This is a genomic window from uncultured Pluralibacter sp., from assembly GCF_913775985.1.
Classification (GTDB): domain Bacteria; phylum Pseudomonadota; class Gammaproteobacteria; order Enterobacterales; family Enterobacteriaceae; genus Pluralibacter.
The window spans coordinates 1-226,007 of record NZ_CAJYMB010000150.1; the positions used below are offsets into that span (position 1 = coordinate 1).

226 protein-coding genes, 1 other RNA gene and 8 pseudogenes (1 of these 235 running past the window's edge) are annotated in these 226,007 nt (G+C 57.6%); 149 read left to right on the forward strand and 86 right to left on the reverse strand.

Going from position 1 to position 226,007, the window contains the following annotated elements:
* On the forward strand, positions 1-93 hold a 93-nt coding region (locus tag QZ766_RS20330), incomplete at its 5' end, for an IS3 family transposase (RefSeq protein ID WP_297200309.1).
* A 27-nt stretch (positions 94-120) separates the two neighbouring features.
* Here the strand turns inward: QZ766_RS20330 and QZ766_RS20335 are convergent.
* From QZ766_RS20335 to QZ766_RS20345, 3 genes and pseudogenes are all read right to left on the reverse strand, one after another.
* The gene (locus QZ766_RS20335) at positions 121-1,665 is read right to left on the reverse strand and encodes a hypothetical protein (protein WP_297206571.1); all 1,545 of its coding nucleotides are present in this window, start codon (positions 1,663-1,665) and stop codon (positions 121-123) included.
* A 174-nt stretch (positions 1,666-1,839) separates the two neighbouring features.
* On the reverse strand, positions 1,840-2,115 hold the full coding sequence (locus tag QZ766_RS20340; protein WP_297206573.1) for a hypothetical protein: 276 nt from the start codon (positions 2,113-2,115) through the stop codon (positions 1,840-1,842).
* 748 nt (positions 2,116-2,863) lie between these two features.
* A pseudogene (locus tag QZ766_RS20345) lies at positions 2,864-3,055 on the reverse strand (integrase core domain-containing protein); the annotation flags it as partial.
* A 191-nt stretch (positions 3,056-3,246) separates the two neighbouring features.
* On the opposite strand from QZ766_RS20345, the pseudogene QZ766_RS20350 reads away from it, so the two are divergent.
* Positions 3,247-3,690, forward strand: a pseudogene (locus QZ766_RS20350) (IS3 family transposase); the annotation flags it as partial.
* Positions 3,691-3,749: 59 nt separating this feature from the next.
* On the opposite strand, the gene QZ766_RS20355 reads toward QZ766_RS20350, so the two are convergent.
* Positions 3,750-4,523 (reverse strand): SDR family oxidoreductase, encoded by a 774-nt coding sequence (locus tag QZ766_RS20355; RefSeq protein WP_297206574.1) that lies wholly within the window; start codon positions 4,521-4,523, stop codon positions 3,750-3,752.
* Between the two features lie 148 nt (positions 4,524-4,671).
* Here QZ766_RS20355 and QZ766_RS20360 point away from each other — a divergent pair, with 148 nt between their 5' ends.
* On the forward strand, positions 4,672-5,565 hold the full coding sequence (locus tag QZ766_RS20360; RefSeq protein WP_297206576.1) for a LysR family transcriptional regulator: 894 nt from the start codon (positions 4,672-4,674) through the stop codon (positions 5,563-5,565).
* A gap of 34 nt (positions 5,566-5,599) precedes the next feature.
* Here the strand turns inward: QZ766_RS20360 and QZ766_RS20365 are convergent, their stop codons facing one another.
* Both QZ766_RS20365 and QZ766_RS20370 read right to left on the reverse strand, forming a co-directional pair.
* On the reverse strand, positions 5,600-6,589 hold the full coding sequence (locus tag QZ766_RS20365) for an aldo/keto reductase (protein ID WP_297206578.1): 990 nt from the start codon (positions 6,587-6,589) through the stop codon (positions 5,600-5,602).
* Between the two features lie 26 nt (positions 6,590-6,615).
* A complete protein-coding gene (locus QZ766_RS20370) occupies positions 6,616-7,467 on the reverse strand; it encodes an aldo/keto reductase (protein ID WP_297206596.1) in 852 nt (283 codons plus the stop codon).
* A 342-nt stretch (positions 7,468-7,809) separates the two neighbouring features.
* Here QZ766_RS20370 and QZ766_RS20375 point away from each other — a divergent pair, with 342 nt between their 5' ends.
* Positions 7,810-8,637 carry an aminoglycoside phosphotransferase family protein gene (locus tag QZ766_RS20375; protein WP_297206598.1) on the forward strand — a complete coding sequence of 276 codons (828 nt, stop codon included), beginning with the start codon at positions 7,810-7,812 and terminating at the stop codon, positions 8,635-8,637.
* Positions 8,638-8,811: 174 nt separating this feature from the next.
* Here the strand turns inward: QZ766_RS20375 and QZ766_RS20380 are convergent, their stop codons facing one another.
* The 8 genes and pseudogenes from QZ766_RS20380 to QZ766_RS20415 all read right to left on the reverse strand — a co-directional run.
* The gene (locus QZ766_RS20380) at positions 8,812-9,876 is read right to left on the reverse strand and encodes an alpha/beta fold hydrolase (protein ID WP_297206600.1); all 1,065 of its coding nucleotides are present in this window, start codon (positions 9,874-9,876) and stop codon (positions 8,812-8,814) included.
* A gap of 107 nt (positions 9,877-9,983) precedes the next feature.
* Positions 9,984-10,320: pseudogene (locus tag QZ766_RS20385) on the reverse strand (flavodoxin); the annotation flags it as partial.
* Between the two features lie 18 nt (positions 10,321-10,338).
* The gene (locus QZ766_RS20390; protein WP_297206602.1) at positions 10,339-10,893 is read right to left on the reverse strand and encodes a nucleotidyltransferase family protein; all 555 of its coding nucleotides are present in this window, start codon (positions 10,891-10,893) and stop codon (positions 10,339-10,341) included.
* Positions 10,872-11,828: an XdhC family protein gene (locus QZ766_RS20395; protein WP_297206604.1), complete on the reverse strand. Its 957-nt coding sequence runs from the start codon at positions 11,826-11,828 to the stop codon at positions 10,872-10,874. The genes QZ766_RS20390 and QZ766_RS20395 overlap by 22 nt, the downstream gene beginning before the upstream one ends.
* Before the next feature lie 9 nt (positions 11,829-11,837).
* Entirely contained in the window at positions 11,838-14,036 is a 2,199-nt protein-coding gene (paoC, locus tag QZ766_RS20400; protein WP_297206606.1) for an aldehyde oxidoreductase molybdenum-binding subunit PaoC, read from the reverse strand.
* Positions 14,033-14,989 (reverse strand): aldehyde oxidoreductase FAD-binding subunit PaoB, encoded by a 957-nt coding sequence (paoB, locus tag QZ766_RS20405; RefSeq protein WP_297206608.1) that lies wholly within the window; start codon positions 14,987-14,989, stop codon positions 14,033-14,035. The genes paoC and paoB overlap by 4 nt, the downstream gene beginning before the upstream one ends.
* Positions 14,986-15,675: an aldehyde dehydrogenase iron-sulfur subunit PaoA gene (gene paoA / locus QZ766_RS20410; protein WP_297206610.1), complete on the reverse strand. Its 690-nt coding sequence runs from the start codon at positions 15,673-15,675 to the stop codon at positions 14,986-14,988. Before paoA ends, paoB begins: the two co-directional genes overlap by 4 nt.
* 134 nt (positions 15,676-15,809) lie before the next feature.
* A pseudogene (locus QZ766_RS20415) lies at positions 15,810-16,178 on the reverse strand (hypothetical protein); the annotation flags it as partial.
* A gap of 499 nt (positions 16,179-16,677) precedes the next feature.
* Here QZ766_RS20415 and QZ766_RS20420 point away from each other — a divergent pair.
* From QZ766_RS20420 to QZ766_RS20440, 5 genes are all read left to right on the forward strand, one after another.
* Positions 16,678-17,754, forward strand: a complete 1,077-nt coding sequence (locus QZ766_RS20420; protein ID WP_297206612.1) for a tyrosine-protein phosphatase — start codon at positions 16,678-16,680, stop codon at positions 17,752-17,754.
* A gap of 296 nt (positions 17,755-18,050) precedes the next feature.
* Positions 18,051-19,439: an ethanolamine permease gene (gene eat / locus QZ766_RS20425; RefSeq protein WP_297206614.1), complete on the forward strand. Its 1,389-nt coding sequence runs from the start codon at positions 18,051-18,053 to the stop codon at positions 19,437-19,439.
* A gap of 9 nt (positions 19,440-19,448) precedes the next feature.
* A complete protein-coding gene (locus QZ766_RS20430) occupies positions 19,449-20,837 on the forward strand; it encodes an ethanolamine ammonia-lyase subunit EutB (protein ID WP_297206616.1) in 1,389 nt (462 codons plus the stop codon).
* The gene (gene eutC / locus QZ766_RS20435; protein WP_297206618.1) at positions 20,834-21,601 is read left to right on the forward strand and encodes an ethanolamine ammonia-lyase subunit EutC; all 768 of its coding nucleotides are present in this window, start codon (positions 20,834-20,836) and stop codon (positions 21,599-21,601) included. Before QZ766_RS20430 ends, eutC begins: the two co-directional genes overlap by 4 nt.
* A 601-nt stretch (positions 21,602-22,202) precedes the next feature.
* Complete coding sequence (locus QZ766_RS20440) at positions 22,203-22,862, forward strand: LuxR family transcriptional regulator (protein WP_297206620.1); 660 nt, start codon at positions 22,203-22,205, stop codon at positions 22,860-22,862.
* Here QZ766_RS20440 and QZ766_RS20445 read toward each other — a convergent pair.
* From QZ766_RS20445 to QZ766_RS20470, 6 genes are all read right to left on the reverse strand, one after another.
* Positions 22,846-23,538 (reverse strand): molecular chaperone, encoded by a 693-nt coding sequence (locus QZ766_RS20445; RefSeq protein ID WP_297207233.1) that lies wholly within the window; start codon positions 23,536-23,538, stop codon positions 22,846-22,848. The two genes, QZ766_RS20440 and QZ766_RS20445, sit on opposite strands and share 17 nt — an antisense overlap.
* Positions 23,539-23,552: 14 nt before the next feature.
* Positions 23,553-25,160, reverse strand: coding sequence for a fimbrial protein (locus tag QZ766_RS20450; RefSeq protein WP_297206622.1), 1,608 nt, complete (start codon positions 25,158-25,160; stop codon positions 23,553-23,555).
* Entirely contained in the window at positions 25,150-27,687 is a 2,538-nt protein-coding gene (locus tag QZ766_RS20455; protein ID WP_297206624.1) for a TcfC E-set like domain-containing protein, read from the reverse strand. The genes QZ766_RS20450 and QZ766_RS20455 overlap by 11 nt, the downstream gene beginning before the upstream one ends.
* An 8-nt stretch (positions 27,688-27,695) precedes the next feature.
* Positions 27,696-28,373, reverse strand: coding sequence for a hypothetical protein (locus QZ766_RS20460; protein ID WP_297206626.1), 678 nt, complete (start codon positions 28,371-28,373; stop codon positions 27,696-27,698).
* 63 nt (positions 28,374-28,436) lie between these two features.
* A complete protein-coding gene (locus QZ766_RS20465) occupies positions 28,437-29,021 on the reverse strand; it encodes a common pilus major fimbrillin subunit EcpA (RefSeq protein WP_297206628.1) in 585 nt (194 codons plus the stop codon).
* Between the two features lie 69 nt (positions 29,022-29,090).
* Positions 29,091-29,708, reverse strand: coding sequence for a hypothetical protein (locus QZ766_RS20470; RefSeq protein WP_297206630.1), 618 nt, complete (start codon positions 29,706-29,708; stop codon positions 29,091-29,093).
* Positions 29,709-30,034: 326 nt separating this feature from the next.
* Here QZ766_RS20470 and QZ766_RS20475 point away from each other — a divergent pair, with 326 nt between their 5' ends.
* Positions 30,035-30,370: a hypothetical protein gene (locus tag QZ766_RS20475; RefSeq protein ID WP_297206631.1), complete on the forward strand. Its 336-nt coding sequence runs from the start codon at positions 30,035-30,037 to the stop codon at positions 30,368-30,370.
* 125 nt (positions 30,371-30,495) lie between these two features.
* Here the strand turns inward: QZ766_RS20475 and QZ766_RS20480 are convergent, their stop codons facing one another.
* Entirely contained in the window at positions 30,496-31,386 is an 891-nt protein-coding gene (locus tag QZ766_RS20480) for a LysR family transcriptional regulator (RefSeq protein WP_297206634.1), read from the reverse strand.
* Between the two features lie 262 nt (positions 31,387-31,648).
* On the opposite strand from QZ766_RS20480, the gene kdgD reads away from it, so the two are divergent.
* From kdgD to QZ766_RS20550, 14 genes are all read left to right on the forward strand, one after another.
* Positions 31,649-32,566, forward strand: coding sequence for a 5-dehydro-4-deoxyglucarate dehydratase (gene kdgD / locus QZ766_RS20485; protein ID WP_297206636.1), 918 nt, complete (start codon positions 31,649-31,651; stop codon positions 32,564-32,566).
* Positions 32,567-32,582: 16 nt separating this feature from the next.
* On the forward strand, positions 32,583-34,094 hold the full coding sequence (locus tag QZ766_RS20490; RefSeq protein WP_297206639.1) for an aldehyde dehydrogenase (NADP(+)): 1,512 nt from the start codon (positions 32,583-32,585) through the stop codon (positions 34,092-34,094).
* Between the two features lie 33 nt (positions 34,095-34,127).
* Positions 34,128-35,474: an enolase C-terminal domain-like protein gene (locus QZ766_RS20495; protein ID WP_297206642.1), complete on the forward strand. Its 1,347-nt coding sequence runs from the start codon at positions 34,128-34,130 to the stop codon at positions 35,472-35,474.
* A 147-nt stretch (positions 35,475-35,621) separates the two neighbouring features.
* The gene (locus tag QZ766_RS20500) at positions 35,622-36,986 is read left to right on the forward strand and encodes an MFS transporter (RefSeq protein ID WP_297206645.1); all 1,365 of its coding nucleotides are present in this window, start codon (positions 35,622-35,624) and stop codon (positions 36,984-36,986) included.
* Positions 36,987-37,237: 251 nt separating this feature from the next.
* Entirely contained in the window at positions 37,238-37,963 is a 726-nt protein-coding gene (locus QZ766_RS20505) for a gluconate 2-dehydrogenase subunit 3 family protein (protein WP_297206648.1), read from the forward strand.
* Positions 37,964-38,001: 38 nt separating this feature from the next.
* Positions 38,002-39,771 (forward strand): GMC family oxidoreductase, encoded by a 1,770-nt coding sequence (locus QZ766_RS20510; protein ID WP_297206651.1) that lies wholly within the window; start codon positions 38,002-38,004, stop codon positions 39,769-39,771.
* A 4-nt stretch (positions 39,772-39,775) separates the two neighbouring features.
* A complete protein-coding gene (locus QZ766_RS20515; protein WP_297207236.1) occupies positions 39,776-41,047 on the forward strand; it encodes a cytochrome c in 1,272 nt (423 codons plus the stop codon).
* A 396-nt stretch (positions 41,048-41,443) separates the two neighbouring features.
* Positions 41,444-43,615, forward strand: a complete 2,172-nt coding sequence (locus tag QZ766_RS20520) for a TonB-dependent receptor (protein ID WP_297206654.1) — start codon at positions 41,444-41,446, stop codon at positions 43,613-43,615.
* 10 nt (positions 43,616-43,625) lie between these two features.
* On the forward strand, positions 43,626-44,612 hold the full coding sequence (locus QZ766_RS20525) for an ABC transporter substrate-binding protein (protein WP_297206656.1): 987 nt from the start codon (positions 43,626-43,628) through the stop codon (positions 44,610-44,612).
* A gap of 43 nt (positions 44,613-44,655) precedes the next feature.
* Entirely contained in the window at positions 44,656-45,687 is a 1,032-nt protein-coding gene (locus QZ766_RS20530; protein WP_366509461.1) for an iron ABC transporter permease, read from the forward strand.
* Positions 45,684-46,457 (forward strand): ABC transporter ATP-binding protein, encoded by a 774-nt coding sequence (locus QZ766_RS20535; RefSeq protein ID WP_297206659.1) that lies wholly within the window; start codon positions 45,684-45,686, stop codon positions 46,455-46,457. The genes QZ766_RS20530 and QZ766_RS20535 overlap by 4 nt, the downstream gene beginning before the upstream one ends.
* Positions 46,458-47,069: 612 nt before the next feature.
* Positions 47,070-48,614 (forward strand): S8 family serine peptidase, encoded by a 1,545-nt coding sequence (locus QZ766_RS20540; RefSeq protein ID WP_297206662.1) that lies wholly within the window; start codon positions 47,070-47,072, stop codon positions 48,612-48,614.
* 217 nt (positions 48,615-48,831) lie between these two features.
* Positions 48,832-49,170 (forward strand): metalloregulator ArsR/SmtB family transcription factor, encoded by a 339-nt coding sequence (locus QZ766_RS20545; RefSeq protein WP_297206665.1) that lies wholly within the window; start codon positions 48,832-48,834, stop codon positions 49,168-49,170.
* A 47-nt stretch (positions 49,171-49,217) separates the two neighbouring features.
* A complete protein-coding gene (locus QZ766_RS20550; protein ID WP_297206668.1) occupies positions 49,218-50,507 on the forward strand; it encodes an arsenic transporter in 1,290 nt (429 codons plus the stop codon).
* Between the two features lie 37 nt (positions 50,508-50,544).
* Here the strand turns inward: QZ766_RS20550 and QZ766_RS20555 are convergent, their stop codons facing one another.
* Positions 50,545-51,453 (reverse strand): LysR substrate-binding domain-containing protein, encoded by a 909-nt coding sequence (locus QZ766_RS20555; RefSeq protein ID WP_297206670.1) that lies wholly within the window; start codon positions 51,451-51,453, stop codon positions 50,545-50,547.
* A gap of 125 nt (positions 51,454-51,578) precedes the next feature.
* Between QZ766_RS20555 and QZ766_RS20560 the strand changes: the two genes are divergently transcribed.
* Together QZ766_RS20560 and QZ766_RS20565 are read left to right on the forward strand one after the other, a co-directional pair.
* A complete protein-coding gene (locus tag QZ766_RS20560; protein ID WP_297206673.1) occupies positions 51,579-52,769 on the forward strand; it encodes an MFS transporter in 1,191 nt (396 codons plus the stop codon).
* Between the two features lie 11 nt (positions 52,770-52,780).
* Positions 52,781-53,965 carry an amidohydrolase gene (locus tag QZ766_RS20565; RefSeq protein ID WP_297206675.1) on the forward strand — a complete coding sequence of 395 codons (1,185 nt, stop codon included), beginning with the start codon at positions 52,781-52,783 and terminating at the stop codon, positions 53,963-53,965.
* Positions 53,966-54,007: 42 nt separating this feature from the next.
* Here the strand turns inward: QZ766_RS20565 and QZ766_RS20570 are convergent, their stop codons facing one another.
* Together QZ766_RS20570 and QZ766_RS20575 are read right to left on the reverse strand one after the other, a co-directional pair.
* Positions 54,008-54,913, reverse strand: a complete 906-nt coding sequence (locus tag QZ766_RS20570; RefSeq protein WP_297206678.1) for a hypothetical protein — start codon at positions 54,911-54,913, stop codon at positions 54,008-54,010.
* A 357-nt stretch (positions 54,914-55,270) separates the two neighbouring features.
* Entirely contained in the window at positions 55,271-56,098 is an 828-nt protein-coding gene (locus QZ766_RS20575) for a LysR family transcriptional regulator (RefSeq protein ID WP_297206681.1), read from the reverse strand.
* Positions 56,099-56,194: 96 nt separating this feature from the next.
* Here QZ766_RS20575 and QZ766_RS20580 point away from each other — a divergent pair, with 96 nt between their 5' ends.
* A complete protein-coding gene (locus tag QZ766_RS20580; protein ID WP_297206683.1) occupies positions 56,195-56,929 on the forward strand; it encodes an SDR family oxidoreductase in 735 nt (244 codons plus the stop codon).
* Between the two features lie 49 nt (positions 56,930-56,978).
* Here the strand turns inward: QZ766_RS20580 and QZ766_RS20585 are convergent, their stop codons facing one another.
* On the reverse strand, positions 56,979-58,535 hold the full coding sequence (locus tag QZ766_RS20585; RefSeq protein ID WP_297206685.1) for a BCCT family transporter: 1,557 nt from the start codon (positions 58,533-58,535) through the stop codon (positions 56,979-56,981).
* A gap of 174 nt (positions 58,536-58,709) precedes the next feature.
* Here QZ766_RS20585 and betI point away from each other — a divergent pair, with 174 nt between their 5' ends.
* The gene (betI, locus tag QZ766_RS20590; protein ID WP_297207243.1) at positions 58,710-59,291 is read left to right on the forward strand and encodes a transcriptional regulator BetI; all 582 of its coding nucleotides are present in this window, start codon (positions 58,710-58,712) and stop codon (positions 59,289-59,291) included.
* Positions 59,292-59,343: 52 nt separating this feature from the next.
* Here the strand turns inward: betI and QZ766_RS20595 are convergent, their stop codons facing one another.
* The gene (locus QZ766_RS20595) at positions 59,344-60,000 is read right to left on the reverse strand and encodes a hypothetical protein (protein ID WP_297206686.1); all 657 of its coding nucleotides are present in this window, start codon (positions 59,998-60,000) and stop codon (positions 59,344-59,346) included.
* Positions 59,967-60,371 (reverse strand): hypothetical protein, encoded by a 405-nt coding sequence (locus QZ766_RS20600; protein ID WP_297206688.1) that lies wholly within the window; start codon positions 60,369-60,371, stop codon positions 59,967-59,969. Before QZ766_RS20600 ends, QZ766_RS20595 begins: the two co-directional genes overlap by 34 nt.
* Before the next feature lie 785 nt (positions 60,372-61,156).
* Between QZ766_RS20600 and QZ766_RS20605 the strand changes: the two genes are divergently transcribed.
* The 8 genes and pseudogenes from QZ766_RS20605 (at position 61,157) to QZ766_RS20640 (ending at position 65,394) form a co-directional block, all read left to right on the forward strand.
* On the forward strand, positions 61,157-61,654 hold the full coding sequence (locus QZ766_RS20605; protein WP_297206689.1) for a hypothetical protein: 498 nt from the start codon (positions 61,157-61,159) through the stop codon (positions 61,652-61,654).
* 5 nt (positions 61,655-61,659) lie between these two features.
* Positions 61,660-63,189, forward strand: a complete 1,530-nt coding sequence (locus tag QZ766_RS20610) for an S-type pyocin domain-containing protein (RefSeq protein WP_297206692.1) — start codon at positions 61,660-61,662, stop codon at positions 63,187-63,189.
* 4 nt (positions 63,190-63,193) lie between these two features.
* The gene (locus QZ766_RS20615; RefSeq protein WP_297206695.1) at positions 63,194-63,637 is read left to right on the forward strand and encodes a hypothetical protein; all 444 of its coding nucleotides are present in this window, start codon (positions 63,194-63,196) and stop codon (positions 63,635-63,637) included.
* 103 nt (positions 63,638-63,740) lie between these two features.
* Positions 63,741-63,998: a colicin E3-like toxin immunity protein gene (locus QZ766_RS20620; RefSeq protein ID WP_297206696.1), complete on the forward strand. Its 258-nt coding sequence runs from the start codon at positions 63,741-63,743 to the stop codon at positions 63,996-63,998.
* A 45-nt stretch (positions 63,999-64,043) separates the two neighbouring features.
* Positions 64,044-64,303 (forward strand): annotated as a pseudogene (locus tag QZ766_RS20625) (colicin E3/pyocin S6 family cytotoxin); the annotation flags it as partial.
* An 8-nt stretch (positions 64,304-64,311) separates the two neighbouring features.
* Positions 64,312-64,560, forward strand: a complete 249-nt coding sequence (locus QZ766_RS20630) for a colicin E3-like toxin immunity protein (RefSeq protein ID WP_297206697.1) — start codon at positions 64,312-64,314, stop codon at positions 64,558-64,560.
* A gap of 38 nt (positions 64,561-64,598) precedes the next feature.
* Positions 64,599-65,064 (forward strand): annotated as a pseudogene (locus tag QZ766_RS20635) (DUF6392 family protein).
* A 90-nt stretch (positions 65,065-65,154) separates the two neighbouring features.
* Positions 65,155-65,394 (forward strand): bacteriocin immunity protein, encoded by a 240-nt coding sequence (locus tag QZ766_RS20640; protein WP_297207244.1) that lies wholly within the window; start codon positions 65,155-65,157, stop codon positions 65,392-65,394.
* 88 nt (positions 65,395-65,482) lie between these two features.
* Here the strand turns inward: QZ766_RS20640 and QZ766_RS20645 are convergent, their stop codons facing one another.
* Positions 65,483-66,247: an aspartyl/asparaginyl beta-hydroxylase domain-containing protein gene (locus QZ766_RS20645; protein WP_297206700.1), complete on the reverse strand. Its 765-nt coding sequence runs from the start codon at positions 66,245-66,247 to the stop codon at positions 65,483-65,485.
* A 289-nt stretch (positions 66,248-66,536) separates the two neighbouring features.
* Here QZ766_RS20645 and QZ766_RS20650 point away from each other — a divergent pair, with 289 nt between their 5' ends.
* Together QZ766_RS20650 and QZ766_RS20655 are read left to right on the forward strand one after the other, a co-directional pair.
* Entirely contained in the window at positions 66,537-67,151 is a 615-nt protein-coding gene (locus QZ766_RS20650) for a LysE family translocator (RefSeq protein WP_297206702.1), read from the forward strand.
* A 157-nt stretch (positions 67,152-67,308) separates the two neighbouring features.
* Positions 67,309-68,295, forward strand: a complete 987-nt coding sequence (locus tag QZ766_RS20655; RefSeq protein ID WP_297206704.1) for a hypothetical protein — start codon at positions 67,309-67,311, stop codon at positions 68,293-68,295.
* Between the two features lie 12 nt (positions 68,296-68,307).
* Here the strand turns inward: QZ766_RS20655 and QZ766_RS20660 are convergent, their stop codons facing one another.
* From QZ766_RS20660 to QZ766_RS20690, 7 genes are read right to left on the reverse strand one after another with little or no spacing between them, the layout of a single operon-like run.
* Positions 68,308-70,404: a flagellar biosynthesis protein FlhA gene (locus QZ766_RS20660; RefSeq protein ID WP_297206707.1), complete on the reverse strand. Its 2,097-nt coding sequence runs from the start codon at positions 70,402-70,404 to the stop codon at positions 68,308-68,310.
* The gene (flhB, locus tag QZ766_RS20665) at positions 70,391-71,527 is read right to left on the reverse strand and encodes a flagellar biosynthesis protein FlhB (protein WP_297206709.1); all 1,137 of its coding nucleotides are present in this window, start codon (positions 71,525-71,527) and stop codon (positions 70,391-70,393) included. The genes QZ766_RS20660 and flhB overlap by 14 nt, the downstream gene beginning before the upstream one ends.
* The gene (gene fliR / locus QZ766_RS20670; RefSeq protein ID WP_297206712.1) at positions 71,527-72,300 is read right to left on the reverse strand and encodes a flagellar biosynthetic protein FliR; all 774 of its coding nucleotides are present in this window, start codon (positions 72,298-72,300) and stop codon (positions 71,527-71,529) included. Before fliR ends, flhB begins: the two co-directional genes overlap by 1 nt.
* A 5-nt stretch (positions 72,301-72,305) precedes the next feature.
* Positions 72,306-72,578 carry a flagellar biosynthesis protein FliQ gene (fliQ, locus tag QZ766_RS20675; RefSeq protein WP_297206714.1) on the reverse strand — a complete coding sequence of 91 codons (273 nt, stop codon included), beginning with the start codon at positions 72,576-72,578 and terminating at the stop codon, positions 72,306-72,308.
* Positions 72,579-72,580: 2 nt separating this feature from the next.
* The gene (fliP, locus tag QZ766_RS20680) at positions 72,581-73,333 is read right to left on the reverse strand and encodes a flagellar type III secretion system pore protein FliP (protein ID WP_297206718.1); all 753 of its coding nucleotides are present in this window, start codon (positions 73,331-73,333) and stop codon (positions 72,581-72,583) included.
* On the reverse strand, positions 73,330-73,728 hold the full coding sequence (gene fliN / locus QZ766_RS20685) for a flagellar motor switch protein FliN (RefSeq protein ID WP_297206720.1): 399 nt from the start codon (positions 73,726-73,728) through the stop codon (positions 73,330-73,332). Before fliN ends, fliP begins: the two co-directional genes overlap by 4 nt.
* Positions 73,721-74,599 carry a FliM/FliN family flagellar motor C-terminal domain-containing protein gene (locus QZ766_RS20690; protein ID WP_297206721.1) on the reverse strand — a complete coding sequence of 293 codons (879 nt, stop codon included), beginning with the start codon at positions 74,597-74,599 and terminating at the stop codon, positions 73,721-73,723. Before QZ766_RS20690 ends, fliN begins: the two co-directional genes overlap by 8 nt.
* A 455-nt stretch (positions 74,600-75,054) precedes the next feature.
* On the opposite strand from QZ766_RS20690, the gene QZ766_RS20695 reads away from it, so the two are divergent.
* Genes QZ766_RS20695 through QZ766_RS20730 form a run of 8 tightly spaced genes read left to right on the forward strand, consistent with a single transcriptional unit; the run spans position 75,055 to position 82,348 of the window.
* Positions 75,055-76,089, forward strand: coding sequence for a sigma-54 dependent transcriptional regulator (locus QZ766_RS20695; RefSeq protein WP_297206722.1), 1,035 nt, complete (start codon positions 75,055-75,057; stop codon positions 76,087-76,089).
* A gap of 16 nt (positions 76,090-76,105) precedes the next feature.
* Positions 76,106-76,456 (forward strand): flagellar hook-basal body complex protein FliE, encoded by a 351-nt coding sequence (locus QZ766_RS20700; RefSeq protein WP_297206724.1) that lies wholly within the window; start codon positions 76,106-76,108, stop codon positions 76,454-76,456.
* Between the two features lie 10 nt (positions 76,457-76,466).
* Positions 76,467-78,131, forward strand: a complete 1,665-nt coding sequence (gene fliF / locus QZ766_RS20705) for a flagellar basal-body MS-ring/collar protein FliF (protein WP_297206725.1) — start codon at positions 76,467-76,469, stop codon at positions 78,129-78,131.
* Positions 78,100-79,131 carry a flagellar motor switch protein FliG gene (locus QZ766_RS20710; protein ID WP_297206727.1) on the forward strand — a complete coding sequence of 344 codons (1,032 nt, stop codon included), beginning with the start codon at positions 78,100-78,102 and terminating at the stop codon, positions 79,129-79,131. The genes fliF and QZ766_RS20710 overlap by 32 nt, the downstream gene beginning before the upstream one ends.
* Before the next feature lie 2 nt (positions 79,132-79,133).
* Positions 79,134-79,871, forward strand: a complete 738-nt coding sequence (fliH, locus tag QZ766_RS20715; protein WP_297206729.1) for a flagellar assembly protein FliH — start codon at positions 79,134-79,136, stop codon at positions 79,869-79,871.
* Positions 79,858-81,177, forward strand: a complete 1,320-nt coding sequence (gene fliI / locus QZ766_RS20720; RefSeq protein ID WP_297206731.1) for a flagellar protein export ATPase FliI — start codon at positions 79,858-79,860, stop codon at positions 81,175-81,177. Before fliH ends, fliI begins: the two co-directional genes overlap by 14 nt.
* Before the next feature lie 5 nt (positions 81,178-81,182).
* A complete protein-coding gene (fliJ, locus tag QZ766_RS20725) occupies positions 81,183-81,623 on the forward strand; it encodes a flagellar export protein FliJ (protein ID WP_297206733.1) in 441 nt (146 codons plus the stop codon).
* Between the two features lie 38 nt (positions 81,624-81,661).
* Entirely contained in the window at positions 81,662-82,348 is a 687-nt protein-coding gene (locus QZ766_RS20730; RefSeq protein ID WP_297206735.1) for a hypothetical protein, read from the forward strand.
* Positions 82,349-82,382: 34 nt separating this feature from the next.
* On the opposite strand, the gene QZ766_RS20735 is transcribed toward QZ766_RS20730, so the two are convergent.
* From QZ766_RS20735 to flgA, 3 genes are all read right to left on the reverse strand, one after another.
* Complete coding sequence (locus QZ766_RS20735; RefSeq protein ID WP_297206737.1) at positions 82,383-82,823, reverse strand: flagellar protein FlgN; 441 nt, start codon at positions 82,821-82,823, stop codon at positions 82,383-82,385.
* 2 nt (positions 82,824-82,825) lie between these two features.
* On the reverse strand, positions 82,826-83,095 hold the full coding sequence (flgM, locus tag QZ766_RS20740) for a flagellar biosynthesis anti-sigma factor FlgM (protein ID WP_297206739.1): 270 nt from the start codon (positions 83,093-83,095) through the stop codon (positions 82,826-82,828).
* A gap of 120 nt (positions 83,096-83,215) precedes the next feature.
* Positions 83,216-84,001: a flagellar basal body P-ring formation chaperone FlgA gene (gene flgA, locus QZ766_RS20745; protein ID WP_297206741.1), complete on the reverse strand. Its 786-nt coding sequence runs from the start codon at positions 83,999-84,001 to the stop codon at positions 83,216-83,218.
* Positions 84,002-84,087: 86 nt separating this feature from the next.
* On the opposite strand from flgA, the gene flgB reads away from it, so the two are divergent.
* From flgB to QZ766_RS20805, 12 genes are read left to right on the forward strand one after another with little or no spacing between them, the layout of a single operon-like run.
* A complete protein-coding gene (gene flgB / locus QZ766_RS20750; RefSeq protein WP_297206743.1) occupies positions 84,088-84,438 on the forward strand; it encodes a flagellar basal body rod protein FlgB in 351 nt (116 codons plus the stop codon).
* Positions 84,439-84,461: 23 nt separating this feature from the next.
* On the forward strand, positions 84,462-84,887 hold the full coding sequence (flgC, locus tag QZ766_RS20755) for a flagellar basal body rod protein FlgC (protein ID WP_297206745.1): 426 nt from the start codon (positions 84,462-84,464) through the stop codon (positions 84,885-84,887).
* Positions 84,888-84,889: 2 nt separating this feature from the next.
* A complete protein-coding gene (gene flgD, locus QZ766_RS20760) occupies positions 84,890-85,567 on the forward strand; it encodes a flagellar hook assembly protein FlgD (protein WP_297206747.1) in 678 nt (225 codons plus the stop codon).
* A gap of 28 nt (positions 85,568-85,595) precedes the next feature.
* Positions 85,596-86,786, forward strand: a complete 1,191-nt coding sequence (gene flgE / locus QZ766_RS20765; RefSeq protein ID WP_297206749.1) for a flagellar hook protein FlgE — start codon at positions 85,596-85,598, stop codon at positions 86,784-86,786.
* Positions 86,786-87,517: a flagellar basal body rod protein FlgF gene (locus QZ766_RS20770; protein WP_297206751.1), complete on the forward strand. Its 732-nt coding sequence runs from the start codon at positions 86,786-86,788 to the stop codon at positions 87,515-87,517. Before flgE ends, QZ766_RS20770 begins: the two co-directional genes overlap by 1 nt.
* A 21-nt stretch (positions 87,518-87,538) precedes the next feature.
* Positions 87,539-88,324, forward strand: coding sequence for a flagellar basal-body rod protein FlgG (gene flgG, locus QZ766_RS20775; RefSeq protein ID WP_297206753.1), 786 nt, complete (start codon positions 87,539-87,541; stop codon positions 88,322-88,324).
* 24 nt (positions 88,325-88,348) lie between these two features.
* Complete coding sequence (gene flgH / locus QZ766_RS20780; RefSeq protein WP_297206755.1) at positions 88,349-89,014, forward strand: flagellar basal body L-ring protein FlgH; 666 nt, start codon at positions 88,349-88,351, stop codon at positions 89,012-89,014.
* Entirely contained in the window at positions 89,014-90,117 is a 1,104-nt protein-coding gene (locus QZ766_RS20785; RefSeq protein ID WP_297206757.1) for a flagellar basal body P-ring protein FlgI, read from the forward strand. The genes flgH and QZ766_RS20785 overlap by 1 nt, the downstream gene beginning before the upstream one ends.
* A gap of 3 nt (positions 90,118-90,120) precedes the next feature.
* On the forward strand, positions 90,121-90,540 hold the full coding sequence (locus tag QZ766_RS20790; RefSeq protein ID WP_297206759.1) for a rod-binding protein: 420 nt from the start codon (positions 90,121-90,123) through the stop codon (positions 90,538-90,540).
* A complete protein-coding gene (gene flgK, locus QZ766_RS20795; RefSeq protein ID WP_297206761.1) occupies positions 90,527-91,897 on the forward strand; it encodes a flagellar hook-associated protein FlgK in 1,371 nt (456 codons plus the stop codon). The genes QZ766_RS20790 and flgK overlap by 14 nt, the downstream gene beginning before the upstream one ends.
* A gap of 21 nt (positions 91,898-91,918) precedes the next feature.
* On the forward strand, positions 91,919-92,833 hold the full coding sequence (flgL, locus tag QZ766_RS20800; RefSeq protein ID WP_297206763.1) for a flagellar hook-associated protein FlgL: 915 nt from the start codon (positions 91,919-91,921) through the stop codon (positions 92,831-92,833).
* A gap of 5 nt (positions 92,834-92,838) precedes the next feature.
* Complete coding sequence (locus QZ766_RS20805; RefSeq protein WP_297206765.1) at positions 92,839-93,840, forward strand: hypothetical protein; 1,002 nt, start codon at positions 92,839-92,841, stop codon at positions 93,838-93,840.
* 2 nt (positions 93,841-93,842) lie between these two features.
* Here the strand turns inward: QZ766_RS20805 and QZ766_RS20810 are convergent, their stop codons facing one another.
* Together QZ766_RS20810 and QZ766_RS20815 are read right to left on the reverse strand one after the other, a co-directional pair.
* Positions 93,843-94,313 carry a hypothetical protein gene (locus QZ766_RS20810; RefSeq protein WP_297206767.1) on the reverse strand — a complete coding sequence of 157 codons (471 nt, stop codon included), beginning with the start codon at positions 94,311-94,313 and terminating at the stop codon, positions 93,843-93,845.
* Positions 94,285-95,199 (reverse strand): transcriptional regulator, encoded by a 915-nt coding sequence (locus QZ766_RS20815; RefSeq protein WP_297206769.1) that lies wholly within the window; start codon positions 95,197-95,199, stop codon positions 94,285-94,287. Before QZ766_RS20815 ends, QZ766_RS20810 begins: the two co-directional genes overlap by 29 nt.
* 649 nt (positions 95,200-95,848) lie before the next feature.
* Here QZ766_RS20815 and QZ766_RS20820 point away from each other — a divergent pair.
* The 12 genes and pseudogenes from QZ766_RS20820 to QZ766_RS20875 all read left to right on the forward strand — a co-directional run bounded on the left by QZ766_RS20820 (position 95,849) and on the right by QZ766_RS20875 (position 106,691).
* Positions 95,849-96,691, forward strand: coding sequence for a flagellin (locus tag QZ766_RS20820; protein WP_297206771.1), 843 nt, complete (start codon positions 95,849-95,851; stop codon positions 96,689-96,691).
* 204 nt (positions 96,692-96,895) lie between these two features.
* A complete protein-coding gene (gene fliD, locus QZ766_RS20825; RefSeq protein WP_297206773.1) occupies positions 96,896-98,221 on the forward strand; it encodes a flagellar filament capping protein FliD in 1,326 nt (441 codons plus the stop codon).
* 13 nt (positions 98,222-98,234) lie between these two features.
* On the forward strand, positions 98,235-98,627 hold the full coding sequence (fliS, locus tag QZ766_RS20830; RefSeq protein ID WP_297206775.1) for a flagellar export chaperone FliS: 393 nt from the start codon (positions 98,235-98,237) through the stop codon (positions 98,625-98,627).
* Positions 98,624-98,929 (forward strand): hypothetical protein, encoded by a 306-nt coding sequence (locus QZ766_RS20835; protein ID WP_297206777.1) that lies wholly within the window; start codon positions 98,624-98,626, stop codon positions 98,927-98,929. Before fliS ends, QZ766_RS20835 begins: the two co-directional genes overlap by 4 nt.
* Before the next feature lie 1,931 nt (positions 98,930-100,860).
* A pseudogene (locus QZ766_RS20840) lies at positions 100,861-101,256 on the forward strand (flagellar hook-length control protein FliK); the annotation flags it as partial.
* A 12-nt stretch (positions 101,257-101,268) separates the two neighbouring features.
* Entirely contained in the window at positions 101,269-101,739 is a 471-nt protein-coding gene (locus QZ766_RS20845) for a flagellar basal body-associated FliL family protein (protein WP_297206779.1), read from the forward strand.
* A 10-nt stretch (positions 101,740-101,749) separates the two neighbouring features.
* On the forward strand, positions 101,750-102,451 hold the full coding sequence (locus QZ766_RS20850; protein ID WP_297206781.1) for a FliA/WhiG family RNA polymerase sigma factor: 702 nt from the start codon (positions 101,750-101,752) through the stop codon (positions 102,449-102,451).
* A gap of 7 nt (positions 102,452-102,458) precedes the next feature.
* Positions 102,459-103,328 (forward strand): flagellar motor stator protein MotA, encoded by an 870-nt coding sequence (gene motA / locus QZ766_RS20855; RefSeq protein ID WP_297206783.1) that lies wholly within the window; start codon positions 102,459-102,461, stop codon positions 103,326-103,328.
* Positions 103,328-104,266, forward strand: coding sequence for a putative lateral flagellar export/assembly protein LafU (gene lafU, locus QZ766_RS20860; RefSeq protein WP_297206785.1), 939 nt, complete (start codon positions 103,328-103,330; stop codon positions 104,264-104,266). The genes motA and lafU overlap by 1 nt, the downstream gene beginning before the upstream one ends.
* Before the next feature lie 12 nt (positions 104,267-104,278).
* Entirely contained in the window at positions 104,279-105,043 is a 765-nt protein-coding gene (locus QZ766_RS20865) for a C40 family peptidase (protein ID WP_297206787.1), read from the forward strand.
* Positions 105,044-105,067: 24 nt separating this feature from the next.
* A complete protein-coding gene (gene parM, locus QZ766_RS20870; protein WP_297206789.1) occupies positions 105,068-106,105 on the forward strand; it encodes a plasmid segregation protein ParM domain-containing protein in 1,038 nt (345 codons plus the stop codon).
* On the forward strand, positions 106,098-106,691 hold the full coding sequence (locus QZ766_RS20875; RefSeq protein ID WP_297206791.1) for a hypothetical protein: 594 nt from the start codon (positions 106,098-106,100) through the stop codon (positions 106,689-106,691). The genes parM and QZ766_RS20875 overlap by 8 nt, the downstream gene beginning before the upstream one ends.
* A gap of 22 nt (positions 106,692-106,713) precedes the next feature.
* Here QZ766_RS20875 and QZ766_RS20880 read toward each other — a convergent pair whose 3' ends face one another.
* A complete protein-coding gene (locus tag QZ766_RS20880) occupies positions 106,714-107,136 on the reverse strand; it encodes a MerR family transcriptional regulator (protein WP_297206793.1) in 423 nt (140 codons plus the stop codon).
* A gap of 205 nt (positions 107,137-107,341) precedes the next feature.
* Between QZ766_RS20880 and QZ766_RS20885 the strand changes: the two genes are divergently transcribed.
* The 10 genes from QZ766_RS20885 (at position 107,342) to tauD (ending at position 117,217) form a co-directional block, all read left to right on the forward strand.
* Positions 107,342-108,178, forward strand: coding sequence for an alpha/beta hydrolase (locus tag QZ766_RS20885; RefSeq protein WP_297206795.1), 837 nt, complete (start codon positions 107,342-107,344; stop codon positions 108,176-108,178).
* 62 nt (positions 108,179-108,240) lie between these two features.
* Entirely contained in the window at positions 108,241-109,218 is a 978-nt protein-coding gene (locus tag QZ766_RS20890) for an NAD(P)H-quinone oxidoreductase (RefSeq protein WP_297206798.1), read from the forward strand.
* Between the two features lie 193 nt (positions 109,219-109,411).
* Positions 109,412-110,176, forward strand: coding sequence for a gluconate 5-dehydrogenase (gene idnO, locus QZ766_RS20895; protein ID WP_297206801.1), 765 nt, complete (start codon positions 109,412-109,414; stop codon positions 110,174-110,176).
* A 133-nt stretch (positions 110,177-110,309) separates the two neighbouring features.
* A complete protein-coding gene (locus QZ766_RS20900) occupies positions 110,310-111,302 on the forward strand; it encodes a LacI family DNA-binding transcriptional regulator (protein WP_297206804.1) in 993 nt (330 codons plus the stop codon).
* Between the two features lie 315 nt (positions 111,303-111,617).
* Positions 111,618-112,310: a hypothetical protein gene (locus QZ766_RS20905; protein ID WP_297206806.1), complete on the forward strand. Its 693-nt coding sequence runs from the start codon at positions 111,618-111,620 to the stop codon at positions 112,308-112,310.
* 739 nt (positions 112,311-113,049) lie between these two features.
* Entirely contained in the window at positions 113,050-113,529 is a 480-nt protein-coding gene (tssD, locus tag QZ766_RS20910) for a type VI secretion system tube protein TssD (protein ID WP_297206808.1), read from the forward strand.
* Between the two features lie 260 nt (positions 113,530-113,789).
* Entirely contained in the window at positions 113,790-114,758 is a 969-nt protein-coding gene (gene tauA / locus QZ766_RS20915; RefSeq protein WP_297206810.1) for a taurine ABC transporter substrate-binding protein, read from the forward strand.
* A gap of 13 nt (positions 114,759-114,771) precedes the next feature.
* Complete coding sequence (gene tauB, locus QZ766_RS20920; RefSeq protein WP_297206812.1) at positions 114,772-115,539, forward strand: taurine ABC transporter ATP-binding subunit; 768 nt, start codon at positions 114,772-114,774, stop codon at positions 115,537-115,539.
* Positions 115,536-116,369, forward strand: a complete 834-nt coding sequence (gene tauC, locus QZ766_RS20925) for a taurine ABC transporter permease TauC (RefSeq protein ID WP_297206814.1) — start codon at positions 115,536-115,538, stop codon at positions 116,367-116,369. The genes tauB and tauC overlap by 4 nt, the downstream gene beginning before the upstream one ends.
* Positions 116,366-117,217 (forward strand): taurine dioxygenase, encoded by an 852-nt coding sequence (tauD, locus tag QZ766_RS20930; RefSeq protein ID WP_297206816.1) that lies wholly within the window; start codon positions 116,366-116,368, stop codon positions 117,215-117,217. The genes tauC and tauD overlap by 4 nt, the downstream gene beginning before the upstream one ends.
* Positions 117,218-117,259: 42 nt before the next feature.
* Here the strand turns inward: tauD and hemB are convergent, their stop codons facing one another.
* The gene (gene hemB / locus QZ766_RS20935) at positions 117,260-118,234 is read right to left on the reverse strand and encodes a porphobilinogen synthase (protein ID WP_297206818.1); all 975 of its coding nucleotides are present in this window, start codon (positions 118,232-118,234) and stop codon (positions 117,260-117,262) included.
* 516 nt (positions 118,235-118,750) lie between these two features.
* Between hemB and QZ766_RS20940 the strand changes: the two genes are divergently transcribed.
* Entirely contained in the window at positions 118,751-119,368 is a 618-nt protein-coding gene (locus tag QZ766_RS20940; protein ID WP_297206821.1) for a helix-turn-helix domain-containing protein, read from the forward strand.
* 4 nt (positions 119,369-119,372) lie between these two features.
* On the opposite strand, the gene ampH is transcribed toward QZ766_RS20940, so the two are convergent.
* On the reverse strand, positions 119,373-120,509 hold the full coding sequence (ampH, locus tag QZ766_RS20945) for a D-alanyl-D-alanine-carboxypeptidase/endopeptidase AmpH (protein ID WP_297207247.1): 1,137 nt from the start codon (positions 120,507-120,509) through the stop codon (positions 119,373-119,375).
* Between the two features lie 217 nt (positions 120,510-120,726).
* On the opposite strand from ampH, the pseudogene QZ766_RS20950 reads away from it, so the two are divergent.
* From QZ766_RS20950 to QZ766_RS20960, 3 genes and pseudogenes are all read left to right on the forward strand, one after another.
* A pseudogene (locus QZ766_RS20950) lies at positions 120,727-121,265 on the forward strand (isochorismatase family protein).
* Between the two features lie 244 nt (positions 121,266-121,509).
* Positions 121,510-122,730 carry a peptide antibiotic transporter SbmA gene (gene sbmA, locus QZ766_RS20955; RefSeq protein ID WP_297206824.1) on the forward strand — a complete coding sequence of 407 codons (1,221 nt, stop codon included), beginning with the start codon at positions 121,510-121,512 and terminating at the stop codon, positions 122,728-122,730.
* 21 nt (positions 122,731-122,751) lie between these two features.
* Positions 122,752-123,843: a DUF1615 domain-containing protein gene (locus QZ766_RS20960; RefSeq protein ID WP_297206827.1), complete on the forward strand. Its 1,092-nt coding sequence runs from the start codon at positions 122,752-122,754 to the stop codon at positions 123,841-123,843.
* On the opposite strand, the gene QZ766_RS20965 is transcribed toward QZ766_RS20960, so the two are convergent.
* Positions 123,834-124,136, reverse strand: coding sequence for a DUF2755 family protein (locus QZ766_RS20965; protein WP_297206830.1), 303 nt, complete (start codon positions 124,134-124,136; stop codon positions 123,834-123,836). The genes QZ766_RS20960 and QZ766_RS20965 overlap by 10 nt on opposite strands.
* Positions 124,137-124,390: 254 nt before the next feature.
* Here QZ766_RS20965 and QZ766_RS20970 point away from each other — a divergent pair, with 254 nt between their 5' ends.
* Entirely contained in the window at positions 124,391-124,600 is a 210-nt protein-coding gene (locus QZ766_RS20970; protein WP_297206833.1) for a DUF2754 family protein, read from the forward strand.
* Positions 124,601-124,634: 34 nt separating this feature from the next.
* On the opposite strand, the gene ddlA is transcribed toward QZ766_RS20970, so the two are convergent.
* Positions 124,635-125,729, reverse strand: a complete 1,095-nt coding sequence (gene ddlA, locus QZ766_RS20975) for a D-alanine--D-alanine ligase (protein ID WP_297206836.1) — start codon at positions 125,727-125,729, stop codon at positions 124,635-124,637.
* Positions 125,730-125,828: 99 nt separating this feature from the next.
* Between ddlA and QZ766_RS20980 the strand changes: the two genes are divergently transcribed.
* From QZ766_RS20980 to QZ766_RS20995, 4 genes are all read left to right on the forward strand, one after another.
* Positions 125,829-126,512, forward strand: coding sequence for an extensin family protein (locus QZ766_RS20980; RefSeq protein ID WP_297206839.1), 684 nt, complete (start codon positions 125,829-125,831; stop codon positions 126,510-126,512).
* A 166-nt stretch (positions 126,513-126,678) separates the two neighbouring features.
* The gene (locus QZ766_RS20985; RefSeq protein ID WP_297206842.1) at positions 126,679-127,884 is read left to right on the forward strand and encodes a multidrug efflux MFS transporter; all 1,206 of its coding nucleotides are present in this window, start codon (positions 126,679-126,681) and stop codon (positions 127,882-127,884) included.
* Positions 127,885-128,248: 364 nt separating this feature from the next.
* Positions 128,249-128,497 (forward strand): sigma-S stabilization anti-adapter protein IraP, encoded by a 249-nt coding sequence (locus tag QZ766_RS20990; protein ID WP_297206844.1) that lies wholly within the window; start codon positions 128,249-128,251, stop codon positions 128,495-128,497.
* 152 nt (positions 128,498-128,649) lie between these two features.
* Complete coding sequence (locus tag QZ766_RS20995; protein WP_297206846.1) at positions 128,650-128,964, forward strand: PsiF family protein; 315 nt, start codon at positions 128,650-128,652, stop codon at positions 128,962-128,964.
* A 37-nt stretch (positions 128,965-129,001) separates the two neighbouring features.
* Here the strand turns inward: QZ766_RS20995 and proC are convergent, their stop codons facing one another.
* The gene (proC, locus tag QZ766_RS21000) at positions 129,002-129,811 is read right to left on the reverse strand and encodes a pyrroline-5-carboxylate reductase (protein WP_297206848.1); all 810 of its coding nucleotides are present in this window, start codon (positions 129,809-129,811) and stop codon (positions 129,002-129,004) included.
* Between the two features lie 117 nt (positions 129,812-129,928).
* Between proC and QZ766_RS21005 the strand changes: the two genes are divergently transcribed.
* Entirely contained in the window at positions 129,929-130,387 is a 459-nt protein-coding gene (locus QZ766_RS21005) for a YaiI/YqxD family protein (RefSeq protein ID WP_297206850.1), read from the forward strand.
* On the opposite strand, the gene QZ766_RS21010 is transcribed toward QZ766_RS21005, so the two are convergent.
* On the reverse strand, positions 130,384-131,106 hold the full coding sequence (locus tag QZ766_RS21010; protein ID WP_297206851.1) for a DUF2076 domain-containing protein: 723 nt from the start codon (positions 131,104-131,106) through the stop codon (positions 130,384-130,386). The two genes, QZ766_RS21005 and QZ766_RS21010, sit on opposite strands and share 4 nt — an antisense overlap.
* A gap of 311 nt (positions 131,107-131,417) precedes the next feature.
* Between QZ766_RS21010 and aroL the strand changes: the two genes are divergently transcribed.
* From aroL to ppnP, 4 genes are all read left to right on the forward strand, one after another.
* A complete protein-coding gene (aroL, locus tag QZ766_RS21015) occupies positions 131,418-132,011 on the forward strand; it encodes a shikimate kinase AroL (RefSeq protein ID WP_297206853.1) in 594 nt (197 codons plus the stop codon).
* 32 nt (positions 132,012-132,043) lie between these two features.
* Positions 132,044-132,235, forward strand: coding sequence for a YaiA family protein (locus QZ766_RS21020; RefSeq protein WP_297206856.1), 192 nt, complete (start codon positions 132,044-132,046; stop codon positions 132,233-132,235).
* A 132-nt stretch (positions 132,236-132,367) separates the two neighbouring features.
* A complete protein-coding gene (locus QZ766_RS21025) occupies positions 132,368-133,048 on the forward strand; it encodes an AroM family protein (RefSeq protein ID WP_297206859.1) in 681 nt (226 codons plus the stop codon).
* Positions 133,049-133,126: 78 nt separating this feature from the next.
* On the forward strand, positions 133,127-133,411 hold the full coding sequence (gene ppnP, locus QZ766_RS21030) for a pyrimidine/purine nucleoside phosphorylase (protein ID WP_297206861.1): 285 nt from the start codon (positions 133,127-133,129) through the stop codon (positions 133,409-133,411).
* Positions 133,412-133,450: 39 nt separating this feature from the next.
* On the opposite strand, the gene rdgC is transcribed toward ppnP, so the two are convergent.
* Positions 133,451-134,362: a recombination-associated protein RdgC gene (rdgC, locus tag QZ766_RS21035; protein WP_297206863.1), complete on the reverse strand. Its 912-nt coding sequence runs from the start codon at positions 134,360-134,362 to the stop codon at positions 133,451-133,453.
* Between the two features lie 92 nt (positions 134,363-134,454).
* On the opposite strand from rdgC, the gene mak reads away from it, so the two are divergent.
* On the forward strand, positions 134,455-135,360 hold the full coding sequence (gene mak, locus QZ766_RS21040; RefSeq protein ID WP_297207250.1) for a fructokinase: 906 nt from the start codon (positions 134,455-134,457) through the stop codon (positions 135,358-135,360).
* A 79-nt stretch (positions 135,361-135,439) separates the two neighbouring features.
* Here mak and sbcC read toward each other — a convergent pair whose 3' ends face one another.
* Positions 135,440-138,580 (reverse strand): exonuclease subunit SbcC, encoded by a 3,141-nt coding sequence (gene sbcC, locus QZ766_RS21045; protein ID WP_297206865.1) that lies wholly within the window; start codon positions 138,578-138,580, stop codon positions 135,440-135,442.
* A complete protein-coding gene (gene sbcD, locus QZ766_RS21050) occupies positions 138,577-139,779 on the reverse strand; it encodes an exonuclease subunit SbcD (protein ID WP_297206867.1) in 1,203 nt (400 codons plus the stop codon). Before sbcD ends, sbcC begins: the two co-directional genes overlap by 4 nt.
* Before the next feature lie 237 nt (positions 139,780-140,016).
* Here sbcD and phoB point away from each other — a divergent pair, with 237 nt between their 5' ends.
* The 4 genes from phoB (at position 140,017) to proY (ending at position 145,190) form a co-directional block, all read left to right on the forward strand.
* A complete protein-coding gene (gene phoB / locus QZ766_RS21055) occupies positions 140,017-140,706 on the forward strand; it encodes a phosphate response regulator transcription factor PhoB (RefSeq protein ID WP_297206870.1) in 690 nt (229 codons plus the stop codon).
* A gap of 22 nt (positions 140,707-140,728) precedes the next feature.
* The gene (gene phoR / locus QZ766_RS21060; protein ID WP_297206872.1) at positions 140,729-142,009 is read left to right on the forward strand and encodes a phosphate regulon sensor histidine kinase PhoR; all 1,281 of its coding nucleotides are present in this window, start codon (positions 140,729-140,731) and stop codon (positions 142,007-142,009) included.
* 413 nt (positions 142,010-142,422) lie between these two features.
* Positions 142,423-143,742, forward strand: coding sequence for a branched-chain amino acid transporter carrier protein BrnQ (brnQ, locus tag QZ766_RS21065; RefSeq protein WP_297206873.1), 1,320 nt, complete (start codon positions 142,423-142,425; stop codon positions 143,740-143,742).
* Between the two features lie 83 nt (positions 143,743-143,825).
* On the forward strand, positions 143,826-145,190 hold the full coding sequence (gene proY / locus QZ766_RS21070) for a proline-specific permease ProY (protein WP_297206875.1): 1,365 nt from the start codon (positions 143,826-143,828) through the stop codon (positions 145,188-145,190).
* A gap of 35 nt (positions 145,191-145,225) precedes the next feature.
* Here proY and QZ766_RS21075 read toward each other — a convergent pair whose 3' ends face one another.
* Positions 145,226-146,317, reverse strand: a complete 1,092-nt coding sequence (locus QZ766_RS21075; RefSeq protein WP_297207252.1) for a porin — start codon at positions 146,315-146,317, stop codon at positions 145,226-145,228.
* A 610-nt stretch (positions 146,318-146,927) separates the two neighbouring features.
* Between QZ766_RS21075 and QZ766_RS21080 the strand changes: the two genes are divergently transcribed.
* Together QZ766_RS21080 and QZ766_RS21085 are read left to right on the forward strand one after the other, a co-directional pair.
* On the forward strand, positions 146,928-148,247 hold the full coding sequence (locus tag QZ766_RS21080) for an MFS transporter (protein WP_297206878.1): 1,320 nt from the start codon (positions 146,928-146,930) through the stop codon (positions 148,245-148,247).
* Positions 148,244-149,035, forward strand: a complete 792-nt coding sequence (locus QZ766_RS21085) for a substrate-binding domain-containing protein (RefSeq protein ID WP_297206880.1) — start codon at positions 148,244-148,246, stop codon at positions 149,033-149,035. The genes QZ766_RS21080 and QZ766_RS21085 overlap by 4 nt, the downstream gene beginning before the upstream one ends.
* Here QZ766_RS21085 and QZ766_RS21090 read toward each other — a convergent pair.
* On the reverse strand, positions 149,007-149,909 hold the full coding sequence (locus tag QZ766_RS21090; protein ID WP_297206882.1) for a LysR family transcriptional regulator: 903 nt from the start codon (positions 149,907-149,909) through the stop codon (positions 149,007-149,009). The two genes, QZ766_RS21085 and QZ766_RS21090, sit on opposite strands and share 29 nt — an antisense overlap.
* Before the next feature lie 174 nt (positions 149,910-150,083).
* Here QZ766_RS21090 and malZ point away from each other — a divergent pair, with 174 nt between their 5' ends.
* From malZ to QZ766_RS21105, 3 genes are all read left to right on the forward strand, one after another.
* Positions 150,084-151,901 carry a maltodextrin glucosidase gene (malZ, locus tag QZ766_RS21095; protein ID WP_297206884.1) on the forward strand — a complete coding sequence of 606 codons (1,818 nt, stop codon included), beginning with the start codon at positions 150,084-150,086 and terminating at the stop codon, positions 151,899-151,901.
* 194 nt (positions 151,902-152,095) lie between these two features.
* On the forward strand, positions 152,096-152,218 hold the full coding sequence (locus QZ766_RS21100; protein ID WP_297206885.1) for a hypothetical protein: 123 nt from the start codon (positions 152,096-152,098) through the stop codon (positions 152,216-152,218).
* Between the two features lie 137 nt (positions 152,219-152,355).
* On the forward strand, positions 152,356-152,682 hold the full coding sequence (locus QZ766_RS21105) for a hypothetical protein (RefSeq protein ID WP_297206887.1): 327 nt from the start codon (positions 152,356-152,358) through the stop codon (positions 152,680-152,682).
* 59 nt (positions 152,683-152,741) lie between these two features.
* On the opposite strand, the gene QZ766_RS21110 is transcribed toward QZ766_RS21105, so the two are convergent.
* Together QZ766_RS21110 and acpH are read right to left on the reverse strand one after the other, a co-directional pair.
* A complete protein-coding gene (locus QZ766_RS21110; protein ID WP_297206890.1) occupies positions 152,742-153,344 on the reverse strand; it encodes a peroxiredoxin C in 603 nt (200 codons plus the stop codon).
* 172 nt (positions 153,345-153,516) lie between these two features.
* The gene (gene acpH, locus QZ766_RS21115; RefSeq protein WP_297206892.1) at positions 153,517-154,098 is read right to left on the reverse strand and encodes an ACP phosphodiesterase; all 582 of its coding nucleotides are present in this window, start codon (positions 154,096-154,098) and stop codon (positions 153,517-153,519) included.
* Positions 154,099-154,188: 90 nt separating this feature from the next.
* On the opposite strand from acpH, the gene queA reads away from it, so the two are divergent.
* From queA to QZ766_RS21150, 7 genes are all read left to right on the forward strand, one after another.
* Entirely contained in the window at positions 154,189-155,259 is a 1,071-nt protein-coding gene (gene queA / locus QZ766_RS21120) for a tRNA preQ1(34) S-adenosylmethionine ribosyltransferase-isomerase QueA (protein ID WP_297206893.1), read from the forward strand.
* A gap of 53 nt (positions 155,260-155,312) precedes the next feature.
* Positions 155,313-156,440, forward strand: coding sequence for a tRNA guanosine(34) transglycosylase Tgt (tgt, locus tag QZ766_RS21125; RefSeq protein WP_297206895.1), 1,128 nt, complete (start codon positions 155,313-155,315; stop codon positions 156,438-156,440).
* Positions 156,441-156,462: 22 nt separating this feature from the next.
* Positions 156,463-156,795, forward strand: a complete 333-nt coding sequence (yajC, locus tag QZ766_RS21130) for a preprotein translocase subunit YajC (protein WP_297206898.1) — start codon at positions 156,463-156,465, stop codon at positions 156,793-156,795.
* A gap of 27 nt (positions 156,796-156,822) precedes the next feature.
* A complete protein-coding gene (secD, locus tag QZ766_RS21135; protein WP_297206901.1) occupies positions 156,823-158,670 on the forward strand; it encodes a protein translocase subunit SecD in 1,848 nt (615 codons plus the stop codon).
* Between the two features lie 10 nt (positions 158,671-158,680).
* Positions 158,681-159,652, forward strand: coding sequence for a protein translocase subunit SecF (secF, locus tag QZ766_RS21140; RefSeq protein WP_297206904.1), 972 nt, complete (start codon positions 158,681-158,683; stop codon positions 159,650-159,652).
* Positions 159,653-159,793: 141 nt separating this feature from the next.
* Complete coding sequence (locus tag QZ766_RS21145) at positions 159,794-160,159, forward strand: VOC family protein (RefSeq protein ID WP_297206907.1); 366 nt, start codon at positions 159,794-159,796, stop codon at positions 160,157-160,159.
* Positions 160,160-160,174: 15 nt separating this feature from the next.
* Positions 160,175-160,870, forward strand: coding sequence for a YafY family protein (locus QZ766_RS21150; protein ID WP_297206909.1), 696 nt, complete (start codon positions 160,175-160,177; stop codon positions 160,868-160,870).
* Between the two features lie 48 nt (positions 160,871-160,918).
* Here the strand turns inward: QZ766_RS21150 and QZ766_RS21155 are convergent, their stop codons facing one another.
* The gene (locus QZ766_RS21155; RefSeq protein WP_297206911.1) at positions 160,919-161,812 is read right to left on the reverse strand and encodes a nucleoside-specific channel-forming protein Tsx; all 894 of its coding nucleotides are present in this window, start codon (positions 161,810-161,812) and stop codon (positions 160,919-160,921) included.
* 257 nt (positions 161,813-162,069) lie between these two features.
* Positions 162,070-162,612, reverse strand: a complete 543-nt coding sequence (locus QZ766_RS21160; protein WP_297206914.1) for a DUF3251 domain-containing protein — start codon at positions 162,610-162,612, stop codon at positions 162,070-162,072.
* Positions 162,613-162,749: 137 nt separating this feature from the next.
* Between QZ766_RS21160 and nrdR the strand changes: the two genes are divergently transcribed.
* The 6 genes from nrdR (at position 162,750) to pgpA (ending at position 166,842) form a co-directional block, all read left to right on the forward strand.
* Positions 162,750-163,199, forward strand: a complete 450-nt coding sequence (gene nrdR, locus QZ766_RS21165) for a transcriptional regulator NrdR (RefSeq protein WP_297206917.1) — start codon at positions 162,750-162,752, stop codon at positions 163,197-163,199.
* Positions 163,200-163,202: 3 nt separating this feature from the next.
* Positions 163,203-164,306 (forward strand): bifunctional diaminohydroxyphosphoribosylaminopyrimidine deaminase/5-amino-6-(5-phosphoribosylamino)uracil reductase RibD, encoded by a 1,104-nt coding sequence (gene ribD / locus QZ766_RS21170; RefSeq protein WP_297206919.1) that lies wholly within the window; start codon positions 163,203-163,205, stop codon positions 164,304-164,306.
* Positions 164,307-164,393: 87 nt separating this feature from the next.
* Positions 164,394-164,864, forward strand: a complete 471-nt coding sequence (gene ribE, locus QZ766_RS21175; protein WP_297206922.1) for a 6,7-dimethyl-8-ribityllumazine synthase — start codon at positions 164,394-164,396, stop codon at positions 164,862-164,864.
* Between the two features lie 19 nt (positions 164,865-164,883).
* Positions 164,884-165,303, forward strand: a complete 420-nt coding sequence (gene nusB / locus QZ766_RS21180; RefSeq protein WP_297206924.1) for a transcription antitermination factor NusB — start codon at positions 164,884-164,886, stop codon at positions 165,301-165,303.
* Positions 165,304-165,374: 71 nt separating this feature from the next.
* A complete protein-coding gene (gene thiL, locus QZ766_RS21185) occupies positions 165,375-166,346 on the forward strand; it encodes a thiamine-phosphate kinase (protein ID WP_297206926.1) in 972 nt (323 codons plus the stop codon).
* The gene (gene pgpA / locus QZ766_RS21190; protein ID WP_297206928.1) at positions 166,339-166,842 is read left to right on the forward strand and encodes a phosphatidylglycerophosphatase A; all 504 of its coding nucleotides are present in this window, start codon (positions 166,339-166,341) and stop codon (positions 166,840-166,842) included. The genes thiL and pgpA overlap by 8 nt, the downstream gene beginning before the upstream one ends.
* Positions 166,843-166,878: 36 nt before the next feature.
* On the opposite strand, the gene QZ766_RS21195 is transcribed toward pgpA, so the two are convergent.
* The 6 genes from QZ766_RS21195 to xseB all read right to left on the reverse strand — a co-directional run bounded on the left by QZ766_RS21195 (position 166,879) and on the right by xseB (position 172,014).
* Complete coding sequence (locus QZ766_RS21195) at positions 166,879-167,634, reverse strand: zinc-binding dehydrogenase (RefSeq protein WP_297206931.1); 756 nt, start codon at positions 167,632-167,634, stop codon at positions 166,879-166,881.
* 5 nt (positions 167,635-167,639) lie between these two features.
* Entirely contained in the window at positions 167,640-167,849 is a 210-nt protein-coding gene (locus tag QZ766_RS21200) for a hypothetical protein (protein ID WP_297206933.1), read from the reverse strand.
* A gap of 107 nt (positions 167,850-167,956) precedes the next feature.
* Positions 167,957-168,931: an aldo/keto reductase gene (locus QZ766_RS21205; protein WP_297206934.1), complete on the reverse strand. Its 975-nt coding sequence runs from the start codon at positions 168,929-168,931 to the stop codon at positions 167,957-167,959.
* A gap of 56 nt (positions 168,932-168,987) precedes the next feature.
* A complete protein-coding gene (gene dxs, locus QZ766_RS21210; RefSeq protein ID WP_297206936.1) occupies positions 168,988-170,850 on the reverse strand; it encodes a 1-deoxy-D-xylulose-5-phosphate synthase in 1,863 nt (620 codons plus the stop codon).
* 21 nt (positions 170,851-170,871) lie between these two features.
* Positions 170,872-171,771: a (2E,6E)-farnesyl diphosphate synthase gene (ispA, locus tag QZ766_RS21215; protein WP_297206938.1), complete on the reverse strand. Its 900-nt coding sequence runs from the start codon at positions 171,769-171,771 to the stop codon at positions 170,872-170,874.
* Positions 171,772-172,014, reverse strand: coding sequence for an exodeoxyribonuclease VII small subunit (xseB, locus tag QZ766_RS21220; protein ID WP_297206941.1), 243 nt, complete (start codon positions 172,012-172,014; stop codon positions 171,772-171,774). It abuts the gene before it with no gap.
* 198 nt (positions 172,015-172,212) lie between these two features.
* On the opposite strand from xseB, the gene thiI reads away from it, so the two are divergent.
* Both thiI and inaA read left to right on the forward strand, forming a co-directional pair.
* Entirely contained in the window at positions 172,213-173,661 is a 1,449-nt protein-coding gene (thiI, locus tag QZ766_RS21225) for a tRNA uracil 4-sulfurtransferase ThiI (RefSeq protein WP_297207255.1), read from the forward strand.
* Positions 173,662-173,787: 126 nt separating this feature from the next.
* Positions 173,788-174,438 (forward strand): lipopolysaccharide kinase InaA, encoded by a 651-nt coding sequence (inaA, locus tag QZ766_RS21230; RefSeq protein WP_297206943.1) that lies wholly within the window; start codon positions 173,788-173,790, stop codon positions 174,436-174,438.
* Positions 174,439-174,490: 52 nt separating this feature from the next.
* Here the strand turns inward: inaA and QZ766_RS21235 are convergent, their stop codons facing one another.
* Positions 174,491-175,168, reverse strand: a complete 678-nt coding sequence (locus QZ766_RS21235) for a helix-turn-helix domain-containing protein (RefSeq protein WP_297206946.1) — start codon at positions 175,166-175,168, stop codon at positions 174,491-174,493.
* Positions 175,169-175,314: 146 nt separating this feature from the next.
* Here QZ766_RS21235 and QZ766_RS21240 point away from each other — a divergent pair, with 146 nt between their 5' ends.
* The 3 genes from QZ766_RS21240 to QZ766_RS21250 are packed head-to-tail and all read left to right on the forward strand — an operon-like array spanning position 175,315 to position 178,992.
* Positions 175,315-177,654 (forward strand): molybdopterin-dependent oxidoreductase, encoded by a 2,340-nt coding sequence (locus QZ766_RS21240; protein ID WP_297206948.1) that lies wholly within the window; start codon positions 175,315-175,317, stop codon positions 177,652-177,654.
* A complete protein-coding gene (locus QZ766_RS21245) occupies positions 177,651-178,199 on the forward strand; it encodes a 4Fe-4S dicluster domain-containing protein (protein WP_297206950.1) in 549 nt (182 codons plus the stop codon). The genes QZ766_RS21240 and QZ766_RS21245 overlap by 4 nt, the downstream gene beginning before the upstream one ends.
* Before the next feature lie 4 nt (positions 178,200-178,203).
* A complete protein-coding gene (locus QZ766_RS21250; protein WP_297206952.1) occupies positions 178,204-178,992 on the forward strand; it encodes a DmsC/YnfH family molybdoenzyme membrane anchor subunit in 789 nt (262 codons plus the stop codon).
* Here the strand turns inward: QZ766_RS21250 and yajL are convergent, their stop codons facing one another.
* Both yajL and panE read right to left on the reverse strand, forming a co-directional pair.
* Positions 178,993-179,583: a protein deglycase YajL gene (gene yajL, locus QZ766_RS21255; protein ID WP_297206954.1), complete on the reverse strand. Its 591-nt coding sequence runs from the start codon at positions 179,581-179,583 to the stop codon at positions 178,993-178,995.
* Entirely contained in the window at positions 179,543-180,457 is a 915-nt protein-coding gene (panE, locus tag QZ766_RS21260; protein ID WP_297206956.1) for a 2-dehydropantoate 2-reductase, read from the reverse strand. The genes yajL and panE overlap by 41 nt, the downstream gene beginning before the upstream one ends.
* 141 nt (positions 180,458-180,598) lie before the next feature.
* Between panE and QZ766_RS21265 the strand changes: the two genes are divergently transcribed.
* Together QZ766_RS21265 and QZ766_RS21270 are read left to right on the forward strand one after the other, a co-directional pair.
* Complete coding sequence (locus QZ766_RS21265; RefSeq protein ID WP_297206958.1) at positions 180,599-181,090, forward strand: YajQ family cyclic di-GMP-binding protein; 492 nt, start codon at positions 180,599-180,601, stop codon at positions 181,088-181,090.
* A 110-nt stretch (positions 181,091-181,200) separates the two neighbouring features.
* On the forward strand, positions 181,201-181,797 hold the full coding sequence (locus QZ766_RS21270; protein WP_297206960.1) for a LysE family transporter: 597 nt from the start codon (positions 181,201-181,203) through the stop codon (positions 181,795-181,797).
* A gap of 2 nt (positions 181,798-181,799) precedes the next feature.
* On the opposite strand, the gene QZ766_RS21275 is transcribed toward QZ766_RS21270, so the two are convergent.
* The 8 genes from QZ766_RS21275 to QZ766_RS21310 form a co-directional block, all read right to left on the reverse strand.
* On the reverse strand, positions 181,800-183,164 hold the full coding sequence (locus QZ766_RS21275; RefSeq protein WP_297206962.1) for an MFS transporter: 1,365 nt from the start codon (positions 183,162-183,164) through the stop codon (positions 181,800-181,802).
* Between the two features lie 147 nt (positions 183,165-183,311).
* Positions 183,312-184,199, reverse strand: a complete 888-nt coding sequence (gene cyoE, locus QZ766_RS21280; RefSeq protein WP_297206964.1) for a heme o synthase — start codon at positions 184,197-184,199, stop codon at positions 183,312-183,314.
* A gap of 11 nt (positions 184,200-184,210) precedes the next feature.
* The gene (locus QZ766_RS21285; RefSeq protein ID WP_297206967.1) at positions 184,211-184,537 is read right to left on the reverse strand and encodes a cytochrome o ubiquinol oxidase subunit IV; all 327 of its coding nucleotides are present in this window, start codon (positions 184,535-184,537) and stop codon (positions 184,211-184,213) included.
* Positions 184,537-185,151 (reverse strand): cytochrome o ubiquinol oxidase subunit III, encoded by a 615-nt coding sequence (locus tag QZ766_RS21290; RefSeq protein WP_297206971.1) that lies wholly within the window; start codon positions 185,149-185,151, stop codon positions 184,537-184,539. Before QZ766_RS21290 ends, QZ766_RS21285 begins: the two co-directional genes overlap by 1 nt.
* The gene (cyoB, locus tag QZ766_RS21295) at positions 185,141-187,132 is read right to left on the reverse strand and encodes a cytochrome o ubiquinol oxidase subunit I (protein ID WP_297206974.1); all 1,992 of its coding nucleotides are present in this window, start codon (positions 187,130-187,132) and stop codon (positions 185,141-185,143) included. The genes QZ766_RS21290 and cyoB overlap by 11 nt, the downstream gene beginning before the upstream one ends.
* 18 nt (positions 187,133-187,150) lie before the next feature.
* Positions 187,151-188,095 carry a cytochrome o ubiquinol oxidase subunit II gene (gene cyoA / locus QZ766_RS21300; RefSeq protein ID WP_297206977.1) on the reverse strand — a complete coding sequence of 315 codons (945 nt, stop codon included), beginning with the start codon at positions 188,093-188,095 and terminating at the stop codon, positions 187,151-187,153.
* Positions 188,096-188,559: 464 nt separating this feature from the next.
* The gene (ampG, locus tag QZ766_RS21305) at positions 188,560-190,035 is read right to left on the reverse strand and encodes a muropeptide MFS transporter AmpG (protein WP_297206980.1); all 1,476 of its coding nucleotides are present in this window, start codon (positions 190,033-190,035) and stop codon (positions 188,560-188,562) included.
* A 45-nt stretch (positions 190,036-190,080) separates the two neighbouring features.
* Positions 190,081-190,659, reverse strand: coding sequence for a lipoprotein (locus tag QZ766_RS21310; protein ID WP_297206983.1), 579 nt, complete (start codon positions 190,657-190,659; stop codon positions 190,081-190,083).
* Between the two features lie 297 nt (positions 190,660-190,956).
* Here QZ766_RS21310 and bolA point away from each other — a divergent pair, with 297 nt between their 5' ends.
* The 9 genes from bolA (at position 190,957) to QZ766_RS21355 (ending at position 201,299) form a co-directional block, all read left to right on the forward strand.
* Positions 190,957-191,274, forward strand: coding sequence for a transcriptional regulator BolA (gene bolA, locus QZ766_RS21315; RefSeq protein ID WP_297206985.1), 318 nt, complete (start codon positions 190,957-190,959; stop codon positions 191,272-191,274).
* Positions 191,275-191,600: 326 nt separating this feature from the next.
* Positions 191,601-192,899, forward strand: coding sequence for a trigger factor (gene tig / locus QZ766_RS21320; RefSeq protein ID WP_297206987.1), 1,299 nt, complete (start codon positions 191,601-191,603; stop codon positions 192,897-192,899).
* A 258-nt stretch (positions 192,900-193,157) separates the two neighbouring features.
* On the forward strand, positions 193,158-193,778 hold the full coding sequence (gene clpP / locus QZ766_RS21325) for an ATP-dependent Clp endopeptidase proteolytic subunit ClpP (RefSeq protein WP_297206989.1): 621 nt from the start codon (positions 193,158-193,160) through the stop codon (positions 193,776-193,778).
* Positions 193,779-193,882: 104 nt separating this feature from the next.
* A complete protein-coding gene (gene clpX, locus QZ766_RS21330) occupies positions 193,883-195,157 on the forward strand; it encodes an ATP-dependent protease ATP-binding subunit ClpX (protein ID WP_297206991.1) in 1,275 nt (424 codons plus the stop codon).
* 181 nt (positions 195,158-195,338) lie between these two features.
* Complete coding sequence (lon, locus tag QZ766_RS21335; protein ID WP_297206994.1) at positions 195,339-197,693, forward strand: endopeptidase La; 2,355 nt, start codon at positions 195,339-195,341, stop codon at positions 197,691-197,693.
* A 210-nt stretch (positions 197,694-197,903) separates the two neighbouring features.
* A complete protein-coding gene (gene hupB / locus QZ766_RS21340) occupies positions 197,904-198,176 on the forward strand; it encodes a nucleoid-associated protein HU-beta (protein WP_297206996.1) in 273 nt (90 codons plus the stop codon).
* A 275-nt stretch (positions 198,177-198,451) separates the two neighbouring features.
* A complete protein-coding gene (gene ppiD / locus QZ766_RS21345) occupies positions 198,452-200,320 on the forward strand; it encodes a peptidylprolyl isomerase (RefSeq protein WP_297206998.1) in 1,869 nt (622 codons plus the stop codon).
* A 151-nt stretch (positions 200,321-200,471) separates the two neighbouring features.
* The gene (locus QZ766_RS21350) at positions 200,472-200,801 is read left to right on the forward strand and encodes a helix-hairpin-helix domain-containing protein (RefSeq protein WP_297207000.1); all 330 of its coding nucleotides are present in this window, start codon (positions 200,472-200,474) and stop codon (positions 200,799-200,801) included.
* A 99-nt stretch (positions 200,802-200,900) separates the two neighbouring features.
* Positions 200,901-201,299, forward strand: a complete 399-nt coding sequence (locus QZ766_RS21355; RefSeq protein ID WP_297207001.1) for a YbgC/FadM family acyl-CoA thioesterase — start codon at positions 200,901-200,903, stop codon at positions 201,297-201,299.
* 37 nt (positions 201,300-201,336) lie between these two features.
* Here QZ766_RS21355 and queC read toward each other — a convergent pair whose 3' ends face one another.
* Positions 201,337-202,032 carry a 7-cyano-7-deazaguanine synthase QueC gene (gene queC, locus QZ766_RS21360; RefSeq protein WP_297207003.1) on the reverse strand — a complete coding sequence of 232 codons (696 nt, stop codon included), beginning with the start codon at positions 202,030-202,032 and terminating at the stop codon, positions 201,337-201,339.
* Between the two features lie 62 nt (positions 202,033-202,094).
* Positions 202,095-203,798, reverse strand: coding sequence for an SgrR family transcriptional regulator (locus tag QZ766_RS21365; RefSeq protein ID WP_297207006.1), 1,704 nt, complete (start codon positions 203,796-203,798; stop codon positions 202,095-202,097).
* 104 nt (positions 203,799-203,902) lie between these two features.
* On the opposite strand from QZ766_RS21365, the gene cof reads away from it, so the two are divergent.
* The gene (gene cof / locus QZ766_RS21370) at positions 203,903-204,724 is read left to right on the forward strand and encodes an HMP-PP phosphatase (protein WP_297207008.1); all 822 of its coding nucleotides are present in this window, start codon (positions 203,903-203,905) and stop codon (positions 204,722-204,724) included.
* Positions 204,725-204,769: 45 nt separating this feature from the next.
* Here the strand turns inward: cof and QZ766_RS21375 are convergent, their stop codons facing one another.
* On the reverse strand, positions 204,770-205,822 hold the full coding sequence (locus tag QZ766_RS21375; protein ID WP_297207009.1) for a PLP-dependent cysteine synthase family protein: 1,053 nt from the start codon (positions 205,820-205,822) through the stop codon (positions 204,770-204,772).
* A gap of 115 nt (positions 205,823-205,937) precedes the next feature.
* On the opposite strand from QZ766_RS21375, the gene QZ766_RS21380 reads away from it, so the two are divergent.
* From QZ766_RS21380 to amtB, 5 genes are all read left to right on the forward strand, one after another.
* Entirely contained in the window at positions 205,938-206,396 is a 459-nt protein-coding gene (locus QZ766_RS21380; RefSeq protein WP_297207011.1) for an Lrp/AsnC family transcriptional regulator, read from the forward strand.
* Positions 206,397-206,523: 127 nt separating this feature from the next.
* Entirely contained in the window at positions 206,524-208,290 is a 1,767-nt protein-coding gene (locus tag QZ766_RS21385; protein ID WP_297207013.1) for a SmdA family multidrug ABC transporter permease/ATP-binding protein, read from the forward strand.
* Entirely contained in the window at positions 208,283-210,046 is a 1,764-nt protein-coding gene (locus tag QZ766_RS21390) for a SmdB family multidrug efflux ABC transporter permease/ATP-binding protein (RefSeq protein ID WP_297207014.1), read from the forward strand. Before QZ766_RS21385 ends, QZ766_RS21390 begins: the two co-directional genes overlap by 8 nt.
* Before the next feature lie 256 nt (positions 210,047-210,302).
* Positions 210,303-210,641: a P-II family nitrogen regulator gene (gene glnK / locus QZ766_RS21395; RefSeq protein WP_038155077.1), complete on the forward strand. Its 339-nt coding sequence runs from the start codon at positions 210,303-210,305 to the stop codon at positions 210,639-210,641.
* A 30-nt stretch (positions 210,642-210,671) separates the two neighbouring features.
* Positions 210,672-211,958 carry an ammonium transporter AmtB gene (amtB, locus tag QZ766_RS21400; RefSeq protein WP_297207024.1) on the forward strand — a complete coding sequence of 429 codons (1,287 nt, stop codon included), beginning with the start codon at positions 210,672-210,674 and terminating at the stop codon, positions 211,956-211,958.
* 50 nt (positions 211,959-212,008) lie between these two features.
* Here amtB and tesB read toward each other — a convergent pair whose 3' ends face one another.
* Positions 212,009-212,869 carry an acyl-CoA thioesterase II gene (gene tesB, locus QZ766_RS21405; RefSeq protein ID WP_297207026.1) on the reverse strand — a complete coding sequence of 287 codons (861 nt, stop codon included), beginning with the start codon at positions 212,867-212,869 and terminating at the stop codon, positions 212,009-212,011.
* Between the two features lie 268 nt (positions 212,870-213,137).
* Between tesB and QZ766_RS21410 the strand changes: the two genes are divergently transcribed.
* Positions 213,138-213,713, forward strand: a complete 576-nt coding sequence (locus tag QZ766_RS21410) for a YbaY family lipoprotein (protein WP_297207028.1) — start codon at positions 213,138-213,140, stop codon at positions 213,711-213,713.
* A gap of 39 nt (positions 213,714-213,752) precedes the next feature.
* Here QZ766_RS21410 and QZ766_RS21415 read toward each other — a convergent pair whose 3' ends face one another.
* Both QZ766_RS21415 and QZ766_RS21420 read right to left on the reverse strand, forming a co-directional pair.
* Positions 213,753-214,064 (reverse strand): MGMT family protein, encoded by a 312-nt coding sequence (locus QZ766_RS21415; protein WP_297207031.1) that lies wholly within the window; start codon positions 214,062-214,064, stop codon positions 213,753-213,755.
* Between the two features lie 9 nt (positions 214,065-214,073).
* On the reverse strand, positions 214,074-214,424 hold the full coding sequence (locus tag QZ766_RS21420; RefSeq protein WP_297207033.1) for a GNAT family N-acetyltransferase: 351 nt from the start codon (positions 214,422-214,424) through the stop codon (positions 214,074-214,076).
* A gap of 244 nt (positions 214,425-214,668) precedes the next feature.
* Here QZ766_RS21420 and ffs point away from each other — a divergent pair.
* From ffs to QZ766_RS21445, 5 genes are all read left to right on the forward strand, one after another.
* Positions 214,669-214,765, forward strand: an RNA gene (ffs, locus tag QZ766_RS21425) — signal recognition particle sRNA small type.
* Between the two features lie 725 nt (positions 214,766-215,490).
* Positions 215,491-216,141 (forward strand): hypothetical protein, encoded by a 651-nt coding sequence (locus QZ766_RS21430; protein ID WP_297207036.1) that lies wholly within the window; start codon positions 215,491-215,493, stop codon positions 216,139-216,141.
* Between the two features lie 545 nt (positions 216,142-216,686).
* Complete coding sequence (locus tag QZ766_RS21435) at positions 216,687-217,244, forward strand: GNAT family N-acetyltransferase (protein ID WP_297207039.1); 558 nt, start codon at positions 216,687-216,689, stop codon at positions 217,242-217,244.
* 140 nt (positions 217,245-217,384) lie between these two features.
* Positions 217,385-217,633 carry a hypothetical protein gene (locus tag QZ766_RS21440; protein ID WP_297207042.1) on the forward strand — a complete coding sequence of 83 codons (249 nt, stop codon included), beginning with the start codon at positions 217,385-217,387 and terminating at the stop codon, positions 217,631-217,633.
* On the forward strand, positions 217,630-217,845 hold the full coding sequence (locus QZ766_RS21445; RefSeq protein WP_297207045.1) for a hypothetical protein: 216 nt from the start codon (positions 217,630-217,632) through the stop codon (positions 217,843-217,845). Before QZ766_RS21440 ends, QZ766_RS21445 begins: the two co-directional genes overlap by 4 nt.
* A 29-nt stretch (positions 217,846-217,874) precedes the next feature.
* On the opposite strand, the gene QZ766_RS21450 is transcribed toward QZ766_RS21445, so the two are convergent.
* Positions 217,875-219,302: a PLP-dependent aminotransferase family protein gene (locus QZ766_RS21450; RefSeq protein WP_297207047.1), complete on the reverse strand. Its 1,428-nt coding sequence runs from the start codon at positions 219,300-219,302 to the stop codon at positions 217,875-217,877.
* A 94-nt stretch (positions 219,303-219,396) separates the two neighbouring features.
* Between QZ766_RS21450 and QZ766_RS21455 the strand changes: the two genes are divergently transcribed.
* The 3 genes from QZ766_RS21455 (at position 219,397) to ykgO (ending at position 220,504) form a co-directional block, all read left to right on the forward strand.
* Positions 219,397-220,011 carry a hypothetical protein gene (locus QZ766_RS21455; RefSeq protein WP_297207256.1) on the forward strand — a complete coding sequence of 205 codons (615 nt, stop codon included), beginning with the start codon at positions 219,397-219,399 and terminating at the stop codon, positions 220,009-220,011.
* Between the two features lie 89 nt (positions 220,012-220,100).
* Positions 220,101-220,361, forward strand: a complete 261-nt coding sequence (locus QZ766_RS21460; protein ID WP_297207049.1) for a type B 50S ribosomal protein L31 — start codon at positions 220,101-220,103, stop codon at positions 220,359-220,361.
* A gap of 2 nt (positions 220,362-220,363) precedes the next feature.
* On the forward strand, positions 220,364-220,504 hold the full coding sequence (gene ykgO / locus QZ766_RS21465) for a type B 50S ribosomal protein L36 (protein WP_297207051.1): 141 nt from the start codon (positions 220,364-220,366) through the stop codon (positions 220,502-220,504).
* 3 nt (positions 220,505-220,507) lie between these two features.
* On the opposite strand, the gene QZ766_RS21470 is transcribed toward ykgO, so the two are convergent.
* A complete protein-coding gene (locus QZ766_RS21470; RefSeq protein ID WP_297207054.1) occupies positions 220,508-221,209 on the reverse strand; it encodes a GNAT family protein in 702 nt (233 codons plus the stop codon).
* A 101-nt stretch (positions 221,210-221,310) separates the two neighbouring features.
* On the opposite strand from QZ766_RS21470, the gene QZ766_RS21475 reads away from it, so the two are divergent.
* Positions 221,311-222,771, forward strand: coding sequence for a PLP-dependent aminotransferase family protein (locus QZ766_RS21475; protein WP_297207056.1), 1,461 nt, complete (start codon positions 221,311-221,313; stop codon positions 222,769-222,771).
* On the opposite strand, the gene QZ766_RS21480 is transcribed toward QZ766_RS21475, so the two are convergent.
* The 5 genes from QZ766_RS21480 to acrB form a co-directional block, all read right to left on the reverse strand.
* Positions 222,743-223,210 carry a YlaC family protein gene (locus QZ766_RS21480; RefSeq protein ID WP_297207059.1) on the reverse strand — a complete coding sequence of 156 codons (468 nt, stop codon included), beginning with the start codon at positions 223,208-223,210 and terminating at the stop codon, positions 222,743-222,745. The genes QZ766_RS21475 and QZ766_RS21480 overlap by 29 nt on opposite strands.
* Positions 223,211-223,305: 95 nt before the next feature.
* Positions 223,306-223,860 carry a maltose O-acetyltransferase gene (maa, locus tag QZ766_RS21485; protein ID WP_297207062.1) on the reverse strand — a complete coding sequence of 185 codons (555 nt, stop codon included), beginning with the start codon at positions 223,858-223,860 and terminating at the stop codon, positions 223,306-223,308.
* 150 nt (positions 223,861-224,010) lie between these two features.
* Complete coding sequence (locus QZ766_RS21490; RefSeq protein WP_297207065.1) at positions 224,011-224,229, reverse strand: HHA domain-containing protein; 219 nt, start codon at positions 224,227-224,229, stop codon at positions 224,011-224,013.
* 26 nt (positions 224,230-224,255) lie between these two features.
* The gene (gene tomB, locus QZ766_RS21495) at positions 224,256-224,630 is read right to left on the reverse strand and encodes an Hha toxicity modulator TomB (protein WP_297207067.1); all 375 of its coding nucleotides are present in this window, start codon (positions 224,628-224,630) and stop codon (positions 224,256-224,258) included.
* Positions 224,631-225,113: 483 nt separating this feature from the next.
* Positions 225,114-226,007, reverse strand: partial view of a multidrug efflux RND transporter permease subunit AcrB gene (gene acrB, locus QZ766_RS21500; RefSeq protein WP_297207070.1) — the 3' portion only. It continues 2,256 nt past the right edge of the window; 894 of the gene's 3,150 nt are visible here — the last part of the coding sequence; its start codon lies off the right edge, out of view — the gene reads right to left on this strand; it ends in the stop codon at positions 225,114-225,116.

The following is a 226,007-nucleotide window of genomic DNA, read 5'->3' on the forward strand; positions in this document are numbered from 1 at the left end:
TTCGATTACATTGAAGTGTTCTACAACCGGGCCCGACGCCACAGTCATCTCGGCGGCGTCAGTCCGGAGGCCTTCGAGCAGGCCTCGTCGTGAGGACAGGATTTGTCTACTGATGTGGGGTCAGTCCAAATCTGTAATTACCAGACAGGCACTCATGCGCCTTACGAGTAATGTTTCTCCGCTGTTCAGAGGTAGGCTCTCCGGCGTTGATGTGCTCCACTCACCGCTTTCGTGGTTGAAAGAATCCATATCCCAGTGAATATGGGCTTTTTCATCCTCTGAGCTGGCACTGAGTCGGTAGATACTTGCTGTACCAGCACCATCTGTGCCAGAAAGGGAAACCTGAGCATCGTAGTGCTGGTCTTTGTTGACGATCAGCAACAACACTTGTCCACTATCCTTGCCCTTGGATCTGACTGCAGCAAAAGCCGAAATATTGAGATCATTACTGTCAGCCCGTGTTTCAATAAGCTGAGAGGAAGCGAACTGCTGACCAATAAGCATCGCGTAGAAAAGCGGCATCGGTGAGAACCCGGAAGCTGAGTTACCTGCGACTGGAGAATAACGCGAGGAAAGCGATCGACGATAAGAGAAAGTATCGTTCATTCCCTGCTCCGGCCTGATGCTACTACCCAGGGAACTTTCTACAGCGTCAAGCGTGCCGCCATGAAAATTTATTCCGACCGTACCAACTTTAAGTGCCTGCATGATGTAATCGAGGCCCCAGAGACAGGAAACATAGGTATTACTGACCCCATCCGCACCGCCCAGATAGTAGGAATTGACCTCTGTGAGCCGCAGCCCGGTGGTGGTGCCGGCCAGACGTTCGGTTACGCTCCTTATCTCGTTAAAGAATCCCTGATGCGTCTCGAGAAGCTTATCCACTGAGGCCTGTGTTTTACTGCCTTTGTAATAATGACGGCTAACAAAAGGTGTGTTTTTTTGTAATTCGTAATAACGTTTCAGCCAGTCGGTATTTGCCCCTGTATCAGGTGCAGCTACGGGCAGTGATGCGACTTTTTCTATTTCGGCTACATACACACGCTGCAGCCGATACCAAGTATCGAAGTCAAATTGTCTTCCGGATTCGATATAGCGATAGTTATTAGGTTCATTACCAATTTGGATAGCCAGCAGCCTGTCCGAAAATATCTCCTGTAAATCTTTTGCCAATACCGCCCCCATTTTTGGGCAATTAATTTTCATATTAATGCCAAATATCAGCGTCCAGCCGATGGCATCGACGAAGCCTTTGAGTCGGTGTAAATCCTCTTTGGTAAAGTGAAAATTACTCTTTGGTGAAACTGCTACTTTAATGGTTGGTTCAGGAATTGTACCATTATACTCATCGTAAATGGCATTATCGCTGGTATTCCCTCCAATACGCAGTACACCGTTACGTCCCAGCTTGTTAATCAGGCTAATCAGTGACTGGTTTTTTTCTGAGAAAAAATCAGGGTTTTTTATTTCAGCCAGTTCATAGCTCAAACCTGTTATACTGCTGCCTATCGTATTACCATGAGAACTACTATTCAGCCTGATAGTGACTGGTTTCACCGGACCTTTTCCTATTAGCGGCTGAGAAAAAATTTTCGTTGATGAAAAAATAAATGGTGAAGCTAAAATCCCCTGAAGCAATGTCCGTCTTTTGATACCACTAGTCATTTAAACCTCCAAAATTAAAGTGTGGAATATCAAATCATATTAGTATGGTGCTTAAGCAGCACTTAATTATATAAGCCAGTAGGGCAGAGTGTTGGTTAATACATGCAGAATTTTTTTCTCTCCAAAATCCTGTAAGAGTAGTGACCTTTCGTCAGAAAAGGGAGTACTGCATAATCAACTTATGCAACTATCAGTGAACTGCAGGGTATCTGTAAGACGATAGGTGCCATTGTAGTCAGCCTGTGAGATTATATAGTGCTGAACGGCCTTTTGTGTTACGTCCAAAGTACAGGGCGCAGCGGCTGTGCAGGATTTTTCACCACCATCAGGAGTGGTGTAAAACGTTACAGCTCTGGCCTGAGAAAAAATCGTGCCCAGCAGGATGCTCATTGTAACAATTGACTGATCTAGTCTAGAAGCAACGTTGAGCGGCAGTTTTTTTTCTGTCATTCTGTTAACCTCTTGAATAATAAGTGTGATAAGAATACTCTGCAAACTTATGCTTTCACTTGCCGGAAATACAACATCTGGTTACGTATAAACGCAAGTTCTGCAGAAACTAAGCTAAAATAGTGTGCTGCGCTAGTTTGATTTACATCGCAGACAACTAAAAGCAGTTTCAGAATGTTCAGTACGTCCTTAACGAAACTCCCTCACCTCCTTCTGACAATTTCATGTATAAGTCTCCCTAGTCTTGCATATCAACAGGCTGTTTTTCCGAACGATGCACAATAGATATAGCCAACTGTTTTTCAGTGCTTCTAAACGTATAGCAATGTTTTTCAAAAGGGTCATTATCATAATAATTATGCTGATAATGTTAGCCCGGCAACCTCATCACTCGCTGCAATCCCCATATGCATGCCCGCCTGACGGCGATTCACGGGCATCGGTCTGGTACAATATGTAGCATGATTTTTCCTCCATGAATAACCGACACAGGCTTAATACTGTTCTGATTACGCCCGACAATCAGGGCCTTCTCCAGTGCTCGTATCTTTTTGTGGTAGTTTCTCTGTAATGCGGGGTGAATTCACGTCATTTCTGTATCATTAATATTTTACCCAGTATCACGAAAAAATGAAACGAAAGATAATAGTTTCAAGCTCTGACCCACCAAACAACTATAACTAAATAAAATGAGAGAAAAAAGACAAGAAAAAGCATTACTTATATTCATTTTGTTATATGGCAGATTTTCTGAGTATGGCGTTTGCTCTGCAAGTTCAAAATAGCGCTCTATCGGAATTTTACCGTTGTGGGCGCTATGAGGATGCTCACAGTTATAGTAATGCTGCCACTCTGTCAGTAGCTCCTTCAGATTATCAGATGAAAGGTCTACGGTAGCGTAAAACTCAGCTTTGTCCGTATTTTGGGAACGTTCAACTTTGATCTTACCCAGCAATAGTGGACACGCGACTAAGTGAGTAGACTCTCAACCGGAGGTGACTCACATGACAAAACCAGCATCAACCACCAAAAAGATCCGCAAGCAGCACACAGCTGAATTCCTTCAGGAAGCCCTTAAACTTGCTGAGCACATTGGTATTGCAGCAGCAGCTCTCATCCTCTGACCGTGAAAATGAAGGCTGGCTGTATCTGGCTGTCGTCATCGACCTGTGGTCGCGTGCCGTTATCGGCTGGTCAATGTCATCACGGATGATAGCGCAACTGGCCTGCGATGCGCTATAGATGGGGTTGTGGCGTCGTAAGCGCCCGGAAAATGTCATCGTCCACACAGATCGTGGCGGGCAATACTGCTCATCAGACTATCAGGTGCTCCTCAAGCGGCATAATCTGCGTAGCAGCATGAGTGCAAAGGGCTGCTGCTACGATAATGCCTGTGCGGAAAGCTTCTTCCACTCGCTGAAAGTGAAATGTATCCACGGGGAACGCTTTATCAGCAGGGAAATAATGCGGACGACGGTGTTTAATTATATCGAGTGCGATTACAATCGATGGCGCCGTCATAGCGCCTGTGGTGGTCTCATCCCGGAACAATTTGAAAACCAGAACCTCGCTTAGGGCTGTGTCCACATTACGTGGGTGGGATCAATAACAAAATTGTCAGGGTTGTAGATTGTTTAATTTTTTGAATACAGGTTCAGCTCGTTAATAATGCAGTCAGGTTCTTCACGCAGAGGCATATTGTCTATGTCCAGAATCCCATCATTTTTTTGTGGATCATCAGACTGCAGGTCTGCAAACAGTGGGGTAAGATCCTGCTGTGCTTCGCCTCGCTCAGCTACCAGCTCGAACGTTTTATTTTTTGCCTCGTCGTGGGTCAGGGCACTGACCAGAACCTGGGCGATTTGCTCCCGGGATATCACACCATCTTCCGGTGTTCCTGCATGGCGACGATCTCCCTGAAGCATAACGATTCGGTGTTCATCATCATTGTTGTAATCAAACCAGCCGGGCCTGACGATGGTATAAGGGGGACCGCTGGCCCTGACCAGAAGCTCGGCACGTCTTTTCCAGTCATGAACCTCAGTGCGTTGATTCCAGGTGCTGAGCCGTTCAGTCACGCCAATCGTGGTCATCAAGCTGATACGAACAGGCGTATCCCTGAAAATTCGTAAAATATTACGCACTCCGCCGTAATCTATCGCCCTGGCGCCAATACGCCCCTGGCCATCGGAACCGAGCGTAAAGATGATGGCATCAATATCTTTCGGCAAATCGGTGAGTATTTCAGGCAATGAAACATCGCCGTAAAAAACATCTGTTCCCCGAGGAAGCAATTTTACTTTGTATTTATTTCTGATCAGCGCCACGGGCTGATGACCCATTTCAATAGCAATATTCACGACATGAAAGCCAATACTTCCTGTCGCCCTTGCAACGAGTATTTTCATGATAAACCTGCTGATAATTCAGACTTATTTTCGATACGATCAGAATATCAATTATCATTAATGTCAGTAATAGGGCTAAAATGATTGTGTCTATGAACACCCTTCATGAGTGTGCGATGAAGGGAATGCCCCCATAAGGAAATCGCCGATGCTGAAAGAAAACTTCAACGAACTGCAAATCTTTCTTGTGGTAGCAAGGGAGCGAAGTTTTACCAAAGCAGCGGGCAAGCTGGGGGTTTCTCAGTCTGCACTCAGCCATGCGGTGAAGGCCCTGGAGGAAAGGCTCAATATCCGCCTTCTGACCCGCACGACCCGTAGCGTTGCCCCCACAGAAGCCGGTGAGAGAATTATTGCCTGCCTTGAACCGCGTATTGCCGATCTTGAGCAGGAGCTGGAATCGCTGGTTCAACTGAACGGCACCGCCTCCGGCAATATCCGTCTATCTGCCGGGGAGCATGCCGCGCGAAGTCTGTTATGGCCCAAGCTAAAACCCTTTCTCAGGGAATACCCGGAAGTTAATCTCGACCTGGTGGTTGATAACGGCTTTGTCGATATTGTTGAGGGGCGTTTTGATGCCGGGGTCCGCCTGGGTGAAAGCGTGGATAAGGACATGATTGCGGTAAGAATTGGCCCGGACATGAGAATGGCTGTGGTGGCAGCGCCGTCTTATTTCGCTGCAAATCCTGCACCTGAAACGCCGCACGAGTTACAAAATCACCGGTGTATCAATATGCGCCTGCCGACTGCCGGTGGACTTTACCACTGGGAATTTGAGAGAAAAGGGAAACCGTTACGGGTCAGAGTGGAAGGGCAGGTCACGTTTAATCTGCAGGCGGAAAGGATTGATGCCGCTTTATCCGGCTTTGGCATCGCCTGCATACCTGAAGACAGGGTGCAGGATTATATAAAGTCAGGAGAGCTTGTTCAGGTTCTGCAGGACTGGTGTCCGTCTTTTCCCGGATATTATCTTTACTACCCGAGCCGTAAGCAGCACCCGCCCGCTTTTGCGCTAATGATCGATGCACTTCGCTACCAGGAATAACGGGTCCGCCAGGCGCAGCGGACCCGTACGGATATTAACGGCCTACGCGGGCCTGGTGCTCAGGAGAGTAACGTTCGCCGACGATGTTAATCGTTTCAAGCGCCTGGGTTATCTGCAGTGAGTCATCCTGCGAAAGGATGATGTCGGTAGCCCCCAGGTTTTCTTCCAGCCGGTGTAGTTTCGTGGTGCCAGGAATAGGAACAATCCACGGCTTTTGTGCCATCAGCCATGCCAGCGCGATTTGCGCAGACGTCACGCCCTTCTCTGCCGCCAGTTCACCCAGCAGTGAGACCAGCTTTTCATTGGCTTCAATCGCCTGCCCGGCGAAACGCGGCACGGTGCTGCGGTAATCATCCTTCCCAAAAGTGGTTCCTCGCTTAATCGATCCCGTCAGGAAGCCTTTGCCTAATGGGCTGAAGGGCACAAAACCAATGCCCAGTTCCTCCAGCAATGGCAGGATCTCCCGCTCAGGCTCGCGCCACCACATGGAGTATTCGCTTTGCAGGGCTGTGACGGGTTGTACGGCATGCGCTCGGCGAATGGTTTGCGCACCCGCTTCGGACAGACCAAAATGCTTAACCTTACCTTCTGCGATCAGGTCTTTCACCGTTCCCGCAACATCTTCAATGGGAACATCCGGGTCGACGCGGTGTTGATACAGCAGGTCAATGACATCAGTCTTAAGACGGCGTAATGATCCTTCTACTGCTTCACGGATATGCTCCGGACGGCTGTTCAAAATCTGCTGCTTGTTGTCGTCGCCAAAAGTAAAACCAAACTTGGTGGCAATGACCACACGGTCACGAAACGGTTTTAAGGCTTCGCCGACAACCTCTTCATTAAGGAAGGGGCCATACACTTCAGCGGTATCGAAGAAGGTAACGCCACGTTCAACCGCTGCGCGAATGAGCTCGATAGCCTGGCGAGTATCGGTCGCCGGGCCGTAGCCGTGGCTCAATCCCATGCAGCCGAGCCCAAGCGCGGAGACTTCGAGTCGGGATTGACCCAGATAACGTTTTTGCATTGAATGAATACCTCTTTTATCGCGACTTAGACATCGAGTTTGCGGCCTGTCAGCCATTCCACCATCGCCGGATCGCGATGCGAGAAGAAGGCGCTGGTTGCGGTGTCGAGGGCGGCAATCTGCAGCATATCTTCAGCGCTGAGTTCAAAATCGAGAATGTTGATGTTCTCTGCCATGCGTTCTTTGCGCACCGATTTCGCCAGTGAAATGATGCCTCGCTGGAAGATCCAGCGCAGCACAACCTGACCCACGCTTTTGCCGTACTTCTGGCCAATCGCTGTTAACACGGGATGCTGGAACAGGCCATTTTTACCTTCAGCAAATGGAGCCCAGGCTTCCGGCTGAATGCCACGGCTTTGATTCCATGGAACCGCATGCAGCTGCTGGTTGAAGGGGTTAACTTCAATCTGGTTTACCGCAGGGGCCACTTTGTTGAATGCGGTAAGGTCGGCCAGTCGGTCAGGATGGAAGTTGCTGACGCCAATGGCGCGAATTTTGCCTGCCTGATGCAGTTCTTCCATGGCGCGCCATGCACCATGGATATCGCCGTAAGGCTGGTGAATCAGGTACAGGTCAACGTAATCAAGTTGCAGCCGATTCAGGGAGCGTTCGAACTGGGCTTTAGCGCCGTCATAGTTCGTATCCTGAAGCCACAGTTTGGTGGTGACAAAAAGTTCGTTACGGGCAATACCGGTTTGCTTCAGCGCGTTCCCGACCTGGGTTTCATTCTGGTAAGACGCGGCGGTATCGATCAGGCGGTATCCCGTATCGATCGCATCAATAACGGCTCTTTCGCATTCGGCGGCATCCGTCATCTGGAAGACACCAAAGCCCAGCAGAGGCATTTCAATGCCGTTGTTCAGTTTTACCGTTTGCATGACGTTATCCTTCAACTGTTGTGTTGGAAAAGCATAACGCGAAATGATTTATTCGATTAGGTGGGGTAATTAGCTAGGGTTTATTAGGTGGGTTCATTAATTTAGAGGAAAGGTCGGCTTTGTGCCAGAAGCGGACGTTGTCTTACTGAACAAGCCGGTAATGCACTAATGGCATGGTGGGAAGGGAATGGTGCGGCACAGGTGATTGCACATGATCTTCTCTCGTCACCAGAATGGCTGACCTGGACAGGGAGCGCCAGCTCAAATGGATAATTGCATGGTGGGGTCAGTCCAGTATGGTCAGTACGCTCGGTGGCAATAAGAATTTTTATAGGAATCGCTATGGATTCAGGTAAGTTAAGTTTTTGGTTAAATCGTTGGTTACTCATTCCGGATGGAGAGGAGTTTATAACTCGTACATCAACGCTGCTTCCGGTAAAAACAGCGACGCATGGTATTAAGGCTATGCTGAAAGTGACTGATGATGCGGATGAGAAAATCGGAAACGCACTAATGGCATGGTGGGAAGGTAACGGCGCAGCACAGGTTATTGCGTATGAAAAAGAAGCCATTCTACTCGCTCGCGCTACAGGAATTGCATCACTGTCAACGATGTCCAAAAATGGTCAAGACAATGAAGCCTGTCGCATTTTGTGTGCAACTGCGAACAGGCTTCACAGTAAGCCAGATAAACCCTTGCCAAAACTTACACCTCTCCATCGCTGGTTTTCTTCGCTAAAACCCGCAGCACTTGAGCATGGAGGGATTCTGGCTCGTTGCGCAGAGGTCTCTCAGCAACTGCTCTCCTCTCCGCAAGACGTCGTTGTATTACATGGTGACTTGCATCACGATAACGTGCTTGATTTCGTATCATCTGATTGGCTGGCCATTGATCCCAAAGGGCTATTAGGCGAACGAGGATTCGACTTTGCTAATATTTTCACCAATCCGGATCTTGGTAATCCTGAGCAATATGTTGCAAGAGTACCTGGTATTTTTAAACAGCGACTTGAGATCGTTACTGAGATATCAGGAATAAATAGAGAGCGACTTCTGATGTGGATCATTGCCTGGTGCGGGCTCTCAGCGACATGGTCGCTCGAATGCAATGATTGTATTTCAGTACAGTTTGAAATTGCTGAGTTGGCTATTGCTGAACTAAGCGCATGAAATGCAGGCAACGCCGGGCATCTGAGTCATCATCCCACTGCTCATTTGCTGTTCAACTCCAATCTGAATGTCCGTTCCTTGCTCAAAGCAGACTATCACGTTCCCATTTTATTTTTTGATAAAGCTGATGCTTGTATTGAGCCTTTATTAACAAAGGCCCAATACAGCGTCCTGCTACTGCAAATTCTTTTGCTTCAGGAAGTTACTCACCAAATCAGCAATCTGCACGTTATTCAGATCCGAGAACGGGAAGTGGGTATTCCCTTTAATTCCCACTTCAGGCAGATGCGTCACCGTCACATCACCGCCATGCTTGTTCACCACGTCACGCCACTCACGGGCCATCGCCAGTCTTACGCGCCAGCTGTCCTGCGCGGGCATGGCGACAGGTTTATCCGGGATGTTATCGCCGTAAATGATCAGAATCGGGATTTTGGTCAGTGCCATAAACTGTTCCATTGGCACAGGCTTACCCTTCAGCGTGTCGAACGCGCTTGGCATAGGGGCTGGGAGTTCTTTTTTCGGGAAGACAAAGCTGCTGCCGGGCTCAAAGGCGACAATGGCTTTGACCTTGTTGTTTTTCATCGCCGTGTACCAGCCTGGTCCGCCGCCCTGAGAGTGGGTGAAGAGGATTGCCGGGCCGGATTTATCCACGACGGCGGACATCGCATCGGAGATAACATTGATATCAAACGGCCCGGTATTCGGGGTCATCTGCCGGAAATACTGATTCAGTACTTCTTTGTCGTGAGGGAACTGAACGCCCTTAAAATACTTTGGCCACACGCCAACGCGGAACTGGTTGAACCACATCTGTTCATCCGGTTTAGGCGTAACCGTACCTTCTACCGTCGTGCGCCCGGCGCTGCCCCGGCGTGGCTGATCGACAAGATAGGTTGAGAACCCGCGACGCAGGAAGATGTTCTGGAACCCTTCGCGACCATCCGGGGTACTTTCCCAGGTTCGGGAGAACTGACCTGCGCCATGCAGCATCACAATAGGATATTTATGCGGATTTTCCGGAATCTGGTAGAACACAGAGGCATGATCGCCATGATAAGTTTGGCCAGCAGAGTCCAGCGGCTTTTTCGCGTCAAATGTTCCAGGCGCGGTAATGATGGTGCCACCAGCAGAAAAGCTTCCCTGCTCATGAATGACCAGTGGCTCGGCGTATACCGACTGGGCCATCAGGCCACCCGACATTACGCAGATGGCCAGCGTTTTTAAGATTGTCTTCAAGATCACATCCTCTGTTATGTTTGCCGTTCAATCATATCTGAGTTGTCAGCGTTAATTATTTAGCACCTCTAATTGCCCTTATTTGACAGACTCATGAATGCGGGCGATTAACTGCGTATTGTCTCTAACCAGTGGGTGACCGTTTCAGTAGTTCTTCGCTCCTGGTCGCATTTAAGGACCAGCGGTTTTCCCGACGCGCAGTGGGGGCAAGACGGGCAAGGATGTCGTCGCTATCTCCTTTACCGTAGCCAAGGGGATGAGTAATTTGCCCGCAAGGTCATGGCTGCTGAGAAATGTTTGCACGACCGGCGGCACGCTGGCCCCCCAGATTGGAAAGCCTAAATACAGGGTCTCGTAGCGTGAAATATCTGCGACGCTATTTTTTAATGCCGGTTTTACGCCCCGCTCACGCACATTTTTCACCTGTTCAACGGTCTGGAAATAAGAAGCGGAAGTCAAACTTTAAGCACGCGACGGGTCGGTTAACCTTTGCGCTACCTGTAAATCCGCCAGAGTATCGATATCGTGGGTGATACCATAATCTGACAGCAAAATATCTTTAGCTTCTCCCCGAAGTCGTGCGCGTCTCACTATTTCTTTTGCTCCCGTATCGCCAGAAAGGGCGAGTAATTCAGCACGGTGCTCCTGCCTGAATCCAACCGGATGACCCGAATAATGCTGGTAGTGAGGCACCACTATCGAATTATCTTCAAGCTCTGCTGCGACGCGCTGCAATGATGAGGGCTGAATTAAGGGAAGGTCGGCGGGCAGGATCAGCCATCCCGGGGCCTGAAGCGTGGCCCCGACGCCAAGCGCAATAGACTCGCCCATGCCGCACGTTCCGCCTTCAGGGCAGACCAGATGCCATCTCAGGTTCGCGGTTTCGACGGCTTCCAGCACATGTTCTAAAACCGGCTTGCCGTTGAGCAATGCGGCTAATTTATGGGTACTGCCTCCGGAGGTGAGAAAGCGCCCTCCGCGCCCGGCTGCGAGGATCAGAACGATGGAGGCAGGCATGAAGCCTCCTCCTGATGGAGGCGTACAGAGGCGACTTCTGCCAGCACGGAGAGGGCCAGAGTATGCGCATCCCGGGCCTTGGGGAATATCCCGACAGGTGCCCGGATTTGCGCTGTCTCTTCGCTGGACCACCCCAGCTCGTGGAGCTTTTGCAGGCGTAAAGCATGGGTTCGATAGCTGCCCAATGCGCCGAGATAAAAGGGTTTCGCCGCGCGAGCGGCCTGCAATACTGGCAGCTCCCGGTTAAGATCGTGGCACAGCAAAATTACCGCCGTATCAGCATCGATCGGCGCGTTGGCCGAGGCCGGAAAAAGGTCGAAGGTTTGACTGTCATAGCCAGTGGCTGCCGCAAGGCTGGCGGTTGCCTGCGCTTCATAAGAGCGTCCGTAAATTATCAGCCTTACGCAAGGTCTGAATCCCACCTCAAAGCCATTGATATTCCAGCCAGTCCTGGTTTGCGCGGGCAGGCATATAAGCGATTGTGCTTGCGGATCGTAACGCAATCCCGCCGGTTTTCTCTGTTCCAGGCGATTCAGCACGGCGAGCAGAGGCTGTGCCGTGCGCAGCTTATGAAGCGTCAGCGTGATCCCACCGCCGCAGGGCAGAACGATGTCAAACCACGGCGAACCTTCGCCATAGCGAATTTCGCGATCGCGGCCTGAGCTCATCACCTCCAGTGCTTCAAAAGCGGTGGCGGCCTCCACGCAGCCGCCGGAGACAAAACCACAGTAGCGACCATCTTCGCGCACTACCATCTGCGACCCGACCGGGCGCGCCGCGCCGCCGCGTATCTCCACCAGCGTCACCAGCACCGCCGCTTTACCGGACATTAGCGCCTCTATGGCGAAGCGCAGAATGGCCCGGCGGTCATCGGTGAGAAACGCCTGCTCCGGCTTAGGCCTGCGCTCTTCTTCGTTAAAAAGCGAGTATGTCATTGTTGCTCCTTAAACCACATCCGGCAGCTTATCGAGCAGCTTATCCAGCGTGATGGGGTAATCCCGTACCCGAACACCGGTGGCGTTGTACACCGCGTTAGCGATAGCCGCGCTCACGCCGCACAGGCCCAGCTCACCGACGCCTTTGGCCTTCATCGGGGAGGATATGGGGTCGGTATCATCCAGGAAAATGACGTCCTGTTGCGGAATATCCGCATGGACCGGCACCTCGTACCCCGCCATATCGTGATTAACGAAGTAGCCCAGACGCTCATCTACCGCCAGCTCCTCCATCAGCGCCGCGCCCATGCCCATGGTCATGGCGCCAATGACCTGGCTGCGTGCAGTTTTCGGATTCAGGATGCGCCCCGCTGCGCACACGGCGAGCATACGCCGGACCCGAACTTCTCCCGTAGCGCGATGCACGCCAACCTCCACAAAATGCCCGGCAAAGGTCGACTGCTGGTATTCCTTACTCAGTGTGCCGAACTCAATGCTCTCTTCCGCTGTCAGTCTGCCGGCTGCGCTGGCCTCACGTAGCGTGACGCTGCGGGTGCCGCTGGTAATCTTGCCGTCGGCAAACTGCGACTGCCCGGGATCAAATCCGACCGCCGAGGCAATCATCTCGCGAAGCTTCACGCAGGCGGCGTAAACGCCGGAGGTGGAGGTATTCGCGCCCCATTGTCCGCCAGAACCCGCAGAAACCGGAAAACGGGAGTCGCCCAGGTGAACCGCAACTTGCTCCAGCGGTACGCCAAGCATTTCCGCCGCGGTTTGGGCCAGAATGGTGTAGCTGCCGGTGCCAATGTCGGTCATGTCCGTTTCGACAGTGATCGTGCCGTTTGGCTCAAGGTGAACCCGCGCGCCCGATGTTTCGAGCAGATTATTGCGAAAGCCCGCCGCGACCCCGACCCCGACCAGCCACTCACCGTCGTGCACCTGTCCGGGCGTGGCGTTGCGCTGCTTCCAGCCAAATTTATCCGCTCCGGTGCGTAAGCACTCGATAAGCTGGCGGCGGGAGAAGGGGCGTTTGGGATCGGCGGGATCAACCTGCGTGTCATTCAGGATGCGAAACTCGACGGGATCGAGCCCCGCTTTTTCCGCCAGTTCATCCATCGCGATTTCGAGCGCCATCAGCCCGGGGGCTTCGCCGGGCGCACGCATGGCATTCCCTTCCGGCAAATCGAGGGTGGCGAGCCGCAGGCCGGTATGACGGTTTGCCCCTGCGTAGAGTAATTCGCTTTGCTGCACCGCCGTTTCCGGCGTGCCGCCGGGGAGGTTCCCGGACCAGCTTTCATGTGAGATAGCGATGATTTTCCCGCTCCGATCGGCACCGATACGCAGGTGCTGAAGGGTGGCAGGGCGGTGCGTAGTGTTATTGGGAATAATGGGGCGGGGAAGCATAACTTTAACCGGGCGTTTCACCGCACGTGCGGCGAGGGCTGCCAGCAGCGCATCGCTTCTCAGGAACAGCTTGCCGCCAAATCCTCCGCCGATGTACGGGGAGATAATACGCACATTCTCCACGGGCACTTTCAGTGTTTTCGCCAGATCGGTGCGGCACCAGTCAATCATCTGATTTGAGGTCCACACCGTGACCCGATCGCCCTCCCAGATGGCCATCGAGGCATGCGGCTCCATCGCCATATGACTCTGGTCCGGGGTCGAGTAGGTAGCATCAATCTTCACCGCGGCGGAGGAAAACGCGCTGTCGAAATCACCGACGTTTTTGTCGGGCGTGTCTTCCGGTGGCTGACTGACGGCTTGTTTCTCGTCCGCCAGGGAGTAAGCGCCTTTCTTGCGCTGATAGTGCGCCTGCACCAGCGAGGCTGCCGCTCGCGCCTGTTCGAAAGTTTCTGCCACCACCAGCGCAATGGCCTGATGGTAGTGCTCAATCGTGGGGCCGCCTAACAGTCTGGCGGTATTTTTATCGCCTTTGCCGAGTTCCCCGGCGTTACCGGCGGTGATGACCGCCAGCACTCCCGGCGCTTTTTGTGCGGCGTCCGTATCAAGGGCGATGAGGCGTCCTTTTGCAATCGCGGAACCGACGATATAGCCATAGGCGGCATTGGGCGCTTCTTCATGCCATTCGTAGGCGTAGCGTGCCGCTCCGGTGGTTTTCAGCGGTCCATCGATACGGTCATGGGGACGACCGACAACCTTCAGCTGATCGATCGGGTTTTCACCTGCTGGTTTATCAAATTTCATGCCTGTGCCCTCGCTTCAGTCAATACGGAGGCAAGCGTTCGCTTTGCCAGCAGGAGTTTGAAGGTGTTTTCAGCGGTGGGATGGGCGCTGGCGAACAGCGCGTCATACACGACCTGCACCCCCTGGGGCAGTTGAGCGTCCGCAGCCTCAATGCGCCAGGGCTTATGCGCTACTCCACCCAGCGCGACGCGCCCACTGCCGTCTGGCTGGATAATCGCCGCCACCGACACCAGAGCAAAGGCGTAGGAGGCGCGATCGCGCACCTTGCGGTAGATATGTTTCCCGCCGAGCGGCGGAGGTAACGTCACCGCAACGATAAGCTCACCGGGCAGAAGGGCGGTTTCAATGTCCGGCGTTTTTCCCGGCGGCCGGTAAAAATCAGCAAGCTTAATACTGCGCGCTTTTCCCTCCGGTGTGACGGTCTCCACCACCGCATCCAGTAACCGCATTGCGACCGCCATATCGCTCGGGTGGGTGGCAATGCAGGCTTCGCTTACGCCTACCACTGCGTGCTGACGGCTAAAGCCTTCAAGTGCCGCACAGCCGCTCCCGGGCAAGCGCTTATTGCAGGGCTGATTGATGTCGTAAAAATAGGGGCAGCGCGTGCGCTGGAGCAGATTACCTGCGGTGGTTGCCTGATTACGTAACTGACCAGACGCGCCAGCGAGCAGGGCGCGGGCGAGTACCGCATAATCACGACGCACGCGCTCGTTAGCGGCCAAATCGGTATTCCGCACTAATGCGCCAATGCGCAGGCCGCCCGCGTCGGTCACGTCAATCTTGTCGAGCCCGAGCCCGTTCACATCGATAAGGTGGGTGGGCGTTTCAATCTCCAGCTTCATCAGGTCCAGCAGATTGGTGCCACCGGCGATAAATTTTGCGCCAGGGACGCGCTGAGCGCTAAGTGCCGCCTCGGCCGGGGTATTCACACGTTCATAGGTAAACGCCTTCATGATTTCATCTCCCCCGCAGCGTCTTCAATGGCGGCAAGGATGTTAGCGTATGCACCACAGCGACAGATGTTGCCGCTCATACGCTCACGGATCTCATCGGCAGTTCTTTCTGGAGGGGACACCAGATCGACCGTGACGTGACTGGGAATGCCGGCCTGGATCTCTTTTAGCACTGCCACCGATGAGCAAATTTGCCCGGAAGTGCAGTAGCCGCACTGGAAGCCATCATGCCTGATGAAGGCCGCCTGCATGGGATGAAGATTATCTGGCGAACCCAGGCTTTCAATGGTGGTGATCTCGGCTCCCTGATGCATGACTGCAAGCGTCAGGCAAGCATTAAGCCTGCGGCCATTGACCAGCACGGTGCAGGCGCCGCATTGTCCGTGATCGCAACCTTTCTTGGTGCCGGTCAGATGCAGATTTTCCCGCAAAGCGTCCAGTAGCGTGGTTCGGGTATCAACGTCCAGCTGCTCGGATTTGCCGTTCACCTTGAGTGTCAGGGGCATTATTTCGGGGGCAGGAGTGGCTGCCGGAACGCTTGCCGCAAGCGTAGAATGAGGATAAGCCACGGCGGTCGCCGCCGTCGCGGCGCTTACTTTAATCAGATCGCGACGGGTCAAACTAAAATCGTGCGACTCGTGCTTCCTGACCCGATTATCTTCGGGGTATTCGCCTTGGTTGCTCATGCCAGGCCTCCAGTATTTGAAAAGGGGAAAAATAAGAGTGCGTTGCGAGACTGCTATTGCTTTTTTGAACGTTAAGCATAGTTGGCTAGAGCAGGAGGATTATTCTTAAAACGTGAATGCGGCCATGAGCCCGGCTAATAAATCCATATTCGTCGGGACGTTAATGATGATAGGAACGGGTTTATTGCTTGAGTTGTGAGCGCAATTGCTGCGCTGGCGAGCGTGAATAGCGTGATTCTCCAGCTCATCGTCAATGGTGTGCCATCACTGAACGGAGCAGGAAGCAGTGAAGTGGCGATGCCGTATTGTAACGCGCCCATTAGCGCCGGCGCGGAACCCGCCATATCAGGCACGGCGTCCAGTGCGCCAGCCGTGGAGATTGCAGCAATGATGTCATTCATGGAGAAGAATACGAACATAGTGCCGGCTACGCCCAGACCCGTTGTGACCGCCAGCACTGTGGCGGCAATAGTCGCGATGAACAGGCAGACGGCGTCCAGAGGGAGCGCGAGTTTAGACACGCGTTAAAAATGGTTGGTCAGGCATAGCTGAATCCATTCAGGAAAAAAACTTCATCATCCATTAAGAAATCAAGGCAGAAACGCTTAACTGTATTATTAGGGATGATGGCCTGTTTTACCTTAGCATTCGCCGCAGGATGTTCCCGTAACTGCATGAAATAGTTATCTTATTAAAATCAAAAGCGGCATAAAGAAAATATAATCAGGCCTGATTATCACTGATAAAAAAGTTTGCGGTGCGTAATGTTATTGTCGAATCCTACGCAAAAAACGTAAGTATTATTTCATATTTAGAGTGTTGACTGGCAATAATATGAATATCATACGGCTAAATATTTTTGTGAATCAGCTCTAAATTTCCTCTTAAGCGTTTGAACTGTATCAGTTTGTATGAAAGATTAACTCTGTTCACTTTTAACGCTAAAAGCTGAATCGATTAGTCTGGATTTTTTTTAAGATTTTAGTCAGACAAGAGGACGTCATGATGAAGAATAAAATAGCGCTGGGAGTTGTGCTGGCTACGACGGCATGTTATGCATTTGCAAGCGATATTGTAGGTAATGAAACAAGTAAAAATACGACTTACAGCTCAGCAAGCCAGAAATCTGAGAGTCTGGATATAGAAAAGTATGCTTCTATTTCAAGAGATAAAGTGACTAAACAGGCTGTCTTTATCAGTGATATAAGCGGTCCATGGAAAGTTTATTCTGGATTCTCACCTGATAAAATTAATTATGATAAACCACTCCTTACGGGGAATGGCAAAGGTCGGTTCTCTTTGCCAGTCGACAATACTAGAAGATCTTATTTTTCTGTAGTAACGAGTAAAGGTCATGGTATTATTGCAGATGTTCATCTTCCGATGGAGGGCGGATACAATTTCCGCGATCTCGGTGGAATAAAAACAAAAGATGGTCACTATATAAAGTGGGATAAATTTGTTCGTTCAGATGAGCTGGGAACGCTGACTCAAAATGATTTGGCTTACCTCTCAAGCTTTCCCCTGCGGACGGTCGTCGATTTCAGAAGACCCGATGAGATCGGCAAACTTCCGGACAGGCTTCCTGCAACGGTCAAAGATTATGTTGAACTGAATATTACTTCAGCCAATCTTAAACCCGGTTCGACGTCTAAGGAAGATGTTCGTGACTGGATGATTGCGATTAACGAAGAGCTGGTGACTGATAAAAAGATTCAAAACACCTATAAGGATTTTTTCAAGCTAGTTCAGGATGAGAGTAAATTACCGCTTCTTTTTCATTGTTCAGCGGGTAAAGACAGAACAGGTATGGGCGCTGCTCTGATCCTCTACGCACTCGGTGTGGATGAGGAAATCATTTTCAAAGAGCATATGTTATCTAATAAGTATCTGAAAGAGAAATACAAGCCGATCATTGCTGAGCATCCTGAGCTACAACCGCAGTTCGAAGTGCAGGAAGCTTATTTCCGAAAAGCCTTTGACCGTATTAAGAAAGACCATGGTACAGTCGAAAATTACTTAACTAATACATTGGGTGTCGACATTCCAAAAATGAGAGCGATGTATTTATACCAGTAATTTCTAACTGAGGATGCTTGCTGTTTACTGGGGGCAAGCATCCTCCTCTGTTTATCCCTGGTCGCTAATAATGAACTTTGGCTCAAGCTTAAAGCCCCGGATGATGCCCGACGGGCCCCAACACCACAACTTCCATCCATCCCCGTACTAACGATCTTTTAAATGGCACACCCCGCACCAAATTAGCGCATCCGCCCAGCCAATATCCGCATCCGCCGCCCAAACCAGGCCATAAAAAAGATGGAACGCCTCTTGCTTCAGCTCACTACATGTTTAATTACAGGTAGGGCCGCTTTATGACCGCACAAGCATCGACACACGCCGGGTTAAAACGTTCGCTGGGCAGTTTCCGGCTGTGGGGCATTGCCGTGGGGCTGGTGATCTCCGGTGAATATTTTGGCTGGAGCTACGGCTGGTCCGCCGCCGGTACGCTGGGGTTTATGCTGGTCGCCCTCGCCGTTGCCGCCATGTACTGCGCCTTTATTTTCAGCTTCACCGAACTGACCACCGCGATCCCGCACGCCGGCGGTCCCTTTGCCTATGCCTTCCGGGCGTTTGGCCCCACCGGCGGCTTTATTGCCGGGTTCGCCACCCTGATTGAGTTCGTTTTTGCGCCGCCGGCCATCGCGATGGCGATTGGTGCCTATCTCAACGTGCAGTTTCCGTCAGTCGATCCTAAATGGATCGCCTGCGGTGCCTATATCATTTTTATGGCCCTGAATATTCTGGGCGTCGGCATCGCGGCAACCTTTGAGCTGATTGTCACTCTGTTAGCCATCTTTGAACTGCTGGTCTTTATGGGCGTGGTGGCGCCGGGCTTCAGCTGGGACAACTTTACCCGGCACGGCTGGGCCGGTGCGGATCATTTTTCTTTATTGACCCTCTCCGGCATGTTTGCCGCGATCCCCTTTGCCATCTGGTTCTTCCTCGCCATTGAGGGCGCGTCGATGGCCGCAGAGGAAGCCAAAGATCCGCAGCGCACCATTCCCCGCGCGCTCGGCGGCGGGATTATTACCCTGACCGTACTGGCGATCGTCGTGATGATCTTTGCCGGCGGCGTCGGCGACTGGCGCAATCTGGCCAACATTAACGATCCGCTGCCCCAGGCGATGAAGCTGGTGGTCGGACAGAGTAGCGGGTGGCTGCATATGCTGGTCTGGCTGGGCCTGTTCGGGCTGGTGGCCTCGTTCCACGGCATTATTATGGGTTACTCCCGGCAGATATTTTCCCTTGCCCGCGCCGGCTATTTGCCCGCCTCGCTGTCTAAAGTCAATGCCCGTACCCAAACCCCGGTGCTGGCCATTCTGGCCGGCGGCGCGGTGGGGATGCTGGCGATCTTTTCGGACTCGCTGATAACCATCAACGGCATGCCGCTCACCGCCTGCATTGTGACGATGTCGGTATTCGGAGCTATCGTTATGTATATCACCTCGATGGCTGCCCTGTTTCGCCTGCGCCGCAGCGAGCCCCGGCTGCAGCGGCCATTTCGCGCGCCGCTGTACCCGTTTGCGCCCGCGTTTGCCCTGGTAATGGCGCTGGTCTGCCTGATGGCGATGGTGTGGTACAACGCAGAACTGGCGCTGATTTTCGCCAGCATGATGCTGCTGGGCTATCTCTGGTTTCGCGCCACGGCGCAGGCCCGGGCAAAAGCCCGGCCCGATCCTCATTTAAATACAGTGTCGTAAGGAGGCTGTATGTATCGCACGATACTGGCGCACCAGACGTGGACCTTTCCCGCCCTGAAGGTTTTACTGGCAAAAGCGTCCCCGGCCCGCTCCGGGGATCTGCTGGCCGGGGTCGCCGCTACCAGCGATGAGGAGCGGATGGCTGCCCGGCTGGCGCTGGCCGACGTTCCGCTGAAGACCTTTCTTAACGAGGCGCTAATCGCTTATGAAGACGATGAAGTCACGCGGCTGATTATTGACGGCCACGATGCCGGGGCCTTTGCCGCCATTGCCCACCTCACCGTGGGCGAGTTCCGCGACTGGCTGCTGGATGATGCCACCACCGCCGACGTATTGACTGCCGTTGCGCCAGGCATCACGCCGGAAATGGCGGCGGCGGTGAGCAAATTAATGCGCAATCAGGATCTTATTCTGGCCGCCAGTAAATGCCGGGTGGTGACCCGCTTTCGTAATACCATCGGCCTGCCCGGCCATCTCAGCGTGCGGCTGCAGCCGAATCATCCGACTGATGATTTACAGGGCATTGCCGCCAGCATGCTCGACGGCCTGCTGTACGGCAGCGGCGATGCGGTGATCGGGATTAATCCCGCCAGCGACAGCCTGCCGGCTCTCGAAAAGCTCAATATCATGCTTGATGAGGTCATTAGCCGCTTTGAGATCCCCACCCAGTCCTGCGTGCTGACCCACATCACCAACACCATGGCCCTGATGGAGCGCGGCGCGCCGGTGGATTTAGTGTTCCAGTCCATTGCCGGCACCGAGGCGGCAAACCGCAGCTTCGGCATTAATCTTGCCCTGATTGAAGAGGCGCACCAGGCGGCGCTGGAACTGGGGCGCGGAACCCTCGGGGACAACGTGATGTATTTTGAAACCGGGCAGGGGAGCTGCCTGTCTGCCGGGGCGCATCACGGGGTGGATCAGCAAACCTGCGAGGCCCGCGCCTACGCGGTGGCCCGCCGCTTTCGCCCTCTGCTGGTTAATACAGTGGTGGGATTTATCGGCCCGGAATATTTATACAACGGCAAGCAGATCATTCGCGCCGGTCTGGAAGACCACTTTTGCGGCAAATTGCTCGGCCTGCCGCTGGGCTGCGATATCTGCTACACCAACCATGCCGAAGCGGATCAGGATGATATGGACACGCTGCTCACGCTGCTGGGCGCGGCGGGCGTCAGCTTTATTATGGGCATCCCCGGCGCTGACGATATTATGCTTAATTATCAAAGCACCTCTTTCCACGACGCGCTGTATATCCGCCGCCTGCTGGGCCTTAAGCACGCGCCGGAGTTCGGCAACTGGCTGACGAAAATGGGCATTCTCAATAGCAGCGGCCTGCTGCTGCCCGCGCCGCCCACGCATCCTTTATTGCGCGTCATCACCGATGGAGAACTGGCATGACCCTTCCCGATCGCTGGCTGTCTCTCAAACAATTCACCGACGCGCGTATTGCTCTCGGGCGCAGCGGCGCCAGTCAGCCAACCCGCGAAATTTTACGCTTCGGCCTGGCCCACGCGCAGGCCCGGGACGCGGTACATACCCCTTTTGACAGCGACGGGCTTCTCGCGCCCCTGCACGATCTCGGGTTAAAAACCCTCGTTGTGCACAGCGCCGCGCCCGACCGGCATCAGTATCTGTGCCGCCCCGATCTTGGCCGCCAGCTCAATGAGTCCGATCGCCAGCACCTGCGCTCGCTGGCGCTGCCCCCGGCAGATTTAACCTTTGTCATTGGCGACGGACTCTCCTCCTGTGCGGTGCACCGCCAGGCAGTGCCGCTGGTGGCGGAGATTATGCCCTGGCTGGCGCGCCTGGGGATCCGGCCCGGCCCGGTGGTTCTCGCCCACCAGGCCCGGGTAGCCCTCGGGGATGACGTTGGTGAGGCGCTCAACAGTAAAGCCGTGGCGGTGCTTATTGGCGAACGTCCGGGCCTGTCGTCGCCGGACAGCCTCGGGGTTTATCTGACCTGGAAACCGCATCGCCAGCGGCTGGACGCGGATCGTAACTGCATTTCCAATATCCGCCCTGAAGGGCTGAACCATCAGGCTGCGGCATTTAAACTAGCCTGGCTGCTGGAGCAGTGCTTTTTGCGGCGGCTGAGCGGCGTGGTGTTAAAAGATGAAAGCGATAATCCTGCGCTGGGCGGGGTGGTCAGGCTGGGTGGGTGAGAATTTTCCTGCGGGGGAGATACCCCTGTGAAAAGCCTGTTTACTGAGATATGGAGCATTGGCATTTCTGATGCTTTGAGCAGCGCTTGCGCTGACCCTGTAAGGGTGAGGCCGCAGGCCGAATAACGCGGCAAGTGAGTGAATCCCCGTGAGCTTGACTTCCGTAAGTGACCGGGGTGAACAAATGCAGCTAACGTCTATGCAGCTTGAAGTATGACGGGTATAAAAGGAAATCTACTCAAAATTAATTATATATATTCTACACTAAGAGTGTGCTGCTATGGTTCTGGATGATGCTAATATATTATTATTACATCTTCTGCGGGTGGGGTATATTTGTCATAAATTAAGTCCCTTGGTATTTACTGTGCCTGTACGCGCTAATTAATTAATTTATGCGCCCGGAGATTATCTCTCTGCGGCATTGAAATAATAATAATTTTTTATTATGCGGTGTAATGCTTTATTATTATTTGGGGTGGTGTAACTTACAATCCCTTTGACGTGGTTTTATTAATTGATTAGGATTTCTGGTTATTAAGGCTTACGGCCTTCTGGTGCATGATGCATATGTATTATAAAATAATATAGGGAGATTAAATTGATTGGTAATAACTCTAAGGATTTCACTTGTCTTGGCTGTGAGTTAGCGTGTGACTATGCAAACAGTGAGCTTTTTTATGATCTCAAATGCAATGATAAGAAATTAGTTGTCTGGCCTGATGATAATTACTATTTCAAGCTGGCGATTAACGAATTGGTATTCAAACGCTCTTTTTGTTACCATGAAAATGGAATTGTTGTTGTCGATCTATCAATATATCACCTGGCTTTCTTTCTTAATGAAAACTGGATTGATTTCCTGAAAAAAACAAATTTACATGTCACGCTCATTGCCGGCCATGGCATGTTGCCATTGGCTAATTTTTGGGCTAAAAAAGCGGCTGCAAATTGGGCTGTGTTAAATGGTTGTGATTTAATAAACGCGGATTTTAAATCAAAAAAGAAACCTATTAATACGTTCGAGATTAACTTGAATAGCTACCCATCCCTTAGCGATAACGAAATGTACACGCTAAGGCTGATGAAAAAGGGGTGTTCTAATCATGATATTGCCACGCATTTACAGTGTGAAGTCCGTCATGTCTACCGCCTACAGGATGCAATAAGAAAAAAGATGCGCTCACCTAATTTCTTTCGTGGAGTCATGTTCAAACAGGCTATCTCAACAACCTTTAATCATACTACTGCACCGGTTTAGCAAAACAGCCTGAACCCAATTGATGATAGCGCCCGAGGGCGACAATATATTTTTTATTGTTCCCTTGGGCCTCGGGACCTTTCCAGCTTTCACCAGGCAGCATGTAGAACTGTTTTGAGCTTTCATCATCGCCGTTACAGCCCTTTTGTAAAATTACCCGGAAAAATGTGTTTCCCGTATTTCTAATTACGCCACTCTTTTCATCAATGGTATATTTTAGCTCTGTTTTTCGAGGCCGAACCACAAGGATAGTACTCATGGCAACAACGGGAATGATATCCATGTTTTTTTGGGCCTGACGAAACGGAAAGATCGTGATCGGAGATTCCTTGAAAATCACACGATAATATCTCTCAATATTATCATAAGGGCCACGATAATAAAGCTTAAAGTACTCTTTACCATCGGGCTGGATCGTGAATTTAAGCGGTGACCAAATGAGATCTTTAGCACTGGCCAGTACCGCAGATTCATTCCCTGCACCCGGGCGAGAAATTTTATAGGCGGAAATGGTATACAAATTACTGCGGCTGGTATCATTTATTATAGGCCGGGCAATAAAATCTTTGCTGGCATCCATATCGTAGACGATTGCATTAAAATACACGCCGCTGGCCGGGCTGGTAAACAGCCCGAAAAAGAGACTGAGGGTGGTGAAAAGCGCCGCTGTTGTCATTTTCATGAATGTGCCTATTTATCAACCCCAATCCATTTTGCCGTCACCTCGACCGTACCGCTGGCGCTGACTGTCCCCATCCAGTCTTCATCATTGACGGACAGCTTTGAACGCAGGTCGTTCATCGGGAACAGCAGCTTTAACGTGGTGGTAAAGAAAAAACCGTCGTTTACGCTGGCGTTCCACGCCGTTTGAACCCAGGTTGCATCCGTCATATCTACAGGCGCTTCGCTACAGCTATTGCGCACTTTCACTTCACTACCCGTTGATGAAATCCATGACAGATAGGCCGGGATAGGGACCTGAAGGCTCTCGTCGGGGGATTTAAATAAGCAATAGGGGACTCCAGCCAGCGTCACGCTATCCCCTTTAACCTGGGCCGTGATGCTGTCGGCCTGGCGGGCAGCAGACGTTGTGACTTTATAGTCAAATTCGATAGGGGGGCTATCTTCGCCGATTTTTCCAGAGGCTTTAGGATTTGTGCTGCCATCCGTGGAAACGATACTAATTCCATACTCGCGCGGAAGGATATTTAATTTTGTCGAGGGTGTAAACTGATAAAAACCAGATTCTGGTGACACGCTATTCTTAAAGGCAAAGGTAAAGATTCCATCTTTATTGGTTAGATTGGTCCCTGCATTCAAGGCACTTTTGAAGAAATCATTGGACATAAATATATTAACGTACTCACCTGAGGGTGTAAAAATACTGCTATAAGCTTTAGATGTACCAAAATTTGTCCAGGTAACCCCATCACCGCTATATTTTATGTCTGCCGCACCAGGAGTGAATCCAAGGATGGCTTTATCAATGATCATTTGCATAGTCAAAGAGCTAGATAGTACTTTCGTCTCTTTTAGGTTGTAGGCTATCATTCGGCATGAAAGTCCACTTTTTTTATCTACTATTGCAATTTTACAGGAATCGGAACCACTGCTGATACTCGGTGTTCCATCGCTGGCAACCCAAATTTCTGCCATGGCTCCCGTACTTTTTAATTCTAAGTGAGAGATTTTATTCAACGTTAAGTTATAGATACGCCAAGATGCCCCACTGGGCAGGTCTTTACAGCGCTGGCCTGTTTTATAATCATAATCTGTAGCCGTGGTACACAGATTTAATTGATACGTTTCACTATTACCTACTGGCAAGTTTCGAAAATAGACGTAAGCAGTAGGACTCAGAGAGCCAAAACCATAAGAACCGTTATATACGCTATTCCCTGACATCGTATGATAGAAACCTTCCCGATCAAGATGTTCAGCCGCGATATAGCCGCTTGCCGGGCAGGTTGAACCACTGTTCATACAGCGTATTCCAGCAAAAGGCTGGGATATTGAGGAGTTTGATATCCACATATCATAATAACGATTAACGCCCGTCCAGCCAACGAAACCCATGTAGCCGAGACTGACTTGATTGCTCTTATAATGCATCCATACATTGGCACCGCTAAACCGCGGATCTAATTTACTTGAGGTAATAAAATATTCATTGTCTACGGCATTATCGATGAACATATAATCATTTTCACCGCTACCGGACACGGTAGATGTCACTGCTATTGCGGGGCCTGCGGCAATCAGACCCACAACACCCAAACATAAATTCTTAATAGACATTCTCAAGATCTCCTGTGCGGGATGCGGTCTGCTGCTGCATCTGACATGGAATTTCACCGACCCATGCCGCGCCTCTGACATCGGTAAGGTTAAGGTCCGCTTCGCAAATGCCGCCATTCTTGTCCAGCAGGGTAATAACGGGATAGCGCTTATCGACATCCATCGCGAACTCGCCTTTATCGTCAGTGCGGGTTTTGCCGATATGGTTGTGGATGTCCGTATTGGCGTAATAGCTGCCGTCAGGGCGCTTGACGCGACCAAACACCGTCACCAGCTGCTTAACTTCCGGATTGATTACGCTGAGGTTGCCGGGATAAAGCACCACTTTGCTGCGCCGTCCGCTAACGATATCCACGCTGTCCTCAGAGTTCTTATCATTCATCAGCTCGACGTTGTATTCGGCGTAAGGGGGAAGGGTGATGAAATTACTTTTACCCGTCAGCGGGTAGCTCTGGCCGTTAATCTGCGCCATCATCTTGCCCTTCTCGCTGAAGTTGGTATTCACCACCAGCCCGGCGTTCTGCGTGCCGTTGCTGGCATAGAAATCTTTTTGCGTCCAGGCAATGCTGCCCTGGGAGCTGAGGCTGATATTGGAACTGTTGTCAGAGGAGCGGCTGGCGGAAACGGTGCCGGTATTGTATTTGGTGTCGTAGCTGGCGAAGCCATTTGCCGCAAAATCGCCGGAACTGTAGCCGCTGTCATCGCTATTTTTTTGCTTAAGGCGTTTTGACACCGACGCACCGGCGCTGGTAATGACGCTGTCGTCGAACTGCTTCTGAACCTTGAGGTTTGCCAGCATATCGCCGTTCTGACTTGAGACACCGGCGCTGACCGTGGTACCGAAAGGAATGGAAATATCGATGTTGACGTATTTGTCGCGTAAGTTGGTGCGATCGTCATACTGATAATTCTGGATCCCGGTACGCAGCGCCACAGATCCGTAGCGGTTTGCCAGCAGGGACTGACTGTAGTCCACGTTGGTGTAGGTGCTGCCGTTATATTTATTATTGGTGCGGCTCACGGACAGGCTGCCGAGAAACGAGGCCGCCTTGCGCAAGTTGGCGGTAGCGCCAATCGATACATAATCATTTTTCTGCATGGAAAGCCGATTACCCACGTGCCCGTACTGGCGCGATCCCCACAGGCTGCCGTAACCCTCTGGCAGGCTGTAATTAACGGTAGAAATACTTTGCCAGCTGCTGTCAGTGGCGAGCATTGCCTGCTGATTAAAGCTGAACGCGTCGCTGAGAATCACGCTGACTTCGGATTCGTTAACGCCATTATTGTCAAAACCGTACAGCGTCGATTTCAGGTTCACGCCGGAGAGCCACGGCTGGCTGGTCGCACCTGAGACGCCGGCAATCCAGGTATTCTTCTTCCCGTAGCGGGTATTTTTGTGATCGCGGTAATCCGTTCTGTCATATTCCAGATTGCCGCCGAACATCTGCCAGGTGAAGTTGCCGGTCAGGCTGGATTTGCGGGCAAAGGTTTTGTTGATATTCGCCGTGCGGCTGCTGACCTCGCGGCCGTTAATGATCACTTTCACATCCACATCGTAAATACCAAACGGCAGGCGGGAGGTATCAAGTTCGTAGCTGCCCATTGAGAAATTCTGAATACTCAGCAGCTTGCCGTTGCGGTAAACGTGTACTTCACCTGCGGCAGGAAGAAACACCGTTACCGGGGTCAGCGACAGGGTATTGTCTTCAATCTGGGTGCTGCTTTTGTTTCCGTAACTGGCACCATAAATGCGGCTGGAATTTAGTGCGTTCATGCTGGCAATAGACTGCAGGTTCCACGTATCCACCATGCCCATCGCCAGCCGGTGTCCGGCAAAGTCGCGTTCGTACATCGCGCGGTAGACTTTACTTTCGCGATCGGATGTCCCGATGCCGTACACCGAGCCGTTGAGATTGACGTGGTGCTCGCGCAGCGACAGCGTGTTGTCCAGGGTCAGGTAGCTGCTGCTGTTGTCGCTGCCGCCGTATTGACTGTAGTAGCTGCCGAAGGTGTAGTTAAGCACGCTTGATAAATGCTCTGCGGTTGATTCGCCGAGCATATTCGAGCGCGGCAGAATAGCGGCATTCATAGCCTCGCGGTTTACTGTCAGCTCAAGATAAAAGGAGCGCGTCTCCAGAGACAGGGAGGCGTCCTTATTGAGGATAATACGCTTGCCGTCGCCGATACTTTTATTCTGCAGACCAGCGATCATGGCTTTAATCTTTGGCGACAGCTCGGTGCGATCGGGAAGGTCGCTCAGCGTGACCTGCTGAATTGCAAATTCATTATCTTTGATCGTCAGTATCGCCTCGGCGATTTTCTGGTTGCTTCGTTGAGTATTGGTGTCGCCCGCGTAACGAATAAAAATAGGCACGGTCATCCCCTGATACAAAGCATTAGCGAAGACCGCAGGAATAACATAATTATTCACTTTTACTGGTGCTGTTGGGTTTGCAAGTAAACTCTGATTTATAGAGAGCAATAGTCCAGCAAACAGCGTCCCTCTGACATAGCCCAGATTATCCATAATAGCTCTCAGTTTACATTAATATACTGTTCACCGTGCCAGATGCCGACTCTGGTTTTTTTATTTGTGAGGTCTGTATATACTATTCTTGCGCTTACGCCCGGCATCACATAATAGCGCTCGCGGCAGCCTTCACCTGAATCCTTTGATTTATCTTTGCACGGGCCGTATGAAATAATGCGGAATGAGGCATTTCCCGTATTGGTAACAACACCGTTCTTCCAGCTAAAATCGAATTTTTCCTGGCGCGGTGCGACCACCAGAATGGTACTGATAATCGCCGAGGTGGTTGCTTCACCCTGTTTTTTACTTTTATTGGCTTCGAACTCGGTCACCGGCTCATCGGTCCACGATACGCGGTAATAACGCTCTTTGTTATCCTCCGGGCCTTTATAAAAAAAGCGGAAGTTATCTTTGGCATTGCCGGGCAAAATCATGCTGGCGGGCGTGGATAACAGCTCTGATTTTGACTCCATCGGAATAATAATGCCGCCTTCCATAGGGGATGACAGGCGCTGAACGGTGACGCTAACGTAGCGCGCGGTGTCAGTGACGTTGGCAATTTCTTTTGCCAGGCTACTTTTATCGGGCTCCATCATGGAAGTGACTTCACCTACGTTAATCGCCTGGGCCGACAGAGAAACAGCGCAAAGAGAAAGAGTGAACAGCAGTGAGTTGCACTTCATAGCCTTTCCTTGAAGAGGGCCGAAGCCCTCTTATTTATTACGAGGGAGGAGTTTTTCGCAGAATTAGGCGCTGGTGGTCCACACGGCGGTGAACTGTACGCGAACGTCGCCGCTCCAGTAGCCGTCGGTCAGATCTTCAAACTGAGCAGCGGTGCTGCCGTCTGAAGTTGCGGAATCGATGGAGAAATCGAAGTTACCCTGGGTGCTGGTACGGTCAGCACCTGCGTAAGCGGTGGCTACAGCCAGCGCATCAAGACCCGCAGATACGTTGCCCTGGGTATCGATCATAGTGACCGGCGTTGCTTCGCTCAGCGCCTGTCCGTTCCACTTCACGCCCACCGCAAGGGTAGAAGCATCGGTGGTGCGGCTCAGAGTGTTGTTAACAATCTGGGAGGTCAGTTTGAAATCTGTCGCGCCAGACTGGCCTGCGATAGTAATATCAAACGCGCCTTTCTGGGTATTAAACGCTTTGATACCTTCCGCATACTGGAAATTCAGCGATTTCAGCGGGGTAACAACCAGCATGCTTTTGGTGTCTTTCGTTGCGCTGGCATCCCAGGTTGCAGTAGCGGTTGCTGTTACATCAGCAATAGCGTTAGCAGACAGGCATGCAGCGGCGACGATACCGGCGAGTACGATTTTTTTCATTCTTTATATTCCTGAATTAATAAATATCCATTGATTTATCGCGGTATGGCAATAAATTTCTTACTGATACTAACTGGAGATAACTGTATTTAATTTTCCCCTCCCTCCCATCTTTTTTTGCAAAATACCCTTTGCATAATAGATTCTTTTTTCATTAATCTGCAGCGTTTCGGACATCTCTTTGATGTTCTTTTCAGCCAGCATGAGATCGAGTACAGCTATCTCAAGATCGTTAAATTTGGTGTTGGAAGCGCGACGATCGTGATGGCCGGTAAAGCAATAATTGATTATTTTATCAATTTTAGCGTAGTCATCATTGCTGGTGATGACTGTCGAAATTAAATGTGATTTCGCTTTCCAGTAGAATGCTAAAGGCTCCATCACTTTATCAGTGACAAGGATTAGCTTTAACCCTGATTTTGATAAATTCTGCAACCATTGGTTATTAGTAAAGTAACGAATGTTATGACACGAGAAATCAACAAAAATAAATCCCGTATAGGAAAAGTTATAGTGTGAATTCAAGATTAAAAATTGAATTCCTAACCTTAAATAATAATTATTATCAGGCCATAAGGTGTACTGGTTCTCAACGCACTTTACTTTTTTTATCGTTGGCGGCGCAAGAAGATCGCAGTGTAAGTGGCAACTCATACACTTTATTTTTTTATCGGTGTGCGATGGCATATCCTTTTTATTTCCCTGTTTCCTGTATTTCACCGCATGTGATGGAGGGGATAATAAGTTTAGAAACATCATGTTTCAATGCGTAAAGCCTGTCATGTCAATCGTAAAGACTATGGAAAAGTCCTATAAATTCACAGTGAAAGAAATGCTGTAACGCGTTCTATTTGTCGTGGTTATGGATTGTGCGTTTTTTTATCGAAAGAATAATGCTAAGAATTTTCCCTGTGCGTTTAGGATTTTTCCTTAGAAATTAGCGATGTTGGTTAAAAAAAAACAGCACTAAATGCAAACCGGAAGGTTAATGGTGGTGTAGTTATGTTTAATTTATGTTGATTTTGTTTTGTTTTGGTTTCTTTTTTGTTTTAGTTTTTGGTGTGGCGATCTCGAAACACCCTGGCAGATCAGTTTTCCATTTTCAGTACGATGGCCGTTTTTTGATTCAGCCAGGCTTTTTCATGTTGTCCGCGCTGGCGTGTTTGACGCCTGTGTTTCTACTATTTTGTAATTACATGCTCAGCAACAAAGATGAGGCTTCATTTTATGTGAATAAGGCCGGTGGCTCAAATCCCTGCGGCAACTGTTTAGAAAAGTTCAAGTTTTACGAAAATGTGACGCTTACTGGCGTTATGTCAGGAACGCGTATATCGAGCGCCCGTCTGTAACAGCGCGCAAGCGTCATATGCGCAGGCAGGCCCGCAGCAGAGTGGCAAGAGAAGTGGATATTTTGCTGATGAACGTTGGTGATTGAGCTCGTTGGAAAAGAACCCCTCATTCCCGGCACTATCCCTTACCCCAGCTCCCCCACAATAAACTCCCGCAGCCTCTCTTCCGCCGCTGAACCCGCCTGTTCCCGCCAGGCAATCCAGGTTTCGGCCTGCCTGGCGTCGGGCCACAGCGGTCTGAACGCCACGCCGGAGATACCCAGATAGCGGGCCGAAGCCGGCACCAGCGCCATGCCAAACCCGCGGCTCACCAGCGCCATAATGCTATGGGTCTGGCTGATGTGCTGGACGAAGATCGGCTGCGGGGAGACGTCCGCCATGATTTCCAGCGTCATTTCATAGAAGTAGCGGCCCTCGTTCGGCGCGTAGGTGATCATTGGCTGCTGGCGCAGGTGTTCGGGCAGGATCTGTGCCTGCTGCGCCAGCGGGTGGCTGTCGGGCAGGGCCAGCAGCATCGGCTCGCGGTGATAGCGGTGGTGGATCAGGCCGGGCTGGGCGGCAATGGTCGGGCGCATCAGGGCCAGGGCCAGGGCCCCGCTCTGCAGGGCGTCGACCTGTTCCGAGGTGACCATCTCCTTGAGTACGATCTCGATGCCGGGCAGCGCCTGCTGCGCCCGCGCCAGCAGCTCGGGCACGAGGTAGTAGCCTGACACCGCGGTGAATCCCAGCGTCACCCGTCCGGCGTGGCCGCTCTGAATGCGCCTGGCGGTATCCACCGACTGCTCCGCAATTGCCACCATCTGGCGCGCCGACTGCAGGAAAAACGTGCCGGCTTCAGTCAGGCGCACCAGCCGGCTGTTGCGCTCGAACAGGCGCACGCCTGTCGCCTCTTCCAGCAGCCGAATCTGCCGGCTCAGCGGCGGCTGGGTCATAAACAGGCGCTCGGCCGCCCGGGCGAAGTGCAGCTCTTCGGCGAGCGCGATAAAGCACTGCAATTTCTTAAAGTCGTTAAACACGGGTCATTCTCCGGTTGTTGTTAAAGCTGCGGCGGCTGCGATCGCCTTCACACATTTACGTCTTTCTTTCGGCGCGGCGGCGGCGGGGGCTGCGCCGCAGACCTACTGGCAGAACAACGATTCAATGATTGAATCAATATATACAACTTCTGAATTAGACGTGAATCATTGCCTGTCGATAATCACTCTTCATGGAAACATTTTATTCACGATGGTTTTCGCCAGCGGGTGAGTCGAAGGCCGTAACTGCGAGTGCAATGCGATGATGACACCTCAAGAGTTAAAACAGATCCTCTCTCAGGGACTGCTCTCCTTCCCGGTGACCGACTTTGACCGCGAAGGGAAATTCAACCCGCGCGGCTATGCCGAGCGCCTTGAGTGGCTGGCCCCTTACGGTGCCAGCGCCCTGTTTGCCGCGGGCGGCACCGGCGAGTTCTTCTCGCTGGGCGCGCAGGAGTACAGCCAGATCGTGCGCACCGCGGTAGATGCCTGTGAAGGCACTGTGCCGATCCTCGCCGGAGCAGGGGGGCCGACCTGCCAGGCTATTGATTTTGCCCGTGAGGCACAGCGCCAGGGCGCTGCCGGGGTACTGCTGCTGCCGCACTATCTGACCGAAGCGAGTCAGGAAGGTATCGCTGAACACGTTATACAGGTATGCCAGTCGGTGGATATCGGCGTGATCGTCTATAACCGCGCCAACTCGCAGCTGGACGATGTTCAGCTGGCGCGGGTCGCGGAGCGCTGCCCGAACCTGATCGGTTTTAAAGACGGCACCGGCAACATCGAAAATATGGTGCGCATCCGCCGCACGCTGGGGGATCGCCTGACCTATCTGGGCGGTCTGCCCACTGCTGAAGTCTACGCCGCCGCCTATTATGCGATTGGCGTCCCGGTTTACTCCTCGGCGGTCTTCAACTTTATTCCCAAAACGGCGATGGATTTTTATCGCGCGGTGCAGCATAACGATACGGCAACCATTAACCATCTGCTGGACAGCTTCTTCCTGCCTTATCTGACCCTGCGCAACCGCTGCGCCGGCTACTCGGTGAGCATTGTTAAAGCCGGCGCGAAGCTGGTGGGCCGGGATGCCGGGCCGGTTCGCGCCCCGCTGACCGATTTGAAAGCAGATGAACTGGAGCAGCTCGACGCGCTTATTCGCCAGCTTAGCCCGCAGTCTTAAGCATCAGGAGAACACAATGACTTTAACAGGCGAAATGCTACTTGGAAGCCGCCGCAAGCGCGGGCAGGCAGGACATTTTCAGGCCGCCGATCCGCGCACCGGCGAGTCGCTGCTCCCGGAATACGGTATCAGCGATGACGATGACGTTGCGCAGGCCGCCGGGCTGGCGGCACAGGCTTTTTACCCATTCCGCACCGCGCCGCTGGAGACCCGCGCCCGCCTGCTGGACGGGATTGCCGATAATATTGAGGCGCTGGGGGATACCCTGATTGAACGCGCTGCCGCGGAAACCGCGCTGCCCGTCGCCCGCCTGCAGGGCGAGCGGGCGCGCACCGTTGGCCAGCTGCGCCGCTTTGCCGCCGTGGTCAGGCGCGGCGAGTTTCAGCGAGTGGCGATTGATAGCCAGCAGAGCGACGACCTGCGGCTGGTAAAAACCGGGCTCGGCCCGGTGGCCGTCTTCGGCGCCAGCAACTTCCCGCTGGCGTTCTCGGTAGCGGGGGGAGACACCGCCTCGGCGCTGGCCGCCGGTTGTCCGGTGGTGGTTAAGGCGCATCCGGCGCATCCCGGCACCTCGGAGCTGGTGGGCGACGCCTGCCGCCGCGCCGTTGAAGCCAGCGGTCTGCCGGAAGGTGTTTTCTCACTGCTGTACGGCGAGCGCGAAACCGGCAGCGCGCTGGTGGCGCACCCGGCCATTCAGGCGGTCGGTTTTACCGGATCCCGCGCCGGCGGCATGGCGTTGATAGACATAGCTCGCCAGCGAAAAGTGCCGATCCCGGTGTACGCCGAAATGAGCTGCATCAACCCGATTTTCCTGCTGCCGGGTGCCCTGCAGCGCCGCGCGCAGGCCCTCGGCGGCGAATTTGTTGACTCGCTGACCCTCGGCTGCGGCCAGTTCTGCACCAACCCCGGGCTGGTGATCGCCTGCGCCGGCGACGATCTGGATACGTTCCGTAACGCTGCTTCTGCGGCGCTGGCCGATAAAGCAGCGGGCGCACTGCTGACCCGCGGTATTGCCCGGGCCTACCGGGAAGGCGCCGACCGGCTGGAACAGCAGCCCGGCGTGCAGGTGCTGGCGCGCGGCCAGCAGGCGAACAACGACGGCCAGGCGCAGCCGCTGCTGTGCCAGATTAGCGCCGACGATTTTCTGGCCTCTGATGTTCTGCAGCAGGAAGTCTTTGGCCCGGCGTCACTGATTGTGGTCTGCCGCGACGCGCAGCAGCTCGAAGCTGTTGCCGGGGCGCTGGAAGGGCAGCTTACCGCCACGCTGCACCTGGCGGACGGCGATACGGCGCTGGCCGGACGCCTCATGCCGACGCTGGAGCGGATGGTGGGGCGGCTGCTGGTGAACGGCTTCCCTACCGGGGTGGCGGTCTCGGCGGCGATGGTGCACGGCGGTCCGTGGCCCTCAACTTCATCGCCGCTGTATACCTCGGTGGGCGACAGCGCCATCGAGCGCTTCCTGCGCCCGATCTGCTATCAGAACTTCCCGACTGAGCTGCTGCCCGCGGCGTTGAAAGACGATCAATAACCGACGGCGCAATAACAATATAAAGGCTGAACGATGAATAAAATCTCCTCGTGTACCACGCCAGTCGTGACCGGCTACCGGGTCGTGCCGGTAGCGGGCTACGACAGCATGCTGCTGAACCTGAGCGGCGCGCACGGCCCGTTTTTTACCCGCAACGTGGTTATTCTGGAAGACAGCGCGGGCCATGCCGGGCTCGGAGAAGTGCCCGGCGGGGAAGCCATCCGCCAGGCCCTCGACGCGGCTCGGCCGCTGATTGTCGGCCAGCCGATCGGCGAATACAGCGTGCTGCTTAACCAGTTCAACCAGCAGTGGAGCGCCATCAAAGAAGAGGGCCGGGGCGAGCAGACTTTCGATCTGCGCATCGGCATTCACGCCTACACCGCCCTTGAGTCGGCGCTGCTCGATCTGCTGGGCCAGTACCTCGGGGTGCCGCTGGCGGCGCTGCTGGGGGAAGGGGTTCAGCGTACCTCCGTGCCGGTGCTGGGCTACCTGTTTTATATCGGCGATCGCGCCAGGACCACGCTGCCCTATCTTTCCGGCGACGGCGGCAATGACGACTGGGCGCGGCTGCGCCGCGAGGCGGCGCTGACGCCGGAGGCGGTGGTGCGGCTGGCCGAAGCGGCCCATGCGCGCTACGGCTTTAAGGATTTCAAGCTCAAGGGCGGCGTATTCAGCGGCGAAGAGGAGATGCTGGCGGTTGAGAGGCTGGCGAAAAGCTTCCCGCAGGCGCGGATCACCCTCGATCCTAACGGCGGCTGGCTGCTGGACGATGCCGTCGCGCTGTGCAAGGGACGCGGCGATATTCTGGCCTACGTGGAAGATCCCTGCGGTGCCGAGCAGGGCTTTTCCGGTCGGGAAGTGATGGCCGAGTTCCGCCAGGCCACCGGCCTGCCTACCGCCACCAACATGATTGCCACCGACTGGCGGCAGCTGCAGCACGCGCTGCAGCTTAACGCGGTGGACATTCCGCTGGCGGATCCGCACTTCTGGTCGCTGCGCGGCTCGGTGCGCGTGGCGCAGACCTGCGCGGATCGCGGCCTGACATGGGGATCGCACTCCAACAACCACTTTGATATTTCACTGGCGATGTTCACCCAGGTGGCCGCCGCGGCGCCGGGCAAGATCACCGCCATCGACACCCACTGGATCTGGCAGGACGGCCAGCGCCTGACCCGCCAGCCGCTGGCAATTGAAGGCGGGGAGATTACCCTGCCGGCGAAAGCCGGGCTGGGGGTCGAGCTTGACGAGGCACGACTGGAAGAGGCGCACCAGCTGTACCTGCGCCACGGTCTGGGGCAGCGCAACGACGCGGTGGCCATGCAGTTCCTGATCCCCGACTGGCGTTTCGATCCTAAACGACCGGCGCTGCTGCGCGGGTAGCCTTCCCGACGCGGGCCGCTTCAGGGCCCGCGCGTAACGATCCAGCCGCGGCGCGCGGTGACGTCAGCTGCCAGCCGGTGTCCTGCCGACAGCCGGGCCCCTGTTCCTGCCAACCAGCCCCGGCATCCGGGGGCAACGGGAGTGTCCATGAGTATCAAAGAGTCCACAGCGGTGCCCGCCCCGCGCGAGGCGGCATTAAGCGCCACCCGTCCGGGGCATTTACGCTACGCGATCCTGGCGCTGATTTTCATTGTCACGGTCATTAACTATGCGGATCGCGCCATTTTGTCGATTGCCGGCACCAGCCTGGCGCAGGATGTCCACCTCGATCCGATCCAGCTGGGGATGGTGTTCTCGGCGTTCGGCTGGGCCTACGCCCTGGGGCAGATCCCCGGCGGCTGGCTGCTTGATACCTTTGGCGCCCGGCGGGTGTACGGCTGGAGCCTGATCCTGTGGTCACTGTGTACCGCGCTGCAGGGCCTGGTCAGCAGTCTCGGGCTGATGGCCGCCTCCGCCACGCTGTTTCTGTTTATGATGCGCTTTGCGCTGGGCATGGTTGAAGCACCGGCGTTTCCCGCCAACTCGCGGATTGTCACCTGCTGGTTCCCGACCCGCGAGCGTGGTACCGCCTCGGCGCTGTTTAACTCCGCACAGTATCTGGCGGTGGCGATCTTCACCCCGCTGATGGCGGTGCTGACCGCGCGCTTCGGCTGGCAGCACGTCTTCTTTATCATGGGCGGTCTGGGGATCGCGCTGGCGGTGCTGTGGTTCAGTTTTTACCGCGAGCCCCACCAGCACGCGCGGCTGGGATCGGCAGAAATGGACTATCTGCGGGCCAACGGCGCGCTGGTGGATCTGGAGCTGAACCGCAAAACGCATAAAGATCCGCTCACCTGGCACAAGCTGCTGCAGCTGTTTCGTCACCGTAGCCTGTGGGCGGTCTATATCGGGCAGTACTGCATCACCGCGCTGACCTACTTTTTTATCACCTGGTTTCCCATCTACCTGATCAAAGAGCGCGGCATGTCGATTATGGTAGCGGGGTTCAGCGCGGCGATCCCGGCGCTGTGCGGCTTTACCGGCGGCATCCTCGGCGGCGTGCTGTCGGACTTCTTAATTAAAAAGGGCTGCCATCCTTCTCTGGCGCGCAAAATTCCCTACACCCTCGGCATGTTTATGGCGATGGGGCTGGTGCTGGCGAACTTTGTCAGCACCGATTCGGCGGTAATAGCGATTATGGCCATTGCGTTCTTCGGCAAGGGCCTCAGCGCCGTGGGCTGGGCGACGATTTCCGATATCGCCCCGGCGGGCATGGTGGGGCTCAGCGCGGGAGTCTTTAACGGGCTGGGAAATATTGCCGGTATCGTGACGCCGCTGGTGATCGGCTACGTGGTGGCTACCAGCGGATCTTTCGTGGACGCCCTGTGGTTTGTCGGGCTGCACTGCCTGATCGGGCTGCTGGCGTACGCGTTGCTCGCCGGACGTTTTGAGCGAATTGTCGTGAAGGTATAGCGATTGTTTTAGCCCGGGTGAAGTATTTTGCCCGGGCATTTTCGCACACTGCACTTTGATATAACCCGAATTATTCAGGAGAAAAAATTAAGAGTAAACAACCAATAATACAAAGGGATACCTGTATTTCACCCGGGCGCTGAATGCTGTAAAAAATAACGTTTAATTAACGGAGCGCCCTGTAAAACAGAACATTTATTCTCTTATCGTTAACCCCTTTTTGAGTCACTTCTTTGTGAGGAATGCACCCCATGACGTTTCAACGTCCCACCTCCCGGCGAAAATTTTTGCTGGGTGCGCTAATGGCCCTTCCGGCCAGTACGCTCATTGCCAAAGGGCTTACCGCCGCCCAGGCCGCAGAAATGGCGGCCCCCGATCTTGCCGACTACCGGCCGATTTTTTTCTCCCCCGCGGAATGGCAGTTCATTCTTGCCGCCGCCGACCGCCTGATCCCCGCCGGCGGCAAGGGCAAGGCGCCGGGCGCGCTGGAAACTAACGTCCCTGTCTTTATTGACCAGCAGATGCACGGCGACTACGGCCAGGAAATTTACATGCAGGGCCCATTCAATCCCCACGCGCCCGCGACGCTGGGCTACCAGATCCCGTTCTATCCGCAAAAAATCTACCAGCGCGGAATAGCGCTCGCCAACCAGTGGTGCCAGCAGCATCTGCAGCAGCCTTTTCACCGCCTGAGCCACGCGCAGCAGGAAGAGGTGCTGACGAAGCTGCAAAAGAACGAGGTGGATTTTGGCGAACTGGGGGAGGAGAGCATGAAGGCCGGGCACTTCTTCAGCCAGCTGCTCGCCGATACCAAACACGGCTACCTCGCCGACCCGATGTACGGCGGCAACAAAGGCATGAAGGCCTGGATAGCGATTGGCTTTCCCGGTGCCCGTGCCAGCTACCTCGAATGGGTGAAGCAGCACAACATCCCCTATCCGCTGGGGCCGGTCAGTATTGAGGGCGCGCGCGCCTGATTTGCATTGCGTTATGTCAGTTTTACAACAGGATTATCATGTCACAGATTACCAAAAAGGACGTTGATGTCGTCGTGTGCGGACTCGGCTGGGCCGGGTCGCTGATGAGCATCGAGCTGGCGCAGGCGGGGCTTACCGTCCGGGCGCTGGAAAAGGGGCCGGACCGCAGCTACGCCGACTTTGCCTATCCCAAACCGGCGGATGAATACGCCTACGCCGTACGCAACCGGGTGATGACCACCCCGGCGGCATCCGCCGTCACCGTGCGCTACACCCTCAACGATACGGCGCTGCCGACGCGAAAATGGGGCGCGTTCGTGCCGGGCGGCGGCGTGGGCGGCTCCGGGCTGCACTGGACCGGCGTGCTGATCCGCCCGACGCCGACGGACATCAAGCTGAAAACCTACGTTGACGAAGCCTACGCCCCTGGCATCCTGCAGGATGATATGCGGGTGCGGGATTTTCCTTTCAGCTGGGAGGAGATCGAACCCTGGTTCGACAAGTTCGAGCATATTTGCGGCCAGTCCGGCACCACCGGCAACCTGCGGGGCAAAATACTGCCCGGCGGCGATCCCTTCGAAGGGCCGCGCTCGAATCCTTATCCGCTCCCGGCGCTGGAAGACACGCTCAATAACGTGATGTTTGCCGAGGCGGCGAAAAAGCTCGGCTATCATCCGTTCCCGAACCCTTCGGCCGCGGTCTCCCGGGCCTGGACTAACCCCTACGGCAACCAGATTGCCCCCTGCAACTACTGCGGCTACTGCAGCAAATACCCGTGCCTCAACTACTCTAAAGCCTCGCCGCAGACTGCGGTGATGGACGCCCTGAAACGTCTGGAGAATTTCTCTTACGAGGTGAACGCCAACGTGATTAAAGTGGTGCTGCACGACGATAAAAAAACCGCCAAAGGCGTTGTCTACATCGACGAGCAGGGCAACGAGTGCTTCCAGCCGGCAAAAATCGTGGTGCTGAGCAGCTTCCAGCTCTATAACGTCCACCTGATGCTGCTCTCCGGCATCGGCCAGCCCTACAATCCGATCACCGAAGAGGGCGTGGTGGGGCGCAACTACGCGTTTCTCTCCAACGGCGGCGCGACGCTGTTCTTTAAAGACAAGCACTTCAATCCGTTTATCGCCGCGGGCCCGACCGGGCAAATGTTTAACGACGTCTCGCCGGGCAACTTTGACGGCCCCGGCCTCGGGCTGCTCGGCGGGGCGAAAATCCACAGCTCCCAGGCGACCGGAACCCCCATCGGCACCGCGCTGCCGAAAGGCACCCCCGCCTGGGGCGCGGGCTGGAAAGAGGGACTGGAAACCTGGTATGGCCATTCGATGAAAGTCAGCATCACCACCAGCTGCATGTCCTACCGGGACGTTTATCTCGATCTCGATCCGACCTACACCAACGAGCACGGCCAGCCGCTGCTGCGCATTACCTTTAACTGGAAGCAGAACGAGCTTAAGCTCCAGCAGTATCTGAAAGGCGTGGTGGGCAACATCGTCAACGAACTGAATCCGGACAGCTACAGCATGAGCTTCCTGCCGATGGATGCCGATTTCGATCTCACCAAATACGTTTCCACCCACAATGTGGGCGGGGCGATCATGGGGGACGATCCGCGCACCTCCGCGCTGAACAAGTACCTGCAGAGCTGGGACGTGCATAACGTCTTCGTGCCGGGCGGCAATGCCTTCCCGCAGAATTTCCAGGCTAACCCCACCGACACCATCGGCGCCATTACGCTGATGGCGGCGCAGGCGATCAAAGACCGCTATCTGCAAAATCCCGGCCCGCTGGTACAGGTATAAGATGATGAACGTATTGAAATTTAACCGCCGCGCGCTGGCGGCGCTGGTTCTTCTGGCATCCGGCCTGCCGTTCTGCGCCCGCGCCGATGACGACGCGGCGCTGATTAAGCAGGGAGAATACCTCTCCCGGCTGGGGGACTGCATGGCCTGCCACTCTGTCCCCGGAAAACCGGCCTACGCCGGCGGGCTGGCCATCGAGTCCAACCTCGGCACCATTTACTCCACCAACATTACGCCGGACAAAACCCACGGCATCGGCAGCTACAGCGAAGCGCAGTTTGCTGACGCGGTGCGTAAAGGTGTTCTGCCCGACGGCACGCGGCTCTATCCGGCGATGCCCTATCCGGACTACGCCAAAATCAGCGACGAGGATATTCACGCGCTGTACGTCTATTTCATGCAGGGCGTTCCGCCCAGCAGCGAGCAGCCGCCGGCGACCGATCTGAGCTTCCCTTTCAGCCAGCGCTGGGGGATCCGCTTCTGGGATCTGTTCTTCACCGCCGAAGGGCCGTTTAAGCCCATCGCGGGCGCGTCGGCCCAGGTGAACCGCGGCGCCTACATTGTGGAAGGCCTCGGCCACTGCGGCAGCTGCCACACGCCGCGCGGCTTTGCTATGCAGGAAAAAGCGCTCGACAGCGGCGATGCGGCGTTCCTCAGCAGCGGCAACCTCAACGGCTGGGAGGTTCCCTCCCTGCGCGGGCTGCCGCGCTGGAATGAGCAGGAGATCGTTGACTACCTGCAAACCGGGCGCAACGACCGCGCCGCTGTCGGTGGTGAAATGACCTCGGTGGTGGAGCACAGCAGCGCCTGGATGCACGACGACGATCTGCAGGCGATTGCCGCCTATCTCAAGTTTCTCGGCGGCAATCCCGCCCTGCAGCGGGGGGACGAATCCGCCCGCCGGGCGACGCAGGCCCGCCTGACGGCGGGGCAGGGGCTCAGCGTCGGGGAGCGGCTGTACGTCGATAACTGCGGCGCCTGCCACTTCGCCAGCGGCCAGGGCGCGCCGAAGATCTTCCCGCAGATCGACGGGGCAACCCTGGTGAACGCCGCGGCGCCGGACGGGCTGATCCACACCATTTTGGCCGGGGCCCAGCTGCCCTCTACCGAAAAAGCGCCGTCGGCGCTGGCAATGCCCGGCTTTGCCGGCCGCCTCAGCGACGACGACGTCGCGCAGCTCGCCACCTTTATCCGCCAAGGCTGGAGCAACAGCGCCCCGGCGGTGACGGAAAAACAGGTCGCCGAGGTGCGTCAATCGCTGAAAAAGGATAAGTAAGGAGCATTGTCCACAGCCGGCAGCGGAGGGTTCTCACTGCCGGTTTTTTATTCATGGGGCACTACCGATTCGCAGGCCGCGCGCCAACAGCAGATCCCACGCGTAAACCCTGGTGCAGCCAGGCAGGGCGCGTAACATTGCCGCCTTAAGAAACTAAAGTAATTGAATATCTGTTAACCACCCGTTTTTTATTCACCGCATCTTTATCACTGCTCAGACGTGATGATACCCACGCAATTTTGAGCCTCTGGTTCTGCAAGCCTGACCGCACGGGATAGCCCGACCAACGATACAAACTTCCGCTGACGAATACTTACAAAATTCTTTTGATCTCAGACAACGCTTTCAGGGCTAATACGATCGTAATATATTTGTTTATATAGCGATTGGTGAGTGATGAAAATTAAAACAACGCTGGCGGCGCTGCTGCCGGTTCTGGGTCCGGCCGTGCTGCAAAATGCGCTGGCGGCAGCGCCGCACGCGCCTGAAGAGCAAATGGTTGTCACGGCCAGTCCCGCAGCGGACAGCACAGACGCCGCCGCGGGCGCCGGATTCAAAACCGACGATATCACCGTCGGCCCGCTGGGAAACAAGGCGTGGATCGATACGCCTTACTCCTCGACGACGGTCACCAAAGAGATGATTGAGAACCAGCAGGCCCAGAGCGTCAGCGAACTGCTGAAATACTCGCCCAGTACCCAGATGCAGGCCCGCGGCGGAATGGACGTCGGGCGTCCGCAGAGCCGCGGCATGCAGGGCAGCGTGGTGGCCAACAGCCGGCTCGACGGCCTGAACGTGGTATCCACCACCGCCTTTCCGGTGGAAATGCTGGAGCGCCTCGACGTGCTGAACAGCCTTACCGGCGCGCTGTACGGCCCGGCGAGCCCGGCGGGCCAGTTTAACTTTGTCGCCAAACGGCCTGGTGAGCAGACGCTGCGTAAAGTATCGCTGGGCTATCAGGGCCGCGGGGCGGTGACCGGCCATGCCGATTTGGGCGGCCACTTTGATGACCAGCACCGCTTCGGCTATCGGCTCAACCTGCTGAACCAGGACGGCGAGGGCAACGTCGACGGCAGCACCCTGCGCCGCAAGCTGGCGGCGGTGGCGCTCGACTGGGATATCCAGCCGGGCACCCAGCTGCAGCTGGACGCCAGCCACTACGAATTTTTGCAAAAGGGCTATCCGGGCAGCTTCAGCTACGGTCCGAACGTTAAGCTGCCCTCCGCGCCGAACCCGAAAAACAGAAACCTGGCGCTGAAAACCGCCGGTAACGATCTGACCACCGACACCATCAGCACCCACCTGATCCACTATTTCAACGATGACTGGTCGATGAATGCCGGTGTCGGCTGGCAGCAGGCGGATCGCGCCATGCGCAGCGTCAGCAGCAAAATCGTCAACAATCAGGGCGATATGACGCGCTCGATGAAAGACTCTACCGCCGCCGGGCGTTTTCGGGTGCTGAGCAATGCCGTAACGCTTAACGGCCGCCTGATGACCGGCAGCGTCAGCCACGATCTGGCGATCTCCACCACCGGCTACGTCTGGTCGCTGTACAGCGCTAAACGCGCCGGCGGCAGCTACAGCTGGGGAACCACTAATATCCACGATCCCTCGCGCATGGGCGAGCAGGGCGACGGTAAAATTCATACCGGCGGCCCGCGCTACCGCTCCAGCGTCAACAGCCAGCAGAGCATTACCGTCGGGGATACCGCTACCTTTAATTCGCAGTGGTCAGCGATGTTTTTCCTCAGCCAGAGCTGGCTGCAGACCAAAAACTACGCAAAGCACGGCGGCAAAACCGGTGAAACCAACGAAGACGGCTTCAGCCCGAACGCCGCCCTGATGTATAAAATCACGCCAAATACGCTGGCCTACATCAGCTACGCCGACTCGCTGGAGCAGGGCGGCACCGCCCCCACCGATGACAGCATCAAAAATGCCGGCCAGACGCTCGATCCTTACCGCAGCAAGCAGTACGAAATCGGCCTTAAATCTGACGTCGGCGGCATGAACCTCGGCGCGGCCCTGTTCCGCCTCAAGCGCCCGTTTGCCTACGTCAACGCTGACGATGTGTATCAGGAGCAGGGCAAGCAGGTGAATAACGGCCTGGAGTTGACCGCCACCGGTAACCCGTGGCAGAACCTGAACCTCTACAGCGGCGTGACCTTCCTCGATCCTAAACTGAAAGACACTGCCAGCAGCGCCACCCGCAACAAGCGCGTGGTCGGCGTGCCGAAAGTGCAGGCCAACCTGCTTGCCGAGTACAGCCTGCCCGCAATGCCCGAACTGGTGTACAGCGCTAACGTGCACTACACCGGCAGGCGCGCGGCGAACGATACCAACACCAGCTATGCCAGCAGCTACACCACCTGGGATCTGGGTACCCGCTACACCACCCGGCTGAGCAACGTACCAACCACTCTCCGGCTGGTGGTGAACAACGTCTTCGATAAGCACTACTGGGCCTCTATTTTTCCGTCGGGTACCGACGGCGATAACGGCTCACCGAGCGCCTTCCTCGGCGGCGGCCGGGAAGTGCGCGCCTCGGTAACCTTTGATTTTTAATGGAGACAAGATGAACATCTTTCGCCTGGCGGCGGTGCTGCCGCTGCTGCTGTGTGCGGGTCTTTGGGCCGCAAGCAGCCATCCGGGGGTGCGCATTGCGACGCCGTGGCCGGCGCAGAATACCGTAGTGGCGATGCTCGGCTACGGCGACAGCATCGTCGGCACCTCAATGATTGCAAAAGCGATCCCGCTTTTTCGCCAGAGCGTGCCGGGTATTGCGCAGGTGCCCGCCATCAGCGCCAGCGGCGGCGAGCTGAACGCCGAGCAGGTGATTGCCCTCGGCGCTAATCTGCTGTTTGTCGCCGATAGCGGCACTGAACTTCCCCGGCAGGCGCTGCTGGCCCAGGCCGGCGTGAAAGTGGTCTCCTTCAGGGCCAACGCTATGGCGGCGCTGGTCCAGCGGGTGCAGCAAACGGCCGACGTGCTCGGGCCGGACGCCCGGCAGAAGGCGCAGCGCTACCGGCGCTATTTTGAACGCAATGTCGCCCTGGTTGCCCGGGGACTCAAAGGCCTTCCCGCCTCCGGGCGCATCCGGCTCTATCACAGTATGGGTAACCCGCTGATGACCTCCGGTCGCCCGTCCCTGAATCAGGACTGGATGGACCTGGCCGGGGCCGCTAACGTGGCCGAACACTGGTTTGACAGCAGGCCCGGACGCTCCGGGGACGTGGCGGCAGAGCAGGTCATCGCCGCTAATCCGCAGGTTATCGTGGCGATGAACAAGCGCGATGCCGACAGCATCCTCGCCTCGCCCCAGTGGGCCAGCGTGGATGCCGTGCGCCATCATCGGGTGTACGTCAATCCGAAAGGGATGTTCTGGTGGTGCCGGGAAACCAGCGAGGAGGCGCTGCAATTTTTATGGCTGGCAAAAACGCTCTACCCGGAGCGCTTTAAGGACGTGGATATGCGCGCGGAGACGCGGGGTTTTTACCGGCAGTTTTTCAATCTTAGCCTCTCCGATCGTCAGCTTGACGACATCCTGAATCCGCCCCAGTGAGGACGCCGTGTCTGAATCTCATTATTTATCAACGCCTGAGTCTGTGGCACGCGATTTACGCCAGGCGCAGCTGAAAAAAGGCGCGATCCTGGCGGCGATGCTGGCGCTTATCGCCGCTTCGCTGCTGCTGGACTTCGTGCTCGGCCCGTCGGGACTGACGCTTGCCACCCTTGGGCAGACGCTGCTGCATCCGGACGGCGTTAGCGCCCCGCTGCGCATCATCGTCTGGGATATTCGCCTGCCCTCGGCGCTGCTGGCGCTGCTGGTGGGCATGGCGCTGGGGCTGGCGGGGGCGGAGATGCAGACCATCCTCAACAACGCCCTTGCCAGCCCGTTTACCCTCGGGGTGTCGTCGGCCGCTGCCTTCGGCGCGGCGCTGGCTATCGTACTGGGGCTGAGCCTGCCGGGCGTGCCCCAGAGCGCGCTGATCCCGGCAAATGCCTTCGGCTTTGCGCTGCTCTCCGCTCTGCTGCTTGACGCCGTCGCCCGCGGGCTGCGGGTCAGCGGCACCGGCGTTATTCTGCTGGGCATTGCAATGGTCTTCACCTTCAACGCGCTGGTGTCGGTGATGCAGTTTATCGCCGATGAAGACACGCTCCAGGGGCTGATTTTCTGGACGATGGGCAGCCTGTCGCGCGCCACCTGGGATAAGGTGGCGATCCTCGGCGCGGCGCTTGGCGTCGTGCTGCCGTGGTCGCTGCGTTCGGCCTGGCAGCTCACCGCCCTGCGCCTTGGGGAAGAGCGCGCCGCCAGCTTTGGGGTCAACGTCCGGCGGCTGCGGCTCAATGCGCTGCTGCGCATCAGTCTGCTCGCCGCGCTGGCGGTGGCTTTCGTAGGGCCCATCGGCTTTATTGGCCTGGTCGCGCCGCACATGGCGCGCCAGCTGCTGGGCGAGGACCACCGATACTATCTCCCCGGGAGCCTGCTGACGGGCGGGCTGCTGCTCTCTCTGGCGTCGGTGGCCTCAAAAAATCTGCTGTCGGGCGTACTTCTGCCGGTAGGGATAGTAACGTCGCTGGTGGGGATCCCGCTGTTTCTGGCGATCGTGATGCGCCGCCGCGGGGAGCTGTCATGACCGGATTAGTGATAAAAGATCTCAGCGCCGGCTACCGGCGGCACAGCGTCATTGACGCGCTGACGCTTCCCCGCCTGCAGCCGGGAGAAGTGACGATGCTGCTGGGGCCGAACGGCTGCGGTAAATCCACGCTGCTGCGCGCCGTTGCCGGGCTAAACAACGCTCGCGGAGAAGCGTGGCTGAACGCTAAAAATCTGCTTTCCCTCTCCTGTGCCGACAGGGCAAAAGAGGTGGTCTATCTGCCCCAGACGCTGCCCTCCGGTGTCCATCTGCAGGTGCTGGAATCGGTTCTCGCCGCGCGCCGCGCCAGCGGCGGTCGCAGCATGAAGGAGGATCGGGCGCAGGCCCTTAGCCTGCTGGCGTCGCTGGATATCGCCGGGCTGGCAATGTGCTATCTGGACGCGCTTTCCGGCGGGCAGGCGCAGCGGGTAGGGCTGGCCCAGGCGCTGATCCGCAGTCCGTCGCTGCTGCTGCTCGACGAGCCGCTGAGCGCCCTCGACCTGAAATATCAGCTGCAGGTGATGGACATTATCCAGCGCGAAACCCGCGCGCGCAGGATGGTCACCCTCATGGTGGTGCACGATATCAATCTGGCCCTGCGCCACGGCGGGCAGGTGCTGATGATGAAGGACGGACGGCTCGCGGCCAGCGGCTCCCCGCAGGCGGTCATCACCCCTGAAAACCTGGCCCGGGTCTACGGCGTGCGCGCCCGGGTTGAGCGCTGCTCGCAGGGGCAGCCGCAGGTTATTGTTGATGGGATGCTGGCTTAACGACTGGCGTGGTGTTGGCGGCACAGACGTGAATGATGCTGGTGCATTATTTGCTTGCCGCTGACAGTATTTCTCTGGCTTTCGGCTGTATGCGGTGAATATTCGTCGGCCAGCTGGCGGAATACGCGTTTATAATCTTTGCTCTTTTTCGCTGTCGTTATCTGTCCGGGGAAAAATTGCCATCTGTTATTAACCTGCCCAGCTTTTACAGTAGTAAGGCACGGAAATACAGCGGGTGGTACCCTTTGTGACTACTTTTTAATTTTATTTCCACGATCATGATGTGTATATCAAACATCGAAATCATCTATGCTTTTTTGCTCAGTCAATGTCATGCGGCAGGGCTTGATTAATCTAATTATTACAATTCGTTATCCGGATTTTTTAACGGGTAATTAAGATATGCACACTCACATTATCCGCCTCAAATATAATGACATAAAGCCACGAAAATAAAAGCATAGTCATTTTTGTTCTATGCGAAAGCGGCTAATTTACTTTACCTGAAACATAATTAATGTAATAAGACCCTGCAGGTCTCTTTTGTTACCTTTTTTTACTTCAGGTAATACGCATTAATTAAACATTAGGGTTAAAAAGGATATTAGCAATATGAAATTAAAATCTCTGGTGCTGGCGCTCAGTCTGTCAGCGTCTCTGCCCGCGCTTGCCGGGCAGGTAGATTATTATGCCGGACAACAGGTTGAGTATCCGCAAATCGTCATTAAATATGCGAAAGTCTATCCTCAGCCTCGTTCGGGAATTAAGGTTATTGGCGCCGATATCACCGACCCGCAGGGGAATGCGCTATCGCCGAAAAAACTGTTTACGCTCTCCGAGACGCGTTCCGGTGACGACGCTGACGATCCGAACGGGTTAAATCGCTTCTACGCTATCGATCTGCCGGCCGATAAGCAGAAAGATCCCGAGTATATCAACCACGTACTGGATACTATCTCGCAGCTACCGCAGGTTGAGCTGGTGTATCCGGCGGCCAGACCGGCGTCACTGGATAACAGCAACGACGGAGACGGCACAAATTCCGGGCAGGGCAGCAAGAGAACATCGGCCAGAGCCGAAGCAGATCCCGTCGACACTACGCCAGACTTTACCCCGCTTCAGGGCTACCTGCAGGGGCCCGAGCCGATCGACAACCCGTCCGCACCGGAAAACCTGCGCAGCCTCGCGATCGGCGGTATTAACTGGCAGAACGTAAAAGATCGCCCGGGGGCACAGGGGCAGGGCATTACCATTATCTCCAATGAGGCGGGGCGCTGGGATGAGGAGCATGTCGATCTTCCCAAAGCCTATCAAAAGTTTGGCATCAGGCTCAGCATCTTTGATTTCAGTGATTATATACGGCCGGTTGCAGGCCACGATACCAGCAGCGTCGGCATTATGGCCGGTAAAGACAACGGTTTTGGCATTACCGGCATTGCCAATAAAGCCCGTTTTGGTTATGCAATGGACGATCCGCAAGCGCTGTTAAAAGCCGGGGCCACCCTCCGCGCCGGCGACGTCGTGCAGGTGGGGTTACATACCTGGAACCCGTTCTGTAAGACCGATGATGAGGTCTGCAGGGAGCGCTTTGTGCCTATGGAAATTGAAGCCGCGTGGTTTTCGGCGATTAAGTCGCTAACCGACAAAGGCATCATCGTCGTGATCGCCGCGGGTAACGGCAATGAGAATCTGGACAGCCCGCTCTACGGCGGTCGATTCAATACTGCCGTGCGCGATTCGGGGGCGATTTATGCCGGTGCTTTCTGCTCGGCGGACGGGAAAAAAGCCGACTTCTCGAATTACGGCTCCCGGGTGACTACCTCGTCGTGGGGATGCTGGAACGTGGTATCCACCACCACAGCAGACAGTAAAGGTGAAAAACTGTATACCGCAGGCGGCCCGCACAACCAGTACAGGGCCAATTTTGCGGGGACATCGTCATCAAACCCAATTGTGGCGGGCGCGGCGGCGAGCCTTTCCGGCTACGCGAAGTCGAAAAATATTCTGCTGAACTCGCGCCAGGTGCGCACGATCCTGGCGGAAACCGGCACGCACCTGAAGGGATCCGGCGGTCGGGAAGATGACGCCTCTGTCATCGGCACGCAGCCGGATCTGGTTCGCGCCTTCGAGCGGGTGGATAAACTGAGTCATCAATAAGCGTTGACCGCGGGCGGAGAAGCCGCCCGCGGTGTTCAGTGTCTTTAGTTTCGTATACGACGCCCTTTCCGGTGTGGCCTTTTCCTTCCGATAATTTTTATTCGCTGTTTTTAACATAAATCATAAAAACAGCATCAACACATATGCTTTTTCGAATGTAATTAATGATTTTATCTCCCCGCCGCGTACCCTCTTTTACACAAACAAGGGAGGACGGATGATGCTCACTTCTCTACAGCTTTTTAAAAACCTTTCCGATGAAACCCGGCTGGGTATCGTGCTGGTGCTCCGGGAGGCGGGCGAACTGTGCGTCTGCGATCTCTGCGCTGCGCTGGAGCAGTCGCAACCTAAAATATCCCGCCATCTGGCGATGCTGCGGGAAAGCGGCCTGCTGCTGGACAGCCGGCGGGGAAAATGGGTGCACTACCGGCTGTCGCCGCAGATGCCCGCATGGGCGGCACAGATTGTCGAGCAGGCCTGGCTCAGCCAAAGGGACGCAGTACGCGCCATTGCCGGCAGGCTGGATTCGGTCAGCAGCAATATGCGCTGCTGCTAAAAAATAACTAAATACATATGAATTTTCGAATGTAACTGGAGGGGAGCATGTTTTTGGCAGGCGCAATTTTTATCCTGACCCTGGTGCTGGTTATCTGGCAGCCCAGGGGCCTGGGGATCGGCTGGAGTGCCTCACTTGGGGCGGTGCTGGCGCTGGCGTCGGGCGTGGTTCACATAGCTGATATCCCGGCGGTATGGCACATCGTCTGGAATGCGACTGCAACCTTTGTGGCGGTGATTATCATCAGCCTGCTGCTCGATGAATCCGGCTTTTTTGAATGGGCTGCGCTGCACGTTTCCCGCTGGGGCAGGGGACGAGGCCGTCTGCTCTTTACCTGGATAGTCCTGCTCGGCGCGGCAGTAGCGGCGCTGTTCGCTAACGACGGCGCGGCGCTGATCCTGACGCCCATCGTGATTGCCATGCTGCTGGCGCTGGGGTTCAGCAAGAGCACGACGCTGGCCTTCGTGATGGCTGCGGGATTTATTGCGGATACCGCCAGCCTGCCGCTTATCGTGTCGAACCTCGTGAATATCGTCTCGGCAGACTTCTTCGATCTGGGCTTTACGCGCTACGCGTCGGTGATGGTACCGGTCGATATTGCCGCCATTGCCGCCACGCTGCTGATGCTGCACCTGTTTTTTCGCCGGGATATTCCGCCGGTCTACGACCTGGCGCTGCTCAAGTCTCCCGCTAAGGCCATCAAAGATCCTGCCACCTTTAAAACCGGCTGGGTTGTGCTGTTCCTGCTACTGGCGGGCTTTTTTATTCTTGAGCCTCTCGGGATCCCGGTCAGCGCCATCGCCGCTGTCGGCGCGCTGATTTTGCTGATGGTTGCCCGACGCGGTCGCGCCATCAATACCGCAAAGGTGCTGCGCGGCGCGCCCTGGCAGATAGTTATTTTCTCGCTCGGTATGTATCTGGTGGTCTACGGCTTGCGCAACGCCGGGCTGACCGAGTACCTCTCCAGACTGCTTAACGTGCTGGCGGGGGAGGGCCTGTGGGCCGCCACGCTGGGCACCGGGTTTTTAACCGCCTTCCTGTCGTCAATCATGAACAATATGCCGACCGTGCTGGTGGGCGCACTCTCCATTGACGGCAGCACTGCCGCCGTGGTGATCAAAGAAGCGATGATTTATGCGAATGTTATCGGCTGCGATCTGGGGCCAAAAATTACGCCAATCGGCAGCCTGGCAACCCTGCTATGGCTGCACGTTCTCGCACAGAAAAAAATCAAGATTGGCTGGGGAACCTACTTTCGTACCGGGATTGTTATGACGCTGCCGGTGCTGTTAATCACGCTGGCCGCGCTGGCGCTGCGCCTCTCGCTGCCGCTGTAACGTTCGGTTATCTTCCGGGCCAGGGCACGCCGCGTGGTTACCAGCTGTACCGGCGGCAGGCTTCTCGCAGCAGAGTAAGAAAGCGTTGCGCATTGGTGGTCATCGCCGACTTTTGTGACCAAACCGCGCAGTATTGCGCAGAGGGGAGCCCGTCGATGGGCAGCACCGCCAGCTTATCCTCCATTTGCCACGGGCTGGCGGCGGCCCGCGCCACAATCGTCAGATAATCGCTGCTCAGTACCATATTCAATCCGGTTATCACCGAATCCGTCCGCAGCGGGGCCACCGATATCTGGCGATAAAAGGCCGCCAGCTCGTTTTGCAGGTGGTGATAGTAGCCCTCCGTGGATTCCGGCAGCAGCCAGCGGGCGCTGCGCAGCGCGAACAGGTCGCGCTCGTTAGCCAGCGGGTGCCCTTTTCTGGCAATGATGCAGAAAGGCGCGGTAAACAGCGGCTCAATCATCACCCCCTCGGGCGGGTGCATCGGATCGATGCTGCCGATAGCGACGTCAATTTCCCCCTGACGAATCCCCGGCAGCAGCGAGCTGAGCTGCCCCTCTTTGATTGTCAGCGTGACCTGCGGCAGAGCGTTTTTAAAGGTTTCGGCCAGCCCCGGAAATACCGTCAGCGCAATCAGCGACGAAAAGCCAACGGTCAGGCGACCGTGGCTGAACTGGCTTATCTGCTCCACCTCTTCGGTAGCGCGGCGCAGCTCCTCCATGATCCACTCCGCCCGCCGGGAAAACGCCTGACCGGCTTCCGTCAGCGCCGCGCCTTCGCTGCTGCGTAAAAAAAGCTGCGTACCTAAAGTTTGCTCCAGCTCACGCATGGCGCGGCTGAGCCCCGGCTGGGTAACGCCCAGCTCCCGGGCGGCGGATCGCAGGCTTCCACGCCGCGCGACGGCTCTGAAAGCCTGCAGCTGGGCCATTTTCGGCAGGTATTTCACGGTGGGTCCTATAACAAAAAAGCATCGCGTATAAGAAAACTATATCTTCCCGCCGCCGGGGTAAAGCCCTAGTCTGCGACGGATCGCAATGGGCGTACCTTTCTGTTTTCCTTAGGATGAGAAGAATGAAAAGTCAGTCACAGATGATTTTGCTGCTGTTTGTGGGTTACGCGTTCGTCTACCTCGACAAAACCGTCACCGGCTTTGCCCTGCTGCCCATTGAAAAGGAGTTCGGCCTCAGCACCTCGCAGCTGGGACTTATCACCGGCGTCTTTTTTCTCGCCTACTCGCTTTTTCAAATTCCGGCTGGCTGGCTCAACGACCGCATCGGTTACAAAACGATGCTGCTGCTGTCCCTTTCGATGCTCAGGCTATGCGCCATCCTGTTTGGCGCGCTGGGCGCGAGCTTCGGCCTGCTGCTGCTGTTCCGCTTCCTGGCGGGCGTGGGCCACTCGGGCTATCCCTGCTCCTGCGCGAAAGCGGTAGTCAGCAACTTCAGCGTTGAAAAGCGCACTTTTGCCCAGTCGGTACTGCTCTCCTCCGCCGGGCTGGCGATGACCGTTGGGCCAATTGTGGCGGTAGCGGCGCTGTCGCAGCTGGGCTGGCACCGCGCTTTTATTACTCTCGGCATTCTGGCCTGCGTGATGGCGGGGCTGATGCTGCTGCGGGTGCCTGCACCTGCCGCGCCCGCAAAAGAAAAGGCGCACGGCGGCGCGTCAGGGCTGTGGCGCAATCCGACGGTGCTGCTGCTGTTCGTCGCCATTTTCTGCGTCAATATTCCCAGCTACGGATTAATGAGCTGGCTGCCGCGCTTTCTGGTGGACGGCATGGGGATGCCGATGACGCTCTCGGGCTACATTTTTGCTGTCGGCGGCGCGGGCATGTGGTGCTCGTCGCTCTGCACCGGCTGGCTGGTGGGTAAATACTTCTTCGGCCGCGAGCCGCGGGCGATCCTGGTCTGCGCCACCCTCAGCGCGGCGGCCATTCTCGGTATCTTTTACGCTACCACGGCGCTGGCCGCCGGCATCTTGCTGTTCGTCTGCGAGATTTTTCTGATGGCGACCTTCGTGACGCTTTTTACTCTGCCGATGAAGCGTCTGCCGGAAAACGTGATGGGTGCCGCAATGGGATTTATTAACACCGGCGGCACGCTGGGCGGCTTCATCTCGCCAATTGTGATTGGCTTTCTGCTGGACCGAAGCAGCAGCTATCAGAGCACTTTTATCTTCCTCGCCGCGTCTATGCTCTGCGCGGGCGTGGCTATTTTGCCGCTGATGCGGCGAAAAACGTCCGCATCTGTATCCGCTCTTAATTAAAGGATCGCTGTATGAATAACGACATTCTGACCCTTATCAATGACGTTAACCCCGATGTTGTTCGCTGGAGGCGCCACATTCACGCCCATCCGGATCTGTCATTTCATGAAAAGCCCACCGCCGACTATATTGCCGACGAGCTTTCGCGGATGCCGGGCCTGGAGATAAGCCGCCCGATGGACAATAGCGTAGTGGCGGTACTGAAGGGCGAGTATCCCGGCCCGATCTGGGCGCTGCGTGCGGATATCGACGCGCTGCCGCTGCAGGAGGAAAGCGGCGAAGCCTTTTCGTCCACTAAACCCAATGTGATGCACGCCTGCGGCCACGATGCGCACGCCGCTATGCTGATGGGCGCGGCAGCGGTGCTGTGCCAGCTGCGCGACCGGCTGCGCGGCAGCATCAAGTTTATCTTTCAGCCCGCGGAAGAAGTGCCGCCGGGCGGCGCGCGCGCGCTGGTGGAGCGCGGCGTGGTAAATGATGTGGAGTACATTTTTGGCCTGCACATGGCGCCCAACGTGCCCACCGGCCACATCGTAATGAAAGAGGGGATCTACGTTGCCTCCAGCGATAACTTCGACATTGCCATTACCGGCCGGGGCGGGCACGGTTCCGTGCCTCACCTGTGCATCGATCCGGTAGTCGCGGGCGCGGAAATGGTGATGGCGCTGCAAAACGTCGTCGCGCGCAACATCGATCCGCTGAAGGCGCCGGTACTCACCGTCGCCACGTTCCAGGCCGGCGACAGCTATAACGTCATTCCCAACGGCGCCCGGCTGGCGGGTACCGTGCGCACTCACGACGCGCAGATCCGCGAGCAGGTGAAAACGCTGATGGCGCGCACGGTGGCGGGGGTGGCCGCGGCCCACGGCGCGCAGGCGGAGATCAGCTGGCAGGAGGGCTACGCGGTAGGCGTTAACCACGCCGCCACCGGCACCATCGCCCGGGAGGCCATCGAGCGTAATTTCCCGGCGCAGACGCTGATCCTGGCCGACGCCCCGCTGTTCGGCAGCGAGGACTTTTCGTCTTATCAGCAAAAGGTGCCCGGCAGCTTCCTGTTTATCGGCTGCGGCAATAAAGAGAAGGGGACGGAGTGGGGGCTGCACAACCCGCACTTCCGCATTGATGAAGACGCGCTGGCGGTGGGCGTTAAAACCCACGTGGCGCTGGCAAGCGCGCTGCTGCAGGGCGGTGCGTAGGGAATAAAAAAGCCCGCCGGCGTGCGCCGTGCGGGCTCTGTTTTAGTAAGCCGGGTATCTGTCCAGCAGCATCTCCAGCCGCCAGCGGATATCGGCATCGAGCGGCGCCGGCTCGCTGTAGGCTTTCACGCCAGCCAGATCGTCTGCAATCAGTTCATCGTGCTTGTCGCCCATCATCCCGTTAATCGCCGCCATAAAGCGGGACACCTGATACGCTTCCTGATTCCCCGGATTGATAGAGCGCAGCGTGTCGTAAAACGATACCTGCTGGCTGATGATTTTGCGCACGTCGTGGAACTCGCGGCCGCTCAGCTGGCGTTTGGAAATCATCTGCTGCAGCTTGCGCATTTGAGCAAGGCGATAGGAGACAAATTTATCCGCGCTGGTGGTGCGAATATGGCGCAGGGAATAGTTCACCATTTTCCACGCCGGCTCGCTGAGCATCACGTTAAGTAATTTTCCATAGCGCGCGGTAAGGCGAGCGTTGTTATTACGCAGGGCATCCTGGAAGCGTCCAAGAATGACCGTTGTTTTCCTGAACAAATAAGGGACTTTATGATTGTGGGTATACAGCATCAGCGCGAAGCGTAAATGCTTATAGCGCGAGCGTATATATTTATACGCTTTACGTTCATCAGAGGTTAACACGCCGCGATTGAGCTGCTTGTTTATCAGGCTCAATAATTCCCTGCGATCCGTACCGTCTTCCCAGTATTTCAGGCACAGGGCATAGTTTTCACGAATCCGCGCCTCATTGCACGCTAAATCAATGCGCTGCGGCAGGCTGACCTGCTTGTCGGCGATGTCGTCTTCGTCGATGGCAATAAATAAGCGCCGTTCAACATCGTCGTTAAATTTACTTAAATTTACGTCGTTAATCTTGCTGCGGTCAGAAATGCTATCACCGTAAAAGGCACTTTTTCGCGTCTGGGTCGAAAATTCGCTCATTTTAATTACTCTTCTTTAATCTACTGCTTACAAAATTATGCTTTTTGCTGGCAGCAGCGGCTGTATGGGAAAAGCTGTTTGCCGTCGTCCGTCAATATTGACCTGCTGAGGTAACACAGACGCCGGATTTATCTAAAAACGCGTTGGTTGTTCGTTGACTTGTGGCGATTCTGACACGCAGGTCTTAACGAATTCTTAATTAGCGTTAATTTTTGAAATGAGTCGACCCTGCATTTATAGGTGTTAAAAGATAGGCGATGAAAATGAAAGGAAGATGACAGGCTGGCCTGATGCCTGCGGGGCGGGCGGCACGGGGACCGGAAGGCAGCAGGCGCGCTGGCCTGCCGCCGTCACGGTTCAGGATAGATTCTCGCTAAGGTGGCCCAGCAGTCGCTCTACCGCCAGATTGCGGGTAGCCTGCACGGCGTAGCAGATGCCGACCCGGCGGCTGAGCGGATAGCCGGGCAGCGGACGGGCGACAAGGGCACTGCGCTGTACCACCAGCGCCTCGGGCGCTATCGCCAGCCCGGCGCCGGCCTCCACCAGATCCAGCGCCAGGCTGAAGCTGCCGGCATTGGCACCCGGCGCGCCGGCGGCGGTGCCGTAAAAGGGCAGAAAGCGCTGGTGGGAGTCGTGGTTTGGATACATCACCCACGGCTGCAGGCAGAGCAGCTCGGGGGTGAGCGCCTCTTCCTGCGCCAGCGGGTGCGCCTGTGGGCAGGCCAGCACGTAGCGCTCTTCCGCCAGCGGCATAAACAGCTCATCTTCGCAGCGCAGGCTCTCGCAGCCCAGCCGGATATCGCCGGTGCAGCCGGGCTCTAAGGTCACCCGCGCATCGGGCAGTTCGCGGCTCAGGCACTGCAGCAGATGCTGCAGGCAGCCGGCGGCAATATCCTGTTCAATACCGATAGCGAGCGGGATTTTGTCCTGCCGTTTGCGAAAGCGGGACGCCAGGCTGCGCATCTCCTGGATCATCCGGCTGGCGTGGGGATAGAGCGCCCGGGCATCCTCCGTCACCTCGACGCCGCGCGGCTTGCGGATAAACAGCCGGGTGCCCAGATCCTCTTCCAGCGCCTTGATAGTGGCGGATAGCGCGGGCTGTGTCAGACTTAACTGTTCAGCCGCGCGGGTAATGTTTCGCTCTTCAAAAACGCAGATGAAGGCGCTGAGCTGTCGCTTATCCATAGATTTATGTTATGCCAGTGAGAAAAACAAACCATTTTTCACCAGTTCACGGCGGATTTAAAGTAGCGCCATCAACTTTATTTATGAGGAACGTCCATGAACCCTGCAATCAAACCGTTAGTGGTCATTACCGGCGCCAGCTCCGGCATTGGCCTTGCCACCGCGAAGCTTTTTTCCGAACGCGGTCACGCGCTGCTGCTGCTCGCCCGCCGGGTGGATCGCATGACCGCACTCAATCTGCCGAACGCCCTGTGCCGGTCGGTGGACGTTACCGACAGGCAGGCTATCGCCGCGGCAGTGGCAGAAGCGGAACAGCAGTTCGGACCGGTTGAGGTGATGATCAATAACGCCGGCGTAATGTTGCTGGGCCAGATTGAGTCCCAGAACCCGGACGAGTGGGACCGGATGCTGGACGTTAACGTGAAGGGCCTGCTGAACGGCGTGCACGCGGTCAGCAAAGGGATGATTGCCCGCAAGGGCGGCACCATTATTAACATCAGCTCCGTGGCGGGGCGCAAAACCTTCCCCAACCACACCGCCTACGTCGGCACCAAGTTCGCCGTTCACGGCCTGTCGGAAAACCTGCGCGAGGAGCTGTCGCCGCACAACGTGCGGGTGGTGGTCATCGCGCCGGGCGCGGTAGAGACCGAGCTGCTGAGCCACACCTCCAGCGAAGAAATCAAAACCGGATACCAGGCGTGGAAGCAGGAGATGGGCGGCAAAGTGCTTAGCCCGGAAGACGTGGCGCACGCTATCGAATACGCCTGTGCCCAGCCGCAGTACGTCTGCATCCGTGAAATCGTGCTGGCGGCAACGCGCCAGGGCGCCTGATCGGTATAGGGTGGAACAGAAAGAGGGCGCCAGCGGCGCCCTTTTTGACCTACAGCCTTTGCGGCACCGCCACCGGCGGCGCCATCCGGCGCAAATCTTTCACCAGACTCACCATATACAGCACGATCACCGCGGAGAAGGGCAGCCCGCAGATAACCACTGCGGTTTGCATAGCGCTAAAGCTGCCCGCCAGCAGCAGCCCGGCGCAGACGATGGTGGTTACTACCGCCCAGAATACCCGCAGCCACGCCGGGGCATCGTCGCTGACGGTGCCGCCGATACTGGAAAGATTAGCAATCATCAGCGTCCCGGAATCTACCGGCGTCAGGAACAGCACAAAGCTCAGAATAATCGTCAGCCCGGCGGTAATGGTGGTGCCCGGCAGATACTCCAGCAGCTTGAATACCGCCATCGGCGGATCCGCCAGCGCGACCTCGCCCAGCAGCGTTTGCCCGTGCTCCAGCACCAGGCTTATCGCCGTATTCCCAAACAGCGACAGCCAGGCGAGGGTAAATCCGAGCGGGATCAGCAGCACGCCGAGGATCAGCTCGCGGATGGTGCGCCCGCGGGAGATGCGCGCGATAAACAGGCCGACGAACGGCGCCCACGCCACCCACCAGGCCCAGTAGAATAGCGTCCATGCGCCCTGCCACTGGCGGGCTTTACCGTACAGGTAAACGTCGAAACTCTTGCCCACCAGCGCGGTAAGGTAGTCGCCGGTATTTTGCAGCAGACCGTTCACCAGGTTGAGGGTTGGCCCGGCAATAAAAATAAACAGCAGCAGCAGGCACAGAAAGCCGACGTTGATATTCGAGAGCATGGCGATCCCTTTCTCAATGCCGGTCACCGCTGCCAGCGTGGCGACGATCATCATCACCACAATGATCGTCATCAGCAGCTGGGTAGAGGGCGGAATATGGAACAGATAGTTCAGCCCGGAGTTGACCAGCAGCGCGCCGATCCCGAGGTTAGTGACCATTGAAATCACGGTCACCAGAATACCGAATGCGTCCACCAGGTGGCCGATGCAGCCGTGGATGCGCTCGCCAAACAGCGGATAGAGGGCGGAGCGCAGCGCCAGCGGCTGATCGCGGCGGTAGGCAAACCAGCCGAGCGCGACGGCAATCAGCGCGTACAGCGCCCAGCCGTGCAGCCCCCAGTGCAGAAAAGTAATCGCCATTGCCTGCCGGGCCGCTTCGGGCGTACCGCCCGCGCCTTCAGGCGGGCGCAGGAAATGATCCAGCGGCTCGTAGGCGCCGTAATAGACCAGCGCGATACCGATCCCGGCGGAGAAAAGCATTGCCACCCAGGAGAGATAGGAGAATCCGGGGCGCTCGTCGTCGTGACCCAGGCGCAGCTGGCCGTACTGCGACATTGCCAGCCAGAAAACAAACGCCATGCATGCCACCATCAGCAGCATGTAATACCAGCCAAACGCATCCGATATCCAGTTCTGGGCATGGCTCAGCCACTGCTGGCTGCCCTGCGGGAACAGCACTGTCAGCAGCCCCAGCAGCAGAATGACGGAGGCAGAACCGATAAACACCGGCAGATTTACCCGAACGGGCGGAGTACTCTCTTCAACAGAATCACGTATCGCAGTCATGATCTTTACCTGGATGATCAAATACAAACGCAGTTTGTATGGATTAAGTAAATGAAATGTAATGATTTAACTTTGTTTTGACATTTTTGCAGCATATGCATTATTGATTGACCGTTCAATCAATAATGCGGGCGCGTTCAGAGAGACGAGGAATTTTGAGATGTACGCAAGAATATCCCCGAGAAGCGTAGGGAACAGCTCATCAGCGCGGCGTTTGAAACCATTAGCGAAGTGGGGCTCGCCGGGGTGACGCTGTCGCAGGTGGCGAAAGAGGCGGGCATGTCTACCGGGATCGTTAGCCACTATTTTGGCGACAAAAGCGGCCTGCTGCAGGCGACGATGCGCCAGATCTTGCGCGATCTGCATCAGGCCACTCTGGCGTGCAGGGCCCGGGCCGCAGCCGATCCCCGATCCCAGCTGTTTGCCATTATTGAAGGCAACTTCGATCCCAGCCAGGTCAGCGAAATCTCCATGCGGGCGTGGCTGGATTTCTGGGCTGCCAGCCTGCACAGCGCCGATCTGCGCCGGCTGCAGCGCATCAACGACCGCCGCCTCTATACCGCCATCTGCTGCCAGTTTCAGCGCCGCCTGCCGAAAGACGCGGCGCGCCGGGCGGCCAGAGGGCTGGCGGCGATGATCGACGGCCTGTGGCTGCGCGGCAGCCTCAGCGGTGATGGTTTTGACGTGCAGCAGGCCAGCGCGATTGCCCGCGACTACGTCAGGCAAAAGCTTGGCGAAGAGGAGTTGCTGGCATAAAAGCGTGGAAAAACGGACCGGAGCCAGTGTGAGCCCCGGTCCTGAAGGCGTGTTACTCGATAATCAGCAGCGCCGGTGCGGCAGCGCTAAAGGTGCTGCTGGTGCCGAATGCGGCAATTGGATACGCGCCGGGTTTGACATCGGCGCCTGCCGCCAGCGTCAGGGTGCCCGGCAGGCCCGAACCGTCGAGAGAGGGATTATCGAAGCTAGCCTGAACGCCAGCCGGCAGGCCGTAGGTTTTCAGGATCGCCGCGCCTTTAAAGCCGTTTCTCGGCGTCATCGTAATGACCGCCTGGTGGCTATCGCCGGCTTTGACGCGAATCGTGTTTTCAGAAAGGGTAATATCAAAGCCCGGAGTAGGCGTGCCGCCGGAGCTGTATCCCAGCCGGAAAATCGGCGGTGAAATTTCGTGCGTCCAGGCGCAGTCAATGGGCGTAATAGCGTGTCCTTGACCATCGTTAGCGTTAACCCCGCCATGCCAGACCGGGTTAAGCGGCTCAAGGCTGGCAGTGTAAGCAATGGTGGAGAACGTGAACTCGGTATTGGCCGGCAGCTCGCGACATTCGCTAAACGATTGTGTTTCAAAGAAAGCCGGCGTCAGGTTTTTATTCCCGCTGATATCCAGTTCGGTATTATCAAGTACCGAAACCTGTCCGTTGTTGAGATTCACCGTGGTCACTTTCCAGCGGCCGCAGGCTTTTTGTCCCACGGGACAGGTCGGGGCGATAATACCGAAAATAGCATCGCCAACGTTAGCCGGATACTTTTTTGAAGAGTATGGTTTTTTACTGCAGCAGTTCCAGCTGGAAATCCCCATCCGTCGGGCTTGCTCCAGCTTAACACCGGCTGCAGTACTGAACCGTGAGTATAGCCAGGCCACAAGGCTAAAAACTGTTTATTTTTGACTGCCGGCACCGGCGGTACTGTCATGGTGGTAATAATAGGACCGGCATCGGTACTGTAGCTGTTAGTATCCACAAAACTATTCGTATTATTTGCATTTGCTGCGGTGCTGAGCAGCATCGAGAATAATGTGAATGCGAGTATGTTGAGTTTTGAGAAGAGTGATAAGTTTGCCATAGTGTTCCTGTAATAGAGCGCATCCCGACAGGCAAATTGTACGAGCCAGCATGCTGAGCGGAGCCCGGGCCTCTGCCTGCAGAAATTACCCTGTGCGTTAATATTGGATAACCGCGGCTGCGGCCTTTTTGCCGGCATTCTGTTATCGGACAGGTATCAGGCATCTTGTGTGCCTTTATTGCGATATTCTCGCCACGCCTCAGGCGGCTTGCCCGTTGGCGGCGCGGACTCCTCCGGGTACTGACGAAAGTTCGCGCCCGTGAATTCGCTGAATGGCTGTCCGTAAGTAACGCATATTAGTCAGGGTGGAAATGCGTTCTGATGCCAGCACAAATAATTTAATTCGAGAGTAAGAAATATACCAGAATTTAATAACGGCATATTTTATGTTGATAATCGATAAGCCAGTATTGTCTGCGTGGCTATCTGGAGAATGTTTGTCGCCGTATTCGGCCTGAGAAGTCAGTGCGAGCACAGTCCAAAGTCTCAAAGATGCCTTCTCGTGCAGCCCGAATTATTTAGGATAAATCTATTAGGTATTCTTGTAATTATTCCTTTTGAAGTAAAAATGCTTTTAACATAGATGAAATAATACGCAAAGTTAAGATCCGCTTTCGTACTCGGCGACATCAGTAAAAGTGCGATAAAGTCAGCCATGCAGCGCGCTGATTTTTATTTAATAGCTTATTTCTGTCCTGGCAGAGGCACTATCGTTTTTACATTAAAGCAAAAGCGGGCAGCCTCGCTGCAAGGTAACTATCAAAAAGCAAGGAAGAGAAAAGGACATGGACGGTCAATACAGTAATGAAATTACACCGGCACTGCGGGCAACAATGAATCAGTCGCCCTTCACGGCGGAACAGCTGGCGGCGATGAACGACGACGCTCGCGCGATTATCGAAGCGCAGAAAGCCTTCTGCATCCGGCATCCGGTCACCGCTATTTACCGAATCGCCGTCGCCGGATGCCGTACCCGCGACGGCGGTACCGGTGCTGAATTTAATTCCGCACCCGGCGAGGGCAATAAGATCCAGTGCGCAGACGGCAAAATGCGCAGCGTGCTCACCGAAGAAAGCCTTATTTCCTACCCCGACGGCCGGACAGCCCGCATCGTCAGCAGTGCCGGAAGCCACTACCGGGACGTTAACGGGCGCGGGATCGCCCTGGTCGGCAGCCAGCTGGATAACGGGGATCTGATTATCAGCACCCCGCAGGATGCCTGCATGCTGGTCGCCCGGGAGGGCGTCGCGCTGCCCCCTGATTTTCTCTCCCTCGCGGAGTAACCGCGATGGGATACCGAACGAACTGCTACGGGCGCGGGCTGGCGCTGCACGGCGACAAAACCACCACGGGCGCCACCCTCTGTTCGACGCTCCCCAACTGCACCGAGTTTAGCCGGGCGATCGTGCGCATTGGCGATCGGACCACGGCCTGCAAACAATGCGGAAAGACCGGCATTGTCGCCGAAGGCGAGCCGCGATCCGTCTGGCAGGGCGTGCCAGCGGCCGTCGATGGCGCAGCGGTGACCTGCGGCTGCCCGCCGGGCACCAACCGGATCGTTGCCCCTGCGGGCCAGTGGCTGGGTCAGGGGCGCGATCCGGCAGTGATTGCGAGAGAAGCGCAAGCGGCGGCGCTGGCCGCCCGGCACCGGGCGGAGGAGCAGCGCCGGGAAGACGCGCGGGAGCGAAACCGGGTGTTCGCCAAATCCTGCCTTCGCGGCGAGGGCTGCAACGATGCCGGAGACGCCCGCGAGCCGCACGGCAACTTCGCGGCAATGGCGTTTTATCAGGCCGTCCCGGCACCGGAACCCGAGGTGGTCCAGCACGCCCAGGCGGCCCGGAAAAACAAACCGGCAGACGATACTCCTCCGCCCCGAAAGCGAAGCGCCCTCTACCGGTGGTGGTTCGGCAATCATGAGGAGATGGACTACCTGGCGGCAAAAGGGGCGGCAGAGCGCGCTGAAAGGGTGAAAACCGCGGTGGCGGACGCCAGCGTTCTCGGCCTGATAGGCGGCAGCGCCATTACCTCAGGAACCTGGGCGGTGAAGCTGGGTGAAGTCGCCAGCGGGCTCGGAAGGATCGCCGCAAGCGGCCCCGGCGCGCCCGCTGCCGCCGTGCTGGTGGGAATGATGCCCGGCAGGCTCAATGACGGTGAGCAGGACTTTATCGACCGCATGCGGCTGGAGCAGATGCGCGAGGCGCCAACCCGCGTGCGCTTTACGTGGGAGAGCGACAACCGGGGGAATTCGGTTCCCCACGGCTGGCACACGCCGCCGGGGAAAGACCGGGTGCGGGTGCGCAAAATGGCGTGGGACAGCAGCCGCAACGCCTATACGTTCACCACCGAAGAAACGCCACAAATAACAATCATCTGGACCCCGGACAGCACCGGCGAAAACGTACCGTGGAACACGGGCAACCAGAACCCGGTCAGGCTCCCAAATCCGGTAATGGTCGATCCGCTGCCGGAAAACACCGGCATTACAGCAACCACCACGCCGGTACCGGAAGAGAAGACCTTTGCGGACTATATTCTTATCCTGCCGCTGTCGAATATTCCGCCGATTTATGTTTATCTCAATTCTGTCTTGAAAGGTAAGGATGCAGCGCAGGCAGCTAAGAAGTTGGGTTATGATCGACGCGTGGCTCCGAATAAAACACCATTTAATTCTCACGGGCAGCCCGCCTTTTTCAATGGAGTTGACTATATTACACCTGATGTTGATGGTCATAATGTTACTGAAGGGTGGAAAAAAATCAGTAAAAAAGGTGTTCGTCTGGGGACATACGATAAAAACTTGCACAGGATTAAAGGGTAATAACATGTTTGGTATTTTTACGGAAGACAAAGCCATTGAGTCTGAATTTAGTGAGACAGTATTACCAGCATCCATCATCATTGGGGACTTTAAAGAAGGCCTGCAGATTCCGGTCACCTATTGGAGTGTTGAACAATACCGAGTCAGCTGGCTTGCTTGTCTGGAGGAGGGCATACGTGATGAGAGTAAATCAACGTTGGTTGTTTCAATGTATGCGCCAAAGGATATCAATTTTTTATTTTCATGGATTCTCTATTTTAGAGGTGAGAATGTCATCATTCAAAATAAAATTATTTTTTCAGAAGGTATTGATGACTTTTCTATAAATAGACTAAATGAATATGCCGGAGAGTATGAGGCATACTCAGACGGTGAGAAAGTCTCAGAATGGTATACAACTGTTGATGAGGTGCGAGAATTTATTTGTTATCTTAAAGGTAATATTTGATTGTATGCTAACGAGGACTCGAATTATTTATAATATAAAACTGGTAGGTGGTTGAATCCTGCCGTCAGAATATGGGATGTTGAGGTGTTTCTATGAGGCTGGCATGGGTCTAAGACTAAGATTACAATGGTTCGATAAATTTACAGAGTTAGGTGTAGATAAGGAATATTCATCCGATTTCGGTGATGATGCCAGCATCATGACTGATGGTTTGGGTATACCGACAAAAGATATTGTAAATAATGGCTCTTTTGAACTAAGAAGTAATTGGATAAAGTACTTACAGCCTCATTTTACACATAATATTAATTTATCATCGTATGATTATTTTGTTTCATTTGACTACAGGGATAAATGGTAGTTATTAGGTGCTTACATAATAAGGAAGTAGTAAAAATTTTATTGCCATCCAGTACCTGAAACGGATGAGATCAGTATTTCAGGTCTTAGACAGACTAAGAAAAAAAACCTAAGCAGGGCGGTGGTGGACTTAGAGATCGCTGGGTTGATGCTAAAGGTAGGCGAATTTACGAATGGGATTCTCAGCACGGTGAACTTGAGCAGTACAGAGCTAGAGATGGTGAGCATTTAGGTTCTATAGATTATAAAACAGGTAAGCAGTTAAAGCCCTCCGTTAAAGGGCGAAATATTAAAAAATATCTGTGAGGTGGAGCGTGGGACTAAAAATAACCTTAGAATGGTTTGATAAAGAAGATGAGATCTTGATCAACAAGGAAACGTCTGCAGATCTGGGACAAGATGGTAGTTTAATTAAGAAATTTAATTTACCTTTTAGTGGTAAAATATACGACGGTGGATTTGATGTGTTAAAACCATGGGTTAGTGATTTGCAATCATTATTTTTACATCACATTGATCCCGATAAATATGATTACCAGATAGTATTTAAGCGGGATGAGTGACAGGCATATAAAATAAATGATGCATTAGGGCTATATAAATGACAGTCAATATTGAACACTTAATCTTCAGTTTAGGTAGGAGTTATGGAGAAGTTTTTGATGCTGGAATTATTCCATACCAAACGAAGCCAACAGGAGCCCCCGGCTCTCCAAATTTAAGTTATAAATGGCGAGGGAGGGGATTTTTTTATCATTTAAACGTGATGGAAAAATACTCAAAAGCATTACATTAAGGCTTCAGCATGACCCTGTGAAAAACTGGGTTTTTCCAAACGAGCTGCCCCGCCTTTGGAGAAAGATATGACGCGTCAATGGGTACATAATACTTTTGGTGAACCAGATAAATCAGTACCTCCGAAAAACGTAATGAAAATAGCAATGGGTTGGGTTGATAGATTCAGTGTTCAAAATCTTCATATTCCAATAACAATGCAAATTCGTTACGATTTACGAGAAAAAGCCGAAGCAGTAACTTTCCTGCCGGCTTCAGAACTTCGGTGGTAGATATTCTAAAAAATTTGATGCTGCGTTGAAAATATCTTAAATGAATCTCACATTTGAGAGAGTAAAGTTAAATAGTAAGGTTATGAAGAAATAAGAGATTATACCGAGAGAGAATTTTTAGAATTGGTTTGTAAAATTTGCAGGGCCGTGGGGCCAACCGAGAAGGATGATAATCGACGTGTAAGAGAATTTACACGTCTTTCTGAACATCCATCAGGATCTGATCTTATTTTCTATCCAGAGTTTGGAAAAGATGATAGTCCCGAAGGCATTGTTCAGGAAGTGAAGGAGTGGCATCTGACTCACGGTAAACCGGGCTTCAAAGCGTAGCCCACCACTTACGCGCCCCCGCTACTCATTATCAACTGCGCTGCGGCGCCATTGGTAGCAAGGCCCCGCAGCAAAGAAAGAATACAAACTAGCCTTTCCCCTTCTCCCGCTTATTCCAGCTAGCGAGATTCTTCAGCGGCTGCTTCACGTACGGGCTGGCTTTAATCAGCGTAAACAGCAGCTTATTCACCAGCGTGCCGATTCTGTCCATCGGCCGGTCGATATCGAGGAACAGCACCGCGCGCAGCTCGTCGGTGTCGTTGCGCACCTCGTGCTCGTAGGAGTCATCAAACAGGATCACTTTGCCCTCGTCCCAGTGCAGGATCTGGTCATCGACGCGGATCCAGAGCTTGTCGCGATCTTTCGGCACGATCAGCCCAAGGTGTGCCCGCACCACTGCCCGGGTCGGGCCTTTGTGCGGCACGATATGGTAGTGCGGCTTGAGGATTGAGAACATTGCGGTGCGCATTCCGGGGATGGCGCTTACTGCCTGCGCGGTGCGCGGGCAGATGGCGCAGTTCTCGTCTACCCGCTGGCCGTACACGTACAGGCCGAAGGTTTTCCAGTTATCGCCTTTGGAAATGCGCTTCTGATCCGGGGAGATCTGGTGAAATGAGGGAATATCCTCCGGATGCTCCAGCAGATGCTCCAGCTCCTCCCGGATGGCGGGAAAGCTGGACTCCAGTGATTCCACCCAGCTAAATTCGTGATTGCCAATCTGCGGGGTGGTAGAGACGAGCGAATGGCGGGATTGAAACTCGCCGTTCCAGCGCAAAAAGCGCTTACCGGCTTTCATCAGCAGGCGGCGCAGGAACGGGCGCTGCGGTGTTGAAGGCGACGTTATATCAGGCATGGATAGTATCCCTATTATCAGTAACGCGTGGTGCCGCCGCAGGCCAGGGGCAGGGCGGCTTTGTGCTCAATCAATGCAAACCTGAAGTAAAACAAAGCCTGTGCGAGTGCAGCAGGGCAAAAAACGAGATAATTGTAATCACTAATTTATAAAATGGTGAACGAGTTATTGGCAATTCGTGCCGCAGAACGTGCGATTGGCCCGGCGCCGCGGCGATAGCGCTGGGCCGGTTCAGACATTGCGTTTTAATAAAGATAATCCTAATCTGTCTCTCTTTCGGAGCCACACAATGACCGTCGCCGATTCCCTGCTTGCCTTCACCTTTGCCGCCACGCTATTGACGCTCACTCCCGGGCTCGATACCGCCTTGATTTTGCGCACCGCCGCCGCGGACGGCAGCCGCCGCGCGTTTCACGCCGCGCTGGGGATCGATCTCGGCTGTTTTGTCTGGGGGGCGCTTGTGGCTTTTGGTCTGGGCGCGCTGCTGGCGGTGTCGGAAGTGGCGTATAGCGTGCTTAAATACTGCGGCGCAGCCTACCTGTGCTGGCTCGGGGTGCAGATGCTGCTGCATCCCCGCAGCCGCTTTGACGACAGCGCGAAGGCCGCCGGGGGCAGCAGCTTTCTGCGCGGCCTGCTCGGCAACGTCCTCAACCCGAAAATGGGGATTTTCTACGTCTCGTTTCTGCCGCAGTTTATTCCTGCCGGCCACTCGCCGCTGCTCTGGACCTTCCTGCTGGTGAGTATTCACGTCCTGCTCGGCACCCTGTGGTCGCTGGTGTTGATTAGCGCCACCCGCTTCGCTGCCGGCACCTTAAAAAAGCCGGGCGTGGTCGCCTGGATGGACAGGGCCACCGGTGGCTTGTTTCTCCTGTTTGCGCTGAGGCTCGCCCTAAGTAAACGTTAAATTCCCTGTGCTCTTTTCACGCTGCTGAAATCACGCTGTAAACGCGCCGTAATGGCGATGTAATTATCGTCCTCAAACGGGGCAATTGGCTGAATATCGCCGCCGTTGGTGGTTTAATGACGCAAAATTTGCTCATTTGGATAACAGATTACATCGTATGTCGATTCGTCTGATAACGTACCTGTGTCTCGCACTGGCACTGTTCACCACCGCCGCCCGGGCGGTCAACTGCGCGCGCGCGGTTACGCCCGTTGAAAATACCGTCTGCAGCAGCGAGAACCTCCGCTGGCTGGATGGAACGCTGAACGATATTTACCGCAGGCGGCTGGCAAAAGACGACGCCCGGGAAGTTAACCGGCAGTACGCGACCTGGGAAAAATCACTTAAAAACTGCACCTCTGACGGCTGCATCGAGCGCGCCTACTACGAAGGGATCAGCCTGCTCTCCAGCCCGGCGCCGGACTTTGGCTGGGAAGGGCAGTGGTGGAACAGCAGCGCGCCGAACATGAGCGAGGGGACCATTCAGTTCAGCCGCAGCGCCGAGTGGTCGGTGACCGCCGATATCCGCGTCCGGGCCGGCCGCAATCGCGACGAGTACACCGCCGAGGCGCGCAAAATTTACGGCATGGCGCTGATTGAAGGCATGGCCGACACCAGCGGCTGCCGGGTGCTGCTGATCCCCCGGCGCAGCGGCGCGCTGCAGGTCTACAGCAACGGCGACGGCGGCTGCCGCCTGTCGATGCCGGGCGGCGGCTTTATCGACGGCCGCTATCTGCGCGCCAGCCGCGATCCGCGCCCGCCCGCAACGCTGCTGTCGCTGGGGATCTTGCCGGATAAAGCCACCGATGACCGCTTCCGGGCGCTGGTGGGTGACGACTATCAGCAGTTTGTGAATACCGCTAACGTCTACCTCTACCAGCAGGATTTAGACAATATCGGCGCCAGCGTGATTAGCCTGTGGCTGCGCGGCGCGGCCAACAGCCACAACGCGATCATCATGTACACCGCCGGCGATATCTGGGCCGGGCGCATCTCGCCCGACGAGAAGGGCAACAGGCAGCTGCACTATTTCAGCACCAAAGGCAGCGATGTTAAGACCATGCCCCGCACGCTGGTGGGCTGGCGCCTGCGCTACTTCGAATAGCGGCCCCGGCGGTTACGCCAGCGTGCCCACCACTTTTAAGTCGGCGTCGTCCGGCACCTCGTTGTAGGAGAGCACGCTCAGCCCCTTTGCGAACAGGCGCCCGTAACGGGAAATCACCGGGCGCAGCTGGGGCGAAACCAGCAGCAGCGGCGGCAGCCCTTTGGCCTTCATCTGCTCGTAGATCATCGGCATGGTCTGCTGCAGCTGGGTGAGAATATTCGGGTCCACCGGGAAGCTGTCGAGCGCCACTTTCCCCGCCTGCTGGGCCTGGTTGAGCGCCCCGAGCAGCATATTCTCCAGATTATTATCCATGGTGTAGACCGACAGCTGCTCGCGGTCGCCGTTGATGCTGTGGATAATCGCGCGCCGCAGGGCGTAGCGCACGTCGGCGGCGAGCAGCAGTGGATCTTTGGTCACAGCCGAGCTTTCCAGCAGCGTGGAGGCGATGGTGACAATATCTTTCAGCGATACCTGCTCCAGCAGCAGCTGGCGGTAAACGCGCAGCAGCTGGCTGAAAGTCAGCGCGGCGTTCAAATCCTCCGCCAGCTTCGGCGACTGCACCGCCAGCCGGGCGTGCAGGTGGGTGATATCGTCATAGTTGAACAGCTCCGGCAGACAGTCCCGGGCCACTTTATTCACGTGGGTGGCCACCACGCTGGCGCAGTCCACCACCTGATAGCCGAGGTTCAGCGCTTTGGCTTTCTGCTGCGGATCGATCCACACAATCGCCATCCCGTAGGCCGGATCGGTATCGAGCACGCCGTCGATTTCGCCGTACAGTTCGGTGCCCGGGATCGCCATCATCTTGTCTGCCTGCACTTCCCCCAGCGCGGTGCGGATGCCGTTAATGTGGATCGCGTACTGGGCGGGCTTGAGGCGAAAGTTCTCGCGAATGCGGATCTCCGGCAGCAGCACGCCGCACAGCTCGGAGATCACCTGGCGCACGCCGCGAATGCGCTGCGACAGCGGGCTGCCCCTGGATTCATCCACCAGCCCCACCAGCTTATAGCCGAGATTCAGCCCGATGGGCTCCACCAGCGGAATGCTGTCCCAGGAGATAGCCGGCGGCTCGTCCTGGGCCAGCGCCTGCTGCAGCGTACTGGCGTCCGTTTCCTGGGCGGCGGGCTGCACCACCTTGCTCTGCCGCCATCCGGCAAACACCAGCAGGCCGGTAAAGCTCAGGAAGGCGATGTGCGGCATGCCCGGCACCACCGCCAGCACGAACATGACAAAGGCGGCAGTGTAGAGCACCTTCGGGCGGGAGAGCAGCTGGGCCTTAATTTCGTCGCTGACGTCGCTGCCTTCGCTGACGCGGGTGACGATAATCGCCGCGGCGGTGGCCAGCAGCAGGGAAGGGATCTGCGCTACCAGGCCGTCGCCGATGGTCAGCAGCACGTACTGGCGGAAGGCGTGGCTGGCGTCGAGATCGTACTTGAAGATGCCGATGCAGATCCCGCCGATGATGTTAATGATAAGCACCATGATCCCGGCGATGGCGTCGCCGCGCACGAACTTCGACGCGCCGTCCATTGCGCCGTAGAAGTCGGCCTCTTTTGCTACCTCTTCACGTCGCGCGCGAGCCTGCTGCTGGTTAATCAGCCCGGCGTTCAGATCCGCGTCGATCGCCATCTGCTTGCCCGGCAGCGCGTCGAGGGTGAAGCGCGCTGACACTTCCGAGATGCGCTCCGCGCCTTTGGTCACCACCACGAAGTTAATGATCATCAGGATCACAAACACCACGAAGCCGACCACGAAATCGCCGCCGATCACCACCTGGCCGAAGGCTTCGATCACCTTACCGGCGGCACCTTCCCCTTCGTGACCGCGCAGCAGCACCACGCGGGTTGACGCGACGTTCAGCGTCAGGCGCATCAGGGTGGTTATCAGCAGCAGCGTCGGGAAGATGGCAAAGTCGAGCGGGCGCTGCAGGTTCACCGACACCAGCAGCACGATCACCGCCAGCACGATGTTAAAGGTGAAGAAAATGTCCAGCATCAGCGGTGACAGCGGCAGGATAACCATTGCCAGCACGCACAGCAGCAGGATCGGCACGCCGAGGCGCCCGTGGCGGAGGACGCCGAGCGCGTTGCGTAATTTACTGTTCGCCATGGGCGTTAAATACCTCTTGCGGAATAGGAATGTGTCGGTCCAGGCGCGGGGGCTGCTCAACGCCGCCGGTGCGCCAGGTTTTAAGCTGCATCACGTAGGTCAGGACGTGGGCGATGGCGCGAAACAGCGGCGCCGGGATCTGCTGATTAACCCGGGTGGTGTAGTACACCGCCCGGGCCAGCGGCGGAAACTCCACCACTTCTACCCGGTGCTGCTGCGCCACTTCGCGGATCCACATCGCCGTTTCGTCCACCCCTTTGGCGACGATATAGGGCGCCTCGGCGCGCTGTGGATCGTATTTCAGCGCCACCGCGTAGTGGGTCGGGTTAGTGATAATCACGTCGGCGGTGGGCACCGTGCGGGTAATTTGCCCCATCGACATCATCCGCTGCAGCTGGCGGATGCGGCCCTTCACCTGCGGATTACCGTCGTTATTCTTGTGCTCCTCTTTCACTTCCTGCTTGGTCATGCGCATCTTTTTGGTGAACATGAACTTGCTGAGGGGAACGTCCAGCAGGGCAAAAATCACGATAACCGCGACGAAATAGCCGACCACGTGGCGGAAAATGGCAAAGCCCTGATAAATCGCCTGATGGAGCCCCTGGCGCTGCAGGTGCAGCAGCCCGTCCATCGAATCGTTAATCATCATCCACAGCACCGCGAGGATCACTCCGCACTTGAGCAGCATCTTGCCGACCTCCACAAAGTGGCTGGCGGCAAAAATGCGCTTCACCCCGCTGATGGGACTGAGCTTTTTAAAATCCGGCTTCAGCTTTGAGGGGGTAAAAATCCAGCCGCCGGGAATCAGACTTGCCAGCACGCAGGCCAGCGGAATGGGCACCAGCGTCACAATAAAGCGCAGCAGAATGCCGACGTTGATCAGCAGAAACTGGTTCAGCACGCCGCCGTCGTCAATCTGGCCCGCCAGCGCGCCGGCAGCGGCAAACGACTCGCCGATAAGCTGGCGGTAGTAGGGCAAAAAGCCGCCGAGGGTGAAAAATGACGCCACCAGCCCCACCGCCATAGTCAGATCTTTCGAGCGCGGAATATCGCCCTTGTCCCGCGCCTTGCGCAGCTTCCCGGGGGTGGGTTTTTCGCTCTTGTCGCCGCCGGAAGCCGACATCAGCTGCTCCTCACCGCGTCGAGCTTCGCCAGGATCTCGTTGGTTAAATTAAGGTAGTGATCGGGAATGTGGGTCACCAGCATCGAGATACCGAGCAGGCCGAACAGCATGCTGATGGGAAAGCCCAGCGAAAACAGGTTCAGGGTCGGGGAGATGCGGTTCAGCAGCCCGAAGCCGCCCTGGACTATCATCATCACGAAGGTAGTGGGCAGGGCAATCAGCGTTGCCGAGGCGATGATCCAGCCCAGCCCCTGCACAATCAGCGTCAGCGAAGGTGCGTTCAGGGCCTGGCCCACCGGCCAGTAGCTAAACCCCTTGAACAGGATGGTGACCAGCAGCAGATGCCCGTCCATGATGAAAAACAGCAGGGCGCAAAAGACGTAGATGATTTGCGCGATCACGGTGGTGGAGCTGCCGTTGACCGGGTCGTTCATCATCGCCATGCCGAGGCCCATGTTCATCGACAGAATGTGCCCGGCGGTTTGCAGCGCCACGAATACCAGATGCATTGCGGTGCCGAACAGCCAGCCCCACAGGATCTGCTCGCCAATCAGCACAATGGCGCGCATCGACAGCAGCTCGCTGAGTACCGGCATGTCGGGCAGCATCGGCAGCATCACCACCGTCAGCGCCAGCGCGGCCACCGCTTTGATCCGCCGGGAGAAGGCGCGGTTATCCAGCACCGGCGCGAACTGCAGCAGCGCCATAATGCGAAAGAAGGGCAGCACCCCCGCCATCAGCGGCGCCAGCAGGGTATGAATATCAATTCCCATTCGGCTCAGCCTACCAGCGCCGCCGCCTGGTGAAAGATCTGCACCGTGAAGTCCACCAGCTGGGTCAGCATCCACTTGCCGGCAAAAATCAGTACCCCCAGCGTCACCACCAGGCGCGGCAGAAAGCTCAGGGTCTGCTCGTTAATCTGGGTGGTGGCCTGAAAAATGCTGACGCACAGCCCGACAATCAGGCTCGGCACAATTGCCACGGCGGAGATAATCAGCACTAGGTAGATGCCGCTTGCCATGATGTCGCCGGCGATATCCATCGTCACCATAGTTACAGCCCCTGTACGCTGGAGGTCAGCGTGCCGACAATCAGCGTCCAGCCGTCGCACAGCACGAACAGCATCAGCTTAAACGGCAGGGAGACAATCAGCGGCGACAGCATCATCATCCCCATCGCCATCAGAATGCTGGCGACAATAAGGTCGATGACCAGGAACGGAATGTAGATCATAAAGCCGATTTGAAAGGCGGTTTTCAGCTCCGACAGCAGATAGGCGGGCGTCACCACAGTCAGATCCTGCTCGCGGGCGTCACCCTTCACCCCGGCGATGGTCATCATCTGCTCCATCGCCTTGTTATTGGTCTGGGCCAGCATGTACTTTTTCAGCGGCGCTTCCGCCCTCGACAGCGCCTGGCGCAGCGTAATTTGATCGTTCTGAAAAGGCACCACCGCGTCGCTGTACACTGTGGTCCACACCGGGCGCATCACCAGCAGAGTCAGCGCCAGCGCAATGCCGGTCAGGATTTTGTTCGGCGGGCTCTGCTGCAGCCCGAGGGCCTGGCGCAGAATGGCGAGCACGATAATAAAGCGGGTGAAGCAGGTCATCATCAGCACCGCGATCGGCAGCAGGCCGAGCAGGGTCATCAGGATCAGAATCTCGATCTTGACGTTATAGTCCTGCCCGCCGGCGCTGGCGGAGGTGCTGAACAGCGTAATGTCGCCGTTGGCCGCCAGCAGCGGCGCGGAAAAGGTCATCCCCAGCAGCAGCAGGGGCAGCCAGCGGCGCAGGTGCGGGCGGATCATCGCGTCAGTTCACCCAGCTCTTTAGCGTTAAACTCGATGATCCGCAGGCCGTACTTGTCGTTCAGCACTACCACTTCAGCCTTGCCGAACTGGATGCCGTTGACCTTAATGTCCAGCGGCTCGCCGGCCATCTTGTCCAGCTCGACCACCGAATCGCTGTTAATAGACATCAGGTCTGCCAGCGAAATTTCCACCGAGGCCACTTCCAGGGTCATGGTCACCGGAATACGGCTGAACAGCGCCATTTTGCGCATGTCGGTGATCCCCGCGGCGCGGGTTTCCCCCTGCAAATCCATGCGGATATTGCCCTCTACCGTCTCTTCCGGATCCATCTCACCGAGGTTTAAATCGTCCAGGTCGAAATTCTGGTCCAGTTCGAATTGTGCGTCACTCATAGCTTTTCTCGGTTGTCTTGTCGTGGAGATCGCATAACAGCAGGCGGCCGCGATCTTCTGCTATCGCGGCGTCAAAAATCTGCTCTTTGCCGATAAATACGGGTAAAGGGTCGCTCAGGGAGACGGGAATAATATCTCCCGGCTTAATGTCGGCGAGCTGCGCCACCGTCAGGTTCAGGCTCGCCAGCCTGCCGTGCAGCTTCAGGGGCAGGCTGTCGAACAGCGCCTCCAGCTGCGGCGGGGTCATTGCGCCGCTGGCGGCCGCGCTGCTGCTCTCCGGCGCGCGCAGGGTCGAGAGCATCCGGTCGACGTGGTGGTTATCGAGCAGGATGCTGAATGCGCCGTGGTCATAGCCCTCCAGCGTAAAGCTCACGCACCACGACCACTGGCTCTTCACCGTGGAGTAGTCGTTCTTGATCTCCAGCGCTTCGCCGAAGGTCTCTTTATTGATGATCAGCGCGGTCAGCTCCTGGCCGAGCTTGTTTTTCAGCCGCTCTTCGGTTTTGGTCACCGGGCTGCGGGTATCCGGCGCCACCCGATGGCTCTCTTTGCTCAGGCCGTAATAGTCGTGGAGAATATTCAGCAGCAGGATCCGGTCGATAACGAAGGCGATATTTCCGTAGGCGGTAGAATAGATCAGCGCGTTTTTACAATGGCGGTCGAGCGAAAAGGTCATTGATTTCAGCGCTGCATTCACCCGCAGCTTTTTCAGGAAATAAATGCTCAGGCGCGAGTCCAGAATATCGAAGCTGTCATTCATTAGCTTCGGCAGCTTGTGCCAGGGTCGGCCGAGCTGGCTGGTTTCAAGCTTAACCAGATCGGGCAGCGTATCGCGCGCGTGAATTCTGATTCGCTGAGGTGCAGGGTTCATGATTTTCCCGAGGGTAAAAATATTTTAAAAATGCATTTGAGTTTTCAATTTTTGTGTCGCTTTAGATTTTCGAGACGAAAACCGGTGCGTTATTGAGTGGCTCAGGCATCCTTTCCAGACTGATGATTAAACTATTGCAGCAGGGCTATTGCAATAGCGTTAACCTTATTAATCATTTAATGTCAGGCATTAATGATGATTAATGATTTTCTTTAACTAATTGATTTTTATGCATTAATGTTTTAATACCCATTAAAAATAAGACAATTCTCACCTTGCGGATATACTGCAGGCAGGGTTAAGGGAATTGACCGGTTAAGTTGTTTAAATAGTGTTAAAAATAAACCTCTCAAAAACATCCCTTCCTTTGATATATATTTTCTTTTTTTGCTGGCGCCTGTTTCTTGCGTATTAATAGTGCGTCTTCGTTTTCTGTCTTACGTTGGTATCCCACAATGAGCATTATTATGGAACATGAGAACGCTGCTGAAAGCGGGTTCATTGCCGTCGCCCCTGCCAGTATTAGCGTATTAACGCTGGCGCGCCGCGTGGCAAAATATAATGTGTCGGTGCTGGTAACCGGAGAAACGGGAACCGGCAAAGAGTGCGTTGCGAAATATATTCATGAAAACGCCTGCGGAGAAAATGCGCCCTACGTCGGGGTGAACTGCGCGGCAATTCCGGAAAGCATGCTGGAGGCGATTCTTTTCGGCTATGAAAAGGGTGCGTTTACCGGCGCAGTCTCCAGCGTCGCCGGTAAATTTGAGCAGGCCAACGGCGGCACCCTGCTGCTGGACGAAATCGGCGATATGCCGCTGGCCCTGCAGGCCAAGCTGCTGCGCGTCTTGCAGGAGCAGGAGGTCGAGCGCCTCGGCAGCCATAAGCGTATTCCGCTCGATATCCGCCTGATTGCCTCCACCAACAAAGATCTGCAGGTCGAAATTGCCGAAGGGCGCTTTCGCCAGGACCTGTTCTACCGCATTGCCGTGGTGCCTATCCACATCAAGCCCCTGCGCGAGCGCCGTCAGGACATCCTGCCGCTCACCCGCCGCTTTATCAGCAAATACAGCGCCTTCCACCAGGGGAACGTTCGCCTGAGCGACGACGCGCGCCGGGCGCTGCTGTCGTGGGAGTGGCCGGGCAACGTGCGCGAGCTGGAGAACGTAATTCAGCGCGGGATGATCCTCTGCAACGGAGCGGAAATTACCCCGGCGGATTTTGGTATCAGCGCCGCCCCCGCGCCGGCCGCGTCTGCGCCGGTGGAGATGATGCCACCCTACCGCGAACAGGAAGAGGGCAGCCGCCAGGCGATTCGCAACGTCAAGCTGCACGGCCGGCTGGCGGAGTACCAGTACATTAAAGACTTGCTCATGCGCCACAAGGGCAACAAATCCAAAACCGCGGCGTTTCTGGGCATCACGCCCCGGGCGCTGCGCTATCGCCTCGCGTCAATGCGCGATGAAGGCTTTGATATCGAATGTTTTTCCTGAAGCAGGATGCGTAATCATGGACAAAATTAACGCCGCAGGGACCCACCTTATTCGCCAGCAGATGCTGGACCGTATGCAGCAGATGCAGGCGCAGGCGGCGGGCGGCGCCATTGCCGCGCCGCAGACCGGCTTCTCTTCATCTGCGTCGGTGTCATTCGCGCAGGTTTTTAACGGCGCCATTAACAACGTTGACGCCCTGCAGCACAGCGCCAGCGCCCGGCAGAAGGCCATTGAGCTAGGGCAGAGCGACGATCTGGCGGGCGCCATGATCGAGAGCCAGAAAGCCAGCGTTGCTTTTTCCGCGATGATGCAGGTGCGCAACAAGCTCACTTCCGCCCTCGACGAAGTGATTAACATCCCGCTGTAAGGTGGCCCTTGTGCTGAACACCATTAAACAACGTATTCCCGTGCTGGCCCTGCCCGCGTCAGTCAATAAAAAAACGCTGCTGGCGGGCGCCGGCGGCGCGGTGCTGGCGCTGGCTATCGTCGTCTCCCTGTGGAACAGCAATCAGGGCTACGTGGCGCTGTACGGCGCGGAAGAGAAGCTGCCGGTAGCGGCGGTGGTCGAGGTACTTGGCGCGGAAAACATCGCCTACCGCATCGATCCCAACAGCGGCCAGATTCTGGTCACCGAAAGCAAACTGCCGAAAGCGCGTATGGCGCTGGCGGCGAAAGGCATCAGCGCTCTGACCCCGGACGGCTACGAGCTGATGGACAAAGAGGAGATGCTCGGCAGCAGCCAGTTTATCCAGAACGTCCGCTACAAGCGCAGCCTCGAAGGAGAGCTGGCGAAAAGTATTATGGCGCTGGAGCCGGTGGAGAACGCCAGGGTGCACCTCGGCCTCAGCCAGTCCAGCTCGTTTGTGATGACCAACAGGCCCAACAGCAGCGCCTCGGTGATGGTGCAGCTGCGCTACGGCCGCAGCCTCGACGAACAGCAGGTAGCCTCTATCGTTCAACTGGTGGCCGGCAGCGTGCCGGGCATGACTGCCGACAGCGTGCGGGTGGTGGATCAAGCCGGAAATTTGCTCTCCGACGCGCTCTCCGGTCCGGGTAGCCTCGGGGCCCGCCGCGCCGGCAGCGAAGTAGTGCAGCGCATTCGCGAAGAGACGCGTAAAAACATCAGCGATCTGCTGACGCCGCTGGTGGGCGTCGGCAACTTCCGCGTTACTGTCGCTCCCAGCGTCGATCTCAGCAGCATTGAAGAGACCCAGGAGCGGCTGGGCAAAGAGCCGCGCATCAGCGACGAGCAGCGCAGCCAGGAAAATGCCACCAACGAAATTGCGATGGGTATTCCCGGCTCCCTGAGCAACCGCCCGGTGGCGGAACCGCAGCAGAACGCCGCCGGTGGTGCGCAGAACGCCAGCACCAGCCAGGAGGAGCCACGCGCCCTGTCGAGCCGCAGCAGCGAGCTGCGTAAATACGCCTTCGATCGCGATATTCGCCACATTCGCCACCCCGGCTACAAGCTGGAAAAGCTCGCCGTGGCGGTGGCCCTTAACCAGCAGGCCGCCACCCTGAGCGGCATCAAGCCCGAGCAGCTGGCGGCCATTACCCGGCTGGTGGAAAGCGCGGCGGGCATCGACAAAACCCGCGGTGATGCGCTGACCCTCGACGTGCTGGCCTTTACCCCGGTCGAGAATCCGGAAATCCCGGTGCTGAAATGGTGGCAGGACCCGTCCATCCAGTACTGGGGCCAGACCGGCGGCATCGGCCTGCTGGCGCTGCTGACCCTGCTGTTTACCGTGCGCCCGCTGGCGCAGCGCCTCGCGCGCAGGGAGACGCCCGCCCTTACCGACGGCCGCGAAGTGTCGGACAGCCCGCAGCTGAATCATGAACCGGAAGCCGGAACGGCGCTGGAAAACAATCTGGCGAAATCGGCGATGGCCCACGATGAAAATCTGCCGCCGCTGACCTCCGGGCTGGAAACAAAAGTGGAATACCTCCAGGTGCTCGCCCAGAACGAAACCGAGCGCGTGGCCGAAGTGCTGAGACAATGGATCAATACAAATGAGCGAAGCAACACTAAGTCGGAGCAGTAAGTCAGGGAGCAGCAGCCGCACGCGCCTCGATCAGGCGGCCATTCTGCTGCTGAGCGTGGGTGAAGACGCGGCGGCAAGCGTCATGCAGAAGCTAAACCGCGAAGAGGTGATGCTGCTGAGCGAAACCATGGCCCGCCTGCACGGTGTCAAGGTGGACCAGGCCCGGCAGGCGATGAACAACTTCTTTTCCGATTACCGCGAGCAGAGCGGGATCAACGGCGCGTCCCGCAGCTGGCTGCGCAAGATCCTCGAAAAGGCGCTGGGGGGCGAAATTGCCCGCAGCGTGATCAACGGAATCTACGGGGACGAGATCCGCTACCGCATGGCGCGTCTGCAGTGGGTGGACGTGCCCCAGCTGGCGGCGCTGATTGAGCAGGAGCACCTCCAGCTGCAGGCGGTGTTTCTCGCCTTTCTGCCGCCGGACGTGGCCGCCAGCGTGCTGGCGAGCCTGCCGGAAGAGCGGCAGGATGAAATCCTCTACCGCATCGCCCGCCTCGACGACGTTAACCGCGATGTAATCGACGAGCTGGACCGCCTGATCGACCGCGGGGTGGCGGTGCTCTCCGAACACGGTTCGAAAGTGGCGGGCATCAAGCACGCTGCCAACATCGTCAACCGCATTCCCGGCAACCAGCAGCAGCTGCTGGAGCAGCTGCGCGACCGCGATGAGCAGGTGGTCGAGGAGCTGAAAGACGAGATGTACGAGTTCTACATCCTCAGCCGCCAGACCCCGCAGACCCTGCAGCGCCTGATGGAGGAGATCCCCATTGAAGAGTGGGCGATGGCGCTCAAGGGCACCGAGCCGGTGCTGCGCCAGGCTATCTTCAACGTGATGCCCAAGCGCCAGGTCACCCTGCTGCAAAGCACCACCGCGCGCCTCGGCCCGGTGCCGGTCAGCCGCATCGAGCAGGTGCGCAAAGAGATCATGCAGACTGTGCGCCAGCTGGGGGAAGAAGGCGAGATTCAGGTCCAGCTTTTTGCTGAGCAGACGGTGGAGTAGCCATGTTTAAAAAACGCAGCCCCTCGCTGGATGCCCTGACCACCCGCCGCCAGGCGGTGATCAAACCCCGCCTGCACAAATTTCCGCCCCTGCGCCAGCGCGGCCTTGCCGGGACGCTAGCGCAGGACGATCCGGCCCTGCTGTCCCAGCAGCTGAAAGACGGCTTTCAGGAAGGGCTCAATCAGGGCTTTGCCAAAGGCCTGGAAGAGGGCAAAGAGGACGGCTACCAGGAAGGGATGCGCCTCGGCTTTGAGGAAGGGTTGCGCAAGGGGCTTAGCGAAGGCAAGCAGCAGGCGCGCCAGCAGTTTCTTCAGGCGGCCCGGCCCTTCGAGAGCCTGAGCCACGAGCTGCAGCAGTTCCTCGACGGCTTCGAGCAGCGGCGGCGGGAAGAGCTGCTCCAGCTGGTGGAGAAAGTTACCCGCCAGGTGATCCGCTGCGAGCTGACCCTCAATCCCACCCAGCTGCTGACCCTTGTCGAGGAAGCCCTCGCCGGGCTGCCGCAGCCCCCGGCGCAGATCCGCGTCCTGCTCAACAGCGAGGAGCACCGCCGGATCAGCGAAGCCGAGCCGGAGAAGGCCCGGGAGTGGGGACTTGCCGCCGACGCCGCGCTGGCGCCGGGCGAGTGCCGGGTGGTGACCGACACCACCGAAATGGATTTAGGCTGCCAGCACCGGCTTGACCAGTGCGTCAGCGTGCTGAAAGAGAACCTGCTGCCGGAACGCGATCGTGAGCTCGCTTGATTTTGAGCAGGCCCTGCGCTCCATCGAGCAGATCGATCTGGCCCGGGTGGCGGGCCGCCTGCTGCGGGTCAACGGCATTCTGCTGGAGTGCGTCGGCTGCCGGCTGGCTATCGGTCAGCTGTGCCAGGTGGAGAGCGCCGACGGCGAACTGATGGACGCCCAGGTGGTGGGCTTCGACCGCGAGCTGACCATGCTGATGCCCTTTAAGCATCCTTCCGGGCTGATTGCCGGCGCCCGGGTCTTTCCGGCGCAGAAAGGCGAAAGCCTGATGGTGGGCGACCGCTGGCTGGGGCGGGTGGTTAACGGCCTCGGCGAGCCGCTGGACGATCAGGGGCGCCCCGGCGGGGATACGCCGCTGGCATCCCAGCTGCCGCAGGTGCATCCCCTGCGCCGCCAGCCGGTGGCGGCGCCGCTGGACGTCGGGGTGCGCGCCATTAACGGCCTGTTGACCATCGGCAAAGGCCAGCGGGTCGGGCTGATGGCGGGCAGCGGCGTCGGCAAAAGCGTCCTGCTCGGGATGATCACCCGCTACACCCGCGCCGAAGTGGTGGTGGTGGGGCTGATCGGCGAGCGCGGGCGCGAGGTAAAAGAGTTTATCGACCACGCGCTGGGCGCCGAGGGGCTGGCGAAATCGGTGATCGTCGCCGCGCCCGCCGACGAATCGCCGCTGATGCGCATCAAGGCCACCGAGCTGTGCCACACCCTGGCCGCCCATTTCCGCGACCGGGGCAAAGACGTGCTGCTGCTGGTGGACTCCCTGACCCGCTACGCCATGGCCCAGCGGGAAATCGCCCTCTCGCTGGGGGAGCCGCCCGCCACCAAAGGCTATCCGCCGTCGGCCTTCAGCATGATCCCGCGGCTGGTGGAGAGCGCCGGCAACAGCGAAAGCAGTGGATCGATGACCGCCATCTATACGGTGCTGGCCGAAGGCGACGATCAGCAGGATCCCATTGTGGACTGCGCCCGCGCGGTGCTGGACGGCCACATCGTGCTCTCCCGCCATCTGGCGGAGGCCGGGCACTATCCGGCGATCGATATCGGCCAGTCCATCAGCCGCTGCATGAGCCAGGTCACCGGGCGTGAACACCAACTGTCGGCCCGCAGCCTCAAGCAGCTGTACGCCGAATACCAGAGCATCAAGCCGCTGATCCCGCTCGGTGGCTATGTTGCCGGGGCCGATCCGCTGGCGGATAAAGCCGTGCGCCTGTCGCCCGCCATCACCCGCTATCTGCAGCAGGAAGTGCAGGATCCCGCCCCGCTGGCGGAGTCCATCGCCGACCTGAACGCGCTGGCGCAGGCAGGGTAAGCGCCATGAGCAAGCTGATTTCAACCCTCCAGCAGCTGCAGCAGATCCGCGCCCGCGCCGTTGACGATATGAGTCAAAAGCTGGCGACCCAGCAGCAGGTGTGCCAGCGCTATGAGAAGAACATTGTGGCCCTGACCTCGCTGTCGGAAGGCATTGCCGGGGTCGAAGAGAACCGCGCGGCGCTGATGTTTAACCAGGCCAGCTACCGGCGCAACATCCAGCGGGTAATCGACTGGCAAAAGCAGGAGCAGGCGCTGGCGGACATTGAGGCCCGCCGCCTGCAGCAGAGCCTGCTGGCGGAAGCGAAGCGCGAAAAAAGCCTGACCCTGGTGCTGGACGGCAAGCGCGCCGAGCTGCAGCAGGAGAGCGCCCGGCGGGAGCAAAAGAACACCGATGCGGTGTCCACCCAGAGCTGGCTGCGCCAGCAGCGTTTATTGAAGCGGTAGCGTATATGAACAGCACAGCTGAAATGATAGAAACCGAAATGTCGCGTGCAGCCGGCGATACGGCGATAGCACAGTACTGCCGCCGGCTTATCACCGGTTGTCCGCCGCCGCTGAGCATCGGTCTTTACGGCACGGGCATCCTGCTCAGCAGGGCGAAAAGCGGCGGGCAGGACGATGATAGCGGGCAAATGAGGCTCTTTGCGATGAGCGAGCAGCTGGTGCTGCTGGCAGAGGAGGGCGAGCTGCAGCGTCTGTTCGGCGAGCTGCCGCCCCTGTTGCCGCACCGGCTGGCCGCGCTGGAGGCGCTGAACCGCATGCTGCTGAACGCGCCCGGCGTCGGAGACTTATCCTGGGCGCTGGCCGGGCCCGCAGCGGGGGCTACCCGCTGGCACGCGCGCTATGCGCAGCTCGATACTGCGGCTCGCGCGCTGCCCTTGCTGCAAGACGCTGGATTGCCGGTGCGGGAATTTATGGCCTCGCGGCTGGACGACTTTCTGACCAACGGCGGCGGACGCTATGGGGATATTTTTCTGGCGCTGGCTACCAGCTGGTTCCGGATACGGATGCTGTGCGCCCTGTGGAGTGAGGCCCGCGGCGTGCTTACCGAGGCGCATGCCCGGCAGCTGATGGCGCAGCTGGCCGAATGGGAAGGGTGCTGCCCGCCCCGCGCCGGTGAAAACGTGACCGCGGACTATAGGCTGCTGTGCGGCCTGTCGCTCCTTTGATCTTACTCCCGGCAGCCCGCTGCCGGTTATCCGCTTAGCGCTCCTCCCCGTACAGCCAGTTCTCCGGCTCCCCGACATTCATCACGTTCGCCAGAATTTCCTGCTGCATATTCATCAGCGTGCCGTTGTAGTCGTTGGCGCTCTGGCAGCCGGCCGCCCGAGCCAGCAGATCGGTCCACAGGGCGCTGACCTTCGGACGGTGCGCTTCCGGCAGGCGCGCCAGCAGGCTGTGCATGCCGTAGGCGCTGGCGGTGATGCCCAGCTCGCACAGCAGCCTGTGCCGCTGCTGGCTGCCGCGATCGAGCTCCTTGTAGAGCGCCATAATGCGGGCGTTCACCGCCTCCAGCGCCTCGGCCCGGCGGCTCAGAATGTGCTGGCGCTGCTCTTCCAGCAGCGCGTGCAGGGCAATATAGCGCTGGCGGTCGTCCGCCACCCCCTGCACCAGCGTTTTTACGCGCGCGGCGTTATCGGCCATAGTCACCTCTGAAAGTAGTCCTGCATCGCGGCGGTCAGCGCGTCGAGATTAAGGGTAATTTTGCCGCTGCTGATGGCGTCCCGCATTTCGGCGACTTTTGCCATGTCCACTTCCGGCAGCGCGTTGAGGTTTTTCTGCGCCTCGCCCGGCAGCGGTTCGACCGCCGCGCTGCGGCCAACGGCTGTGTGTTCAGACGCCGGGCGCGCCTGGCCCGCTTCGGCGGCTTTATTGATTGCCACGTTGAGTCCGTACTGCGTCGCGGAGATTTTCATCGCGTTCTCTCTTTTCCTTCATGGTGCGCTCAGGGTGTCCGGGCGGAAAGGGTCTTTCCTTGTTAGTTATCGCCTTAATGCGGCCCGCCGGACGGAAACTTAAATGCGGAAGCGGTTTTTTTATCGCCCTTTGGCAAAAACCATCCGCACGATGCCGGTGTCCGCCACCACCGCGCTGACGATCTGCTGGCTGCTGGTATTTTTCACTTTAATAATCTCGCCCTTGCGCCCCTTTTTCAGCGCCTCGCCGACGGTTTGCGCCTGCACCCCGTTGTGCTCGGCAATCATCAGTACCTGCTGGCCGCGGTTGACCAGCACCGGCGACTCCAGCTGGCTCAGGGTCAGCGGCTGCTGCTCGCGGATCCGCCGCTTGACCGTCAGGCCGGTAACCTTGTCCGGATGCAGCATGTAGCGACCGCGGGCGCCGCTGATGTCGAGCTTTTTGATGGCGATATCGGCCGGCGTGACCACGTGGCCGCGCGCCATCTCCCGGCGGGCCACCACCACCGGCAGAATGATTTCGGGTCTGGCGGTAACCGCAATGCGCCAGCCCGGCTGCTCGTCGCAGCGCACCTCAAAGCGCAGGCGGGAAAAATCGGGCCGCTCGCCTTCCGGCAGCGAGGCGGAAAGGGTTTTGCCGCACAGCGGAAGGCGCGACGCCTCTTCAGGAATATAGAGGTTCATTTTGGCGCTGTAGTCCGGCCAGCGGCGGCTGCGGGCTTCGCTGCGGATCACCTCGGAGGCCTGCAGGTGTACGGCGACGCTAATCTGCTTGCGGGCGTTGTCGGGAGTTGGCGCATCGGCAAAGGCGCGCAGCGGAAGCAGGAGGAAAAGCAGGCCCGCGAGGCGGAAACAGCGCTTCAGTTCCAGACGGGATAAAAACGGTAACTCTATAATATTCATCATGTTATCTATTTGGCACGCTATTTGCTTTAAAGGAGTGGCTTGCAAAGCAAATGGACCGCCGCGACAGGCATCATGAGGAACAGAGTGTGAGTATCAGTTTTGACAAAGCATTAGGTGTGCATCCGCAGGCAGTAGCACTTCGACTTTCCCGGGCCGAGCTGCTGTCAGCCAATCTGGCTAATGTGGATACCCCGAATTTTCAGGCTAAAGATATTGATTTTGCCGCCGAGATGCAACGTTCGCTGGCGGGTTTTTCCGCATCCGCCTCGCCCGAGCTGATGTACCGCGTGCCTTTTCAGCCCTCGACGGACGGCAACACCGTCTCCCTCGACGTTGAGCAGGCCGAGTTCGCAAAAAATACCCAGGACTACCAGATGAGCCTGGCGTTTCTGAACATGAAATTCGTCGGCCTCAAGCAGGCCATTGACGGCAAATAACGCCATTCAGGGAGCAGAACGATATGGCATTTTCCGATATTTACCGCGTCTCCGGCTCGGCGATGACCGCGCAAACCGTGCGGCTGAATACCATCGCCAGCAACCTCGCCAACGCGGAAACCGCAGCCGACAGCGAGCAGGGCGTTTATAAAGCGCGCCGCCCGGTGTTCGCCGCCGTCTACCAGAACAATGAGCTGATGCAGCAGCGCGCCCTGACCGGCGCCCGCATTCAGGTGATGGACGTGGTGGAGAGCGGCCGCGCCGTTGAGCGCTACGAGCCGAATAACCCGCTGGCGGACGATCGCGGCTACGTCTTTTACCCGGACGTTAACGTGGTGGAAGAGATGGCAGACATGATGTCCGCCACCCGCAACTTTGAAACCAGCGTGGAAGTGCTCAACAGCGTCAAAAGTATGCAGCAGAGCCTGCTGCGTCTGGGAGAAGCGTGATTATGAACGTAGATGGAACCACCCGCAGCGGTCAGCAGACTTTTACCGAGGGCCAGGCCGTGGCGGCAAACGGCAGCGCCGGCGGGCTGAATAACCTGTTTATGCAGCTGCTGGTCGCGCAGATCCAGAACCAGGATCCCCTCAATCCCACCGATGGCACCGAGTACGTCAGCCAGCTGGCGCAGCTCACCCAGGTGCAGTCGATGGAGACCATGTCCCAGCTGATGGCCAACAACGCCGTGCTGATGGACAACCTGCAAACGCTGACCACCGGCAACCTGGTGGGCCAGCACGTGATGGTCCAGACCGACACCGTCAACAGCGACGGCAAAACGGCCCTTGAAGGACGCCTGACCCTCGGCCACGCCGCCAATGTGGTGACGGTTATCGTGAAAGATTCTGCCGGTAAAGAGCACAAAATCGAGCTGGGCAAGCAGGAGGCCGGGCAGGTGGATTTCAGCCTCGATCCGCAGGCGCTCGGCCTGAGCGAGGGGAAATATACCCTCAGCGTCGTCACCGATACCGGCGAAGAGAAGGTACCGGTGGAGATTGGCGGCACGGTCTCCAGCGTGCGTATCCCGCTGGACGGCAGCCCGACGCGGCTCAATATCGTCGGCCTTGGCGAAACCGCCTACAACACCATTACCCAATTTGGCGACTCGGCGGCGAAGCGCAGCTGAGTCCGGACAACCTCTAAAAGGAATTATTATGAGCTTTAGTATTGCTACCAGCGGCCTGAACGCCATCTCCGAACAGCTGACCTCGATTTCGAACAACATCGCCAACTCCGGCACCGTCGGCTTCAAGTCTGGCCGCGCGGAGTTCGCTTCCCTGTACGCCGACGGTCAGGCGCTCGGCGTCGGCGTCACCAGTGTGGCCCAGAGTATTACCCGCAGCGGCGATATCAGCGCCACCGGTAACGCGCTAGATCTGGCGATCAACGGTAACGGCTTCTTTATGGTACGCGACGGCAACGGCGCGCCGGCCTATACCCGCGCGGGCTATTTCGGCACCGACGACAGCGGTAACCTGGTGAATAAGCTCGGCATGTATCTGCAGGGCTATCCGGTTGACGCTAACGGCAATCTGCAGGTGGGCACGGTGGGCAATCTGACCATCAGCAACGACGCGATGCCGGCGAAAGCCTCGGACAGCCTCGACTTTACCGCCAACTTAAACGCCAACGCCAAGGTGCCGGAAACTAAAACGTTCGATCCTAAGGACAGCACCAGCTACAACGATACTTACACCACCACCGTGTACGACTCTCTGGGCCGCGAGCACACTCTCAGCCAGTATTTCGTTAAGACAGAAGACAATACCTGGCAGGTGCACTACGTAATGGACGGCGAGCGCATGGAGGGGGCGACCCAGGAGCTTTCATTTACAAGCCAGGGTATTTTGAGCAGCCCGGATAAACCAGTATCCCTGACGGTAGCTATCCCGGGCGCCGACAACATGACCCTGGCGCTGAACTACAAAGGCTCCACCCAGTACGGCTCCGACTTCTCGGTCAGCAAAAACAGCAGCAGCGGCTACGCCTCCGGCCAGCGCACCGGTCAGGCCATTGACGCCGACGGCAGCGTATTTGCCATCTTTTCCAACGGCGAGCGTAAGCTGCAGGGCCAGCTGGCGCTGGCAAACTTTGCCAACCCGCAGGGGCTCAGCGCCGAAGACGGCACCTGCTGGCGCGCCACCCGCCAGTCCGGCGATGCGCTGCTGGGCGCGCCGGGCACCGGCCTGCTGGGGGCGGTGAAGTCGGGCTTCCTCGAAGCGTCTAACGTCGATATGACCTCCGAGCTGGTGGGCCTGATGAGCGCCCAGCGCAACTACCAGGCGAACACCAAAGTCATCAGCACCAACGACAACATGATGAACGCACTCTTCCAGGCGGTGTAATGGATCGCTTGATATATACCGCGGTTAGCGGCGCCTCCCGCACCCTGGTTCAGCAGCAGATCAGCGCCAACAACCTGGCCAACGTCAACACCCAGGGCTTTCGCAGCGATCTGGACAAGGCGGTCAGCCAGCAGGTGTCCGGCGGGGGCTACGGCTCCCGCTACCTGGCCGAGCTGCTGCCGGGCGGCGTGGACATGACTCCGGGGGAAATGCGCGCCACCGGGCGGGATCTGGATATTGCCATTCGCGGCAGCGGCCTTATTGCGCTGCGCGGCGAAGAGGGCGAGGTGTACACCCGTAACGGGCAGATAGATCTCGGCCCGGACGGCGAGCTGACCATCAACGGCCTGCCGGTGGCGGGGGATAACGGCCCGATCGTGCTGCCGCCTTTTGCCTCGGTGTCTATCGGCGATGACGGGATCATTACCATCGTGCCGGATACCGGCGACATCGCCGCCCCGATGGACGTGGACCGGATCAAGCTGGTGGACGTGCCGGCGGCGGAGCTGCGTAAAAACGCCGAGGGCTTCCTGGTGACCAACGCCGAGATTAGCCCGCGGGACGAGAACGTAACCGTTGCCGGCAGGCATCTCGAAACCGCCAACGTTTCCGCCATCGGCGAAATGGTGTCGAGCATCGCCCTCAATCGCCAGTTTGAGGCGCAAATCAAAATGATGAAGGCGGCGGAAGATCTGGCTAACGCCGGCAACCGCCTGCTTCGCACTAGCTGACTTTAAAGGGAAGACAAGCCTATGAATCCGGCATTATGGATCAGCAAGACCGGTCTGGCGGCGCAGGACGCCAAAATGACGGCCATCTCCAACAACCTGGCCAACGTCAACACCACCGGCTACAAGCGCGATCGGGCAGTGTTCGCCGATCTGTTTTATCAAAGCCCGCGCGCCCAGGGCAGCCAGCTTGACCAGAACAACATCGCCCCGAGCGGCATCCAGTTCGGTACCGGAGTCAAAATTGTCGGCACCCAGAAAGAGTTCTCCGTTGGCAATATCCAGAACACCGGCCAGAGCCTCGACGTGGCGATCACCGGACAGGGCTTCTTTCAGGTAGAAACCCCCGGCGGCGACATCGCCTATACCCGGGCGGGCAACTTCCAGAAGAACCCTGACGGGCTGCTGACCAACGCCCAGGGCCTGCCGCTGATCCCGCAGATTGAGCTGCCGGACAACGTCAAGTCGCTCAATATCGCTAAAGACGGCACCGTCTCGGCGACGGTAGCCGGCGAAAGCGATCCGGTGGAGCTCGGGCAGCTGACGCTGGTTAACTTCGTCAATCCGGCCGGACTGGAGGCGATGGGCGGCAACCTGTATCGCGAAACCGCCGCCAGCGGCGAAGCGGTAGAGGGCATTCCCGGCGAAGAAGCGTTCGGCCAGCTGGAGCAGGGCTCCCTTGAGGGTTCCAACGTGCAGGTGGTTGAGGAGATGGTGGACATGATCACCGTCCAGCGCGCCTACGAGATGAACGCCAAGATGGTCTCCGCCGCCGACGACATGCTCAAATTCGTTACGCAGTCGATGTAATTACGGGATGCAGGTGAACGTGAGATGAAAAAGCCTACCGTTATCGGCGCGCTGGCGCTGCTGCTGGCGGGGTGCGAAAGCCCCGCTCTGCTGGTGCAAAAGGACGATGCCGCCTACGCTCCGCCGCAGGAAATCGTCATGCCTCCGGCGCAGGTGCGCGGCGGCGGCGTTTACAACCCGGGCTACAACTGGTCGCTGATGCAGGATCGCCGCGCCTATCGGGTGGGCGATATCCTGACCATCAAACTCGATGAGTCCACCCAGGCCAGCAAGCAGGCCCGCACCAACTTCGGCAAGAAGAACGAGGTGGCGATCGGTATTCCGGAAGCCTTCGGCCACACCCCGGACAAGCTCTCGGCCTCCATTGACGGCAGCCGCAGCTTCAACGGTGACGCCACCTCCCAGCAGCAGAATAGCCTGCGGGGAGCGATCACGGTTGCGGTGTACAAAGTGCTGCCGAACGGCGTGCTGGCCATTCGCGGCGAGAAGTGGCTGACCCTTAACCAGGGCGATGAGTATATGCGGGTCACTGGCCTGGTGCGCGCCGACGATATCGAGCGTGATAACTCGGTTTCCTCCCAGCGGATCGCCAACGCCCGCATCGCCTACGCCGGACGCGGCGCGCTCAGCGACGCCAACGCCGCGGGCTGGCTGACGCGGTTCTTCAACCATCCGCTGTTCCCGATTTAATGGAGATCGTTATGCGTAAAGCGGCACTACTCATTCTGCTGCTGTGGAGCGGCGCCTCGCTGGCCCAGCGCCTCGGCGAAGTGGTGGATATTCAGGGCGTGCGCGGCAACCAGCTGGTGGGCTACAGCCTGGTGGTCGGGCTGGACGGCACCGGCGACCGCAACCAGGTGAAATTCACCAGCCAGTCGGTAACTAATATGCTGCGTCAGTTCGGCGTGCAGCTGCCGGAAAAAATCGATCCGAAAGTGAAAAACGTTGCGGCGGTGGCGATCAGCGCCACGCTGCCGCCGGGCTATGCCCGGGGCCAGGCCATTGACGTTACCGTATCGTCGATGGGCGATGCCAAAAGCCTGCGCGGCGGCACGCTGCTGCTGACCCAGCTGCGCGGCGCCGACGGGGAAATCTACGCCCTGGCGCAGGGCAACGTGGTGGTGGGCGGCATCAAAGCCGAGGGCAACAGCGGCTCCAGCGTCACGGTGAACACGCCCACCGTGGGTCGGGTGCCCAACGGCGGCTCCGTGGAGCGCGAGATTATCAGCGACTTCCAGCAGGAGCCGGTGGTGATGCTTAACCTCAAGCGCCCGAGTTTCAAAACCGCCAATAACGTGGCGCTGGCGCTGAACAATACCTTCGGCAGCGGCACCGCCACCGCCCAGAGCGCCACCAACGTGGCGGTGCGCGCGCCGCTGGGCGCCGGGGATCGGGTCGCCTTTATGTCTGCGCTGGAAGACCTGCAGATCAACGCCGGCAAGCAGCCTGCCCGGGTGGTGTTTAACGCCCGCACCGGCACGGTAGTGATCGGCGACGGCGTGGTGGTGCGCGCCGCCGCGGTGTCCCACGGCAGCCTGACGGTGACGATCCGCGAATCCTACAACGTCAGCCAGCCCGGCGCGTTCAGCGGCGGACGCACGGCGGTCACCCCGGAGAGCGACATTAAGGTTAACCGCGGCGGCGGGCAGATGGTGGCGATCCCCGCCGGCACCAGCCTGCGCAGCATCGTTAACACCATTAACAGCCTGGGTGCGTCGCCGGACGACACCATGGCTATCCTGCAGGCGCTGCACGAAGCGGGCGCGCTGGATGCCGAGCTGGTGGTGATTTAAGCCATGACAGCCATCAATCACCTTCAGGCACGCGGCGCCGTGCTGCCCGGCGATATCACCGGGCAGCTAAAGCCGCAGAATCTGGCCCAGGCGGCGGAGCAGTTCGAAGCGCTCTTCTTGCGATCGATGCTCAAGGAGATGCGCAAGGCCGCCGACGTGCTGGGCAAGGACAATCCCTTTAACAGCAAACAGCAGCTGATGATGCGCGATTTCTACGACGATAAGCTCGCCGCCCAGCTCGCCTCGCAGCAGAGCACCGGCATCGCGCAGATGATTATTCGCCAGCTCACGCCGGCAGGTGGAAATACGCTTAAGGACGGGCGCGACATGGCCGCTTTACAACAGCATCCTCAACCTCTGAATCCCCCCGCGGTGCCGGTGATGTCCCGCGGCCAGGAAGGAGTAAAGCATGAGCATGATTAATATTGCCTGGAGCGGCGTGCAGGCCGCCCAGTACGGCATGAACGTTACGTCGATGAACGTGGCTAACCTGTATACCCCGGGCTACAGCCGCCAGGGCATTATCCAAAGTGCCCTCGGTCCGCTGGGGCAGACCGGCATTACCCCCGGCTCCGGGGTGCAGGTGACCTCGATTCGCCGCATCTCCGATCAGTACCTGGTAAGCCAGGTCTGGCAGACCAATACCAAAGCCAGCTACTTTGCGATGGAGAACCAGTACACCAGCGCGCTGGAGAAGGTGATCGGCACCGACGCCACCAGCATCGGCAGCGGCCTCGATGAATTTGTGGGTGCCCTCAGCGCCCTGACCCAGAAGCCGGACGACCGCGCCCTGCGCCAGCAGCTGCTGAACCAGGCGGGCTCCCTGGCCCAGCGCTTTAACGGTATGAATGACGTGATTAACAGCCAGCGCACCTCGGTGGACAGCCAGCGCGGGGCCATTATCGATCAGCTGAACACCCTCAGCGCCGGGGTCGCCGACTTCAACAAGAAGATAAGCGAAATGGAAGCCTCCGGCGGCAACGCCAGCGTGCTGCGCGACCAGCGCGACGAGCTGGTGAAGCAGATGAGCAGCATGGTGAGCGTCAAGGTCACCGAAGATGGTTCCGGTGGCGTTACCGTGGCGATGAGCAACGGCCAGCCGCTGGTGAGCGGCAAAACTGCCGGCAGCCTCAGCGCCGAACGCGGTGCGGACGGGGAGATGACCCTCACCCTCAAGCTGGCGGGGGGCGCGTTCACCGTTAATCCGTCCACCGGCGGGCAGCTCGGGGCGCTGTACGATTATGAAACCACCACCCTTAAGCAGATGCGCGACAGCGTGCAGGGCATGGCCGAGAAAGTAGCCGAGCTGTTCAACGCGCAGCTGGGTAAAGGCTTTGACCTCAGCGGCAATCCCGGACAGCCGCTGTTTATCTTCGATCCGTCGAACCCGGCGGGAATGCTGCAGGTGGCCGACCTGACGCCGGACCAGCTGGCGCTCTCCGGCGTCGCGGGTGAGGCAGGCAACGGCGATAACCTTAAGGCGCTGATCGAGATCCGCAATCAAAAAACCGACATTCCGGGACTCGGCGCCATGAGCCTCAGCGACGGCGCGGCGTCTATTGTTTCGTCCATCGGTATCGCCAGCCGCAAAAGTAAAACCGAAATGGAGGCGGCCACCGCGGTGTTCGAGCAGGCGCAGCTCCAGCGCGACAACCTCAGCGCCGTCAACCAGGACGAGGAGGCGATCAATTTGCAGATGTACATGAAAGCCTACCAGTCGAATATGAAAGTGATCGCCACCGGCAATCAGATCTTTAACGATCTGTTAAACATGTTCTAAGGGGCGGGGAGAAAATAACCTATGCGAATCAGTAGCCTTTACCATTCCAGTGCCATGATGTCCCAGCTGGCGACCAGCGGAAACCGCCTCAGCAAGCTGATGGAGCAGATGGCGACTCAAAAGCGCATCAACGTGCCCTCCGACGATCCGGTAGCCGCCAGCCGGCTGGTGCAGCTCAACCGCGAGCAGGCGGCAATTGGCCAGTACCAGAGCAATATCTCCAGCCTCAGCGGCTCGCTGGCGATTCAGGAGAGCAGTATTACCGCCCTTAATGACGGGCTGGACGCCCTGAACAGCAAGCTGCTGTCGGCCAACAACAGCACCTGGAGCGCAAAAGATCTCGCCGGCATGGGGGCAGAAATCGGCGCGATGCTCGATTCGCTGGTGGAGATAATGAACACCAAAAACGACGGCGGCAGCTACCTGTTTGCCGGAACGAAAACCGATACCCGTCCGGTCACGCAGGATGGGAGCGGGCAGTACATCTTTAACGGCAACGACAAAACCCGCGAGACGGAAGTGGCCAACGGCGTCAGCATCAGCGAAACCACCCGGGTGGCCGATGCGCTCTCCACCAGCGGCAACGATCTGGCGTTGCTCAACAAGCTCAAGGCCCTGAGCGAAAAGATGCAGGATCCGGCGCAGAGTTTTACCGATTTTAAGCAGGAGATCGGCGACGCTATCGGCCTGACGCAAAAGAGCCACGACGCGGTGGCGGCTATCTATACCGATCTCGGCGGCCGTCAGAACCGGCTGGAGCTTTTGAAAAACGCCCACGCCGAAGTCAGCACCGCCAACGAACAGATGGTGCGCGATCTCTCCTACACCGATATGGCGACCGCCAGTATCAACCTGCAGCTGTATATGAATGCTATGGAAGTGAGTAATAAAACCTACAGCATGGTCAGCCAGCTTAACCTGTTCAGCCTGCTGTAATGACCATGAACGTTGGATTAAATACCTCGCCGGCGTCTACCGCGTCGGCCCTGGCGCGTGGCACACTTGACCCGGCGCAGCCCGCAGCCCGCAGTGCGGCGGTGGCGGCAAGCGAAAGCCGCAGCGCCTTTCCCGAAGCGGCGCTGCTCTCCCGGCGGCCGCTGCGCTATAACGTCCAGCTTAACCAGCAGCTCACCGCGGTGCAGCAGGCCGACGACTATCTGGCGCAGGCGGAAACCCGGCTGCTGCTGCTGCGCCAGGCCGCCAGCCCGGCGGAGAAGTCACGCCAGAGCGGCGGGCTGGCCCAGCATCTTGAGGGGCGCAACCGGCTCTCCGGCGGCAGCGTCGATCGCCACCTGAGCGCTTCCCTCCAGCAGCACAACAGCGTCAGCTTTGCCCTGCCGGGCAGCGAGGCGCTGCTGAACAATCCGGGCGGCGAGACGTTGCTGTTCGCCCTCGGCGGGCGCGAGCGCCAGCTGGCAGCGGTAACGCTGCCGGAAGAGGGGCTGCCGCGCCAGGTGCTGACCCGGCTCAATACCGGGCTGGGGCGGCTCGGCATTCATGCCCGCCAGACGGTGGCCGGCGAGCTGACTTTTAGCGTGGCGGAAGCGGGCTGGGAGCGGGTAAGCCAGCACCTGAGCGTGCGTGGCGAGGGACATAACTATCCGGCAGACGCCTTTACGCTGCTTGCTCCCCGGGCGGAGGAGGCTCAGGCAGATGCCCTGGCGCAGCAGCTGCGGCGCGGCGAAGCGCCGGGAGCGGCAGTGACCCGCGGCATGCTGGAGCATATTACCGCCCAGCGCGGCCAGCTGCGCCAGCAGCAGGGCCGGGTGGCGGCGCGGCTGGAGGATATGGCCACCGCGCTGAGTCCCGCCCGGGCGCGGGAGAGTGCCGCCGCCCTTGGGCAGACCCTGAGCCGCGCCGGCGGGCAGTTTCAGACCCTGGCGACGGCGCTGGGGGCGCAGGCCAATGTGCATCCGGCGACAGTGAAAAACCTGCTGGGATAACCTCAGCGCGGCGGATAGATAATAATCGAACCGGTCTGGCCGACGATCAGCGACTCGGCGCCGGTTTCCAGCGGCATCATCCAGAAGCGGGTATGCATCAGCAGATCCATCAGGCCGTCAATCATCAGCCCCTTCTGCGGCGTGCTGTAATAAATGGGCGACAGGGTGAAGTACAGCTTCCCCTGGCGGGCCAGGTTCTGGGTAAATTTGCCCTTGAACACGAAGCGGTTGTCGTCCGGGCTGGTGATGGTGGAGAACAGCGTGGTATGCGCGATGCGCATCCCGGAGTTGTACAGCTCCTTGCGCTGGGACATCAGATCGTAAAAGCCGAGCTGGAAGCTGCCCTGAAAATGGGAGTTCACTTCCGGCGGCGGCGGGAACGCGGCGCGCCACGCGCAGACGCCGGCGGCGATAACCAGCACTGCCAGCAGGGCAATCAGCGGATTAAGATGTTTTGCAGGTTGCCATTTCATCGAGCTTCCTCCGGGTTTCGCGCACGACAACGTTATTCAGGCGCAGGGCGTCAATGCGCCAGTGGTAGACGGTCATCACCAGCTGCCGGCCGTCGCAGGCGCTGATTAACGAAAAGGTATAATTCAGGGTCTGGTTTTCGCTGAGGTAGTAGACGTTCATCTTCACCGCCTGCGCTTTCAGGCGCTGATTGAGCAGGTAAAAAGAGTCTTTCAGCTTGCTGTACAGGTTGTCCTGCTCCCAGGTGGGATTGCCAACGCTGTCGAGGGCGAACAGGCGGATGTTGCTGTACACCCCGGTCTGGGTTTCCTGCACCCGCAAAACATCCCCCTGCAGGGATTTACTTATTTTTGACGCGACGGTAATGCTCACCAGCGCGGCGAGCAGCAGCAGCAGCGCCATCGCCAGCGCGTACCTGCGGCGGTAATGGCGGATCGGGGCAGGCGCTGGCGCAGCGGCAGCCGGCAGCGGTGCGGCGGCAGCGGTTTCCACTACGGCAGGCTCTGGATCTGATATCGGCTGCGCGGGCGGCTCGCTGCAAACGTCGACATTCTCTTTTTCAATCGTCCGGCAATATTCCGGCTCCAGCAGATAGCCCTTGCGCGGGATGGTCTTGATGATTTTCTGCTGCTTGCCGTCATCTTCCAGCGCCGCGCGCAGGGCGTGTATGGCGTTAGGCAGGCTATTATTGCCGATCACCCGCCGCTCCCACACCATCTGGGTCAGTTCGTCCCGGGTCAGGATCCGTCCCGCCTCCTGCATTAATACGCTCAGCAGTTTTATCTGGTATTCCCCGAGGCGCTTACGCTCGCCGGTGACCAGGTGCAGAATTGAGCCCGAGGGAAGATCAAGCAGCCAGTTATTGACGGCGCCATAGGATGTATTCATTTATCGATCAGTTATTGTCCAGTAAATAGTAAAGGCACGTTGCCGCGATGGGGCGCAGGAGGTGGAAACGCGATAAATATCGTGTCTCATTAAATAAAATAGTATTCCAACAGGATGAGGAAACAGGACACGCTGCGCGACATCATTTTGTATTCGAGCGGGCGCTCGATAATCCTCCATGACCGTACTTTCCGCCGCTCTTTTTACGTCATCGGGTCGTGTGGCGCAAGCCGGGGTCGCGTAAAAGATCGCTTCGATCAAGGAACCGGCAGTTATATATTGAGCTACTCCACGGTCGCAAAAATTAATGCGTTATTATGTTAATTAAATTGCAGTGATTGTGATTGAGTTGTTTTTTAAATTTTTAGTTTTGCTCCCTTTTATTAAAGAAGCATGATGAAAATATTTTTAATTAAAAGTTAAGAAATGCGGTGGACGGGCCGCTTTATACTGCGATTTTTTAAAATTGCAGGCGTGGAAATAATGCTTTTATTTGATGATGTCTCGTAAAAAAAGCGTAAAAAGATGATTTTAAAAAAATGTATCTGGGACATTTAAGTTAACAAACGGGCGTGCCGTTTTACTCCTGTACCTCAATAAGGAATCTGATGAACAGGTTCTCATCCCGGTATTTAAAGGAGATAACACAATGGCACTTTCTATTTTTACCAACGGCTCTTCCATGGCGTCCGTCAATGCGCTGAACAAATCCAACAGCATGCTCTCCACCGCAATGGAGCGTCTGGGTACCGGCAAACGCATCAACTCCGCCGCCGATGACGCCGCGGGCCTGCAGATTGCCTCCCGCCTGCAGGGCCAGAGCAACGGCATGGCCGTTGCCCAGCGCAACATCTCTGACGCTACCGCGCTGCTGCAGACCGCCGAAGGCGCGTTTGATGAAGTGAGCAACATCATGTACCGCATGAAAGACCTGGCAACCCAGGCGGCGAACGACACAAACACTGCTAAAGACCGCACCGCCATCAGCGACGAGCTGACCGAGCTGGGTAAAGAGCTGACCAACATCATGGGCAACACGTCCTACGGCGGCGACAAGCTGTTCGCAGCCGACGGCAAGCTGACCAAAGAGATGAACTTCCAGATTGGCGCCAGCGCCGATGAAGCGATGGCAGTTGATTTGTCCGCAAATCTGACCACGGCCAGCACCGCAATCACAGGGCTGGCGGGTACCGCGGCACTGACGGACGCAGCCAGCGCTAAAGCGCTGATCACCAGCGTTGAGAGCGGTCTGGAAGCGGTTGGCACCATCCGCTCCAGCCTGGGTGCTAACATCAACCGCCTCGGCCACACCTCTGCCAACCTGGCGAACATGAAAGACAACACCGATCTGGCGCTGGGCAACGTTCGCGACGCCGACTTCGCTACCGAAGCGTCTACCATGACCCGCAACCAGATGCTGGCTCAGACCAGCATGTCGATGCTCAAGCAGTCCAACAGCATGTCCGGCATGGTGATGTCCCTGCTGGGCTAATGTCGGCCTCCGGCATTGTGCAGTCACGCTAAACACCGCCGCCCGGCGGTGTTTTTTTATCTGCGGAAAACGTTTCCCCTCTGGCGGAAGCGCGCTTTCCGCAATCAGGCTAACCCACTGTATTTTAATAACTTAAATGTTGGCACGGTAGTTGCTAATAATTACCAAAAGGATTTTTAGCACGCCTGTCAGGAGAAACCGACAATGTCTGACTTTACCAGCATCGACCCTTCAACCTTAGCCACCCAGATGGCGGGCTTTGATATTCAGGCCATGCAGGCGGCGATCAAAAAGCAGTCTTCCAGCCTTACCGCCCAGCGCACGGCGCTGAGCTCCCTGCGCAGCGCGCTCACCACCTTCCGCAGCGCCATCAGCGCCATGAATACCAGCAGCAGCACGGTATTGAAAAACAGCGCCTCGATGAATCAGGAGGGGGTCGCCACCATTACCGCCAGCGCCGCGGCGCGCAAGGGCAACTACAGCCTCAACGTCACCCAGCTCGCCACCGCCCAGCAGACCGGCTACGGCGATCTTACCGACGACAGCATCAAAAACGCCAGCGGCACCCTGAGCATCAGCGTCAACGGCCAGAGCATCGACGTGGAGATGGACGGCCTGAACAGCCTGAAAGACTTTGCGGCGGCGGTGAACAAGGCCGAATTTCCGGACGACGGCAGCGGCGAGCGCGCCGGCGTCACCGCCTCGCTGGTGCGCACCGACGGCAAAGTAATGCTGATGCTCAGCAGTGACCAGACCGGCGAGAAAAACCAGATCGCGCTGGACACCAGCCGCCTGAGTGACCCGGCGCTGTTCGACGGCGGCGAGGAGATTTCTAAGGCGCAGAACGCGAAGTTCACCCTCGGCAGCTCCGCCACGGTGCTGGAGAGCAGCAGCAACACCCTCGACAACCTGGTGGAGGGCGTCAGCATCCAGCTCACCGGCACCACCCAGAAAGACAAACCGCTGGTTATCTCCATCGACACCGACGCCAGCGGCACCCAGGAGCAGGTGCAGGCGTTTGTTGATGCCTATAACACTCTGAAAGACAGTCTGAAAGAGCTGACCGCCAGTGGCAGCGGCGGCAAAACCCGCGGCGCGTTCGCCGGGGATGCGAGCATGTCGTCGCTCACCAGCGAACTCAGCAACATGCTGCGCGGCACCTTCGGCGAGCAGAACATGACTAAGTTCGGCATCACCGCCGACAAAGACGGCAAGCTGAAGCTCGATGCCGAGGTGCTGAAAACCCAGCTGAAAAAAGATCCCCAGGCGATGACCGACTTCTTCAACGGCGACAGCGGACTGCTGAAAACCATGGATAAATCCATGGATAAATACCTCAGCACTACCTCCGGCCTGCTGAAAGGCCGTGAAGAGACTCTCGACCGGGAGCAGAAGGACATCGACACCAAAACGGAGAAGATGCAGAACCGCTACGACTCCTCGTACAACCGCTATCTGAAGCAGTTCACCCAGCTGCAGCAGATTATGGCGCAGATGAATAACACCATGAGCATGTTTGGTCTGGTTTAAGGAGAGCAACACCATGTATGGAAACACCCCTCAGGGCGTGGGCGACTACCAGCAGTCCGACCTCGCGATTCAGGCCGCGGCGGCCAACCCGCACCAGCTGGTACTGATGCTGTTTAACGGCCTGATGGACGAGCTGGTGCGCGCCAAAAGCCACCTCGCCGCGCGCCGCTTCGAGCGCAAGGCTCAGAGCATCAATAAATGCATTGATATTCTCAACGCCCTGACCAGCGCCCTCGACTTTGACAAGGGCGGCGAGCTGGCGGTGAGCCTGGCTAACCTGTACGACTACTGCGTTTACCGCCTCTACGATGCGAGCAACACCCTCTCCACCGAGGCCATTGACGAAGTGGAAGTGATTCTCGGCAATATTCAGCAGGGCTGGGAAAACATGGGGCAGGGAGCATGAGCGAGGCGCGCGCGCTGATGGCGCTGGGCCAGACGCTTGCTCAGGCGGCCCGCGAAGGCGACTGGGCAACAGTGCAGCGAACGGATCTGCAGCTGGCGGACGCTCTGTTCGCCCTGCGCGGACGCGCCCACGGCGCGGAGATGCGCCAGGCGCTGGACGCGGCGCGCCAGCTGCACGCCGACGCGATGCGCCAGTGCGCCGCGCAGCGCGACGCGCTTGCGGAAAAGATGGCCCTCTCCCTGCGCAACCGCGAGGGCGCCGCGGCCTACGCCACCTTTGCTGACGATCGGACGGCGGGATGATGACGCTGCAGAAGCCAGAGGCGCTGGTGCCGCTCCTTGGGCCGGGCGCTGAAATAGCGGCTGTAGCGCCGGGCGTTAACGCTGCACCTCGTGCTGACTCAGCCGGTTTTGACGGGGCGCTGCTGCGCGCCCGCCATTTCGATGGCGGCGCGGCCAATGCGGAGGTGTCCGAGGCTGAACCGGCACTTCTGACGACGGCGCTGGACGCGGATACTTACGCGCCGCAGGACGTGGCCGATAGCGCAGCGTTTCCGCATCCGCAAGCCGAAGAGGGCGAAAGCCAGGCTTCCCGCCAGCGGCTGGAGGAGGCGGTAAACGATCCCCGGCAGCTGCTCGACGCGCTGCTGGCGGCGGCGCAGTCGCCGGTACCCCCGATGCAGATGCTGACATCCGGGGCGCGGACGATCGCGGTGCAGGTGAACGCGGCCCTTCGCGGAATAGGTGCAGGGGCGGCGGAGGCGTTGCCTCAGGCCGCAAACCTACAGCCGCTTCTCGATCGGGTAAATCGCGGACCGAACCCGACTGGCGGAAATAGTGCTGCGGGTTCTGCCCTGCCGCAGGCAGGCGCTGACCCGGTGCCCGGTAACCTGAATACTCCACCGTTTATCGGCCAGACAGCTGCCGTCCCGGGCAGAGCTGGCGCTACAGCCGATTTGGCCCAGGCAGGTGTGGAAGCTTTGCCGCACAGCCTGAGCGCCCGGCCCATGGTCGGGCAGATAGATACCGCGTCGGGCGCGGCGATCGCCAGCACCGCCGCAGTTGATCCCGGCGCGGCAATGTTATCCGCCGCCAGGAATCCGCTGACGCTTAGTCCGTTAAGTGCCGGACTGACTACGGCGGGCGCAGGTACGGCAGCATATTCTGCGCTGGCACAGGCTGGCGCGACGATCTCACCCGAGAGGACAAGTGAGCCAGCGCAGCCCGGCCAGATTACCAGTACACCGCGCGCGGCAGGTGCCAGCGCCGGGGCAGATCTATTACTGAAGCAGGCGGGTGCAGAAGTGTCGTCCCGCCCCACAAACCTTCAGCCGCAGCCCGGCCAGATTGCCAGCGCACCGCGTGCGGCAGGTGCCGGAGAGGATTTATTGCTACAGCGGGCAGGTGCAGAAGTGTCGCGCCTCCCCACAAATCTTCAGCCGCAGCCCGGCCAGACTGCCAGTACACCGCGCGCGGCAGGTGCCAGCGCCGGGGCAGATCTATTACTGAAGCAGGCGGGCGCAGAAGTGTCGCTCCGCCCCGCAAACCTCCAGCCGCAGCCCGGCCAGATTGCCAGCGCACCGGCGGATTTGCTGACGGGGCAGGCAGGCACAGAGGCTTTACTTCGTACAGCGAACGGCGGCCCGGCGGCATCAGTCGCGGTTCTTAACGCGTCGGACAACCGCGTTACTGCTGGTGTCGCCCTGGAGCAGCCGGGTGTGGAACTTGCCGCCCGCACGTCGAACGGCCAGCCGCTGCCTGGCGCAGGGGATAAGGCTGGCGTAAACGCTGCCGCGGGCTCTGCGCCAGCGCCGCAGGGTGCTTTGGTGAATAGCGCGCCGGGTACGGCAGGTGCCGCCGCCGCTGCGGCATTAGTACTCCCGGGGGCGGAACCTCAGTCCCGCACGCCTGACGCACCGCTGACGGCAGCTCACGCGAGCGCTGTGCATCACGGGATGCGTGCAAACGTCGCGCAGCCGCAGCCGGGTGCAGCGCTGCCGACTGTTGTTTCCGCGCCGCGGGCCGCCGTGCAGGCGGCTGCGCTACGGGAGGCGGTACGCGATGAACTACCGGCGCGGATGAGCGCGCTGCTGCCAACCTCCTCCGCGGCGGAGGGCGCAGTCGCGCCGCTGCACGCCGCCCGCCAGGTCGGCACAGCTGCAGTCATGCAGCCGGAAGCGGCGGCTGCGCCGGTAATGACCGCGCGCCCGGCGCCGGACACCTCGCCCTGGGCGCAGCAGCTGAAAAGCGCGCTCGGCGAGCGGCTGCAGATCCAGCTTAAAAATCAGATCCAGCACGCCACTATCCGGCTGGACCCGCCGGAAATGGGCAAGATTGATATTGCGCTGAAGCTTGACGGCGGCCGGATGCAGGTGCACATCAGCGCCGGGCAGGCCGACGTCTATCGGGCGCTGCAGCAGACCAGCGGCGAGCTGCGCCAGATGCTGGTGGGACACCATGTTGACCAGGTGACGGTGCAGGTATCTGCCCAGTCGGGTCAGCAGCAGCAGGGAAGGGGACACGCCGCTGGCGAGCCGCCGCAGACCACGATTGCCGCCGCCGCAGAGATGGCGGACGCAGGCGCGGGCGGGCTTCACCAGCAGGATGATTCTGTATTACTGACCGTTTAACAGGCAGAGGACATGGACGCAAAAACAATTCGATTTGGCATCGCGGTAGCCGCAGGCACCGCCGTTATTACCTGTGCGCTAACGGTAACCGGCATGAACATGCTGCGCGCCGGCGATGAGAAAGCGCCGGGCGCGGGCAGCGGCCTGTTCAGCTCGTCGAAGAGCCCCAGCGTGGAGTTCGTCGAGATCAAAAATATGGTGGTGACCCTGAAGGGCGGCGCCGACGAGGAGCGCTATCTGCTGCTGGAGGTCAACCTGACCACTGCCGATGAAAAGCAGAAGCAGATAGCCGAAGGCCTGACGCCGGCGCTGCGCGGCGCTACCGTCAGCCTGCTGTCGGCAATGGATTACCGCACCGTGCGCGAGATGAGCATCGCCCAGCTGCGCGAAAAGCTGATGGAGGCCTACCGCGCCAAGTTTGACAGCATGAAGATCCAGCAGCCCTTTGAGGACGTGATCATCAGCAAAATCTTGTTCCAGTAGCGGGCCGCCGATGGAAACCATGGATTTCAGGGTCGCGGAAACCCTCAGCCCGGCGCAGGAAGCGAGCTTCCTCAACAGCTGGCTGCCGCTGGTAAAAAAAGTGGTCCGCCAGCTCTCCTGGCAGGTCAGCAGCGTGATGGACAAAGAGGATATGGAGCAGGTGGCCCTGATGGGCCTGCTCACCGCCCTGCGCCGCTACGGCACGCCGGACGAGCAGTTTGCCTCTTTCGCTGCCCAGCGCATTCGCGGCGCGATCCTCGACGAGCTGCGCCAGCTGGACTGGCGGCCGCGCCGCCTGCGCCAGAAGGCCCACAAAATCAATGACGCCATCCGCGAGCTGGGGCGCCGGCTGGGGCGGGTGCCGCAGTTTGAGGATGTGAATACCCATCTGGGCGTTAGCGCCGAGGCGTATCAGGAGTATTTGCTGCTCGACTGCGCCAGCAGCCTCGAAAGCCTCGACGCGCTGCTCGGCAACGACATCCACGCCCGGGCGCTGGACAGCCGCACCCTGGAGGATGAAGTGGCCACCAGCCGGACGCTGCGCCTGGCGCTGGCCAGCCTCGACGAGCGGGAACAGATGATCCTGACGCTCTATTACCAGCATGAGATGAGCCTGAAGGAGATCGCCCTGGTTCTTGATTTAACCGAGGCGCGGGTCTGCCAGCTCAATAAAAAAATCGGCGAGAAGATTCAGACATTTTTCGAGAAGTGAAAGGGTTATGCAGAAATTTTTAGGTATTGTGATCATCCTCGGCTGCGTTGTCGGCGGCTTTATTATGTCCGGCGGCAAGGTGGCCTCTTTCTGGCAGCCCGGCGAAATCGTCATCATTCTGGGGGCCGGTATTGGCGCAATGGTGCTGGCTAACCCGCGCCCGGTATTGGTGGAGATGGGACGCCAGTTCCGCGCTATTTTGCGCAAGGACGAGCATACCGAAGAGTATCAGCGCCAGCTGCTGATGATGCTGTACGAGCTGCTGGAGCTGGTGCAGGACGGCGGCCTGAAAACCCTCGATGCGCATATCGAAGCCCCGGAAGAGAGCCCGCTGTTTCAGCGCTATCCGCTGCTGCTCGGTGACAAGCCGCTGATCACCTTCATCTCGGACAACTTCCGCCTGATGGCGATGGGCAAAATCAACGAGCACGAGCTGGAGGGCATTCTCGAGCAGGAGCTGGTGGCGATGGAGGAGAACCTGCTGCAGCCGTCGCGCTCGCTGCAGCGCACCGCTGAGGCGATGCCGGGCTTCGGCATCTGCGCCGCGGTGCTCGGGATCATCATCACCATGCAGTCCATCGACGGCTCCATTGCGGTGATCGGCATTAAAGTCGCCGCCGCGCTGGTGGGCACCTTCCTCGGGGTTTTCTTCTGCTACTGCTTTATGGATCCGGTGGCCAGCGCGATGGAGCAGCGCACCAAAAAGCAGATCGCGGTGCTGGAGTGCGTGCGCACCGTGCTGGTGAATCACGTGGCGGGCAAGCCGACGCTGCTGGCGGTGGACGCCGGGCGCAAAATGCTGCCGATGGACGCCAAGCCGACATTCGCCACCCTCGACGGCTGGGTGAACCAGCTTAGCGCGGAGGGTGAAGGCTAATGCGCAGCCGCGGGAAAGAGCCGACCACCATCATCAAGCGCTCGTCGCGCAAGGAGCATCACGCCATGCACGGCGGCGCGTGGAAGGTGGCATTTGCCGACTTTACCCTCGCGATGATGGCGCTGTTTATGGTGCTGTGGATCATGGGCGCGGTGTCCGAAGAGGAGCGGCGTGAAGTGGTGTCGATGCTTAACGGCGATGCGGTTTTTGAAGGCCACGCCGCCACGCCGCTCACCCAGCGCGAGGCGGGCGGGCGCGTTTCCCTGCTGGATAAGCAGGCACCGTCGCCGGATCCGGTGGCGATGCACGCTGCCAAAACAAAAAACGAGGCGCTGAAAAAAATCACCCACGGCCTCGGCAAGGCGCCGAGTCTGGCGGACGTCAACGCCCGATCCCGCAAAGAGATTGAAGATCTCGCCAGGCTTATTATGAAGATCACCTCGGCCTACCAGGCGCAGTCGAACCTGCAGCTGGAGATTGTGCCGCAGGGCCTGCGCATTCTTATCACCGACGATAAAAACCGCGAGATGTTCCAGCGCAGCCGCGCGGTGCTGACCCCCTTTTTCCACCGCCTGCTGGCGGAGTTTGCCCCCGCGCTGGCGACCATCGATAACAAGATAATCATCACCGGCCACACCGACGCCGCCCGCTTTCGCCACGGCGAGCGCTACAACAACTGGAATCTCTCCGGCGAGCGGGCGCTGTCGGCCCGCCAGGTGCTCACCGACAGCGGGCTGTCGGCAGATCGGGTACTGCAGGTGAGCGGCATGGCGGACCGCATGCTGCTGGACGGCGACGATCCGCTCGGTTCGGTGAACCGGCGCATTGAAATCATGGTGCTGACCCACGCCGCCAGCCAGTCCCTCTATCAGTTCTTCGGCCAGCACGGGGAGAAAATCCTCCAGCCGCTGGCGGAAAAGCTGGCGGATAAAACCTGACGGACGAACCCGGTGAACGCGTTAACTCTCTTCGCAAAAATGCTGCTGGTGGCGCTCTGCGCCACCCTGCTGCTGCCCGCCGGTGCCGCCTGCGCCAAGCCGCAGGAGGTGAAGTCGTCGTTAACCCGCAAGCAGGCGCAGGCGGCAGAGCAGCGCAAGAAAAACCGCGAGCGGCTGATGAAAAAGGCCCGCCAGCGGGTGGCAGTGGTGCCGCTGACCCCGGCGCAAAAGCAGCGCGAGACCGAGAAGAAACGCCTTGCCCGGGCGAAAAACCGCGAGACGCTGGCGATGCACGCGCGCTGGCGGCCGGGCCACATCGGCGGCTCGGATGCGCTGTGGCAATCCCGCAGGGAGTCCCGGCCCTCGCCGAAGACGCAGGCGGCGCTGCAAACCGTCATCGCCCGGCTTAAGCAGCAGCTCGGCAAACCTTACGTCTGGGGAGGACAGTCGCCGGAAGAGGGATTCGACTGCAGCGGACTGGTCTATTACGCCTGGAATAAGGTGCTCGACCGCAAGCTGCCGCGCACCGCCAACGCCATGTATCAGGCCAAACACCTGCACGCCGTGCGCGGCAGCAAGCTGCGCCGCGGCGATCTGGTGTTTTTCAACATTAACCGGCGCCCGGGGGCCGACCACGTCGGCGTTTACCTCGGCGACGGCAAATTTATCGAAGCGCCCCGCCGCGGGCTCAATATCCGCATCAGCCGGCTCGACGACAGCTTCTGGCAGACCCACTATCTGGGCGCCCGCCGCGTGCTGGCTGACGATTTATCCTGACATAAAATCATTAAGTGAATAATCATGACCGCTACCCGCATCAAGTTCGCCATTGACGATGGCTCCACCAACGTAAAAATCAGCTGGATCCAGAACGGCAGGCTCAAGACCGTTATCTCTCCCAACTCCTTTCGCAAAGACTGGAAAAGCGCGGCGCTGCTGAGCGGCCAGGCGGTGTACAACTACACCATCGGCACCACCAAATACACCTACGATGCCACCTCGGATAAAGCGCTCTCCACCACCCACATTGAGTACCAGTACGACGATCTCAATCTGCTGGCGGTGCACCACGCCCTGCTGCAAACCGGCCTGCCGCCGCAGGATGTCGAGGTAGTGGTGACCCTGCCGATCACCCAGTACTACAACCCGGACGACTGCCAGCGCAACGAAGAGCGCATCGAGGCCAAGCGCCGCAACCTGCTGCGCGACATCAGCCTTAATAAAGGGGAGCTGTTTCGCATCGTCGACGTGCAGGTGATGCCCGAGAGCCTGCCGGCGGCGCTGTCGCACCTGATTAACTCCAGCGTCAGCGAGTTTACCCGCACGCTGGTGATCGACTGCGGCGGCACCACCCTGGATATGGGGGTGATTGTCGGCGAGTTCGACGATGTTTCCGCTATCTACGGCAATAACGAAATCGGCGTGGCGATGGTCACCGATGCCACCCGCAAGCAGCTTGCCGCCGCCGACAGCGACGCCAGCTATCTGGTGGCCAACGAGCTTATCAAGCGCCGGGACGATATGGCGTTTGTTAAAAGCGTGATTAACGATGAGTCGCGCATTCCGCAGATCCTCGAGCGCATCAACACCAAAATTCAGGAGCTCGGCGATCAGGTGGCCTACGAGGCGAAGAAATTCGTCAAGAATCCGAACCGGGTGTATCTGGTGGGCGGCGGCGCGCACCTGGTGGAGGACGCTATTCGCCGGGCGTACGCCACGCTGGGCGATCGAGTCGTCACGCTCGACAATCCGCAGAGCGCGCTGGCCCGCGAGATTTGTCTCTATCACTCGGCATCCGACGCGGTGCCGCTGCCGGAAGAGGCTGTAGCGGATGCATAACCGCCACCTGCGCCGGGTTAATTTTTCCCTGCACCTGGCCCCGGAACACAGCAGGGCGGACCTGCACGCTCTGGCGCAGCTCAAGCGCTGGCGCGACGCGCTGCCCCAGAGCAGCGGCGATCTTGGTGAGGTTAACCGGCAGATTCGCCGCTTTCACCGCGGTGTCTATCTGGCGGGCCTCCAGCTGCAGCTCCTCAGCCCGGTGCTGTGTAGCCACGTCGCCGAATCTCTCGGGCGCGAGTCGATGACGCTGGAGATATTGTGCGCCGAGCTGCGCCGCGACGGCCTGCTGCCGGACGAGCCGGTGCAGGCCGCGGGCGGCTTTAGCGAGCCGCAGCTGGCGCAGCTGCGCGATCTGATGGGCGCTGCGGCTACCTCGCCTTGCGATAGCGGCGAACTGGCGGCCCTGCGCGAGGAAGTGGCCGGACTGCGGGCGCTGATCGCCCAGCAAAACCGTCTGCTGGCGCAGCTGGAAAGGGGGAACGAGCGGCCCGCCCGCGGCGCGGGTACTGCTCCGGAAGAGCAGGACGCCGCCGCCGCGCCGCAGGAGAAACTGAACAAAATCCGCCAGAAGGGCATTTTCTGACGTGTCCGCGTGCGGGCCGGGTTCAGCCCGCATCGGATTCAGGCGAACGCAGGCGGGCAAGTACCCGTCCGGCGTTTTGCCCGCAGTCCAGCCCCTCGGGCCGGGCCTGAATATCCTCAATGATCGATAACAGCCGGCGGCGGTTCTCAGCCAGCGCCTGTTCCAGCGCGGCAATCTCCCGCACCTTCTCCTCCAGCGCGCCCACCAGCCGGTCGTGCTGCCAGCGGCCGTCGTCCGACGGCAGCAGCGCCCGAATGGCATCAAGGCCAAAGCCCGCCTGCCTGGCGGCAATAATCAGCTCAAGCTCCGCTATCGCCTGCGGGCCGTATCCGCGATAGCCGTTTCTGCGCCGAACCACGGATTGCAGCAGGCCGGTCCGTTCATAAAGGCGGATCCGCGAAGGAGGAAGCCCCGTTGCGGCCGCCAGCTCGCCAATTTTCATCATGGTGCCACCTCTGAATATCTGCCGAAGCGGTTATTGTTTCCCGCCGTGTATTGACCTTAAACCTGACTTTAAGCTTAGTCTGCTGTCTGCGCTACTGCCGCAAGCGGAGTGTTCCGAGCCCCGTGCCGGGCTGAGACGTCTACGCTTAAAAGAGTTACCTGGTTCTGCCGGAAGTCTCCGGCACCATTCATTGCGAGGGTCAAAGATGCAGAATTCCTATGTCACCACCCGGGACGGGGTCGAGATTTTCTACAAAGACTGGGGCCCGAAAGATGCGCCGGTCATCCTCTTTCACCACGGCTGGCCGCTCAGTGCCGACGACTGGGACGCGCAGATGCTCTACTTTCTCGGCCAGGGCTTCCGCGTGGTAGCCCACGACCGGCGCGGCCATGGCCGATCGTCTCAGGTATGGGACGGCCACGATATGGATCACTACGCTGACGACGTGGCGGCGGTGGTCGCCCACCTCGATCTCCATGATGTGGTGCACGTTGGCCACTCCACCGGCGGCGGCGAAGTGGCGCACTATATCGCCCGCCACGGCGAGGAGCGGGTGGCGAAGGCGGTGCTGATCGCTGCCGTGCCGCCGCTGATGGTGAAAACCGACGCTAATCCGGGCGGCCTGCCGAAATCGGTGTTCGACGATATGCAGGCGCAGCTTGCCGCCAACCGGGCGCAGTTTTACTACGACGTGCCCGCCGGGCCGTTTTACGGTTACAACCGCGACGGCGCAAAGCCGTCGCAGGGGATCATCATGAACTGGTGGCGTCAGGGAATGATGGGCAGTACCAAAGCCCACTATGACGGTATCGTGGCCTTTTCCCAAACCGACTTTACCGACGACCTGCGCAAAATTACCGTCCCGGTGCTGGTGATGCACGGCGATGACGATCAGATTGTGCCGTACGACAATTCGGGGCCACTGTCGGCAAAGCTGGTGCGCAACGGCACCCTGAAAACCTATCCCGGCTTCCCCCACGGCATGCCGACTACTGAAGCAGAAACTATCAACGCCGATTTGCTGGCGTTTATCCGTCGCTGATCCGCTACCGGCGCCCGCCTTGGGCGGGCGTTAAACGAGACTGAACAGAGCAGGTTATTATTGTGAAAAGAGTTGAAATTACCGTCCCGGGCGGCCCGGAAGTGCTGAAAATTAGCGATGCCGCGATCCCGGAGTGCGGCGAGAGTGAGGTACTGATTGCCGTAAAGGCCGCCGGAGTTAACCGCCCGGATATTTTACAGCGCCAGGGGAAATACCCGATGCCGGCGGGCGTCACTCCGGTACCGGGGCTGGAAGTCGCGGGCGTGGTGCAGGCGGTGGGCAACAAGGTTACCCGTTTTGCGGTGGGAGACAGGGTTTGTGCCCTGACGAACGGCGGCGGCTACGCCGAGTTTTGCGCCGTGCCCGACGGGCAGGTATTGCCGATACCGCAGGGCCTGAGCTTTGTTCAGGCAGCGGCGCTGCCGGAAACCTTCTTTACCGTCTGGGCCAACCTGTTTGAGATGGGGCGGGCCAGCGAAAAAGACGTGGTGCTGATCCACGGCGGCGCGAGCGGCATCGGCACCACGGCGCTGAGCCTGTGTGCGGCGATGGGCATTAAGGCATTTTGTACCGTCGGCAGCGATGACAAGATTGCCCCGCTTAGCCCGTTCGGTGAAGCCATTAACTACAAGACCAGCAACTTTGAAGAGGAGATCCTCGCGCGCACCCGCGGTGAGGGCGTGGACGTTATTCTCGATATCGTCGGCGGCAGCTATTTCAACCAGAATCTGCGCCTGCTCAGGCGCGACGGGCGGCTGGTGCTGTTAGGTTTTATGGGCGGGCGCTTCGTGGACCAGTTTGATCTGCAGGAGCTGATGCTCAAGCGCGCGGTGGTAACCGGCTCCACCATGCGCGGGCGCTCGGCGGCGGAGAAGCAGCAGATCGCCGCGGCGCTGGAGTCGCGCGTCTGGCCGCTGATCGCGGCGGGCAAATGCGAGCCGATTATCTACCGCACCTTCCCGTTCGCCGAGGTGTCCAGCGCTCAGGAAGCGCTGGATCGGGGCGACCACATTGGCAAGGTGGTGCTCACCCTCGAGTAGCGCAGCCGCGCGCGCCGGCCCACAGGGCCGGCGCTTCTTTATCCCCGTCTGTCAATCCCCGGGCGCTTTTGCAGTCTCCTTTCGTGAAATGTCTCTTCGATCACAAAACGCGCATTTTTGTCTCTGATGTACTTCTCATGGTAACTGTTACGCGTATACAGTTACGCGTAACAGCTATCAGCAGAGGGGCGTTATGAATAATTTATTTGATTTGTCGGGCAAGCGGGCGCTGATCACCGGATCGGCGAGAGGCATCGGCAACCTGCTGGCGAGCGGGCTGGCGGCGCACGGGGCGGAGATTGTGATCAACGACCGCCGCCAGGAGCGCGCTGATGCCGCCGCCGCGGCGCTGGTGGCTCAGGGCTACCGGGCCAGCGGCGCGGCGTTTGACGTCACCCAGTCGGTGCAGGTCGCGCAGGCGGTAGCGCAAATCGAAGAGACGCTGGGGCCGATTGATATTTTAATTAATAACGCCGGTATTCAGCGCCGCCATCCGTTTACCGAATTTCCCGAAGAAGAGTGGGACGAGGTCATTAACGTCAATCAGAAGGGCGTTTTTATCACTTCCCAGCAGGTGGCAAAATATATGATGAATCGCCGCCGTGGGAAAATAATTAATATTGGCTCAATGCAGAGTGAATTAGGCCGCAAAACGATTACGCCGTACGCCGCGTCAAAAGGCGCGGTTAAAATGTTGACCCGCGGAATGTGCGTGGAGCTGGCGGAATACAATATTCAGGTTAACGGCATTGCGCCCGGCTATTTCGCCACCGAAATGACCGAGCCGCTGGTGAAAGACGAGGCGTTTTCCAGCTGGCTCTATCAGCGCACCCCCGCCGCGCGCTGGGGCCGGCCGGAGGAGCTGATTGGTGCCGCGGTATTCCTCGCCTCGTCCGCCTCTGACTTTGTGAACGGCCACCTGTTGTTTGTCGACGGCGGGATGCTCGCCGCCGTATAAATATTGCGTATCCGGGCGGCCAGCGCACAGCCGGAGGCGGCGGTGGCCGGGCGCGGCGCGGTGGGTTAACAGAAACGCGGCTGCGTGATAAGGTGCCGGGCGATAATCACTGAAGGAAGCCGCAGAGAACCCGATGAAAAACAGCAGGATGACATTGCAGGATATCGCTAACCTGGCCGGGCTGAACAAAATGACGGTGAGCCGCTATTTGCGCGACCCGGCCCAGGTGTCTCAGCGCAGCCGGGAACTTATCGCCAGGGTGATGGAGGATAACAACTACATCCCCAACCGCGCGCCGGAGATCCTGCTCAACGCCCGCAGTAAAACCATCGGCGTGCTGATCCCCTCGTTTCGCAACCAAATCTTTGCCGATCTGCTGGCCGGCGTAGAGGCGGTGACCTCTGCCAACCAGTACCAGACGCTGATTGCCAACTACGAGTACGATCCCGCGCGCGAAGAGCGCGAGGTGCTCAATCTGCTCTCCTACAACATTGACGGCCTGATCCTTACCAGCCGCCAGCATACCGACCGGCTGGTGCAGTACGTGCGCGCCAGCGGTATTCCGGTGGCGGAGCTGATGGATATCGGCGGCGAGCCGATGGACATTCAGGTGGGCTTTGATAATGAACACGCGGCGCGTGAGATGGCCGACGCCTTTATCGACAGCGGCAAGCGGCGGCTGGCCTTTTTAGGATCGATGGACGATCCGCGGGATCTGAGTCGCTTTCGCGGCGTCCGGCAGGCGCTGGCCGCGCGCGGCCTGATGCCGGTGCAGATTGCGCCGCACGCGATTTCATCGGTATCGCTGGGGCGGGCGCTATTTTTGCAGCTCCGGCAGTCGCATCCCGACGTGGATGCGATTTTCTGCACCAACGACGACCTTGCGGTGGGGGTGCTGCTGGAGTGCCAGGCCCAGGGAATCGACGTGCCCGGGCAGATTGCTATCGCCGGATTTCACGGCCTGGAGATAGGCCGGGCGCGGCTGCAGAAGATAGCCAGCGTGGTGACGCCGCGCTACGACATCGGCCGGGTGGCGGGCGAGATGCTGCTGGCGCGGCTGGCGGGGGAGGAGACTGCCGCCAGCGTCGACATGGGTTACCAGCTTTATTATGGTGATACTCTGTAGCCGCCGGTGGCGGTGCCATCCTTTTTCGCTGTCCCGGGCGTGATGCCGGGTTGTAGAGCACGCAGCATCCCAAAAACACTTACGGGCGCTTCCTTGATTTTTACCCTCCTCATCGGGCTCGGGCCGCGACGCCTGTAGCGCGCATAGTCCTCACCGCAGCCAGCATTGCCTGGCCTGCTCTTTCTCAACGCAAAACCCAACGTTAGCCGTCAAAACTAAGTGATTTTAAGGCTTTTTAGGGTTGTTATCCCAATATGGGATGAGCGTAAATAGCGTCGGTGAAGGGATTTAGGGAAGCATTATCATGGAGCGATTATGTACAGCAACAATGAAGTCATTAGCTATCTGCAGGCCAACAGGATCCTCGCATTAAAACTCGACCGTGCCGTTTATGCCGTGGGTCAGCAGGTGAAGAATCAAGTAGAGATGTTGGAGAAGGGGGCTACTCGCTTGCTGTATTACACTTCATGTTTTACTGAGGAGTATAAAGATGTTTGTCGGCAGCAACTAAATGAAGATCTCCGCTTTAGTCGCGGTGTTTATCGCATTATTCAAAATAGTGATGTCGTCTACCACATGCTTTGGAGCTACTTCGAAGAAATATTTAAGTACAAAACCCATACTCAATTAGAGCACATCAAAAAAGCGCTAATGGCCGTAAATATCCATATCGCGGCCAGTTCCCTTACTGGAGCGGGATTTGCTTTAGCAGTGGCTACCAGCGTCCGTATTGGGGTAAATCTAAGTATGCAGCTCAGCGCTCTCGCTGGGAAATCTGCGGGTACAGCGGCCACGATTGGCGCAACGTATGGTTTGATACAAAAAGCTGCAGATAGCGCCCATCGCTTGTCCATTCAATACCCTGCTTATTACTCTGCACTATATATGGACCAACTAGAAATGATGTATTTCCTGATTGAGCCAGCATTCGAACGTGCGGGCGCAATGGATGTGCAATGGGTATCGGATTCTGATATAGCAAACATAATTACCAAGATGAGTAGATAACCATGATTAAAGCAATCAAACGTTTTTTGTTGTGGCAATTTAAGTTCCTGTTATCGCTCTACGGACCTGTAATTCTTATCTTTATTTTTGCTATGCTCCGTGAACATTTTTTCCCTGGCAGCCCTCTGTGGCCTGTAGGCATATTCGCCATCTTAATGATTGCTGTTTTTACTCGTTACTGTAAGTGGTAACGGTGTTGAAAAAATTACTATTTGAAAATTACATTTATCATCATCCAGGATGATCGGATAACCATGATTAAAGCAATAAAAAGGTTTCTGCTGTGGCAACTCTGCTTCTTGTTATCGATGTACGCGCCGATAATTTTAACAGGTGCTTACTTATTGCTTCTGAATCACTTCTTCCCTGACGGCCCATTCTGGACTGTAGGGGTGTTCGCGCTGGTGATGATTTTCGTTTTTGCGCGTTACTGTAAGTTTTAACAGCCTTATAAAAAATTGAAAGAGAGCATATTTAACATCTCCGGGATGATCGGATAACCATGGTTAAAGCAATAAAAAGGTTTCTGCTGTGGCAATTCAAGTTCCTATTATCACTCTACGGACCGGTAATCTTCACGGATATTTTTGTATTACTTCAGGAACATTTTTTCCCTGCCAGCCCTCAGTGGCCTGTAGGCATATTTGCCATCCTGATGATTATTGTTTTTACTCGTTACTGTAAATGGTGACGGTATAAAAATCACACGAATCTAAATCACTACTGATAAGGAAATTACATGTCGACTCCCGCACATTTATGGATTGAAGATGAAAATGGCTCGCCCATCGTCGGCAGCTGCTTAATGCCGCTGCGCCTGGGCTCCATCGAATTAAAATCATTTTCGCACGGCGTAACCATTCCCGTCGATCCTAACTGGGGAAAGCTTACCGGAACCCGCGTCCATCGCCCCATTACGATAGTGAAAGAGTTCGATCAGACCACGCCGCTGCTGTACCGGGCGGTCTGCGAAGGGCGCACACTCAAGAAGGCGATTATTAAGATGTACCGCATTCAGGAATCGGGTATCGAGGCCGAGTACTTCAATATCATTCTGGAAAACGTCAAGCTAACCACCGTAGCGCCCTATCTGGCACCTGCCGGTATAAGCAGCAGCCACCTGGAGACGCTTGAGTTGCGCTACGAAGCGATCAGCTGGAAGTATACGGAAGGTAATATCATCTACCGTGACGCCTGGAACGATCGCTGCTGTGCCTGATTTGCAGGACATCGGGGGAGAAGAGGTCTCCTCTGATGCGCCGGTTGGCTGCAGCGTAACGTCGGGCTGGAAGATGAACGCTCTCCCTGTAATCTGTTGAACTACCGCTCTTCTATCTCCGCCGTTAAAATCCATAAAACCACTAAGCTTTGCCGGTTTTTTTCTAAAAACCGTTCGCTATTAGCCATTCATTTTTATTCCTTTAACAACATCCTGATGCCGGAAATACTGCTCTCATCATAACAAGGGGAGCAAATTCAATGGTTCGCAGAGCGCATCTTTCACTTTCGCTTTTAGCCGCGCTGGCCGCGTTTTCGCTGCAGGCCCGGGCGGTTAACGTCACCGTGGCCTATCAGACATCTGCCGAGCCTGCCAAAGTGGCGCAGGCCGACAATTCCTTTGCTAAAGAGAGCGGCGCGACCGTCGACTGGCGCAAGTTCGACAGCGGCGCCAGCGTGGTGCGGGCGCTGGCTTCCGGCGACGTGCAGATTGGCAATATCGGCTCCAGCCCGCTGGCGGTAGCCGCCAGCCAGCAGGTGCCCATTGAAGTGTTCCTCCTCGCTTCCCAGCTCGGCAATTCCGAAGCGCTGGTGGTGAAAAAAAGCATCAGCAAGCCGCAGGATCTGATCGGCAAGCGCATCGCGGTGCCGTTTATCTCCACCACGCACTACAGCCTGCTGGCGGCCCTCAAGCACTGGGGCATTAAGCCGGGCCAGGTGCAGATCCTTAACCTCCAGCCGCCGGCCATTGCCGCCGCCTGGCAGCGCGGGGATATTGACGGTGCCTACGTTTGGGCTCCGGCAGTTAACGAGCTGGAAAAAGACGGCACCGTGCTGACCGACTCATCCCAGGTCGGGAAGTGGGGATCGCCGACCCTCGACGTGTGGGTCGTTCGCCGCGACTTCGCCGAGCAGCACCCCGAGGTGGTGAAAGCCTTTGCCCACAGCGCCATCGCCGCCCAGAAGGCCTATCTCGACGATCCCGAAGGCTGGCTTAAGCAGCCGGAAAACCTGCAGAAGCTCTCGAAGCTGAGCGGCGTGCCGGAAGCGGATGTGCCGGGACTGGTGAAAGGCAATACCTATCTGACCGCAGAGCAGCAGGTTCAGCAGCTTAACGGCCCGGTGAATAAGGCGATTGTCGATACCGCGCAGTTCCTTAAAGCGCAGGGCAAAGTGCCCGCGGTGGCCAGCGACTACGGCCAGTATGTGACAGACAAGTTCGTTAAATAGCGGAGGAATGATCATGCTGCAGATATCGCATCTCCACGCGGGCTACGGTGACAAGAAGGTGCTGGACGACATTACCCTGAGCGTCGATCGCGGCGAGCTGCTGGTGGTGCTGGGACCTTCCGGCTGCGGCAAAACCACGCTGTTGAACCTGGTGGCCGGCTTTATTCCCGCCGCCGCCGGCAGCATCGTCCTTAACGGTGCCCAGGTGAAGGGGCCGGGCGCGGAGCGCGGGGTGGTATTCCAGAATGAAGGCCTGCTGCCCTGGCGCAACGTGCTCGACAATGTAGCCTTCGGGCCGCAGCTGGCGGGGCGCAGTAAGGTTGATCGCCAGGCGCTGGCCCGCCAGTTGCTCAAGCGCGTCGGGCTTGAGGGCGCGGAGCGGCACGCTATCTGGCAGCTCTCCGGCGGTCAGCGCCAGCGGGTCGGTATCGCCCGGGCGCTGGCCAACGATCCCCAGCTGCTGCTGCTGGACGAGCCGTTCGGCGCGCTCGACGCCTTTACCCGAGAGCAGATGCAGACCCTGCTGCTCACCCTGTGGCACGAAACCGGCAAGCAGGTGCTGCTGATCACTCACGATATTGAAGAGGCGGTGTTTATGGCGACCGAGCTGGTGCTGCTGTCGGCCGGGCCGGGACGCGTGAGCGAGCGCCTGTCGCTGGATTTTGGCCGCCGCTTCGTGGCCGGGGAGCCCAGCCGCAGCATCAAGTCCGACCCGCGCTTTATCGAGCGCCGCGAGTACGTGCTGAGTCGGGTATTTGAACATCGGGAGGCTTTCGCATGAGTTCTATTGTTAACGATAAGCCCCAAAGCCGCCGCCGTCGCGCGGGATGGCGCTGGCCGCTGTCGCGCCAACTGACCCTGAGCTTTGCCACCCTGGCGGTGCTGCTGGCGCTGTGGTGGGCGATTACCGCCCTGAATTTAATTGCGCCGCTGTTTCTGCCGCCGCCGGGTGCGGTGCTGCACAAGCTGGTAACCATTGCCGGGCCGGAAGGCTTTATGGATGCCACCCTGTGGCAGCATCTGGGCGCCAGCCTGACGCGAATCTTAATTGCCCTGCTGGCCGCGGTGCTGGTGGGGATCCCGGTGGGCATTGCGATGGGGCTCAGCACTACGGTGCGCGGGATCCTCGATCCTCTTATTGAGCTGTATCGCCCGGTGCCGCCGCTGGCCTATCTGCCGCTGATGGTTATCTGGTTCGGCATCGGTGAAACCTCGAAGATCCTGCTGATCTATCTGGCGATTTTCGCTCCGGTAGCGATGGCGACCCTCGCCGGCGTGAAGAGCGTGCAGCAGGTGCGGGTGCGGGCGGCGCAGTCCCTCGGCGCCAGCCGCGGGCAAATTCTGTGGTTTGTGATCCTGCCTGGCGCCCTGCCGGACATTCTCACCGGCCTGCGCATCGGGCTCGGCGTGGGCTGGTCAACGCTGGTGGCCGCCGAGCTTATCGCCGCCACCCGCGGGCTCGGATTTATGGTGCAGTCTGCCGGTGAGTTCCTCGCCACCGACGTGGTGCTGGCGGGGATCGCGGTTATCGCAGTGATTGCCTTTATTTTAGAACTGGGCCTCAGGGCGCTGCAGCGCCGGCTGACGCCGTGGTATGGAGAAGTCTCATGAGTGAACGTATCGGTATTGCCCCGCTGGGGCCCTACATTGGCGCAGAAGTGACCGGTCTCGATCTGACCCGGCCGCTGAGCGATAACCAGTTTGAGCAGCTCTATCACGGGCTGTTGCGCCATCAGGTGGTGTTCCTGCGCGGGCAGGATATTACCCCGGCCCAGCAGCGGGATCTCGCCCGCCGCTTTGGCGATCTACATATTCATCCGGTCTATCCGCACGTGCGCGACGTTGAGGAGATTATCGTTCTCGATACCCACGACAACAATCCGCCGGATAACGATAACTGGCACACCGATGTGACCTTTATCGAAACCCCGCCCGCCGGGGCGATCCTCGCGGCCAAGCAGCTGCCGGCGTTCGGCGGTGACACCCTGTGGACCAGCGGCATCGCCGCCTGGGAGACGCTCTCCGCGCCGCTGCAAACCTTGCTGAGCGGCCTGCAGGCGGAGCACGATTTCCGTAAATCCTTCCCGGAGTGGAAATACCGCGGCTCGGAGGAGGAGCACCAGCGCTGGCTGGCGGCGGTCGAGAAAAATCCGCCGGTGCTGCATCCGGTGGTGCGCACCCATCCGGTCAGCGGCAAGCAGGCGCTGTTCGTGAATACCGGCTTTACCACCCGCATTGTTGACCTGGCGGAAAAAGAGAGCGACGCGCTGCTGGCCTTCCTGTTTGAGCATGTGACCAAACCGGAGTTTCAGGTGCGCTGGCGCTGGACGGTGGGGGACGTGGCTATCTGGGATAATCGGGTGACGCAGCATTATGCCAATGCCGACTATATGCCGCAGCGGCGCATTATGCACCGGGCAACTATTCTGGGGGATCGGCCTTTTTACCGGCCTCAGTAACAGGAGAGGCGGCCCGGCGTCAGAAGCGCCGGGCCGGGACGACTAGCGAAGAATGCCTTTTTCGGCCAGATCGAGCGCGAAATAGGTGAAAATCAGATCTGCGCCCGCGCGCTTGATGGCGCCGAGGCTTTCCAGCGTCACTTTCTCTTCATCAATCGCGCCTGCCTGGGCGGCAAACTTGATCATCGCGTACTCGCCGCTCACCTGATAGGCGCCGAGCGGCAGCTGGGTGCGATCCCGCAACTCGCGCAGCACGTCCAGATACGGGCCGGCAGGCTTGACCATCAGCGCATCGGCGCCCTGGGCTTCGTCCAGCAGCGATTCGCGGATTGCTTCCCGGCGGTTCATCGGGTTCATCTGGTACGTTTTACGATCGCCTTTCAGCGCAGTGCCCGCGGCTTCGCGGAACGGGCCGTAGTAGGACGAGGCAAACTTGGTGGAGTAGGACATGATGGCGGTATCAAAGAAGCCCGCCGCGTCCAGCGCGCTGCGGATAGCCTGTACCTGGCCGTCCATTGCGGCAGACGGCGCGATAAAGTCCGCGCCGGCAGCGGCGGCGATCACCGCCTGCTTGCCGAGGTTTTCCAGGGTTGCATCGTTGTCGACCCCGTGGTCGCACAGCACGCCGCAGTGGCCGTGGGAGGTGTATTCGCAGAAGCAGGTGTCGGACATCACCACCATTTCAGGCACGGTATCTTTGCAGATGCGCGACATGCGCGCCACCAGGCCATCTTCCTTCCAGGTGTCGCTGCCGGTAGCGTCGGTGTGGTGCGAGATGCCGAAGGTCATGACCGAGCGAACGCCGGCCCTGGCGATGCGCTCAATTTCCCGGGCAAGGTATTTCTCCGGAATGCGCATAACGCCCGGCATCGCTTCGATAGGCGTGTAGTCGCTAATCTCTTCTTCAACAAAGATGGGCAGCACCAGATCGTTTAAGGTCAGGGTTGTCTCTTCAAACATAGCGCGCAGCGCGGGGGATTTGCGCAGGCGGCGTGGGCGAACGATCAAATCTGTCATGATGGGCCTGATAATAGTTGGACAATACGCGCCAGTTTAACGTATATCGCCAGGTGATGTTTCACTAAAGTGGTGCTAATGATTGCGGGTTATCAGGAGATATTGCTGCATACGGGAGTATCACGGGAAGGGCTAATATTTTGTATCCGGGCATCGGCTTATTTATATTAAATATAAATTATTGCTGACATATGCCTTTAATAAATAAATCAAACCCGCCGATGGCCTATTTAACGGGCATTATGGTGATAGGGATATGTTTGTATTCGGACTTTTCGCGGCGAATATTTGAATTTTTGCGCAACCGCACAGCATAATTCTGCGGCTGTTTGCGGGTGAGTCACGCCGCAAACGCTCTCCGGGGAAGAGCGCCTGGGGCAGTTAGCCCCTCAGCGCGCCGCTGGGCCAAACATGCCGTCGCACGTGAAGCGAGGCCCGGTTATTCCCCGTCAATCACCGAGCGATAAAGCGATGCTTCGCTCTTTAACATAAATTAGCACAGGATGTGACTAACGCATGTTAGCCGTAAACCCGTTACCCTGTTTCAACGTGCTGGCGGAACATTTTCTGCCGCACGCCACGCACCTGTCCCTGCGCCCGCAGGAGTCGCTGACGCTCGAAGCCAGCGACAATAAGATAACCCTCGTGCGCAGCGGCGCGGTGAGGATCGTTCGCGCGGCGGATAGCGCGCTGATGGGCATCTCCTCCATGCCGTTGATTATTGGCCTGCCGGACATGGGCGCCGGCAGCGAATACAGCCGCGGGCTAACCGCGCTGACGCCCTGCGAGCTGTACCAGCTCAGCGCCCGGGCGGGGGAGGTGATCCTTGACCGGCACCAGCTGTGGAAGGCGGCATTTAAATGGGTCAGCTGGCAGTATCGGGTGCTGGAAGCCCGCGATCTGGAGCTGGTGGGCCAGAGCACCTATAAGCAGATCCGGGCCTCGCTGCTGCTGATGGCCGAGTGGGACGAGGTGCTGCGGGCGAAGATTGGCGTGATCCACTTTATTCAGCAGCGCACCCACATCTCGCGCTCGGTGGTGGCGGAAGTGCTGTCCGCGCTGCGGGCAGGGAGCTACATCGAGATGTCGAAGGGCAAGCTGGTTTCCGTCAACCGCCTGCCTCTTGATTACTAGCGCCTCAGGACGCGGGAACCGCACGCGGCGTGTTGCCGCTCAGCTCCGTTACCAGATTGTTTACCCCGTCGCTCATGCCGGTAAAACGCGTGAGCGGCGTGCGGGTGACTACCACAAATACCCCGATATTTTGCTGCGGGATCATTGCCATATAGCTAATGAATCCGCCGCCGCCGCCGGTTTTTTGAATGATGCCCGGGCGGCCGTCCTGCGGCGCCATGTACACCCAGCCTAAGCCCAGCGCCGATGCCTTGCCCGGCACGTCCATGCCGATAACGCGGGTCAGCTGGCTGCGCTGATAAATCAGGGTCTGCATTCTGTCCACCTGCGGGTTGCGGGTGTAGAGATCCGATGACAGGAACTGCTGCATCCAGCGCATCATATCCCCTGGCGTGGAGTACACGCCGCCGCTGCCGATGGCCGCCAGCGTGTTATTGCACGGGCTGGCGCCCTTTTCGGCGATCATTAGCCGCTTGCACTGGTCCGGCGACGGCGTAAATGTGGTGTCTTTCATGCCCAGCGGGCGGGTGACCAGCTGTTCAAGCAGCTGCGGATAGGGCTTTCGCGCCGCGTTGCTGAGCGCGTCGGCCAGCAAATCGAAGGCGATGTTGGAATAGGCAGCCTGGGTGCCCGGCGCTTTGGTCAGTTTCGCGGTGTTCAGCCAGCGCCAGCGGTCATTTTTAGTGGGCCATACGAATACCGGACGATGCGCCGCGCCGCCCGGCTGCTCGCGGGGCAGGCCGCTGGTGTGGGTGGCGAGGTTCACCAGCCGGATTGGGGCGCCCTGGTAGGTGGGCACCCGCGCGCCCGGCGGCGCGTATTTGCTCAGGGGATCGTTAAGCTTGACCACGCCCTGATCCAGCAGCTTCACCAGCACCTCGCTGGTCATCAGCTTGGAGAGCGAGGCGATGCGCACCACCGAATCGAGCTGGGGGCGCACGTTGCTGCCCGGTCGGGTTTCGCCGAAGCTGCGGAACACCCGCTGGTTGCCGTCGATAACCACCATTGCCATACCGGTAGCGCCGCTGCCGTAGAAGATATGGTTGGCGTAGCGCTCGACAATGTCGGAGGCAAAAACCGGGTCCGGAGAGGTTTGCGCCGCGGCGGCGGGGAAGGTAGCGATGCAGGCTGCGGCGATGATGAGCTGGCTGAATTTCAAAGGGGCATCCGTGAAATAAGGAAAACAGAAAAGGTATTTATACTATTATCCCTGCCGCTGTCATGCAGCATTCTATGCGATTTGTTAAACAAAGTCGTAACGCGCGGTAAACGCGCTCTTTTCCCGGCGCTGGCCGGGGGCGTGATTGGCCGAAAGATGTGGTAGTGTTTTGGGCTGCGTCTATTTCAGGGAGCAACATATGGCTGAACCGCGGATCGTCATCGTGATTGATATGCAAAACGGCGTTTTCGCCGCGCCGCGCCGCGCTACCGTCGCGACGCCTGCGTGGCGCAGATAAATCGCCTCACCGCGGCGGCGGATCGGGTCATCTTTGTTCAGCACTGCGAGGCGGGCGGGCTTGAAGCGGACAGCGAAGGTTTTGCGCTGCTACCCGAGCTGGTGCAGCCTGCCGATGCACTGTATCTGACTAAAACCGCCTGCGACGCGTTTTATCACACCGATCTCGACGCGCTGCTGGCCCGGCTCGACGCGCGGGCGTTTGTTATCTGCGGCTGCGCCAGCGACTACTGCGTCGATACCACCGTCAAAGCGGGCGCCAGTAAAGGGTATCGTATTACCGTCGCCGGGGATGCGCACACCACGGCGGATCGCCCTGCGGCAGAGGCTGCGGTAGTGATCGCCCTGCATAACGACGTGTGGCGCAATTTAACAGTGCCCGGCAATCCGGTTGCTGTGAAATCCGTCGAAACAATTGTTACACAGTGGCGGGAGAACTAACCCTTTACACTGAGAGTCTCACTGACCTGTGAGGTGGCTGGAAGCATTATCTTCAGGCGCGCCGCGTCCGGCGTCCTGAATACGTTGTGGGCAGTCGTTAACGATAAGAAAGATATCCTGAATGATTCGAGTGGCTTGCAGGCGATAAGCGAGCGGAGGCCCGGCACTGGCGGAGTCAGCGGGCGTGGCCAAAAGCCAGCACAGAAACTGCTCGAAAAGTGACAGGTATAAACAGGAGTGCAGTATGTTTAAGTCTTTTTTCCCCAAGCCGGGACCCTTTTTTATCTCGGCGGCTGTTTGGGCGCTGATTGCCGTCATTTTCTGGCAGGCCGACGGCGGCAGCTGGCTGCAGCATCTGGCCGGCGCGAAGCAGAACGTGCCGGTAGGCGCGATGCAGTTTATCTCCCGCAGCTATCTGGTGTTTTACGCCTTTTACTTTTTTGTGGTGGCGGCTTTTGCCCTGTTCTGGCAAATCTACAGCCCGCATCCCTGGCAGCTGTGGTCGGTGTGGGGGTCGGCGCTGATCGTCTTCGTCACCTGGTTTCAGGTGGAGGTGGGCGTCGCTATCAACACCTGGTACGGACCCTTCTATAACCTGATTCAGGAAGCACTTGCCACGCCGCATAAAGTTCCCATTAACCAGTTCTATCAGGAAATTTGCGTTTTCCTCTATATCGCGCTGATCGCGGTTTTTGTTGGCGTATTAACGAACTTCTTTATCAGCCACTACGTTTTCCGCTGGCGCAGCGCGATGAACGACTACTACATGAGCCACTGGCCGCGTCTGCGGCACATCGAAGGTGCCGCCCAGCGTGTCCAGGAAGACACTATGCGCTTCTCCTCGACCCTGGAAGATGTCGGCGTCGGGTTTATCAACGCGATGATGACGCTGATCGCCTTTTTGCCGGTGCTGGTGTCGCTCTCTCCGCACGTAAAAGATCTGCCGCTGGTGGGCTATGTGCCTTACGGTCTGGTCTGGGCGGCGATTATCTGGTCCATTGCCGGTACCGGGCTGCTGGCGCTGGTGGGCATTAAGCTGCCGGGGCTGAACTTCAAAAACCAGCGAGTGGAAGCGGCCTATCGTAAAGAGCTGGTGTACGGCGAAGATAACGCCGACCGCGCCACGCCGCCGACGGTGAAAGCGCTGTTCGCCGACGTGCGCCGCAACTATTTTCGGCTCTACTTCCACTACACCTACTTCAACATTGCGCGCATCTTCTATCTGCAGGCCGATAACGTCTTCGGGCTGATTCTGATGTTTCCGTCCATTGTGGCGGGCACCATTACCCTGGGACTGATGTCGCAGATTAGCAACGCTTTTGGTCAGGTGCGCGGCTCCTTCCAGTATCTGATAAGCTCGTGGACCACGCTGGTTGAGCTGATGTCCATCTACAAGCGTCTGCGCAGTTTTGAGCGGGTGCTGGACGATGAACCGGAATCAGAGACCGAGCCGTCATATCGTTAATACAGGAATCACGCGTTGACAGTGAACAAACAACGGGCCGCGCTGCTGCTGGCCGCCGCGGTGCTGGCGGGATGCAGCAGTAAAGCGCCGGAGCTTAAAAAGGGCGAAAAGCCGGTAGATGTGGCGCAGGTCGTGCGCCAGAAAATGCCCGCATCGGTAAAAGATCGCGACGTCTGGGCGCAGAATATTGCCAAAGCGTTCGAGGGCCAGAAGCTGGCGCCGACGGAGGAGAATGTCTGCTCGGTGCTGGCGGTGGCCCAGCAGGAGTCCAATTACCAGGCCGATCCGCCGGTGCCGGGGCTGGGGAAAATTGCCTGGCAGGAGATCGATCGCCGCGCCGCGCGGGTTCACATTCCGTCGTTTCTGGTACACACCGCGCTGAAAATTACCTCGCCGGATGGAAAATCCTACAGCGAGCGGCTGGATAAGGTGCAGACCGAGAAACAGCTGAGCGCCATTTTCGACGACTTCATCAATATGGTACCGATGGGGCAGACGCTGTTTGGCTCCCTGAATCCGGTACATACCGGCGGCCCGATGCAGGTCAGCATTGCCTTTGCGGAAGCCCACACCCGCGGCTATCCGTGGAAAATCGACGGCACGGTGCGCCGGGAAGTTTTCTCCCTGCGCGGCGGCCTGTGGTTTGGCACCTACCATCTGCTGAATTATCCGGCCAATTACAGCGCGCCGCTGTACCGCTTCGCGGACTTTAATGCCGGCTGGTACGCCAGCCGCAACGCGGCATTCCAGAGTGCGGTAAGCAAGGCCAGCGGCGTCAAGCTGGCGCTGGACGGCGACGTGGTGCTCTACGGCACGGACAAGCCGGGCAGCACCGAGCTTGCGGTGCGCAAGCTGGCCGACGCGCTGTCGCTCGGCGAGGGCGAGATTCACCGCCAGCTGCAGAAGGGCGATAGCCTGGCGTTCGAAGATACTGCGGTCTACAAAGGCGTGTATAAACTGGCAGAGGCAAAAAGCGGCAGAGCGCTGCCGAGGGAGATGCTGCCGGGCATCCAGCTGGAGAGCCCGAAAATCACCCGCAATCTGACGACGGCGTGGTTTGCTAAGCGGGTTGACGAGCGGCGAGCGCGCTGTATGGCGCTGGGTCAGAGATAGCGCAGCCAGCGCATTACGTATGCCAGCGCGGCCAGCAGCAGGCCGCCGAGCAGGAAGGGTACCAGGCCAAACAGCGTGCGTACCGCCAGATCCATCTCCACCCGCGGGCGGCCGCTGGTGTGGGCCTGCAAGAGGCTATCGAACATCCCCGGAGCATGCACCAGCATATTCAGCAGCTGCGCGCCGGCCCAGAAGCAAAACAGTACAAACAGCGCGTAGGCGATATTTCCCGGCACTGAAGCGTCTCTTTTTTTTCGGGCTGTTAGCGGTGTGGAGAAAGTGAATTCAGTCATAGCAGGCTCCCTACGGTTCCGCTCGGGCTGCAAGTTGGCGCCCGGTGCTGAATGAATTCTGGCAGCTTGCCTCGTCGGTCAATATCGGATTTGTGGTAATTTCCGCCAGGGAATGCTCTTATTTATTGGGGGTTATTTCACCGTGAGGCATATTTCATCGCGATGCAAAAAATACGTTAAATATTTGTAGCCTGCCGCGCAGATGTTTACTGCAAAGTACGGGATAATGCCCTGTTTACCGTAACGGAGCCCTTATGCAATTACCGGATAAAATTCGCCGCGACTGGCACTATTACGCCTTTGCTATCGGGCTGGTCTTCATTCTCAACGGCGTTATTGGCGTTGCGGGTTTTGAAACCGAGGGCTGGCAGAGCTGGGCGGTGGGGCTGGTGACCTGGGTTGTCAGCTTTTGGCTGGCCGGTTTTATTATCCGCCGCCGTCCGGTTGAACGGCAGGCGGAATAGAGAGCCGGGCAGGGCGCCCGGCTGCGCTTAACCCTTAAACAGACGTTTTCAGCGCTGAGTTGGCCTGGTGGCGTTCCAGGGCCAGCTCGATCAGGCGGGTGATCAGGTCGGTATAGCCCAGCCCGCTGGCCTGCCACAGCTTGGGATACATGCTGATATTGGTAAAGCCGGGCAGGGTGTTGATTTCGTTAATGACCACCTCGTTGTCCGGCGTTAAAAACACGTCCACTCGCGCCATGCCGCTGCATCCCAGCGCCTGATAGGCCGCCACCGCAATAACCCGAATCTTGTCGTTGATTGCCGGATCGATAGCCGCAGGCACTACCACTTTCGTGCCCTGGTCGCTGATGTACTTGGTGTCGTAGGCGTAAAACTCGCTGCTGAGCACGATTTCACCGCAGGTGCTGGCCTGCGGCTCATCGTTGCCCAGTACCGCGCACTCAATTTCGCGCCCCTGGATACCCTGTTCGACAATGACCTTGTGGTCAAACTCGAACGCCAGCGCGACGGCGGCGTCGTACTCCTGCGCGCTGCTAACTTTGCTGACGCCAACCGAAGATCCCTGATTGGCGGGCTTCACGAACAGCGGCAGGCCGAGCCGCGCTTCCACATCCGCGAAGCTGACGCTGCGGCGGGTGGCGCGGGTAAGCGTGACGAACGGCGCCACGGCGAGTCCGGCGTCGCGCAGCAGGCGCTTGGTGACGTCTTTATCCATGCACGCCGCCGAGCTCAGGACGTCGGAGCCGACGAACGGCAGATTGGCTACCCGCAACAGCCCCTGCAGGGAGCCGTCTTCGCCAAGGGTGCCGTGAACGATGGGGAAAATAACGTCGATGGCCGGCAGGGCTTCGCGGGTCTCCGCGTTGATCAGCTGCTGCGAGGTGCGGCCCGGGATTTGCGCCAGCGTCACATCCGACGGACGCAGGGCGATGCGCGCGGGATCCTGCGCATTAAGCAGATAGTTGTCGGCGTCGCTGACGTGCCACTGCCCCTGTTTATCAATGCCTAACAGCGTGACGTCGAAGCGCGTTTTATCGATGGCATCGACAATATTCTTCGCCGATTGCAACGACACTTCATGCTCTGCTGATTTACCGCCAAAAACGACCCCAACCCGCAACTTTGCCATTTTTACTTTCCATCCAAATACTCAAACATAAGGCGGCTACCTTACCATGACACCTGCGGCGCTTCTGCCATAATCTTACTTTTCAACACGGGAGAATTTATGCGAGGGAAGACCGCAATATCGCTGCTGGTCCTGGCTGCGCTGGGGTACGCGGGCTGGTCGCTTTTGCCCCGGCAGTACAATCCGTTTAGCCCGCTGTCGCTGGACGATGCACCGGGCCGATTAACGCAGTTTAAGCTACACCGCCTGAGCCCGGCGCAGTGCCATGTTCTGCTCCAGGAAGCTAACCAGCGCGGCTGGATAGCCATCCGGCGCGTGGCGGACAGCGGCGGCCCCTGTCCGCTAAAGCAGGTCGTGCGGGTCGCGAACTTCGGGCCGGTGCGCCTGAGCAGCAGCTTTCTCGCCAGCTGCCCGCTGGCATTGAGCAGCGCGCTATTTATTCATCAGCAGGCCAGGCCGCTGACCCGGAGTTTGATGAGAAGCGAGCTGCGCCAGGTGGATCATGTCGGGAGCTTCGCCTGCCGCAATATCTATCACCGGCAGAACGCCAGGCTCAGCGAGCACGCCACCGCTGACGCGCTGGATATTAGCGGCTTTCGCCTTGCAGACGGCCGCCAGATTACCATCACCCGCGGCTGGCAGCAGCCGGCGTCCGGCCCCTGGCTGCGCGCGCTGCTCTCTGCAAGCTGCGGCTACTACGGCAACGGCCTTGGCCCGGAGTACAATGCCGCGCACAAAACCCATTTTCATCTCGGGATGCGCGGATACGGCCTGTGCCGATAAGCAGAATCTGCTGCGAACCTGGGGTTTTATTTGTGATGTTTATCACAAAAAGACGGATGGTTAAGATAATTCACTAAATTAAGTCTTAGCGCATCTGGCGCAGAATCTCGTCTGCGGCCACCTGCTATCCTCGGCGACTCAACTACAGTGAGCAACTCTCTTCGTTATGGAATCCTGGAAAGTTAACCTTATTTCCGTCTGGCTTGGCTGCTTTTTTACCGGCCTCGCGATCAGCCAGATCCTGCCGTTTTTACCGTTGTACGTCGGCCAGCTGGGCGTAACCTCCCACGAGGCGCTGTCCATGTGGTCGGGTCTGACCTTTAGCGTCACCTTTATGGTTTCTGCCATCGTCTCACCGATGTGGGGCAGCCTCGCGGACAGAAAGGGGCGCAAGCTGATGCTGCTGCGCGCCTCCCTGGGCATGGCGATTGCTATTCTGCTGCAGGCTTTTGCCACTAACGTCTGGCAGCTGTTTATCCTGCGGGCGGTGATGGGGCTGACTTCCGGCTATATCCCCAACGCGATGGCGCTGGTGGCCTCGCAGGTGCCGCGGGAGCGAAGCGGCTGGGCACTCAGCACGCTCTCTACCGGGCAAATCAGCGGCGTGATTTGCGGCCCGCTGATGGGCGGCTTTCTGGCGGACCGCGTCGGCCTGCGGGCAGTGTTCATGATCACCGCCGCGCTGCTGGTGGTGAGTTTTCTGATAACGCTGTTTCTGATTAAAGAGGGCGCGCGGCCGAAAGTAAGCAAGGCCGACCGTCTCAGCGGCAAGGCAGTATTCTCCTCCCTGACCGCGCCCGGGCTGGTGATCAGCCTGTTTTTCACCACGCTGGTGATTCAGCTCTGTAACGGCTCTATAGGCCCAATTTTGGCCCTGTTTATTAAATCCCTTACCCCGGATAACAACAATATTGCCTTTTTAGCCGGCGTCATCGCCGCGGTTCCCGGCATTTCGGCCCTCATCTCAGCTCCGAGCCTGGGGAAGCTGGGCGACCGCATCGGCACGCACCGGATCCTGCTGGCGACGCTCTTCTGCGCGGTGGTGATGTTTTTGGCGATGTCGTTTGTCACCACGCCATTCCAGCTCGGGGTGCTGCGCTTTTTGCTGGGATTCGCCGACGGCGCGATGCTGCCCGCGGTGCAGACTCTGCTGCTGAAATACGCCAGCGATAAGGTTACCGGGCGCATTTTTGGCTATAACCAGTCGTTTATGTATCTCGGTAACGTTGCCGGGCCGCTGATGGGCGCGTCGGTTTCCGCCATGGCCGGATTCCGCTGGGTATTTATTGCCACCGCGGTGGTGGTATTTGTTAATTTTATTCAATTAATGTTAATGCTTAATGGGCAGAAAAAAATACTTCCTTCGAGGTAATTTGTCCAGATTCGGAATACAGAATAATTTGCTCCTCTTTGCGTTTTAGTTCACGCTTAATACAGCCGCAGATTTGCAGGTTTGGGACAGGAGCACAAATACTCCTGTCGCTTTTTTTTCTTGAGGGCAAAATAGACTGGCAGCAACGTGATGTTTATCCAAAACCCTTCGTTCGGTATATACCCTGAATAATTCAGGTTGCTGAATCACAAGCCGATGAAATATGGCGAATATAAGCGAAAGCGTTTTCGGAAAAATAATCCTTGCTGGCTTACATGTAGCTTAACGTCGAGTGGAAACAGGCTAACGGAACCTATTGCAGGACAGTTAACGTCTGCCAGCGCTCACCTGAGGAAATACAATTATGAAGAATCTTATTGCCGAATTATTAGTGACGCTTGCCCACAGAGAAGAGGAGTCAAAAAAGCTGGCCGTTCAGGTAGAGGCCCTGGAAATGGTGGTGACAAGCCTGGTGCACCAGCTCAGTCATGGCCGGCGGCAGGCCGTTGCCACCGAGGTGGAGTCAACATTTGCCGATGCCGGCTGCGGCCCGCTGATAAACGGCGGTGACAGAGATCTGCTGCACTGGCATTTAAACAAGATCCTGCATTAATTTTCATGAAGGAATAGTTTCATTATTCGCAAATGCCAGAAAAATGAACATCTTATTAAACATCTCCTGTTTCACTTTTTTTTTGCCGCGGGATGACTTTTTGCCTGTACGCAGCCAGAATTAAAGGGATTACCTCAAAGAAGGATGGTGTGATGAAAATAGCAGTAGTACTTTCCGTGGCCCTGGGCCTGGCATTTATGGCAACCGGCAATGCGGCAGAAAAAACGCCGCAGCAGCAGCGTATGACTACCTGCAACCAGCAGGCAACTTCTAAAGCGTTGAAGGGAGACGAGCGGAAAACGTACATGAGCAGCTGCCTTAAAAACGGCAGCGCTAAAGCGGATGAAAAGAGCCTGACGCCGCAGCAGCAAAAAATGCGCGAGTGCAACGCGACAGCGACTCAGCAGTCCCTGAAGGGCGGCGATCGTAAGAAATTTATGAGCGCCTGCCTGAAGAAAGCCGCATAAGGCATAAAGGTGAGCCGCCTGGCGGCTCACCTACACATTAAGACTTACTCAGCTTTTCCGATTTTGCCATGCACGCCGTCATCGCCTCGATCACGGCAGACCGCAGTCCCTTCTCTTCAAGGATCCGCACCGCCTCAATGGTCGTTCCACCCGGTGAACACACCATATCCTTTAGCTCTCCCGGATGCTTGCCTGACTCAAGCACCATTTTTGCCGAGCCCAGCACTGCCTGTGCGGCAAACTTGTAAGCCTGGGCACGGGGCATGCCGCCGAGCACTGCTGCATCGGCCATCGCTTCGATAAACATAAACACGTAGGCCGGCGACGAGCCGCTGACGCCCACAACCGGGTGAATCATCGCTTCGGCCACCACTTCCGCTTCGCCGAAGCTGCGGAAAATGGCGACAACTTCGTCGATATCGTCCTGGGTAACCAGCGAGTTTGGGGTAATAGAGGTCATCCCGGCATTCACCAGCGCCGGCGTGTTAGGCATCGCGCGGATGATTTTGCGGTCGTAGCCCAGCGCGGTCGCCATCTGATCGAGGGTGACGCCGGCGGCGATGGAAATCACCAGAGAATCCTTGTTGAGGCTGGAGGCGATATCTCCCAGCACTTTCACCATAATGCCGGGTTTTACCGCACCAAAAACGATGTCTGCCTGCTGGGCAATTTGCTGGGCGCTTTCGGCGGGATTAATGCCGTACTCGTCGGCCAGCGCCGCGACGTTGTCAGCCGTAGGCGTGTAGACCCAGATTTGTTCCGGCTTGACCTGTCCGCTGGCAATCAGGCCACCGAGGATCGCCTTCCCCATGTTGCCGCAGCCGATAAAACCAATTTTTTTATCCATTACGAGGCTCCCTCTGTCTCTGTTTAATCACTGCAATAGCTTATCACTCTTTTGAGACTTTGCCGGGCGCAGAAAGCAGGCGACAATAGGCGCCGATTACGCGAAAGAGGAAAAAAGATGGCTATATGGGTGGACGCTGACGCCTGTCCGAAGGTGATTAAAGAGATTCTGTACCGGGCGGCAGACCGCACCCGGATCCCACTGACGCTGGTTGCCAACCAGAGCCTGCGGGTTCCGCCGTCGCCGTTTATCCGCACCCTGCGGGTGGCGGCCGGTTTTGATGTGGCCGATAACGAGATTGTCCGCCAGTGCGGGCCGGGGGATCTGGTGATCACGGCGGATATTCCGCTGGCGGCAGAAGTGCTGGCAAAAGGGGCGGCGGCGCTGAATCCGCGCGGCGAGCGCTACAGTGACGCCACCATCCGCGAACGGCTGACCATGCGCGACTTTATGGATACGCTACGGGCCAGCGGCGTGCAGACCGGCGGCCCGGATACGCTATCCCAGCGGGATCGCCAGCAGTTTGCCGCAGAGCTCGACAAGTGGCTGCTGGCGGTACAGCGGGGGACGAACTAGATCCAGCTGTCGTCGTCTGAGCCGAAGTCGTCGCTGCCGAAATCATCATTACCGGCATCGCTGTTGTCCCAGCTGGCATCTTGATAATCCGGTGCCGACGCGGCGTCGTCCTGCGGCAGGAACTGGCTGTCGGACGCCGGCGAGAGGTCGTCAGCGGCGGGCTGCTGCGGCGTCTCTTCGATGATGTTGACGATCTCCTGCGGATGCGAGCCGGAGAACATGTTCATCAGCATGTTGCCGAGCACCACGCCCCCCGCAACCCCCGCCGCCGTTTGCAGCGCGCCGGACATAAATCCGCCGCCGCGCGCGGGCGCTGTCGGTGCATAGCCCTGGGCCTGAGGCTGCGCGTACCCGGGCTGCTGCGCGGGAGGTGCCTGGCGGGCGTAGTTCTGGCTGCCGGGAATCGGCTGGCTGCCGCTGGAGGCAGGGGCAGACTGGCCGCCGCCAAACAGGCCGGCAAGAAAGCCGCCGCTGCTTTGTTTCGTGGACTGCAGGCGCGAGACGTCGCTCTCCAGTGCTTCAATACGCGCGTTAAGCTGCTTAATCGCGGCTTCCTGAATCAGGATAGTCTGCGCCATGTAGTAGGGCGCGGCGGGCTGGCTCTGCACATAGCCGGCGATGGTTTTTTCCGCGTCGGCATCGCGCGCGCCGCTTTGGGTCTCAGCCTGTTTGAGACGTGAAAAGAGCCCGTCTATCAGGCGTTGTTCTTCAGATTGCATGGGCACTCCTCAATAGTGCTGATGTGAGATAGCTAGTGTGTATCATTCTGGACTTTTGTAAATATGCCCGGCGTAAAGCTGTCTGCAAATGTGTTACCGTTTGCAGCAGATGAGGGCTTGTCAAACCCGCGTGCTTTCAGGTAAGGTGGCCCGAAAATAAAGAGTGACATAATTTCTTTACACCTTAGACTGCCGCCAGAATGCTTTAATAGCAGCGTATATTGTAAATTTAATCGCGTGATGTAATGAAAAGTGTACGGTTTATTAACGTCGCACTTACCCTTTACTCGCGCTCAGCAACAGGGTCGGCGATGCCGCAGTTGAAAGAGGATGTTCAGGTGAGCAAAGAGCCTATTTTTCTGATTGGCGCCCGCGGCTGCGGAAAAACCACCGTTGGCGAGAGGCTCGCCGGGCGCTGCCATGCGCTGTTTGTGGACAGTGACCATGAATTACAGCAGCGCGCGGGGAAAAGTATTGCGGATATCGTTGCCGAGTCCGGCTGGGACGCCTTCCGCACGCTTGAGGCGCAGACGCTACGTGCGGTCACCCAGTCGGCATCAGTTGTCGCCACCGGCGGCGGCGTGATTCTGGCTCCCGATAATCGCGCGTTTATGCGCGCCAGCGGCACCGTTTTTTATCTCCAGGCCCCGGTTTCCGTCCTCGCCCGCCGCCTTGAAGTGGCTCCCGAAGAGGACCAGCGCCCAACGCTGACCGGAAAACCTGTCGATGAAGAGGTACGCGAAGTGCTGTCCCAGCGTGAGGCCTTTTACCGCGAAACGGCGCACTACGTTGTGGATGCCGCGCAGGCGCCTGATGACGTTGTGGCGCAAATCATCGCTTTCCTTGAGGCCGGAAAAACTTCCACGACTCCGAAAAAGTCGGCGGCCGCCGGCCAGCGCCTATAATTAACGCTCTGGCCCACTTATACGGAGGCGCTATGCCGAGTAAAGCCCCTTATCCGCGAGAAGCCCGCGTTGTCGAGGTTGAAAAAGGAGATGCAGGTCAATGTGTCACCTGGTATGAGCTAAGGGCGGATCATCCCAAGCCCGACTCGCTTATCAGCGAACATCCGTCACGCGAAGAAGCCCTGGATGCCCAGCGGCGCTATGAAGATCCCGATAAATCCTAAGCGCGTGCGCTCCCGGTAATATTTACACTCTAACGGTCCCGGAGGCTGCTACGCTTACGGAATGGTTGATTTTCAGCCATCCGTAGGCGTAAAGCCTGTGCAAATGTCTCCGGGCGACCAAAGGTACACTCAATGACCAGTGCGACACTGGCAATTCTCACCATCGGTATAGTGCCTCTGCAGGAAATCATGCCTCTGCTTACGGAGCACCTTAGCGAAGAGCAAATCACTTACGTGAATTTGCTCGGCAAGATGACCCGCGAAGAGGCGATTGCCGAATACGCTTCTCATCAAGGTGAAGAGCAGATCACCGTGCGGCTTAACGACGATTTGCCTCTGGATGTCTCCAAACCGCGCATTGAGCGCGATATTCAGGCGATCATTAACGTGCTCGATGGCGAAAGCTACGACGTCATTTTGTTGATGACCCCCACGCCGCTGGATGGCATGAAGGCCAAAAAATCAATTCTGCTGGAGCCCCAGCGTATTCTCTCCCCGCTGGTGCGCTCTATTGTCGAAGGCCACCGCATGGGCGTTATCCTGCCGGGCCCGGAGATGCTGACCACCCAGCGAAACCGCTGGCTGGAGCTGCAAAATCCGCCGTCGTTCGCGCTGGCGAACCCGCTGCTCAGCACCGATGCCGAGCTGATTACCGCCGCCCGGCAGCTGCTGGCCGACGGCGCCGACGTAGTGATGCTCGACTCGCCCGGCTTTCATCTCCATCACAGCGAGCTGCTGCAAAAGGTGCTGGACGTGCCGGTGGTGCTCTCCAGCGTGCTGCTGGCGAGACTGACCATCGAGCTGCTGAGCTAGGCTTTTTGACGTGACAGGCGACGGCGCTTCCCCCTATATTGGTTCGCAACACAACAAAAACACCAGTAAGGGAGACCTATGCTTCAAGGCAATGAATACTTTGACGGAAAAGTAAAATCTATCGGCTTTACCAGCAGCAGCACCGGACGCGCCAGCGTTGGGGTAATGGCTGAAGGAGAGTACACCTTTGGTACCGCGCAACCGGAGGAGATGACCGTAGTCAGCGGCGCGCTGCACGTGCTCCTGCCGGGGGAAGTGGAGTGGAAAACCTATACGCCGGGCCAGGCGTTTAACGTGCAGGGGCACAGCGAATTTCATCTTCAGGTGGCCGAGCCCAGCGCTTACCTCTGCCGCTACCTGTAATAGTGCGCCTTCCTGCCGGGCAGGAAGGCGTTATTTCATTTAGCGCTGGGCTTCGCCGCCCAGGCCTTCAACCAGACTGGCGACCAGTGCCGCCAGCTCGCCGGTCATCAGGATGAAATCGGCGTCGAAGCGCTGATCGACATTCTCCCGCTCGATATCTTCGTTCTGATCCCGCAGCTCGTCGCAAAACTTCAGCCGCTTAATGGACGCATCTTCGCAGATCACAAACTGGATCCGCTGCTGCCAGTCGAGGGCCAGCTTGGTCACCACTTTCCCGGCTTCGATGTGTACCGCGATTTCGTCGCTCACCAGATCCTGCTTTTTGGCGCGGATCACCCCGCCGTCTTCGAGGAGCGCTTTCAGCTCGGCTTCGTCCAGCAGCTGGAAGCCCTGCGCCACGGTGCCGGAACGTACCCACTCGGTCAGCGTAAGCTCAACGGGATTTTCCAGCGCCAGCGGAACTACCGGCAGCGAGCCGAGGGTTTTACGCAGCAGGGCGAGCACGTCTTCCGCTTTTTTCGCGCTGGCGCTGTCCACCATGATCAGTCCGTTGACCGTATCGATCCACAGCATGGTCTGGCTAAAGCGGCTGAAGGCGCGCGGCAGCAGCGAGTGCAGCACTTCGTCTTTCAGCGCGTCCTTTTCGGTTTTTTTCAGCTTGCGGCCCTGATCGGCCTCCAGCTTGTGAATTTTGGCTTCCAGCGCCTGCTTCACCACCGGCGAGGGCAGGATTTTTTCCTCTTTGCGGGCGCAGATAATAATCTGGCCGTTGGCCTCGTGGGTGAATGCGTCGCTGTGCGATCCCATCGGCGGCACCCAGCCGGTTTTGGCCATATCCTGACTGCCGCACGGGGTAAACGACAGCCCGGCTAACTGTTTCTCCATCTCATCGGCGTGCAGCGTAATATCGCGGCTAAGACGGTAAACCATTAAATTTTTGAACCACAGCATGATAATTCCCACGGCGTTGTCATTAAATCAGGCGGGCATGATAGCGAATTGTGGTTATGCTTGCATTTTTAATCCTGGAAGGAGAGCGGCACGTGCGCATTGGCATTGATTTAGGCGGGACCAAGACCGAGGTTATCGCGCTGGGGGACGGCGGCGAGCAGCTTTATCGCCACCGCCTGCCTACCCCGCGGGACGATTATTCACAAACGGTAGAGACCATTGCCCGGCTGGTGGCTATGGCGGAGCAGGAGACCGGCGCGACCGGCACCGTCGGCATTGGCATTCCGGGCTCGCTGTCGCCGGCCACCGGGCGGGTCAAAAACGCCAACTCTACCTGGCTTAACGGCCAGCCTTTTGACAAGGATCTCAGCCGGCGGCTGGATCGCGAGGTGCGGCTGGCGAATGACGCCAACTGCCTGGCGGTTTCGGAAGCGGTGGACGGCGCGGCCAGCGGGGTGCAAACGGTGTTTGCGGTGATTATCGGTACCGGCTGCGGCGCGGGCGTGGCGCTCGGCGGCAGAGCGCATGCCGGGTGCAACGGCACGGCGGGCGAGTGGGGGCACAACCCGCTGCCGTGGATGGATGAAGACGAGCTGCGCTATCGTGAAGAGGTGCCGTGCTACTGCGGCAGGCAGGGCTGCATTGAGACGTTTATCTCCGGCACCGGTTTTGCCACCGACTACCGGCGCCTCAGCGGTCAGGATCTGAAGGGCAGCGAGATTATCCGCCTGGCGGAGGCGCAAAATCCGGTGGCCGAGCTGGCGCTCGGGCGCTACGAACTGCGGCTGGCGAAATCCCTCGCCCACGTGATTAATATTCTCGATCCGGACGTTATCGTGCTGGGCGGCGGGATGAGCAACGTGGACCGGCTGTATAAAACGGTGCCGCCGCTGGTGAAAAACTTCGTGTTCGGCGGCGAGTGCGAAACGCCGATCCGCAAGGCGGCGCACGGCGACTCCAGCGGCGTGCGCGGCGCGGCGTGGTTGTGGCCGGCCTGATCCTAACGGGCGGCAGCCGAGCCGCTTAGCCTGAACGATCCCCGGAGAGCATCACCGCTTTCCGGGCGTTAATGTCACCTCACTCCACCGCGAAGTTTTTATCCAGCCTGCTGTAGCCCAGCCCGTTTATTTTGCGCACTTTGATCTGCACCGGGATGCGCTCTTTCATCGCCTCGACGTGGCTAATCACGCCGATAATTTTGCCGCTGGCATTCAGCGCGTCGAGGGCATCCAGTGCGGTATCGAGGGTTTCGCTGTCCAGGGTGCCGAACCCTTCATCGAGGAACAGAGAGTCAATGCGCGTGCGGTGGCTGACCAGATCCGACAGCGCCAGCGCCAGCGCGAGGCTGACGAGGAAGCTCTCGCCGCCGGACAAGGTGCGGGTATCGCGTACCGCGTCCGCCTGCCAGGTATCCACCACTTCCAGCTCCAGCGCCTCGCTGGCCTTGCGCTGCAGCAGGTAGCGGCCGTGCAGGCGGGAGAGCTGTTCGTTAGCCAGCCACACCAGGTTATCCAGCGTCAGCCCCTGGGCGAACTTGCGGAATTTGTCGCCCTCTTTGGAGCCGATCAGCGCGTTGAGCCAGCCCCAGTCCTCGAATGCGAGGGCGGCGGTGTCGATCTCCGCCATCAGCGCCTGCTGGCGCAGGCGGTTTTCCCGATCCTGTTTCAGCTGCTGGTGAATTTCGCCCTGCGCGGCGCTGTTATCCCGCAGCTGGCGGGCGAGAGCGTCGCCCTGCTGGCGAATGTCGTCGGCGTTTGCTGCTTCGGGTAAATCGTCCGGCTTTTGCTGCCGGTGGCGGACCAGCGCCGCGTCAGCTTCCGCGGCCAGCGCCTGCTGCTGCTGGAGGCGATTTTCCAGCTGCTGCTTCAGGATTTCAAGCTGCAGGCGCGCGTCTTCGTCCAGCAGGGCCGCGAGGAACGCCGTCCGGTCGCTAAATTCGCTGGCCGCCAGCCCTTCAGCAAAGGCCTGCTCGGCTTGGGCAAGGCGCTGCTCTTCCCGGGCCTGCTGCTGGCTGAGGGTTTGCCACTGGCTCTGAAGCGACACGCACTCGTGGTGCAGCGGCTGCCAGCCGTCGAGAGAGGCTGCCGTTTCGCTGTCTCCCGGATCGGCGGCGGGCAGGGTGTCCAGCACCGGCTGCAGGCGGGCAAGCTGCTGCTGGATCTGCTGCTGCGCGTCGCTGCGGGATTGCCACTGCTGGCTCTCGGCCTCGCGGCTTTTCAGCCACTGGGTCTCGTCTTGTGGCTCAGGCGGCGTCAGGTGCAGGGCGGCCAGCGCGCTGGCTAATGTTTCACGGCGGGCGCTTTGCTCCCGGGCCAGCGCTTCCGCCTCGGCGCCCAGCGCCGCGGCCTGGGCCTGAATGTTCAGCCGCTGGCTGTGCTGCCATAGCCGCTGCTCGTCGTTTTCCTGCTCGCTGAGCCAGCCGGTAATATCGTCCTGCGGCGTCAGGGTTACCTGCAGCGCGGCGGTGGCGCTTTGCCAGTCGCGAGTGAGTGCCTGCTCCTGCTGGCTCAGGCTCTCCAGCTCATCGCGCTCGCGCTGCGCCTGCTGGCCGAGGGCCTCAAGCTGGCCGCGCAGGGCCGCGCCGGATTCGGCCAGCTGCTTGACCTCTTTATCCAGCGCGTCGCGGCGGGACTGGTTGGCGCCGGGCTTCAGCGCCTGATAGGCGGCCACTGCCGGATGGTCGGTTGAGCCGCACAGCGGGCAGGGCGCGCCGGGCTGCAGGCGGGCGCGCTCGGCGGTGAGGTTGGCAATGATCGCTTCCTGCTCGCAGAGGGTCTTTACGTCGGTGAACTGCTGCTGCTTCTCTTTATAGCGCAGGCGCAGGGCCACCAGCTCCGCGTCGCGCTTCTCCTGCTCCTGCTGGCGCTGGGCTACCAGCGGCTGGAGCTGCGCCCGGCGGGCGTACAGCGGCTGAAGGCGGCCGGCGAGCTGGTTCAGCTGCTGGCGCAGCGGACGGCGGGCGGCGTGGCGTTCAATCGCCTGCGCCACCGCCCCGGCGTCCAGCGTCAGACCGCTATCCGGCAGCGCCGCAAGCTGGGCCGCCAGCGCGGTGCGGCGCTGGTTTAACGTGTCGAGCTGGCTTCTGTCGCGCTGCTGCTGGGCGAACTGCGCCCGCCAGCCCGCCAGCTCCTGCTGCCAGTGGCGGTAGCGGGCGTGGGTTTCCAGCCACTGGCTAATCTCCGCCAGCCCGGCGGTGTGCTGCGCAAACTGCGCGTCGGCGCCGCGCCGCATCTGGTCGCGGGCGGCCAGCTGCTGGCGTAAGCGAGTATTCACTTTCTCACACTGGTCCCGAGTCTGCGCCAGTGTCGCAGTCTGGTCCTGCAGGCGCAGCCACAGCGGCCGCAGGCGGTCAGCGGGCTGCGCCCGGGCCAGCGCTGCCAGCCTCGGTGCCGCTTCATCCTGCGCCCGCCGGGCGTCGGCGAGGGCGGCCTCGGCGCGCTGGCGGGCCGCCAGCTTCTCGGTATCCTGCTGGAGCCACTGCTGCCAGCCGCGGTTGAGAGTCTGCTCGCCGGTGAGCCGTTTCTCCTCGTCAGTAAGCGCCTGCAAACGTTCCGTTAAATCGCGCTGCTGCTGCTCGTCCAGTAGAACCATGCCGGAAGCCTGGGCCTGCAGCTTTTCAAGAATGGCCCTCGCTTCTTTATGCTTCTCAAACACCATCGCCGAGATCTGACCGTAAATTTCAGTGCCGGTCAGCTCCTCCAGCAGCTCGGCCCGCTCTTTTGGCCTGGCGTTGAGAAAGGCGGCAAACTGGCCCTGGGAAAGCAGCATCGAGCGGGTAAAGCGGCCGTAGTCCAGCCCGGTCAGCGAGGCGGTAAGCTCCAGCTTGTCTTTCACTTTTTCCGCCAGGATTTTGCCGTCTTCGCAGCGTGCCAGCTCCACCCGCGGCGCCTGCAGGTTGCCATCCGGCTGGTTGCGGGCGCGGTTCTGGCTCCAGAAAGCGCGGTAGGCTACGCCCTTCACTTCAAATTCCACTTCCGCCAGGCACTCGGCGGTGTCCCGGGTCATCAGGTCGTTTTGCGACTGGGATAAGGTGCTCAGGCGCGGCGTTTCGTGATAAAGGGCGAGGCAGATGGCGTCCAGCAGGGTGGTTTTCCCTGCGCCGGTCGGGCCAGTAATGGCAAACAGGCCGCTGCTGGCGAATGGCTCGGCGCTGAAGTCGATTTTCCACTCGCCCTTCAGGGAGTTGAGATTTTTTAAGCGCAGGCTGAGAATTTTCACGATGCGTCCTCCTGGCCCAGCGCCTGCAGCGCTTCGCTGAAAAGCTGCTCCAGCCGCTGCTGGCGGGGTTCTTCAAGGGTTTCCAGCGCCAGGCGCCGGGCGAATACCTCTTCGACTTTCAGCTCGCTGAGGGTTTCCCGTCGGGCGCCGGCCATGATCCGCTGGCGCTGCTCGCGGCTGCGGCGCACCAGCAGCACCTCCACCGACAAGTCGTCGGTCAGTGCCTGAATTTTTCGCTGGATATCGTGCAGGTACTCGTCGCTGGTGATTTCAATATCCAGCCAGGTGAGCGGCTGCGCCGGGGCATCGCGCCACTGTTCAAGCTGGGCGCTGATGCTGGCGAAATCCCCTTTCAGCACCGCCAGCGGCTGGGTGACGGGCACCGGCAGCGGCGTGACCTCCTGCAGCGCTCCCTGCTCAAACGTCACCAGATTCACCCCTTTCTCCCGCTCGGTTTCATCGAAGCTCAGCGACAGCGGCGAGCCGCAGTAGCGGATATGCTCGCTGCCGCCAATTTTTTGCGCCCGGTGAATGTGGCCGAGGGCAATATAGTCTGCGGGCGGGAAGCGCTCTGCCGGAAAGGCATCCAGCGTGCCGATGTAAATATCGCGCACCGCGTCGGTTTTGCTGGCTCCGACGGTGGTCAGGTGGCCGCTGGCAATAATCGGCAAAGGGCGATCGCCGCACAGCGCCAGCGCCTGCTGATACTGCTGCTGGTAATAGTCGGTAATGGCGTGCAGCAGGGTCTGCTGCTTTTCGCCAGCGGTGGCGCCGGCCTGGCTTATCATCACGTCACGCGGGCGCAAAAACGGCACCGGGCAGAAGATAGCGCCCGTCGCGCCGTCGCGGCGCTTAAGCTCGAACGGCGCGGCGCCGCTGCCTGCGATCACCGTGGTGTTCAGGAAAGCTAAAATATCCCTCGATTCATTCAGCGTGGCGACGGAGTCGTGGTTGCCCGCCAGCACCACCAGATGACAGCCGGTCTGCTGAAGCTGCACCACAAAGCGGTTATACAGCTCCCGGGCGTAGCTGGGCGGCGCGCCGGTATCGAAGATATCGCCAGCCACGACAATGGTATCCACCTGCTGCGCCTGCGCCGTCTCCAGCAGCCAGTTGAGAAAGGCGGCGTGTTCGGCGGCGCGGCTTTTGCTGTAAAAATTCTGACCGAGATGCCAGTCGGAAGTGTGAAGGATACGCATAGTGAGTCCGTGGCGATGAAATAAGTCGGCCATTATATACCGGTCGCCCTTCAGGCTGCATGTGTGCTGGCCGGATTGGTTCATATCGCTGGCGGCAGCGCCCCTTATTTTAGGGGCAGAGGCGATTTATCCCGCCGGTGCCAATCATTGAGCAGACAAGGTCTTCATAAATGTGTCATAAAAGTGACGCATAATGGCCACGCCTCACTTTTATGTAACATATCAATGGGACTCCTCATGGCGAGACGTATTCTGGTGGTGGAAGATGAAGCACCGATCCGCGAAATGGTGTGCTTTGTGCTGGAGCAAAACGGTTTTCAGCCGATAGAAGCGGAAGATTATGACAGCGCCGTGAATCAGCTAAACGAACCCTGGCCGGATCTGATCCTGCTTGACTGGATGCTGCCGGGCGGTTCCGGTTTACATTTTATTAAGCACCTCAAGCGCGAGGCGATGACCCGCGATATTCCGGTGGTGATGCTCACCGCCCGCGGTGAAGAAGAGGACCGGGTGCGCGGCCTGGAAACCGGCGCCGACGACTATGTCACCAAGCCTTTTTCGCCGAAAGAGCTGGTGGCGCGGATTAAGGCGGTGATGAGACGCATCTCGCCGATGGCGGTGGAGGAGGTGATTGAGATCCAGGGCCTCAGCCTCGATCCCACCTCGCACCGGGTAATGACCGGCGAAAATCCGCTGGATATGGGCCCGACAGAGTTTCGGCTGCTGCACTTCTTTATGACGCATCCCGAGCGGGTTTACAGCCGCGAGCAGCTGCTGAATAACGTCTGGGGCACTAACGTGTACGTTGAGGACCGCACGGTAGATGTTCATATCCGCCGCCTGCGCAAGGCGCTGGAGCACAGCGGCCACGACCGGATGGTGCAGACCGTGCGCGGCACGGGCTACCGCTTCTCGGCCCGATTCTAAAAACTGACTGGAGTGTGCCCGCGTGCTTGAACGGCTGTCGTGGAAAAGACTGGTTTTTGAGCTGATCCTCTGTTGTATTCCCGCCCTGATCCTCGGGCTCATCTTCGGCTGGCTGCCGTGGTTTTTGCTGCTAACCGTCACCGGGCTGCTGGCCTGGCACTTCTGGAACCTGATGCGCCTCTCCTGGTGGCTGTGGGTTGACCGCAGCATGACGCCGCCTCCCGGTCGCGGCAGCTGGGAGCCGCTGCTGTACGGCCTGCACCAGATGCAGATGCGCAATAAAAAGCGCCGCCGGGAGCTGGGCGGGCTTATCAAGCGCTTTCGCAGCGGCGCGGAGTCGCTGCCGGATGCGGTGGTGTTGACCACCGGCGAGGGCGCAATTTTCTGGTGCAACGGGCTGGCCCAGCAGCTGCTCAGCCTGCGCTGGCCTGACGATAACGGCCAGAACATCCTTAACCTGCTGCGCTACCCCGAGCTGGCGCGCTACCTCAGCGATCGCGACTTCAGCAAGCCGCTCAATCTGGTGCTTAACAGCGGCCGCCACCTGGAGCTGCGGATCATGCCCTACAGCAAAAAGCAGCTGCTAATGGTGGCCCGGGATGTGACCCAGATGCACCAGCTGGAGGGCGCGCGCCGCAACTTTTTCGCCAACGTCAGCCACGAACTGCGCACGCCGCTCACTGTCCTGAAGGGCTATCTGGAGATGATGCCGGAGCTGGAGAACGGCGCGCAGGATAAAGCGCTGCACACCATGCGCGAGCAGACACAGCGCATGGAGGGACTGGTCAATCAGCTGCTGACCCTGTCGCGTATTGAAGCCGGGGCGCAGTCGCAGCTCAATGAAGTGATTGACGTGCCGATGATGCTGCGGGTCGTTGAGCAGGAGGCGCGGGCCCTGAGCCACGACCGGCACAGGCTGCAGTTTGAGGTCGCCGAAGGGCTGAGAGTGCGCGGCAGTGACGAACAGCTGCGTAGCGCTATCTCCAATCTGGTGTATAACGCCGTGAACCACACGCCGGACGGCACCGCCATTGTGGTGCGCTGGCAGCAGACGCCCGACGGGGCGCTGTTCAGCGTTGAGGATGACGGTCCGGGTATCGCCCCGGAGCATATCCCGCGCCTCACCGAGCGCTTCTACCGGGTCGACAAGGCGCGATCCCGCCAGACCGGCGGCAGCGGGCTGGGGCTGGCGATTGTTAAACACGCGGTCAGCCACCACGAAAGCCAGTTGCAAATAGAGAGCACTCCCGGGATCCGTACCTGCTTTCGCTTTGTGCTGCCGGAAAGGTTGATTGTCGATTAGGCACTTTGCAACCGCGCCTGTAAGGCTAACTTGACGAAAAACGGCGGCGTCGGTTTTCGGCGCTAACAGTAAAAACCACTGGGCGATTATCGAACGCCTGATGCTTTTTTGTTCGAATTATTCGCCATAAGTTTTTCTTCTGGCTGGTTAATAACGCCTTGCCGATTCTAATTCTTAGCATATTCATCTGGTTTTACGATCCCGTGTTGCTTTGAAACGTTATAAGCGTTTAAATTGCCCCCCATGCAGCCATATAAAATCTGCATATGCGTGATTAACCCAATAACAATTCTTTTCACGCCAGGAACCAAAGCATTTAATGCTTAATCATTACGCCATTGCGATGACTCAGCGAGATAAAGAGCCACGCGACGTTTTTCTTCAACACCACATCCACAGGCAGTAAAGCGTTTATGACCCATCAGTTGAAATCGCGCGACATCATCGCTCTGGGCTTTATGACCTTTGCGTTGTTCGTTGGCGCCGGCAATATCATTTTTCCTCCTATGGTTGGCCTACAGGCGGGCGAGCACGTCTGGACCGCAGCGTTTGGCTTTCTGATCACCGCCGTGGGCCTGCCGGTACTCACCGTTATCGCGCTGGCGAAAGTCGGCGGCGGCGTTGATACCCTCAGCACGCCTATCGGTAAAGTCGCCGGCGTGCTGCTGGCGGTGGTGTGCTACCTGACCGTAGGCCCGCTGTTCGCGACCCCGCGCACTGCTACCGTTTCCTTCGAGATGGGCATTGCGCCGCTGACCGGCGACGGCTGGCAGCCGCTGATGGTGTACAGCATTATCTATTTCGCGCTGGTGATCCTGGTGTCGCTCTATCCGGGCAAGCTGCTCGACACTGTCGGCAACTTCCTCGCGCCGCTGAAAATTCTGGCCCTGACCGTACTGTCGGTGGCGGCTATTATGTGGCCGGCGGGCACCATCAGCCACGCGCTGGAGGCCTACCAGACCGCGTCATTTTCTAACGGCTTCGTCAACGGCTATCTGACGATGGATACCCTCGGCGCGATGGTGTTCGGGATCGTTATCGTCAACGCCGCCCGCTCCCGCGGCGTTACCGAGTCGCGTCTGCTGACCCGTTACACCATTTGGGCCGGGCTGATGGCCGGCGTCGGCCTGACGCTGCTCTATCTGGCGCTGTTCCGCCTCGGTTCCGACAGCGGATCGCTTATCGACCAGAATGCTAACGGCGCGGCGATCCTCCACGCTTACGTTCAGCACACCTTCGGCGGGGCGGGCAGCTTCATGCTGGCGGCGCTGATCTTCATTGCCTGCATGGTAACGGCGGTTGGCCTGACCACGGCATGCGCGGAGTTTTTCTCCCAGTATCTGCCGCTCTCCTACCGCTCGCTGGTATTTATCCTCGGCCTGTTCTCTATGGTTGTCTCGAACCTCGGACTGAGCCACCTGATTCAGGTCTCCATTCCGGTGCTGACGGCCATTTACCCGCCGTGCATTGTGCTGGTGCTGCTGAGCTTTACCCGCGGCTGGTGGCACAGTGCCGCCCGGGTGATTGCCCCGGCGATGTTCATTAGCCTGGTATTTGGCCTGATGGACGGTGTTAAAGCCTCCCCGTTCGCTGATATACTGCCGCGCTGGACCGCCCACATGCCGCTGTCATCCCAGGGGCTGGCGTGGCTGATGCCGACGCTGATTGCCGCGGTGCTGGCCATTGTCTGGGATAAAGCTGCGGGACGTCAGGTTACTTCAAACGCGCATTAATTCACGCGCACGGCGTTTTTAACCACGGGGCCAGCGGGCCCCGTGGTTTTGTTTTTTGTATGGCACGGGAAAGACGTTAACTAATGGAAACGACAAATAAGCTCAAGCGCGGCCTGAGCGCGCGCCACATTCGCTTTATGGCGCTGGGCTCCGCGATCGGAACGGGGCTGTTTTACGGTTCGGCGGACGCCATTCGCATGGCTGGTCCCAGCGTGCTGCTGGCCTACATTATCGGTGGCGCAGTAGCGTATATCATCATGCGCGCGCTGGGCGAAATGTCGGTGCACAATCCATCAGCCAGCTCCTTTTCACGCTATGCCCAGGACAACCTCGGGCCGCTGGCGGGCTACATTACCGGCTGGACTTACTGCTTTGAAATTCTGATCGTCGCCATCGCCGACGTCACGGCGTTCGGCATCTATATGGGCGTCTGGTTTCCGACGGTGCCGCACTGGATTTGGGTGCTGAGCGTGGTGCTGCTGATTTGCGCCATTAACCTGATGAGCGTCAAGGTGTTCGGCGAGCTGGAGTTCTGGTTCTCCTTTTTCAAAGTGGCCACCATCATCATCATGATTGTGGCGGGCTTCGGCATCATCATCTGGGGGATCGGCAATGGCGGGCAGCCGACGGGCATTCATAATCTCTGGAGCAACGGCGGCTTCTTCAGTAACGGCTGGCTGGGGATGGTGATGTCGCTACAGATGGTGATGTTCGCCTACGGCGGGATTGAGATTATCGGCATCACCGCCGGCGAGGCGAAAGATCCCGAGAAGTCTATTCCGCGGGCAATTAACTCGGTGCCGATGCGCATTCTGGTGTTCTATGTCGGCACACTGTTTGTGATCATGTCTATCTATCCGTGGAATCAGGTCGGTACCGCCGGTAGCCCGTTCGTGCTGACGTTCCAGCACCTGGGGATCACCTTTGCCGCCAGCATTCTTAATTTCGTGGTGCTGACCGCCTCGCTGTCGGCGATTAACTCCGACGTGTTCGGCGTGGGTCGCATGCTGCACGGTATGGCGGAGCAGGGCAGCGCGCCGAAGATGTTCGCCAAAACCTCTCGCCGCGGCATTCCGTGGGTGACGGTCGTGGTGATGACCGTGGCGCTGCTGCTGGCGGTTTACCTTAACTACATCATGCCGGAAAACGTCTTCCTGGTGATTGCGTCGCTGGCCACCTTCGCCACGGTGTGGGTATGGATAATGATCCTGCTGTCGCAGATTGCCTTCCGCCGCCGTCTGCCCCCGGAAGAGGCGAAGGCACTGAAGTTCAAAGTGCCCGGTGGCGTTGCAACTACGACTGTCGGCCTGCTGTTCCTGGTGTTTATCATCGCTCTGATTGGCTGGCATCCGGATACCCGCATCTCCCTGTACGTGGGCATTGCGTGGATTGCGCTGCTGCTGCTGGGCTGGTGGATTAAAGGGCGACGCGCGACTCTGGCACGCTAGGTACCTGCCCGCGGTTGCGGGCAGGCGGTCACGACTTAGAAATCGTAGAAGAAGGTCATCCAGGTGCTGTCCGCTTCTTTATCGGTAGTGGTGGCGATGGTGCGTTCGATGTATACCGACAGGCGTTTGGTGATGGTGGTGCCGGCGCCGAGGTACACGTGATTGCTGTGGAAGTTCTCATCGCTTTTCAGCCGCAGCGTATCCGCCGCGATATACGGCTGAATGGCTTTCAGGAACGGCTTCTCGATATTAAAGGTGTAGCCGCCGAACGCTTCCAGCCCGTAGCCGCTGCCGGCAAAGTAGTGATCGACGCTGCGCTCCCGGGTGGAGGGCACGAAGTCCCGGTAGTAGCTGGCGGTGCTGGTGAGATACCAGTTGCCCGGCTGCCAGGTCAGGGCGGTACCGGAGATTTGCTGCTGGGATTTTTTCTCTTCCGGTTCGCGCTTAATGGTGGCTTCGGTATTGCTGAACGCCGCGCTCCAGGTCAGCACTGGCGTAATCGCGTAGTCGAACCCGAGCCCGCCGCCGTGGTTACGGCGGTAGTCGTAGCCCGATCCATCGTGGTAGTCATCCTCCGGCAGCAGGTAGTTGGCGTACAGCGTCACCGGGCCAAAGGTGTTTTTATACATAATGCTGTTTTTAGGGCGGTTAGCGCCGTCATAGTCGCCCTGAATACCGATCCCCGTAGCACCTGCATGACCATCGTTGTCCCACACGTCGCTTTTCAGCCCGATAACCGAGTAGTACAGCCCGTACTGGTGTCCGTAAGTTAAAGTACCGTAGCGATCATCCTTGATCCCGCCGTACAGCTTGCGCTGGCGATCGCGATCGCCGCCTGGCTGGTAGTTGCCGTGCATTCCCAGCGCGTGGGCGAAATCGATCCCCCATTCGTATTGTCCGAAAACGGAAGTATGTTCGCTCAGGGCGTAATCGGTATTAAAACGCAGACGCGAGCCGCCGTCGTGGCCGCGGCTGTAGTATTTATTTGGATTGGGACCATTAGTCCAGATCCATTCTGGTCGGATACTGCCGCCAACGCTGAAACTGAGCGGGGAAAGCAGCGAGTCTCCTTTTTTATTTTGTTCCAGTAAGGTTATTTCTGCATGGGCGATGGTGGGGGCGAGCATAGCGAACAAGCTGCTATAAATAGCAGGCAGGTATAATTTTTTCATTGCATCCCTCGTGATTGCGATTATGTTTATTTATATTTATCAGTGTGTTGTGATTATATTTTTTGTAGGTTCGGCATCGTTGTTCAAATGAATATTTGAGATAAGTAATCCCAAATAAATAGAATTAAATGCACTCTTATTTTTTAAGAGAGTAAATGGAACTGTTCCGATTATTAAAACCATTAAATGTAAATAAATGTATGTAAATGTATTATTTTTGTTTTTATTGCCTGTAAAATAAGCACAAGTAATGATATTGAAATATTTTTGCAGGCGTAGTTAGAATGGCTATATTAAATAGCTTGCTAATAATGTTTAAGCTAATAAATATTGCAAGTATTATTAATCCGTTAATGAAATGCGGGCGGACTCACAGAATATTGTCAGCGCGCTATCGCCACCGGCGGTGGCAAAACCCCGATATATCACTGGTTTTACGCTAATCAATGTGCGTGGCGCATTAATGGTTGCGCGAAATGCACTTATGCAGGCGGCGGCAATCGGTCATTCTCGTGTTTACAAAATGGTTAATTAAATTGACGTTTCTTGTAAACACGGAGGCGATATGCCTGAAGCTGCTACTGTATCCACGTTCCGCGCGAAGGCGCTGGCCATCCTGAGGGTCACTTCAGGCAATTTTCTTGAGCAATTTGACTTCTTTCTTTTTGGCTTTTACGCCACCTATATTGCCCACGCTTTCTTCCCGTCGGAGAACGAGTTCGCTTCGCTGATGATGACCTTTGCGGTGTTTGGCGCCGGATTCCTGATGCGCCCCATCGGCGCGGTAGTGCTCGGAGCGTGGATCGATAAAGTCGGCCGCCGCCGGGGGCTTATCGCCACGCTGTCAATCATGGCGCTGGGCACCTTTATGATTGTGCTGGTACCGGACTACAGCGTTATCGGCCTGTGGGCGCCGGCGCTGGTGCTGATCGGACGCCTGCTGCAGGGGTTCTCCGCCGGAGCGGAGCTGGGCGGCGTATCCGTCTATCTGTCGGAAATTGCCACGCCCGGCAAAAAGGGCTTTTACACCAGCTGGCAGTCCGGCAGCCAGCAGGTTTCCATTATGGTTGCCGCGCTGCTCGGCTTTATTCTCAATCAGGCAATGGACGAGTCCGCCCTGCGCGACTGGGGATGGCGCATTCCGTTCCTCGTTGGCTGCCTGATTGTGCCGTTTATCTTCATGCTGCGCCGCCATTTGGCTGAAACTGAAGACTTCGAGAAGCGTGCCCGGCACCTGCCGTTTAGTGAGGTGCTCAAAACCCTGGGGGCGAACTGGCGGGTAGTTGTCGCCGGAATGCTGATGGTAGCGATGACCACCACCACCTTCTACTTAATTACCGTTTACGCGCCCACCTTCGGCAAGAAGGTGCTGCTGCTGAGCGCCTCGGATAGCCTGCTGGTGACGCTGCTGGTGGCGGTATCTAACTTTATCTGGCTGCCCATCGGCGGGATGATATCTGACCGTATTGGCCGCAAGCCGGTGCTGGTGGCGATGACGCTGCTGGGCATTCTGACCACCTGGCCGGCCCTGAGCCTGCTTGCCGGGGCGCCCGGCTTCGGCATGATGCTCGGCGTACTGCTGTGGCTGTCGTTCATCTACGGCATTTATAACGGCGCGATGATCCCGGCGCTTACCGAAATTATGCCCGTCCAGGTGCGGGTGGCCGGATTCTCGCTGGCCTACAGCCTGGCTACGGCGCTGTTCGGCGGATTTACCCCGGCGGTCTCGACGGCGCTGATTCAGTACACCGGCGATAAAGCCGCGCCGGGCTACTGGATGAGCTTTGCCGCAACCTGCGCTCTGCTGGCGACCCTTTACCTCTATCGCCGCGCTTCCGCGAACGACTGGAGCAGCCGCGCCCAGATGGCGAAGGGCAAAGCATGACGCGCCCTTTAACGCGTGCCGCCGCGCTGCTGCTGGCCATCGGTTTCCTGTCCTGCGCCCGGGCGCAGGAGATAACGGTGATGATCTCCGGCGGTTTTTCGGCGGCGCTGGATAGCCTGGCACCGGCCTATGAGCGCGAGACCGGCAACACGCTCAACATCATTCACGGCCCGTCAATGGGCAACTCCCCCGAGGCGATCCCCCGGCGGCTGGCCGACGGACAGAAGGCGGACGCGGCGATTATGGTGGGCTATGCGCTGGATAAGCTGGTCGAGCAGGGGGCGATGGCGCCGGGAAGCCGCACGGAGCTTGCGGACTCGCGCATCGGCGCGGTGGTGCGCAGCGGTGCGCCCGCTCCGGATATCAGTACGGTACCCAGGCTGCGGGCCGCGCTGCTGCAGGCGAAGAGCATTGCCTATTCCGACAGTGCCAGCGGCCGCTATGTGGAGTCCCGGCTGTTTACCACTCTCGGCATTGAGGCGCAGGTAAAAGGCAAAGCGAAGATGATTGAAAAGACGCCGGTGGCTTCTGCCGTTGCCGGCGGGAAATATCAAATCGGTTTTCAGCAGGTGAGCGAGCTGCTGCCGGTCAAAGGCGCACATTTTATTGGCCGCATTCCCGAGCAGGTGCAGTACGTGACCCGCTTTGCCGGGGCGGTAGTTAAAGGTGCTGCCCACCAGAGCGAGGCCCGTCAGCTGCTGGCGTGGCTCGCCTCGCCCGCCGCCCAGGCCAGCGTCAAGCGCAGCGGACTCGATCCCGTTACGGCTGCTGCGGATACATCCCGATAATCAGCTGCTCCAGCTCGTCGGCCAGCGGCGTTAGTGCCCTGGCCGCTCGCTTAATCAGCCCGACCTGCCGCTTGACCACCGGCTCTACCAGCGGGCGCTGCACCAGTAGCGGGTGACCTGCCGCCGGCAGTGCCATTGAAGGTACGGCGGCAATTCCCAGTCCCGCTTCCACCATCCCCATCATTGTGGTCACGTGCTGCGTCTCGCATACCGCCTGCTGGCGCACCGCCACGCCGCCCAGCGCCTTGTCCATCAGGTGGCGGTTACCGGAAGATTTGTTCAGCCAGATGTACTCTTCGTTAAAAAAATCCTCCCAGCGGACGGTTTTCTGCCGGGCGAGCGGATGTTCGGGGCGGCAGATCATCTGGTAGGTTTCATCTACCAGCGGGCGAAAGGTGATATCTGCTTCGCCGTCGGCGAGAAAGCTGAGGCCGAAATCGGCTTTATTGTCCCGCACTGCCGCGTAAACGCTGCCCGCGCTGGTATCGAGGACCCGCAAGCGCGCCTGGGGGAAGCGGGCGCGAAATTGGGCGATGGCCCGGGGCATAAAGTAGTAAGCCGCCGAGGGCACGCAGGCGACGGTGACGATGCCGCTTCCCCACACCGCGCGGTCGCTGACGCCGGTCAGGGCGTCTTCGACGTTGCTGAGCAGGGCGCGGGCGCGGGGCGCGAAGGTTCTTCCCACCTGAGTGAGCGTGACCCGGCGCGTCGTTCTGTCAAACAGCCTGACCCCGAGCGCCGACTCCAGCTTTTCAATGCGCCGGCTGAGGGCGGACTGCGAAATGCAGATCGCTTCCGCCGCGTGGCGAAAGCTGCCGTGCTCGCACAGGGCGGTAAAGGCGTACAGATCCTGAAGATCGAAATTGGGCAGCATGGGCTCATCTTTAACATTTACGTAACCACGCAGTGTAGCGCAAAGGCCGGACAATAAAAAAGCGCCGCGCGTTCTCCTCCCCCGGCATCCTCCCCGCAATAGCGTTCCCGATGATGAGTGCTATTTTCCGCCGCTGTGGCATGGTGGAGGGATATTAAACAGGAGGAGACTGTAATGCTGCACGCCTGGCATCTTCCGGTCGCACCGTTTGTCGCCCAGCGGCAGGGGCGGCTGATGATTACGATCTGGACCCGCGGTGACGCCCCGCCGCAGCGGGTGATCCTGCGGGCGGAAGAGGATAACGAAGAGATTTCGCTGCCGATGCGCCGCCTGCGGCGCGCCCCGGCACCGGGTATCAGCGCCTGGCGGGCGGCAATTGATATTAGCCGCGGCCAGCCGCGCCGCCGCTACAGTTTTAAGCTGCTGTGGCCCGACCGCCAGCGCTGGTTCACGCCGCAGGGGTTTAGCGACTTTCCTCCGGCGCGGCTGGAGCAGTTTGCCGTTGACGCCCCCGACGGCGGTCCGGCATGGGTGGCAGATCAGGTGTTCTACCAGATATTCCCCGATCGCTTTGCCCGCGGCGCCAGGCGAATGCCGGAGCAGGATCGGGTCTACTACCACCACGCCGCCGGGCAGGATATTGTGCTGCGCGGCTGGAATGAGCCGGTTACCGCCGAGGCGGGAGGCTCTACCTTTTACGGCGGCGATCTGGACGGCATTTGCGAAAAGCTGCCGTACCTGAAATCCCTCGGCGTTACCGCGCTGTACCTCAACCCGGTGTTTGTCGCGCCCAGCGTGCACAAATACGATACCGAAGACTACCGGCGGGTGGATCCGCAGTTTGGCGGCGACGGCGCGCTGCTGCGCCTGCGCCAGCATACCCGCCGCGCGGGGATCCGCATGATCCTCGACGGCGTATTTAATCACAGCGGCGACTCCCACGGCTGGTTCGACCGCCACCGGCGCGGCGCGGACGGCGCCAGCTATAGCCCCGATTCACCCTGGCGCAGCTGGTACAGCTTTTCGCCCGAGGGCGCGGCGCTGGACTGGATGGGCTACGCCAGCCTGCCCAAGCTCGACTTCCGAGCCGAAGCGCTGATTGATGAAATTTACCGCGGCGAGCAGAGCATCGTGCGCCACTGGCTGAAAGCGCCCTGGAGCATGGACGGCTGGCGGCTGGACGTGGTGCACATGCTCGGCGAGGCGGGCGGGGCCAAAAACAATCTCCGCCACGTGACCGGCATTACGCTGGCGGCGAAAGAGACACAGCCCGAGGCTTTTATTCTCGGCGAGCACTTCGGCGACGCGCGCCAGTGGCTGCAGGCGGATGCCGAAGACGCGGCGATGAACTATCGCGGTTTCACCTTCCCGCTGTGGGGCTTCCTCGCCAATACCGATATCTCTTACGATCCGCAGTATATCGACGCCCGCACCTGCGCCGCGTGGATGGACAACTATCGCGCCGGGCTCTCCCACCAGCAGCAGCTGCGGATGTTTAACCAGCTCGACAGCCACGACACCGCCCGCTTCAAAACCCTGCTCGGCCGCGATGTGGCCCGCCTGCCGCTGGCGGTGGTGTGGCTGTTCACCTGGCCCGGCGTGCCCTGCATCTATTACGGTGATGAGGTGGGGCTCGACGGCGGCAACGATCCGTTCTGCCGCAAACCCTTTCCGTGGAACGCCGGGCAGCAGGACGGCGCGCTGCTGGCGCTCTATCAGCGGATGGCGGCGCTGCGCCACCGGTGCGAAGCCCTGCGCCGGGGCGGATGCCAGGTGATTTACGCCGAGGATAACGTGATGGTGTTCGTCAGAGTACTGAAGCAGCATCGGGTGCTGGTTGCGCTCAACCGTGGTGACGCCTGTGAAGTGGTGCTGCCGGACTCGCCCCTGCTGTACGGCAGCACCTGGCAGTTGCGCGAAGGGCAGGGCGCCCTGCAGGATGCGGTGCTGATGCTGCCGGCGGCCGGGGCCTGCGTGTGGACCAATGAATAGCGCCAGCCGTTAATTCAGCGATGAAGCAAAGAACTTTTATCCGGGCATAAATTGGGGCGCGCGGTTAATTGCTGGTATCCGCGGCGCTCCCGTCTCGCAGGCATTTCATCTTCAATGTAATCAATTTGTCATTATCTCACCGTTAACTGTTTTATATCGCGGACTTCCCTCACCAGTTTAGGGTTTATTCTGAAGTGCAGAGCACGAAGTGGAAAAGCTGGCTGGTGTGGGCCATATTGATAGTGGGCGTTCTGCTGCTGGCGGGTATGGCCTGGCGGCTCTGGCGGGAAATCAGAAGCGGTCAGCTGCCCCGATAAGTAGCAAGAGGGGCCACTGCGGCGCAGCTTTTTTTGCGGCGGGCGCGAAAGTTTAAGAAAACGGTAAGAAACGACGGGCACAATGACTTAAGAGATTCAGTAAATCCATGAAAGATTCTTGCGAGAGGAGATGCCGCATGACGACGTATACGACCTTTTCACTTGAGAGCAACGAGCTTTTGCTGGCGATTTCTGAAGATGCTGCATATCAACTACGTCAGCTGGCCGACAGCCAGCTTGAAGACGATGCATTTTCAATGACTTCCCACTACGGGAAGGGCATTCAGATATCGGCCACGCACTCGATTACCGAGGTGGCGAGCAGCGCATCGGTTGCCATTGAAACGCTGCTGGACGAGCTGCGCAAAACCCAGGAGCAGGTGATCCGCCAGGCGGCAAGGCTGGAAGAGATGGATTATCTGCTGGGGCTGAAATCCCGCGATGAGTTTTTAAAAGTAGGCTGAAATAAAAGAACCCCACGCGGGCGTGGGGTTCAGATTTAGTACTGATGTCGCGGGAGCGATTACAGCTTAGACGCGTTATCAGTCAGATATTTGGCAACACCTTCCGGCGAGGCATTCATGCCTGCCTGACCTTTTTCCCACTGCGCAGGGCACACTTCGCCGTGCTCTTCAGTGAACTGCAGCGCATCAACCATGCGCAGCATTTCGTCAATGTTGCGGCCCAGGCCCAGATCGTTAACCACCTGGTGACGCACGATGCCTTTAGCATCAATCAGGAAAGAACCGCGCAGGGCAACGCCCTCGTCCGGATGCTCAATGCCGTAGGCTTTTTGAATTTCGCGCTTGGTATCGGCAACCATTGCGTATTTCACGTGGCCAATACCGCCGTTGTCTACCGGCGTGTTGCGCCATGCGTTGTGCACGAACTCGGAGTCGAAAGAGATACCAACCACTTCAACGCCGCGCTTCTGGAACTCTTCGTAGCGGTGGTCGAAAGCGATAAGCTCTGACGGGCACACGAAGGTGAAGTCCATCGGCCAGAAGAACACAACGGTAGGTTTGCCGCTGGTGTGCTGTTTGAAGTTGAAGTTATCAACGATTTCACCACTGCCGAGAACGGCAGCAGCCGTAAAATCCGGAGCCGGACGCGTAACCAGAACCATGAGGTTCTCCTCTGAAATTGAACGGTGATTAAAAATGCAACGTGGGCCAGTATAGGCCGAGTTGTGGGTAACACAAAGAGGGAAGGGCAATTAGTTAGAAAGGTTTTGCCTATCAGAATGTGTATTAACTGCTTATCATCTTAACCGTATAGCCGACGCGCGCAAGGACTTTTTACAGCTCGCGGGCGCTGGCCTGATTCATCATCCGCGGATAAAACTCCCAGAAAAGCAGCTCCAGCGCGTCGTAGTGGGCGCTAAGATCCTGCCAGGAGTCCCGCAGCGCGTCGAGCCGCGGGCGGCGGGTAGCCATCCGACTGAGCACGTTTTGAATAAAATCCATTTCGCGGTAGCGCTCCAGCCATCGCTCGGACCACAGATGATCATTAAGATCGATAAAATGGGGCGGCGCGTCCGGCAGGATTGTACCCACCTGCTGCTGAGCATACTGGATGAAATCGCCGAGCGGCAGCTCCGGGGAGAGCGCGGCCCAGTGGCGGGAGAGAAAATGATCCCACATCACGTCCAGCGTAATGGGCGCGACGCGCCGGGTCTCCGGGCGAAACCAGCCGAGCGCCGTTTTAACCTGCGGCAGCCGGTCGGTGAGTACGTCGATGCGCCGGTGCATATGAATTCCCGCCACGACGTCGGCCGGATAGTGCTCCTCGGGGTTGCCGCGTACGAAGTCGGCCAGCAGGTTGCCCGCCAGAGAGCTGTCGGCGAGATAGGCCAGGTGGAGATGCGCGAGGAAATTCATCGGTATTGGTATCCTGATACGGCTAATTGTTGCAGCAAAGAGGTGTGAGCACTAGACTAAGCCGCCTGTTTTAAGTCACGAGTGTATGTCATGCGCGTTGCCGATTTCTCCTTTGAACTACCCGATTCCCTTATTGCCCACTATCCGCAGCCGGAACGCAGCAGCTGCCGCCTGCTGTCGCTGGACGGGCCAACGGGCGCGCTGACGCACGGTACTTTCACCGATCTGCTCGACAAGCTCAACCCCGGAGACCTGCTGGTCTTTAATAATACCCGGGTGATCCCGGCGCGCCTGTTTGGCCGGAAAGCCAGCGGCGGCAAGATAGAAGTGCTGGTCGAGAGAATGCTCGATGATAAGCGCATTCTGGCGCATATCCGCGCCTCTAAAGCGCCGAAGCCGGGTGCCGAGCTGCTGCTAGGCGATGATGAAAGCATTAATGCCACTATGCTGGCGCGCCACGATGCGCTGTTCGAAGTGCAGTTTAACGACGAGCGCAGCGTGCTGGATATTCTTAATGCCATTGGCCATATGCCGCTGCCGCCATATATCGACCGGCCGGATGAAGATGCCGACCGCGAATTATACCAGACCGTTTATAGCCAGCGCCCCGGCGCGGTCGCCGCGCCTACCGCGGGCCTGCACTTCGACGAGCCGATGCTCGCGCGCCTGCGCGAGAAGGGCATCGGAATGGCGTTTGTTACTCTGCACGTTGGCGCGGGCACTTTCCAGCCGGTGCGGGTAGACAGCATTGAAGACCACATCATGCACTCCGAATACGCCGAAGTGCCGCAGGAAGTAGTGGACGCAGTGCTGGCGGCGAAAGCGCGCGGCAACCGCGTGGTCGCGGTGGGCACCACCTCGGTACGCTCGCTGGAAAGCGCGGCCCAGGCGGCGAAAGACGCCACCATCGCGCCGTTTTTCGGCGATACGCAAATCTTTATCTATCCCGGCTATCAGTACCAGGTGATTGACGCCCTGGTCACCAATTTCCACCTGCCGGAATCCACGCTGATTATGCTGGTGTCGGCGTTTGCCGGATACCAGCACACCATGAACGCCTATAAGTCTGCGGTAGAACAAAAATATCGGTTTTTTAGCTACGGGGATGCCATGTTCATCACGTACAATCCGGCGGCAATTTGTGAGCGCGTCGGGGAGTAGGTCCGCGGCGCAGTGTTTGGACGTCAGACTGTTTTTCTGACGCAGGAGTTAAAATGAAATTCGAACTGGATACCACCGACGGACGCGCCCGCCGCGGACGGCTGGTGTTTGAGCGCGGCGTTGTGGAAACCCCCGCGTTTATGCCCGTGGGCACTTACGGCACCGTAAAAGGCATGACGCCGGAAGAAGTTGAAGCCACCGGCGCGCAGATTATTCTCGGCAACACCTTCCACCTGTGGCTGCGTCCCGGCCAGGAAATTATGAAGCTGCACGGCGACCTGCACGACTTTATGCAGTGGAAAGGGCCGATTCTTACCGATTCCGGCGGTTTTCAGGTTTTCAGCCTCGGGGATATCCGCAAGATCACCGAGCAGGGCGTTCACTTCCGCAATCCGATCAACGGCGACCCGATTTTTCTCGATCCGGAAAAGTCGATGGAGATCCAGTACGATCTCGGCTCCGACATCGTGATGATCTTCGACGAATGCACGCCGTACCCGGCAGACTGGGATTACGCCAAGCGTTCGATGGAGATGTCCCTGCGCTGGGCGAAGCGCAGCCGCGACCGCTTTGACGGCCTCGGCAACAAAAATGCGCTGTTCGGTATTATTCAGGGCAGCGTTTACGAAGATTTACGCGATATCTCCGTCAAAGGTCTGGTGGAGATAGGCTTTGATGGCTACGCTGTCGGCGGTTTGGCGGTGGGTGAGCCGAAAGAGGACATGCACCGGATCCTCGAGCACGTTTGTCCGCAGATCCCGGCCGATAAACCGCGCTATCTGATGGGCGTCGGCAAGCCGGAAGATCTGGTTGAGGGCGTGCGCCGCGGCATTGATATGTTTGACTGCGTGATGCCAACCCGCAATGCCCGCAACGGCCACCTGTTCGTGACCGATGGCGTAGTAAAAATCCGTAACGCGAAGTACAAAAGCGACACCGCGCCGCTGGATGCCGAGTGCGATTGCTACACCTGTCGCCACTATTCCCGGGCTTATTTGCATCATCTTGACCGCTGCAATGAGATTCTGGGCGCGAGACTCAACACAATTCATAACCTTCGCTACTACCAGCGCTTAATGGCTGGTTTACGCAAGGCTATCGAAGAGGGTAGATTAGAGGGCTTCGTAACGGAGTTTTACCAACGTCAGGGTCGCCCTGTTCCGCCGTTAAACGTTGATTAATTTTAATAATGAGGGAATTTGAATGAGCTTTTTTATTTCTGACGCGATCGCCGCTCCAGCTGCTGGCGGGCAGAGCAGCCCGATGTCACTGATCCTGATGCTGGTGGTTTTCGGTCTGATTTTTTACTTCATGATCCTGCGCCCGCAGCAGAAACGTACTAAAGAACATAAAAAACTGATGGACTCCATTGCTAAAGGCGATGAAGTGCTGACAAGCGGTGGCCTGGTAGGTCGCGTGACCAAAGTAGCGGAAACTGGCTACGTGGCTATCGCCCTGAACGACACCACCGAAGTGGTTATCAAACGTGACTTCGTAGCCGCCGTTCTGCCGAAAGGCACCATGAAGGCGCTGTAATCTTCCGTTTTCCCAAAGGGAACTGCCGTGTTAAACCGTTATCCTTTGTGGAAGTACATTATGCTGGTCGTCGTGATTCTCGTCGGCCTGCTCTACGCACTTCCCAACCTGTATGGTGAGGATCCGGCTGTTCAAATCACTGGCGTGCGCGGCGTCGCCGCCAGTGAGCAAACGCTGATCCAGGTCCAGAACACTTTAAAAGAAGAAAAAATTACCGCTAAGTCTGTGGCACTGGAAGAGGGCGCAATCCTTGCTCGCTTCAGCTCCACCGATGTTCAGCTGCGCGCCCGCGAAGCGCTGGTCAGTCAGCTGGGGGACAAATTCGTCGTAGCGTTAAACCTTGCGCCTGCAACGCCACGCTGGCTGGCGGCGATGAACGCTGAGCCTATGAAGCTCGGCCTCGATCTCCGCGGCGGCGTTCACTTCCTGATGGAAGTGGATATGGACACTGCACTTGGCAAACTCCAGGAACAGAATATTGATAGCCTGCGCAGCGACCTGCGTGAGAAAGGCATTCCGTATACGACTGTACGCAAAGAAGCCAACTACGGTCTGAGCATCACCTTCCGCGACGAAACCGCGCGTAAGCAGGCGCTGGATTATCTGGTGCCGCGCCATCGCGATCTGGTTATCTCCGGCTCCGGCAGCAATCAGCTGCGGGCGGTCATGAGCGACGAGCGTCTGAAAGAGGCGCGCGAATATGCCGTTCAGCAAAACATCAACATTCTGCGTAACCGCGTTAACCAGCTGGGCGTCGCCGAGCCGGTGGTGCAGCGTCAGGGTGCCGATCGTATTGTTGTTGAGCTGCCGGGTATTCAGGATACCGCGCGCGCGAAAGAGATTCTGGGCGCGACAGCAACGCTTGAATTCCGTCTGGTGAACACCAGTGTGGATCCTTCCGCTATTTCTTCCGGCCGCGTGCCTGGCGATACCGAAGTGAAGCAGACCCGCGAAGGTCAGCCGGTTGCGCTCTATAAGCGCGTGATCCTCACCGGGGACCACATTACCGACTCTACCTCCAGCCAGGATGAGTACAACCAGCCTCAGGTGAATATCTCGCTGGACAGCTCGGGCGGTAACATCATGTCTAACTTCACCAAGGACAACATCGGCAAGCCGATGGCGACCCTGTTTGTGGAGTACAAGGACAGCGGCAAGAAAGACGCTAACGGCCGCGCGGTTCTGGTGAAGCAGGAAGAGGTGATTAACATCGCCAATATCCAGTCTCGCCTTGGTAACAGCTTCCGTATCACCGGTATCGGCAATCCGAACGAAGCCCGCCAGCTCTCCCTGCTGCTGCGCGCCGGGGCGCTGATTGCGCCAATTCAGATTGTGGAAGAGCGTACGATTGGTCCAACCCTGGGTATGCAGAATATCAAGCAGGGCCTGGAAGCGTGTCTGGCGGGTCTGGGTATCTCTATCCTGTTCATGATCTTCTTCTATAAGAAGTTTGGTCTGATCGCGACGGGGGCACTGCTGGCTAACCTGGTGCTGATTGTGGGCGTGATGTCGCTGCTGCCAGGGGCAACTCTCAGCATGCCGGGTATCGCGGGGATCGTGTTGAGCCTTGCGGTGGCGGTGGATGCGAACGTGCTGATCAACGAGCGTATCAAAGAAGAGATAAGCAACGGCCGCAGCATTCAGCAGTCCATTGATGAGGGCTATCGTGGCGCGTTCAGCTCCATCTTTGATGCGAACATCACCACGCTTATCAAAGTTATCATCCTGTATGCAGTGGGTACTGGCGCCATCAAAGGCTTTGCCATTACTACCGGTATCGGTGTGGCGACCTCCATGTTTACCGCGATCGTCGGCACCCGTGCCATCGTAAACCTGTTGTACGGCGGCAAACGCATCAACAAGCTGTCTATCTGAGGAGTGCGCTGTGGCACAGGAATATAGTGTTGAACAATTGAACCACGGCCGTAAAGTCTATGACTTTATGCGCTGGGACTACTGGGCTTTCGGGATCTCCGGTCTGCTGCTGCTGCTGTCAATTATCGTGATTGGCGTGCGCGGCTTTAACTGGGGGCTCGATTTTACCGGCGGTACCGTTATTGAAATAACCCTGGAGAAACCGGCCGATCTCGATCAGATGCGCCTGTCGCTGGAGAAAGCGGGCTTTGAAGAGCCGCAGCTGCAGAACTTCGGCAGCAGCCACGACATAATGGTGCGCATGCCGCCGGCGAAAAGCGAAAGCGGCAGCCAGGAGATGGGCAGCAAGGTGCTGAACGTCATCAATGAGTCCACCAGCCAGCACGCTGCGGTTAAGCGTATTGAGTTTGTGGGGCCAAGCGTCGGCGCCGATCTGGCGACCAGCGGGGCAATGGCGCTGATTGCGGCGCTGATCTCGATTCTGGTGTACGTTGGTTTTCGCTTCGAGTGGCGACTGGCGGCGGGGGTGGTTATCGCCCTCGCGCACGATGTCATCATCACCATGGGCGTGCTGTCGCTGTTCAGTATTGAGATTGACCTGACGATTGTCGCGTCGCTGATGTCTGTTATCGGCTACTCGCTGAACGACAGTATCGTGGTCTCGGACCGTATTCGTGAAAACTTCCGCAAGATCCGTCGCGGAACGCCTTACGAAATCTTCAACGTCTCCCTGACCCAGACGCTGCATCGTACCTTGATCACGTCAGGTACAACCTTAATGGTTATCCTGATGCTGTATCTCTTCGGCGGCCCGGTGCTGGAAGGCTTCTCGCTGACCATGCTTATCGGCGTCACCATTGGTACCGGCTCGTCTATCTACGTGGCTTCCGCGCTGGCGCTGAAGCTCGGCATGAAGCGCGAGCATCTGCTGCAGCAGAAGGTAGAAAAAGAGGGGGCGGATCAGCCTTCTATTCTGCCGTAAGCGAAGACTGCACTAAGAATAAAAATCCCGATCTGATGGTCGGGATTTTTTTTTGCCTGCCGCTCAATACTACTGACAGTATGCTGTCAGTAGCCCCGGCATACACTCCTGATTAACCCAAACAGAGTGTCAGGAGGATGTATGAAAAGTATTATTAACTGGTTTGAGATCCCGGTAGCCAATATGGAGCGCGCCATCGCGTTTTATGAGCCGGTTTTTCAGGTGTCGCTGCGGCGTGAAACAGCAGATGCGATGGAGTTGGCCGTTTTTCCATATGACGAGCAGGCTACCGGCGGCGCGCTGGCAAAATTCGATGGTATTGTGCCGTCCCATCACGGGGCGATTATCTATCTGCATACTGACAACCTTGCCGCAACGCTCGCCCGGGTCGCAGCAGCCGGAGGAGAATGTGTGTTCGGCCCGCTGGTGCTGGAGCAGGACATTGGGACTATTGCGCTATTCACTGATAGTGAAGGCAACCGCCTTGGGCTACATCAGCCCGCGTAAAGATAAAGGATAATCATGACCCGACGCGCCGACCGCTTGTTTCAGATTGTACAGATCCTGCGCGGCAGGCGGCTGACAACGGCGGCGCAGCTGGCTGAACGGCTGTCTGTTTCCGAACGTACGATCTATCGTGATATCCGCGATCTGTCACTTTCCGGAGTACCGGTTGAAGGCGAGACGGGTATCGGGTATCGCCTGATGGCGGGTTTTGATCTGCCGCCGCTGATGCTGACCAGGCATGAGTCTGAGGCGCTTGTGGTCGCCATGCGCCTGCTGAAAACCTGGGGTGGTGAAAGACTTTCAAAGGAACTGGAGTCTGCTCAGGAGAAAATACTGGCCATTTTACCGGAGGAGATCCGCCGTAGGGCGGAGCAGGCGCGGGTTTTTGCCCCCAATATCGGCACGCAGCCGCATTCGCGCAGCACCTTTGATGTTATTCATCATGCGGTATCCGCGCAAAGGATCTTAGCGCTGCACTATCGGGACGAGGCGGGGCATCTTTCCAGTCGGGAAGTACAGCCGCTGGGGCTTTTCTTTTGGGGCGAGCACTGGCTGCTGGTGGCCTGGTGCGAGCGCCGAATTGACTATCGCTGCTTTCGCCTCGACCGCTGCCTGAATGTCATCCCTCTGGAGAGATATTTTCAGGAGTCAGCGGAGCGATCCCTCAGCCACTTTTTACGACAGGTTCGCGGTGCGAACAAAGAGCCATAAAGATAAAAAAGCCGATCGAACGATCGGCTTTTTTATATGCTCAGTTTATCAGAAGTTGTAACCCACGATCGCGTAGCCGCCCCAGCCGGTGGTGCGGGCGCTGAAGTCGCCGCTGCCGAAGTTCAGGCTGGCGTCGTCGCGCCACTGTCCGCCGTTGTGCCAGTAGCGGGCCACCAGTGCGTAGTGCCAGTGGTCGTAGTTGAGCGACAGAATGTGCGTGGAGGTGATGGAATTGTCGGTGCGCGCCTTGCGGCCGTTGCCGTCGCGGAAATCTTTATTATCGAGATCGGAACCCCAGTCAAAGTTGGTGAAGCCGATGTAGCCCAGCTGGCCGCCCCACAGCGGGGTAATAGGCACAAAGTATTTCACCTTGAAGCGGTAGCCGTCCCACTCGTTTTCGTTAGCCGCGCCGTAGTTCTGCCACTGGTATTTAGCATACACGTTCAGGGACAGGCTCATCGGCAGGCCGGTATCAACGTCGGTCCCCAGACCCATATACCAGGTGCTCTGGCGGCCATCTTTATTGCGGCCCATATCGTAGATGTAGTTATTGGCAAAGTACCACTCTTTGAACGGACCAAAGTCGAGGCTGGTGTTGGTCAGCTTATCAATGGAGAAGCGCGGTTCGATTTCCATAAACAGCGGCGAACCGTGGTTCCAGATCCCTTTTGCGTCGGTGTTACCGCCGAAGAACACCGGGGCATCCATATAGCCGTAGAAATCAAACCAGTCTTTTTTGGCAAAGGCTTCATATTCGAGGTAAGTATCGTTGCGGATCTGCGGCCCGAAGCGCGTGTGGTAGCTGCCAACGACGTTAACACTCTGGTGCCACCAGTCGGAGAGATAGTACGGCGCGTCGGCTTTTGCTGCGTCGGCAGCGCCTGCGGTAAAAGAGGTTGAAAGCGCCAGCGCGGCGCCGGCTGCAAGAAGCGTTTTTTTCATGTTTTTGCCACTGTTAAAAGTCACGACGGGGCGTGAAAGAACTTACAAACGCGTTTCTGAATGTGTAAGCGTTTTTGTGGGGCCTATTATAAGAATCATTTCTCACAAAAATACGTATTCTGTCGCAATTTTATCATACACGTAATCGATTGCGTTCACGTTTGCGCCCATCAGCCAGAGGAGATTATTATTCAGATGTATTACACGCGAAGAGGTAAAACGGGCGAGGCGGGCAGGCTTCCCGCCTCCGGGGCTCGCTAGCGGTCGCCGGCGGGCTGAATATCGTGGATGCGTACAAAGGCGTTGCTGGCGGGATCCATGCCGCTTAAGCGCAGCGGAATGCTGATATCTGCCGGGGCCAGATAGCTTTTGGGCGCGGTAACACGCTGATTCTGGACGCCCACTTCCTGATAGCTGTCGGTTGTGCCTTCAATGCGGCCCCACGCCACGGTGGCGCTGAACGCCGGTAGCGGCTCGCTGGACTCGCCCTCGATGCGCAGGGTGGCGCGAGTTTCGTCGCCGCTGCGGGTAACGTCCACCAGCGACATTCGCAGTGTTCCAATCTGGCTTTTCAATCGCGCGGGAGTGTTTGCCTCCGGCAGCAGGTAAACCCCGCTGTCAGATTTTGCATTCAGTGCGTTCTGCTGGGTGATTTTCAGCGTCTCCTGATTCAGCTGGGTCATCGTTTTGTTCAGCGTGCGAACATCGTGCTTCATGGCTTTTATTTCGCTCTGCTGGGCGCAGGCGCTGAGGGTTAGCGCGCTGCCGAGCGCGAGCAGGCGCATATAACGTCGTGTCACGGTAGGGAGTCCTTATGTGGTCTGCGGCAATCTTTATAGTATTGCACAGAGGTCTTTAAGGCATTGTCTCAAAATGACGACGCGGGGCGGGTCATGGTAGAGTATCGGGATGTGACTTTTCACCCTCAGGACGCGCTATGCATTGCCCATTCTGTTTCGCCGTAGATACCAAAGTGATCGACTCCCGCCTGGTGAGCGAAGGCTCTTCCGTCCGCCGCCGCCGCCAGTGCCTGGTCTGCAACGAGCGTTTCACCACCTTTGAAGTGGCGGAGCTGGTAATGCCGAGAGTGGTGAAAAGCAACGACGTGCGCGAACCCTTTAATGAAGACAAGCTGCGCAGCGGCATGCAGCGGGCGCTGGAAAAGCGTCCGGTCAGCTCTGACGATGTGGAAATGGCGCTGAGCCACATTAAATCCCAGCTGCGGGCCACCGGCGAGCGCGAAGTACCCAGCAAAATGATCGGTAATCTGGTGATGGAGCAGCTCAAAAAGCTGGATAAAGTGGCCTACATCCGCTTTGCCTCCGTCTATCGCAGTTTTGAGGATATCAAAGAGTTCGGCGAAGAAATCGCTCGCCTACAGGACTGACTGATGCTTGATGAATTGTATATGGCACGCGCGCTGAACCTGGCGAAGCGCGGACGTTTTACTACCCATCCCAATCCCCGCGTCGGCTGCGTGATTGTTAAAGACGGCGAAATCGTGGGCGAAGGATTTCACCTTCGCGCGGGGGAACCCCACGCTGAAGTACACGCTCTGCGCATGGCGGGCGAAAAAGCCCGCGGCGCAACCGCCTACGTTACCCTTGAACCGTGCAGCCACACCGGGCGTACGCCGCCCTGCTGCGAAGCGCTGAGCCGCGCCGGCGTTAGCCGCGTGGTGGCGGCGATGCAGGATCCTAATCCGCAGGTTGCCGGACGCGGGCTGTATCACCTCCAGCAGCACGGCATTGACGTCAGCCACGGGCTGATGATGAACGACGCCGAACAGATTAATAAAGGCTTCCTCAAGCGGATGCGCACCGGCTTTCCTTATATCCAGGTGAAGCTCGGCGCATCGCTTGACGGCCGCACGGCGATGGCCAGCGGCGAGAGCCAGTGGATCACGTCGCCCCAGGCGCGGCAGGACGTGCAGCGCCTGCGGGCCGAAAGCCACGCGATCCTCACCAGCAGCGCCACCGTACTGGCAGACGATCCGGCGCTTACCGTGCGCTGGGACGCTCTCAGCCCGGACGTGCAGGCGGTTTACCCGCAGGAGAATCTGCGCCAGCCGGTACGCATCGTTATCGACAGCCACAACCGCGTCACGCCGGAGCACCGTATTGTTCACCAGCCGGGGGAAACCTGGTTTGCCCGCACAATCGAAGACGCGCGCCAGTGGCCCGATAGCGTGCGTACGCTATCGGTGCCCGAGCACAACGGCCATCTCGATTTGGTCGTGCTGATGATGCAGCTGGGCAAGCAGCAGATTGACAGCGTGTGGGTCGAGGCCGGTCCGCAGCTTGTCGGCGCGCTGCTGCAGGCGGGGCTGGTGGACGAATTTGTTGTCTACCTTGCGCCGAAACTGCTCGGCGACGCCGCCCGTGGACTTTGCACGCTGCCGGGCCTTGAGAAACTGGCGGACGCGCCCCAATTTCAGTTCAGTGAGATCCGGCGCGTTGGCCCCGATCTCTGCGTACACCTGACCACCGCGTAAGGCTTTCCTGAAATAGGTAAGCTCTTCGCGATTAATTATGCTAAAATCCGCCCCCCTCGGGGTAAGTCGAATCCTAAAAGGAAGAGTATGAACATTATCGAAGCTAACGTTGCTGCCCCGGATGCCCGCGTTGCCATCACCATTGCGCGTTTCAATAACTTCATCAACGACAGCCTGCTGGACGGCGCAATTGACGCCCTCAAGCGCGTGGGACAGGTGAAAGATGACAATGTGACTGTCGTGTGGGTTCCGGGCGCTTACGAGCTGCCGCTGGCCGCCGATGCGCTGGCGAAAACCGGCAAGTATGACGCGGTGATCGCGCTGGGCACAGTCATTCGTGGCGGTACCGCGCACTTTGAATACGTCGCCGGTGGCGCGAGCAATGGTCTTGCGCACGTCGCTCAGGAGAGCGGGATCCCGGTTGCCTTTGGCGTACTGACGACCGAAAGTATCGAACAAGCTATCGAGCGCGCCGGCACCAAAGCCGGTAACAAAGGTGCAGAAGCTGCGCTGACCGCGCTCGAAATGATCAATGTATTGAAAGCCATTAAGGCCTGATTTTAGTAAGGGGAATTCCGTGAAACCTGCTGCTCGTCGCCGCGCCCGTGAGTGCGCCGTCCAGGCGCTCTACTCCTGGCAGTTATCCCACAACGACGTCGCCGATGTTGAATACCAGTTCCTGGCGGAACAGGACGTGAAAGATGTTGATGTCGCGTACTTCCGTGAACTGCTGTCGGGAGTGGCGACCAACAGCGCGTATCTCGATGGCCTGATGAAGCCTTACCTGTCCCGCCAGCTTGAAGAGCTGGGCCAGGTTGAGAGAGCCGTACTGCGTATTGCGCTTTTCGAGCTGTCCAAACGCGATGACGTCCCGTACAAAGTGGCGATCAACGAGGCGATTGAGCTGGCGAAAACCTTCGGCGCCGAAGACAGCCACAAGTTCGTCAACGGCGTGCTGGATAAAGCCGCACCGGTTATCCGTCCCCGCAAGAAGTAATCTGCTGGCCGCGGCAGCGGCGGGTTCCCCGCCGGCCGCGGCCTTCTCTTTTTTAATTCGAGGCATAACCTATGGCATGCGGCGAATTTTCACTTATCACACGCTATTTCGATCGCCTGAGGAGCGCCCGCCGGGATGTTGAGACCGGTATCGGCGACGACTGCGCACTGCTTACCGTTCCCGACAAGCAAACCCTGGCGATCAGCACCGATACGCTGGTTTCCGGCACCCACTTCCTGCCCGATATCGATCCCGCTGTACTTGCCCGCAAGGCGCTGGCGGTTAATCTCAGCGATCTGGCGGCGATGGGCGCGGAGCCTGCCTGGCTGACGCTGGCGCTGACGCTGCCTTCCGTCGATGAAGCGTGGCTCGAAGCGTTTAGCGACAGCCTGTTTGAGCGCCTGAACTACTATGATATGCAGCTGATCGGTGGCGATACCACCAAAGGGCCGCTGTCGATGACGCTCGGCATTCACGGTTTCGTGCCGAACGGGCGCGCGCTCAAGCGCTCCGGCGCGAAACCGGGAGACTGGATCTACGTCACCGGCACGCCGGGAGACAGCGCGGCGGGGCTGGCCATTCTCCAGCAGCGCCTGCGGGTCGAAAATGCCGCGGATGCCGCCTGGCTGGTGCAGCGCCATCTCGATCCGAGCCCGCGCCTGCTGGCCGGGCAGGGGCTGCGCGGGCTGGCGCATTCGGCTATCGATCTTTCCGATGGGCTGATTTCCGATCTCGGGCATATTCTGACTGCCAGCGGCTGCGGCGCGCGCATCGATCTCGACCAGCTGCCGCTCTCTGAAGCCATGCGGCGCAGCGTCGATCCGGCTCAGGCTGAAGACTGGGCGCTGGCGGGCGGCGAGGATTATGAGCTGTGCTTTACCGTTCCGGAGCTTAATCGCGGCGCGCTGGAAGTGGCGGTAGGACACCTGAACATGGGCTGTACCTGCATCGGACAAGTGGTTGCCGATGCGGAAGGTATGCATTTTACCCGCGGCGGCAAGCCCGTTGCGCTCGATTTAAAGGGATACGACCATTTTGCGTAAGAAAGATGAAGCGAAGGCCCGCCTGAGCATGCTCAATCCGTGGCACCTGCTGGCAACCGGCTTCGGCAGCGGACTCAGTCCCATCGTGCCGGGCACTGTCGGTTCTCTGGCGGCCATCCCGTTCTGGTACCTGATGACTTTTCTGCCGCTGCAGATCTACTACCTCGTGGTGCTGCTCGGAATTTGTATCGGCGTGTACCTCTGCCACCGTACTGCCAAAGATATGGGTACGCACGATCACGGCAGCATCGTCTGGGACGAGTTTATCGGCATGTGGATAACCCTGATGGCCATCCCGAGCGAAGACTGGCAGTGGGTGCTGGTTGGATTCATTATTTTCCGCATTTTCGATATGTGGAAACCGTGGCCGATCCGCTGGTTTGACCGCAATGTGCACGGCGGAATGGGGATTATGGTGGATGATATCGTGGCCGGTGTTATCTCTGCCGGGGTGCTGTATTTGATTGGCAACCACTGGCCGATGGGCATTATCTAAACCTCAGTCGGGCGGCATCTGCCGCCCGACTTGTCTTTACGGCGCGACGCGCACCACCAGCTTGCCGGTAAAGTCCCGGTGCTGGAGGCGGTGCAGCGCTTCGGCCAGCCTGTCGTAATCGTAGGTAATAATCGTCTCTTTCTGCAGCGATCCCTCTTCCAGCTGCGCCAGCAGCCGCTCGCCGTCCGCCGTCAGGCGTCGCCAGTCTGTATCATCGCCCCACGCGTGCAGCGCCGCCAGCGCCACTTCATGAAACGAGAAAGACTGGGCAAAGGGTTCGTTAGGCCAGCGCTCGGGCCGCCCCAGCACCGCCACAAAATGGCCGTTGGCCCGCAGGCTGGGGGTTAGCCAGCGGTAGCTCTCGGGGCTTGAGGTATCAATAATCACCTCGTATTTCTCGTCGGCTTCCCAGCCTTCAGTTGCCTGCGGCGTTGTGTAGCAGCGGCGGGCGCCGAGGGAGCCGAGCAGCGGATGGTGGCGCTCGCCGCTGAGGATATCGACAATAAAGCCGCGCTGGCGCGCCATCTGCAGCAGCAAGATGCCCACCGAGCCGCCGGCGCCGCTAATCAGCATGCGGCTGCCCGGGCGAAAAGGTACCTTTTCCAGCGCCTGCCAGGCGGTCAGGCCGGGGCAGGGGAAAGCCGCGGCGCTGACGCTGTCCAGATTGGGCGGGATGCGCATTAGCGCCCGCGCCTGCAGGTGGCTGTACTGCGCGAAGCTGCCGGTATGACGAAGATCCTGATGCCACGCGACCCGCTGCCCAATCCACGCTTCAGATACCCCCTCGCCCACAGCCACTACCCGACCCGACCCGCGCCGTCGACGCCCGGCACGTCGCCGCCTTTTATCTCCAGCAGCTTCCAGTCCACCGGATTGAGGCCGATAGCCTCCAGCCGGACGACAACGTCTCCGGGCGCGGGCGGGGTGCTGGTGACCGTTTCCTGGCGCAGGCCGTGCGGCAGCTCGCCGCCGTGCCAGATCCAGGCGCTATAACGTTCGGGTATCATGTTCTCTCCTGAGTGTGTTTCGAATGAAAGTGAAAATGTTAGCGCAGCCGCCAGAGGAAGTGAACCCGCACGCGGCGGTTGCGGCGGGTTAAGCACAAAGCGGGACGTTATTTAAAGCCTACAGTGGGGTGCGGCTGGTAAGGGGTTTCCAGCTCGGCTATCTGTTCTGGTGTCAGGGTGAGGTTTACTGATTGCAGCAGATCGTTCAGCTGTGCTTCCCGCGAGCTGCCGATAATGGGGGCCGCCACGCCGCGCTTGCCGAGCAGCCAGGCCAGCGCCACCTGCGCGCGGGTGGCGTTAAGCTCTTCCGCCACGCCGGCCAGCCGCTCGGCGATTTGCGCATCGTTCTCTTCAGTAGTGCTGTAGAGGGTTTTGCCAAATTCATCGGAGACAACGCGGGCGGTGGTTTCTCCCCACGGGCGCGTCAGGCGACCGCGCGCCAGCGGGCTCCAGGGGATCACCGCCACCTCTTCCTGCCAGCACAGCGGCAGCATTTCCCGCTCCTCTTCGCGATAGATAAGATTGTAGTGATCCTGCATGGTGACGAAGCGCGCCCAGCCGTGCTGCTTCTGCAGCGCCAGCGCCTGCGCAAACTGCGACGGGTGCATCGAGGAGGCGCCGATATAGCGTGCCTTACCGGATTTCACTACATCGTTGAGCGCTTCGAGAGTTTCTTCAATGGGCGTATCGTAATCCCAGCGGTGGATTTGCAGAAGATCGACATACTCCATGTTCAGGCGCCGCAGGCTGTCGTCAATGGAGCGCAGAATTTGCGGGCGGGAGAGGCCCTGGGGGAGATCCTGCGTCTGGTGATAAACCTTGGTAGCCACCACTATCTCGTCGCGGCGGGCAAAGTCGCGCAGCGCGCGCCCGACGATCTCTTCGCTACTGCCGTCGGAGTAGCTGTTGGCGGTGTCGAAAAAGTTAATGCCGCCCTCGATAGCCTGCTTGATCAGCGGGCGGCTGCTCTCTTCGGGCAGCGTCCAGGCGTGATTGCCGCGATCCGGCTCGCCGAAGGTCATACAGCCCAGGCAAAGGCGAGAGATTCGAAGGTCGGTGGTGCCTAATGTTGTGTACTGCATGGGGCTAGCTCCTGCTATGAGTTATTTCTTTAAGCATAGCAGGAGCGGAGAGGTCGTCAGGCAAGCCAGTCGGTGATGCGGGCTTCAATGCCGGCGGCGTCGAGACCAATATCGGCGCGCGCCTCTTCCTGAGTGCCCTGCGGGATGAAGATGTCCGGCAGGCCAATGTTCAGTACCGGAACCGGCCTGCGGTTGGCCATCAGCACTTCATTGACGCCGCTGCCCGCGCCGCCCATGACGGCGTTCTCTTCGAGGGTGACCAGCGATTCGTGGCTGGCGGCCATTTCCAGGATCAGCGCCTCGTCGAGCGGCTTAACAAAGCGCATATCCACCAGCGTAGCGTTGAGTTTATCTGCCACCACGGCAGCATCTGCCAGCAGCGTACCGAAGCACAAAATAGCCACTTTTTCGCCGCGGCGCTTCACCACGCCTTTGCCAATCGGCAAGGACGCCAGCGGTTCCAGCGCGGCGCCGGTGCCGGTTCCGCGCGGATAGCGCACGGCGCTCGGGCCGTCGCTGTAGTGGTAGCCGGTATAGAGCATCTGGCGACACTCGTTCTCATCGCTCGGGGTCATGATCACTAAATCAGGGACGCAGCGCAGGAACGAGAGATCGAACGCGCCCTGGTGAGTTTGTCCATCGGCACCCACGATACCGGCGCGATCGATAGCAAACAGCACCGGCAGCTTCTGGATCGCCACGTCGTGAATCACCTGATCGTAGGCGCGCTGCAGGAAGGTGGAGTATATCGCCACGACCGGCTTATAGCCGCCAATCGCCAGGCCGGCGGCAAAGGTCACTGCGTGCTGTTCGGCGATGGCCACGTCGAAATACTGGTTTGGGTACTGTTTTGAAAACTCCACCATGCCCGAGCCTTCGCGCATGGCGGGCGTTACCGCCATCAGGTGCTCATCTGCCGCCGCGGTTTCACACAGCCAGTCGCCGAAAATCTTTGAATAGCTCGGCAGACCGCCGCTGCTCTTGGGCAGTACGCCGCTGGTGTAGTCAAACTTCGGCACCGCGTGGAAGGTGATCGGGTCTTTCTCCGCCGGCTCATAGCCGCGGCCCTTTTTAGTCATGATGTGCAGGAACTGCGGTCCTTTCAGGTCCCGCATGTTCTTCAGGGTATTCACCAGACCGAGAACGTCGTGGCCGTCAACCGGGCCAATATAGTTAAAGCCCAGCTCCTCGAACAGCGTGCCGGGTACTACCATACCTTTGATGTGCTCTTCCGTGCGCTTGAGCAGCTCTTTGATCGGCGGCACGCCGGAAAAGACCTTCTTGCCTCCTTCGCGCAGGGAGGAGTAGAGCTTGCCGGAAAGCAGCTGCGCCAGGTGATTATTCAGCGCGCCGACGTTTTCCGAAATCGACATTTCGTTGTCATTAAGCACCACCAGAATATCGGGACGAATGTCGCCGGCGTGGTTCATCGCTTCGAAAGCCATCCCGGCGGTGATCGCACCATCGCCAATCACGCACACCGTGCGGCGCTGCTTGTCCTCTTTTTCGGCGGCGACGGCGATGCCGATCCCGGCGGAAATCGAGGTCGACGAGTGGCCGACGCTCAGCACGTCATATTCGCTCTCGCCGCGCCACGGAAACGGATGCAGCCCGCCTTTCTGGCGGATAGTGCCAATACGGTCCCGGCGTCCGGTCAGAATTTTGTGCGGATAGGCCTGGTGGCCCACGTCCCAGATCAGCTGATCGAAGGGCGTGTTGTAGACGTAGTGAAGCGCCACGGTCAGCTCTACCGTGCCAAGCCCGGAGGCGAAATGTCCGCTGGAGCGGCTGACACTGTCCAGCAGGTAGCGGCGCAGCTCGTCGCACAGTTTCGGCAGACTTTCTTTAGGCAGCTGGCGCAGCTCCTGGGCGGATTCTACCAGCGCCAGGGTCGGGTATTTGGCAATATCAAAACTCATCAGAGACTCGTCAAAGGTATTCTATTTATTACGCTGAATTATGTAGTTCGCCAGCGCTTCGAGGGCCGTGGTATCCAGAGACTGGGCGGCTAGCTGGGCCATGGCCCGGTGCGCGTCGTCAATCAAATCACGGGCTTTTATTTGGGCTTGCTCAAGGCCCAGCAGGGCAGGATAGGTGCTTTTACCAAGCTGCTGATCGGCACCCTGGCGCTTGCCAAGCGTTGCAGTATCCCCTACCACATCCAGGATGTCATCCTGTACCTGAAAGGCCAGGCCGATGCTCTGCGCGTATCTGTCCAGCACCGGCAGCGCGGCGCGGCCTTTCTCGCCGGCGCTGAGCGCGCCCAGGCGTACCGCCGCGCGGATCAGCGCGCCGGTTTTATGGCGGTGAATGCGCTCAAGGTCGGTCAGACTCACCTGCTGCCCTTCGGCCTGCAGATCCAACGCCTGCCCGCCGCACATGCCCGCCACGCCGCTGGCCTGGGCCAGCTCGGTAATCATGGCGAGGCGATCTTTGTCCGACACTTCCGTCATTGGCGCTTCGCTGAGTATCGTAAATGCCAGCGTTTGCAGAGCATCTCCGGCGAGAATGGCGTTAGCTTCACCGTACTTGATATGGCAGGTCGGCTGGCCGCGGCGCAGATCGTCATCGTCCATCGCCGGGAGATCGTCGTGGATCAGCGAATAGGCGTGAATGCACTCAACGGCGGCAGCGGGCGCATCCAGCGTGCCCGGGCTGACGTTGAACATCTGCCCGGTAGCGTACACCAGAAACGGCCGCAGGCGTTTGCCGCCCAATAGTGCGCCGTAGTGCATGGCTTCAACCAGCGGAGTGTTCTGAAAGGGCTGCGGATCGATAAAGTGGCGCAGCGCCGCGTTGGCCCGCTCGACGCAGGCCTGGAGCTGTTCGGCAAACTCCATTTATTCAGCGTCCGGTGCGAAAGGCGTCAGCGGCGCGTCTTCGCTGTCGGCCAACAGGATCTGCACCCGCTGTTCTGCCTGCTGCAGTTTTTGCTGCCCCTGGCGGGCGAGCTGGACGCCGCGCTCAAATTCCCCCAGCGCCTCTTCCAGCGGAAGATCGCCATTTTCCAGGCGGGATACTATTTGCTCAAGCTCGGTCAGGGCATTTTCGAAGCTGGCTGGCGCTTCATTTTTCTTTGGCATAGTGAATATCTGGCTCATGTTGTGTCGCGACCCGCCTATGGTAGCGAAGTCAGGCGGGGAAGCAAATAACGCACAATGGTAACGCGCAGGCGGGCTGTGATGATGGTATACTCCCGCGCCTGGATGCAGCTGGACTTGTCATGGCTGCAATATTTTTCTCTACAGACCGCTCAGGTCTGCCAACGAACCATTGCCGCCATGAAGTTTATCATTAAATTGTTCCCGGAAATCACCATCAAAAGCCAATCTGTGCGGTTGCGCTTTATAAAAATGCTTACCGGGAATATCCGCAACGTCCTCAAGCAGTATAGTGAAACCCTGGCCATTGTCCGCCACTGGGACAACATTGAAGTTCGCGCGAAGGACGAAAGCCAGGGCCCGGAGATCCGCGATATGCTGACCCGCATTCCCGGCATCCACCACATTCTGGAAGTGGAAGACGTTCCTTTTACCTCACTGCACAATATTTTCGAGCAGACGCTGCCGCTGTGGCGTGAAGCCCTTGAAGGCAAAACGTTCTGCGTGCGCGTGAAGCGCCGCGGCAAGCACGAATTTACTTCCATTGAAGTGGAACGCTACGTCGGCGGCGGCCTGAATCAGCATATTGAAACTGCCCGCGTGAAGCTGAACCATCCGGATATCACGGTCAACCTGGAGATTGAAGACGACAGGCTACTGCTGGTCAAAGGGCGCTATGAAGGTATCGGCGGCTTCCCTATCGGTACGCAGGAAGATGTGATGTCGCTTATTTCCGGCGGCTTCGACTCCGGCGTTTCCAGCTATATGCTGATGCGCCGCGGCTGCCGCGTGCACTACTGCTTCTTTAATCTCGGCGGCGCGGCGCACGAAATTGGCGTTCGCCAGGTCGCACACTACCTGTGGAAACGCTTTGGCAGCTCGCACCGCGTGCGCTTCGTAGCGATCAATTTTGAACCGGTGGTCGGCGAAATTCTTGAGAAAGTTGAAGATGGCCAGATGGGCGTCGTCCTCAAGCGCATGATGGTTCGCGCTGCATCGCAGGTCGCCGAGCGTTACGGCGTGCAGGCGCTGGTGACCGGCGAGGCGCTGGGACAGGTTTCCAGCCAGACGCTGACCAACCTGCGCCTGATTGATAACGTTTCTGACACCCTGATCCTGCGCCCGCTTATCTCTTACGATAAAGAGCACATTATCGATCTGGCCCGTAAAATCGGCACCGAAGACTTCGCCCGTACCATGCCGGAATACTGCGGCGTGATTTCTAAAAGCCCGACCATCAAAGCGGTGAAGGCGAAGATCGAAGCAGAAGAAGCGAATTTCGATTTTGCGCTGCTGGATAAAGTGGTGGCCGAAGCCACAAACGTTGATATTCGCGATATCGCCCAGCAGACCGAGCATGACGTGGTGGAAGTGGAAACCGTCAGCGGCTTTAGCGCCAACGATGCCATTCTCGACATTCGCTCTATCGACGAACAGGAAGCGAAGCCGCTGAATGTTGACGGCGTTGAAGTGGTGTCTGTGCCGTTTTACAAACTGAGCACCCAGTTTGGCAACCTCGACCAGAGTAAAACCTGGCTGCTGTGGTGCGAGCGCGGCGTCATGAGCCGCCTGCAGGCGCTGTATCTGCGCGAGCAGGGCTTTAACAACGTTAAGGTTTATCGTCCTTAATGCTTTCGCGCCGCCTTCCGGCGGCGCGGACTAATCCCGCATTTCTGCCACGAAAGACTAAGCATTCCCCGCAACAGGCATTAAAATCGTTGCTAATTGTTATTGCGCAACAGGCGAAGGTAACTAATGGTATCCCGGCAGCAAAAAGAAGAGTTTGAACAGTGGTGGGCAACGGAAGGCGACTGGGTTGAAGAACCGAACCAGCGCCGCAACGGAATGAGCGGCGTTCAGCGTATCGAGCGCGACGGCAAGGTGCTGTATGTCAAACGCATGACGCACCACCTGTTTCACTCCCTTCGCTACCCCTTTGGCCGCCCGACTATCGTGCGCGAGATTCAGGTAATTAACGAGCTGGAAAAAGCCGGCGTGATCGTGCCGAAAATCGTGTACGGCAGGGCGATGAAATTCAACGGCGAATGGCGCGCGCTGCTGGTGACCGAAGATATGGACGGCTTTATCTGCATCGCCGACTGGTATCAGCAGCATCAGCAAAATCCGTTCCCCGACGCCCAGCGCGAGGGCATGCTGCGCGCGGTAGCGAAAGCATTCAAAGGGATGCACAGCATTAACCGCCAGCACGGCTGCTGCTACGTGCGCCATATCTACGTTCGCACCGACGGGCAGGAACTGGCGGGCTTCCTCGATCTGGAGAAGAGCCGCCGTCGCTGGCTACGTAAAAAAGCCATCAGCCACGATTTCCGCCAGCTTGAAAAATACCTCGATCCTATTCCGCGCGCGGACTGGGAGAAGGTGAAGAGCTACTATCGGGCACTTTAATAATAACGGGCAGCGCCGCGGTGCTGCCCGTCATCATCTGGAGCAAGCAGAGTCAATTAAGTTCAAGCTGGGCCAGCATCTGCTGTAGCGCTTTTCCCGTCCGATCTATTTCCGCATCATCCTCGAAAAAACCCATCGCCACGCCAATTGCCACCAGCTGCCCGTTATGCAGGACCGGACAGGCTACCGACTGCGCGCCGGGGATCCCCTTCGACGGCTTATAGCGTACCGCGTATCCAGGGCGGCGAACGCGGTCGCTGTCCGGGCTGATCTGCGCGGCACCTTCGACGTAACACTGATAAATCTGCCCCGCGGCGCTGGCATTGACGGGAACGGGCGTATTGTCCAGGCAGTCGATATCGACGTTGCGAAAGCTGCGGTGGTAGTGGCGCAGTATCAGGCCATCGCCCTCGATCAGCACCAGTCCCGTAGAGCAATTCATGGCGTCGCGAAACCGGCGCAGCGCGCTGTTTATCTGACTGATGAGGGTGCTTTCAGTGCGTCCGGCAAGTTCCGATAGTGTATTGCCGGGGCAGTAATGGCCTTTTTCATCCTGGCGCAGCATTCCCGTGCGGCACAGTGACACCAGATATTTATGCAGCCGGCTTTTGGAGAGATTACAGCCGGCGGCGATGTCCGTGGCCCGGCAGGGCTGAGTCTGCGCGACAACAAAATGGAGGATAGTGACGGCGATATCAACGGCGTTAACGCCTTGCTGAGAATGAACCATGATTTTCCTTAACAAAATATCGCGCCAGTATATCACCGCGGGCTTGCGCAGACTTGATTACTCCTTTTGAGGTAAGCATTGATCCTTATCAGGTTCACTTATTGTGAATGATGGTTAATTTATCGTGTACCTCATGGAGATAAATTATGGAAGAACTGACCTCGTTCCGCTTAAAAAGAAGAACCCTACTTAAAGGGTTCGGCATCATCGGCCTGACCTCCCTCGTATCCGGATTTTCAGCGCTGCGTACCGCCAACGGTGAAGCGCTGCCGCGCGTGCGTTTAAAGCTGTCTGACTATAAAACCTTTCGCTCAACCTGTGCGATGGAGTGTCTGCACTGCAACTTGACCGCCTACGTCTGGCAGGACACCTTGATGAAAATTGAAGCCAGCAAGGATTTCAACGTTAAGTGCTGCCTGCGCGGCATTAGCCGAACCCGCTGGGTGTATCACAAAGAGCGCCTTACTACGCCGCTGCTGCGGGTAGGGGAGAAAGGGAAGGGCGAGTTCAAGCCTATCAGCTGGAATGCCGCGCTGGATCTGATCGAGGCCAATATTCGCCAAACCCTCGATACCGTGGGCAACCAGGGGCTGTTCCTCACCACCCACGCCGGAAATATGGATTCCATCAAGAACGATATGGGCAAGGCGTTTTTTGATTATCTGGGAGGCGCAACTAAGCCGGTGGGCTCCCTGTGCTGCTCAGCGGTTACGGCCGCCATGATGCCGATGCTGGGCATGCGCTATGCGGATACCCGGGATACTATCGCCGACAGCCGCTACATCCTGTGCTGGGGAAACAATCCGGCAGTCACGATGCAGGCCTATTTTAAGAATTACATTCAGGCCCAGAAGAACGGTGCGCGGATTGTGGTTATCGATCCGCGGTTTAGCGAAACGGCGGCAAAAGCGGACGAGTGGATACCCATTGTGCCGGGTACCGATATCGCCCTTGCGCTTGGAATGATCAAAATTCTTATTGAAGAAAATCGCTTTGACGGCGATTTCCTGCGCGCGCATACCGGCGCCGGGTGGTTGGTGGGCGCGGATGAACATCTTCTGCGGGAAGATGAAGGCGATGCAGACAGCTATCTGGTATTCGATACCCGCACGCAAAGCCTGCGCCGCCACGATGCCCCCGGCGTGGTGCCGGCCCTGCTGGCATCGGAGCTGCCCGAAGAAAGTCCCTTTACTACCGTGCTGGAGCAGGTTTACCAGCAGGCGAAGCCGTGGAGCGCAGAACGGGTCAGCGAAGAGACGCATATCCCACCGCAGACCGTACTGCGCCTGGCCCGGGATTACGGCACTACCGCACCGGCAATGATTATCCAGAATATGTCCGGCGCCCAGCGCACGGAGTTCGGAACCTACGTTGCCGCCAGCCAGTTCTATCTGGCGCTGATTACCGGCAATATCGGCAAGCGCGGGGCGGGGGTTTGCGATGCGGGCGGCGCGCGGCAAATGGCCAAATTCTCACCGATTATCCCTCCTGCTCCCAACGTGCAGAATATTACACCCATCCCCATTTCCAAAATTGGCGAGTGGGTCGCCGAGAGCAAGCCTCACCCGATCAAGTTCTGGTGGAACATGACCATGGGCGCGATGACCCAGATCCCCAATACCAACAAAGTGCGCGAGGCGTTTAAGAAGGTGCCCTTTGTTGTGGTCGCCGATAACCTGATGACGTCCTCGGCCCTGTACGCCGATCTGGTCCTGCCGGTCACCACTATATTTGAAGATGTCAGCCTGATGGCGGGCGTGCGCAGCCACTACGTTCAATTAATGGAAAAAGCCGTGGAGCCGCCCGGCGAAGCGAAGCCGGATTACTGGATTTTTGCGCGCCTGGCCGAGCGCTTCGGCTTTGGCGAAGTCTTTAACCAGCCTATCGAACACTATATTGACGCCTGCCTTAAAGGATCGGGAATTACCCGGGAAATGCTGGCTAAAGGACCGGTGCGGCCAGCAGAGGGAGACTGGATCCCGTTCAGGGACGGCAATTTCAAAACGGCTACCGGCAAGGCTCATCTTTTTGTGGAAGCGTGGCAGAATAAAGGTTTTATGCCCGTCGTGACGTGGAAGCAGGTCAAAGAGTCGGTAAAAGGCTCCCCCGAGCTTGCGGCGCGCTATCCGCTGATGGCAGTCCAGCGCAAGCTGGCGCGCAGCGTACATTCCAGCCACGGTATGAATGAATGGATACTTGAAGTCCAGCGCAATAAGCCGAACGTGATGCTGCATCCTGAGGATGCGCGCAGGCGCGGCATAACGCACGGTGAGTGGGTGATTGTTTTTAACCACCGCGGCGAGCACCGCGCGCTGGCCGACGTTACCACGCATATTAAGCAGGGCGTTGTCAGCCTGGACAACGGCTGGTGGGAGCAGCAGGGCGGCAGCAGCAGTCACGTCACTAACGACCACAGCGAAGCGCTGGGCGCGGGACACTGCTGTAACAGCACCCTGGTAGACGTCAGAAGGGAGGCGCAAGCATGACGAAACAATACGGATTTCTTATTAACATCGAAAATTGCTACGGCTGCAAAACCTGCAGCATGGCCTGTAAATCTGAAAACAGGACTGCGCCCGGGGTGCTGTGGCGGCGGGTTCGCGAATTTAATTCCGACATGCCGAATACCCAGGGATTTATTTCGATGTCCTGCAACCACTGCGACGATCCGCAGTGCATGAAAGTGTGCCCGGCGGATACCTACCACAAGCGGGCCGACGGGATTGTGGTTCAGGATCACGAACGCTGCATTGGCTGCCGGATGTGCATTATGGCCTGTCCTTACAACGCACCGGTATTCGATCCGCAGGAGGGTAAAACCAGCAAATGCAATATGTGCGCGGAGAGGCTTGATGAAGGATTGCAGCCGCGCTGCGTCGAATCATGCCCGGGGGGCGTGCTGCGCTTTGGTGATATCAATGACTTGCGCGCTGAGCATCAGACCGACTGGACGCTGGTTGAAAAGCGGTATCACATGCCGGACCACCGCATCAGTGGGCCAAATGTGGTTATTATCCCGGCAAAGGAGTAGCAAAATGAATATGGAAATTTATGAAATGCCGCTGGTTTTTTTTACTGTGATCGCCCAGTGGGGGATTGGCGGCATTCTGGCATTTACGCTCTGCCAGCACCGTTTTGATAATCGCTGGCAGCGGCGCATTGCGCTGGGGCTGTGGATCATTACTGCCGCAGGTTCAGCGGCCTCACTGGCGCATCTTGGCTCTCCCGGCGGCGCCTACCGTGCGGTGTACGGCCTGGGCCATTCGTGGCTGAGCCGCGAGGTGCTGGCCTTCGGCGCGCTGAATGCGCTGTCAACGCTGTGGCTGCTCAGCGTCTGGCGAAAGCCCGCGCTGATGCACCTGGCGGGCTTCTGCTGCAGCGCAGCGGGCGCGGTTGCGATCCTGGTCAGCGTGCAGGTCTATGCCCAGATGAACCTGCACCCGCTCTGGCAGTTTGGCGTAACGGCGCCGGCGTTTTTAGGCTGCGCGCTTTTGACCGGTTTTGCTTCAGTTTGCGTTCTGCTTAACACCGTCGGGCAAAAGCAGCCTGCTTTACTGGTAGCCGGCTGGCTGCTGGGGCTCATTCTGATTTTCCTGTCACTTTTCTGGCGTTACCAGCTGCCGGGGGCGGACAGTGAAAGCGCTTTACTGTGGTGGCAGGTGGCGGCGAGCCTGATTGCGGGCTTGGCTGGCCTGGCATGGCTGCGGGCCAAACCCCGGCCAGTGCTGGCCGGGGGCCTGCTTATCGCGCTGATCCTCGTCGGAGAGCTGGCGGGCAGAATGCTGTTCTACGGTAACGTCATGGGCGGCGCGCCCTGGTTTTAACTAGCCGTAGTAGTTATAAATCCCGGCGGCCAGCACCAGCTGAGAGGCAACCTCGTGGGCTTTTTCACGACCGACCAGCAGGTCGATAATTTTCAGCCCGAAGTCGATGCTGGTGCCCGGCCCCTGGCTGGTGAGCAGGTTAACCCGCGGGTCCCACACCACGCGCTTGTCCATCCACTGCTCTGGCGGGATAGTCTCTTTCAGACCGGGAAAGCCGGTCATGTTGCCGATAGGGAAGATATCGTGCGGCACCAGCACTGTGCCGGCGGCGGCGCAGATGGCGGCAACGATCCGGCCCGAGCGGTGGAACTGTTTGACGGTTTCCACCAGCAGCGGGCTGTCGCGAAAGCAGCGCGCGCCGTCCAGCCCGCCGGGAAGGACGATGATGTCGAAGTCACCGTCGGCAACCTGCACCAGTGGCGCATCTGCCAGCAGCTTAACGCCGCGTGAACAGGTGATAACCCGCTCGCCGTCGCTCGCCACGCTGGCGGTAGTGACGCTAATACCGCCGCGTACCAGCAGATCGATAGTGGTAACCGTTTCGGTCTCTTCACTGCCAGGGGCGAGACACACCAGCGCTGATGCGCTCATACTCATTCTCCTTATTTTTAATCAGCTCATACAGGCGAGCATTTTCAGGCACGCTGATACCGTGCGCCCGGGCGCGTTTTATCAGGTAGCCGTTAATATAGTCGGCTTCGGTATGGCGCATGGCGCGCACATCCTGCAGCATCGAGGATATGTTGGCCGCGGTGGATTCGATAATTTCGCTTACGTAGCTCAGCAGATCTTCCGGCGATGAGTGATAGCCTTCGCGCTGCATGACCGCTGCAACTTCCTGGCAGATAAGCTCAATCTGCTCTGGGTAGTAGCGGATATCGCCGTTTGGGCAGTTATAGAGGGCGGTAAGCGGGTTAATTACGCAGTTTGCCGCCAGCTTCCGCCAGCTGGCGGCGCCCATATTATTGTGCCAGGCCACATCGGGCAGCGCCGCATGCAGGATATCGGCAAGCCAGCTGTAGTCTTCGCTGACGGGACGGGCAGGGCCAATGTGGGTGGTGCCGTTGGCTACGTGGATAATGAGATTGCCATCGCGTCGGGCGGCTTGAGTAGTCATCCCCATCAGCAGCGGCTGCCTGAGCGCCTTAAGCTCGTCCAGCGTGCCCATGCCGTTATGCAGCAGCACGATTGGGCTGCCGACAGGCATTTGAGCCGCCAGCTGTTTTACGGCAGTGGAAACCTGCCAGGCTTTCAAAGTAACCAGCAGCAGATCGCTTTGGGCTAAAAATTCGGGATCGTTAGTGGTCAGCAGCTCGTTGAAGACGCTGCCGTCGATGTCCTGTAGGTTGACGCTGCACCAGGGCTGGGGGACGCGAAGCCAGCCCTGCACCTCGTGTCCCTGTCGGTAGAGCGCTGTCAGCCATAATTGTCCAAGAGCGCCACATCCAAGCACGGTAATTTTCATTGGTTGTCTCCACCTGCTACGGGTTGGGCGTTTTAACTCATTATAGCCCCGACAGGCCAGTGTCCGTTAAGGGATAACGGGTTGTGTTCTTTGCCGTGGGCGGTATTATGCATCGCAACAAAAGAAGAGGGAGAATAAATCATGCCATCTTTCGATATCGTCTCAGAAGTCGATCTCCAGGAAGCAAAAAACGCCGTCGATAACGCGGCCCGCGAAGTGGAGTCCCGCTTTGATTTTCGCGGCGTAGAGGCGCTCATTGAGCTCAATGAGAAAAACGAAACGATTAAAGTGCTGAGCGAGTCAGACTTTCAGGTCAACCAGCTGCTGGATATACTGCGCGCCAAGCTGCTCAAGCGCGGCATCGAAGGTAGCTCAATCGAGGTGCCGGAAGAGTTCGTACACAGCGGCAAAACCTGGTTTGTGGAAGCCAAACTCAAAACCGGGATTGAAAGCAGCGTACAGAAGAAAATCGTGAAGCTGATTAAAGACAGCAAGGCCAAAGTTCAGGCCCAGATTCAGGGCGAAGAAATTCGCGTTACCGGTAAATCCCGCGACGATTTGCAGGCGGTAATGGCGCTGGTGCGCGGCGGCAATCTGGGTCAGCCTTTCCAGTTTAAAAACTTCCGCGACTAGGTCTTTACGCTTTCAGGATGAGTGACGCGGGGCGGTGGCAACATCGCCCCGCGCTGTTACTGCGCCGCGAATCATTACTCCGGCGTGGGTGTGAAAAAGGATTTTCAACAATGCTCACATTTGTCTTCATCTGTGCGCCGCTGCTGTTCGTACCCGGTCCGACCAACACGCTTTTATTCAGTGCCGGCATGCTGCAGGGCTATCGCGGCGCGGTCGGGCTGGTACTGGCCGGCCTGGGCGGCTATGGGCTGGCGATTCTGGCATGGTCGCTTCTGTACGATCTCCTTGCGGGCTCTTTTACGGCGTCGGCGCTGATAAAAATCGGCTGTGCGGTGTATCTGTTTCGCCTTGCTGCGGGCATGTGGAAGACCGCATGGCGTTCGCAGGAGAATGCGAAATTCATCGGTCCCGGCATGCTTTTCTCCTCAACCCTGCTTAATCCGAAAGGGTTTATCCTCGCTTCCGCTATTTTTCCGCACGGCTGGTACCGTGAATGGGGCAGTGCTATCGGGCATCTGCTGCCGTTTAGCGCAGGGCTGCTGGCGGCATCTGCGATGTGGATAGCCGTCGGAGTTTTTGTGAATCGGCGGGCGAAGGGGTTATCGCAGAGCGCGCTGGCGGGACGCTTCCCGGCTATGGTGCTGGGGCTTTTCGCGCTCTATATGCTTTATAGCGGCGTGAAGGATTTTCCCGCCGCGTTCGCCTGAGATTATGCCGGGCGGATTATCTGTTCGACATCAAACCGGTTGGTGACTTTGCTGTCAATTTTGACGTAGGCGGACCGCTCGCCGGCGATCACCAGCGCATCCTTGACCCCCTCTTTTGCCAGCAGGCGCTGCCTGAGGGTTTCATCGGCGTCAACGTCATCCGGGATAGTGATACGCAGGCTGCTAACGTAGGGCGGTTCCTGCATCGTCATCGCTACCAGCAGCCAGACGGTGGCCAGCAGGGCGCCCATCAGAAATACCGTCTGCGAATCAAAGAAGCCGTCAAGCCAGCCGCCGAGGGAGCCGCCGATCGCCACCCCCAGAAACTGGCTGGTGGAGTAAATGCCCATGGCGGTGCCTTTGTAGCCTGCCGGCGCCTCTTTACTGATAAGCGAGGGCAGTAGCGCCTCCATCAGGTTAAAGGCGAGGAAGAATAGCTGGACGCCGATAATCAGCTCGCGCAGGTGAGGGCCGGATCCCCACAGGACAATTTCGGCAATCAGCAGAATGGCGATACAGCCCAGGAAAACCCGCTTCATCCTCCGCTTAACTTCCGCGTAGATAATCAGCGGCAGGACCGCGACAAATGAGATAACCATGGTGACCAGATACACTTTCCAGTGATCGGCGGCCTTCATGCCGGCGGCCTCAAGCTGGCCCGGCAGGGCAACAAAAGTCGACATCAGCATGATGTGCAGGCACATGATGCCGAAGTTGAGCTTTAACAGCGCGGGCGCCATCAGCACTTTGCTAAAGCAGCCCTTTACCATGCCGGATTCACGGTTGAGCACGTGATTTTTGCTGTCCGGTACTACCCAAAGGGTAAGCAGAATGCCGAGCGTGGCAAGTCCGGCAATCATCCAGAACAGCGCGTGCAGCCCGAGCCGGTGGGTCACAATCGGGCCGAGCACCATGGCGATGGCGAAGGTAATGCCGAAGCTGATGCCGATAAAGGCCATCGCTTTGGTGCGATTTTGCTCGCGGGTAAGGTCGGAAAGTAGCGCCATGACTGCCGCGGCGATAGCGCCGGAGCCCTGCAGGGCGCGCCCGAGAATAATGCCCCAGATAGAGTCAGAGAGTGCGGCAATAACGCTGCCGATGACGAATACCAGCAATCCACCGACAATTAGGGGTTTGCGGCCAATCCGGTCTGAAAGTAAACCAAAAGGGATCTGGAAAATGGCCTGCGCCAGACCATAAATACCGATTGCCAGGCCGATAAGCGCTTCGCTGGCGCCCTGCAGCGCCATTCCGTATGTGGTCAGAACGGGCAGAACCATAAACATGCCCAGCATACGCAGGGAGAAAACCGTCCCCAGACCCCAGGTGGCGCGGAGCTCGCCCGGCGTCATTTTAAAATCGTTCATTTCCACCTCAGATTAAAAGCCGCGTACAGTGTAAAGGCGGGGAAGGGCGGGGTAAATACGAGGTTATTTAGCAAATATTACAACCTGATAGGACGAGACGTACGAATAAAAAAGGGTGCCGAAGCACCCTTTTCACCGCCTGGAATGTTACCAGATGGCAGCCATCAGATTATGTGAATCCGGCACCATAAAATCGACAGACATCATCACCGAGAGCGAGGTTATCGCGACGATGGAAAAGACGAACAGCTTGCGCGCCCAGACTTTGTCATCTTCAACTTTATAACCGCGCAGCGCCATGCCGAGCCACCAGACGCTCACTGCCGCGGCAACCGCTAGATATTTGTATCCGGCATAGCCGCCCAGAGAGAGCATCAGCGTCGCAACGGCGAAGGCGATGATGTAGAGCGTGATGTGGTTTTTGGCGACGGAAATGCCCTTAACGACCGGCAGAACCGGAATGTTTGCCGCCTGATAATCCTTAAAGCGGAAAATCGCGATGGCGTAGGAGTGGGGCATCTGCCACAGGCTGAAAATCGCCAGCAGAATAGCCGCACCGCTGTCAAACTCGTTAGTGACCGCGCAGTAGCCAATCACCGGCGGCGCTGCGCCGGAGAGTGAGCCAATGAGCGTCCCGTAGACTGAATGGCGCTTCATGTAGAGGCTGTAAACCCCGACATAAACCACGAAGCCCATCACGCTGAGCCAGCAGGCCAGCGGATTTGCGCCAAACCACAGCAGCATGAAGCCAGCAATACCCAGCAAGGTGGCGTACACCAGCGAAACGGATGGGGATATCAGGCCTTTTACCAGCACCCGATTCTTGGTCCGCTCCATCTTTTTATCGATGTCCCTGTCGATGAAGTTGTTAAACACGCAGCCAGACGCGACAACCAGCGACACGCCAATCAGAGTGTAAACAAACAGCGGAAAGTCGATGCTGCCTTTTGAGGCCAGCAGGAAACCGCCCAGCACCGAGATCAGGTTACCGAAGATGATGCCTGGTTTTGTTACTTGCAGGTATTGCTTAAACATACACGCCGCTCTTATCGAATCATCATGTTGTAGTTGAGGTTCCACATAATCCAGATGGAGCCTATGACCACGATCGCGATGATCAAGACTGTAAAGACGAATGCGGTCAGGTTCCATCCCTCATCCGACTTACTGTTCATGTGCAGGAAGCACACCAGATGGACCACAATCTGCACCACCGCGGCGACCAGCACGGTGCCAATAAGCGCCGCGTGAGAAGCCGAACCGCTCATCACCATCCCGAACGGAATTGCCGTCAGGATGATCGACAGGATGAAGCCTGTCATGTAGGTTTTTACGCTGCCGTGGGAAGCGCCATGATCGGTAGAATGACTCATTACATCGCCCCCATCAGATAGACTACAGAGAACACGCAGATCCAAACCACATCCAGGAAGTGCCAGAACAGGCTCAGGCAAAGGATTCGGGTGCGGTTGGTGCTGGTCAGGCCGCGACGCTTAATCTGGAACATCAGGACTGCCATCCAGATAAGGCCGGAGGTCACGTGCAGGCCGTGAGTACCTACCAGCGCGAAGAACGCAGACAGGAAGCCGCTGCGATCCGGGCCCATACCTTCAGCAATCAGGTGATGGAACTCATACAGTTCCATCCCGATGAACCCTGCGCCAAACAGCCAGGTCAGGGCAAGCCAGGAAATAACCTGGCTCTTGTTGTTGTTGTACATGGCGATGGCGGCCATGCCGTAAGTGATGGAGCTGAACAGCAGCAGTGCGGTTTCAACCAGTACGAACGGCAGTTCGAAAATGTCCTTGCCTGCCGGACCGCCGGCGGTGTTGTTAACCAACACCGCGTAGGTCGCGAACAGAATCGAGAACAGCACGCAGTCGCTCATCAGGTAGATCCAGAAACCGAAGACTTTCATCGGCCCTGTATCGTGATGCCCATGTTCATGCGCGTGGGCGTGCGCGTTGGTCAGAGTATCAGTTGCCATTTTTCAGCCCTGCTTTAGAAATATCATCGAAATGCTGTTTTTCCAGCTTTTCAATTTCTGCAACCGGCACGTAGTAATCCACGTCCTCGTCGAAGCTTTTCACAATCCAGGTAATGATGATGCCGAGGAAACCGACAATCGCCATCCACCAGATGTGCCAGATCATGGCAAAACCGAATACCGTGGCGAACGCTGCGATGATGATGCCCGCGCCGCTGTTCTTCGGCATATGAATTTCTTCATAGCCAGCCGGTTTCACGTAAGCTTCGCCTTTCTCTTTCATTTCCCAGAATGCGTCACGTTCGTGAACCTGCGGTACGTGGGCAAAGTTGTAGAACGGCGCCGGAGAAGCGGTTGACCACTCCAGAGTACGGCCGCCCCACGGGTCACCAGTTAAATCGCGGTTCAGGTGACGGTCGCGGATAGAGACGTAGTACTGAATCAGCTGGCAGGCGATACCGCATGCAATCAGCGCCGCACCGAAGGCTGCAATCATCAGCATCGGGTGGAACTGCGGGTCAATGTGCTGGCTCAGGCGACGGGTCATACCCATGAAGCCGAGAACGTACAGCGGCATAAAGGCAACGAAGAAGCCGATGATCCAGAACCAGAACGCGCGCTTGCCCCATTTCTCGTTCAGCGTGAAGCCGAAGGCTTTTGGCCACCAGTAAGTCACGCCAGCGAAGCAACCGAATACCACGCCACCGATGATAACGTTGTGGAAGTGGGCAATCAGGAACAGGCTGTTGTGAAGCACGAAGTCCGCGCCCGGAACGGCCAGCAGCACGCCGGTCATACCACCCACCGAGAAGGTGATGATAAAGCCGATGGTCCACATCATCGCGGAGTGGAACACGATGCGGCCCTGGTACATGGTGAACAGCCAGTTGAAGATCTTAACCCCGGTCGGGATAGCGATGATCATCGTGGCAATACCGAAGAAGGCGTTTACGTTCGCGCCGGCACCCATAGTAAAGAAGTGGTGCAGCCAAACGATAAACGACAGGATGGTAATGCACACCGTTGCCCACACCAGCGAGGTGTAGCCAAACAGGCGCTTGCGCGAGAATGTCGCCGCCACTTCTGAGAACACGCCGAATACCGGCAGGACCAGAATATAAACTTCCGGATGGCCCCAGGCCCAGATCAGGTTGATGTACATCATCATGTTGCCGCCCATTTCGTTGGTGAAGAAATGGGTACCCAGATAGCGGTCAAGGGTCAGCAGCGCGATAGTGACGGTCAGGATCGGGAATGAAGCAATAATCAGGATGTTAGCGCACAGAGAGGCCCAGGTGAAAACCGGCATCTTGAACATGGTCATGCCCGGGGCGCGCATCTTGATAATGGTTACAAAGAAGTTAATACCGGTGAGCGTTGTACCGATACCGGAGAGCTGAAGCGCCCATATCCAGTAATCGACCCCGACGCCGGGACTGTACTCGATCCCCGATAGTGGCGGATAGGCCAGCCAGCCGGTCTGGGCGAATTCACCCACGCCCAGAGACAGGTTAACCAGGATCACACCAACGACGGTGAACCAGAAGCTCAGGTTATTCAGGAACGGGAACGCGACGTCGCGCGCACCAATCTGCAGCGGAATAACCACGTTCATCAGGCCGATAACCAGCGGCATCGCCACGAAGAAGATCATGATAACGCCGTGAGCGGTAAAGATCTGGTCGTAGTGGTGCGGAGGCAGATAGCCAGCTTCACCCGCAGACGCGAGCGCCTGCTGGCTACGCATCATGATGGCATCAGAGAAGCCGCGAATCAGCATTACGATACCGACGATGCAGTACATAACGCCTAGTTTTTTGTGGTCAACCGAAGTGAGCCACTCTTTCCACAGGTATCCCCACTTACCGAGGTAAGTGATCAGCGCCAGTAGCGCCAGACCCCCAACGATAATGGCACCCACCGTAACCATGACGATTGGTTCATGGTAGGGGACTGCATCCAGTGTTAATTTTCCGAACATCGTTTCTTCCTCGGCCCCTTAATGAGCGGTTTCCGCGTGGCTCATGTCCATGCCTTCCATCCCTTCGTGCGCGCTATGCTCGCCGGCGGGCTGGCTCATGTTCATGTGACCGTGACCCATAAATTTGTTGATAACGTCTGTAAACAAATCGGGTTTCACGCTGGAGAAGTATTCAACCTTGTTGTATTCGCTCGGTGCAGCCACTTTCTCATAGGCGGCCATGTCGTTCATGGTGCTCTGAGACTGCTTCACTTTTGCGACCCACTGATCGAACGCTGCACGGTCAGGCGTGGCAATGGCTTTAAACTTCATGCCAGAGAAGCCCGGGCCGCTGTAGCTTGCGGAGATACCGTCGTAAGTACCCGCTTCGTTAGCGATCAGGTGCAGGTTGGTTTGCATACCCGCCATGGCGTAAATCTGGCTACCCAGACGTGGGATAAACAACGAGTTCATCACGGAGTTTGAGGTCACTTTGAAGTGCACCGGAACGTTTGCCGGGAAGGCAATTTCGTTAACGGTAGCAATGCCCTGCTCCGGATAGATGAAGAACCACTTCCAGTCCATAGAAACGACTTCTATGGTCACTGGCTTCTCGTCATGGGCCAGCGGTTTGCTGGGTTCGAGAGCGTGGGTAGTTTTCCAGGTGAGTACGGCAAGGAACAAAATGATCAGAATCGGCACTGTCCAGACCACAGCTTCCACTTTATTGGAGTGTGACCAGTTAGGGCTGTACTTAGCATCTTTATTGCTCGCACGATACTTCCAGGCGAAACCAACGGCCATCAAGATGGCTGGAATTACGACGATCATCATCAGGCCAAAAGCCGTCAGTATTAAGGAACGTTGCTCCAGTCCAATCTGTCCTTTTGGGTCGAGGAGTGCCGAATCGCAGCCGCTGAGTAATACAGAACCTGCGATTAGTGACATCCATCCCAAACTTTTATTGTATTTCCTGAGTCTCATTTAACGACCTCAATTCCACGGGATCGGGTGGCGTTTAAAGTGTGCGGGCATTTTACGGTAAGGTTACATTACTGTAAACATGATTGGAGTAGTGTCTTTGCAGTGTTGCTGAGTTCGGCTGATGGTGAAACAGGTGTTGCTGAGTGTGTCCGGTGTCAGCAGAAGGCGGCGGCGTCGTCGGTGTTATAACAAAATAGATATTTAAAGGTGAATATCCCGTGGGAGAGGCATAACTTAAAACGAAATGGCACAACTAATTAACATTTAATTATCATTGAAGTGACATTTGGAAAATATAAAATATTTAAGCATAGCTGAATCGGTTAACGATAATGATTTAAATTAACGGAGTTGCCAATAAGTTCCGATAATTTGTAAGGCACAAAAAAACAATCGGGAAAAATGGATAAATAGAATTAACAATAATTTCCTCTGGTAATTAGCACGCGGAGTGATTGTTTAATTTAGTCTCTGGCCGTTTTACGCAGCGCCATTGCATCCAGGAGAGCCCCGAGCACTACGCCGGCAATCGCAATCAGCGCACCGCATTCCAGCAGGGCATTGAGGAATGAGAAGTGAGTGACATCCAGCGCGTTGCAAATCAGCAGCACCAGCCAGATGGCAAGAATCGAAAAACCTGCCCCCAGCACCTTTATCGCCAGTGAATAGGCTCCCGAATAGTGGATCCTGGGCATAAAGGTTTCCGTTTGCCAGCTGTACTCCAGGGTTTGCTTGCACATCATCAGCAAAAGCAGGCCGGGTACAGCGGCAAATACCGAGAACAGATAGAAGGTTGGCCAGCCGTGCGCTTCAACAAACCATCCGGCGACCGGGCCGACATAAACGCGTCCAACGGCCGAGAGTGCCGAGAGCAGCGCAAACTGGGTGGCCGAAAAGGATTTATTGCACAGGGTCATCAGTAGCGCTACGAAAGCCGATGTCCCCATGCCGCCGCAGAGATTTTCAAAGAAAACGGCAGCGCCCATCGTCAAAATATTTTTATCGCTGACCGATAAAAGCCAGTAGCCCGCGTTAGATGCGCCCTGCAAAATGCCGAAGATCAGCAGCGCCCTAAACAGCGACAGCCGCTGCATCAGCATGCCGCCGTACAGTGCGCCAATGATTGTTGCAAACAGGCCCAACGTTTTATTCACGACGCCGACATCGCCGGCATCAAAGCCCACGCCGCGGATCAGAAAGGTGGTGGTGAGGCTCATGGCAAACGCATCACCTAGCTTGTAGAGCACAATCAGCAGTAAGATTAGCCAGGCATTGTTGCGGCCAAAAAAGTCGCGCAGCGGGGCTGCAACGGCCTGTTCAAGAGTTTTGGGGGCCGGGATAGCCTCGCTGGGCTCGGGCGCAAGCAGCGTAGCGATAATACAAGGCACCATCAAAGACGCCATAAGCCAGTACATTGCCTGCCATCCCAGCCATCTGTCTGCCATCCACAGCGCCAGACCGCCGGAAACCAGCATCGCCAGCCGATAGCCCAGCACGCTGACCGCGGCACCGGTACCGCGCTCTTCAGGGGGAAGAACATCGGTTTTCCACGCGTCAAAAACGATATCCTGAGAGGCGGAACAAAAGGCGATAATCACCGCCAGCGCTGCCATCCAGCGCAGCTGGCTCAAGGGCTCGAGAAAGCCCATCCCGGCAATAGCAATCAGCAGCAGCACCTGGGTCGCCAGCAGCCAACCGCGGCGGCGGCCGAGAAACGGCGGCGTGTAGCGGTCCATCATCGGCGACCACAGGAATTTAAAGACGTAAGCCTGCCCAACCAGAGAAAAGAAGCCGATGGTTTTAAGATCGATATTTTCAACGGTCATCCACGCCTGCAGCGTGCCAGAGGTAAGCGCCAGCGGCAGCCCGGAGGCAAATCCCAGAATCAGCAGGATGATGGATTTTTGTTGGCGAAACAGGCGCAGGTAGTGGCTGGACATGATTATTCAGTGGCGGCCCCGGCACACGTCCGGGGCCGATTTCTCTTATCGGGCGTTTTGTTTGATGAAGTCGTGGATGCTGGTGTCCTGCGCCATGTCGGCGATGGTGTCCGTCAGCACGCTGTTTACCGCATCGGCGATATTCTTATTGGAGGCCTGCAGTGCGCCCTCGACAGAATAGCTTGCGCGGTAGTTTTTCGTCATCTTAGTGCCGTTTTGCGCGGTAGCGAAAATCGCAATATCGGCTTTCGTCGCTATGGTGTAGCGCAGGTTGCCCTGAGTGACATCGGCATAGAGTTTGTTAACAATGATCTGCAGATCGACGGCGCCGTTCGGCCCAATCATGTAGCCGCGGGAGGTCATCTGTTTTTCCAGCACTTCCTGCAGCAGGAAACGCAGATCGCGAGAGGCGGTGAGCGTTACCAGCTGGTTGTCGCGGGTAACTTTTGCCAGCGCCTGGTCCTGACGCTGATCGGCACCGTTGATGCTGACGGTCACGCCCATCAGGCTAGGATCCTGAGAGGGAAGGGTGATTTTCGGTGAGACTTCAATCGTCGTCTGCGGTTTGGCGCAGCTCGCCAGCAAAAACATCGCCACCAGCGGGAAGAGAATTTTCTTTAACATGGTGTGGTTCTCAATAGGACTGTTAAAAACATGCGAAAAATTGCCGCCATCATAACATCGCCAACGGCGAGGGGAAGTAGGTGGCGCAGGTAAATTCATCATCTTAGGTATTTCGACCCGGTAATGGTTACGCGTGTCCCGATAGTCCTCCGGCCAAAGAATGACAAGAAGTTCTGGCATTGAGTGGGTAATTCCTCCGAAAGCTAATTTTTTGTTGTTTTTATGTAATGGAAACGGTAAAAGCGGCTAATATCTAAAGGGAAGACGGCATCGTAGCGTTGTCGGAGGAGTAAATTCATGATGATACGTGAACAGATAGAAGAAAAATTAAGGGCCGAGTTTGACCCCTTATTCCTCGAAGTAACCGATGAAAGCTATCGCCATAACGTCCCGGCGGGCTCAGAAAGCCATTTCAAGGTTGTGCTGGTGAGCGATCGTTTTAGCGGGGAACGTTTTCTCAATCGCCATCGTATGATTTACAGCACGTTAGCCGCTGAGCTCGCCTCAACGGTTCATGCGCTGGCTCTACATACATACACAGTTAAGGAATGGGAAGGGCTTCAGGATACGGTCTTTGCCTCCCCATCATGTCGAGGGGCCAGCAGTCTGGCCTGAAGAGACATTTGCAACTGCGGGAGCTTTTCCAGTATGTTGCATACCGATTAAGAAAAAAACGGCCTGCGGGCCGTTTTATTTTGCTTAAATTCTGAGCGGGGTAAGGCTTTTTACGGGTAAATTCGGCGCCAGATTGACAGAAATGGCGTACAGAAGCGCGATTCCCGTTCTCGACTCACCACAGTGATGCCGCTATAATGCTGCGTCTTATTTAGGAACGTCTTCGGGATGATTCTGGCGACAGGGAAGGTGATTTTGCCACGTCCCGCGAGCGCGCAGTCGAATTCAGAGTTGACCGGGCATTGTGATTTTTTTGAGGTAACAAGATGCAAGTTTCAGTTGAAACCACTCAGGGCCTTGGCCGCCGTGTAACGATTACTATCGCTGCTGACAGCATCGAAAACGCTGTAAAAAGCGAGCTGGTTGACGTTGCGAAAAAAGTACGCATTGACGGTTTCCGCAAGGGCAAAGTACCGATGAATGTCGTTGCTCAGCGTTATGGCACCTCCGTTCGCCAGGACGTGCTGGGCGACCTGATGAGCCGCAACTTTGTAGATGCGATCATCAAAGAGAAAATCAATCCAGCCGGTGCGCCGAAGTATGTACCGGGTGAATACAAGCAGGGTGAAGATTACACTTACGCGGTTGAATTTGAAGTCTACCCGGAAGTTGAGCTGAAAGGCCTTGACGCTATTGAAGTTGAAAAACCGGTTGTTGAAGTGACCGATGCCGACGTTGACGGCATGCTGGACACCCTGCGTAAGCAGCAGGCAACCTGGAAAGATAAAGACGGCGCTGCAGAAGGCGAAGATCGCGTAACGCTGGATTTCACCGGTTCTGTTGACGGTGAAGAGTTCGAAGGCGGTAAAGCCACTGATTTCGTTCTGGCCATGGGCCAGGGCCGCATGATCCCGGGCTTTGAAGACGGTGTTAAAGGTCACAAAGCGGGCGAAGAATTCACTATCGACGTGACTTTCCCGGAAGACTACCACGCTGAAAACCTGAAAGGTAAAGCGGCTAAATTCGCGATCAACCTGAAGAAAGTTGAAGAGCGCGAGCTGCCGGAATTGACTGCTGAATTCATCAGCCGTTTCGGCGTTGAAGACGGTTCTGTCGATGGCCTGCGTGCAGAAGTGCGCAAGAACATGGATCGCGAACTGAAAGGCGCCGTGCGTAACCGCATTAAGTCTCAGGCTATTGATGGCCTGGTCAGCGCTAACGACATCGACGTGCCGGCAGCCCTGATTGAAAGCGAAATTGACGTGCTGCGCCAGCAGGCTGCTCAGCGCTTTGGCGGTAACGCCAAGCAGGCGATGGAGCTGCCGCGTGAACTGTTCGAAGAGCAGGCTAAACGCCGCGTTGTTGTTGGCCTGCTGCTGGGCGAAGTGATTCGCACCAACGAGCTGAAAGCTGACGAAGATCGCGTTAAAGAGCTGATCGAAGAGATGGCCTCTGCTTACGAAGATCCGAAAGAAGTTATCGAATTCTATAGCAAAAACAAAGAGCTGATGGACAACATGCGTAACGTTGCCCTGGAAGAGCAGGCTGTAGAAGCGGTACTGAGCAAGGCGAAAGTGTCTGAGAAGGCAACGTCTTTCAACGAACTGATGAACCAGCAGGCGTAATTTTTGCTCTGCGAGTTTAAAGTTTGAACAAAAAACCCGTTGCCGCAGGGCAGCGGGTTTTTTTGTTGCATTATGAGATGGCGAAGCGTGCCAAAACGGCGTTTCGGGGTTAGCGTAATAGCAAAAGATTGTTATGCTTGAACCAGAGCGAAATCATCCCCATATCGTGGAGATGTAACAGACAGACTGGCTGATACTCCGTCCGCAAGGTTACAATCAGTACAGCAGGTATTTAAAATTCTTATCCAGGAGACGGATATGTCATACAGTGGCGAACGAGAAAATGCACCCCATATGGCCCTGGTGCCTATGGTTATTGAGCAGACCTCACGCGGTGAGCGCTCTTTCGATATTTACTCCCGTCTGCTCAAGGAACGCGTTATCTTTCTGACAGGCCAGGTGGAAGACCACATGGCAAACCTGATCGTAGCGCAGATGCTGTTCCTGGAAGCGGAAAACCCGGAAAAAGATATTTACCTGTATATCAACTCACCGGGCGGGGTGATCACGGCAGGAATGTCCATCTATGACACCATGCAATTCATTAAGCCGGATGTCAGCACCATTTGTATGGGGCAGGCGGCTTCAATGGGCGCGTTCCTGCTGACCGCGGGCGCTAAGGGTAAGCGCTTCTGCCTGCCTAACTCCCGGGTGATGATCCACCAGCCGCTGGGCGGCTATCAGGGGCAGGCGACGGATATTGAAATCCACGCCAGGGAAATTCTAAAAGTTAAAGCGCGCATGAATGAACTTATGGCGCAGCACACGGGTCAACCACTCGAGCAGATTGAGCGCGATACGGAACGCGATCGCTTCCTCTCGGCACCAGAAGCCGTTGAGTACGGTCTGGTCGACTCGATTTTGACCCATCGTAATTAATGTCGGCGGGTGTCGGGCCGCTATACTGTGTATAGCTGGCGCGATACCGGGCTGGCATTTGCGTCGTGATATGCGGCACACAGAACTTAGAAAGAGGTTTGGTCATGACAGATAAACGCAAAGATGGTTCGGGCAAACTGTTGTACTGCTCTTTTTGCGGCAAAAGCCAGCATGAAGTGCGTAAGCTAATCGCCGGTCCGTCCGTGTATATCTGCGACGAATGCGTTGATTTATGTAACGACATCATTCGCGAAGAGATTAAAGAGGTAGCGCCGCACCGCGAGCGCAGCGCGCTGCCGACGCCGCACGAAATCCGCCATCACCTGGACGATTACGTTATCGGCCAGGAGCGGGCTAAAAAGGTGCTGGCAGTTGCGGTATACAACCACTACAAGCGCCTGCGCAACGGTGATACCAGTAATGGCGTTGAGCTCGGCAAAAGCAACATTCTGCTGATTGGCCCGACGGGTTCCGGTAAAACGCTGCTGGCCGAAACGCTGGCGCGCCTGCTGGATGTACCGTTTACCATGGCGGATGCGACCACGCTGACCGAAGCCGGCTACGTGGGTGAAGACGTTGAAAACATCATCCAGAAGCTGCTGCAGAAATGCGATTACGACGTCCAGAAGGCCCAGCGCGGCATCGTTTATATTGATGAGATCGACAAAATCTCACGTAAATCCGATAACCCGTCAATCACCCGCGACGTTTCTGGTGAAGGCGTTCAGCAGGCGCTGCTGAAACTTATCGAAGGCACCGTGGCTGCCGTTCCTCCGCAGGGCGGACGTAAACATCCGCAGCAGGAGTTCCTGCAGGTTGACACCTCCAAGATCCTCTTTATCTGCGGCGGCGCGTTTGCCGGGCTGGATAAAGTGATAGCCAATCGCGTCGAAACTGGCTCCGGTATTGGTTTCGGTGCAACGGTGAAAGGCAAATCAGAAAAAGCGAGCGAAGGTCAGCTGCTGGAACAGGTCGAGCCGGAAGATTTAATCAAGTTTGGCCTGATCCCGGAGTTTATCGGTCGTTTGCCGGTCGTTGCTACGCTGAATGAGCTCAGCGAAGAAGCGCTGATTCAGATCCTCAAAGAGCCGAAAAATGCGCTGACCAAGCAGTATCAGGCGCTGTTTAATCTGGAAGGCGTCGATCTGGAGTTCCGTGAAGAGGCGCTGGACGCAATTGCCAAGAAAGCGATGATTCGCAAGACCGGCGCGCGCGGCCTGCGCTCCATTGTGGAAGCTTCGCTGCTCGATACCATGTACGACCTTCCTTCTATGGATGACGTCGAGAAAGTGGTTATTGATGAGTCGGTAATTGAAGGGCAGAGCAAGCCGCTGCTGATTTACGGCAAATCAGAAACCCAGCAGGCGTCTGGTGAATAATTAACCAGTTCGTTCAAGCAATTAGCCAAAAGGGGGATATTTCATCCCCCTTTTACTTTTCCTGTATTCCTGCCGTTGAATGTGTGGGAAACATCCCCATATACTGGATTACATGTTAACGGTGGCGCGAAAGATTCGCGTTACTGACTACCTGGCGGACATTAAACTGAGAGAGAGCTCTATGAATCCTGAGCGTTCTGAACGCATTGAAATCCCCGTATTGCCATTGCGCGATGTGGTGGTTTATCCGCATATGGTCATCCCCTTATTTGTAGGGCGGGAAAAATCTATCCGTTGTCTCGAAGCGGCTATGGACCATGATAAAAAAATCATGCTGGTCGCTCAGAAGGATGCGTCAACGGATGAGCCGGGTGTAAGCGATCTTTTCACCGTAGGCACCGTGGCCTCTATTCTGCAGATGCTGAAACTGCCTGACGGGACTGTAAAAGTGCTGGTCGAAGGGCTGCAGCGCGCGCGCATTTCCGCGCTTTCTGACAACGGCGAATACTTCTCGGCAAAAGCTGAATATCTTGAGTCTCCGGCGATTGAAGAGCGCGAGCAGGAAGTCCTGGTTCGCACCGCCATCAGCCAGTTCGAAGGCTACATCAAGCTTAATAAAAAGATCCCGCCTGAAGTGCTGACCTCTTTAAACAGCATCGACGATCCGGCGCGCCTGGCGGACACCATTGCCGCGCACATGCCGCTTAAGCTTTCGGACAAACAGTCCGTGCTGGAAATGTCCGACATCAACGAACGTCTTGAATACCTGATGGCGATGATGGAATCGGAAATCGATCTGCTGCAGGTTGAGAAACGCATTCGCAACCGCGTTAAAAAGCAGATGGAGAAATCCCAGCGCGAGTACTACCTCAACGAGCAGATGAAAGCGATTCAGAAAGAGCTCGGCGAGATGGACGATGCGCCGGACGAAAATGAAGCCCTGAAGCGCAAAATCGACGCGGCAAAAATGCCGAAAGAGGCGAAAGAGAAAACCGAAGCCGAGCTGCAGAAGCTGAAAATGATGTCGCCGATGTCGGCTGAAGCAACTGTAGTACGCGGCTACATCGACTGGATGGTTCAGGTTCCGTGGAACGCCCGCAGCAAGGTGAAAAAAGATTTACGCCAGGCGCAGGAGATTCTGGATACCGATCATTACGGTCTGGAGCGCGTTAAAGACCGCATCCTTGAATATCTTGCGGTTCAAAGTCGCGTTAATAAATTGAAAGGGCCGATTCTGTGCCTGGTTGGACCGCCGGGGGTGGGTAAAACCTCTCTGGGTCAGTCCATCGCTAAAGCCACGGGCCGTAAATATGTCCGTATGGCACTCGGCGGCGTTCGCGACGAAGCGGAAATTCGCGGGCATCGCCGGACGTACATTGGCTCAATGCCGGGCAAGCTTATCCAGAAAATGGCGAAAGTGGGCGTTAAAAACCCGCTGTTCCTGCTGGATGAGATCGACAAAATGTCTTCAGACATGCGCGGCGATCCGGCTTCTGCTCTGCTGGAAGTGCTGGATCCGGAACAGAACGTGACCTTTAACGATCACTATCTGGAAGTGGATTACGATCTTAGCGACGTTATGTTTGTGGCGACCTCTAACTCCATGAACATTCCGGCGCCGCTGCTCGACCGTATGGAAGTGATTCGCCTCTCCGGCTACACCGAAGATGAGAAGCTCAACATCGCCAAGCGCCACCTGCTGCCGAAGCAGATTGAGCGTAACGCGCTGAAAAAAGGTGAGCTTACCGTTGATGACAGCGCAATTGTCGGCATTATTCGCTACTACACTCGCGAAGCCGGCGTGCGTAGCCTGGAGCGTGAAATCTCCAAACTGTGCCGCAAGGCGGTCAAACAGCTGCTGCTGGATAAGACGCGCAAGCATATCGACATTAATGGCGATAACCTGCACGACTACCTCGGCGTTCAGCGCTTTGACTACGGTCGCGCAGACAGCGAAGACCGCGTTGGTCAGGTCACGGGCCTGGCGTGGACGGAAGTGGGCGGCGATCTGCTGACCATTGAAACCGCCTGCGTACCGGGCAAAGGCAAGCTTACCTATACCGGTTCGCTGGGTGAAGTGATGCAGGAGTCCATTCAGGCGGCGCTGACGGTTGTTCGCGCGCGTGCAGACAAGCTCGGCATCAATGGTGATTTCTACGAGAAGCGGGATATTCACGTCCACGTTCCCGAAGGTGCCACTCCGAAAGATGGCCCGAGCGCCGGTATCGCTATGTGCACGGCGCTGGTCTCCTGTCTGACGGGGAATCCGGTACGCTCTGATGTTGCCATGACAGGTGAAATCACCCTGCGCGGGCTGGTGTTGCCTATCGGCGGCCTGAAAGAGAAGCTGTTAGCGGCGCATCGCGGCGGAATTAAGACGGTTCTTATTCCTGACGAAAACAAGCGCGACCTTGAAGAGATTCCGGAAAACGTTATCGCCGATCTGGATATCCATCCTGTTAAGAGCATTGAGGAAGTTCTGACTCTTGCCTTACAGAATGCGCCTTACGGTATGCAGGTTGTTAGCGCCAAATAGTGATATCGCGCAAACTGCGCCAATAAAAACAAGGCTGGCAGGTCAATTCGGACTTGCCAGCCTTTTTTTGTATAGCTAATTTAGATTGCTGGATGTGTCAGCCATACACAACGGGTGTTGTAAGGGCATAACACTCCTGCTATAACTGCTGCGCCGTCGTACCCCGAAGGATTCTGGTACGATATAAATTATAACGAGAGGAAGAGAATAGTGAATAAATCTCAACTGATTGACAAAATTGCTGCGGGTGCGGATATTTCTAAAGCTGCTGCTGGACGTGCGTTAGATGCTTTTATTGCTTCAGTGACTGAGTCTCTGCAGGCCGGGGATGATGTTGCGCTGGTTGGTTTTGGTACTTTTGCTGTTAAAGAGCGTGCTGCCCGTACTGGTCGCAACCCGCAGACAGGTAAAGAGATCACCATCGCTGCTGCGAAAGTTCCGGGTTTCCGTGCAGGCAAAGCACTGAAAGACGCGGTCAACTGATCGCTTTCCCTTCGGGGAGGCTGCGAAGTACAAGGGCGCATCGGCTGATGTGCCTTTTTTCTGCTCTGCATATTCCTTCAGCCGATCTTTTCCCCCACCACTTTTTGCCTTGCCGCCTTCCTTCATTTCCCACAAGAACCTTGTTTTCTGACAATTAGCCGCCTTGAGGGCTGACAACGACCCGCGTTTCTTGTCACAATAGCGCCTCCTGCACTGCGTTACTCATGGTATGCTGTGCGCGATTAAAGTCATCTACAGCGGAGCGTTGTTAAACCATGATGGACAGCTTACGTACGGCGGCTAATAGCCTCGTACTAAAAATCATTTTCGGGCTTATTATCGCGTCTTTCATTTTGACAGGCGTAAGCAGCTATCTGATTGGCGGGAACGACAACTATGCCGCAAAAGTCAACGGCCAGGAGATTGCCCGCGGGCAGTTCGAGAATGCCGTAGCCAGCGAGCGCAGTCGCCAGCAGCAGCAAATGGGCGAGAGTTTTTCCGCGCTGGCAGCCAATGAGAACTACATCAAATCTATGCGTCAGCAGGTGCTTAATCGCCTGATTGATGAGGCGTTACTTGACCAGTATGCGAAAAGCCTCGGACTTGCAGTCAGCGACGACCAGGTTAAAAATGCGATTTTCGCCACTCAGGCTTTCCAGGACAACGGCAAATTTGACAGCCAGCGCTTTAGCGGCATTGTTAATCAGATGGGCATGTCCACAGACCAGTATGCAAACGCGCTGCGCAACCAGCTCACCACCCAGCAGCTGGTCAATGCCGTGGTTGGCACTGAATTTATGCTGCCGGGCGAAACCAGTCAGCTGGCGTCGCTGGTGGCGCAGCAGCGCGTGGTGCGTGAAGCCACGATTGATGTCAACGCACTGGCGGCAAAGCAGCAGGTGAGTGACCAGGAGCTGAACGCCTACTACGAGCAGCACAAAGACCAGTTTGTGGCGCCGGAGCAGTTCCGCGTGAGCTACATTAAAATGGACGCGGCCAGCATGGCGGAAAACGCGTCAGATGCCGACATTCAGTCCTACTACGATCAGCACAAAGAGCTGTTTACTCAGCCGGAGCGCGTGCGCTACAGCGTGATCCAGAGCAAAACGCAATCCGATGCAGAAGCCGCGTTGGCCGATCTTAAAAAAGGCGCTGATTTCGCCGCAGTTGCAAAATTCCGTTCCACCGACATTATCTCCGCTAAAAACGGCGGTGACATGGGCTGGCTGGAAGCGTCCACCACACCTGACGAACTGAAAAATGCCGGTCTGAAAGAGAAAGGCCAGCTTTCCGGCGTGATCAAATCCTCCGTAGGTTTCCTCGTTGCGCGCCTTGACGACGTTCAGGCCGCGAAAACGAAGCCGCTTTCCGACGTGCGCGATGAAATCGCCGCGAAAGTGAAGCAGGAGAAAGCGCTGGATGCCTACTATGCCCTGCAGCAGAAAGTGAGCGACGCGGCGAGCAACGATAACGAATCGCTGGCGGGTGCCGAGCAGGTTGCCGGCGTTAAAGCCGTTGAAACCGGCTGGTTCGGCCGTGACAACCTTCCTCCTGAACTGAATTTCAAACCGGTCGCCGATGCTATCTTCGACGGTAGCCTGGTGGGTCAGAACGGTACGCCGGGCAGCAACTCGGATGTCATTACCGTCGATGGCGATCGCGCTTTCGTGGTGCGCGTTAGCGAGCATAAACCGGAGGCTACCAAGCCGCTGGCGGATGTTAAAGCCCAGGTTACTGCGCTGGTGCAGCATGAAAAAGCCGTCCAGCAGGCACAGCTGGATGCTAACAAAGTGCTGGCGGCGCTGAAAGCCGGCAAGGGCGACGAGGCGATGAAAAGCGCGGGCCTGAGCTTTGGCGCTGCCCAGACCCTGACCCGCACCGGGCAGGATCCTTTGAGCCAGACAGCTTTCAACCTGCCTCTGCCGCAGAAAGGTAAAGCCAGCTACGGCGTGGGTAACGACATGCAGGGCAACGTGGTGCTGGTGTCGCTGGACGACGTTAAAGAAGGCAGCATGCCGGAAGAGCAGAAAAAAGCGATGGTTCAGGGGATCACCCAGAACAACGCCCAGATCGCCTTCGAGGCGCTGCTCTCCAGCCTGCGTAAAGAAGCAAAAATTAAGCTGGGCGACGTGGCGCAGCAGTAACAACGCCAGCTTCGCTCTAAGAAATTTGCAACTCTCTGCAATAATCAAAGGCCGCTTTCGCGGCCTTTTCCATTTCTGAATTTGCGCTTTTGTATCTTTAACTGCCGCTGATTAAAGTTGTCTCGCTGTCAACAAACAAGGAGATAACAGCATGAATACAGGAATTAAAACGCTACTTTTAGCCCTCTCTCTGGCCTGGTTTGGCGCAAGCGTGCCGGCTGCCGCAGCCCCCGATTCCGGCAAAGCGCCGGCCGCAGCTGCTCCGGCTGCCGCTGCGCCCGCCGGTGATAAAATCAGCATAAACACGGCCAGCGCGGAAGATCTGGCAAGAGTGATGAACGGTGTTGGCCTCAAGAAAGCGCAGGCTATCGTCAGCCATCGGGAGGAGTTTGGCCCCTTTAAATCGCTTGACGATCTGCGTCAGGTTCCCGGAATGGGCGGATCGCTGGTGGAGCGCAATCTTTCACATCTGATGCTCTAATTATTCACGAAGTTTGCAGAGCAAAAAATAAGTGCCAAAATTTAGAGGTCGTACCAGTGTGCGACCTCTGACTCTACTTATAAAAAAGGCTATTGCGCTATGCAGACACAAATAAAAGTACGTGGTTTTCATCTTGATGTTTACCAGCACGTGAACAACGCCCGCTATCTTGAATTTCTGGAGGAGGCCCGCTGGGACGGGCTGGAGAACAGCAGCTGCTTCCAGTGGATGATGGCGCACAACATCGCCTTTGTGGTGGTGAATATTAATATTAATTATCGCCGACCGGCGATCCTGAGCGACCTGCTCACTATTACCAGCGAGTTAAAACAGCTGAATGACAAAAGCGGGATTTTAAAGCAGGTGATAACCCGCGGCGCTGAGAACGACGTGGTGGCCGACGCGCTCATCACCTTCGTGTGTATTGATTTAAAAACCCAGAAATCGCTGCCCCTTGAAGGGGAGCTGCGTGAGCATTTGCAGGGAATAGCAGAATAAAGCGGCTCCCGGCGGCCTGAGCTGCCGGGTGAGGCAATCAGACAAGCCCGGTTTTGGCTTTCATTGCTGACATGATGCCCGCTTTATCGGCCAGATAGTGAGACAGGCCATTGGCGCGCAGGTTGCAGGCGGCGCAGTGGCCGCAGCCGTCACCTTTGATGCCGTTATAGCAGGTCAGGGTTTCATGGCGCACCAGCTCCAGCTGGCTCCAGTAATCCGCCAGCGCCCAGGTTTCCGCCTTGTTTAGCCACATCAGCGGCGTCTCGAAGCGGATCTCTTTGGCCATGCCCAGGTTAACCGCGTGATTGAGTGCCTTAACAAATTCGTCGCGGCAGTCGGGATAGCCGGAAAAATCCGTTTCGCAGACGCCGGTAATGACGGCCTCGGCCTGCACCTGATAAGCATAGATTGCGGTCAGGGTCAGAAACAGAATGTTGCGTCCCGGCACGAAAGTGTTCGGAATACCGTCAGCATCGGGCTCGTAGTCCGGAACCGGAATACTGTCGCGGGTCAGGCTGCTTACCGCCAGCTCGCCGAGTAGATTAACGTCCAGCACTTTGTGGGCGCGGGCGCCGAGTTTTGTTGCCAGCTCGCGGGCAACGTCAATTTCAGCCCGGTGGCGCTGGCCGTAGTCGAAAGTGACGCAGTGCACTTCATCGTACTGCTGCAGAGCCTGAATCAGGCAGGTGGTGGAATCCTGGCCTCCGCTAAAGACCACAACGGCGCGTTTCATAGCAAATCCTGTCAAAAAAAGAAGGCGCATATGGTAGCGCCTCCGGGCAGCAACAGCCAGCTTCACTCGCCGGCAGGCACCGGCAGCCAGGCCTTCGTGAAGTCAAACCAGCCCAGCGCGTTGAGAACTATTCCATCAACGCCCGGCGGGGCGCTAATTTTATAGTGGTAATTAAACAGCGGCGTAAGCGTGCTGCTCGCCATCAGATCCTGAAAGACCGCCTGCAGTGCCGCACTGCGGGATGCGGTATCGCGGTGGGCCTGCACGGCATCCAGCGTTGCATTTATCCGGGTGTATTGAGTGGTGCCGAGCGCGTGCGGCCACAGCGGATCGCAGCGCAGCCATTGCTCAAGCGCATACTCCGGCGCTTCGCCAATCAGCCGGTCCCCCATGAACAAATCCGCCTCGGCGAGCTGCGGGCAGCTGTCCCAGTTTTTGCCATTGTAGAAAATGACGCTCAGCGCACAGCCCTCTTCGGCCAGCGCGTGCTGCAGCTGTTCGGCCATAGTATGCAGCTCCACCGGCAGGTGGTACACCAGCGTTAGCCGTTCCGGCAGCGCCACCGGGGCTGACTCCCGCAATAATGGCAGAGACCAGCCGGGGAGCAGCTCGCGGCTGGGGGTGATCAGATCCTCATCCAGCGGCAGAGTTTGCAGCAGCGATGTGCCGTGGATCAGCTGTACTATTTTTTCCGCTTGCGCGCGGGACAGCGTCGGGCTTTGCCGCAGTGCCAGGTAGCAAAATCCCAGGCTGACACTGCGGCTAACCATGCGCAAATGGGAGATCTCCTCCGGCGCGCCAATGGCTATCTGCACCGGATGGCGGCAGCTGGTGCCCAGATCCTGCTCGAAAAGCTCCGGCGTGATCCAGTATTCGATAGCCTGAATGAGCGGATGGCTCAGGTGGTAGCGGCCGTGGTTTTCCAGACGCACGAGATCGGGTTTAAAGATCGTTAGCTGAAAAGGGCCGGTGCCGATGGTCGGCTGTCGGGGATGCGCCAGCAGGCTACAGTAGCTGGCCAGTCGGTGCGCCAGCCAGTGGTCGGGGCGTTTGAGTACAAAGGTCAGGCGCTGGCCCGGATTCACCTCAATGCGGCGAACGCTGGCAAAGAGTCGGCCAAGCTGCGGGAGGGTAAACAGCATCTCCAGGCGCTCGGCAATCTCCCCGGCGCTTACCGGTTCGCCGCTGTGCCAGCACAGCGCCGGACGGATATAAAAGTCCCAGCGTAGCCCGTCGTCAGAATGCTGCCAGTGGTGGGCAAGATCGCCTTCAGGTTCGGAGGACTGCAGGTCAAAGCGCGTCAGGCCGGAAAAAATTTGCCCGCTGAGATGCTGCTCGGCGCGGCCGGGCAGGAAACCAGGATGCAGGGGCTCCAGCGGGCGGTAGTAGGGAATACGCAGCGTAGGCATATTATTTTGCCAGCGCCCGCCAAGAAACGGATGCAGCAGGGCCCGCAGCGCTACTGGTGCCAGCTGGGCCAGCTCCAGGGCGCTCTGCTGCTGGCCGCACTCCAGCGCCTGCTCCATCATCGCGTTGCGCAGCTGCTGCGGAGAAACCAGGAAAGTTAAGCTGCCCCGTTTCCCGCGCCCGGACTGCGACTGCCACTGCAGCCAGCCCGCATCCTGCGCCTGGTGCAGCAGCGTTCTCACGTGTCTTTCGCTGCAAAAGCAGCGCCCGGCCAGTTCTGCAATGGTGACCTGCTGGGGTTCACCGGCGGAGGGCTGCCACAGGCGCTGAAACTGATTAAGGCGGTTAAGCTGGCGCATTTGAGAAACCCGGAACAAGAAAAAAAATATATTCAGTATTCCTTCCGTATATCTCAGGAGATACTCGGCCACAAGCGAAACTCATCACAATCGGGTAACAGAGAATGGTAAAACTGGCTGCATTTGATATGGACGGCACGCTGCTGATGCCGGATCACCGCCTGGGAGAACAGACGCTGCGCGCGCTCAGGCGGCTGGCAGAGCATGATATTATTCTCGCCTTTGCGACAGGGCGTCACGCGCTGGATATGCGCCATCTGCTGGAAGGGCTGGATCTTAACGCGTTTCTTATTTCCGGCAACGGCACCCGGGTTTACTCGCGCAGCGCAGAAGTATTGCACCAGCGCGATCTCGACCCGGAGATCGCTGAATACCTGCTGCACAGCCGATGGGACACCCGCGCCAGCATGCACGTTTTTAATGACGGCGGCTGGTATACCGATTCCGCCGATCCCGAGCTGCTGAATGCGCATCTCCTGAGCGGCTTTCGCTACCAGCTGCGCCCGATGAAGCAAATCCCGGCCCATGAGGTCACTAAAATTAGTTTCTGCGCCAGCCACGAAGAGCTTGTTCATTTGCGTATCCAGCTCAACCCGGTGCTTAAGGGACGGGCGCACATCTGTTTCTCCGCCACAGACTGCCTTGAAGTGTTGCCGCTGGGCTGTAACAAGGGGGCAGCCCTGAAGACGCTCGGCGCGCATCTTGAATTAACGCTGAATGAGTGTATGGCGTTCGGGGATGCGATGAACGACAGCGAGATGCTGGGGACCGTTGGTAAAGGAGTGATTATGGGCAACGCGATGCCGCAGCTGCGGGCGGCGCTGCCGCATTTACCGGTTATCGGCCACTGCCGGGATCAGGCGGTAGCCCACTTTTTAACCCATTGGCTGGATTCACCCGATCTTCCTTATTCCCCCGAAAAGTAAGATTTTCCGGCAAGCCCGACTTTTGCTGAAGCCGGGCTTTTTTTGCTATCGGTTTTCCAGCATCGTCGACAGTGTGGCCTGCCAGGGTACAAGATCGCCGATATTAGCTGCGACCCAGCCGTCATCATAGTACGTGTCGAGATAGCGCTCGCCATTATCGCACAGCAGCGTCACCACCGAACCGCTTATTCCCGCCTCGCGCATCTCCACCGCCCGCTGCAGCGCGCCCCACACATTGGTCCCCGTTGATGCGCCAACCTTCCGGCCAAGCTGGCTCTCCAGCCAGCGTGCGGCGGTAACGCTGGCGGCATCCGGCACGCGCAGCATCGCGTCCACCACGTCGGGAATAAATGAGGGTTCTACCCGCGGCCGGCCAATGCCTTCGATTTTGCTGCCTTTGGGGCTGCGCAGGGTGACGTCGCGCTGCTGCCAGAAGTCGAGGAACACTGAGTTTTCCGGATCCACTACCGTCAGCTGTGTTGAATACCCTTTGCAGCGGATATAGCGGCCAAGTGTGGCCGAGGTGCCGCCGGTGCCGGCGCTCATCACAATATGCGTCGGGATCGGATGGGGTTCGTGCTGCATCTGATGGTAAATGCTGTCGGCGATATTATTATTGCCGCGCCAGTCCGTCGCCCGCTCGGCATAGGTGAACTGATCCATGTAATGACCGTTAAGCTCCCGGGCCAGCTGCTCGGAGGCCTCGTAAATTTCGCAGGCGCTTTGTACGAAATGGCAGCGCCCGCCGTAAAACTCAATCTGCTCCACTTTTCGCCGGGCGGTGCAGGCGGGCATCACTGCGATAAACGGCAGCCCGAGTAGCCGGGCAAAATAGGCTTCGGAAACGGCGGTAGAGCCTGAAGATGCTTCAATGATCGGCGTGCCCTCCTTGATCCAGCCGTTGCACAGGCCGTAGAGAAAAAGCGATCGGGCCAGGCGGTGCTTGAGGCTGCCGGTGGGGTGGGTGCTTTCATCTTTCAGATAGAGCTGGATACCCGCAAAGGCGGGCAGCGCCAGGCGGATCAGATGGGTATCTGCTGAACGTTGATAGTCGGCGTTGATTTCGCTGATAGCGTAGTTAATCCAGTCGCGCGTCATAGGATTTATCCATTTGTTATTTTGTGCCCAGCTTAGCGAAACGCGCGGAAAAAATTGTTGCTATTTACCCTTTAGAATAGACTTTAAGGAGAAATAAATTCTCCAGGATGTCGCTATGATAGATAAAATTGACCGAAAGCTGCTGGCGCTGCTGCAGGAGGACTGCACGCTCTCTTTGCAGGCGCTGGCCGATGCCGTTAACCTGACCACCACGCCCTGTTGGAAGCGGCTCAAGCGTCTGGAAGATGATGGCATCCTGCTGGGGCGGGTGGCGCTGCTGGATGCGGAAAAGTTAGGCCTTGGGCTAACGGCCTTCGTGCTAATTAAAACCCAGCACCACAGCAGCGACTGGTATAATCGCTTCGTTTCCGAAGTGACCAGCATGCCCGAGGTACTTGGCTTCTGGCGCATGGCGGGGGAGTACGATTATCTGATGCGGGTTCAGGTCGCAGATATGAAGCGCTATGACGATTTCTATAAAAGGCTGGTGAACAGCGTGCCCGGCCTTAGCGATGTAACCTCCAGTTTTGCGATGGAGCAGATTAAATACACCACTGCGCTGCCCGTTAACTGATTATCTGAAACAGAAAAGATGTTTATTGGCTGTCGGGTCCCGGGCCGGGCCTGATTTCTGCCGTGAGCCGCGCTGGCGGTGACACTCATGCCTGCTGACGCAGGCGAAAATCTCTGGATATTTCTGCGTGCGATTATTTGCTCAATTAAGCTGGTTTTTTCGTCGGGAGTGGCGCCGCTACCTTGGGGCGGTTGGCCTGCTTATTATTATTGCCGTCCTTCAGCTCATACCGCCGAAAGTGGTGGGCTACGTGGTGGATGGCGTAACCCGCGAACACTACACCGCCGGACGCATTATGCTGTGGGTCGGCGCGCTGGCGGCAGTGGCGGTGGCGGTGTATCTGCTGCGCTACGTCTGGCGGGTGCTGCTGTTCGGCGCATCCTATCAGCTGGCCGTTGAGCTGCGTGACGATTTCTACCGCCAGCTTAGCCGCCAGAATCCGGCGTTTTACCTGCGCCACCGCACCGGCGATCTCATTGCCCGCGCCACTAACGATGTCGACAGAGTAGTGTTTGCCGCCGGTGAAGGGGTGCTGACGCTGGTGGACTCGATGGTGATGGGCTGCGCGGTGCTGATCGTCATGTCCACGCAGATAAGCTGGCAGCTGACGCTGCTGGCGCTAATCCCGATGCCGATCATGGCGCTGATGATTAAACACAACGGCGCGGTGCTCCACGAGCGCTTCAAGGTGGCTCAGGCCGCCTTCTCCAGCCTGAACGACCGTACTCAGGAGAGCCTGACCAGCATTCGCATGATTAAAGCCTTCGGCCTTGAAGACCGGCAGTCCGCGCAGTTTGCCGCCGACGCCGCCGATACCGGCAGCAAAAATATGCGGGTGGCCAGAATTGACGCCCGCTTCGATCCCACTATCTATATCGCTATCGGCATGGCAAACCTGCTGGCCATTGCCGGCGGCAGCTGGATGGTGGTGCAGGGCACCCTGACTCTGGGGCAGCTCACCAGCTTTATGATGTATCTGGGGCTGATGATTTGGCCGATGCTGGCGCTGGCGTGGATGTTTAATATCGTCGAGCGCGGCAGCGCCGCCTACAGCCGCATCCGCACGCTGCTGGCAGAGGCGCCGGTAGTCGAAGACGGCAGCCGCCGGCTTTCGCCCGCGCGCAGCACGCTGGCGGTGCAGATAGACGCATTCTCTTACCCGCAGGCGGCTAAACCGACGCTGAACGACGTCCAGTTTATGCTCAAGCCCGGTCAGATGCTCGGCCTGTGCGGTCCGACAGGTTCCGGAAAAAGCACCATTCTGGCCCTTATCCAGCGCCATTTTGACATCCAGCAGGGAGAGATCCGCTTTCAGGATCTGCCCCTGCCGCAAATTGCGCTTGACGACTGGCGCAGCCGGCTCGCGGTTGTTAATCAGACGCCGTTTCTGTTCTCGGACTCCGTCGCCAGCAATATTGCCCTGGGCAAGCCGGGGGCGAGCCGGGAAGAGATCGAGCGCGCGGCGCAGCTTGCCAGCGTGCACGATGATATTCTGCGCCTGCCACAGGGCTACGATACGGAAGTGGGGGAGCGCGGCGTGATGCTCTCCGGCGGCCAGAAGCAGCGCATCTCCATCGCCAGAGCGCTGCTGCTTGATGCGGAAATTTTGATCCTCGACGACGCGCTGTCGGCGGTGGACGGGCGCACCGAGCATCAGATTTTGCACAATTTGCGCCAGTGGGGCGAGGGGCGCACGGTGATTATCAGCGCCCACCGGCTGTCGGCGCTCACCGAAGCCAGCGAGATTATCGTCATGCAGCACGGCCATATTGCCCAGCGCGGCCAGCACGAGCAGCTGGTCAATGCGCCGGGCTGGTATCGCGATATGTACCGCTACCAGCAGCTGGAAGCCGCCCTCGACGATGTCCCGGAAGAGGAGGCCGCCGATGCGTAACTTTTCCACGCTCTGGCCGACGCTTAAACGCCTGCTGGCCTACGGTTCGCCGTGGCGCCGCCCGCTGGGTATCGGCATGGTGCTGATGTGGATCGCCGCCGCGGCCGAAGTCTCCGGGCCGCTGCTGATAAGCTACTTCATCGACAATATGGTGGCGAAAAAACACCTGCCCTGGGGCATTATTGGCGGCCTGGCGGCGGTTTATATTGGGCTACAGCTGCTGGCGGCGTCCCTGCACTACGTTCAGGCGCTGCTGTTTAACCGGGCCGCGGTGGGCGTGGTCCAGCAGCTGCGCACCGACGTGATGGATGCAGCCTTGCGCCAGCCCCTCAGCGAATTTGACGTCCAGCCGGTAGGCCAGCTTATTTCCCGAGTGACCAACGATACCGAGGTGATCCGCGATCTATACGTCACGGTGGTGTCGACGGTGCTGCGCAGCGCGGCGCTGATTGGCGCGATGCTGGTGGCGATGTTCACCCTCGACTGGCGCATGGCGCTGGTGGCGATTGCGATTTTCCCGGCGGTTATCGTGGTGATGATTGTTTATCAGCGCCTGAGCACGCCGATCGTGCGGCGGGTGCGCGCCTATCTTGCAGATATCAACGACGGTTTTAACGAAGTGATCAGCGGGATGGGCGTGCTGCAGCAGTTCCGCCAGCAGGCACGCTTTGGCGAGCGGCTGGGCGAGGCAAGTCGCGCGCACTATCTGGCGCGCATGCAGACCCTGCGCCTCGACGGCTTTCTGCTGCGCCCGCTGCTGAGCTTGTTTTCGTCGCTGATCCTGTGCGGCCTGCTGATGCTGTTTGGTCTGACCGCAAAAGGCACCATTGAAGTGGGCGTGCTTTATGCGTTCATCAGCTACCTCGGGCGGCTCAACGAGCCGCTAATAGAGCTGACGACCCAGCAATCGATGCTGCAGCAGGCGGTGGTGGCCGGCGAGCGGGTCTTCGAGCTGATGGATAAACCCCGCCAGCGCTGGGGCAGCGACGATCGCCTGATGCAGAGCGGAAGCATCAATTTCAACGACGTCTCCTTCGCCTACCGGGACGACAGGCTGGTGGTCAAAGAGATTAATCTCCACGTCCCGTCGCGAAACTTCGTGGCGCTGGTGGGCCACACCGGCAGCGGCAAGAGCACGCTGGCCAGCCTGCTGATGGGCTACTATCCGCTGACCCGCGGTGAGATCCTGCTGGACGGCCGCCCCATCGCTTCTCTGACGCATCGGGCGCTCAGGCACGGCGTGGCGATGGTGCAGCAGGATCCGGTGGTGCTGGCGGATAGCTTCCTCGCTAATGTGACCCTTGGCCGCGATATTAGCGAAGCTCAGGTGTGGCAGGCGCTGGAGACGGTGCAGCTGGCGGAGCTGGCCCGCAGCATGAGCGACGGTATTCACACCGCGCTTGGGGAGCAGGGCAATAATCTCTCCGTGGGACAGAAGCAGCTGCTGGCCCTGGCCCGGGTGCTGGTGGACACGCCGGAAATCCTGATCCTGGACGAAGCGACGGCTAACATCGACTCCGGCACCGAGCGCGCCATTCAGCAGGCGCTGGCAAAAGTCCGCCAGCACACCACGCTGGTGGTGATTGCCCACCGCCTGTCGACCATCGTCGATGCGGACACTATCGCGGTGCTGCACCGGGGGCAGATTGTCGAGCGCGGCACCCACGCCGCGCTGCTGGCGGAGAAAGGCCGCTACTGGCAGATGTACCAGCTGCAGCAGGCCAGAGAAGATCTGGCGGCCTGTGTTGACGCGTAATGCACCAAAATAACGCAATTTTATAACAACCGCGCCCGCCGGTGCAGGGGGAAATTGCCTCGCGCACCGGCGTGGTGCGCTTCACCGCCGGCGGCGCGCGTTCTGATTTATCTCTCCGCACTGTTTTTCATCGTAGTAAGGCCTTCGCGGCCGCTATCGCCCTGATATTCCCTTCAAAATTATTCCTGGCACGCCGATTGCTTTATCAACAACGTATTGGCTGCTGCCGTTAGCGCATTCTGACTGGAGGGGATCTATGAAGCTGGTTACCGTGGTAATTAAACCATTCAAACTCGAAGACGTGCGCGAGGCGCTGTCTTCAATTGGAATTCAGGGGCTGACCGTGACCGAGGTAAAAGGCTTCGGGCGTCAGAAGGGCCATGCCGAACTTTACCGCGGGGCGGAATACAGCGTTAACTTCCTGCCGAAAGTAAAAATTGATGTCGCCATCGCTGACGATCAGCTGGATGAAGTGATCGATGTGGTCAGCAAGGCGGCTTACACCGGAAAAATTGGCGACGGCAAAATCTTCGTCGCCGAACTTCAGCGCGTCATCCGTATTCGCACCGGCGAAGCCGACGAAGCCGCGCTGTAACACCTGCACACAGTGATAGGGACCGATAAAATGAAAAAAGTACTGCTAAAAATTGCCCCTGGGCTGCTCGCGCTCCTGCCGGGCCTGGCGCTCGCTGCGCCCGCAGAAGCGGACAAAGCGGACAACGCCTTTATGATGATCTGCACCGCGCTGGTGCTGTTCATGAGTATTCCCGGCATTGCCCTGTTTTACGGCGGTCTTATCCGCGGTAAAAACGTGCTTTCAGTTCTGACGCAGGTTACCGTGACCTTCGCGCTGGTCTGCGTTCTCTGGGTTATCTATGGCTACACGCTGGCGTTTGGCACCGGCGGAAATTTCTTTGGCAGCTTTGACTGGGTGATGCTGAAAGGCATCGAGCTCAAGGCGCTGATGGGCACCTTCTATCAGTATATCCACGTCGTGTTCCAGTGCTCGTTTGCCTGCATCACGGTGGGGCTGATCGTTGGCTCCCTCGCCGAGCGCGTCCGCTTTTCAGCGATTCTGATTTTCGTGGTGGTGTGGCTGACCTTCTCATATCTGCCTATCGCCCACATGGTGTGGGGCGGCGGCCTGCTGGCGAACCACGGCGCGCTGGACTTTGCCGGCGGCACGGTGGTCCACATCAACGCGGCGGTTGCCGGGCTGGTGGGCGCATACCTGGTCGGCAAACGCGCCGGGTTTGGTAAAGAAGCCTTCAAACCGCACAACCTGCCGATGGTGTTTACCGGTACGGCCATTCTCTACATTGGCTGGTTCGGCTTTAACGCCGGTTCTGCCGGCTCGGCTAACGAAATCTCGGCGCTGGCTTTTGTTAACACCGTTGTTGCCACGGCGGCGGCTATTCTGGCCTGGGTGTTCGGTGAGTGGGTCGTGCGCGGCAAGCCTTCTCTGCTGGGTGCCTGCTCCGGCGCAATCGCCGGGCTGGTTGCGGTAACCCCGGCCTGTGGATACATCGGCGTCGGCGCTTCGCTGATTCTGGGTATCGTTGCCGGTCTGGCAGGGCTGTGGGGCGTGACCGCGCTGAAGCACTGGCTGCGGGTTGACGATCCCTGCGACGTATTCGGCGTCCACGGCGTGTGCGGTATCGTGGGCTGCATCCTGACCGGCGTGTTCGCGTCAACCTCGCTGGGTGGCGTAGGCTACGCGGAAGGCGTGACGATGGCTCACCAGGTGCTGGTGCAGCTGGAAAGTATCGGCCTGACGATTGTCTGGTCGGCGGTTGTGGCCTTTGTGGCTTACAAAATCGCAGATGTTACGGTTGGGCTGCGCGTGCCGGAAGAGCAGGAGCGCGAAGGCCTGGACGTCAACAGCCACGGCGAGAACGCTTACAACAGCTAATCTTTACGGGCCCTCTCCGCCAGGAGAGGGCCTTCACGCAATACTCGACATTATCCCCGCTGGCGAATAACCCCTTCCTGTACCGTTGATGCCACCAGTACGCCGTCCTGAGTATAAAATTCCCCGCGCACGAAGCCGCGCGCGTTGGATGCTGAAGTACTTTCGACGCTGTACAGCAGCCAGTCGTTAAGGTCGAACGGGCGGTGAAACCACATTGAGTGATCGATAGTTGCCACCTGCATGCCCGGTTCGAGAAAACCCACGCCGTGGGGCTGCAGGGCAACCACCAGGAAATTGAAATCAGACGCGTAGCCTAGCAGCGACTGGTGCACCTGCAGATCGTCGGGGACCTGTCCGCTGGCGCGGATCCAGACCTGGCGCGCCGGTTCAGCAACGTGGCCCTTCATCGGGTTATGAAACTCTACCGGACGGATCTCCAGCGGCTTATCGCGCAGGAACTTCTCCTTCAGCGGCGCGGGCAGCAGGTGAGAAAGCTTCTGGGCGATTTGCAGTTCTGACGGCAGGCCGTCGGGGGCAGGCGCTGCCGGCATTGCTTTCTGATGCTCGAAACCGGATTCCGGCCCCTGAAAAGAGGCGGTCATATAAAATATGGGCTTGCCGTTCTGGATAGCGGCTACCCGGCGGGCGCTGAAGCTGTTGCCGTCGCGCAGTACTTCCACGTCATAGATAATCGGCTTCAGGCTATCCCCAGGGCGCAGGAAATAACTGTGAAACGAGTGGATAAGGCGATCGGCGGGCACGGTCGCTTTTGCCGCGTACATCGCCTGGCCTACCACCTGACCGCCGAATACCTGGCGCAGCCCCAGATCTTCGCTTTGGCCCCGGAATATCCCCTCTTCAATTTTTTCCAGCTTTAGCAGAGTTAGCAGATTAGAGAGAGCCTGACTCATAAATGTCCTCGACAGTGGATATGAACCGCGTCCGGCGGCAGATGGCCATATTATACCTAAAATCCTTTGCCGTGCGTGGCAGCCGCAGGTGCTCGGGGCAAACATCTGCACCATGATTGAGTTATCAAAGAGGTGCAATAATCTGAATAACTTCTCTTTTCCAGGCAATATCTGAGAGCTGTGCCACACTTATCGGGATTACACCTGATTTGACAACTCACTCTCGCAGCTAACATCCTGCCGGAGCATGGATGATAAGGAGAACAATATGAAATGCGTGCATATTTTAAGTGGTTTGGCCGTTGCCGTTGCGCTGTCTGCCTGCGCGGATAAGAGCGCAGACATTGCCGTGCCGGCACCGAATCCGAATACGTCTATTTCCGCAGCAAACCAGTCTACGCTACGCCAGCCTAATGTTTCCGGTACTATCTGGATCCGCCAGCATGTTGCGCTGCCGCCCAATGCCGTGCTGACGGTAACCCTGTCGGATGCGACCATTCCGAACCAGCCGTCGAAAGTTCTGTCACAGAAAGTGCTGCGTACCGACGGCAAGCAGGCCCCGTTCAGCTTTATCCTGCCCTTTAAACCGGCCGAGATTAAGCCTGACGCCCGCATTCTGCTGAGCGCCGCCATTACTGTGGATAATAAGCTGATGTTTATTACCGACTCGGTACAGACCGTGCTGACCGACGGCGACAAAAAAGCCGACCTGACGCTGGTGCCTGCTCCGCACACCGCTGTGCCGATTGCCGAAGGCCGCGGCCCGGCAGCTCCGGTCCCGCCGACCTCACCGACGCAGGTAACACCCTCTTCCGCAACGCCGGCGCCGACTCAGATCCCGTAATAGGTGCTTAATCAATCCCCTCTCCGTAAGGTGAGGGGATTATTCATACCGCCAGCGGTAGCGCTGCAAATCTATTTTTCCCCCGCCCGACACCTGTACACCTTCTGATAACAGTGCCTGACGCTGGCGCTGAAGATCCGGCCCGGTTAATGAAATGGTTCCGCTGCGGTTGACCACCCGGTGCCAGGGCAGGGTTGAGCCTTCCGGCAGCCGTTTCAGCACGCCGCCCACCTGACGGGCCGCGCGCGGTGAACCCGCCAGCCGCGCAACGTCGCCGTAGGTTGTCACTTTGCCTTCGGGGATCGCGGCCACAATTTGCCAGACGCGCTGCGGAAATGTCACTTCATCCATTGGTTGCTGCTATCTCCTCTGTTTTTCGAGTCGGATATCGCCGTTGTTAATACTGCGTGTCTCGACCCAACCCAGGTGTTGATAAAATCCGGCAGCACGCGTTTTAGCGCAGGTTTCCAGCCAGATAAGCGCGTGATGTTCGAACAATGCCTCTTCTGCATTCAATACCAGTTTTTTGCCGAGTCCGCGATTTTCGTACTCGGGAAGCACGAAGGCGGCAAAGAGGCAGGCATCTTGAGGCAAAATCATTGAAAAAGCGACAATGCGCCCGCCGTCGGCCGCAACCCAGGCGCTGCCTTCGAGCATGGCGGCGACAGTGGATTCTGTAATTCCCTGTGCCGCAAGTTCTTCGCGCGACATCCTGTTTTCATTCACTGACGTACGTACGGTGAACATTCCGCTAACGTCATCTGTATTTGCCGCTCTGATATTAAGTCCCATGGAGATTATTTGGCCTTTATCCTTTTCAAAACACTTATCATAGCTGATTCGCGCCGCGCGTTGCGCAAGAATCCAGCATCCGGGCGCGGGCGGCTTGCAATTGCCGACCCGCGCAGGGATAATGCGCCTGCGCGTTGATATTCAACGCTCTCAATGGGGGCTCTGTTGGTTCTCCCGCAACGCTACTCTGTTCACCAGGTCAGGTCCGGAAGGAAGCAGCCAGGGCAGACGACGTGTGTGCCGGGATGTAGCTGGCAGGGCCCCCACCCATTTCAGGGTAAGTACTTGATAGATAATATCTAAAGTGCTGAAATGCCTTCTACATAGCCTTAGTGGTACAAAAACTGTGTATCACCAGTAGGCTACACGTTATCCCTTATGCTCTTCCGTAATAGGATGTGATCTCTTCCCAATATCGGTGCCAGGTTAAATCAGAGAGTCGGCCCTGTTTGAGCTTCTTCACTAATGAGAATTGTTCAGGGAGTCTGACATCAAGAACGTGATAGCCCATTTTTAGTATTTTACCTTATATTTCAACGCGTTGAGGGATTTTCTTTAGCTCGCATATTTCAATCTATTTCGGTGTCATGGGTGAAGCTACCGGTGATTTTCACGTTCGTTCTTCTTTCAACTGGCGGACCCGCTTATCCATCGTGGATTTTCTGACATTCATTGCAATGGCAGCGGCAGGAAGAGTGAAATGTTGAGCGAGTACAGGCTGGGCAGGTTCAAGGCGAAACTCAGGGCTAAAATTGCGTATGTTACGTCCGGTCACAATGACATCTGTTTTTGACTATAAAGCGATGATATCACCTCTGTTCAGGTGGCCAAATTCACTATGCCACTACAAAGTTGTCTTCTTACCATCAATGGGTTTTATTGCTTCCATTACCTAAAATCAGAAGTTTCTTGGCAAATATTTCCCTCTATCAGATTGTGCAGGAGTACGATTGTTAATCACTCATTAAAATTAGGGAATTTCTGCATGGATAGCGCAAAGGATTTGGCAAGGCAAATGCTCTCAGCATTGAATTTACAGGATGAAGGAATGTTGGTTGCGTATATAAAGGGTTTCGCTAACTTCCCTGTAAACCTCTATTTCCTCGCTTATGATTTCATCCATACCGATAACCGACGGCAAAATATGGACGATAACATGAGGATTGCGGAGCTTGTCGAGCGGTCCACGTCAAGGAAGAATATCAACTTAGTTGCAAGCGCGGTTAACGTGTTCATTGACGATTTCATGATGCGCGTTAACATGGCTGACATTGCTAAAAAAGTGGCAGAGGACACGATAGCGTCAACGCTGGGAAGTTATACCTTCGGTGAATTGACGGGGATAAAGATAGGGAAGTTAATCTCTTCAAGGATCGCTGTATCAATCGCCTTTAGCATGTCTATAAGCACTCTGCTAATGATTGGCGGCGGTGCTTCGAGGGCTATCCATGCCTCCAGATTGCTTCAAACGACCAATTACGGCGTATATCGAAAGCTGAGAGACCTTGGAGATTTAGATCTGCTGTATTTTGCTATTCGGGATAGGGTTAAACCTTTCGAGGATGCGACCGAACTTTCCAGAAGCAATCCGGCTCTCTTCAATCAGGCTGTAGAGTATTTTTTCAAGGGCTTGTAAGCCCTTATTTTTTTGTTTGCCGATACAGTAGCCATAAGATCAGCCCCATAGCGATTGTGAATGTCCAGCGTCCCAAAATGAACATGTATGCAGACCTATCACCGAAAGAATCGGGGAAAGCGCTCAACACTAGGGCTACATTAGAAGCGGCTGACGTTATCGTAAGAAGTGCGGAGACGATGATTCCTGTCCAAATCAGGAAAGTTAATATTTTTTTCACTCGTGATTTCCTTATCAATTATCTGGTTTAACTCATTATGAGTGTACTTAATCGACAATGGCGAGTAAATGAGCAGTTATAATAATGCGATGGATGATTAGCAGCGTTCAATTTTAGTTGATCGCTACCTTTCAAGTTGATACCCAGCTGTAAATGCTTTGCTCATGGGTCCAGCTGTGAAATTTTGAGGAGGCATAACACCCCAATTCAGATGGATAATTCAGTAAACCCCATTTCTGCTCTTCGCTCACAACTTCCCGTTTACCACCATCCGTGATTGACTGTCTCCTCACTGTCCGCGCATTTTGCGCCAGGAGGATGACCCATGCTCGCCACGCCGCAATTAGACACAGCACGCTTAATTCTTAAACCGCTGGAATCGCCCGACGCGGTGCAAATCCAGCACAGCTTCCCGCGCTGGGAAATTGTTCGTTATCTGGTGGATACCGTGCCGTGGCCCTATCCGCCGGGCGCGGCACAGCACTATGTCGATAACATTGCACTTGCCGCCTCCGCCAGGGGCGAGGGCTGGTTCTGGACGCTGCGGCGTAAAGCGGCGCCGGAAACGCTGATTGGCGTTATCTGCCTGATGGATACAGAGGATAACAATCGCGGCTTCTGGCTGGTGCCCGAGTGGCAGGGGCAGGGGCTGATGAGCGAAGCCTGCGCGGCGGTAAATGATTTTTGGTTTGAGCACCTCGACCGGACAGTGCTAAGAGCGCCGAAGGCATCGGTAAATCTGAAATCGGTCAGTATTTCACAGCGCGGCGGCATGCGGCTTGTTCGTCTCCAGAAAGGGCGGTATGTCTGCGGAGAGCTTGAAACCGAGCTTTGGGAAATGACCCGGGATGAATGGCGGCACCGAAAGAACACTGCGGGTTAGCACCGTCACAAAACTCGCCTCATCATCGCGCTGTCATCTGACGGTCATTTTTCGGAAATAAAAGGCGGGCATAGTCAACGTAGATAGCCAGTCCACTTAGCTTTTGCGGCAACTCATGCCGCTGTAAGGGATCTCCCGCGATGAGTATGAGCGTATTAAACGTTAAAATTGATAGTGGCCTTAAAGAGCAGCTCCGCCAGTATGCGCAGGGGCGCAACGAGACGCTGAGTTCAACCACCCAGGCGCTGCTGCGCCACGCGCTGGGCGGTGCAGTCGATGAAGTGGTGGCCGCAAGTGAAATTGACAGCCAGCACACTGAAGAAAAGACCGCTGTCCTGACGCCGAAAGAGCTTAAGGCCGTTCGCAAACTGCTGAAGAAGAATAAATGAAGCAGCAGCAGACCACCGCCAGTAATTACCCCGAAGCCTGCGATTTGCTGCGCTCGGGGCGCGTTAAGCACGTGCTGCTCGACTGGAACGTCGGCAGCGATGAGTTTTTTCGCCTTGCCTCTGACTGGTGCGCCGCCGGGGCAAAAATTAAGAAACGGGGCGAACGTTTCATCATCTCTCTGAAAGGATTTCCGATCCCGCGCCAGCACTGAGCATGTTTTAGCAGCTGCCCGGCGTTTTGTTATATTATTTTCTTTGTACGCGAATTATTCTGCTGAACGGTCAGGTTTTTCCAGATAGGTTGCAGGGTTGAGAAGGCCATTTGCAGCGTTTCATCGTCCAGCGTGAAAGGGATCCGCAGCCAGCGATCGAACGCGCCGGCAAGCCCAAACCGTGTTCCATCCCCCAGATGAATTTCTGCCGCTTCTGCCCGGGCGGCAAACAGCGTCGCCAGCCTCTCCGGCAGCTCAACCCAGAATGAAAGCCCGCCTTCCGGTGCCTGATAGCGCCACTCGGGGAAATAGTCTTGCAGCAGCTGGCTGCACATGTCCCGCCGCGCGGCCAGCATACTCCTGCGTACGGGCAGCAGGCGCTCATCATTATCCAGCAGCCAGCAGGTGGCGAGCTGCTCCAGCAGCGGAGTGCCCAAATCCAGCGTGTCCCGGGACTGCATCAGCGCGGCGATGGTCTGGCTGGAGGCGCGGATCCAGCCCACGCGCAGCCCGCCCCAAAAGCTCTTTCCCGTCGACCCGATCGTGATAACCGGCGCCTGTAGGTTGAAGGCCGCCAGCGGTGCCGGAGGCGGCGCGCTATACCACAGGTCCACCATTGTTTCGTCAATAACCAGCGTTGTCCGCGTACGCGCGGCCAGATCGGCTACCCGCTGGCGGGTCGCGCCGTTCATGCAGCGGCCGGTAGGGTTATGAAAGTCCGGCATCAGGTAGGCCAGCCGCGGCGATGTCTGGGCGATGGCGGCGGCCAGCCCGTCAACATCCCAGCCGAATGCCGGCATGGAGAGCCCAACCGGGCGGCAGGATGCACCTTCAATTGCGGCGATAGCCAGCGGGTAAGTCGGACTTTCGACCACCACCCGATCGCCGGGCCCCGTCAGCAGGCGCAGCACCAGCGCAAATCCGCTCACCGCGCCGTTAATAATCATTATTTCATCGGGTGCGGTAGGCAAGCCACGCGCGTTATAGCGCCGGGCGACGATCTCCCGAAGCGCGGGAAGGCCCTGCCGATCGTAGCCGGTGCTGGAGAGATGCTCAGGCATCGCCGCCAGCGCGTGGCTGTAGGCCTGATGAATTTCGGGACCGGCGCTGAGCGCCGCCGTGGCCAGATCCAGCGACTGGCCATTAAGGTTGCGGGCGGAAAGGGCGATAGGCTGTGCGGGGAGTACCACTCGCGAGCCGCTGCCGTGGCGGCTCGCGATAAATCCCTCATCACGCAGCAGCGCCAGAGCGCTGGAGAATGTGGTGCGGCTAACGCCCAGCGCCGCCGCCAGCTCGCGTTCCCCGGGCAGGCGGGAGCCGAGCGCCAGGCGTCCGTCAAGGATCAGCAGTCGCAGCACGTCGGCGAGCCGGCGCCAGAGCGGGATGCGGGACGGGCTCTCCTGCCAGCGGCCTAAAAGGCTTGTCAGAGACTGGGTTCCTGAACGGCGGAGCGACATAGGCAGTCCACTTTTTGAAAACTGGTCATTAATTATCGATCCATTTTTGTCGATGATGCGTTTTTCAGCAACCAATAATAATGAGGTTTCTATGCTGCTGCGCCGCCTGCTGCAACTTTATCTGGGCCTGTGTCTGTACGGCATGTCGATTGGCATGTATATCCGCGCCGGTCTGGGTGCCGATCCCTGGGACGTATTTCATATCGGCGTCGCGGATCGCCTGTCCGCAAGCGTGGGGACGGTGCTGATTGTGACCGGTGCGCTGGTTCTGCTGCTGTGGATCCCGCTGCGGCAAAAGCCGGGGCTTGGCACCGTCAGTAACGTAATCGTGCTGGGGATCGCCGCGGATCTCACTCTTGCCGTGCTGCCGCCCGCCAGCGGGATCGTGCTGCAAACTCTGCTGCTGCTCACCGCCGTGGTGCTTAACGGAGTGGCAACCGCGATGTATATCGGGGCGGGATTTGGCCCCGGGCCGCGGGACGGGCTGATGACGGGTCTGCATGCCCGAACCGGCTGGTCTCTGCGGCTTATTCGCACCACCATTGAAATGACGGTTCTGGCCGTAGGGTTTCTGCTCGGCGGTCCGGTGGGAATTGGGACGCTGGTCTACGCGCTGGCTATTGGCCCGCTGATCCAGTTTTTCCTGCCGTGGTTTGTTCCCGGTAGAACGATGAAAAGCAAGGCAGGAGCCGCGAGGCTGGTGGAGTAGGCATGTATCCCGGAAGAGGATGGGGTTGATCTTTATCGCGCGGAGGATTACATTACTGCAATGTTATACAGTAACAATTGGAGCAAGCTATGAAGCCGGGTATTCATCCGGAATACCGTCCGGTAGTGTTTCACGACACCAGCGCGGATGTTTATTTCAAAGTCGGGTCGACCATTAAAACGGAACGCGTCATTGAGTTTGAAGGGGAAACCTATCCCTATGTGACTCTCGATGTCTCTTCCCAGTCTCATCCTTATTACACCGGGAAACAGAAAACCTTCGCTGCTGAAGGCAGCACCGCGCGGTTTAAAGCGCGCTTTGGTGGTTTCCTTAACGCGAAACGGAGCTAAATATGCAGGTTCTGAACTCACTCAAAACTGCCAAAACGCGCCATCCTGACTGCCAGATCGTCAGACGCAAAGGCCGCTTATACGTCATCTGTAAAACAAACCCCCGCTTTAAAGCCGTGCAGGGGCGTAAAAAAAGACGCTAACCGTTATTTACGTAACGTTTCCAGATGCGTTTTTTGCTTGCCGTCGCTATCAAAATTATCGGCGGCGAGCCACTTCCTCATTGCGCCATCCACCATCGGCCATTCGCCATCAATAATTGAAAACCAGTCAGTATCGCGATTGCGGCCTTTCACCACCACGGCCTGACGAAAGCGTCCTTCATACTGGAATCCCAGCCGCAGTGCTGCCTTGCGGGAAGGTTCGTTTAAACTGTCACATTTCCACTCATAGCGGCGATAGCCCAGCGTATCGAAAGCGTAGCGCATCAGCAGCCAGTGGGCTTCTGTAGACAGCGGCGTACGACTCATGAGTGGTGAAAAATTCACATAACCGACTTCAACCACGCCATTTGCGGGATCGATACGCATCAGAGACAGCGAGCCTACTGGCTTCTGCGTCTGCTTATTGATCACCGCAAAATGGATCGGGTCCTGCAGCGTGATAACGCTTTCGACCCAGCTGCGATAGGTTTCAGGGGAAGTGTCCGCTTCCCGTGGCAGCCAGGTCCAGCTGCGGCCATCTTCGGCAAGCCGGTAGGCCTCATACAGCGCCTGGGCGTGCTCAACTCGCAGCGGCTCCAGGCGGCAGCGTTCACCCTCAAGGGTCACGCGCTCGGGATGCGGACGCGGGTGCCAGCCGGGTAGGAGGTCGCCAACGGGTTGTCCGAACTGATTTGTCTCACTCATCTCTTTCTCTCTCCTGCTGGGTAATGTTGTAAGCGTAGTCATTGCATGGTTCTATAAACAGAGCCAGCTGGCGTTATTTTTGTGGTACCACTGAGGAAGTGATGAATATTGATAATGAGGCGCTCTGCGATGAGCTCCACCGCGGGATTGCCGCCAGGGAAGGTGAAACGCTGCAGCGCGTGGTTTACCGGGTGCTGCGCGAATTGATACTGGCCGGGAAACTGCCTGCGCAAAGCCGACTTCCCGGCTCCCGTGAGCTGGCCAGCCGGCTGGCCCTGTCGCGCAATACGCTTAATGCGGCGCTGGAGCAGCTGGCGACCGAAGGTTATCTGCTGCGTAACCGACGCGGCAACCAGGTGGCGCTGTTGCCCGCCCCGGTGGATATGCATGCTGAAAACGTGCCGGAAATAGTGCTACCGGCCTCGCTGGGGGCGCTGCCGCCGGCTACCCGCCGTGAATCGCCGGCAATGATATTCACGCCGGGTATGCCCGCGGTGAACTACTTTCCGCTGCCGCTGTGGCGGCGGCTGCTGGACCGTACCATGAAAGAGGAGGGCTGCCTGCTGCTCGGCTACGGCGATTCGGCGGGAGAGTGGCCGCTGCGGGCGGCGATTGCCCGGCACTTAACGCTGTCTCGCGGAATACACTGCGCTGCAGAACAGGTGATTATCACCGAAGGCGCGCTGGAGGGCCTCCAGCTCTGCACCCAGCTCTTAAGCGAGCGCGGGCAGCTGGCCTGGGTTGAGGAGCCCGGCTATTTCGGCGCCCGCAGCGCGTTCGTGTCTGCCGGCTTGCACATCGAGGGTATCCCGGTCGATGACCAGGGAATGCGTCTGCCCGCGGAGCCGACAGTTCCTCCGGCGCTTATTTTCACCTCGCCTTCGCATCAATTTCCTCTTGGCAGCCTGATGAGCGCCAGCCGCCGGCTGGCGCTGCTTAAATTCGCCATAGAGCACAAGTGCTGGATTATTGAGGATGATTACGACAGCGAATTCCGCTACGGCAGCGAGCCGATACCGGCCATGCTGGGGATGCTGCCGCAGTCGCCGGTGGTGTATCTCGGCACGTTTAGCAAAACGCTTTTTCCGTCGCTGCGGCTGGGTTTTGTGGTTATGCCGCCGGCGCTGGCTCGCGCCGCGCAGCCGGCGATCCAGGCGCTGCTGCGCGGCGGACATCGGGCGGAGCAGCGGGCGCTGGCACGCTTTATTGAGGATGGCCACTACGCGCGCCACCTTGCGGCCATGCGCCGGCTATACCGTAACCGCCAGCAGCAGCTGGGCGACGCGCTGCGTCAGACTCTGACGCTGCCCTACAGCCTGAGCGGAGAGAAGGGCGGTATGCACCTGACCGTAGCCATAGACGCTATTGACGACGTGCGGATAGCCGACGAGGCCCGCAGGTTTCAGATGGCACCGGCGGCGCTGAGCCGCTTTTATCTGTCGCCGTCAGCGGGAAAAACCGGGCTGGTGCTGGGCTACGGCAATACCTCTTCGTCACAGTATATTCCGGCGCTGGCCCGGCTAAATGGTTTAATTACGCGCTTTCAGCGCGCGCGAGAGTGAAAATATCGTAAAAAGACAGCTCGCCTTTGGTGGCAATCATTTTGCGCAGCTGCTGCTTTTGCGGCGGCTCAACACGGGGCGATACGAGGATTTTTTCAATTAATTCGCCGGGCACGAAGCGGGTGTTGTACCACTCGCCGTTGTAGCAGACGCGAAAGTCGAGAACGTCGATGTCCTCGTAGCGGTAGCGGGGCGCGACATCGAAGAAGAAAAATCCGTTCAGCAGAATAAACAGCACCACCAGCAGCCAGACCGAATCAGCGAGGGTGTCAGAACGCGCCATCACGATATAGGTCGCCAGAAAACCCAGGTACATGGCCACGCAAAGCCAGGGATAGCGGCGCAGAAAGCTGATGCTGAACCGCGGGCGGTTATCGCGCTTTTCACGCTGGTTTAGCTCTTCAATAGTGTCGGTCAGCAGCCGGCGGATCTCCGTCATGTCACCCTCTGTTTGTATGGAATGCAGGAGCTGCTATTTTAAATTGCATGATATTAAAGAGAAAGTAACAGTCGGCTAACAGAAAAGCATAACAGTCAGGCAAGCATTTTAATGATCCGCGCCGGATTTCCGCCAACCACCGCATTTGCCGGAACGTTTTTCACCACCACCGAGCCGGAAGCAATCACCGCATTATCTCCAATGGTAACGCCGGGGTTAATTACCGCGCGGCCGCCGATCCAGACATTATTACCAATGGTCACGGGCTTGCCGAGCTCAAGGCCGCTATTGCGCTCCTGCGCGTCGAGAGGATGCGTTGCCGTATAGATATGCACGCCGGGCGCCAGCATGCAGCTGTCACCGATATGGATCGGGCAGACATCGAGCATCACGCAGTCAAAATTGGCGTAAAAATCTTTGCCCACAAAGATGTTATAGCCGTAGTCGCAGCGGAACGTAGTTTCGATATAGGCATCTTCAGCCTGCCCCAGAAGTTCGCTCAGCAGCGTCTGGCGCAGCGTGCTTTCTTCGGGAGAGGAGTGATTATACTGATGAAGAATTTGACGCGCCCGCAGGCGGTCGGACCGGAGGGTGACATCACCCGGACGATACAGCTCTCCGGCGATCATTTTTCGTTTTTCTTCGCTCATGGGTTGCTCCTTATTGGCAGGAGACCACTATAGCTTTTTTACATTAACCGGGGAACGTTCCCCGCCCGGCTGTGTGCTCAGTGTCGCAGAAAGTGTAGATACGCTTTTACAACAACTTATCACAGTGGGAGATGACTTAAGCAGAAGGCATTAACGTATAAATTTCCATACTGATGTGGGGATTTTATCGTAAAGCTTGTTCATGGTCAGTTCGGCAAGGCGATGATCGGCGGCAGAGTAAAAAACGGCTAGCTCACTGTCTGGCAGTTCATACTTATTCTTTTCAATAACGCGTTCCAGTGTATCAATACTCTGGCAGCGTCTGAGCCGCATCAAATAGTCTGTTTTAGTTAAGGGTTTTTCTGACATAACTTCACCATTCATTTTCATATTCTTCAACAAGAGAGGCTCACTGGATTAGCGCGGCTGGCGTTAACAAAGCAGCGAAAAAGCCGGTTTCCAGATTTATGCCATTTTTGTAAGTCGTCACTATTAATGCCGTAGCTGCTAAACAGCATAAAAGTGTCATCAAGATACTCATCAATCTGAGCAATTAATTTACTGTCTTCGTTATACTTAATTTTGTAATTAAGCGCGAAGGTCGCAATGTGTTCAATCAGTTCGTTAAGCTGAAGGTTGATAGCCGACGTGGGATCGTTCACCCAGCCAGCCCGGTTTTCTTCAAGGCTAACAAGACAGTCATGATACAGTGTTTCACAGAGAAATTTAAGCTGTGCGAGATCGTGTCTTTTTGGCGAATATTCGTCCATAACGCATCCCCTTATCATTAAGTAAAAAAACGGTGTGGGATGGATACTGCTGTCTGACCGGGAACAAATGCTTTAAAGCTCACGTTCTAACTATAATCTACTCCCAAAAAGATTTCATTGCGCTATTACGAAAAATTACAATTACCGTTCCGTATTAATACATACCTTTATAAATAACGCTGCGTCATTAACAAGAATGCGCCTGAATAAACTATGGCCTTTGCTGCGTAACCTTATCTTTCATTCACTTAAGTAAAGCACAGGGCGTGATGACGTAATGCCCCACAGAGCAAATACTTTAAAATTGAGAGCATTCTTAACACAGGCTAGAGCAATTAAGGTCATCGGCGTTAGGCAATATGTGCAAGTTTACGCTCAGAAAAAATACAATTTAACCTAAATCAAAAATTCCGTGAATTCTTTCAGATGAAAGAAAGGGCCACAGTCAAACTGCGGCCCTTTTTCTGTCAACCGGAAGGTTGATTAATGTTGCTCAGTCTTGTGGCTGTGCTCGAGGTCATCGCCTTTTTTGCTAAATCGGCGACGGACCACCACAAAGAACACCGGTACGAGGAATATCGCCAGCACCGTTGCCGTTGCCATACCGCCGACAACCCCGGTACCTACCGCGTTCTGCGCGCCGGAGCCAGCCCCGGTACTCAGCGCCAGCGGCAGCACCCCGAGGATGAACGCCAGCGAGGTCATCAGAATCGGGCGCAGACGCATGCGTACCGCATTCAGGGTCGCCTCCGTCAGGCCCTGACCCTCTTTCTCCATCAGGTCTTTGGCAAATTCAACGATAAGTATCGCGTTCTTTGCCGAGATCCCGATGGTCGTCAGCAGGCCTACCTGGAAGTACACGTCGTTGTTCATTCCACGGAAGGTGGCGGCCAGCAGTGCGCCGATAACGCCGAGCGGTACGACCAGCATAACCGAGAACGGAATGGACCAGCTTTCATAGAGAGCGGCCAGACACAGGAAGACCACAATCAGCGAAATAGCGTACAGCGACGGCGCCTGGTTACCAGAGAGGCGTTCCTGATAGGACATGCCGGTCCAGTCATAGCCAATCCCGCTCGGCAGCTTGCTGACCAGCTGTTCCATCATCGCCATGGCATCACCGGTACTTTTACCCGGTGCGGCTTCACCCAGAATTTCCATCGACGGGAGACCGTTGTAACGCTCCAGTCGCGGCGAGCCGTATTCCCAGTGCGCGCTTGAGAAGGCGGAGAAGGGTACCATCTGACCGTTGCTGCCGCGGACGTACCACTTGTTAATATCTTCCGGCAGCATGCGATATTTGGCTTCAGACATAACGTACACTTTTTTCACGCGACCGCGGTCGATGAAATCGTTGACGTAGTTACTGCCCCATGC

Excerpts from the sequence above, each read along its gene's own strand:
- yajL (WP_297206954.1), bottom strand. The coding sequence starts at position 179,583 with ATGAGCGCATCAGCGCTGGTGTGTCTCGCCCCTGGCAGTGAAGAGACC.
- QZ766_RS20820 (WP_297206771.1), top strand. The coding sequence starts at position 95,849 with ATGGCACTTTCTATTTTTACCAACGGCTCTTCCATGGCGTCCGTCAAT.
- tomB (WP_297207067.1), bottom strand. The coding sequence starts at position 224,630 with ATGGACGAATATTCGCCAAAAAGACACGATCTCGCACAGCTTAAATTT.
- paoC (WP_297206606.1), bottom strand. The coding sequence starts at position 14,036 with ATGAAATTTGATAAACCAGCAGGTGAAAACCCGATCGATCAGCTGAAG.
- flhB (WP_297206709.1), bottom strand. The coding sequence starts at position 71,527 with ATGTCGGCTTCCGGCGGCGACAAGAGCGAAAAACCCACCCCCGGGAAG.
- ppiD (WP_297206998.1), top strand. The coding sequence starts at position 198,452 with ATGATGGACAGCTTACGTACGGCGGCTAATAGCCTCGTACTAAAAATC.
- QZ766_RS20580 (WP_297206683.1), top strand. The coding sequence starts at position 56,195 with ATGAACCCTGCAATCAAACCGTTAGTGGTCATTACCGGCGCCAGCTCC.
- queC (WP_297207003.1), bottom strand. The coding sequence starts at position 202,032 with ATGAAACGCGCCGTTGTGGTCTTTAGCGGAGGCCAGGATTCCACCACC.
- sbmA (WP_297206824.1), top strand. The coding sequence starts at position 121,510 with ATGTTTAAGTCTTTTTTCCCCAAGCCGGGACCCTTTTTTATCTCGGCG.
- flgL (WP_297206763.1), top strand. The coding sequence starts at position 91,919 with ATGCGAATCAGTAGCCTTTACCATTCCAGTGCCATGATGTCCCAGCTG.
- QZ766_RS21290 (WP_297206971.1), bottom strand. The coding sequence starts at position 185,151 with ATGGCAACTGATACTCTGACCAACGCGCACGCCCACGCGCATGAACAT.
- QZ766_RS20905 (WP_297206806.1), top strand. The coding sequence starts at position 111,618 with ATGTACAGCAACAATGAAGTCATTAGCTATCTGCAGGCCAACAGGATC.
- thiL (WP_297206926.1), top strand. The coding sequence starts at position 165,375 with ATGGCATGCGGCGAATTTTCACTTATCACACGCTATTTCGATCGCCTG.
- QZ766_RS20370 (WP_297206596.1), bottom strand. The coding sequence starts at position 7,467 with ATGCAAACGGTAAAACTGAACAACGGCATTGAAATGCCTCTGCTGGGC.
- brnQ (WP_297206873.1), top strand. The coding sequence starts at position 142,423 with ATGACCCATCAGTTGAAATCGCGCGACATCATCGCTCTGGGCTTTATG.
- QZ766_RS21205 (WP_297206934.1), bottom strand. The coding sequence starts at position 168,931 with ATGCAGTACACAACATTAGGCACCACCGACCTTCGAATCTCTCGCCTT.
- flgA (WP_297206741.1), bottom strand. The coding sequence starts at position 84,001 with ATGATGAATATTATAGAGTTACCGTTTTTATCCCGTCTGGAACTGAAG.
- panE (WP_297206956.1), bottom strand. The coding sequence starts at position 180,457 with ATGAAAATTACCGTGCTTGGATGTGGCGCTCTTGGACAATTATGGCTG.
- bolA (WP_297206985.1), top strand. The coding sequence starts at position 190,957 with ATGATGATACGTGAACAGATAGAAGAAAAATTAAGGGCCGAGTTTGAC.
- tesB (WP_297207026.1), bottom strand. The coding sequence starts at position 212,869 with ATGAGTCAGGCTCTCTCTAATCTGCTAACTCTGCTAAAGCTGGAAAAA.
- QZ766_RS20520 (WP_297206654.1), top strand. The coding sequence starts at position 41,444 with ATGAAAATTAAAACAACGCTGGCGGCGCTGCTGCCGGTTCTGGGTCCG.
- QZ766_RS20900 (WP_297206804.1), top strand. The coding sequence starts at position 110,310 with ATGAAAAACAGCAGGATGACATTGCAGGATATCGCTAACCTGGCCGGG.
- tauD (WP_297206816.1), top strand. The coding sequence starts at position 116,366 with ATGAGTGAACGTATCGGTATTGCCCCGCTGGGGCCCTACATTGGCGCA.
- fliJ (WP_297206733.1), top strand. The coding sequence starts at position 81,183 with ATGAGCAAGCTGATTTCAACCCTCCAGCAGCTGCAGCAGATCCGCGCC.
- proC (WP_297206848.1), bottom strand. The coding sequence starts at position 129,811 with ATGGATAAAAAAATTGGTTTTATCGGCTGCGGCAACATGGGGAAGGCG.
- QZ766_RS20500 (WP_297206645.1), top strand. The coding sequence starts at position 35,622 with ATGAGTATCAAAGAGTCCACAGCGGTGCCCGCCCCGCGCGAGGCGGCA.
- QZ766_RS21440 (WP_297207042.1), top strand. The coding sequence starts at position 217,385 with ATGAGTATGAGCGTATTAAACGTTAAAATTGATAGTGGCCTTAAAGAG.
- QZ766_RS20495 (WP_297206642.1), top strand. The coding sequence starts at position 34,128 with ATGAATAAAATCTCCTCGTGTACCACGCCAGTCGTGACCGGCTACCGG.
- ampG (WP_297206980.1), bottom strand. The coding sequence starts at position 190,035 with ATGTCCAGCCACTACCTGCGCCTGTTTCGCCAACAAAAATCCATCATC.
- QZ766_RS21110 (WP_297206890.1), bottom strand. The coding sequence starts at position 153,344 with ATGGTTCTGGTTACGCGTCCGGCTCCGGATTTTACGGCTGCTGCCGTT.
- fliR (WP_297206712.1), bottom strand. The coding sequence starts at position 72,300 with ATGGGAATTGATATTCATACCCTGCTGGCGCCGCTGATGGCGGGGGTG.
- ppnP (WP_297206861.1), top strand. The coding sequence starts at position 133,127 with ATGCTTCAAGGCAATGAATACTTTGACGGAAAAGTAAAATCTATCGGC.
- QZ766_RS21145 (WP_297206907.1), top strand. The coding sequence starts at position 159,794 with ATGAAAAGTATTATTAACTGGTTTGAGATCCCGGTAGCCAATATGGAG.
- QZ766_RS20510 (WP_297206651.1), top strand. The coding sequence starts at position 38,002 with ATGTCACAGATTACCAAAAAGGACGTTGATGTCGTCGTGTGCGGACTC.
- QZ766_RS21075 (WP_297207252.1), bottom strand. The coding sequence starts at position 146,317 with ATGCTCGCCCCCACCATCGCCCATGCAGAAATAACCTTACTGGAACAA.
- hemB (WP_297206818.1), bottom strand. The coding sequence starts at position 118,234 with ATGACAGATTTGATCGTTCGCCCACGCCGCCTGCGCAAATCCCCCGCG.
- QZ766_RS20565 (WP_297206675.1), top strand. The coding sequence starts at position 52,781 with ATGAATAACGACATTCTGACCCTTATCAATGACGTTAACCCCGATGTT.
- parM (WP_297206789.1), top strand. The coding sequence starts at position 105,068 with ATGACCGCTACCCGCATCAAGTTCGCCATTGACGATGGCTCCACCAAC.
- eat (WP_297206614.1), top strand. The coding sequence starts at position 18,051 with ATGACCGCACAAGCATCGACACACGCCGGGTTAAAACGTTCGCTGGGC.
- QZ766_RS21470 (WP_297207054.1), bottom strand. The coding sequence starts at position 221,209 with ATGAGTGAGACAAATCAGTTCGGACAACCCGTTGGCGACCTCCTACCC.
- QZ766_RS21475 (WP_297207056.1), top strand. The coding sequence starts at position 221,311 with ATGAATATTGATAATGAGGCGCTCTGCGATGAGCTCCACCGCGGGATT.
- QZ766_RS20805 (WP_297206765.1), top strand. The coding sequence starts at position 92,839 with ATGAACGTTGGATTAAATACCTCGCCGGCGTCTACCGCGTCGGCCCTG.
- QZ766_RS20770 (WP_297206751.1), top strand. The coding sequence starts at position 86,786 with ATGGATCGCTTGATATATACCGCGGTTAGCGGCGCCTCCCGCACCCTG.
- QZ766_RS21235 (WP_297206946.1), bottom strand. The coding sequence starts at position 175,168 with ATGGTTCATTCTCAGCAAGGCGTTAACGCCGTTGATATCGCCGTCACT.
- phoB (WP_297206870.1), top strand. The coding sequence starts at position 140,017 with ATGGCGAGACGTATTCTGGTGGTGGAAGATGAAGCACCGATCCGCGAA.
- QZ766_RS21490 (WP_297207065.1), bottom strand. The coding sequence starts at position 224,229 with ATGTCAGAAAAACCCTTAACTAAAACAGACTATTTGATGCGGCTCAGA.
- ribD (WP_297206919.1), top strand. The coding sequence starts at position 163,203 with ATGCTTGATGAATTGTATATGGCACGCGCGCTGAACCTGGCGAAGCGC.
- QZ766_RS21275 (WP_297206962.1), bottom strand. The coding sequence starts at position 183,164 with ATGAACGATTTTAAAATGACGCCGGGCGAGCTCCGCGCCACCTGGGGT.
- QZ766_RS20620 (WP_297206696.1), top strand. The coding sequence starts at position 63,741 with ATGGGTCTAAGACTAAGATTACAATGGTTCGATAAATTTACAGAGTTA.
- flgD (WP_297206747.1), top strand. The coding sequence starts at position 84,890 with ATGAACGTAGATGGAACCACCCGCAGCGGTCAGCAGACTTTTACCGAG.
- flgM (WP_297206739.1), bottom strand. The coding sequence starts at position 83,095 with ATGAAAATCTCCGCGACGCAGTACGGACTCAACGTGGCAATCAATAAA.
- tssD (WP_297206808.1), top strand. The coding sequence starts at position 113,050 with ATGTCGACTCCCGCACATTTATGGATTGAAGATGAAAATGGCTCGCCC.
- QZ766_RS20390 (WP_297206602.1), bottom strand. The coding sequence starts at position 10,893 with ATGCCTGCCTCCATCGTTCTGATCCTCGCAGCCGGGCGCGGAGGGCGC.
- QZ766_RS20645 (WP_297206700.1), bottom strand. The coding sequence starts at position 66,247 with ATGCCTGATATAACGTCGCCTTCAACACCGCAGCGCCCGTTCCTGCGC.
- dxs (WP_297206936.1), bottom strand. The coding sequence starts at position 170,850 with ATGAGTTTTGATATTGCCAAATACCCGACCCTGGCGCTGGTAGAATCC.
- QZ766_RS20460 (WP_297206626.1), bottom strand. The coding sequence starts at position 28,373 with ATGAAGTGCAACTCACTGCTGTTCACTCTTTCTCTTTGCGCTGTTTCT.
- QZ766_RS20445 (WP_297207233.1), bottom strand. The coding sequence starts at position 23,538 with ATGACAACAGCGGCGCTTTTCACCACCCTCAGTCTCTTTTTCGGGCTG.
- QZ766_RS20560 (WP_297206673.1), top strand. The coding sequence starts at position 51,579 with ATGAAAAGTCAGTCACAGATGATTTTGCTGCTGTTTGTGGGTTACGCG.
- rdgC (WP_297206863.1), bottom strand. The coding sequence starts at position 134,362 with ATGCTGTGGTTCAAAAATTTAATGGTTTACCGTCTTAGCCGCGATATT.
- QZ766_RS20655 (WP_297206704.1), top strand. The coding sequence starts at position 67,309 with ATGTCGATTCGTCTGATAACGTACCTGTGTCTCGCACTGGCACTGTTC.
- QZ766_RS20335 (WP_297206571.1), bottom strand. The coding sequence starts at position 1,665 with ATGACTAGTGGTATCAAAAGACGGACATTGCTTCAGGGGATTTTAGCT.
- QZ766_RS21005 (WP_297206850.1), top strand. The coding sequence starts at position 129,929 with ATGGCTATATGGGTGGACGCTGACGCCTGTCCGAAGGTGATTAAAGAG.
- QZ766_RS20940 (WP_297206821.1), top strand. The coding sequence starts at position 118,751 with ATGTTAGCCGTAAACCCGTTACCCTGTTTCAACGTGCTGGCGGAACAT.
- QZ766_RS20730 (WP_297206735.1), top strand. The coding sequence starts at position 81,662 with ATGTCGCGTGCAGCCGGCGATACGGCGATAGCACAGTACTGCCGCCGG.
- motA (WP_297206783.1), top strand. The coding sequence starts at position 102,459 with ATGCAGAAATTTTTAGGTATTGTGATCATCCTCGGCTGCGTTGTCGGC.
- QZ766_RS21025 (WP_297206859.1), top strand. The coding sequence starts at position 132,368 with ATGACCAGTGCGACACTGGCAATTCTCACCATCGGTATAGTGCCTCTG.
- lon (WP_297206994.1), top strand. The coding sequence starts at position 195,339 with ATGAATCCTGAGCGTTCTGAACGCATTGAAATCCCCGTATTGCCATTG.
- QZ766_RS21445 (WP_297207045.1), top strand. The coding sequence starts at position 217,630 with ATGAAGCAGCAGCAGACCACCGCCAGTAATTACCCCGAAGCCTGCGAT.
- QZ766_RS21020 (WP_297206856.1), top strand. The coding sequence starts at position 132,044 with ATGCCGAGTAAAGCCCCTTATCCGCGAGAAGCCCGCGTTGTCGAGGTT.
- QZ766_RS20490 (WP_297206639.1), top strand. The coding sequence starts at position 32,583 with ATGACTTTAACAGGCGAAATGCTACTTGGAAGCCGCCGCAAGCGCGGG.
- QZ766_RS21265 (WP_297206958.1), top strand. The coding sequence starts at position 180,599 with ATGCCATCTTTCGATATCGTCTCAGAAGTCGATCTCCAGGAAGCAAAA.
- flgE (WP_297206749.1), top strand. The coding sequence starts at position 85,596 with ATGAGCTTTAGTATTGCTACCAGCGGCCTGAACGCCATCTCCGAACAG.
- QZ766_RS20420 (WP_297206612.1), top strand. The coding sequence starts at position 16,678 with ATGATGAAGAATAAAATAGCGCTGGGAGTTGTGCTGGCTACGACGGCA.
- fliN (WP_297206720.1), bottom strand. The coding sequence starts at position 73,728 with ATGAGTGACGCACAATTCGAACTGGACCAGAATTTCGACCTGGACGAT.
- QZ766_RS20785 (WP_297206757.1), top strand. The coding sequence starts at position 89,014 with ATGGAGATCGTTATGCGTAAAGCGGCACTACTCATTCTGCTGCTGTGG.
- tauC (WP_297206814.1), top strand. The coding sequence starts at position 115,536 with ATGAGTTCTATTGTTAACGATAAGCCCCAAAGCCGCCGCCGTCGCGCG.
- QZ766_RS20355 (WP_297206574.1), bottom strand. The coding sequence starts at position 4,523 with ATGAAAATACTCGTTGCAAGGGCGACAGGAAGTATTGGCTTTCATGTC.
- QZ766_RS20965 (WP_297206830.1), bottom strand. The coding sequence starts at position 124,136 with ATGACTGAATTCACTTTCTCCACACCGCTAACAGCCCGAAAAAAAAGA.
- QZ766_RS21090 (WP_297206882.1), bottom strand. The coding sequence starts at position 149,909 with ATGCTGCCCAATTTCGATCTTCAGGATCTGTACGCCTTTACCGCCCTG.
- QZ766_RS21435 (WP_297207039.1), top strand. The coding sequence starts at position 216,687 with ATGCTCGCCACGCCGCAATTAGACACAGCACGCTTAATTCTTAAACCG.
- queA (WP_297206893.1), top strand. The coding sequence starts at position 154,189 with ATGCGCGTTGCCGATTTCTCCTTTGAACTACCCGATTCCCTTATTGCC.
- QZ766_RS20360 (WP_297206576.1), top strand. The coding sequence starts at position 4,672 with ATGCTGAAAGAAAACTTCAACGAACTGCAAATCTTTCTTGTGGTAGCA.
- paoB (WP_297206608.1), bottom strand. The coding sequence starts at position 14,989 with ATGAAGGCGTTTACCTATGAACGTGTGAATACCCCGGCCGAGGCGGCA.
- QZ766_RS21240 (WP_297206948.1), top strand. The coding sequence starts at position 175,315 with ATGGAAGAACTGACCTCGTTCCGCTTAAAAAGAAGAACCCTACTTAAA.
- QZ766_RS20885 (WP_297206795.1), top strand. The coding sequence starts at position 107,342 with ATGCAGAATTCCTATGTCACCACCCGGGACGGGGTCGAGATTTTCTAC.
- QZ766_RS20790 (WP_297206759.1), top strand. The coding sequence starts at position 90,121 with ATGACAGCCATCAATCACCTTCAGGCACGCGGCGCCGTGCTGCCCGGC.
- QZ766_RS21415 (WP_297207031.1), bottom strand. The coding sequence starts at position 214,064 with ATGGATGAAGTGACATTTCCGCAGCGCGTCTGGCAAATTGTGGCCGCG.
- ddlA (WP_297206836.1), bottom strand. The coding sequence starts at position 125,729 with ATGGCAAAGTTGCGGGTTGGGGTCGTTTTTGGCGGTAAATCAGCAGAG.
- QZ766_RS21155 (WP_297206911.1), bottom strand. The coding sequence starts at position 161,812 with ATGAAAAAAACGCTTCTTGCAGCCGGCGCCGCGCTGGCGCTTTCAACC.
- fliH (WP_297206729.1), top strand. The coding sequence starts at position 79,134 with ATGTTTAAAAAACGCAGCCCCTCGCTGGATGCCCTGACCACCCGCCGC.
- QZ766_RS20690 (WP_297206721.1), bottom strand. The coding sequence starts at position 74,599 with ATGAACCCTGCACCTCAGCGAATCAGAATTCACGCGCGCGATACGCTG.
- tgt (WP_297206895.1), top strand. The coding sequence starts at position 155,313 with ATGAAATTCGAACTGGATACCACCGACGGACGCGCCCGCCGCGGACGG.
- QZ766_RS20365 (WP_297206578.1), bottom strand. The coding sequence starts at position 6,589 with ATGCAAAAACGTTATCTGGGTCAATCCCGACTCGAAGTCTCCGCGCTT.
- QZ766_RS21105 (WP_297206887.1), top strand. The coding sequence starts at position 152,356 with ATGACGACGTATACGACCTTTTCACTTGAGAGCAACGAGCTTTTGCTG.
- flgK (WP_297206761.1), top strand. The coding sequence starts at position 90,527 with ATGAGCATGATTAATATTGCCTGGAGCGGCGTGCAGGCCGCCCAGTAC.
- QZ766_RS20340 (WP_297206573.1), bottom strand. The coding sequence starts at position 2,115 with ATGACAGAAAAAAAACTGCCGCTCAACGTTGCTTCTAGACTAGATCAG.
- QZ766_RS20605 (WP_297206689.1), top strand. The coding sequence starts at position 61,157 with ATGGACGGTCAATACAGTAATGAAATTACACCGGCACTGCGGGCAACA.
- acpH (WP_297206892.1), bottom strand. The coding sequence starts at position 154,098 with ATGAATTTCCTCGCGCATCTCCACCTGGCCTATCTCGCCGACAGCTCT.
- lafU (WP_297206785.1), top strand. The coding sequence starts at position 103,328 with ATGCGCAGCCGCGGGAAAGAGCCGACCACCATCATCAAGCGCTCGTCG.
- QZ766_RS20735 (WP_297206737.1), bottom strand. The coding sequence starts at position 82,823 with ATGGCCGATAACGCCGCGCGCGTAAAAACGCTGGTGCAGGGGGTGGCG.
- QZ766_RS20610 (WP_297206692.1), top strand. The coding sequence starts at position 61,660 with ATGGGATACCGAACGAACTGCTACGGGCGCGGGCTGGCGCTGCACGGC.
- QZ766_RS20850 (WP_297206781.1), top strand. The coding sequence starts at position 101,750 with ATGGAAACCATGGATTTCAGGGTCGCGGAAACCCTCAGCCCGGCGCAG.
- QZ766_RS20600 (WP_297206688.1), bottom strand. The coding sequence starts at position 60,371 with ATGGCAAACTTATCACTCTTCTCAAAACTCAACATACTCGCATTCACA.
- eutC (WP_297206618.1), top strand. The coding sequence starts at position 20,834 with ATGACCCTTCCCGATCGCTGGCTGTCTCTCAAACAATTCACCGACGCG.
- QZ766_RS21365 (WP_297207006.1), bottom strand. The coding sequence starts at position 203,798 with ATGCGCCAGCTTAACCGCCTTAATCAGTTTCAGCGCCTGTGGCAGCCC.
- QZ766_RS20970 (WP_297206833.1), top strand. The coding sequence starts at position 124,391 with ATGCAATTACCGGATAAAATTCGCCGCGACTGGCACTATTACGCCTTT.
- flgH (WP_297206755.1), top strand. The coding sequence starts at position 88,349 with ATGAAAAAGCCTACCGTTATCGGCGCGCTGGCGCTGCTGCTGGCGGGG.
- QZ766_RS21420 (WP_297207033.1), bottom strand. The coding sequence starts at position 214,424 with ATGTCGCGCGAAGAACTTGCGGCACAGGGAATTACAGAATCCACTGTC.
- QZ766_RS20835 (WP_297206777.1), top strand. The coding sequence starts at position 98,624 with ATGAGCGAGGCGCGCGCGCTGATGGCGCTGGGCCAGACGCTTGCTCAG.
- inaA (WP_297206943.1), top strand. The coding sequence starts at position 173,788 with ATGGTATCCCGGCAGCAAAAAGAAGAGTTTGAACAGTGGTGGGCAACG.
- paoA (WP_297206610.1), bottom strand. The coding sequence starts at position 15,675 with ATGAGCAACCAAGGCGAATACCCCGAAGATAATCGGGTCAGGAAGCAC.
- tauB (WP_297206812.1), top strand. The coding sequence starts at position 114,772 with ATGCTGCAGATATCGCATCTCCACGCGGGCTACGGTGACAAGAAGGTG.
- fliD (WP_297206773.1), top strand. The coding sequence starts at position 96,896 with ATGTCTGACTTTACCAGCATCGACCCTTCAACCTTAGCCACCCAGATG.
- QZ766_RS20525 (WP_297206656.1), top strand. The coding sequence starts at position 43,626 with ATGAACATCTTTCGCCTGGCGGCGGTGCTGCCGCTGCTGCTGTGTGCG.
- QZ766_RS20880 (WP_297206793.1), bottom strand. The coding sequence starts at position 107,136 with ATGATGAAAATTGGCGAGCTGGCGGCCGCAACGGGGCTTCCTCCTTCG.
- QZ766_RS20995 (WP_297206846.1), top strand. The coding sequence starts at position 128,650 with ATGAAAATAGCAGTAGTACTTTCCGTGGCCCTGGGCCTGGCATTTATG.
- QZ766_RS21450 (WP_297207047.1), bottom strand. The coding sequence starts at position 219,302 with ATGTCGCTCCGCCGTTCAGGAACCCAGTCTCTGACAAGCCTTTTAGGC.
- tig (WP_297206987.1), top strand. The coding sequence starts at position 191,601 with ATGCAAGTTTCAGTTGAAACCACTCAGGGCCTTGGCCGCCGTGTAACG.
- fliS (WP_297206775.1), top strand. The coding sequence starts at position 98,235 with ATGTATGGAAACACCCCTCAGGGCGTGGGCGACTACCAGCAGTCCGAC.
- cyoA (WP_297206977.1), bottom strand. The coding sequence starts at position 188,095 with ATGAGACTCAGGAAATACAATAAAAGTTTGGGATGGATGTCACTAATC.
- thiI (WP_297207255.1), top strand. The coding sequence starts at position 172,213 with ATGAAGTTTATCATTAAATTGTTCCCGGAAATCACCATCAAAAGCCAA.
- xseB (WP_297206941.1), bottom strand. The coding sequence starts at position 172,014 with ATGCCAAAGAAAAATGAAGCGCCAGCCAGCTTCGAAAATGCCCTGACC.
- QZ766_RS20550 (WP_297206668.1), top strand. The coding sequence starts at position 49,218 with ATGTTTTTGGCAGGCGCAATTTTTATCCTGACCCTGGTGCTGGTTATC.
- QZ766_RS21410 (WP_297207028.1), top strand. The coding sequence starts at position 213,138 with ATGAAATGCGTGCATATTTTAAGTGGTTTGGCCGTTGCCGTTGCGCTG.
- cof (WP_297207008.1), top strand. The coding sequence starts at position 203,903 with ATGGTAAAACTGGCTGCATTTGATATGGACGGCACGCTGCTGATGCCG.
- amtB (WP_297207024.1), top strand. The coding sequence starts at position 210,672 with ATGAAAAAAGTACTGCTAAAAATTGCCCCTGGGCTGCTCGCGCTCCTG.
- QZ766_RS20875 (WP_297206791.1), top strand. The coding sequence starts at position 106,098 with ATGCATAACCGCCACCTGCGCCGGGTTAATTTTTCCCTGCACCTGGCC.
- QZ766_RS20465 (WP_297206628.1), bottom strand. The coding sequence starts at position 29,021 with ATGAAAAAAATCGTACTCGCCGGTATCGTCGCCGCTGCATGCCTGTCT.
- QZ766_RS20695 (WP_297206722.1), top strand. The coding sequence starts at position 75,055 with ATGAGCATTATTATGGAACATGAGAACGCTGCTGAAAGCGGGTTCATT.
- QZ766_RS21380 (WP_297207011.1), top strand. The coding sequence starts at position 205,938 with ATGATAGATAAAATTGACCGAAAGCTGCTGGCGCTGCTGCAGGAGGAC.
- QZ766_RS20650 (WP_297206702.1), top strand. The coding sequence starts at position 66,537 with ATGACCGTCGCCGATTCCCTGCTTGCCTTCACCTTTGCCGCCACGCTA.
- QZ766_RS21200 (WP_297206933.1), bottom strand. The coding sequence starts at position 167,849 with ATGATACCCGAACGTTATAGCGCCTGGATCTGGCACGGCGGCGAGCTG.
- QZ766_RS21355 (WP_297207001.1), top strand. The coding sequence starts at position 200,901 with ATGCAGACACAAATAAAAGTACGTGGTTTTCATCTTGATGTTTACCAG.
- QZ766_RS20575 (WP_297206681.1), bottom strand. The coding sequence starts at position 56,098 with ATGGATAAGCGACAGCTCAGCGCCTTCATCTGCGTTTTTGAAGAGCGA.
- QZ766_RS20505 (WP_297206648.1), top strand. The coding sequence starts at position 37,238 with ATGACGTTTCAACGTCCCACCTCCCGGCGAAAATTTTTGCTGGGTGCG.
- aroL (WP_297206853.1), top strand. The coding sequence starts at position 131,418 with ATGCCGCAGTTGAAAGAGGATGTTCAGGTGAGCAAAGAGCCTATTTTT.
- cyoB (WP_297206974.1), bottom strand. The coding sequence starts at position 187,132 with ATGTTCGGAAAATTAACACTGGATGCAGTCCCCTACCATGAACCAATC.
- QZ766_RS21085 (WP_297206880.1), top strand. The coding sequence starts at position 148,244 with ATGACGCGCCCTTTAACGCGTGCCGCCGCGCTGCTGCTGGCCATCGGT.
- ykgO (WP_297207051.1), top strand. The coding sequence starts at position 220,364 with ATGCAGGTTCTGAACTCACTCAAAACTGCCAAAACGCGCCATCCTGAC.
- QZ766_RS21245 (WP_297206950.1), top strand. The coding sequence starts at position 177,651 with ATGACGAAACAATACGGATTTCTTATTAACATCGAAAATTGCTACGGC.
- QZ766_RS21310 (WP_297206983.1), bottom strand. The coding sequence starts at position 190,659 with ATGTTAAAGAAAATTCTCTTCCCGCTGGTGGCGATGTTTTTGCTGGCG.
- QZ766_RS21480 (WP_297207059.1), bottom strand. The coding sequence starts at position 223,210 with ATGACGGAGATCCGCCGGCTGCTGACCGACACTATTGAAGAGCTAAAC.
- QZ766_RS21460 (WP_297207049.1), top strand. The coding sequence starts at position 220,101 with ATGAAGCCGGGTATTCATCCGGAATACCGTCCGGTAGTGTTTCACGAC.
- QZ766_RS20455 (WP_297206624.1), bottom strand. The coding sequence starts at position 27,687 with ATGGATAATCTGGGCTATGTCAGAGGGACGCTGTTTGCTGGACTATTG.
- QZ766_RS21350 (WP_297207000.1), top strand. The coding sequence starts at position 200,472 with ATGAATACAGGAATTAAAACGCTACTTTTAGCCCTCTCTCTGGCCTGG.
- QZ766_RS20815 (WP_297206769.1), bottom strand. The coding sequence starts at position 95,199 with ATGAATACATCCTATGGCGCCGTCAATAACTGGCTGCTTGATCTTCCC.
- QZ766_RS20810 (WP_297206767.1), bottom strand. The coding sequence starts at position 94,313 with ATGAAATGGCAACCTGCAAAACATCTTAATCCGCTGATTGCCCTGCTG.
- QZ766_RS20700 (WP_297206724.1), top strand. The coding sequence starts at position 76,106 with ATGGACAAAATTAACGCCGCAGGGACCCACCTTATTCGCCAGCAGATG.
- QZ766_RS20375 (WP_297206598.1), top strand. The coding sequence starts at position 7,810 with ATGGATTCAGGTAAGTTAAGTTTTTGGTTAAATCGTTGGTTACTCATT.
- kdgD (WP_297206636.1), top strand. The coding sequence starts at position 31,649 with ATGATGACACCTCAAGAGTTAAAACAGATCCTCTCTCAGGGACTGCTC.
- QZ766_RS20845 (WP_297206779.1), top strand. The coding sequence starts at position 101,269 with ATGGACGCAAAAACAATTCGATTTGGCATCGCGGTAGCCGCAGGCACC.
- QZ766_RS21375 (WP_297207009.1), bottom strand. The coding sequence starts at position 205,822 with ATGACGCGCGACTGGATTAACTACGCTATCAGCGAAATCAACGCCGAC.
- QZ766_RS20475 (WP_297206631.1), top strand. The coding sequence starts at position 30,035 with ATGTTGATTTTGTTTTGTTTTGGTTTCTTTTTTGTTTTAGTTTTTGGT.
- sbcD (WP_297206867.1), bottom strand. The coding sequence starts at position 139,779 with ATGCGTATCCTTCACACTTCCGACTGGCATCTCGGTCAGAATTTTTAC.
- QZ766_RS20395 (WP_297206604.1), bottom strand. The coding sequence starts at position 11,828 with ATGACATACTCGCTTTTTAACGAAGAAGAGCGCAGGCCTAAGCCGGAG.
- QZ766_RS20585 (WP_297206685.1), bottom strand. The coding sequence starts at position 58,535 with ATGACTGCGATACGTGATTCTGTTGAAGAGAGTACTCCGCCCGTTCGG.
- malZ (WP_297206884.1), top strand. The coding sequence starts at position 150,084 with ATGCTGCACGCCTGGCATCTTCCGGTCGCACCGTTTGTCGCCCAGCGG.
- flgG (WP_297206753.1), top strand. The coding sequence starts at position 87,539 with ATGAATCCGGCATTATGGATCAGCAAGACCGGTCTGGCGGCGCAGGAC.
- QZ766_RS21390 (WP_297207014.1), top strand. The coding sequence starts at position 208,283 with ATGCGTAACTTTTCCACGCTCTGGCCGACGCTTAAACGCCTGCTGGCC.
- QZ766_RS20570 (WP_297206678.1), bottom strand. The coding sequence starts at position 54,913 with ATGAGCGAATTTTCGACCCAGACGCGAAAAAGTGCCTTTTACGGTGAT.
- idnO (WP_297206801.1), top strand. The coding sequence starts at position 109,412 with ATGAATAATTTATTTGATTTGTCGGGCAAGCGGGCGCTGATCACCGGA.
- QZ766_RS20430 (WP_297206616.1), top strand. The coding sequence starts at position 19,449 with ATGTATCGCACGATACTGGCGCACCAGACGTGGACCTTTCCCGCCCTG.
- tauA (WP_297206810.1), top strand. The coding sequence starts at position 113,790 with ATGGTTCGCAGAGCGCATCTTTCACTTTCGCTTTTAGCCGCGCTGGCC.
- maa (WP_297207062.1), bottom strand. The coding sequence starts at position 223,860 with ATGAGCGAAGAAAAACGAAAAATGATCGCCGGAGAGCTGTATCGTCCG.
- QZ766_RS20540 (WP_297206662.1), top strand. The coding sequence starts at position 47,070 with ATGAAATTAAAATCTCTGGTGCTGGCGCTCAGTCTGTCAGCGTCTCTG.
- glnK (WP_038155077.1), top strand. The coding sequence starts at position 210,303 with ATGAAGCTGGTTACCGTGGTAATTAAACCATTCAAACTCGAAGACGTG.
- QZ766_RS21010 (WP_297206851.1), bottom strand. The coding sequence starts at position 131,106 with ATGCAATCTGAAGAACAACGCCTGATAGACGGGCTCTTTTCACGTCTC.
- QZ766_RS20545 (WP_297206665.1), top strand. The coding sequence starts at position 48,832 with ATGATGCTCACTTCTCTACAGCTTTTTAAAAACCTTTCCGATGAAACC.
- ribE (WP_297206922.1), top strand. The coding sequence starts at position 164,394 with ATGAACATTATCGAAGCTAACGTTGCTGCCCCGGATGCCCGCGTTGCC.
- QZ766_RS20450 (WP_297206622.1), bottom strand. The coding sequence starts at position 25,160 with ATGTCTATTAAGAATTTATGTTTGGGTGTTGTGGGTCTGATTGCCGCA.
- QZ766_RS20980 (WP_297206839.1), top strand. The coding sequence starts at position 125,829 with ATGCGAGGGAAGACCGCAATATCGCTGCTGGTCCTGGCTGCGCTGGGG.
- nrdR (WP_297206917.1), top strand. The coding sequence starts at position 162,750 with ATGCATTGCCCATTCTGTTTCGCCGTAGATACCAAAGTGATCGACTCC.
- QZ766_RS20710 (WP_297206727.1), top strand. The coding sequence starts at position 78,100 with ATGAGCGAAGCAACACTAAGTCGGAGCAGTAAGTCAGGGAGCAGCAGC.
- proY (WP_297206875.1), top strand. The coding sequence starts at position 143,826 with ATGGAAACGACAAATAAGCTCAAGCGCGGCCTGAGCGCGCGCCACATT.
- QZ766_RS20470 (WP_297206630.1), bottom strand. The coding sequence starts at position 29,708 with ATGCCATCGCACACCGATAAAAAAATAAAGTGTATGAGTTGCCACTTA.
- fliP (WP_297206718.1), bottom strand. The coding sequence starts at position 73,333 with ATGATCCGCCCGCACCTGCGCCGCTGGCTGCCCCTGCTGCTGCTGGGG.
- yajC (WP_297206898.1), top strand. The coding sequence starts at position 156,463 with ATGAGCTTTTTTATTTCTGACGCGATCGCCGCTCCAGCTGCTGGCGGG.
- QZ766_RS21285 (WP_297206967.1), bottom strand. The coding sequence starts at position 184,537 with ATGAGTCATTCTACCGATCATGGCGCTTCCCACGGCAGCGTAAAAACC.
- fliQ (WP_297206714.1), bottom strand. The coding sequence starts at position 72,578 with ATGGTGACGATGGATATCGCCGGCGACATCATGGCAAGCGGCATCTAC.
- QZ766_RS21430 (WP_297207036.1), top strand. The coding sequence starts at position 215,491 with ATGGATAGCGCAAAGGATTTGGCAAGGCAAATGCTCTCAGCATTGAAT.
- QZ766_RS20985 (WP_297206842.1), top strand. The coding sequence starts at position 126,679 with ATGGAATCCTGGAAAGTTAACCTTATTTCCGTCTGGCTTGGCTGCTTT.
- QZ766_RS20535 (WP_297206659.1), top strand. The coding sequence starts at position 45,684 with ATGACCGGATTAGTGATAAAAGATCTCAGCGCCGGCTACCGGCGGCAC.
- flgC (WP_297206745.1), top strand. The coding sequence starts at position 84,462 with ATGGCATTTTCCGATATTTACCGCGTCTCCGGCTCGGCGATGACCGCG.
- QZ766_RS20615 (WP_297206695.1), top strand. The coding sequence starts at position 63,194 with ATGTTTGGTATTTTTACGGAAGACAAAGCCATTGAGTCTGAATTTAGT.
- cyoE (WP_297206964.1), bottom strand. The coding sequence starts at position 184,199 with ATGTTTAAGCAATACCTGCAAGTAACAAAACCAGGCATCATCTTCGGT.
- ispA (WP_297206938.1), bottom strand. The coding sequence starts at position 171,771 with ATGGAGTTTGCCGAACAGCTCCAGGCCTGCGTCGAGCGGGCCAACGCG.
- QZ766_RS21250 (WP_297206952.1), top strand. The coding sequence starts at position 178,204 with ATGAATATGGAAATTTATGAAATGCCGCTGGTTTTTTTTACTGTGATC.
- clpX (WP_297206991.1), top strand. The coding sequence starts at position 193,883 with ATGACAGATAAACGCAAAGATGGTTCGGGCAAACTGTTGTACTGCTCT.
- QZ766_RS21080 (WP_297206878.1), top strand. The coding sequence starts at position 146,928 with ATGCCTGAAGCTGCTACTGTATCCACGTTCCGCGCGAAGGCGCTGGCC.
- QZ766_RS20515 (WP_297207236.1), top strand. The coding sequence starts at position 39,776 with ATGAACGTATTGAAATTTAACCGCCGCGCGCTGGCGGCGCTGGTTCTT.
- QZ766_RS21150 (WP_297206909.1), top strand. The coding sequence starts at position 160,175 with ATGACCCGACGCGCCGACCGCTTGTTTCAGATTGTACAGATCCTGCGC.
- clpP (WP_297206989.1), top strand. The coding sequence starts at position 193,158 with ATGTCATACAGTGGCGAACGAGAAAATGCACCCCATATGGCCCTGGTG.
- QZ766_RS20990 (WP_297206844.1), top strand. The coding sequence starts at position 128,249 with ATGAAGAATCTTATTGCCGAATTATTAGTGACGCTTGCCCACAGAGAA.
- QZ766_RS20660 (WP_297206707.1), bottom strand. The coding sequence starts at position 70,404 with ATGGCGAACAGTAAATTACGCAACGCGCTCGGCGTCCTCCGCCACGGG.
- QZ766_RS21270 (WP_297206960.1), top strand. The coding sequence starts at position 181,201 with ATGCTCACATTTGTCTTCATCTGTGCGCCGCTGCTGTTCGTACCCGGT.